Genomic DNA, 204,890 nt, shown 5'->3' with positions numbered 1-204,890 from the left:
AAAAAAACTTCATCAAATCAATTTATTCTTCAACAGCTCCTTTTTCCCGGCGTACCACTCTTCCCTCAACATACTCAAGATAGCGGAATCTCTTCTGGTACCATCAGGACGATAACCATTACTTCGTAATACACCTTCAAAACTACAACCTAAACCTTTTATCGCCCGCATACTTCGTTCATTCTGGCTGTCCAGGCGAAATTCAACCCTTTCCATTCCCATCTGCTCAAATACAAATTCGAAAAGCAAAAACTTACAATGCTTATTCAATCCTGTTCCCTGAAATTCTTTCCCGTACCAGGTATAGCCCAGCGATAAACATTTATTGGATAAATCAATATCATATAGCCGGGTAGTTCCCGCATACCGCTGTTTCAGTTTATCAAAAACGATAAAAGGATAAGCCAGCCCTTTCTCTTTAGCAATCAGTGCCTTTTCAATATATTGTTTCATTGCAGGCTCAGTTCCTGCATGCTGTAAGGAATAGGTCCACAGTTCGGGTTCATTGATCGCAAAGGTCTTTAGATTTTCAAAATCTGAAATTTGTAAAGGACGTAACAGCGCCTGCTCGTCTTCGAGGATATAATCAGTTTCGGGGTCAAAAATATACAGCATAATCGATTAAAATATTGGATAAATCTACGCAAAACCATGCGACTTCATCAAAGAAATTATCCGGTCTCCCCGAATTAAAAAGAAATCAAATTGCTTCAAAAATGTGGTGATTTATCGGATCCCCAATCTGATGATTTAATTAAATTTTAACTAAATAATTTCCAGGCACTTTAACAGACATGCGCTAAAACAGCTACCATTTCGGTTATTTTTTTTTATTTTTAACCTTTTAAATAGGCATAAACCGTATATTTCGGTACTATCCTGAGCACAATGGAACGTATTTTCGTTTTCATTTTTGCTGAGATTAGATTAAACAGCTGTGTAAGAGGGCTTAGCAACCTTCGCATCCATAAAGAATCAAATCAATGTGACCGTGATCATTTTATGTTCCACGAGATTGTCATTATTTTGGATTCGATGTTCAGCAAAAATTGTTTATTATTTATAGAGATTCTAAATAAATATTCACTTATTTGCTTAACGATCTTTTTAAAATACTTGTATTCTATATATGACATTAACCGACATCAAGTTTTCTGATTACATCAGAGACTTCGAGCAAACATTGAAACACTTGTTTCATGTCCAGGCAGACATTGATCAACTGAGCCTGGAAAGAGGATTACCCCCAGAAATTCTTAAAGGAATTATGGATCAGAAACCACTTTCTGTAGCCATTCCTACTGAATACGGCGGCCGTGGAAGTATCGTTAAAGAATGTTTGGGCCTTTTAGCCGCAGCCTCTTATGAATCCCTACCCCTGTCACTTACTTTTGGTATCAATATCGCACTTTTCTTAGAGCCAGTTTCAAAATATGCTGATGAATCCGTAAAGAAAGGAATCTTCGATAATTTTCTGGAAAAAGGTCAAATGGGAGGTCTGATGATCACTGAACCTGATTATGGCAGTGATGCATTGAATATGAAAACAGCCAGCAAAGCTGTTCCTGAAGGTTACCAGATTAAAGGAACCAAACACTGGCAAGGACTTACCGGGATGGCCGATTACTGGATCATCGCCGCAAGAAACGAAAATGAAAATGGTGATTTAGGAAGAGATATCGATTTTTTCCTTTGCGACATCACTAAACCGAAACAGCATATTGTAGTAGAAGAGCTTTATGACAATCCAGGCTTGTATATGATCCCTTATGGATTAAACCAGCTTGACCTTGTTGTTCCACAGAATTTCAGATTAAAACCAGAAACTACTGGTATCAAAATGATGCTGGACATTCTTCATAGAAGCAGGATGCAATTCCCGGGAATGGGAATGGGTTTCATTAAGAGAATGTTAGATGAAGCCATGCAGCATTGCCGTACGCGAATTGTGGGTAGCGGCAATTTAATGGCCATCGACAATGTACAGTTCCAATTGTCGAGAATTCAATCTGCTTATACGATTTGCTCTGCCATGTGCGCCCACAGTAGTGAGATTAGTGGCATAGCACATAACCTGGCCATGGAAGGTCTGGAAGCAAATACCATGAAAGCAGTGGTGACCGATTTAATGCAGGAATCTGCACAATTGCTCGTACAACTTTCTGGAGCAAAAGGTTATAGAACCAGCCATATCGGTGGTCGTGGCATCATGGACAGCCGTCCATTCCAAATTTTTGAGGGATCAAATGAAATGCTATATAACCAGGCAGCAGAAATGATTACCCGTTCCATGAAGAAACAAAAACAGTCTAACCTGTTTGATTACCTTGCTGAATTAAAAATTACTGCATCACCTGTTGCTTATTTTAAGAAAGAATTGTCATTCCAATTGTCGGAAAACCTTTCTCAACGTAAAATGGTAGATCTTGGTAAAATAATCGCCAGAGTGATCTGCGTTGGATATGTACTAAAACTACAGGAAAAAGGATACAGAAAAGACCTGGTTGAAAACTGCATTACCATGGTTAAACAGGAGGTTTCAGCATTAATTGCCTCCCTTCAATTTGAAAATAACGTAAAATCTATTGATGATTATGCAGTAAATAGCTCCTGGCTAGATTTCGCTTAATCGGATAAACCAATTATGTAAAGGGGACATTCATCATTTAGAAGAATGTCCCCTTTGTTTTTAGTGGTTTTGTCAAAAAAAAACGGTTATTTAGTTTAACTAAATTTCCGCGTGCTCATGAATTCAAAAAGCATTATTATTGGCAAGATACGTCCTGAATTCTGCAGAGACGAAACCATTGGAGACCTCATCAGGAATACTGTAGCAATAGTCCCTCATAAAACCGCTTTAATTTTTAACGATCAAAGCCTCAGCTACAAGGAACTAGATGCCTGGAGTGATGCGATCGCTGCTTTTTTAAATAAAAACGGTATTGGAAGAGGCCATAGTGTAGGCTTATGGTGGCCAAGAAGTCTGGAACTACCTGTCGCCATTTTAGGAATTGCAAAATCGGGTGCAGCTTATGTTCCATTAGACCGGGAAATGCCTGCCGACCGGGTCCATACCGTGATGCAGGAAGTAGCTGCATCGGCCTGCTTCAGTGATGCCCTGGATGAAGGATCTTGCCCGGTATTCCGCATTCCAGAGCGGCCCGACTTTAATTCACCTGTCCCAGCCTATCAGCTAGCCGCATTGCCAGATGATGTGGCCTATGTATTGTATACCTCCGGAAGTACTGGAAAACCTAAAGGCATTCCTATCAGTCACCGTCAAATCTGCCACCTGATCAGATCTGAACAAAGTGTGATTCAAATCCTTCCTGAAGACCGTGTTTATCAGGGATTCTCTGTTTCATTTGACATGTGGTGCGAAGAAACCTGGATTAGCCTCTCTGCTGGTGCAACCATTTGGATTGCCGATGCAACTACCGCTAAATCTATTGATGAACTTGCGGATATTTTCAGAGCACAAAACATTACCATTCTTCATGCTGTTCCCAGTCTCCTGGCCGTAATAGATGACAACATTCCTACCATACGTCTGATTAATGCTGGTGGTGAAGCTTGTACGACCCAGGTTCTAAACCGATGGAGCAAGCCAGGTACCAATGTTTTTTATAACAGTTATGGACCAACAGAAACCACTGTTACCGCTACCATGATTCCTCTCCGCCCTGGTGACCCCATCACCATTGGCAATCCACTCCCCAATTACAACCTGGCTGTAGTCAATGAACAATTTGAGATTTTACCATTCGGCGAACAAGGACAACTGATCATTTCAGGCCCCGGTGTTTGCGATGGATATGTAAACCGTCCCGAACTCAGCGCAGAAAAGTTCCTGAACAAACCAGCATCACTTCAGGAACTTCCAGGAGAACGAATCTATCTGAGCGGAGATGCTGTAATCATGCAGGCGGACGGTAGCATCGATTTTCGTGGTCGCCTGGACGACCAGGTTAAACTTCGGGGATACCGCATAGAACTTGGCGAAATCGAAGTTAAACTCAATGAACTTGAAAATGTTTCTGCCGCTGCCGTAGCCTTAAAAAAAGATGCCAACCTTCAGGACCAACTCATCGGATATGTTTCCCTGAAACCAAATGTTTCTTTCGATGATCATGAAGCCAGAATGCAATTGGCAAAGGTTCTACCCCCATACATGGTTCCTTTAATTTTGGTAGTCATGGATAAAATGCCAAGACTGCCCAGCGGAAAGATCAATAGAAAAGACTTACCGGTTCCGCAAATTCTACTGGATATTAAACCTGAGGAAGCCATACTCCTACATCCTGATGATGATATAGAAACCAAAGTCATCGCCGGGTTAAAACACCTTTTTCCAGGAAGAGCCATCAGCATTGAAAATGACTTTTTCATGGATCTGGGTGGCCATTCTTTACTTGCAGCCTCTTTATCCTCCTGGCTGAGGAAAGAGGCTCATCTTCATCAGGCCTCTTTAAAAGACATCTATACAAACCGTCCGATCAGTAAACTGATCCAAACCTGGACCCTGGCCGCAGAAAAAGAAAAACAACATATACCTAAGCATAAGGAAGCTTTTCACAAAGTCCATTCGCTGCGCTACTGGATCTGTGGAATTGCCCAGGGATTTTCACTTCTGGTGATTTATGCCCTTTTTGCAGCGCAGATTTTTGTACCGTACCTGGGCTATTACTATCAACTGGCCAAAAGTGAAACTGACAAAGGTGATACGTTCTGGGCAATCATTACTGCCCTTTTATTATTTTGTCTGATCGCACCAACATTTTCTCTCCTGAGTATTGTGATGAAATGGCTGCTCCTGGGAAAAACAAAAGAAGGCGATTATCCAATTTGGGGAACTTATTATTTCCGCTATTGGCTGGTCAAATCCATACAACGTCTGGTCCCGCTTCAATTCATGAACGGCACCCCACTTTATCCTTTCTATCTCAAAATGATGGGAATGAAAATGGCTCCGGATTCCCAAATCAGCTCCATTACAGTTGGAATGGAGGATTTAATGGAAATCGGCAGTGATGTCAGCATTAGTTCTGGAGTTGTACTCAACAATGTAATTGTAGAAAACGGACTCTTAAAACTGAGAAAAATTAAAATTGCCGATCATGCCTATATAGGTACGAGCGCCGTCATTTCCGGGGATACTGTTATTGATGAATGGGGAGAACTACAAGACCTGAGTCATTTACAACCTGGTCAGCACATACGCGCCAGAGAAGTCTGGAAAGGCAGTCCTGCAGAACCAATAGGCAGCAAACGTCAGGAGGAACTTCCACAGCCTTTAATCGTTTCTGGTTTCAAAAGAAAGTGCTACGGTTTACTATATACCATCCTGCTCATCCTTTTCCCTATTGTCATCTTACTGCCCTTACTTCCATTGATTGAAATGTTAAATTACATGGATACACAGGCTCCTGATTACAATTTCAATTATTTTATTCACATCCCCTTACTCACTATCGTCTACATCATCATTTATGCCCTGGAAACCATCCTGCTATCCAGGTTATTGCTTTATAAAATGAAACCCGGCACTTACCCTGTATATGGCTGGACATATGTCAGAAAATGGTTATCAGATCAATTGATCTCCACCTCGCTCATCGTCCTGCATCCCATGTACGCTACGGTATACATTTCTTCATTTTTCAGGATGCTAGGTGCTAAAATTGGTAAAAACACGGAAATTTCTACTGCCAGCAATGTGACACATACCTTATTGGAAATTGGGGATGAATCTTTTATTGCTGATGCTGTTACACTTGGTGAAGAAGATATTCGCGGACAACAACTCATACTCGATCACACCAAAATTGGCAACAGAAGCTTCGTGGGCAACAGTGCCCTGATTCCTCAAGGATATGAATTGGCTGATGATATGTTAATTGGTGTACTATCTACTCCTCCAACCGCAGATCAACTGAAACAATCAAATACAAAAGACTGGTTTGGATCTCCTGCTATTGCCTTACCCAAAAGACAAAATAGCGGAAATTATCCTCCTGAACTCACCACCAGCCCTACCATTGGCAGAAGAACGGCAAGAACCATTATTGAAGGAATAAGAATTATTCTGCCGGAAACCGTCATCATTTGCTGTAGTGTATTATTTATAGCTTATTGCCACGATTTAGTAAAGGACAGAACATTATGGCAAATCTTAAAAGAAGCACCAAAAGTTCCATTTTACTACCTCTTTTATATGGGAGGACCAGCACTACTCGTAACATTGCTCTTAAAATGGATTACTATAGGCAAATTCAAAGCGGAACAACATCCGATGTGGACGCATAAAGTATGGCGAAGTGAAGCAAACACCACGACCTACGAGGCGCTTGCCGTTCCATTTTTACTGGAATTTATGAAAGGTACACCATTCTTACCAATGATGCTGAGCCTGTTTGGAGTCAAATTTGGGAAAAGGGTATGGCTAAACACCACTGATATTACAGAACATGATATGGTAAGTATCGGAGACGACACCGCCTTAAATGAAGATTGTGGACCACAAACTCACCTTTTTGAAGATCGGGTAATGAAAGTGGGTACCGTTAAAATTGGAGCCAGATGTAGCATCGGTTCCAGAACTATAATTCTTTATGACAGTGAAATCGGAGATGATGTGAAACTGGAGCCACTTTCATTAGTTATGAAAGGCGAGAAATTAGCTGATGGCACGGAATGGACAGGAAGCCCGATCCGATTAAACTAACTCCAGTCGCAGCTCAGCTAAAGCTGAGCTGCGACTGCTTAATGCTCTGGTTCAACCACTTCCAGCAGCAACCGGTGCATTTCATCAGGATTAAAAGGCTTTGATAACACATGCTGAATTCCCATCTCCCTCAAACGGGTCCTGACCTCTTCCAGAATATCTGCAGTAAAAATGATCACCTTAACATCCGGATGCCCAATCTGTACGTTACGCGCCAATTGATAACCATCCATTCCCGGCATATGCAGGTCAATCAGGATCACATCAAAATCCCCCTCTTCTAAAATTTTCAAAGCGGAAATACCACTATCTGCCTGAGCTGCATTGAGCCCGAAACAGCTCAACTGACGCTTTGCAACCAATAAGTTTACAGGGTTGTCATCCACAATCAATAATCTCAACTCTGGCAATACCTTCGTCTTGTTTGTCCCCGGAATTGCAGGTACTTTATTTTCTGAATTCGTTCCAATTTTAAAGTCTATTTCAAACTCAAAACTTGTCCCACCTTCCGCCTTACTTTTCAGGACAATTTCACTCTTAAACAAATCCACCAATCCTTTCGTAATGCTCAAACCAAGTCCGGTTCCTTGTTGTTGCCGGTGACTGGCCTGCTGTACCTGATGAAATTTATCGAAAACGAGGTTATGCAAATGTTCCGGAATTCCTATTCCGGTATCTTCTACTTTAAAACATAACCTCACCATTTCTGCATCCTGATCAACAACAGTTAAGTAAATGGCAACATTACCTGTATCAGTGAATTTAATTGCATTTCCAATTAAATTGTTCAAAATCCGACCCAATCTCAGGTCGTCTGCATACACAAATTCAGGGATTGCATCATCATGATAAAACTTAAGATCTAAGCCTTTAGATTTAGCCAGGGATTCAAATTGCTTTTGAATGTTCCCAACAAAATTCACCAGTCGAATCTCCGTAGCCCTTAGCTCCATTTTTTTATTTTCAATCTTTTCAAGATCTAAAATATCGTTTACCAAATTCAATAAATGATTAGAAGAGAAATTCAGATGATCAATATATTCCCGGATATGCGGATCAGCATAAGTCCCCTGATGAAGAAGATTACAGATTCCTATAATTCCATTTAATGGAGTGCGAATTTCATGGCTCATGATAGAAAGGATTTCAGTCCTCTTTCTGGCAATTTGCTCCGCCAGATTCTTCGCCGCAATTAATTCTAAAGTTTGATGCTGCAACTGATCACTCATTAATTTTTTAGAAGTAATGTCTTCTATCACACAAATCAATCGCATCTTTCCACCTATAGATGCCGGATCTATCTTTTGAAACTTAGCACTATACCAGGATTTTTTCTCCGGATTAAAGTCCGGATACACACATTCCTGACGTTCTCCGGTTAACAATAATTTCTCTATGCATTCTGTAAAAATACTGGCAAAACTCCCCATTACCTCCACCATAGTTTTGTCAATAAAAAACTCCTGAGGCATAAATAGTTTTGTCACATCTTTGACCCAAACCTTTTTTATCACACTATTTTCATCCAGTTCAATGATGATATCATCTAATGAAGCAATGAGCGATTGTAAACGCGCGATTTCCTGGTGTTGCTGGTTAATTTCAGCCACTGCATTCAAATGAAAGACCATTCCATTCAACACCGGCAAAGCTGGCTTGATGGCATAGAAATCACTTAACGTAAAAGGATGCGTAGCCTGAACCAGGTAAAGTTTTCTTTCTTTTCCTTCCGGATCAACAAAAGGACAAATCAGGATATCATATCCATTGATATTTCTGGTTTCATAATGAAAAGAAATGGCAGTAAGGTCATTGGATAGAAAATCATGAATCATGATATGGTCTACGTTACTGCGCCCAGGCCCCGTAATGATAGTTCTATCCAGAGCAAAAATTCCCGCAGCGGAGCTACCTGTCAGCAAACATAATTCCTGAAGCAAGGATTCTATAATTTTTAGCTTAGCCTCTCCGGAATAATAAGCTTGTTGGAATTCAAATAATTTATTCAGAAAAGCCATATCAGGCTGCTGCAAATCAGGATCAAAAAACTTTGATAAGGATTCCATAAGAAATACTTTAGGATGGATGTTGGTTTCAATTTACATAAATAACCCAAAAGCAACTCCTGTTCCTATATATATTTTGAATAACATAACTAACAGCTTAAATTATTCACAAAAAATCGTTAGACCTATACTTTTTTGAAACTAAGGGAAAAGTCGGGACTGATACCACTCCCCTTGCTCTTTTGGGTGAATAAAATTAGAGATTGAAACACCTAGTAACCGTACTTCCACCTCTTCCAAATGAGCTCCATCCAATAAAGACCGGGCGATTCCGATCATCATTTCCAAATCAGTAATCGGCACAGGAAAAGATTTACTCCTGGTCATTTGTCTAAAATCACTAAACTTGATCTTAATGGTCAGCGTTCTTCCAAACAACTGATAAAGACTCATTCGTTTATACACAATACCTGCAAGACGCTCCAGTTCCTGATTCATTTGTTCGAGCTCGGTGAGGTCATAAGAAAAAGTATCTTCTGCACCGATAGACTTAGTTTCCTGATTTGGCTCCACTTTGCGGTGGTCGATTCCACGAACAATCCTGTAGAAAAAATGGCCACTCTTTCCAAAAAGAAACACCAGCTCCGCTTCAGTTAGCTTTTTCAAATCTGAGCCTTTATGCAAACCCCGGATTTTCATTTTCTCGGCAGTCACTTTCCCCACGCCATGAAACTTTTCTACTGGCAATGCCGCGATAAAACGTTCCACTTTAGAAGGCCCAATAAAGGTTAATCCATCAGGCTTATTCATGTTGGAAGCTACCTTTGCCACAAATTTATTGATTGAAACACCAGCGGAAGCCGTTAGATTTAATTCGGCTTTAATGGCCGCTTTAATTTCCTTGGCAATATCAATTGCAGAACCAATCCCTAATTTATCCTCGGTTACATCCAGGTAAGCTTCATCAAGCGACAAAGGTTCAATGAGGTCGGTATATCGACTAAATATTTCACGAATTTGTTTAGAGATCTCTTTGTAAACTGCAAATCTGGGATAAAGAAAGATGAGGTGTGGACATAAGCGTTGTGCTTTTTTTGAAGACATGGCAGAATGTACTCCAAACCTCCTTGCTTCGTAATTGGCCGTCGCCACTACTCCTCCTCTTCCATCTGGAGAACCACCCACAGCCACAGCCTTACCTTCCAGGGTAGGATCATCCCTCTGCTCTACTGAGGCATAAAAGGAATCCATATCTATGTGGATGATCTTACGCTGTAATGGTTGCTCTGGAGAATTCATAAGATTGAGGGTTTAAAATTAGAAAATAAAAACCTCAATAGCTATAAATGAGAAAGGCCCGCATTAAGCGGGCCTTTCTCATGACATTCAAAGTAGATTACTTTGCGTTTTTCTTCTCAGTCACTTCAGTACGGATGTCCTGAGCAAGGCCTTTTAAATCTTGCATTGCTTTACGTACTCTTGTACCAGCTGCACCGTTTCCTGAATTATAAAATTTGTCTGCATCAGCTTCAACGCTTGCAATAAGTTCTTTAAGTTTCGAGAATTTTTCCATGTTTTTCTTTCGTTTAAGATTTTAAATATATGATATAACGCTTTAAAGTTAATAATTATTGGATTTCCACCAAATGAATATTTAAGGATAGCACTCTTTTTTTCAATAAAAAAGCCCTTTTACACTTAAAACGCTCGTAATATTCTATTTCGTTTAAATAAAACACCTCAATCTTTAAACAAAACCCAGATGAATCAACATAAAAAAAACGCCTGTTTATGGCTTAATCGAGGTATTCCCTGATCATTTGAGATTCCGGACTATTGCGCAAAGTCTTCAAAGCTTTATCCTTTAGCTGCCGCAATCTCTCTTTGCTTAAGTCAAAAATATAGACCATTTCATCCAATGTAGTTTCAACACCATCATACAACCCATAATAAAGCGCCAAAATTTTCTGCTCTCTTTCTGGTAAAATCACCAGACACCTTTTTAGATCCTCATACAAAGATTCCTTCATCAGCTCCCCGTCAACCGGATCCAAACTGACGGAAGGAATCTTGTCTAATAAACTGAAATTTGTTTCTTCATTTAATGGCTTATCCAGGGAAACTGACAAAGCCGCATTAGATTGAAAGTCTAAAACACGGGCCTCCTTATAGCCAACCTCTTCAGCAATCTCCTCTATTGTAGGCATTCGCTCCAATTTTTGCTCTAACCGCACAGAGGCTTTATTGATCGCAGTATTTCCAATAATTTGATTTCCGGGTAAACGAATCATTCTATGTTGATCGGAGATCGCAGACAAAATAGCCTGCCTGATCCACCATACGGCAAAAGATATAAATTTGAATCCTTTAGTATGATCATATCGCTTCGCTGCCTTGATCAGACCAATATTACCTTCACTAATCAGATCTGAAAGTCGCAGGCCTTTGTGCTGATATTTCTTGGAAACAGAAATCACAAAACGAAGATTTGCATTGACTAATTTTTCCAGGGCTGCACTATCACCCTCAGCAATCCGGATAGCCAATTCTATTTCTTCTTCAATTTTTAATAGCTCAAATTTTCCCAGATCATTCAGATACTTCTCCAGGGAGTCCCTTTTTCTGTTTGTAATACTTTGTGATATCCTTAAAGCTCTCATAAAATAGATTAATTTATCATTGATTAAAACCAAATGCAAATCAGACCTGAACACTATCAGATCCCTAAAAACCTTTAGAAAGCTTACTTATTTTAAGAGCGTAATCCATTCTAAACCAGTATTGCAAATCGCCTAAAAAGAGTGGAGATTTCACTTAAAATCCATCACCCTATGGCAACAAAAATATTAAAATAAAATACACTAAGTAAGGATTATAAAAATATTTATTGTCGACAAAACACTCAAAAACAGAGTATAATAATCAATAAACAAAATAAACTAAAAAACAAATATACACTAAGCAAAAATAATTATAAAGATTAAAATTATTTGTAAATAGAAAAAGCCCGCATGATAGCGGGCTTTCAAAAAATAACAAATTCCAAAATATTAGATCAGTTTAACGACCTCTCCGGTACGAACAGATTCATCACTGGCAAAAGCTACTCTTAAACTATTGAGCGCATCCTGAGTAGGTTGAGTCAAGTCCAGATCTTCCTGAATCGCCTTCAGGAAATGACGTTGCTCCCTCTTGCAGAGCTCCAGATGATCAGGTTCATCCATCAAATCTACCCATTCATCGCTTTGGGAAAATTCCCCGGCCTCATTCAGACCAGCATGATGAACTTTAATAGACTCTGTCTTCGTATGCGCATCAATCACATCCGATTTCCCTGCAGCTGAAGCTGCTTTCGCCACAATAGATACCGCGCCTTTTGGTCCAACAACGTCTTTGATAAAAAAGGCAGTTTCACTCATCATCGGTCCCCATCCCGACTCATACCAGCCTACAGAGCCATCCTCAAAACGAATCTGTAGTTGTCCGTAATTGTAATTATCATCAGGGATCTCCTCGGTTAATCTTGCACCAATTGCACTTACCTGTACAGGCCTTGATCGGGTCATCTGGCACATTACATCAATATAATGAACACCACAGTCCACAATAGGACTCAAACTGTTCATTAAATTTTTATGGACATTCCACTTTGAGCCCTGACTTTGCTGATTCAAATTCATACGCATCACCAATGGTTTTCCCATTCCCTGCGACAGTTCAATGAAACGTGTCCAGGAAGGGTGATAACGTAAAATATAGCCCACCAACAATTTCTTATGGTATCGCTTGGCAGCATCAGCAACCCGCTGCGCAGCAGCAAGGGAATCCGCCAGCGGCTTCTCTATAAATACATGGCAACCCAGTTCCATTGCTTTAATGGCAAATGGCTCATGGGTGTCAGGATACGTGGAAATACATACGGCATCAGGTTTACTGCTCGCCATTGCAGTTTCAAAATCATTAAACAATGGATAACCCGCCCCCAGTTTTTCATTCAAAACCTCCTTACTCTCTCCTCTGGAAACCAATCCGCAAATCTCAAAATCTTCCAATTGATGGTAAGCCATGGCATGAGAGGCTCCCATATTGCCACATCCTACTACTAAAACTCTTATTTTATTACGCTTCAAACTCATTTATCTAAAATTATACACCTAAGCTCCAACCCTGACGATATTCACGTCTTACAAACTGATTGACATCATCAAAATTAGTTACCCTTAAGTTTTCTTTATCCCAAAGTAGTTTAATATCTCTACCCGGATAGTCAAAGCCATTACCGCTTTGTCTTGGTTTTTGAATATCCGTTCCCCTGATTGCAAGATTAGCAATCAATAAGGTCTCCGTTAAAGGACCCGCGATCTCAAAAGGAGAACTCAATTTTTTCTTCCCATACCCAGCAATACAGGCTTCTGCCCAATCCCAGTAATGTCCATCTACACCTCCAATTACACGCTCTACACCAGGTTTAACTTTCACTTCTTCATTGCGCGACAAAGGTAATAAACGTGGATTTGCACCATAAACATCACACATCATCTTTCCTTTCGTCCCTTCAAACAAAACACCGTTCGCACCGAAAGCCTCATTGGCTCCCAACTCTGCGGGCCTGCCAGGCTTAATGCCACCGTCCATCCAATGAATCTCCAGGTTGTCCTTCGTCTTTTTTGTCTTCTTAAAAGTCATGATCACATGGCTTGATGGCGGACAGCTATCCGGGAAATAACCACGCTTAAATTCATCCACGTATATGCTGCCCACACTGCATTGTACATCTATTGGCGTATCCAGTCCAAGAATACGGAAAGCTGGCTCTACCAGATGGCACCCCATATCTCCTATCGCACCGGTTCCGTAATCCCACCAGCCTCGCCAGTTAAAGGGCACGAGTTTGTCGACAAATGGTTTATAAGGTGCACTTCCTAACCAAAGATCCCAATCCAGCTCCTTAGGAACTGCTCCGTTTATCGATGGCCAGGTAATCCCCTGTGGCCATGAAGGCCTATCCGTCCAGCAGTACACACGCTCTACCTTACCAATTACACCGGCATCCACCCAATCCTGTAATTGCCTCACCCCATCTCCTGAAGAGCCCTGGTTTCCCATTTGAGTCACTACCTGGTATCGATTGGCAGCTTCAGTCAGCTTCCTCGCTTCAAAAATATCATGAGAAAGGGGCTTCTCTACATATACATGTTTGCCAAGTTGCATCGCAGCCATGGCAATCATGGCATGGTTATGATCAGGTGTAGAAACCACCACACCATCAATGTGTTTGCCTTCCTTATCCAGCATTTCTCTGTAATCCTTATAATATTTGGCAGCAGGGAAACTTTTCACAGAATAAGCTGCCCTTCGGTCGTCTACATCACAGAGGAAAGCAATATCTGCCTTCCCCCCTTTATAAATGTTACTTAAATTACTCTGGCCTTTTCCACCAACACCCACACCAGCAACCATTAAACGGTCGCTGGGTGCTAAAAATCCTCTACCCCCCAATACATGCCTGGGCACGATCATAAATCCGGCAGCCGCAAGTGCGGTCGTCTTAATGAAATTCCTTCTTGAACTACTTCCTGCTGAACCTTTAGTTTCTTCAGTCATATTTTAACCTCTTTAATTCAATTTCACCATTACCCAAGCCTATTTTGAAGTGCTTAGGTCTTTAATTCTAATGTTTTTAAAACGGACTACAGAACCATGTCCAAGGAAACCTACACGACCTTTATCGCGCTGTAAACCCGGGTGATTCTGACCGTCTACTGTACCCTTTTTACGGGCCTCAGTAATGTCGCCATCCAGGATCACATCTCCATTCAATACGACTTTAATTTTAGGCCCTTTTACAGTTACTTCCTGATAATTCCACTCACCTAATGGCTTTAAAGAACCTCTTTTTGCGGCTTGAACGCCATAAATAGAACCATGGTATTGGTACACATGCAGGTCTTTATAAATAGGGGCATCATTGTCCAGAATTTGCAGTTCCATTCCTTCATAAGCTGCATCACCAGCTAATGGAGCACGGATGCCTAATCCATTATTAGCGCCAGGCGTCAACTGGAACTCAAAACGGAACACAAAATCACTGTAGTCATCTTTACTAAACAGATTACCACCAGAACCTTTACCTGGTTTAGGATTGATTTCCATATTTCCATCTGAGATCGTATACGCAGCCGTATTGCCAGTCCATTCGTGCATGTTTGTACCATCAAACAATACTTTATAGCCTTCTTTCTTTTCTGCAGCACTCAGCTGAAAAGGAACCGGGCGCTCCAACTCCTTAATATAAATATCTCTATAGGCAACTCTGGAACCATGGGCCTGCAACTCGATCTGCTCTTCTGCAAAAATCGGCAACTTGCGATCCCAATAATTTTCCAGGATCACATCGTCAGTAACCAATACCCCATTCAGGTATACCGTTACACGGTCACCTTTCATAATAATGCGGAAGGTATTCCATTCGCCTAATTTGTTATCCACAACTTTTAAGGGCTTACTCTCATTGACCTGATTGTTATACAAGCCACCGGAACCTACCTGCGCACCCACATCTACCCTCGAGGTATCCCAGATCTGTACCTGCGGACTTCCTCTTAAATAAATCCCTGCATCACCTTTCTTATTTCCATCGTCATAGATTTTCCAATCTACCAGCATTTCAAAATCACCATATTTTTTTAAAGTAGCCAGGTTATCTCCGTTTCCGGTGAACAACAGGTCACCTTTCTCAATCACCCAACTTTTCAAAGCCGCTGCATCTGCTTTTTCCTGTGCTGCCGCTAAGGTTTTATCATCCATTTTTGCCCTTTTCAAAGGATCAGCCACCAAACCTTTCCAGCCCGTCAGATCCTTTCCATTGAACACAGAAACGAATCCTGTACCAGCCTTCATTTCTGCCAGATATTTACGAACAGCCTCTTTCTCATACTCACTATCCCCACCTTTCAGCACTTGAATCGTCTTATTCAACAAATCCCTTACCTCAGCACCTTCATAAGACCTATCCGACAACACAATCATCATCACCGCTCTCGCCGCAGCTTGCTGCAATGCTGGCTGATCCATATATCTACCCGCAAAAATTGCGGCATTATAGGTCTTCGCATCCTGTAAATCAGTCAGGATCTGCTGTTGCAATTGTTCTGTTTTAGCCACATCCATTGCATCACGCAACCTTAGTAACCTTTGTGCTGGAGTTGACCTTGAAGCACGCAACAAACGTAAATATCCCTTCAATGCTTCCTGCTGAAAATCTGGATTCCCATTTGTTCTTGCAATCGCCAACAGGCTTTCTAAAGAACCCTCATTTGCCCATGAGGCCAAAGCTTCCAATGCTACTTTTTTCGTTTGCTCATCCCCTGTCTGAAAAGCATTATTTACCGCTGCCAACGACTGAGCATTCCCCAGACTCGCCAATACCTTATAGAAGAACTTTTTCTTTTCAGGACTGGCTGCTGCCATTTTCTCTAAAACAAGAGCCGTATCATTTTCCGTAGATGCTCCTTTTAAAGCAGCAATCAATGCAGATTGCAGCATCAAAGATTCTTCATCACTGATTTCCTTGCTGTTTAATAAGCTAAACAAATCAGAAAGATCTGCTTTTGTCGCCAATGACGGCAAGGCAGCAAAAGCCGCTTTTCTTACTGCCGGATTTTTACTCTTTTGCAGGGCATAAACTGTATTGATTTGTCCATGAGCAGAACGCGATGCCAGGACCTGAATTAAAGCCACCTGCACATTAGGTTTCATTTTAGGTAAAACATCCGCAATTTTTCCGGTCAAATCCTCCCCTTTCATTCTCAGCAAAACATCAGCTACTTTATTTATAGTAGCCTCATCACCTTTAGCCATGGTTTTAAACAAATCGTCCAGCACCTCTGAACCACCAATGTTTGCGGCAGCCTCAATCGCAGCAAACCTCAAGGCTTCGTCCTTTGCATTGATCAGTTTAAGTACCGTTGGAAGTGCAGCTTTCGCTTTTCCATCGCCAAGCATCGTCACCATTTCTGCCTGAACATCCGGCTTTTCTTTAGTCAGTTGACTGATCCATAGCGCTGTAGTACCTGGATTCAAATAAGGTAAGGCAAATTTTAATGCTGCTGCCCTGTAAGCTACTGAAGGATCCTTCATCGCAGCCAATAGAACGGAAATATCTGCCGCCTTATGCTCATCAGCAAGGATTTTTAAAGCTCCGGTGCGAACAGAAACCAAATCAGGGCCATTGGCCTTATCCAACAATTGCAATGCAATTTTATGAGACAATGCGGAATTACCTTGCAGCAATAGATTGGCCGCATAGTCCAGATAAGCTGGTACTGCATTTGTATTTTCATATTTAAAATTGCTTTTAGCAGCCGCCGAGGCCATCAAACCTTCGGAAGAAGGGTCCGCAATTTTCGCAAGCGCATATAGACTCATCTTTGTTAAATTCGGATCAGTACCCACAGTCAATGCCCCAATCGGCTGTGCTGCAGCTTTTACACGACTGTCTCCTAAACCTTCTACAACCGACAAGCGGCTCTTTCCCAGAGTAGATGCCAAAGCAGCTAGTAAGGCCTGTTGAGCAGCCGGTGTATTAATTTTTACCAATACCCTCACTGAAGGATCTGCAAGCTGTGCATCTTTTAAGTAAGAAATCAGATAAGGAATGGCATCATCTTTCGCAATCCCATCCAACTGACTCATGATAAAGGCTTTATTTTGAGGATCAGTCAATTTTTGTAAAGCTTTGCCAAGCGCAGCCACGCTCATTTTCCTCCAGTTTTCATGACCAGACTTTGTAGATGCTGCAGTAAAGCCACCAATGGCGTATTCAATTGGTGCATTGTTGCCTTTTCCTACCGGAGATAACATTCCGATCAGTTCCAGGTAACCATTCTCACCCAATGCAGCAATTTCATTTACATTAATCGCACCTAAGCCAGCATCTTTTGCCGGCATTTGCGCCAGCAAATCAGCAATACGCGTAGTCTGCGTACGCTGGTCTTTTTTATCCTGTGCATGTAGCGTTCCCTGGAATGCAAGGCCTGCCAAAAGGATAAAGCATATCTTTTTCATCTTTTTATCTATAAATTTTGAGAATTGATTATAATTAACTGATCTTAAATGGTGTAAGGAGCGCGCATCACAGGATTAATCAGCCTATTTGCACCTTCGTCATCAATAAACTCCTGTTTCACCGGGTCAAACTTCAAAGAACGACCCAAACGTAATGCAGCCAATCCGATGTTGATGATGTTACAGGAACGATGTCCATTCTCTTCATTTAAAGCAAACTGAGATCTGGTTTTCACAGAAGTGATAAAATCTGTCATTTGCGGAGCAGGATCAGGGAAAGCAGCAAGCTTACGCTCTAAATCCGGGATATCAGATTTAAATCCGGCATAAAGTTTTCCTTTTGGCCCTTCAATATAGGCTGCCTTCTCATCTTTTCCTTCTCCATCCAATATAATCTGACAACCATCAGCATAGGTATAAGTAATTCTACGCCAGATGCCCACTGCATCCGTATGCTGTTGCGGCGCATCAATTTCTACGGAAACCGGACTGGTATCATCTTTTCCAAGGAAATATTGAATCGGATCCAGATAATGTTGCCCCATATCACTTAAACCACCACCATCATAATCCCAATACCCTCTGAAGGTCTGGTGCACACGATGGCTGCTATATGGTTTGTAGGGTGCCGGACCTAACCAGGATTCATAATCCAATTCTGCCGGTACAGGCTCCACAGGTAAATTGTCTTTACCTACCCAGTAAAATTTCCAGTCGAAGCCTGTATGCTTACTCACAGTCACTTTCAATGGCCAGCCTAACATCCCACTATCTACTAGTTTTTTGATCGGTTTTACCGTAGTTCCCATTCCATAGAAATTATCCTTGAAACGGAACCAGGTATTCAGACGAAACATGCGGCCATGCTTCTGAACTGCTTCCATCACCCGCTTCCCCTCTCCAATTGTATGTGTCATTGGCTTTTCACACCAAATGTCTTTTCCTGCATTTGCAGCATCAACAGACATAATTCCATGCCAATGTGGAGGTGTCGCAATGTGTACAATATCTACTTCAGGTAATTTAATCAGTTCACGATAATCGCTAAAAGTTTTCACTCCTTTATCGAGCATAGGTTTGGCAATATCCAGATGTCTGGTATCCACATCACAAATGGCAACCACCTGGGTTCCATCGTATCCAAAATGGCCTCTTCCCATACTACCCACACCGATTACCGCTTTAGTTAAACGGTCACTAGGCGCAATAAAGCCAGTCCCTCCAAGTACATACCTGGGGACAATCGTGAATGCAGCAGCACCCACAGCAGCCTTCTTAATAAAATCTCTTCTTGAGTTAGGTTGGTTTGGTTTCATATATAGTTTGTGTATTAATGATTTTCAATAAAAACAAACGTCATGTAAAACGATCCGAAACGACACATGGATGCGTATATCTGTCAAAAAAGATGGCACCCTACAGGAAAGATTACATTTGGTTTTCAGCTTAGGTGGTCAGCCACAAGCCTTTCATTCTCAAATTTATTATTATTATTGAGAAAACCGGTGTAATTGTAACACTAACTTAATGCAATTGGATGAAAATTGATAAATGATAAAAATAATAGCTTAAATTTGAGGATAGACCAATTATTGACATGGCATTTATCGACTATTATAAGATTCTGGGCGTTGACAAAAAAGCTTCACAGGAGGATATTAAAAAAGCATACAGGAAACTCGCAAGAAAATATCATCCGGATTTAAACCCCAACGACAAAGAAGCGAACAAAAGATTTCAGGAGATCAATGAAGCGAATGAAGCGCTGAATGATCCTGAAAAGCGAAAAAAATACGATGAATATGGCGAACACTGGAAAAACTCAGATCAGTTTGAACAGGCCAGATCACAATCCAGACAGCATCATGGAAATCCTTTCTCTGGTGGAAGATCAGGTCAGGGCGCTTCAGATTTTGGCAGTGGCGATTTCTCCGATTTCTTTGAATCTATGTTTGGTGGGGGCGGAAGATCCTCTGGCAGAAACAGCATGAAGTATAAAGGACAGGATTACAACGCAACTTTTAGCATCAGCCTGAGAGACGCTTATACCACACATAAACAAACACTGACCATCAACGATAAGAAAATCCGGATTACTATTCCTGCCGGAATTGCTGATGAACAGGTCATCAAATTAAAAGGTCTAGGTGCGGAAGGTATCAACGGCGGTCCAGCCGGTGATTTATACTTGACGATCAATGTTGAAGAAGATCCGATATTTAAAAGACTCCACAATGATCTATACCTGCAACAAGACATCGATCTGTATACCGCTGTGCTTGGGGGTGAAGTAATGGTCGAAACACTCGACGGAAAAGTAAAACTTAAAATTCCAGCAGGAACACAAAATGGCACTAAAGTAAGGCTAAAGAACAAAGGATTCCCTCTGTATAAAAAAGATGGAGAATTTGGGAACCTTTTCATTACCTACAATGTTAAACTTCCAGAAAACCTTTCTGACAAACAAAAAGAATTGTTTAAAGAACTACAAAACCTGAGTTAACCACTACAGCTATGGAAACAGAATTCATCACCATCACTGAGTATTGTATCAATTACCACATAGACCCCTCATTTATGGTCTCATTGGAAGAATCGGACATCGTCCGTTTTCCAGTTGTTGAAAAAGAAAAATGCATCCATACAGACCAACTCGCAGAACTCGACAAGTACATCCATTTACATTACGACCTGCAGATCAATATAGAAGGTATTGATGCCATCAGACACCTCCTGAAAAAAGTACATGATATGCAACACGAGATTAGAGAATTACAAAACGAACTCAATATTCATAAATAATATCACCCGTTTTTTCTTTTCCCTAAGCAATGCAAGATAAATCTGGCGTAACTTTACACGGAAATGAAATCCTACTTCCAAAAACCTTTTATTCAGCTTTTCGACTTTAGTAAAAAGATCAACTATAAAACTGAAATCCTCGCAGGGCTAACTGTAGCCATGACGATGATGCCAGAGTCGCTTTCCTTCGCAATTCTGGCCGGCTTCCCTCCATTAACTGGATTGTATGCTGCATTCATTATGGGTCTGGTTACTGCAATATTTGGAGGCAGACCAGGTTTAATTTCAGGAGGAGCTGGGGCCACAGTGATCGTTCTGATTGCCTTAATGAAATCTCATGGACTGGATTATGTCTTTGCAGCAGTGGTTCTCGCTGGTATTTTTCAAATCTGTATTGGCTTATTTAAATTAGGAAAATTTGTCCGCCTGGTTCCCCAACCCGTCATGTTTGGCTTTGTCAATGGACTGGCCATCATTATCTTTATGGCGCAAATAGAGCAGTTTAAAACGATGGTCAACGGAGAAATGGTCTGGTTAACCGGGAATGCCTTATACCTGATGGTCGGTCTGGTGGCTTTAACTATTGCAATTGTGCTGATACTCCCAAAATTCACTAAAGCCATTCCCTCCTCACTAGTCGCCATTATTGTCGTGTTTTTACTTGTTCTGGGATTAAAAATCGAAACGAGGACTGTCGGGGATATTGCCGCAGTAAGTGGTGGTTTTCCACCTTTTCATATCCCGGAAGTCCCATTTACCCTGGAAACTTTACAAATCATTCTGCCCTATGCCCTCATCATGGGCGCAGTAGGATTAACAGAAGGATTGCTCACCCTGAACCTGGTAGACGAAATTACCGAAAGTAAGGGAAATAGCAACCGAGAATGTATTGCTCAAGGATCTGCAAATATGCTCAACGGCTTTTTCTTTGGAATGGGCGGTTGCCCGATGATAGCGCAAACTCTGGTCAACCTATCTGCAGGCGCCAGAGCCAGGCTTTCCGGAATCGTAGCAGCCATCACCATTCTCATCATCATTCTTTTTGCTGCGCCAGTGATCGAAAGAGTACCCATGGCTGCATTAACAGGAGTCATGATGATGGTGGCTATTGGAACATTCGAATGGATGAGTTTTAAAGTCATCAATAAAATGCCTGGAAAAGATATTTTAGTGGGCATGATGGTAGCCGCCATCACCGTATGGTTGCATAATCTTGCGCTTGCCGTACTGATCGGAGTGATCCTATCCGCCTTGATCTTCGCCTGGGAAAGTGCCAAAAGAATCCATGCAAAGAAATACCTTGATGAAAATGGGGTCAAACACTACGAAATCTTTGGTCCACTATTCTTTGGTTCTACCCATAATTTCATGGAAAATTTTGAACCAGCCACAGATCCGGAAATGATTATCGTTAACTTTAAAGAGAGCAGAATAGCGGATATGTCTGGTATTGATGCGGTAAATAAACTGACCGAACGCTATCAAAAACTTGGAAAAACCATTCATTTAACACACCTAAGTGAAGATTGCAGAAAACTATTAAAAGATGCCGAAGCCATCATTGAAGTGAACATATTGGAAGATCCCAGCTACAAGGTCGTGTTTTGACAGAATTTATCAACATTACCAGAGTTATAAGAATAGATATATCTCCAAAGTAAAAAAAAACCAAAAATATCATTGGTATTTTAAAAAAATCTATAAGTTTGCGGCGTGAGGTATTTAGCTTATATATTTACAATTGTCATCATGGCCCTTTCTGTATGGCCATGTTGCGACGATGAAGCTAAAATAAGTACCGAACAATCGCATATCAGCGAAGTACAGGAAATCCCTTGTGATCAGGACCCAGGTCCACATACCTGCTCCCCTTTCTTCCATTGCAGCACTTGTCAGGCTTTTGCAATTCCCAGCGCCAGTCAGTCTATCAGTACCACATTATTCTCCAAAAAAGAAGTCAGCTATCCTGAACTTCCTACTGCCCCATTGATCATCTTTGCCGGCGATATCTGGCAACCGCCTCAGTTGAGCTAATCTAATTCCATTTCTATTCCCTGGCGATGAAACATCCCTCATTCCATGGTGAATTCACGTATTGATTTTTTTTAGCAAAACACAAACCCTTATGTTTGATAAGATTATTTTATTCTCTATTAAGAATAAACTGGCCATTGGTTTAATGACACTTTCCCTGATCATCTGGGGCATTTACTCCTTAAGCAGATTACCCATAGATGCCGTACCTGACATCACGAATAATCAGGTACAAATCATGACTCAGGCACCGAGTTTAGGTGCACAGGAAGTAGAGCAGTTCATTACCGCTCCGATAGAACTGGCAATGGCTAACATTCCACAGGTCATTGAAAAACGTTCCATATCCCGGTCCGGTATCTCCGTAATTACCATTGTCTTTGAAGATGACACCGATATTTATTGGGCGCGTCAACAGGTCAGTGCGCAATTAAAAGAAGCAGAAGCCAATATCCCAAAAGGGCTGGCAGAACCTGCCCTTGCACCTATCACCACAGGATTGGGTGAAATTTACCAGTATGTATTGCATACCAAAAAAGGATATGAGCATAAATACAATGCAACCGACCTGAGGACTTTACAAGACTGGGTAGTGAGAACCCAGCTTGCCGGTACGAAAGGTGTGGCAGAAGTAAGCGGCTGGGGCGGTTATGTCAAACAATACGAAATTGCCCTCGATAATGATAAACTGAATTCTCTAAACATTACCATTGCTGATATTTATAAAGCATTAGAAAATAACAATGAGAATACCGGAGGTTCCTATATCGAACAGCAAAGTAATTCTTATACCATTCGGGGTGTCGGACAGGTAAAAAGTCTGGCAGATATTGAGAAAATAGTGGTAAAAAACATGGGTGGTGTCCCTATTCTGATCCGTGATGTTGCTACTGTACAGCTTGGTTCTGCCACCAGATATGGCGCAGTGACCCGTGATGGTGAAGGTGAAGTGGTGGCCGGAATCACCCTGATGTTAAAGGGAGAAAACTTCAATGAAGTCATTAAAAATGTAAAAGAACGCATTATACAAATTCAAAAGTCCCTTCCTGAAGGCGTAGTCATTGAGCCATTTATCGACCGTACCGAATTAGTAGGCAGATCCATCAGTACCGTTCAGAAAAACCTGATTGAAGGTGCATTGATCGTTATTTTTGTGCTACTGCTATTATTGGGAAATTGGAGAGCTGGCTTGATTGTCGCTTCGGTGATCCCCTTATCCATGCTCTTTGCATTTGCAATGATGCGACTTTTTGGGGTCTCCGGAAACCTCATGAGCCTTGGCGCCATAGATTTCGGACTAATCGTAGACGGAGCGGTCATTATTGTTGAAGCCATCATTTTCAGACTCAGTAGCCGGAATCATGGAAAGGAAAGCATCCCACTCAACAAGGAACAGATGGATGTAGAAGTTTATACGGCGGCTTCGAAAATCAGAAATAGTGCTGCTTTTGGTGAAATCATTATCCTGATCGTTTACCTTCCGCTCTTAACTCTGGTAGGTATTGAAGGTAAAATGTTCAAGCCTATGGCACAAACCGTAGTTTTTGCGATTGTAGGTGCTTTCATTTTATCGATGACTTACGTGCCAATGATGGCTGCATTATTCCTGAGCAAGAACACCACTCATAAGCGAAACATCTCCGATAAAATCATGGACGCCATGCTAAGCGTCTATCAACCTGCCCTAAAAGCAGTATTGAAATTCAAAAAGTTAACTGTCGCCGCAGCGGTCATCCTGTTTGCCATCACCCTTTGGGTATTCAACAACATGGGTGGCGAATTTCTTCCACAACTAGAAGAAGGTGACCTGGCAGTAGAAATATCGATGTCGCAAGGAACCTCCCTTAGTCAGGTAGTGGAAACTTTTGGCAAAGCCGAAAAAATCTTAAAAGAACAGTTTCCTGAAGTAAAGCAAGTGGTTACCAGAATCGGAAGCGCCGAAATTCCTACAGATCCAATGCCCGTAGAACGAGGCGATATGATGGTTGCGATGAAACCAAAAGAACAATGGACATCGGCAAAAACGAAAGAAGAGTTATCCGGGAAAATGGAAGAGGCATTGTCTATTTTGCCAGGTGTGAATATCGAAATCACACAGCCCATGCAAATGCGCTTCAATGAACTGATGACGGGTGTCCGCCAGGATGTTGCCATAAAAATCTACGGGGAAGACCTGGACGTTTTGACACAACAGGCCAATAAAATTGCCAGACTGATTGCCCCGGTTGAAGGTGTAAATGAACCTTTTGTAGAGCAGGTCACTGGTCTTCCGCAAATTGTTGTAGAGTACGACCGTGATAAAATTGCACAATATGGACTGAGCATTGCCGAAGTCAACACCCTCCTGAAAACTGCTTTTGCAGGTAATACTGCAGGGGTGATATTTGAAGGCGAGAAAAGATTTGAAATGGTCGTCCGCTTGCAAAGAGATTTACGTGAAAATATCTCAAGCATCGAAAACCTTTATATCCCACTACCTTCAGGCAACAAAGTCCCCCTAAACCAGGTAGCCAGCATTACGTTAAAAAATGCACCGGCCCAGATCTCCAGAGAAGATGGAAAACGTAGAATCTATGTCGGTTTTAACGTCAAAGGTAGAGATGTGGAACGTACGGTTGCAGAAATTCAAAGCATCCTGGATGAAAAATTAAAACTCCCTTCCGGATACTACCTAACCTATGGCGGACAATTTGAGAACCTAACGAAAGCAAAAGACAGGTTATCGATTGCCGTTCCTATTGCACTCATCCTGATTATGGGATTATTATACATGACCTTCAAATCTTTTAGCCAGACCGTACTCATTTTCACAGCCATTCCACTTTCCGCAATCGGTGGGGTCTTTGCCTTAATTCTAAGGGATATGCCTTTCAGTATTTCTGCCGGAGTAGGTTTCATCGCCTTATTTGGTGTCGCTGTATTGAATGGTATTGTATTGATCAGCTATTTCAATCAATTGAAAGAAGAAGGCATGACCGATATTTACCAGCGCGTACTCGAAGGAACAAAAGTAAGGCTACGTCCGGTGATCATGACCGCAGCAGTAGCGTCCCTGGGATTCCTGCCTATGGCGCTTTCCGGAAGTGCAGGAGCTGAAGTGCAGAAACCTCTGGCTACAGTGGTGATAGGTGGTTTACTATCCGCTACCCTGCTGACCTTATTTGTACTTCCTTGTTTATACTTATTGTTTTCTAAAAAAGACGATAAAACCGAATCATCAAACCCCAATCAAATGGCAAAAAGCTTATTGATCATCGGAATTATTGGTTTAACCAGCTTCAGCAGTGTCAACAATGCGAAAGCACAAATTCAACCACTCAGCCTGGATAGCGTCATTGCCATGGCCCTAAACAATAACCTGAAATTAAAATCCGCCAAACTGGGTATAGATCAGTCTAAAGCATTACAAAAATCGGGATTTGATCCTGGAAAAACCGAGTTCTCTTTATCTCAGGATCCTTCAAGTGGTGGTGGTAACGACAACGCTGTGAATGTGACGCAGACCTTTGCCTGGCCAGGACTGTATAAAAATCAGAGTAAAGTACTGAAGATGGAAAGTGCCTTAACGGAAAAAGCATTCCACTATTCACGTGCAGAAATTGTAAGAGATACAAAAACGGCTTATTACAATTACTTGTACTATATCCAAACCTTGAAAGTCTTGAATTTCCAGGATAGTATTTATCGGAATTTCATCAAAAAAGCGGAAGTCAGACATAAATCCGGGGAGACTTCAAATCTGGAACTTATGACCGCCAGAAATAAGTATCAGGAAGTACAAGCCTTGAAAAATGCTGCGGAGGCAGAGTTAAAAATACAGGAATTAAGCCTCCAGCAATTGCTAAACATCAGAAATCCAATCCTGCTGGCTTCAACTGATTTGCCGATGCTAACTGCTGAAAAATTGGATCCCGGCAATAAAGGCTTGAATCCATTGCTCAGTTATCAGGAACAACAGGTAGCGATTGCCAATGCAAAAATTGCCCTTCAGAAATCTAAGGCCATGCCTGATTTTACGCTGGGCTATAGCCAGCAAATGGTCATTAAATCCTTCAACCCTGCCAATATCGACAGAAGTTATACCCCTGGAACCCGGATTGCGGGTCTGCAGGTTGGTGTTGCAGTGCCATTGTTTAACGGAGCAGGCCGTGCCAGGGTAAAAGCAGAAAAAATTGCCGTACAGATCGCTGAAAATGATTATCAGAATACCGCACGCGGACTCGAAATCCAATACGAGCAGATATTTCAGGAATACCTGAAAAACAAACAGATTCTTGATTACTATAAAAATGTGGGCTTAAAACAAGCTAAAGAACAGTTGAGAATTGCCCAGGTATCCTTTGATCTTGGAGAAATCGGCTATATGGAATATGTACAGAACATTTCCCTCGCGATTCAAAGCAATATCACCTACCTCGAAACACTCAATCAATTAAACCAAACCACCATTCAATTGGCATTTATCAAAGGAGAATAATCAGATGAACTTATATAAAAACAATTTACCAGCTGCCCTAATGATCGCAGTTTTGCTAGGCACTTCCCTTACCTCATGCAATGGTACTAAAGATAAACCGGTAGAAAAAGAGGCATCAGCAGTACATGAAGATGAGGCATCACATAGTGATGAAATAGAGCTGACTGAACAGCAAATGAAAGCGGTAGGCATCGAAATCGGAACCATCCAGGAAAAAAATCTTACCGCTGTAGTCAAAGCAAGCGGACAGCTGGCTGTTCCCCCACAAAATGAAGCCAAAGTAAACTTGCTTTCCGGTGGGATCATTCGTAAAATCAATGTACTCGAAGGTCAGAAAGTCAAAAAAGGACAAGTGCTGGCAGTGGTCGAAAATCAGGAAATGATCAAACTACAGCAGGATTACCTCTCTGCAAAAAATGGATTCTCCTTTGTAGAAGCCGAGTACAAACGACAGCAACAATTGAAAGCAGCGGATGCCGGAACAGGAAGGTCTTTTCAGCTGGCTGAAGCAAATTACCATACAGAACTTTCAAAAATAAAAGCACTGGAACGTCAGCTGCAACAGCAGGGAATTTCTCCTAAAAGGGTTTCTGCAGGAAACATTACTGCTCAAACCAGTGTAACGGCTCCTATCTCCGGAACAATTGGAACTATTCAGGTCACCACCGGTGCTTTTGTGCAACCAGGCACTTCCTTAATGGATATCGTAGACAACTCAAAAATTCATGCAGACCTATTGGTATATGAGAAGGATCTTTTCAAAGTACAGATCGGTCAGAAAGTAAGCTTCAGGCTAACGAACCAGGACAATCAGCAAATTGAAGGTGTATTAATTGGAATCAACAAATCTTTTGAAGATGATACCAAGGGTGTAATTGTTCATGCTGTCATCAATAAGCCATTACCAAACCTGATTCCTGGAATGTATGTGACCGGATTAATCAGTGTAGGAACTGAAAAATCGCCGGCAGTACCCATCGATGCGGTTGTGAAGGCCGAAGGAAAAGAATATATTTTCATTGTGGAGGAAGAAGCGAAAACAGATGAACATGAAAAAGCCGAAGCACCCAACAAAACAGCCCAAATGGAAAAAGAACCGGCTAAAGGAGCAGAGCAACATAAACATGGAACACATTTCAAAAAGGTCGAGGTAGTTACCGGTGTTGCTGAACTTGGTTACATCAGCATCACTCCTCTGGAAAAACTTCCTGAAAACACCAGATTGGTGGTTAAAGGTGCTTTTTACCTGCAATCCAAATCTTCAGGCCCTTCAGAACACTCCCATTAAAAATCGGTATTTTTGTATACCTAAACGAGAAATCAATTTATAAAAATACTCATAGCGATCAGGAAATGACAAAAGACATCGAACAAAGGCTCAAAAATAAAGACATCAACCCTACTGCCATGCGATTGCTGGTACTGGATTTTCTGATGCAGCAAAATGCAGCCATTAGTCTGACTGATCTGGAGAAAGGTATGGGACCATCCGATAGAATTACCCTATACCGTACCCTGAAAACTTTTGAGGAGAAAGGCCTGGTGCATCATATAGATGATGGAACAGGTACTACAAAATATGCCTTGTGCATGGAGGAATGTGATGCTGATCATCATCATGACCTCCATGTACATTTCTATTGTCAACAATGTAAAGAGACCTTTTGTCTGCCTAACACCCAAATTCCGGAAATTACCCTTCCTAAAAAATTCCGCTCAGAGGAAATGAATCTGGTCATCAAAGGGGTATGTGATCAATGTAATCCTGACTAAGCGCTGTCTGCGCATAACTTTGCAATAGCATTGCATCATTTTTGCTGGTAAATTTGTATATTAATTTTATACAAGATGCCAGAATCTATGAAAATCAAAGACTGTTGCAGTACGGAAGAAACCAATGAAATTGTCATAAAAGATCAGGGCCAAAAAAATGGCCATGCCCATCATAACCATTCCAAAAACGGACATCAGCACGATGAACATCAACACAGTGCTGACCAGCAGCACCACGATGATGATGGTCACAATCACGGATCCGGCGAGCCGGAATCATGGACCAGTCACTGGCCATTACTCAGCTCACTGGCAGTAGTGGTCACAATGCTGACCCTGGAATATGGTTTTAACACCACCTTTAATCAGTTAACCCAACTGATTATTTATGTCCCTGCCTACCTCCTGGCAGGATACAATGTCCTCACACTGGCATTCAAAAAAGCCATGAGGTTCGACTTTTTCAATGAATTTTTCCTCATGAGTGTAGCTACAATTGGTGCCTTTGCCATTGGTTCCTACAGTGAAGGTGTGGCCGTTATGGTCTTCTACTCTATTGGAGAGTGGTTTCAGGACTCAGCAGTAAACAAGGCAAAGAGAAGTATTAAGGCTCTTTTAGACATCAGACCCGACAGTGTGGATGTGATCCGGGATGGAAAAGTGATCAATGTGGCTCCTTCAGAAGTCGCCATCGCCGAAATCATTCAGGTGAAACCTGGAGAAAAAGTAGCGCTGGATGGTGTGCTCTATTCAGAAAAGGCCACTTTCAATACAGCCGCATTAACAGGAGAAAGTAAGCCTGATGGAAAAACAAAAGGCGACCAGGTACTGGCAGGAATGATCAATCTCAACCAGTTGGCACAGGTTGAGGTAAAATCACTGTTCAAAGACAGTAAGCTCAGCAAGATTCTGGAAATGGTACAGGATGCCACCGCCAGAAAATCACAAACACAATTGTTTATCTCCCGATTTGCCAAGGTATATACTCCGATTGTGTTTCTATTGGCCGTCATGCTCATCACGCTGCCCTACTTCTTTGTAGCAGATTATGTTTTCCAGGATTGGTTTTATCGTGGATTGGTATTCCTCGTGATCAGTTGCCCTTGTGCATTGGTTGTTTCTATTCCGCTAGGTTATTTCGGGGGAATCGGATTGGCCTCCAGAAATGGGATCCTGTTTAAAGGATCAAACTTCCTGGACATCATGACAAAGATTGATACGGTGGTGATGGACAAAACGGGTACCCTGACCAAAGGCGTTTTCCAGGTACAGAAAGTCAGTACAATAGCAGGTATTGAAGAAAAAGAATTCATAAAATTACTGGCAGCAATAGAAAGTAAATCAACTCATCCTATTGCTACAGCTATCGCGGAATACGCTGGCACAACGCCAGAGCAGAGTTCCGTTGAACATGTAGAAGAAATTCCGGGACATGGCTTAAAAGGGCTGATAGCGGCTAAGGAAATACTTGCGGGCAATGCCAAACTCCTTAAAAAATTCAACATTCCATATCCATCAGAGATAGATGGTATTGTAGACTCCCTGGTAGTGGTAGCCATAGACCGGAAGTATGCAGGTTTTGTCACCATTGCCGATGAAGTCAAAGCTGATGCAAAACAAGCCATCACAGACTTACATGCTTTAAACATAAAAACAGTTATGCTGAGCGGTGATAAACAGAGTGTAGTGAACAAAGTAGCTACATTTTTAGGTATCGATCAGGCATTCGGCGACCTGCTTCCAGAAAATAAAGTGTCAAAAGTAGAAGAGCTTAAAGCCGCAGGAAGCACACTGGCATTTGTTGGTGATGGCGTAAATGATGCTCCTGTTGTGGCATTGGCCGATGCAGGAATTGCCATGGGTGGATTGGGTAGCGATGCAACCATTGAAACCGCCGACATCGTAATTCAAAACGATCAGCCCTCCAAAATAGTTGCAGCCATTAAAATCGGTAAACTCACCAGAAATGTAGTATGGCAAAATATTATCCTGGCGATGAGCGTCAAAGCGATTGTACTGATCCTGGGTGCAGGCGGGGTAGCCAACCTCTGGGAAGCCGTAATTGCAGATGTAGGTGTAGCCTTACTCGCCATTTTAAATGCTGTTCGTATCCAAAAAATGAATATTTCAAAGAGGTAAATCGTCAGGAATTGCCAATGATCTTGATTACCCTGCCAATTTAAACGATTAAAAATTAGAATATTATCACGCTATTGCATGGTCATAAACCAAATACTGACCATCAAATGAAGCACAAATTTTCCTGGACTGTGCTGGCCCTTCTAACCAGCACAGCTCTTTTTTCTTTTATCAACGATCATGATCCAAGCATCTCCAGACAGCGTTCGGGAAAAACAGATCAGGACAGTCTCAACACTAAAATTGCTTTCTGGAAGTCTAAATTCCTGGACGTTCATAAAGATGGAACCATCACTTACCATCCCGATGAACAAGGGAATACCCTTCCTGATTTCAGTCTGGTTGGTTACCACCATGGCTTCATCCCCATTCCTAAACTGAAGGTGCTAAAAACGCTAAAACCTATCGATGGAGACGCAGGTAAAATGATCCAACAGGCAATTGATGAAGTTGCTGCACAGGCTCCTGATCAAAACGGACATAGAGGAACCATCCTCCTCAGTAAAGGAACTTATCCGATTGCCGGAACAATACACATCAATGCAGATGGTATCGTCCTGAAAGGTGAAGGAAACACTGCTGAAGGAACCAGACTCATCGCGACTGGCAAAGGTTCCCGATCCCTCCTACAAATCAATGGTACAGGAAAAATCACAGAAACTCCAGGAACCAGGGTAAACATCACCGATAAATACCTGCCTGTTGGCGCCAAATCCTTTAACGTAACTGATCCAAAAGCATTCAAAGCAGGTGATAAAATCATTCTTTACAGACCAGGAAGTGCCAATTGGATTAAAGATATTCAGATGGATCAGATCATCGCCAGAGAAGGCACCAAACAATGGAGGCCAGAAGAATATGACCTGAGCTATGAAAGAGAAATCACAAAAATCAAGGGCAACACGATTTTCATTGACAACCCGGTAGTGATGGCCATAGACCAAAAATACAGTACCGGATCCATTTACAAATACAGCTATAAAGGCCGGTTAAAAGAAGTTGGTGTTGAAAACATGCTGTTTGAATCCGAATACGCCAGTGATACCGATGAAGACCATGGCAACATTGCCATCGACTTCGATGATATTGAAAACGGCTGGGTCAGCAACATTACTGCACGCTTTTTCATTTATGCAGCGGTTAGCCTGAATACCGGAGCAAAAAACATCACCGTAAAAGACTCCAGATGTTTAGATGCAAAATCAATCATCACTGGTGGTAGAAGGTATTCTTTCAATAACAACGGACAGCAAAATCTGTTCATGAACCTGGAAACCACAGAAGGCCGCCATGATTATGTAACAGGAGCTAAAACTGCTGGTCCAAATGTATTCTACAACTGTAAATCCAGAAATACCCATGCCGATATCGGTCCACACCACCGCTGGGCCTCTGGGACGCTCTACGACAACATTGATACCGACGGACAAATCAATGTGCAGGATCGTGGAAACTGGGGCAGTGGACATGGTTGGGCAGGCGTCACACAAGTACTATGGAATTGTACGGTAGAATCCGCGGCAGTTCAAAACCCATGGGCTTCAGGTAAAAATTACGCCATTGGCTTAAAGGGAAAAAAAGTAGCCGGCCGCTTACCTGGTAAGCCTGACGGAGAATGGGAAGCTCAGGATCAGCAAAACCTGCAACCCAGCTCCCTATTCCTGGCGCAGCGGAAAGCCGCTCATTTAAAAACTCCTTAATAAAGGCATCAACATAAAGCTAGCCGGTCTCAATAACCGGTAGCTTTCAATATAAAATCAACAATAGGTTGCGGGTTGGGTAGACTATGCGGATGATGTTTACCTTCAGGCTTATGGATGAGCTGAATAGCTCCACCCGCTGCCTTAATTTTTTCTGCAAAAGGAAGGCTGTTTTCTGCCATAGGAACCACTTCATCCTGATCCCCACAAACATGTAACATCGGATATTGCCCTTTTACAATGGCCTTAATCTGATCTATCGGACTACCTTTAAAATCAATCGCCTCTGCATCATTCGCATAATTATAAGCTTTTAAAAAGGCAGTCCAGTTCTCTTTACTCCCTGGGCCCTTACCTTTTCCTCCCGGCCAGCTTTTCAAATCCAACACTGGATTATCTGCATACACACAAGCTACCTTATCCGGATTGGCCGCTGCCCAGTTGTACACATAAACTCCGCCTCTGCTCATTCCTTCCATCGCCGCCTTTTTCGCGAATCCCAAGTTTTGAAGGAATCGATAATAATCATTCCAAATGCCAATCGCTTCGGCGTTTCCGAACAATTCTGCTACGTCACAGTACACGATATGAAAGCCCCGTTCCAACAAAGCGATGTCTGTTTGTGGCTCATGACCAAAGAACCTGGCCCTCCATACCCAGGGCATCCCTTTCGCCTGGACCTTCGGACTGACAATCCGGGCATCATGCCCGTTAAAAGGAAAATTCAATTGTGTATATCCATAAAACGAACTCTTTTTCACAGGTGCTTTCAACTTCCCGGAAAGGTCTTTTGCTGCCCTGTATTTTTGCAGAACGAAAGTCTTTAAACGTTCCGCAATAAAGCCATCTCCGATTGCGTTCGGGTGGATTTTATCCGCCAGCAAGTCCTCCTTATCCCCAAACAAAGCATATAGATCAATCAATTCCAGCTGTTCATCATAGGCTACTTTTTGCACCATAGCGAGCAGGCTATCCTTCAGGTAAGTACCTGAAATTCCAAATTTCGTATCAGAAAAAGCTTTTAAAGGAAGCAACAAAACCACCTTAGGTTTAGTGGGCAACTCCTGAAATCGATGTACCATATCTTTGTAGTCTGCTACGAATGAGCCCATCTCTGCCCGGTTGATTTGCTTACTGTCATTTGTACCCAGTTTAATAAATACCAGATCAGGATTACTCTTCAATACCTGCTGATATTCCTGACTTCTCCAATACGGTTTATTCCCATTTTTAAGCATAGTGGCTCCACTTAGCCCATAATTAAGAACTTCATATTGGGCCCCAAGTAAGGCCTGCAGCTGTGCCGGATAAGATTCCCTGCTCCGGTCTTTCAGGCCTGAGCCGTAGGTGATGCTGTTGCCGACACAAACAATCCGAAATTTCGACTGTGCATACCCCTCATAACCAATTACAAAAATCAGCCATATCAAGAGAAACTTAAATACTTTTGTCATGTAAAATCTTTTTTTATCTCGCTTTCGCCAGATCAATTCCTTTTAACCTCAATTGTAACTGTGCCTCAAATAAAGACTGAGGAAGTACTGGTTTACCTTGTGATTCATTTATTCCGGCATGATCAAAAGTAACCACTTTATCTGAAGTAAAGCCCACCAGAATTGGCAAGGCAATCGTATAGTTTCTTCTTCGTGAACTATCCCAAAAATCATAATGCTGGTCCTTCACAGAACGATGCTGAAAATTCCACAGCACCAACTGCTTACCATGGTGGGGGTATCCAGGTTCTGGTCCACCTAAATTATAAAACACCCCACCTTGTACATCATCATAAAGTGTGGCATAAGGTTGCCCGGAATGAATATCAAAGTTCTGATCCAGGCCCAAAGAACACTTCGTAATCACCGTTCCTACCGCACTATAACCCGTTCCTGCTCCATGGTGCTGTGCGCCATTAAAGCTACAATTCTTCACCAATACCCCGTATCCGGTACGGGCATGAACTGAAGCATGGCCCTTTTTACCTCTGAAATGCGTATTTTCTATGGTCATTCTGTAACCCGAACGGATAAAAACACCCTCATTCAAGTCATGAAACTCGCAATTCCTGATCCAGCTATCCTTTAGGTACTCCATACCAACCGCCTCATAGGCATAATCATGTATTTCATTCTTATGGTGAACGAATTCTTCCGGGTAATTTTTCCAATTGCTACTGAAACGAAGGTCTTCAACCCCGCATTCTGAGAGAGAATGGTAACGCTCAATATCCCAGCTCCCGCTCTTTACCAATTTTAAATCCAGGTGCAGCGGATTCTTAAAATAAACCTGATTCCCTTTTATCTTTGTGATCGTATGAATCTCGTAAATCTGCATCCCTCCTTTATCACCAAACAAGCGTGACCATTGTGATTTCAGCTCTAGCGGCGCAAAATAGAGCCTGGTAAATTCTTCCGTCCGGTGACGGATCACCACATCCTGACCCAGCTTCAATTTCGATGCATCCTTCACTTTTACAGAAAAAGTTTCCCTTCCGGCATCCTCAATAATCGTCGTCAGCTTTTCATCCTTTACATTTCCAGGTTGAAATAAAAACTGCCTGCCATGGATCCGCATATTTGCCTGATAGATTTCAGTACCTCCTTCCCCGCTTCCGGAGCCTTTCAAAATGATCCCGCTTTTGGAAATCCGGATCTGTTTTTTTGCATCCTCATCAGGGGCAATCAGGTATTTCCCTGGATCAAAAAATACAATCCCTCCTCCAGGATTCGCTTCCGCAGCATCCACCGCTTTTTGAATGGCAGCATCATCAAATAAATCATCATTCGCAATGGCACCATAATCCGATACTTTAAAAACCCTTTTCCCTTTCAGGGAAGGCAGTTCCTTTTCCGACCAATGGTAGCCTGCAAAAGAAAAATCAGGAAGTATGGGTGTTTTAGCCTGTTGCTTTGCCTGCACAAAATCAGTCCAGAGCGGCGATATTTGTTGTCCTTTCCCCAGACCCGCCATCATACAAAGCAATGGAAAAATAAGTAATGAGCGCTTCATTGGAGAAAATGTTTTAAATAGAGTGATCAGAAAAAAGCCCTGTACGTACAGATTCAGAAGTTAAACCAAAAAAAGGGATCATAAGGATAATACCGGAAAAGAAGTATTCAGTTTAGTCCAGTTAGGACCAATTTTTTCGCTTTCCCAAAAAGGTTTATATACCGCTTGTCCAGGTTTCAGGTATAAACCATCTGCCATCTTTTTAAGCGGTTCATTCTTCAATACAAAGCCCTTTTCAGGAGTACCAGCATATGAAGAGCTGATGATCAGATTATCATCAAAATGAATGGCCACCTTTTCATCATACCATTTCAATGGAGATTGGTTTGTCAGAATGATATTTTTCGCAAAAACTGTATTTAAAGCAGGGAGATATCGACCAGGATGATAGCCCGCAGCGATGGCAAAAGGTTCCTTACAATTCAGAATCAGGTTATTCATAATCTGGGCATTTTTAACCTGCCAGTGACTGGTTAAAATGGGATTTGGCAATCCGGCCATCACAGAAATCGCTGCACTGACGCTGGTTCCCGTTAAATCCTGAAAGTAATTGTCATGTACTTTGTGGTTTTCTCCAATGATCCGTATCCCCCCAGTTCCAGGTTTACCATTGCCAAGAAAGTAGTTTCCATAAACCTCTGCATCATTCCCATGCCTTAAGGTTAGCGTGGCCTTACACTCATAAAACAAATTATTTCTGATGGTATTTTTACATGATTTATTAGAAAGGGCTTCCAGTTCGCCATCACAATGTTCAAAAATATTGTCTTCTACCCTTGTAAAGGAATCATAAAATGACCAGGTACTGGTTCCAATCCTAATCGTCTCTCCTCCATTTCTTCCCAATTCCGGACGTGGCCCGAAATAATTATGGTCTATCTGGTGGTAATTTGGTTTTTCAGAAAGCCAGACAATCAGTGTTACTCCCTGATGACGTTTCCCTTTAAAGAAACAATGGTCTACCCGATTTCGGGTTCCCCTTAAAGATACCCATCGGTAATCTACCTTCTCATCTGGATGGTTGTAATCAACAATCGCCGTATTCGTTAACCTGCAAAACGAGGATTGCTCAGAAAAACCAATCACATCACCTGATGCTAGAAATCCATTGGTAAATGATAAACCATCCACCAACAGCCAGGAACCATCTATCTCTAGTGAAGAACTTCCCGTCAGCAGGGTTTTCCCAGGATTTACCGCAATTAAAACAATAGGTCGGGCTTTCGTCCCATTGCCTTTAAAAACAATTTTCTGATCTTTCCATTCTCCCTCTTCCATCAACACCCGGTCGCCAGCTACTAAAGTCAGTACATCCAGTTCCCTGGCAGAACGTATGCGGTAATCTTTTGCCAGCCCGACAGCAGTCAGCCAGCACAGAAAAAAAGTTACAAGTATCGATTTCATTTTCTTAATCTAAAGCTCCGGTTTTCATTTCTTTTTTAGGCTGATCAGTTGCCTGATGCGCTACAGGACCTTCAAATTCCACACGAATCACAGAAGCCACCGCATCCGGAGCTGTTGCAGGAACAGAAATGAGCAGGTCATCGCCTTTTCTTTCTGTAGTCACCTTGCCTTTACCTTTCGCTAAAAGCACTGCTGAACTTACTTTATTCTGAACTCCCGGAACAACTAACACGCCATCTTTCGGCCAGTTGAATACAGAAAAATACAGTACCGTTCCATTCCTGGTTTCCTTTCTCGTACAGCGTCCCCAGTCTAGTGGCGCTAAAGGACTTGATTTTGTTCCATAAATGGCCTCACTGTTTACCTTCATCCATTTTCCGATATCACTTAGCCTCTGCACACTTTCCTCAGGGAAAGTACCATCCGGTTTCGGTCCTACATTTAACAGGTAATTACCGCCTTTAGAGGAGATATCTGCCAGATTACGGATCAGCATTTCACTGGATTTCCATTTATGATCTGAAGTACGAAAGCCCCAGGTACCATTCATGGTCATACAGGTTTCCCAGTCCATTCCATCCAGTTCAGCCTGGCCAGGGATTTTTTGTTCCGGAGTTTTAGTATCTCCAGGGAAATTAGGTCTTTTCAAGCGGTCATTGGTAATGATCTGAGGTTGTGATTTTAAGGCATTCTGCAGTTTCAAAGCCGCCTCATCAGTCATATTCGTTGGCGTATCCCACCACAACACAGCAACATCACCGTAATTGGTCATCAATTCTTTAACCTGTGGTACTGCCACTTCATCAATGTACTGATCAAAAGTTTTGGTTTGCTGAGCTGGATCCCAATGGCCTTTATTCGCCAGGGTATAGGCATCAATCTTTGTAGAATCCGGATTTGCCCAACCTTCTTTCATTTCTTTTCGCGCGGCTGATCCACCAGGATTGTTCCAGTCCTGTGCCTGAGAATAGTAGAAACCTAATTTCAAGCCATGCTTTTTACAAGCCTCGGCTAAAGGTTTCAACAAGTCTTTCCCATACGGTGTAGCATCCGTGATGTCCCATTTACTAGCCTTTGAATTGAATAAGGCAAAACCATCGTGATGTTTGGCAGTAATGATCAGATACTTCATTCCTGCATCTTTGGCCATCTTCACCCAGGCATCTGCATCATATTTTGTCGGATTGAAACTTTTCGCCATTTCCTGATATTCTGCCACGGGAATTTTAGATCGGTTCATGATCCATTCCGCCCCACCACGGCGCTGCTCATGTCCTTTGTACACACCTGCAAACTGGGCATAAACACCCCAGTGAATGAACATTCCAAATTTGGCCTCTCTCCACCAGGCCATCCGCTCGTCTTTGCTCAATACACCTTGGCTATGCGCCAGCTGAACAAAAAAAGATAATGCTATGATTAGTGATAATGATATTTTACGCATAGGTAGTTTATATTGGTTTGGTCTCCTAATGTACTGCATATTTAACAAGGGGAACACTCTTCAATTGGCTGATCTTTCAGCAATATTGACAGAGGCTCCCCTAATCATTGTTATTTTTCCTTATTACAGTTTTATTCTTGCTGTAGCAATAGCCTAACTACAGCAGCAGTAACAGTCAGTAATTTTACTTCAAGTCCTAAAATTTTATTTATTGTGCAGCATCTGCATAGGTGGTCGCAATCCTTATATTTTTTACGTAATGTGTCACAGCCGCTTCATCCCCTCCATAAACACCCCATTTTGGATCGCAATCCTGTACATCAAGTGTTCTACAGCTCAGACGCTGTGTTCCATTGGCCAGGGTTTGTTTCACACCATTGTACCAGAGTTCAATAAAGCCAACAGAGGGATTACGGGAAACTTTCATGCGAATCACAAAGCGCATCCAGGTACTCACCGGCAAGGTAATCGACCATGGAACGCTGGAACCATCATTATCGTCAAAATGTTGCAGCTCCAGCTTTCCAGCTTTTGTCCTCAGCATCAAAGGATGATTTTGCAATGATCCTGCTGTCGGATAAGATTTCCACTGAAAGATCGCTTCAGTTTTTATACTGGAAGGAATGAGCAGTTTACTCGTAAAACCGATGTAAATTTCATCACCCTCAGCTGCCAGATAGTTCTTCGCTCCATGTCCTTCTGTACGGTGGCTCCCAACAGGTTTCAGGAATTTCCAGGTCAATACTCCTGTTTCATCGGTCACCGTAGATACCGCACCAGTCCCTTCGATATTAATATTCTTCCAGACATTCGAAGAGCCATTGCTGGCATCACCATTGAACAATACGGAGGAAATCTGGACATCTCCATTAGCAGCTGCAGGAACTTTATCCTGCTCTGCAACAGACTTATCCTTTTCACAACTGGACAATAACAAACTCCCACTCATGAATACTGCAATCATTAATTGGTTCTTTTTCATAAAAATGATATATGGTTAAAATTTGGTTGATTCCTGTTATTGTCCGATGATAAGGTAAGACCCCTGAATTCCTGCTTGTCTAATTGTATCTTATTTCAACTGATCAGCCCTTAACAAAGCTTCCAGGTAGTAATAATCAGCATAAGAGAGTGGTACATCTACTTCCGAATTAGAGGGCTTAGAACCTGTACTGCTGGTCAAAATAAATCCTCCATTCGTCCCTATTGGCGCAGTATATTTATCTGCCATACTGTTCATCATCACATTTGCCTTATCCAGATAAGTCTTCTTTTGATCACTATACCCACTCAGCTCATACAATGCGGAAGCGATTACCGCAGCGGCGGATACATCACGAGGCTCATTAGGAATGTTTGGCGCATTATAATCCCAGTAAGGAACCAGGTCTTTTGGCATATTAGGGTGATTTAAGATATAATTAGCAATGTTTTCCGCTTGTTTCAGATACACCGGATTTTTGGTAAAGCGGTAACACATGGTATATCCATAAAGCGCCCAACCTTGTCCTCTTGACCAGGCTGATTCATGACTATAGCCCTGATGCGTTTGTTTTTTCAGGACAACACCAGTCTGCGGATCATAATCAATCACATGATAAGAGCTATAATCCGGACGGAAATGATTTTTTATCGTCGTGTTCGCATGGCTTACAGCAATTTTATAAAAAGAAGAATCTCCGGTTAATCTGCTCGCCTCAAACAACAATTCCAGGTTCATCATATTGTCGATGATCACCGGATTTACCCATTTATCCCGACTATGGTCCCAGGATAAAATTACCCCTGTTTTAGGGTTAAAACGAGTCGACAATTTTTTTGCCGATTCTATAATCACGGCTTTATAATGTGCATCATCAGTTATTCGATAGCCAGTCCCAATACTACAGTATACTTTAAAGCCCATATCATGAGTCGTACCATTTAGCTTTTCCTTTTCTATTGCTGAAGAGAATTTTCTAGCTTCCTTCATCCAGGCCTGTTGGTGATTATACTCGTATAAAAACCACAATACTCCTGGAAAAAAACCACTGGTCCAGTCCTTGGAAGCCACCAATTTCAGTTTTCCTTTCTCAGTAGTTCTTGGCGACACCAGGGCCGGATTCCCCGATTGATGTTTCGCTTCGTCTACCTCCTTCAACATAAATTCAGTTTGTTTGGCCGCGAGTTTAAAGGCCTTTTTAACATTTGGCTGCTGAGCAAAAACGCTGGAATTCAGCACAGAAAGAGCTAGTACAGTAAAAAAGTATCTTTTCATTATTTTAAATATTATAAGGGTAATCACTTAATAAAAACTATGGAGCTATAGGAATCAGCTGCACTTCTAACAACTTCATTAGCTCAACTCCATTTGGCTTTACCGGACTTAATTTCAGCTGATAATCTCCTGCAGGAAACGCTAATGTTGCCACATCCTGAGTTACCACCCCACTTTTCTGAGCAGTTGTGGATACCTCAATGCTGGAAGAACCGAGCTCAACCCGATATTTTGCTCCGGGATCTGCTCCGGGCAGATATTTTACCAGCACACGATATTTTGCCGGATTGATCATTCTTAGGTCCCAGGTCAAAGACTGCTCTTCCGACTTTATCCCATCCACGAAATAACGATCGGTTTTACCATCTCCAAATCCAAACCCCTTACCTTTTAACCGGGCATCAAAAGCCAGCAACCTGTTGGTCAGCTCTTTATCGGCCAGCAAACGAATAGGATCAACTTCCAGAGGGCCATTTAATTCCAATACCACTACAGCATCCACCCTATCCGCTGACTTTTTAGGTACTGCAATACGCAGATCTGCAGTTCCCAAACGTTGCAATTTCAATGTTTTTTTTAAAGGATCGTTCAGTAGATAAGCCTGTTTCACCTCCGTTTTTAAGCCACCTAATAACAACTGTCCATCCTTAGGCCAGTCAAATACATGCAGGTAAAGTCGCTGGCCCTGCTGAGTCGCCACACCCCAGGCCGGAATCGGTAAATCGGTTCTATCCGTTCCAAAAATGGAAGCTTTATTTTTATGTAACCAGGGACCTATGCTATCCAGAATCCGCTGGTCCTTCTGATCAAAACTACCATCACCTTTCGGACCGATATTCATCAGCAGATTCCCGCCGCGGGAAGCCGCATTTGCCAGCAAGCGAATAAAAAAACTGGCCGACTTATGACTGTGGTCATGCTTTGAATAACCATAAGATTCATTAGTTGTAGGAATAGCTTCCCAATCTCCGCTGACCGTACGAAACTCTGCCGGACGATCTCCCGTATTTTGGTAATCACCAAAATTCGTAGTCGCAGTTCTCGCCAGGCGACCATTTACCACAATATTCGGATCGCTTGCCCTGATCGCCTGAAGTATCCTCAGATTTTCTGAGAATGGTAATTTATGAGGGGTATCAAACCATAGAATATCAGGATGATACTTCTTAATGAGTTCCTGAATTTGAGGAATGGCTTTCTCATCTACATATTTTTGGGCTTTTGGCAACCATTCCGGATGCTGGTCGAACCAGTTTGCTCCACCGATCAGTTGATCACCTCCCGGATTTTTATATTCCCAATCATTACCTGGCGCATCTGGATGCTCCCAGTCGAAAGCATGAGAATAATAAAACCCGAATTTCATACCATGCTTCTTCGCTGCTGCAGTCAATTCTGCCATAGGATCCCGTTTAAAAGGAGTCTGGTCCATCACATCGAAATCTGAAACTTTGGAATCAAACAACGCAAAACCATCGTGGTGCTTGGCTGTAATGATAAAATAGTTCATACCCGCTTTTTTTGCTTTCAGAATCCATTCTTCGGCATTAAATTTCAAGGGATTAAATTCATGAGCAAGCTCCAGATAATCCGCCTTACTGATTTTTTCCTTACGCATCAGGTGTTCTGCATAACCACTCAGGACCTTCCCTTTCCATTCTCCTTCAGGAATAGAGTACAATCCCCAGTGGACAAACATTCCAAACTTCGCATCACGCCACCATTTCATACGCTGTTCATGACCCTTCATTGATGCTGTCCACCAGTCATTTTTAGCGGCTTCGATTGCTCGTTCATCACGAAGCTTCGCCTGGTTAAACATCTCTTTATCTTCATCACCGGCCACCTGGCTATAACTATAACCCGCTGTCAAGGACAAAGACAACAACAAAAAAGCCGATTTACAATTCATCATTTATCAATTAAAAAAGAGGTCTAAATTTTAAAATGCATTCCTTCATTTGATGCGATTAACGCTAAAAAATAGGAAATCAGTTCAACCAAATCAGGGGATTCCTCAGCGGTAAATTCCGAATCACTTCTTCTACTTTCGGTTCATGATCCAGTTTCTGCCAGGTCTGCAACCAACTCTGCTCCTCAAAAGCAGCAGCAGCAAATATTAAAAAGGGCTGGGCCACCGGCCAGTTTTCCCAATACATCACATCTGGTTTTAAAGGCCATTTACTTTTATCCTTTACAAAAGGGAAAAAATACGCTACTCCCTTTCTGATCGACTTCCCATCAGAGGTTTCAAAAGTCCAGAGGTTATCCTTAGGAGTAGAAAGAATCTGACAAAGTGTAGTCATCGCATCCAGGTTAAAAACAGAATAACCATAAGGCTTGGTCCGCGCCAATTCTCTTGGAAAACTACCATCAATGGCCATCTGATTTGGCAGCAATACGGTTTTATAACGATCTGCACAAAAATCCAACAAGCCCTGATTGCCGGTCAGCTTCGCAAAAGAAGCCACCTGCATTGTGAAACAGGTTCCATGGTTATTTTCTGCTTTTAGCTCATCTTTACCATAAGGATGCGTCATCAGCCAATTCAGATATTCAGAAAACCAGTCTTTAACACCTTTCAAAACGGCAACATCCATGGCTTTAGACATCACCAATACTCCCTGTGCCACCTCCATCAGCTGAATGGTGTCAATGATCCCTATCCCGCGTCCAGTAAACCTGCCTTTAATCGCCTGGGCATATTTTAAATGAGGATTCATCAGCGTTGCTTCATTGATAAACCAGGCTTTCAAATGAACCATGGCCTGTTTAGCATACTTTTCCTCCCCCGTTAGGCGATAGGCAGAAGCCAAAGCACCAATAATTTCACTAAAACGGATCATCGCCAAACGATGGGCTACAAAATTATCCGGATTGGTCATCCCATCCCGCTGTATATAGGGGCCATCCGGATTTTTAGGATCCGGCCACCAATAATCCCCTTCTGAGAAGAAATCATGTACACCACCAGCACTTCTTGATGAGCTTGCTGCCGTTACTGTAGTCGGTTTTTGCTGCATTGCCCATTTCGCACGAGCCAGCACCTTATTTTTTAAAGTCAGCACTGCCTGCTTTTTAACTTCATCATTCAGCGGATTTCCACTGACAAGCCGGGGAAAGCTTATCAATAGAAAAATTGCTGTAAAAAGGCTTAGGGTTAATCTTTTCATCCTTAATTTTTAATACGAGTCATTGCCTTAAAACTAATTTTATTCAGAGTATTCGGTTTTCCTTTAACCGCAGCACTGATGGCTGTTTTTAACTTCCCATCCTTTCCATGTTCCACTTTAATCTCCCGGAAGATATACGCACCTTTTTCATAATCGAAACTCTCACCATCATCATCATAAAGCTGATAACTACCTGGTTGATATCCATAATACCTGATCTCAAGATCAAGTTTATCCTTTGCTTTCGGGGCCTGCATTAATGCTGGTCCCATAGGAATAATCCCACCATCTTTTACATACACCGGAATACGGTCCAGCCCAGGCGTTACTGTAATTACCGTCCCATCGCCCACGAAATCACCAGTATAAAAGTCAAACCATTTCCCCCGGGGAAGAATGACCGTACGGGTTGTTTTTCCCGCAAACATGGGAGCTACCAGTAAATACTCCCCGGCCATATACTGATCTTTTACTTCTTTAGTAACTGCATCCACATAGGGATTTTCTTCCAGATTCGTATTTTTCACTTCCTTTTGAAGTCCGGAGTTAAAACCTTGTTCGAGGTTCATCGCCCGAAATGGCGGGATTCCTTTAAAATGGTATTTCGCAAACTCGCTATACCAGTAAGGCATCATCTTCATGCGCAAAACAGCCATATCTTTGACCTGTTGCTCTACTTCCGGATAAGACCATGGTTTTGTGCCACTAGACCAGGCATTGATCATCGCCATAGGCGAAAACACGACCGACTGCATCCTGCGCAACCATTCTTCTCCTGTTTTAGATGCCCGCACTTCCGGCGTCCACAAGACTCCGGCAAAACTACTGTTGATCAATGCGGTAATAAAATCCTCATGGTTATAATAATCGTTGTATATCACATAAGGAAAAGAGGTTCCACCGCCATTAGAACCACGCACTAAACCATAAGTCCGTTGATTACGCTCATGGAAAAGTTCAGAACTCCAACGTTGAGTCAGCAATCCATAAGTCTGACGCATTTGCTCCGCACTTTTCCCGGAAGGGAAAGTCGTCACATCTGGCCATAAATAATGATCATAACCATCTACCTCATCAAACTTATACCCACTCACACCAATATCGACCTGGCTCTTTTTCAATTGTCCAAACAACAATTGCTGCGCCTCCGGCATGCTGAGGTCTGGTATTGCGCCCAGCCAAACCGTATGATCTGCGGTAAAAGGTTTGATCTCTTTATAAATCGGAGCTTCCGGAGAGACATAAGGATTGGTCCATAAGTTCAACCTGATTCCTTTTTTAAGCATGCTAGCTACAAATCCTGCAGGATCTGGAAACCTGCCTTTATCCCATTCAAAAGAACAAGGGTATGCCTTACTCTGCCAACCTGGTTCCAGCCCTATGAAATCCAATGGAAAACCTTTCTCTGTGAAGGTGGCGGCTTCTTTTTCTACGTCCTCAGCGGTAAATAAGGTTTTGACACGCTGAGTAAATCCCAATCCCCAACGCGGAGGCAATGGGCCTCCACCATTAAATAAATTATACCTGCTCACTGCTTCCAATGGTGTCGGACCAGCAAATACATAAAACTCCACACCTTCTGCCGGAACCAAAAATTCTACTGCATCGGAATACGGGCGGGAAGCCCAGCTTTTATCGGTGTTCCGATCTTTGGCTATTGGCGCGTTTTCACTATCCCTTTTCACCCCTGTTCCCGCATAGACTTTCAGGTAACGTGCAGAATTAATGAAAACCCCATATCCTGCCGACGATACGTAAAAGGGAGTTGGAGCATGTGTCCGACCATTGTCTTTACCACCAAAATGGTCTACATGCAGTTCCAGAATCTTCCCCCGCTGGTGCACAGTCTGGAAATTCAAACCAAAGCCAAAAAGCTGCTCTTCCTTTTGTAATGGAAAACTCAAATAAGTCTTTCCATCTTTAAATTGGGCAAGCACTTGCTTTTGCTGCATTGGAAATTCAGGCGAACTCATTGTGTTCAATCCCGCTAAATAAGGTTTGGCACCGGAAGCTGTTAACAGGTTATAACTTTCAGGACGGCCTACAGTTCCTTTCCAGACTCCGGAAGCCACCTGCTCCCAGGCAATGTTTTGCGCATTTACACAAAAACCACAACATAAAAATGCAATACCAATCGCAAAGCTTTTAAACATCATTTTAAATTATGCTATAAGGGATAAACCTTGTAAATCTTATTTTTTTCGGTTTTAAAATCTAAAACATAGCCCTCAGCTACTTCCAGTTTTTTCAACACTACCGCTGTACCCTTTTTGAATTCCGGCACAAAAGCTTTCTGAGTTAGTAAATTGCTATTTGCTCCATTCGGCTCTTTAGCAGGCAGCACTTTAGCCTTAGCTGCTGAAGCAGCAGTTGCATCAGCAATATCAAATGCAACAATCTTTATGGGTTGCAAACTGCGTAACCTGCAATTTCCTCCTAATACTGATTTGATGCTGGCTTCAGTTAACTTACCATCTTTCCAGTTGATGCCAACTACAAAATTCCCTCTGGCTTTGATCCCCTGGATGCTACCTGAAGACCAGGCATCTGGCAATGCAGGTAATAAACTGATCATTCCATCCTGACTTTGCAATAACATCTCCGTAATTCCGGCAGTAGCACCAAAGTTTCCATCAATCTGGAAAGGCGGATGCGCATCAAAAAGATTCGGATAAGTACCACCTCCACTCATCTGTGCTTTTGTTAAAGTCGGATCGATATAAGTGAAGGCATCCTCCAGGATTTTATAGGCATGATTCCCATCCTGTAACCTTGCCCACCAATTGATCTTCCAGGCCATCGACCAGCCTGTGCTCACATCTCCTCTAAAAATCAGCGTCTGTTTTGCAGCACTCGCCAGTTCAGGAGTTTCAAAAACTGAAATCTGGTTACCTGGAAATAAGCTGAACAAATGAGAAATGTGACGGTGGGTATCCTTTGGATCGTCCCAATCCTGAAACCATTCCTGCACCTGACCATATTGTCCAATGTGGAAAGGGTATAACTGCTTACGTGCATTTATCAATTCCTTTCTGAATTCGATATCGATATTCAAGGCTTCAGTTGTACGGATCAGGGCAGTAAACAACTCTCTGAGGATCGACATATCCATTGTTGAGGCTTTGGATAGCTGGTATTCTTTTCCTTGAATCTTCACCGTATTCTCCGGAGAAGTAGAAGGGCTAGTCACCAGATAACCCGTTTTATCATCCTTGATCAGCCATTGCAACATAAACTCCGCGGCGCCTTTCATCAGAGGATAAGCAGTTTTACTTAAAAACATTTTGTCTCCGGTAAACAGATAATGTTCAAATAAATGGGTACTGAACCAGGCGCCACTCATTGGCCATGCCGTCCATCTTGGTGCTCCTTTAGGATCCCAATCATACCCTCCCGGAGGAGAAGTTTTGGCCCAGAGGTCCGAATTGTGGTGTGCCACCCAACCTTTGTCTATGTTGTAATTTATTTTAGCGGTTTTTGCCCCATTTACAGCCAGCTCTTTCATAAAATCAAAAAGTGGTTGATGACATTCCGAAAGGTTGGCATTTTCTGCCAGCCAGTAATTCATTTCCGTATTGATATTGGTAGTATAGTTACTCCCCCATGGTGGCTGAACATGATCATTCCAAATTCCCTGAAGATTAGATGGTCTGGATCCGGGACGCGAACAAGCGATCATTAAATACCTGCCAAACTGATAATACAAAGCTTGTAAACCCTGATCATTTTTAGTTTTCGCGTATTGCTTCAAACGTTCATCTGTTGGCTGTTTTTCTGCAACCGGATTCCCCTTCAGCTCAAATTTCACCCGATTAAAAAGCTGTTGATAATCTTTTACATGTTGTGCTTTCAACACCTCATAAGTTTTTCCAAATACGGCATTCATGTCTGCCAGGGCAGCAATAGCAGGATCTTTCCCTGCAAGTCCCGGAGATTTGTCGAAGCCATTAAAACTGGTTGCTTCCGTTAAATAAATTGTAACGGCATTGGCATTTTTAATTTCAAGCTGATCACCAAGGCTCTTCAATGTCCCCCCTTCATTTTTGACCCTCATTCGGATTTCAAAAGTCATCCCTTCCTTTTCGTCATACTCCACCTGCTTAGGTTCATAATCCCTATTCGCTACAAACTTCGGCGCCTTCCCTTTCAGGATCAACTCTTGTTGGCCTCCGGCAGTTGTCTTAAAACGTAGTTTGCTGATCAATCCGGCATTAAAACTAATGGAACCTGGCTTACTCGCCGTAATTTTCATCATCAGTACTTTCCCAGGAAAACTGGTAAATACTTCTCTTTTATAGTCAACCCCATTCAGAGAATAATTTACGCTGGCCATCGCATTTTCCAATTGAAGCGACCTGTTGTAGCGCGTTGGAATACTGTCTTTCTGATGAAATTGCAGGTATAAATCTCCTAAAGGCAAATATCTGGCCGAGTATGGCCCCTGCATTTTCCGCCACAGCTGTGTGGCTTCCTCATACTTCCCTTCCTCAATTGCTTTACGCACTTCCGGTAATACCGAAGGCCCTGCCGGATTATTGCCCGGATCTGGATAACCAGACCAAAGGGTATTGTCGTTCAAAGGAATTCTTTCCCGGTTTACCCGGCCATACACCATCGCACCGGTTTTTCCATTACCCAATGGCAAGGCTTCCTCCCAGACTTTCGCTGGCCGATCGTACCACAATTTTAAAGGCTGTTGTGCAATGGTACTTACACTAAGCAGGGACAGGGCTCCTAAAAAGACATACAGTTTCTTCATTTCAATTATTTTATTTCGACAAATGCGGATGCCAATCCATCAGCTTTTACACTGGCTACACTCTTTCCTTTATTCATCTGAATACTGATCTCCGCACGACCATTTCCAAGCTGAACTTTTCTTGAACCACGGGCAGTTCCCAAATCATCCATTAAAGTTCCATCTCCAGTGATTCCAAAGCTGACATAGTTTTGTGCATCCAGACACAAAATATTGTTCTTGTCCAGCACTTTAACCTGAATCGTAGCAACACCATCCTTTTCAGAGATTTTTTCCAAAACCATTTTTGCAGGTTTGTCCCATTTAGCGGTTTGATATTCCTGTGTGATCTCATCAGTAAATACTTTTCCATCTTTCTTGCCTACCGCTTTGATCGTGTTCTGCCCTTCTTTAAAATTCACCATCCACCTCAATCCAGCAGCAGGAAAATCCTGACTGTTTCTCTTTCTCTTACCCAGACTTTTACCATTCAGAAAGAGTTCTACCTCATCGAGATTAGCGTATACCTTAATCATCTTCTGCTCATCAGCAGCCCCCCACCTTACCGGCCAGGAATGCCCATAAATATGGATCATTGGCGCCGTTGTCCAGTACGACTGGAACACATAGAATGCTTCTTTTTTTGTAAAATCACGCTCTACCACCCCTTTTTGATTCATATAAGGAACTGGATTATCCGGACGGACCGGAGTAGAAAAATCTTTAAATGGCCAGTAAGCGGCACCACTTAACCAGGGCATGGTTTCCTGTTCTTTCAAATGCCAGTCGATCAGGTTCACAATGTAACTTTCACTCCAATCGCCATCTTTAGAAACACGCGCACTGCCACCAAATAAGGAAGCATCACCAGCACGCTCATCTGCACCTTTACCTGTAGTCACCAGACTCAAAGCGTTATCCGGACTTTCCGAATGACGGCCGGCATGGCTATCTCCTCCCCATTCTACATGAAGGAAATGGTCTACTTTATCAAATTCCTGCTTAGATACATCTTTATATTCGGTATAAATTCCACGGTACCAACCTGCCCAGATGGAAGGCGAATAAACATCTACAATGTCTTTACAGAAATCACACCTTCTAATTGCTGTTTTTCTGGAAGGATCTAAAACATGGGAAAGGTCATTCAGTTCTTTCATGAACTCCCTGATCTTATGCTGATCAAACTCAGAGAAATCCCCTGGCCAGTCGTTTTCATTACCCATACCCCAAATGATAATGGAAGGATGGTTATAATGTTGTTCCACCATATTTACCAACATAGTACGTGCCTGATTTTTATAGCTTTCGCCACCCAAACCACCACGACACCATGGAATCTCTTCCCAAACTAAAATCCCCAGGCTATCGCATAAATCCAGTACAATTCTGGATTGCTGGTAATGACCCAGACGGATAAAATTCACTCCCATACTTTTCATCAGTACCATCTCCTCACGGATCTGATCTTCTGTCATCGCTGCTGCAACACCTGCATGGTCTTCATGACGATGTGTTCCCCTTAATAAAAGCCTTTTACCATTCAACATAAAAGGCCCTTTTTTTACGAACTCAAAGTTTCTAAAACCTATTTTCTCGGAATGAACCGATGAAACACCATTGGCAGTGATGCTCATTTCAACCGTATACAGGTTAGGATTTTCGGTAGACCATAGTTTAGGATTCTTCAAAGTAGTTTCCCAAAGCTCTTTTTTACCATAAAATGCTTTCCATTCTTTATTAAAACTGGCTACCAATTTCCCTTGGGGATCTTTTACCTGTAATTTCAGCATAATGGTGTCTACCCCATCAGGATTTAGCAGACGGGAACTGATTTTCAAAGTTCCCAGAGCCCCTTTCACATCAACACTTGCCGTTGCGAAAAGCTTTTCAGCCGAAACCTGTGGTTGATACTGCAGGTTCAGGTAGCGATACAAACCACCATACACATTGAAATCTGAAAGATCCGAAGGGATCATTTCAAGATCCCGGGAGTTATCCGAACGGATTTCCACCGGGATCTTTCCTTTAAACTGTTTTTGGAATAAAGGATTTTTACGGAAGGCTGCAACCGCATCGGTAATGTCAGCCGTCCATTCATCGTAACCTCCAGTATGTTCGGCTACTAAAACATCATAGACATACACTTTAGTTTTCTGACCCGCCCCTTCAAAATGAAGCAGCGTTCTTCCATTTTTATACGGATTATTGATCGACAGCTGTGTCCGGTACCAACCCGGCCCCTGGTAATAGTTCAGATCTGGCGTAACAGCATCCTTTGCATTGAAACAATGCGGAAGTGTGACCTGCTCCCATACCGGAACACTTTCCGGGTTTCCAGCCTTCACTGGCCTGATGGCTTCATATATACCACCGAGGTCTCCCTTCAAAAATTCCCAGTTCTGGGTTAAACGTTGACTTTGCTGTGCGAATACATTATTAAATAGGATCGTGCAAAAAATGGCTAAAGTAAGTCTTCTCATAAATTTTATTCTACTCGGAAAGGGTAAACCGTATTGCCATATACATGGACAATCGCGTTTGTGGTCACATAACCACCAGATCTGTTTTTCGTTTTCTTGTTAATTTCAATTGGAGCAAGGTCATCGTTGTTGATGATCCTTAGGCTCATTTTGCCTTCCTGATCAAATCCTTTAAAGTCATTTAGTAACCCAAGGCCAGAGGCTTTCGTAGCAAGTGTCCCTGGAGGCAACATCGTTTGGGCCTCAACAGGCGTTAACCGGATGTTATTGAAATTATAATTTCCCTGTAACATCAGGTATAAAAAGTAGTTCCTTACATCTTCTTTCGGGTAATCTTCCCACCTGCTGGCCGGTCGACTCGTTAAAATTTCATTCGTTCCCGGCTTTAAAGTGATAATTGGAAAATCGACCCACATTCCTGCAGTTACCTTTTTGGCTTTGGCATCCCAAACCCTAACTGCATCATTATGCAGAAAGATGAAAGTCATCCCTTGCTTTTCATATGCAGCAAGGTCGATTTCAGCATATTCAAGACCTTTCCTCATCCACTTAAACACGGTATCACTAAGATTGGTTGTACTGGTATAAGAACGGTTTTCTAAAAATTGCCTGGCCGATATATTAATATTCGGATCCAGGGTTTTAGGATTATAGTCGTATTTCTTTTGCATTTCCATACCGAACATATTACATCCGGCTGCCAGTGGTAAAAGCAATATAAAGGCGTACCTTTTTACTAAAATATTGAGCTTATTCATATGCGATCTTTTAATCAGTGTAACCAGGATTTTGGTATAATTTATAATTGGAATTCAGCACATTTCTGTGTAGTGGCCAGTAAACCTTTTGCTCAGGATTCAGGAAGCCCGGTGTCTCTATATTTCCAGCTGCCGTTTGTCTTCTGATCAAAATAGGATCCATCACCTTCTTCACATGATTGGTACGAACCAGGTCGAACCATCTTTTCCCTTCGCCAAAAAGCTCAAGTTGTCTTTCATTAAGAATGGCATCTTCCATGGCAATTTGGTTCGCTACCAGAGGATCTCCAGCCAGATATTCCGGAATTCCTGCACGTTTACGCACATAATTCAAATATTTCAAAGCCGTTGGCAAATCACCTGATCCATTCAATGCTTCCGCATATAAAAGATAAATATCCGCCAAACGGTACATGGTCAGGTAAACTGGTGCTGCCTGATTGGTAGCCGGCCATGGATCTGTTGCAGTTGGACTGGCTGCCGTTGGATACCATTTAATAAAACGGTCCCTGTTCGGTTTCGGCTGTGCCAAAAACACATCTGCAGTTTGTCTCGGTCTGATATCTGAAGACCTTGTTGTCTGCGATTGTGGCTGGAACCAGGTCGCCCAGATTCCTTCGTCCACCACCACTTGTTTGTTGTTGGATGTCCAGGAGGTCTGCATACAGGCGCAACCATTTTTCAGGTAATCCCAATGGATGCTCCAGATCGACTCAATACTATTTGCAGGAGCGGTAAACACACTTTTCCAGGTTGCTGAAGGTTGTAAGTTGGCCTCATTTGTTCCTGCATAAACTGTTCCTGTAGGACCTTTAGCCGCGAATAAAAGCTTAATCCATTTGATCGCATTCGCATAATCCTTCTTCCACATGTACACATCTGCCATGGTTGCACAGATGGCCGCTTCACCAAGGTTAAAAACCACAGATTTATCACCCTTTTTCACTAAAGCATAAGCTTTCTCTAAATCTGGAATGATCACTTCATTGATCACTTTATCTTTTGCTGCTCTGGGTTCCTGGGAAGGCTGATCCAATGTTTCATAAGGTTCCAACCTAATCGGTGCATCTCCCCAAACACGTACCAGATAAAAATAACTCATGGCACGCATGGCATAGGTTTGAGAAAGATAACTATCAATCATGGCCTTTGTGAGTAAAGGATCCAGACTGGCTGCTAATGGGATATATTTGATGTTGTTATTGGCTCTACCGATCACCGCATACAATCCACTCCAATCCGAGAACTGATTGGTAGGTGTTAAACTGTTCAATACAATTTCATCTACATAATCCTTGGTATAGATTAAAAAGCGGTCAAAATTATCTGAACGGTACTCTCCCCAGTACATGTACTTTTCGGTGTATTGATCTTTTCCGACCATTTCCAGCTGAAATCCGGAATACATTCCTGCAACTGCCGCTTCTACATCATATCTGTTTTTATAAAAATCTGTTATTGGCACCTGATTGAAAGGTCGTTCATCTAAAAACTTTTTACAACCTCCTAATAACAGTGTTGCACCTAATGCAGACATTGCGATTAATTTTTTCATCATCATCATATTAGAAATTAACATTGATACCAAAACCAAACTCTCTTCTTCTTGGATATTTACCTACGTCATCACCCGGAGTTAATGGGTTGCTGGTACTGAACTCAGGATCGTAACCACGGTAATTGGTCCAGGTTAATAAATTGGTTCCATATATATAAGTAGTAACTCTTCTCAGATGAACCACTTTAGACCATTTTTCATCCAATTGATACGACAAGCGTGCACTTGATAACCTAAAGAAGGAAGCATCTTCGATATAAAGACTGTTCTGATTGGTTTTCAGGTTTCCACGGTTGTTCTTCTCGATGTAATATGGATATTTCGCCACATCTCCAGGCTTTCTCCAGGAATTGTACACGATATCCGGAGAACCGGCACCTGTATTGGAGGGATTATTCTGACTTTGCAATAAAGTATTGTATACTTCTCCACCAAAAGAGCCATTGAAAGTAAAGGATAAAGAGAAGGCTTTGTAGCGCAGGTTATTGGTGACACCCAGATAGAAATCAGGCGTCGCATTGCCCAGAATCTGACGGTCTTCATCATCAATTACCCCATCTTCTTTCACCTCTTCCCATTCGGCATCACCACCTTTTAATTTCCCGTCCGGTGCACGTTTGCTCAATACATTACCGGTATAAAGTTGTCCGTCTTTGGTATATACCGGCTTACCATTCTCAATTTTCGGCGCACCATTTTCCAGTACAACTGTCAGTTTTTTCCAGTTCTCATCATAGGCATTCGATTCATTCCATTGGTATACACCCAGATTTCTCCAGCCATAGAAATTACCAATTTTACCACCTTCTTCTACATACCATTTATTTCCAACAAATAACGGAATACCACCTGCTAGCTTCTTAATCTTCCCACGTTCAAAGGTGAGGTTACCCATTACATTCCATTCGAAATTCTTCGACGCCACTGGTGTTCCATTCACTACAAACTCTAAACCTTTAGACTGGATGGTTCCCAGGTTCACCTGTACGGTGTTGAAACCTGTTTCTTTCGCCAGTTCCCTTGGGTATAGTAAATTAGTGGTCTCTTTTACGTAGTAATCGGCGGTAAATCCTAGCCTTCCTTTGAAGAAGCTCAAGTCCATTCCAATGTTGTTCTGTGTAGTAGTTTCCCATTTGATATAAGGGTTACCAAAGTTGGAAATCGGTACTGCAGCACCAATACCATTGTAATTACCAGAAAATCCATATTTGGTATAAGATTCGTAATCTCCGATTTTATCGTTTCCTAACTGACCAAAACTATAACGAAGTTTTGCATCTTCCAGGTAAGGTTTAGCAAAGTTCATGAATTTCTCATCAGAGAAACGCCATGCAGCAGATGCAGAGAAGAAATTACCCCAACGATTTTCCGGTCCAAATCTTGAAGATCCATCTCTACGATAAGTTCCCTGCAAGATGTATCGTCCTTTATAGTTATATCCTAATCTACTAAAGATAGAAACTGTAGAGTTTGCAGTTCCATCCGTGTAACTTCTGGAAGCATTCAGGTAATCCGGAAGCGTTACAAAGATTTCTTCATTTACACTATTCAGGTACTCTGTATGTACCCGATCGAACTTTCTTCTATCTGCGCTAAAACCCAATAATCCAGAGAAAGTATGGTCTGTTAATAAAGTTCTGTTATAGTTCATGTAAGCCTGATACTCCCAGCGGAAGGTTTTGGTCATCTCATTTCTCCCTGAATTCTGATCTTTATTCGCAGAGATTATTCTTGGAGAGAAATACATATTCTGAGCATTGTCGAATGTAGCATTGAACAAAGTGGTAAACTTCAGGTCATTGGTAAAGGAATAATCAATCTGATTATTCAATTGGGCAGAATACACCTCGTCCTCATCCCTTTCATATAAAGCCTGAGCAATCGGGTTTCGTTTAGAAGCGATATAACTCGTTAAAGTCCCATCGGGATAATACAACAAGGAATAAGCTGGCCTGTCGATCACCACTCTGATGGTATTTCCTACTGGAATGGCATTCCCTTTGGACCAGCCAAATGAGATGTTGTTTGAATATTTGAATTTCGGGGAAACCTGATACCCAATGTTCACTCTTGATTGCAGACGTTTTGCCCAGCTGTTCATAATGATCGATTTATCATCCAGGTAATTCAAACTGGTATAATAATTCAATCCTTTGTTTGCACCGCTCACACCTAGTTTAATCTCTTTCTTTTGTGCCAGGTTACCTAAAAGGATCTCCTGCAAATCATTGTCGGCATTAAAACTTGGATTCAGCGAATCTGTCGCATTTGTTCTGCCTTGAATAGACCTGAATGCACGTACTTCAGCAGAATTACTGATTGGAATGCTATGCGCTAAACGTCCAAAAACATGATTATAAGTCAGGTCTATAGAAGGTTTGCCTTCCTGTCCTCTTTTGGTGGTAATTAAAATTACCCCGTTTGCAGCACGTGAACCATAAATAGAGGCTGAAGCCGCATCTTTTAACACTTCTATACCGGCCATATCGGCTGGGTTAATGTTTGCACCATTCGGATCGATCACCCCATCCACGATATATAATGGACCGTTTCCACCATTTAAAGTGGAAGTACCACGAATCTGAATGGAACCAGTTGCGCCAGGTGCTCCACCACCATCATTCACAATTAAAACCCCTGCTGCCTGGCCTTGCAAAGCATCAAAAAGGTTAATTGGCTGACGTTCTTTAATGGCTTTTTCGTTGACAGAGGAACTCGCGCCTGTCAGGTCTTTCTTTTTTGCGACCCCGCCATAACCGGTAACTACGACCTCTTCCAGGTCAGAAAAATCTTCTTTTAAATTGATGTTTATCGTTGTTTTGTTTCCAACGGTAATTTCCTGAGGCATATAACCGATATAGCTAAATACCAATACCGTCGTTTCGCCTGGTACATTTAAAGTGTAGGCACCATCCCCATTGGTAGAAGTTCCAATTGTAGTCCCTTTGGCTTTCACCCCTACACCTGGAAGATTCCCGCCCTTATCATCCTTCACCACACCTTTAACGGTGATTGTTTTTTGTGCATAGATAGCCGGGGAAAACAACATCCCCATGGCTAATAAAACGATTACGCCAACCGTCCTGATCTTGCACATTTTCCATTTGTCAGACAAATAGAGGTTCATAGTATAAATTTCCTTCATACTTCAGTTTTAAAAATGAGTAAATATTTTAATTGATCTTCAGCAAAATAAACCGGGAATCCGGTAAGATGCTGGTCAGGAGGTAGAGGCCATATATCCCCTATGGCTTTTTGTGGTGGTCATTTTCATTGTTGGTTCTTTTAAGTTTAATATTTGGTTAAGCTAATTGACGGATTATTTTTCAGGAATCAGTCGGTTGGTTTGGCGTAGTTGTCAACAGAATTGGCTCGGTTTATTAGTTGATATATTCGGTTACAAACTCCCTCTGGTAACAAAGGGGGCTTTTTCCGGTTACTTTTTTAAAACACTTATGGAAACTGGCAAAATTATTAAAGCCACTGTTATAGCAGATTTGTTTGAGGTTGAGGTGGGCTTCAATTAAGAGCTTACAGGCCTGCCCTACTTTGATCTCCGTCAGAAACTGAGAATAAGTTTTTCTGGTCCTCGACTTAAAATAACGACAAAAAGAATTCGGACTGATTCTGGCTACATCAGCGATCTCTTCCAGACAGATCTTATTCCTGAAATTGGCATAAGTATATTCATAGATATCACTGATCCGATCTTTTTCCACCTGTTCCAGATCATATTGAAATCCAAGTGAGGCTAAGGTTTCCAATTCCCCGCATTTAGAGATTTCCAATAATGCCTGCATCAACAGAATGATCCTTTCAGTTCCTTCAGCTTCCAGCATCCTACATAGTAAAGCTGCCACCAATTCTTTATTTTTTCCCTTGATCTTTAATCCTCTTTTGGATTTCTCCATTACATCTTTCAATGCCTTATTTTCTGGTAGGTTCAGGAAGAAATCTCCCCACAGATCTTCACTAAAATGCGCAACTTTTACATCGGCTGTGCCACTCCTTTCCCCTGCTTCGAAATAAGCATCTTCAAACCTCCAGTAATGAGGCAGATGAGCGCCTACCAATAGCAGGTCGCCGGAGTCAAAGGATTGAATACTATCACCGATAAACTGGGTGCCTTTACCTTCTTTGAAATAAATCAATTCCAGTTCCTGGTGGTAATGCCATTTGTTGTTTACAAATGGTTCGACATCCTGTCTGACACTAAATGATTGAGCAGGAGCCATTGATACTTTGAGTAGTTGTGCTTTCATAATCAATAATTATTTAGTTGAAATCAGAGAAACGTTAATGTGAAAACCTGGAGACCCATAGATCGCTCCGGTAATGGCTTGCGTTGAAGAATCCTGAAAAACATTCCTATTGGCGGAAAATACAGGACAAGAAATCATAGAATACTCGTTCATTAGATCTTTGGTCTTACAGATAAATTATACTTGGTTTTGCTAATGTACCGCTCCTTTATAGCTCCAAGGGGGGAAATTCTTAAGTTTAAAGGGGGAAATTCTTAAAACGCGTATGAATTATTCTTCCAAGGCATAATCAGAGGGGGTCCTTCCAAACTGTTTCACAAACTCTTTACTGAAATATTTGGGATCATTGAATCCTACCATATAAGCAATCTCATAAACCGTATATGCCTTTTGCCTTAGCAGCTGAGCTGCTCTTTTCAGGCGAACAGATTTAATGAAATTATTCACCGTAAGACCGGTCAGCACCTTTATCTTTTTATACAGAATGGGCGTACTCATCCCCAGATCAGAAGCCAGTGTATTTACACTAAAGTCTGGGTTGCTGAAATTATTTTCAATCAGGATCATGACCTTATTCAGGAATTCCTCATCTGAAGATTCTATTAAAATATTGGCGGGTTGCAGGGTAATCTGCTGACTAAATTTCCTTCTCATATTGGCCTGAAGCATGAGTAGGTTTGAAATCGTCAACTGCAGACTGCTAATGCTAAAAGGTTTCGTAAGGTAAGCCTCAGCACCGGTTTTCAAACCGTTAACTTCATGGATATTCCCAGTCCTCGCGGTGAGCAGGATCACTGGAATATGACTGGTTCTGACGTCAGTTTTTAAGGTCCTGCACAATTCCAATCCATCCATTACCGGCATCATGACATCACTTACAATCAGGTCAGGTATTTTCTCTATGGCTAGTTCCAAACCTTTCGCGCCATTTTCTGCTTCCAGGACCAGGTAAAATGGACGCAGGGATTGCAGGATAAAATCCCGAACCTCATGATTGTCTTCTACGATTAAAACGGTGACCTGCTCTTCATTGGTTACAGATTCCGATACCGCAGGCAGCGGGCTTTGGCTTTCAAGAGCGAGCGCATCAGCCTGGTAATGGGCAGGATTTTCACTGTTTTGGAAATCCTGTACCAGTTCTTCTTTTGAAAAGTGTTCCTGTCCCAGTTTTAACTTCAAACAGAAACAGGTACGAACATCTGCTTCCGGGATGTCTTTCTGCTCTGCTAGAAACAGCTGACCATGGTGCAACTCTGCAATCTTTTTGGAAAGTGCCAGTCCAATACCCGTACCACTGTTCCTGGAAAGTGGATCTTTGACCTGATAGAAATTGGTAAACAACTTTTCTCTACTTTCTTCCGGAATGCCTTTCCCATTATCGCAAATGCGGAGCGCTACAAAATCGGTTGTCGTTTTTAAAACAGATAAGCGTATAGTACCACCTTCTGGCGTACATTTAAAGGCATTCGACAAAAGATTATACAAGACTTTTTCCAATTGCTCATTGTCAAAATACACTTCTATCTGGGCTTCTTCTGATAGGAATTGATAATCGATTCCTTGTTTGATGGCCAGCTCTGTAAAAGACAGGTAAATTTCCTGCGCAAAAGTCACAATATTCCCCGGTGAGATATTCAGGCTCAATTTCCCGGATTCAGCTTTCCTGAAATCCAGCAGTTCATTGACCAATCTGGTTAATCGACCCGCGTTTCTCCTTACGGTTAACAGCTTTCTATTTAAGACTGGTGATTCCTTCGTTTCATTGATCAGTGTGTCCAATGGCCCTTCTATCAAAGTCAGTGGAGTTCTGATCTCATGAGAAACATTGGTAAAGAAATCGAGTTTCATTTGATATACCTCCTGCTCTCTCTTCAGGAATGCCCGGATCCAAAGAAAACGGGAGAACAGGAAGAGCAAGGCAACAAAAACGGATAAATAAATCAGGTAAGCCCACCAGGTTTTCCAGAAAGGTGGGTTCACATGGATCAGGAGTTTTGTAGGCACAGGATTCCATAGCCCGTCATTGTTGGAGCCTCGGATCAATAAGGTATAAGTACCTGAAGGAAGGTTGGTAAAAGTAGCCGAAGGAACATTTACATAATTCCAGTCCTTTTCAAAACCTTCCAGCTTATAAGCATATCTGTTCTTCTCAGATTTGATATAATTCAATACTGCAAAATCTACCGTAAAAATATTCTGATGGTAAGAGAAAGTCAGTTCTTTTGTCAGACTGATGTTCTCTTTCAACAACTCCGTTTCATCATTGATGGCGATGGGCTTATTGAAAAGCTTGAGACGGGTAAATACCACCTTAGGCACCCGATCGTTGTCCTTGATCTGGTCTGGGAAGAAACTCAGCAATCCATTAAATCCTCCAAAGAAAAACTCTCCCTTACTATCTTTAAAGAAAGAATTATAATTGAATACATTTCCAGGGAGACCGTCTCTCACGGTATAGGTTTTAAAAGACTTGCGGTCAAATTTAGAAAGTCCATTGTCTGTACTGATCCAAAGGTTACCTTTATCGTCTTCCAACATGCCAAGGATCACATTACTAGGCAAGCCATCTTCCTTTTTAAAGGAACGGATGGTTTTATATTGAGGTGTGTAACGGATCAATCCGGATTCATAACCACCCAGCCAAATGTTTCCCCGGGAATCTTCCTGTACAAAATTGATGTCGTTGAACAATACCCGCTCATCATTATTTTTAAACCTCCTCAGTTTTTTTGCATTTGGCTCCAGAATATAAGTTCCCGAGCTACAGCAAATCCAGATGTTGTTTTTAGAATCCTGAAACAGGCAGCGGACTACCTTTAGATCGTGTTTGTCTTGTCCACCAAGAAAAGGCGAAAAGTTATCTTTTTCTTCGTTATATAGAAAAATACCATTGGCACGCGTTCCAACCCAAAAACGTTGCTGTCTGTCGTGCAGCAAAGCAATAATCCGATTGGAATTTAGTGATCCCGGATCTTTAGAATTTGCCCCATAATGGCGGAAGTTTTTAGTTTCCGGCATAAATAAATCCAGGCCACCTTCATAATTCCCCACCCATACCCTTCCCTTGTGGTCTATAGAAACAGCCTTAACGAGTGTAGAACTTAAGGAAGAGGGATTTTCGGGATCATGCCTAAAACTACTAAACCTGCCCGATGACCGGTCATAATAATTAAGTCCTTCTGCTTCTGTTCCTATCCAAAGGTTATTCTTCGAATCTTCCACCATCGCACTAACCACATTACTGCTCAGTCCGTTTTTACCGATCTTGGATTTATACTCCCGGAAAGGAGTTGAATTTAGGTGATAAACATTGACACCACCATAATATGTACCCACCCAGATCGAACCTGCGGCATCCTGCATCAGGTCGTAGATAGAATTCTGGTTTAAACTGGAAGGATCGTCGGGAAGGTGATTCAGAACTTTGATCTCATGTGTTTCCACATCAATGATATTGATCCCATTTAAGGTAGAGACCCAAAGCTTTCCATCTCTGGCCTGTATCATTTTCCGGATCACATTACTACTAATGCTATTGGCCTGCCCCTTTCTAAATCGGAAATGTTTGAATGTACCTGATTTACGGTCCATTAATTCCAATCCACCACTATGTGTGCCAACCCAGAGGTTATTTTTATTGTCTTCCAAAATGGAACCAACGTCATTATCACTCAAACTTTCCGGACGATTCCGGTCATGTACATAAGAGCGGTATACATATTTTCCATTTTTCAGGACCATACTGGTTAGTCCCTGCATGGTGCCTATCCACATCACATTATTATAATCCTGGTATACAGATTTAATCAAATGATGTATAGATCCATTCTGGGGATCAGCAACTGTCATGAAGCGCTCAAATTTATCAGGTGCCACCAGTTTATTTAAACCACTATCTGTACCTACCCAAAGAAAACCCTGACGGTCTTCAAAAATACTTCTGATGACATTATTACTGAGACTGTGTTTTTGTTGAGGATGGTATTGAAAGCGCTTGAAAGAATTGGTTTTTGGCAGATAAAGGTTTAGGCCTTTCTGCGTGCCTACCCATACATTCCCCTTGCTATCTGTAAGCAAGGCGTTAATGTTCATACTGCTCGTTAAAGAGCTGGTATCTTTTTTATGGTATTTATAAACTTCGAAGTTCTGACTATTGAATTTATTGAGACCGTCTTTAGTACCAAACCACATGAAGCCAAGGCTGTCTTGTGTAATGGATAGTACACTGCTTTGTGACAATCCGTTCTCTACTGTTAAGTGATTAAAGCTAATGCTTTTTTGTTGCGCAGTACTTCCAAAATAGGAAAACAGCAATGCCAGAAGCAATAGTTTGTAGTGGTTCATTTTTTCATTCTTGCACAAGTTTCTGCTAATTATGGCAGTAAATTGTAATATTCGGTTAGGGGTAAAAGTATATAAAAAATACCTTCCCTACCAAAAACCCGCAAGAATTATTGATTTAACCAGTTTTTAAAGGCTTCTGCTCGCTCTTCACTCACCACCACTTCCAGCCCTTCTAAAGGTGCAGGTTCCAGTACAATCCTGACGCGGTTTCTGGAAAGCTTGTACATCTCGCGGACAGCTTTGATATTGATAATGAATTTACGGTTGATGCGAAAAAAGTCGGAGCTGTCTAGTTGGGGTTCCAGACTGGCGATCGTTTCTTCTATGATGTAATTCTGTTTATCATTGGTGACCAGGAACAGGTATTTTCCCTCGGCCATAAAGTAAGCCACATCTTCAGATTGTACTGTCTTGATCAGTTTACCTAATTTCACCATGAAACGATTTCGGATTTTCGGCGCAGGACCTAAGGTTTGATAACTGATTTGTGGTAATCCGATCTCAGAAATCTTACGAATTCCTTTCAGTTTCGCCAATGCAGCAGCCACATCTTCTTCGTCAAAGGGTTTGAGCAGATAATCGATGCCCTGGTTTTTAAACGCTTTCAGCGTGTATTGATCGTAAGCAGTGGTGAAGATCACCGGGCAGTCAACTTCTACCTGTTCAAAGATCTGGAAGCTTTCGCCATCCCCCAGATGAATGTCCATAAACAAGAGGTCGGGATTATTATTGCTCAGCCATTCTACCGCCGACTCTACCGTAGCCAAAGTAGCCAGAACTTCAATGTCCGGATTTAACTGAACCAGCATCTTGCGTAAGGTAACGGCCGCCAACTCTTCATCCTCTATAATTGCTACTTTCATCCTGATCTTGCTTGGCTGCAAAAGTAAAAAAAAACTCCGGTCTGTAAAACAGACCGGAGTTAATCACCCGCACTAATCTTTCTATATGTTATTAATACTATTGAAGGTTCGGATTTGCTTTCACTGCCGATTGAGGGAAGCGAATGGTATATCTTGGATCATTTTTCAATAAGGTGAAAACCTGACCATTTACCGTATGTTTCAATTCTGGTTGACCGTAACGTTTAAGATCGTACCAACGATGACCTTCCAAAGCCAGCTCTCTTTCTCTCTCTTTCAAGATATCTTCCATCAGGCCATCATTATTCAATGCCATTACACGTACTTTTTCAGTGCTGAAGTAAGCTGGTGTATAACGTTTTTCTTTTAAAGCCAACAAACTTTGTTGTGCCAAAGAAAGGTTACCCAATTGTAATGCTGCTTCTGCCTGGATCAAATACAACTCTCCATTACGGAAAGAAATTTTGAAGGCGTTGCTGTTTCCTTTAGTTGAAACATAATCTCCTCCTGATTTACCGAAGTACAAGCCAAATCGTTTATCAGCAGTCTGATCGTAGATTCCAATTAAATGTGGAGACATATAAGAACTTCTGCTTACATCACTGTTAAAAGTATCTTCCATCGACATGATGTTTTCTTTTGACAAATAATTGTTTGGAGACACCGCTTTCTCATTGTTTAAATCTTCTAGTTGACTGTTCATTGCTAAAGCATCCTGACTTGCCTTAAGTGCTGCTTCCCACTCCCCTCTGAACTCATGAATTCTAGCGGTTAAAGCTAATGCCGCACGTTTAGTGAAACGATAGTTCAATCCTGATGCGAAGTTATCTACATTCATCAAAGCCTGACCAGCTGCTAAATCTGAAAAAATCTGATTGTAAACTGCTTCCACTGAAGAAGGCTTATGATTAGTTTCAATGTCAATGATCAGCGAAATTGGTACACCACGATCAGCTGCTGCAGTACCTTTGTTAAAAGGCTTCGTAAATAGGTTCAACAATTCAAAATAATTGTAAGCTCGAAGCACAAAAGCCTCTCCCTTAATCTGTGCGGTTTCTGGTGTTTTACCCGCTTTAGTTTCAATATCTGCAATTACAGAATTGGCATAAAAAATAGAGGTATAAAACCCACCATAAGGCAATTCCCTGGAATTTGGATCCGGGTTCTCATCGTTCCATTTGTACTGGTCACGAAAAAGTACTGCACTCGGTTCATCATCATTTACCAATAACTCATCTGTACGAAAAGCCAACATTGATTTATGGGTTGGAAACTGAGTGTAACCAGAGTTTAGTAAAGCCCTGAAGTCTTCCACTGTAGTAGGAATAACTTTTCCTACCGGTTGTACATCCAGGTATTTTTTACAGCTACTTGCTGATACCATCAGCAATAAAACTGCGCTTAATTTTATAATCTTATTCATCTTCTTATGAATTAAAAACTAGCATTTAGACCAATAGAAATACTTCTAGTGATCGGTTGTGAATAAATGTTACCATAAGTTTCCGGATCGAAGTAACCTTTATAATCTGTACTGATCACAAAAGGATTTCTAGCTTCCACACTCACTCGTAAACTATTGGCTTTTACTTTTCCTGCAATTTTTGAAGGTACAGTATAGCCTAAACGAATACTATTGATACGCACATAGCTCATGTTTCTTACGAAAATATCCATGTCTTTATAGGTATTTCCAGGATCATTTCCATTTTGCCATGTATAAGCCATCCATCGATCAGGATTGGTTGAAGAACCATAAATTCCAGGTAAAGTACTGTTCGTATTTGTTGGGCTCCATGCATTAAGAATTGCTCTCGGGTAATTTCTACCACGGTCTACCTGTGCAGGATTGTAAAGTGCCTGTTCCCTTACCAATTTATTGATATTGAAAAGTGCAGAGATCGATAAATCAAAATTTGCATAACGGAAACGGTTGGTTACACCACCAGTATATTCCGCATCTCCATTTCCGGCATATGTGTATAAGCCCTGGAAATCTTTGTCAGTCAAAGCACTGTTGGTGTAATAACCCGCTAACCATTCATTATCAGCATAAGGATCATACAATTTGTAAAACTCCTCTAATGAAACGATGTTTCCATCTTTATTTTTGAATTGAGGAATTCCATCTTTATCTAATCCGGCGGTTTTAATCACAAATAGTCCGTTCACAGGATAACCTTCTTTAGATGGATTCAACTGGTTAGCACGTACTTTTTCTCTGATGACTTTGCTCTTATTGTGTGCAATGTTGAAATCCGTATACCACTGGAATCTATTGCTACTAATGTTTCTTGTGGAAACCGTTAACTCCAATCCTTTATTTCTGATTTGAGAGAAATTAGAACTGGTAAAATTAAAACCATTTTCTAATTGCAGCTCTTCAATTCCAATTAAGTCTTTACTGAAACGGTTGTAATAATCAAAGGTCACCTGAACTGCATTGTTCAAAATTCCAAAATCTACACCTGCGTTAAAAGTAGAAGTCTTTTCCCATCTTAGCTTGTTGTTTGGCGGACGAGTAACCACGATCGTAGATTGATTTCCTCCTGGAAGGATACCACTTTGTTGGTATTCCCCTACTACATAAGGCGTCGTATTCTTGTCGATATTACCTTGCAAACCGTAAGAAGTACGCACGCGAAGATTAGAGATCCATGAGATATCTTTAATGAATTTCTCTTCACTTGCATTCCATGCACCTGAAAGTGAATAGATCGGCAAGAATCTATATTTAGGATCTACCCCAAATAAATCAGATCCATCATAACGAATACTTCCGTAAAGGGTATATTTTCTGTCGTAAGTATAAGACAATGTACCATAGAAAGAGGCGTATTTATTTTCTAACTGTGTTTTCTGGTAAGGACGTAAATCGCTTCTGGCTGCATCTGAAGAATTTCTAAATACAATTGCCTGATTTGTCAAGGTACGTTCGTTGAAACCAAATCCTCTGGTAGTCACCCCTTCGTCATAAGTTCTTCTCAACTCAGAACCAGCAAGGGCTTCAATTTCATGCTTTTCAGCAAATACCTTTTTGTATTCTAAAATTGACTTCCAGTTGTACTGGAAAGAAGAATTATTTTGGTTGTAGATCATTCCACCTTCTGGTAGATAATACTCGTATTTCTTAGTTGATGAGTTATAATATCTGGTGGTTTCTTTCAGCTTACGTAAATTGTAAGATTGCTGGCTGGCATACTTTTCAATTCCTGTATCTTCAAACTGCAGACCTAATTCTGTTCGAATATTCAGATTTTTATTGATCTGATAGTTCAAATCCATAATGGTCTTCACACTTTTATTGTCTAACGTGTAGCGGGTGTTCTCACGTTCTTCCACTGTGTTAAATGGAATATAAACGTCACCACCAACATTTCCAAAAATATCAGCATCATAAGCAAAATTACCGTTAGCATCTCTTACTGTTTGGTAAGGATTTACATTTCTGGTATAGGTACTTAAATTCGTAAAAGAGTCTGAATCTGTAAAGTAGCTTTTACGTTTCGATTTGGAACCAAAGAATGCTACACCAGCTTTCAGTTTTTGTGAGATTTTATAATCAGTTTTCAACGTCATGTTATAACGTTCCAGTCCTGTTTGTTTCGTTGTTCCCTGCTCATTGTAATATCCTCCGGAGAAATAATACGTTGCTTGCTCAGAACCACCCGACAAACCTAAAGTGTACTGCTGATTTAAGGCATTCTGGTATAATTCTTTACCCCAATCAGTGCCTTGTACCCTTAAACCATTAATCGCCTCTTGAGTCCATGCAGATAGCGCAGAAAAACCACCTGTTCTGAATTTGTTCAGTTCACCGCTTTTGTTCAGGATTCTGGCTACACCACCTTGATTGTCTCTATAAGTTAAATCTGACCTTGAAGCCAGACCCAATTCGAAATCAACTTTTTCTGTTGCATTCATTAAGTCCAGTTTTCCCAAATCAGGACGTTGTGAAACGAATGAGTTTGCAGAGAAGTTGATGGCCATTGGACCTTGTTTCCCTTTTTTGGTGGTAATCACAATTACTCCGTTTGCTGCTCTTGCCCCATAAATTGCGGTAGCCGCAGCGTCTTTAAGAATCGTAATGTCAGCAATATCATCAGGATTTAATCCCGCAATTGGCAAGTTGCGCAATTGATCAATATCGTCTCTTTTAATCGTATTTGGCAAATTCGTACCATCCAAAGGCAGTCCATCCAACACCCATAGAGGATCTTGTGAACCATTTAAAGAAACCGTACCACGGATTCTGATCTGTGGAGCAGCACCAGGACCACCAGTAATGTTTCCAACAGAAACACCGGCAACCTGTCCTTCAAGCATCTGGTCAATACCGGCAACACCAGTCTGACGTACTTTATCGTAGTCCAGCTTTACGGTTGCTGTCGTATTTTTACGCTTTGCAATATCAGTATAACCATTCACGACTACCTCCCCCAAGGTATTGTCCGCATTCTTCAAAGAAACAGTCACGTGGGTTTTGTTAATAATATTGATCAGCGCAGATTCATAACCCAAATAAGTTACTCTTAAAGCAGTGGTTCCTTCAGGTACTTTCAAAGAGAATTTACCATCTCCATCAGTTACCGTCCCTACTACTGTATTCTGGATCACACCAGGTACTCCACTTTGCTCACCAATCATGGCTTTGTCTACAAATACCGAGGCTCCAGGTATTGGCAAACCGTCTTTTTCGTCCAGTACCTGACCAGTGATGGTCGTAGTGCTCTGGCTAAAACCTGCAAAGCCAAAGCCCAGCAGGATTAAAATTAGCATTAATTGTTTATTCATGTCCCCTTTTTAAAATATTATAGTTGTTTGGTTGTTATTAGTTCATTCTCAAACTCTGACGGATCCTAAGGATCAAGTCTAAGTAATGACCTTTTGTTGCATCATCGCCTCTGCCTTTGTTCTTTTCCAGGATCGTAAGAATCTGAAGTAATTCACTGCGTTTCGCAGCTGCTACGTCAGAGGTTCTGCTCATAGAACTCACCTGAATGTTTCTCAATGATGTCTCCTCAGCCCCTACAACTGATTTACCATCTATATTGAAATCACACACTTGCAATTGATTTTGCATTTTTAACTTATTATCTTGTAGTGATGTCTTAGTAATTTTCTCCAACATTTTGTCGGTGCTCACCAATAATACATCCACATAGTTTTGTTGTAACATGCGGTCAGTAATCGACAGTGCCTTGCCACGTTGAGTTTTCGCAAATACGGTCTCTCTTACTTCCTTTAATAATTCATTAGCTGTAAATACGCTGTCTTTACCTAATAAGACTTCCATCTCCATCATTCTCAATAAACGCTCCTGACTAACCAGGCTATACAATATACCGTATTGGAATTCGCGTCTCACATTGTATGGTGCATACTCATATGGTCCTGCCGGAGAATCCTTGATTGGGAATGTTTTCAATAATAAATCCTTATTGAACAACCAATCCGGAACTTCCATTACCTCTTGTTTCAAATAATCAAGCGCTTTGATCTGCGTTGCTTTTGGAACAGGTGTATAAGCATTCTTATGATCTCCTGCTACTGGTTTCTCCAGGTAGTAACCACCGATGTTTGCAGTAACATGCTCTGCATAAGTCAACCATTGGAAGATGGCAGCCATATACAATTTTCCTGCCTGATAATAATCTTCACCAGGATTAGCAGCCCATGTAGAAATCTGAGGAATCAAACGCTTTAAGTTTAACAAACCATAACGACTTGCTTTAACTGCGTCATCACCTAAATCTTCTGATTGAGATCTTGGATCAATCACATTGGAACTTTGTTGTTCACCATAGAAATACAATGGATCGTTTTCATGGTCTTTAATCCATTTAGCCAATACAGGAATTTCCTCATGTGGATCCTTCACATCTAACCAACGGTATCCCCATGCGATTGCATATTTATCATAAATACCAATTTTAGGGGTAATGCTGGTTACCTTATCTTCTGGTTGTGCTACGTAGTTGAAACGTGCATAATCCATGATCGAAGAAGCTGTTCCGCCCATGCGATCCGTAAATGAAGGCGAGCGTAGAGAATCTACTGGGAATGAGAAGGAAGAACCCATGTTGTGTTTCAAACCTAAAGTATGCCCCACTTCATGAGAAGATACAAAGCGAATGGCATGTGCCATACGTGCATCAGAGAACTTATTTGCTCTTGCACCCTCGTCGATCACGCCAGTCTGAATTCTCATCCAGCTTTGCAAAGAGGTCATTACATTGTGCCACCAGATCACATCTGATTCCAGAATCTCTCCTGAACGTGGATCGATTACAGCAGGGCCCATTGCATTGGATTTTGGCGAAGCAGCATAAGTGATTTCCGAATAACGAATGTCATCACCATCATAATCAGCGATGTCTTTCACTTCTCTTGCCTGAATGGCGTTTTTGAAACCTGCAGCTTCAAAAGCTTTTTGCCAGTCTACCACACCAGCAATGATTTGTGCTCTCCATTGTGGAGGCGTAGAAGGGTCAATATAAAATATGATTGGTTTTTCTGGTTCAACCAATTCTCCTGCAAGATAACGGGCACGGTCTTCTGCTTTAGGTTCCATTCTCCATCTGGTTAACAGTTCCCTTTTTTCCATTTTATGCTGCGTATCGGAGAAGTACCATCTTGGAGTGGTAAAGAATCCTACTCTATCGTCTGCATAACGAGGCTTCATTGGCCTCTCCGGTAATAAAAGTACGTTAGTCGTCACCGCCATACTAATTGGAATACTGTTTTGACCTTCCGTTACTCGGGTACTTAATAAAGCGCGTACTACTACATTTTGAGGGAAACTTTTAATCTGCTCAATTGCCGATAAAGCAGCTTTAGGCGAAGTACCTAAACCAACATCGGTAAACACATCATTGAAACTTTTATCTGTCCCGTCAAAAACTCTATTCATTTTGATCACTACTGCGGATGAATCCGGGCTGTAAGCTTCAATTTTGAAAGATTCGATTACGGAACCGATGAAATTATCTTTTACAGAACGGGTGATCATATCTGCTTCCGGCGATTCTACCTGAGGAACGATTGTTTTTACCCAGATGGTTTTCGCCAGTTTATTTTGAGAAAAGCGAATCACTTTGTTTTCAAAGTTCATCCCTTTATTTAATCCGGATTCATTCAATGCTAATGGTACGGATGATATTTTGTTGACCACTAAGAAATCCTTACCCATTAATTTAAGTGGGATCTCAAAGTAGTAATCAGTTTCTACCTGGTGGACTTTAAAAAGTCCATTTACCGTTTTTGCTTTCTTTAACAAATCGGCATAACTCTTCAGCTCCTTACCTTTCGTGGTGTCGGCAGCATTTTTTTTCTTTAGCGAGTCAGCTAATACTTTCTTAGTGGTTTTAGTTGGAAATTTTTTAGGAGTTTGTGCGTTTACCTGTGTAGTAAACAAGCCTGCTAAAACAGCCAAAAAAAATGAAGTCTTATTCAAAATCATGTTCCAAAGTGGGGGATAATTGGCAGATTATGAAATTTTGGGGAGTGAACTCGTACAATATACTTAGTGAAAGCGCATTTTTAAGGAGTGAAATTTTTATTGTTAACTTAATATTGTGTCCTGATTACTATTCAGTTAAATGTAAAACAGGGAGATAACACCTGAAGTGTTCCTCTTCGATTCCAAAGCTAAAGTCCTGATTTCCAAAATAGGAATAAGTGCTTTTCAGGTAGCTGAGCCCCTGTTTTCCGGAATCTTTGACATCGGTTCGCAATTGGAGGTTATTGCTCACGATTATCTTATTTTTCTCAGTTCTAACCGTAATTTTCAATGGTTTTTCTTTCGAAAGCATGTTGTGTTTAACGGCATTTTCAATCAAAGTCTGTAGACTCATGAAGGGAATTTCGCCCTTCATCAGGCTTTCATCGACCTGAATATCTAAAGGCTCCAGGGCATCCCCGAAGCGAATCTTTAACAGGAAGAAATATTCCTTCATGAAGCGCAGTTCGTCTGCTACCGGAGCAAGTCCGCTAGGGTATGATTCCAGCACATAGCGGTATACCCTTGAAAGCTTCAGAACAAATGCCTTAGCGAGCTCCGTATCCTCTGCAATCAGTGCATTTAAGGAACTGAGGGAATTGAAAAGAAAATGAGGATTCACTTTTTCTTTTAATTTACTCAATTGCAGCATGGCATTATCCTTTCCATGGGTTTCAGCAAGAAGCTTTAACTCTTGCTTTTCCATTAGCAATTCCTGACGGTTTACTTCTACTTCTCTGCGCAGCAAAAACTCTTTTTGCCATTTGCGCTGGTATAGCCAAATGAGCCCTAAAATGATGGCAGCTGAGAGGAGACCAATATAAATGGAATAAGTACGGATATCTGTTAAATCATCCAATAAAAAACCAGGAATATCAACAATGATGGTCCAGTTCAAGCCATTAATGGTATTTGGAAAATAATACCGGGTAACCGGAAGTTGTAAAAAATCCGACGCTACTTTTTCACTCTTCGTCCTTCCATAAGGAGTCACCTGATTGAACAGCGTATCCTGCTTAGGATGAAACAATTGCTTACCAATTTGTTTCTCATCCGGACTGGTAATACAAACGCCATTTTCATCTACAATTATGGCATAGGACTGCCCTCTTTCGTCGACTAGAGCAAAAGCATGCTGTAATTCCACAAGATCAATATCTAAACCGGTTAAAAGACGCCCTCTATCTGATTCGATGGCATTGCTTGCTGTTAACAGATGCAAAGCCGGAGAGATCTTCGTCTGTATACCCCGTACGTTACTGGTATCATTGGCCAAAAACTGTTGTTTTGCCCAACCTTTTACATACTTAGGCATTGGCACCTGTTTAAAAGAGGCTGCATTTCTAACCAGATAAACAAAAGACGTATCATTCCCTCTAATAATGGCATACCAAGCCTTCTTAACCTTTTCATCTGATAACAATACTGTTCCAAGGTTTTGCATTAAGCGTTCATCACTAATGTCAGCTTTCAATTCAGGAAAAAGTGTAGTTGCTACTTGCATCCCTTTGAAAAGATTGTCAAATTCATATTGGAAGACCAGTATTTTCTGACGGTAAACATTTCGTTCTGCAAAATCGGCAGTTTTATTCATCCGATCTTCGAGAAAGCGACCAGTAAAAAAAGTAACACCAGTGATACACAGGAACACTGCCAGACCGATAACTATCAGATATTTTGGGTTTTGCAATGCAAGCTTCATTGCGGCAAAGATAGGAAAAGAGAAATGAAACTGGGTTAACACAAACGTTTGCGTTAACCCAGCCTATTCATTATGATATCTCAATGACTATTGAGCGCATCTTTTAAGAAGTTTATCTAAATGTAGTGTTGCCACCACCATCTAAAGTAAGGTTTACTGGTTTATTGGTCGTCCAGTTACCTCTTGTGAAATCAGGGATATCTATGCTGGTTGATCTTTTTGCTACCGACTTTTTACTTAAAGGAACAATACAGCTCCATGCAGCAGCATCATATACATCCTGATCCAATGGCAATCCATTACGTAAACAATCAATTAATCTCCAATCCATCATGAAGTCCATTCCACCATGACCACCTACTTTTTTAGCCATTTCTCCAACATGTTTGATCAACGGTGGAGTATACGTGTCATATAATTTTTTCAATTCTGCGTCTTTCACGAATTCATGACCAAAAGCAATACGCTCTGGTTCAGGATACTTACTGGCAAAAGCTTTCGTACCGCTCAATACATGAATTCTCGAATATGGACGTGGGGAAGTAACATCGTGCTGCAACATCATTGTTTTCCCTTTATTGGTTCTGATCGTGGTGGTGTTCATATTACCTCTGAAGTTCTTACCTACAAACTGATTGTAGAAAGCATCTTTTTCGGCTCTTTTCTTTGCTTCAGCACCCATCATGAAATCATTGGAAGACATAGACACTAAATAGTCCATTTTATCACCTCTGTTGATGTTCATGCACTGGGCAATCGGACCTAAACCATGGGTTGGATAAATGTTTCCATTATAATCAATATTTTCTTTTAATCTCCACATGTCTTCATAACCATCCTTACTAAAATTCAGGTCTAAAAGGTCATGGATATAGGCACCTTCTGCATGGATCAGTTCACCAAACATCCCCTGACGAACCATGTTCAATGTCAGCATTTCAAAGAAATCATAACAGCAGTTTTCCAGCATCATGCAATGCTTACGTGTGCGTTCTGAAGTCTCCACCAATTGCCAGCATTCATCAATTGTAAGGGCTGCAGCAACTTCTGTAGCTGCATGTTTGCCATGCTCCATCGCAAAAACAGCCATAGGAGTATGTAAATGCCAAGGAGTACAGATATAAACAAGATCAAGATCTTCCTTCTCAATCATTTCTTTCCAGCCATTTTCACCAGAATACTCCTTTGCTTTAGGCAAGCCTTTTTTCTGCAATGTCTTTTGTGCAGCGGCAGCTCTTTCAGGAAGTTTATCACATAGTGCTTTAATTTCGACACCTTCAATAAAGGACATTCTGCTTACTGCACCCGGTCCACGCATTCCCAGTCCGATAAAACCGATCTTTACTTTATCAATTTTCGGTGCTGCATATCCTGACATATTAAACCTCGCTCCGCTTGTATTTGGATAAAGTGAAGGAGATTCATTTAATAAGCCCTCTGTGTTTGATGCTGGCGACTTTGCGAATGCGGGTAAGCCCATTGCTACTGCGCTGGAGCCAATAGCTAGTTGTTGTAAAAACTTTCTACGATTAGGTTTCATTTGTGGTTAAATTATATATCGGTTGTACTTAACGAATATAATGATTGTGTTTAGGGTTTAATTCTGTTAATTCTACACAAACGCTTGCGTAAAATTATTTTCAGGCTTTCCTTATACTTTTTCAAATTGATAATTTGCCCCTTTCTCTGCTTTGAAGTTAACCACAGCTCGTTTATCGGAAGTCTTAGCCTTCACCCTACCCTGTTTATCCTTAATTTGCATGTTTGCAGGCAGTTCGATCTGGCATAACCCTCCATTTAAAGCCAGTATATTTCCTTTCTTCAAGGTTCCATTTTCCCAGTCAAAATCAACTACAAATGCATTTCTGGCCCGCATCCCTTTAACTGAACCACTTTTCCAGTCTTCATCGAAAGGCAAAGCAGGTAGCAGACGGATCACATGAACCTGACCATGACTTTGCATCAGCATTTCGGCAATACCCGAAGTCCCCCCAAAATTCCCATCAATCTGAAAAGGAGGATGTGCACAGAACAAATTCGGATAGGTTCCACCTGTGTGCATGTTTAATTTTCTTGAAGGATCGACTAAAGTCAGCAGTTGTCTGAATAAAGTTAAGGCGTGATCCCCATCACCTAAACGTGCCCAGTGGTTAATTTTCCAGGCTTTAGACCATCCGGTTCCTCCATCTCCACGCTGAATCAGGCTTTCACGAGCTGCTTTAGCCAGTTCAGGAGTATCCCAAGGGGTAATTTCTTCATAAGGGTGTAAACCGTAAAGCTGCGACACATGGCGATGCGTCGGTTCCGCATCTTTCCAATCGGCCAGCCATTCATTGATATCTCCTGCTGCGCCAATTTGGTTAGGAGCCAGACGTTTCCTGATAGCTGATAATTTTTTTGCCCATTCCTGATCCTTGCCCAGGATCTTTGCTGCTTCAATACTATAGCCAAAAATCTCCCTACAAATTTGCATATCCATCGTTGGACCCATTGCAGTCTGCCCTTTAAAACCATTTGGCATGATGTAAGTATTTTCCGGTGAATTGGATGGTGCGGTTACCAACCATTTATGCGCTGGTTCTTCAATGAGAATGGCCGAAAGAAATGTAGCCGCTTCTTTAAAAACCGGATAGTATTTTGCTAAGAATGCTTTGTCATTCGTAAATTTATAATGCTCCCAAAGGTGTTCACACAACCATGCACCACCAGTTAATGTAGAGCCCCAGTCGGCTCCCTCTCCCGGTGAAGTATATCCCCATGGATTTGCAATCACGTGTGCCACCCATCCAGGTGCATTATAATAAGCTTTTGCAGTTTTTGATCCTGGTTTCACCAGACCAGCAATAAACTGGTGCAATGGTTCTGCCAAATCACCCAGACCAGTTGGCTCAGCCAGCCAGTAATTCATCTGTATGTTAATGTTCAAATGATAATCTCCATTCCATGGAGTCTGGTATTCTTCGGCCCAGAGTCCCTGTAAGTTTGCAGGTAAACTGCCTTGCTGAGAAGAGGAAATCAACAAATACCGACCAAAATTGTAATACAATACCGGAAACTGAGGATCCGGCAAATGCTTCGCATAACGCTCCATACGTTCTGGCGTACTCAATGCAAAAACTTCAGGAGCTGCTCCTTTTAAGGAAAACCTGTTTCTATTGAAAAAACTGCCAAAAGCATTGATATGCGCCTTTTCAATTTGTAATGCTGTTAATTGACCAGCCTTCATCAGGTTATTTTTTACAGTAGCAATCGGCTCCGCTCCAGGTTTGTTGTAATCACTTACATTATAATCAGTGGCAGCTGTCCACAGCAAAATACACTCATCTGCATTGATGACTTCTATTTCATTTCCTTTGACAATCTTTTGTCCGCCTTTTACCTGTACCGCTAAACCCGAGGCGAAACGCAAACCAGCTTCCTTACCATTCGGCAATTGCCCAATCATCATTAACGTTTGTCCTTCTGCTTTTACAGTCGCATTCTCCTTTCTACTGATGCTGGTGCGGAAACTGATCTTGCCCTTGTCGGAGGCACTGATTTTCATCATCAATACATTTCCAGGGATGCTGGTTAGTGCTTCCTGAGTATAGGTGACACCATTGCGCTTCCACTTTGTGGTTGCAATCGCTTTTTCTAAATTCAAAACCCGACTATAATCTGTATAAGCTGCAGTGGTATCTTTCCAATTGATCCATAAGTCGCCCATAGTTTGGTACGCCCCGTAAGATGCATCTTTACCATTTCCAAAAGCAGAACCAGCTCCTTTGGCAACAAACTGCTTTTGCAACAGCTCCTGTGCTTCTTTATTCTGACCTTTCAATAAAAAATCCTGAATAGGTTTCAGATATTGATGTGCATTTTCCCTATCGGCATCCTGTACCCCACCCGACCACAATGTGATCTCGTTTAAGGTAATCCTGTCTTTATTAGGATTTCCGGCAATTAATGCCCCAATACGTCCATTTCCCAAAGGCAGTGCTTCCTGAAAAGTAACTGCAGGTTTTTTAAAATAAATGGCGACATCTGAGGATTGGGCGATTGCTCCTGTGCTCAGCGCAAGCAAGAAAGAGTTACTCAGTGCAAACAGGGCGATATTCCGGTAGAGCTTCATTTTTTTTTGTTTGAGGTGTGTCTTTCAAATAACGTCAGTTTTACGCAAAATAAACTGAATTTTTCTGTCAAATGATTAAGGAATTTTGGCCTTAGTCATTTAAGGAAAAAGCGCGAGCCAATAACCCATCTCCTACAAATATTAATTTGTTAAATAAAAAATACACCATAAGTTGTTATTGAGATTTTAAATATAGATGTTAGACCATAAGCATTTGTATATGTCAATTCCTCTTACCTTATGTCGCTTTATAGATCCCCTGACCGATTTCGGTTTCAAGTACCTTTTTACAGCTGAGGCACATAAAAACATTATGATTTCTTTTCTCAATGCTATATTTCATGGCGAAAAGAAAATCAGATCGATTGAATATGGGGTAACAGAAGCCGCAGGAAACCAGCAAATGTTTAAAAAAGTATTTTTCGATATTAAATGTATCGCTGATAATGGCGAGCAATTTATCATTGAGATGCAACAGCAAAAACAACTTTATTTCAAAGATCGCTGTATATTTTATCTATCAAGATCGATCAACAGACAGACTACTATGGGAAAGAATTGGCAAAAACCACTCAAAACGGTCTATGTCATCGCTTTAATCAACTTTAAACTTTCAGATAGCGAGTCCGGATCCTACCTACAAGACATCGCTTTAATGAATAAAAATACCGGGAAAGTTTTCTTCGAAAGAATGGGTTATAAATTCATTGAATTACCTGGTTTTAATAAGAAAGAAGAAGAATTACAAACTGATCTAGACAAATGGTTATATATCCTGAAACACATGAGCAAACTAACACAATTACCAGTCAGCTTCCAGGAGGGAGTTTTCTTTGAGATTTTTCAATTGGCAGAATTGAATAAGATGTCTGAAATAGAATTGGAAATTTATGAGTCTAATTTAAAATCCTATACGGATTACGAAAACAGCATCACATATGCCAAAATGGAGGCAAAAGCAGAAGGCAAAGCAGAAGGAATTTTAGAGGGCGAAATGGCCAACAAGCGAGTCATTGCTCATCAAATGAAGCAGAAAGGATTTTCTATAAACCAGATCTCTGAAATCACCTGCCTTCCTATTGACGAAATTGAAACAATAGCTTTAAAATAATCTAATCTGGCTGATTTACCTTTTTAGTAAAATATGGCGCATCAGCCAGGTATTGTAAAATTGATTCCGGGTCCTTATCTGCAACCTGATTGACCGTAAATTCCTGAACATGTCTCAGTTTCAGCAAGGATTCGCAACCTGCATCTATAAACAACTGACTGAGTTCTTTATTTTCATCAATATGGTAGGAATTAAATGCTGGAAGCGTATCAATTTCCAGGTATTTTTTGTCTTCTTTAACCACACTTAATAAACGTCCAAGTTTTTCTCCTTCAAAAGTATCGTTATTCGTGAGAAACAGAAATGTATGTACTACTAATTTACTCCCATGCAACTTTACCACTAAATATCCTACCTTATGGCCAGAGACGAGGAAATCAACATGGCTAAGCTCAGCTTTCCAGCGGTGTCCGATTTGAGGTTCCAAAAAGGTATGCAATAAGATCTGATGCATAATCCCTGGAGTAATATTAATTCTTTCCTGCAATCTTCTTAATGCATGTGTTGTAATGTACAATTCCAAAGGAACATCCAAACCAGTGTTCTTAAAACCAAGCTTTGAAGGTTTAACATTAAAATACTGCCATTTAAATTCTGGGGAAATCCAGCCCAGACGAATCGCAGACCGAACACCTGCATTTGTCTCCACTTTTTCCTTCTCAGGTTTAAAAGTATGAATGATGATGTTATTTTCTGGATGGTACTGCGCAAAGCAAGGGGTAAAAGAAAGGTCAGCTCTAAAAATATGACCGTTGTAATCACTCAGATAAGTACTGATATCTGTCACCAAATCAATTAATAACTCTTGCAAATCATGGTGAAATTTACCATCATGAAACGAGAAAGCAAAATTGCGTTTAACTTCTTCCAGCCAGGGATCTCCATTAGGTTCGAGTTCTGATAAACAATCTCTTAGTGTCATTCCTTCTGAGAGATACCATGACAATGGTACTTTATTATTGTTCGGGAAGGTAATCTCTGTCGTTTCAACAAACTGCAGCAATAATTTATTGTACTGAACCAATCTGAACTTCTCAATATCCGAGTCCGGAGCCAACTTAACCTTTAATCCCGGGTAACGATGTTCGTATACTTTTTCAAGAAAAATCGCAGGAAAGCCTTTTAAAAATGCCTCTCCCCCAATCAACTTAATGATCTCCTTACTCCGGTGCAGAAAACGTTCCTTTAAAGCCTTACGTTGGTGCTCAACATTAGCCGCAGATTTAATTGCAGCATTTTTCTTTTTCTTCCTATCCATTTTTTATCGGGTACTGAGAACAATTATCAAAATCACCGGCAAGGTTTCTTTTATAAAATTTCTTGAATGAAATTAAAACACCTTCCCTTCAGACGTTCAGATTTCAATTGCACAATATAATCTAATCCTGACTAAAAACATAAGGCCCTGGTTAATTAAAACTACAAAAAGAAATGAATTAAGCTGTAAATCAATCCTTTGATTAACTTAAAAGAATAATAAACATCCAAAAACTCTTTTAGATGTCATAAATATATAATTAAACCAGGTTTGTATGATACAAAAAAAGAAGAAATACGAATTATATTGACAAACGATCAAAGCACCTTAAGACAAGGAAATTAAATACTCGGCTATCTATTTTTAATAAAAGTGTTAAATTTCTTTTTTAATCCCCAGGACCAACTTTCTTTAATTGTTGGTTGAACGGGAAGTACCTTAAACCTATGTTGTTCCCCAGCATCCGAGAGAAAAATGGTTTCTCCAGCTAAGGTTGAAAAACTAACATTTGTTTTTCCATCATTCTGGTATACTGCATAAGCGAGGTTTTTCCGCTTATCAGAAGATACGTAACTCACTTTAAGATCAGTTTGTAAGCGACAGGTATCTCCTTTTGTACTATAAACTTTAATAAATTTTGTTTCTCCTTTTGTTTTAGTTGCTGACACCAAAAAGCCACCTTCTGTACGAAGTTGATCAAATGAAACATCCCTCCACACTTCTGGCAAGGCTGGAAAAACCCTGATTTTATTTCCCCAGCTTTGAATGAGTAACTCCTGAATAGAGGTTGCCGCAGATAATGGCGTTTCTATAACAGGACCTGATTCCTGATACAAAGTATTTGGTTGTATGAACTGGTCAAAAAGTTGATTGAGTAAATGATAAGCCTGATCTCCCTTACCCATCAGCGCATTCATAGAAGCAGCACCTGTAAAAGTATAACCTTGCAAAGCACCTTTCAGCGAAAGCCAATGGTTCAAAGACTGCTCAATTAATGCCTTGTTGTCCTCCTTTAATGGAGTAATCAAATGATAAGGGTAAATCATCATTAAATGAGAATAATGCCGATGAGAACTCGTTAAACTCAAGTCTTTCCCAATCATAAATCCAGTTTCATTCTTCGGATAAGGAACCAGATTTCCTAATACATCTTTCCATTTGTCAAGGTCAGGATCCTGAAAACCGTCTTTTTCATTTAGATGGATCAGAGTACCTAAACCCCAATACAGACTGGAAAGCGCATAATTGGCATCTTCCGCATATTTGTACTCGGGTGAAAAAGAAGATGGTAAATGCCAGAGCCCATCCTCAGCTTTTGTTAAATGATATAAAAGATGGTTTACTGATCTTTTTAATAGCGGATAAATGTGTTCTTGTAATTCCTTCCGATCTTTTGAATAGGCATAATACTGGTAATAATAAAACATCGCCCAGGTTAAATTCCCCAATTCGAACTGTCCGTTCTCTTTTTGGTCCATGGCTAAAGGGGCTACCAAATCATATCCCGAAATCCGGCCAATAGCGGCAGCATCTTTCCTCCATTCCTGAGGCACATTATTAATCAGATTTTGAAGGTTCTTATTTAGGGTATTGAACAGGGATTTACCTAAGTCCAGATGATTGGCAGTGAAAATTGGCGAATAAGTAAGCTGGGTATTGAGGTTCCACCAGACACCAGGCCATGGCGTTTTTGAATTAAACCATGGCCCCATTAAGTCGATCATAGGAAGGTTTTCCCTGGTGGCTGAAGCCATTTTATAGAGCTGAATCCAATAAAAACTTTCCATACGCTGATCTGGAATGGAAATAAAACTTTTTTGATAAAACTCATGCCACCATTTTTGATGTGCAGCCAATAAAACTGGATATTTTATTCTTGTAAAACCTTGAATCGCTTGCATCGCAGCATTTACTTCATCCTCTTTTCCATTTCCATCGTATCCTACGGAGATGAGCATGGTACTTTCATTGGCAACTTTCTTTTCCCTCCATAAAGTGGCATAACCTCCTCTATTATTGAGTAAAGCTTGTTTACAAATATTGAACCCGCCGTTTTTTGAAAGTTGGCTGGCTGGATTTTCAGGATACACTGCAGGATTTCCGGCATTCTGCTGGTTCATCCGAGGACTTTGACTCTTTTCGGCCACAAAATGCCAATTCACATCCTTTTCTGACTGACTTCCTATTGCGGAGATATAAATCACGTTATGCTCTGCAGGAACGAATGATTTGAATTTAAGACTCCCTTTTGTGGTGTAAATCGTTCCTTCTGCAATCGCATTGTAAATGTCCAGACTCATTTTGGCACCAGTAATCTCTCCGACGGTTTTAAGTGTCATCCGGCCGATGGGTAATCTCGGTCTCGAAATCAATGGCTCAGAAAGCCCTGTACCCTGATGTGATCGCTGGTCTGTTACATCAGTCCGGCCGATATCAAAGCGAATCGTATGCCCGTCTTCCTTATATATATTTGTGCCCATCAGGCCATTCCCCAAAATAATCCCACTATAATAGCTAGTTCCGATGGTATCCCAACGCAAAGTCTGCCTAGCCATGAATACAGGCCAGTTAATAGATGTAGGATTTGGTTGTGCAGAGAGGCTCGTTGCAACGAATAAAAAGAAGAAAAAAGAAAAACAGGATTTCATGTATGTAAAATTTTGTAGCGCCCAGCTACCTAAACCTACTCAGATTTTATCTAAGTATTCCTACTTTGCCAAAATCACTGAATATTATAACGATATCCTTAAATTTTAATCTTCTAATCCTGGAGCGCCAAATACAGGCAAAGAATTATGATAAGCCATTATAATTTTTGTGATTTTCATAATAAAGGAAAGCTGATTACTTTTGTTTCATTACGAAAAACAGAAAAGATGAATATAAATTTAACTGCCCTTATCAAGAGTACTGAAGGAAATGCTGAGGCGATGAAAGCCCTGTTATTGGAATTGCTGACTGAATCCAGAAAAGAGAAAGCCTGTATCCAATACGATCTTCATCAGGATCAGGAAAACAGAAACATTTTTATATTTCATGAGATCTGGGAAAGTCAGGAAGGATTAGACCTCCATAATGCACAGGCCCATATTGCCAGATTTGTAGCAGATTCTGCTGCCATCATTGACGGTCCGGCAAGCTTACATAAAACAGAAAAAGTGGCCTAATCATCAAGTGTACTGCAAATCATTTTACTCCCCAATTCGTTCAGACCAGGACCGGCAGGCTTAAGACAAATGTTCTTTTGCTCTGAAGCCTTAGTCCTTAGGATATGCCTATCTACTGAGGTTATAATTATGAGGGCATTGCCAGATAGACTATTGGAGGTTGATAGGGCCTAATATAGCTTATAGCCCAATCAGCCTCTTTAATAAACCCATTAGGTGATTGAATTTTCCTTAAAAAAATATAGCCTCTTTTACTGATCACTATAAAGTTTTTTATTATCTTCATACAGTTCATCTCGAACGATAGTTAACTGAAAACTAAACCATTAACGACGCTCATATGGCAATAGCTGTAAACGGCCCACATGGCCACTTCAAAGGAAAAGTAGGCAATCTGGTGTATTATATGCTCAATGGGCAACCAGTAGTCCGCTTAATTGGCCATAAAGGCAAGCCCAGTTTACTTCAACTGGCCAATTACCAAAAAATGTCTGTCACCATGAAATTGCTGAGCAATATGACCGGCTTTATCAAATTGGGATTCGGCTTACAGGCCAAAGGGACAGTGCATAATGCACACAACCTGGCCACCTCTTACCTGAAAAAACACGCTTTAAAGGGTGAATATCCCAATATCAGTGTAGATTATACGAAAGTTAAACTGAGCGAAGGCAGCATGCCTGCAACTCGGGATTTAAAAATTGTTAAAGTAGCAGGCGGCTTGGAAATCAGCTGGGATCCAACGCATAGCTATGAATTACAACACAACGATAGCGTGATGGTGATGCTCTGTTTTCCGGAAACCGGAAGAGACCGCGAGTACCTGAATATTGCCAGAAGATCTGAAGGAAAATGTTTCCTTCCATTGTTAGAAGAACAGCTCAGTCAACAGATAGAGCCTTATATAGCTTTCATCTCTGCAGATGGAGAAAGTGTATCTAATAGTGTTTATCTGGGTAATTTAAACGGGGAAGTTAAAACTGAGAAAGAAAAAACTGACGAAAAAAAATACCAGCAGGTAAAAGAGCGCTTTGATCAGGTGGCAACCAGTTATAGAAGTCAGATTAAGGACGAATATGGGATGAAACCACGCACAAAAGCCTTTAGAGTGCTGGAAAAAGAATATTTGGCGCTCAAAGAGAAGCTGGAACACCTGCCCGGGAAGCCAGGCTAAACTGGCTACTATTATTGTGTACATAATATCGTAGCTGATTTCGGCACAAAAAATTATAAAAAAATGCAAACAGATTAAAATGGTCAGCTATAATTTAGCTAAGGGAATTCCTATGCCATTCCCCTTTAGTTTTCCAGCTATTTAATTTCGAGCTTTCTTTACACTTAGGGAGATCTTATATGGTCAAATCTTTTAAGCAGTACAAAAATCAAGTTAAACCACAAGACAGATCTGCCTGAAAATCAGCACAACACAACAATATTTAAATTATTACAATAAATTTCAAACATTTATAGCCTTAAGTGGTTGTTCAAGAAACAAAAGTATTTCCTTCATTCTGCTACCTCTTTATGAAAAAACTACTCCGTACGCTTGCAATTGCTATTCCTGGCGATTTTAAAGGATTTTTTTTCTTGAAGGATACTCTATGTACTTCAATTCTCCTTTAAATCACATCTATGAATACAACCTTTACAAAAGTTAAAGTTTCTCTTGGGTTGCTGTTTGCTGGCTGTTCGCTCATCACGATACAGGCACAGGCACAACTGATCAAATATGAGAGCAAGGACTCGCTAAATGGCAAGCCCAGGATCAGTTCAGCCCTTATTGGCAGGTTAAAACTTAATGGCATTTACGACATCAGTGGAAATCTCCATGGCAACAGTTCTTTTCTTATCCATGAAAACGATGTTTTCGGAAAGAATAAGCCTGCATTCTGGGTAGATATGCGCCAAAGTCAGCTGCGTTTCACCACCACCACTCAATTGAAAAACGGAAAAGAAATCCGGTCAATGCTGGAAGGCGATTTTGAGGGCGGGCCCAACCGTACATCTTTATTCAGGTTACGACATGCCTGGATCAAATACAATAATTTTACTTTAGGACAGAACTGGTCGACTTTCGGTGACCCTGATTTGTGGCCAGCGAGTTTACTGGATTGGGACGGCCCTACCGGAATGGTATTGAGCAGAAGAATCCAACTGAACTATAGGAATAAATTCAACCCTAAGGGCTATGCAGGGTATGAACTTGCGGTGGAACAAATGGAGCCACGCCGGTTATTTGATTATACCGCCAATGAAACACTTGGAGTGGATTACGCGCCTAGAAGAATGCCTGATTTTATTGGTGCCTTGAGGTATGATTACGACAATGGTGGTTTTATGAAAGTTGCCGGAATTTATAGAAATATCGGTTATGATTCAAAAAACGTAGCTGCTGGTGCCGAAGATTTTAAATTTAAATCGGCTAATGGCTGGGGGCTGACCGGTATGGCCAGTATCTTTTTCAACAAAAAATCGGGTCTGGTGAATAACCTTCAGGCACAATTCAATGTGGGTAAAGGCATTACAGATTATTTCCTGGCTGTTGGTGGCTCTGGATTAGACGGATTTGCCAATGAGAACAAATTAGGAGAATTGGACCTATTGAATGTTCATTCTGGTTTCATCTCCTACCAACGTTTCTGGAGCCCAAAATTTCATACCATGGTAATTGCTTCCTACAACCATTTTTCAGGTGCAGAAGCAACTGCAAGTCCCTGGAATGAGATGACCAATTACCACTTCACGCTCAACCTTTCTTACAATCTTCTGGACAACCTAATGGTAGGTTTTGAGCCTCAGATCGGTTATAAAGAACTTCATTTAGACGAGGGCATCAAGAAAGGAAAAGATGCAGTACGCATCAATTTTGGCATGTTATATAATTTTTAAAAGCACAAATATTCAATAAAGTATAAATCTACAATTATGAAAAAACTACTGTCCCTTTTAGTAATGGTCCTGTTGCTACAGGTAGCTTATGGCCAAAAACCAAGAATCATCATATTGGCTACCGGAGGAACCATTGCCGGAGAGGGCGCTTCTGCTGACCGTGCCGGATATACGGCTGGTAAAATTCCTGTTTCTGCACTTATTGGTTCAATTCCAACCGTGAGTCAGATCGCTGAAGTTAGTGGCGAACAAATTTCTTCCGTAGGCAGTCAGGATATGAGTCTGGAAATATGGAAAAAATTAGCGCTTAGAATCAATGAGATTTTTAGCAAAAAAGAAGCGGATGGTATTGTGATTACCCATGGTACAGATACTCAAGAAGAAACGGCATATTTCCTGGATTTAGTGATTTCTTCGGAGAATCCGATCGTACTAACTGGTGCCATGCGGGCTTCTACAGCGATTAGTGCTGATGGGCCAAAAAATCTTTATGATGCCATTACCGTTGCTGCCAGTCCTAAAAGCAGAAATCGTGGAGTTCTCGTTTCCTTCAATGAATCTATCTTCAGTTCCAGAGATGTGACCAAACTGAGTACCACAAAGGTAAATGCTTTTGGCTCACCAAATAGTGGTCCTGTTGGACAAGTATTCGACGGAAAAGTAGAATTTTATAAGTCATCAGACCGTAGAACACCTCATATCGCCCCTTTCAGCATCGATAAAAACACGGTTTTTCCAAAGGTTGAAATCGCTTATATGTATACAGACGCCTCTCCTATGTACTTAGACCTTATGATTAAGGACAAAGTAGCAGGTATCGTGATTGCGGGTGTTGGAAATGGAAACTTTTCTAAATCATTTACTGCAGCGGTCAAAAAAGCAGTTGCTGAAGGCATCGCCGTTTGTCGCGGGAGCAGATGTGTTTCCGGTCGAGTGGTAGAAGATGGTGAAGTAAATGACGAAGAATTAGGCACCATTGTTTCAGACGATCTAAATCCTCAAAAGGCAAGAATTCTGCTAATGTTGGGCTTAACAAAAACCCATAAAACCGCAGAACTACAAAAATACTTTTTAAAGTACTAATTACGATTTAACATAAAAAAACATACTATTTAACTTTATACTATTATGGCAACTTTTCGAATTGAACACGACTTTTTAGGTGAAAAAGAAATCAGTAATGACCACTATTATGGCGTTCAAACGATGCGCGCAAAAGAAAATTTCGATATTACCGGAATTCCAATTGGTAGTGAACCGCTTTTGATACAAGCATTTGGTCACGTAAAAAAAGCCGCAGCATTGGCGAACAGAGATCTGGGAATTCTAGATGCTAAAAAAGCAGAGGCCATAGTTTATGCCTGCGACAGGCTAATTGCAGGTGAATTTACGGATCAGTTTATCAGCGATTTAATTCAGGGTGGTGCAGGAACTTCTACCAATATGAATGCAAATGAAGTAATTGCCAACCTTGGTCTGGAATATATGGGCTTTAAAAAAGGTGATTATACTCATTTACATCCGAATAACCATGTAAACCTTTCTCAGAGCACGAATGATGCTTACCCAACCGCATTCAGAATCGCGGTTTATCTTAAGATCAAATCTTTCGCACTGGCGCTGGAGGAATTACAGGAAGCTTTCTTTATCAAAGGAAAAGAATTTAAAGATATCCTGAAAATGGGCCGTACACAGCTTCAGGATGCAGTACCGATGACCTTAGGCCAGGAATTTAATGCATTTGCCACTACTTTGGGTGAAGATGTATTGCGTCTAAAAGAATCTTCCCTATTGATTACCGAAGTAAATATGGGCGCAACTGCAATCGGCACGGGTGTAAATGCCCCAGAAGGATATTCTGCTTTATGTGTGAAATACCTGGCGGAAATCAGCAAAGTTCCCGTAGTGCTTGCCGCAGATTTAATTGAAGCTACCTATGATACAGGTGCATTGGTTCAATTGAGTGGTACCTTAAAGCGTAATGCGATTAAACTAAGTAAAATCTGTAATGACTTAAGGTTGTTGAGTAGCGGACCAAGATGTGGTTTAAATGAGATCAATCTTCCACCAATGCAACCAGGATCTTCGATCATGCCAGGAAAGGTAAATCCGGTGATTCCTGAGTTGATGAACCAAACTTGTTTCTATGTAATTGGTGCAGATTTAACCGTAACCATGGCAGCTGAAGCAGGTCAGTTACAACTCAATGTGATGGAGCCAGTTATTGGAATGGCGCTATTCACTTCATTGCAATACCTGACAAAAGCTTGTCTGACTCTAAAAAATAAATGTGTGTTAGGCATTACTGCGAATGAAGAACACTGTAAAAATATGGTAATGCAGAGTATTGGTATCGTCACTCAATTGAATCCAATATTAGGTTATGAAGAATCTGCTTCTATCGCTAAAGAGGCTTTGAAAACAGGCAAATCTATTTACGAGATTGTGGTAACCGAAAGAAAACTGATTACCCAGGCAAAATGGGATGAGGTATATTCTATTGAAAACCTAATCAATCCTAAATTCATCTCACAATGATATTCGTCCAGCTCGGCATATTACTAGCCATGATCCTGATAGGATCACAAATGAAAGGTATTGGGCTCGGGGTGATGGGAATGGTAGGCTTAATGATTTTTGTGTTGGTGTTTAAAATGACACCCGCAGAGCCTCCCGTTGCGGTATTGTTGATTATTCTCGCTATTGTAACCACGGCTGCCACTTTACAGGCGGCCGGTGGTTTAGATTATCTGGTCAGTATTGCCGAACAGATCATTAGGAAAAACCCTAGTCAGATTACATTTATAGCTCCCTTTACTACTTATTTCCTTTGTCTGTTTGCGGGAACTGCACATATCGTTTACTCTCTTTTACCGATCATTTCGGAAGTAGCAGCAAAGCAAAGAATCAGACCTGAAAGGCCTTTATCGGTTTCTGTAATTGCCTCTCACCTGGCCATTACCGGAAGTCCAATGAGTGCAGCTACGGCTTCGCTTGTGGCAATTCTTGCTTATTCTTCGGCATCGATAGACATTATGAAAATCTGTATTCCTGCCTCGATTGTAGGGATATTCGTCAGCATTCTGGTGGTACGTAAAAAGGGTGTGGAACTGGATAAGGACCCGATCTTTATCGAAAAAATGAAAGACCCGGAATTTGCACGCTCTATGGATCCGACGGATACCAGTGGTGGGGAAAATCATTACAAAGCTACTCCTGGTGCTAAAATTGCCGTTGGAATTTTTGGGTTAGCCATTCTGCTGATCATTCTCTTTGGAGCTTTCCCTAGCATGGTACCACATGTGGGTGGTGGAAAAAGTTTCAGCGTGAATGCGGATGGAACAATTAGTCTGACCAGTTTGATCATAATGATTACTTTAACGGCTTCTGCACTGATCATGCTGATTACTAAAACTTCGGCAACAAAGGTGGCCAAAATGAGTTTATTTACCTCCATGGCAACTGCAGTTGTTTCTGTATTGGGTGTAGTATGGATGAGTGCAACTTTTATGGCGGCAAACGAAGCGATCATTGAGCATACTTTTAAAGATATTGTTTCTGTTTATCCCTGGACTTTTGCTTTCGCATTGTTCATTATGGGCGCATTGACATTTAGTCAGGCGGCGACGACCAGAACGATTATGCCAATGGGTGTTGCCTTAGGAATTGTGAACCCGCATTTAATTGCAATGTTCCCTGCCGTTAGTGGTGATTTCCTACTTCCAGGTTACCCTACCCTGGTTGCAGCGATAGATTTTGACCGAACGGGGAGTACGAAGATTGGGAAGTATGTGCTGAACCACAGTTTCATGGTTCCAGGTCTTGTGGCCTTATCCGTAGCGATTATTGTCGGTTTTGCTCTGACTGGAATCTTTTTCTAGAAGTAAAATTCACCTGATTATTTTAAATACAAAAATGCCCCCGACAAACCGGGGGCATTTCTTTTTACTATATGTGAGTACCTGCTGCTTCAATTGCTTCGCGCATTGCTTTTGCAGCTGCTGCCGGATCTTCTGCAGCATAGATTGCAGCTCCTGCAACTACTACGGTTGCTCCTGCTTTCACTACTGCTGCAACATTATCCAGGTTAACTCCACCAGCTACAGAAACCGGCACCCCTACTCTTGCTGTTTCGTCGATCAATACCTGGATAGAATATCCTGGCGTCCATTGCTCATCTAAACCAGCGTGTAATTCAACGAAATCCACACCTAATTTGGTCACTTCCTGCGCACGTCTCACACGATCAGGGTAACCAATAGTATCTACGACTACACCTTTACCATGCGCTTTTGCGGCTTTAACAGCACCAATAATTGTGGCGTCACCAACAGCTCCCATTACAGTTACTAAATCGGCACCAGCCTTAAAGGCGATGTCTGCTTCTAATTCACCAGCATCTGCTGTTTTCATATCTGCAAAAACCAGTTTATCCGGATGTGCAGTTTTCATTGCAGTGATCACTGCTGCACCCATGTTTTTAATCAATGGAGTACCCAATTCAATAATATCTACATAAGGGGCAACTTTTGCTGCCAATGCCAATGCTTCTTCTGTTGTTAATAAATCGATTGCTACTTGTAATTTTGCCATAATGATTTTATATAATAAATGATTTAACTCTTAATTGTCTCTATTTTCTTAATTGTCTTTAATTCTCTATTGAGGAGCCCTTAACTCTGTTTTTAGCTTAGGTTTTTGTTCCTATTTATTCAAGGTTTGCATGTCGTTTCCAGAGTTCGGCATTTGGTGTGTCTTCCATCTTCCATAAGGACTGGAATATGGCATCCGTTAACAACAGGAGAAATTGTTCAAAAAGGCTTCCTGCATATTGTCTGGATCGACTGCCTTCATGGTCTTCTTTTTCTGCAGCAGGAATCAGGATCAACTGATCTGCGATACTGGATAGCGACGATTGTGTTTGCGTAGAAAGTGCCACTACAGTTGCGCCTACTGACCTGGCTTTTTCGGCAGCTCTTACAATCGAGCTGGTGGTACCGGAGCCGGAAGCTGCAAGGAGTAAATCACCTTCCTGAATAGCAGGTGTTGTAGTTTCTCCTACAAAATGGGCATTTAGTCCAAGGTGCATGAAGCGCATCGCGGCAGAGCGCATGGCAAAACCGGAACGACCTGCAGCAATCAAAAAAACACGATTGGCAGCTTTAATGGTCATTACCAAAGTAGCGACTTCCTTAAAATCCATTTGTTTTAACAACCAGGTATTTTCCATGATTATCATTTCAAGGTTGCTCCGAACCTCTTTTTCCAATTGTTTATCTGCGATTATTGTGGCCTCCATTGTAATTGTTTTTAATCCGGGTCAAAGGTAGGCTGGCATTTCTGGCTCCCTGTTACACTATCAGCCATTTATATGGGACAATCAGGAAACTGATTGCTTTAAAAGTCATACTTAAGCCACAAAAAATAAGGTATTTCCGAATAGTCCACCATAATTTCCAAATTCTCCCATACGCTTAACAGAGAGTCCTTATCTTTAGATCATGAGGAATGATGCATTACCGGCGGGTCTGGAAAAGTCACTGATTTATATTCGTAATCTGGGCAATTGTCCGCCTAGTTATCTAAATGATCCAGGGAGAAAAGACTTTTTTGAAATTGTGTGGTTAAAGAATGAAGATGCTTTACACGCCTTAAAGGATACTGACCTGGATGCGAAAGGGGATTGGATCTACCTGATTCCTCCCTATCGTGTGCATCAACTGAATAAAGCCGGTAAGAATGGGGAGTTGATTTCTTTTAAGCGGGATATGTTGGAAGAGGAAGACAAAGAGTTTCTTTTGGATCTCTTTAAAATCTTCAATGTGCAAGGTGAATTCTCTTGTCTAAGGCTAACAGAAGCCGCTGCTACAGAGCTATCCGGTATTTTTAATTTACTAGAAAAGGAATATGCAAACCATAGTATGACCATGGTGAAGGCATTGCTTAAAGTATTTCTATTGAAATTGATCCAGGTAAAAGAGCACGAATTTACAACGCAGGATATCCATCAAAAACGTGTTTATGAGTTTTTGATGTTATTGGAAAGTAATTACCAGCAAGTGCGAAATACTGATTTTTATGCTGGTAAGCTGGGCATTAGTTCTAAGCGATTGAATCAGATTCTGAAAGAAAAACTGGACAAAACAGGGATGCAACTGATCCATGACCGCATTATTCTGGAGGCAAAACGGAGCATCATTCATAGCGAGATTACCATCAAAGAAATCGCTTATGAACTGGGATTTTCTGATCGCCCCTATTTTAGCCGCTTTTTTAAGAAGCAGACTGGACAGACACCGGAAGAATTCCAAAAACAGGCAAAAGAGCACATTAAAGTTAAATTCAATACTTTAGTTTAACCTCTTATTTGAAGCACATGCAGCCTATTCTTACTGATCATTTCCTGCAAACCGCACTACTCCTCTTACTGGTTGTGGTGGTCATTTGCGTAAAAAAAAGAAAACTTACTTTCTCAGCAGCGGTAACTGCAGCGATATTGGGTTTTCTGGTTGCCGCAGTTTCCGGATTAAAAGGCATATCCATGTTGGCAGCATTTTTTGGCTTAAGCCTAATTGCTACTTCGCATAAAAAGTCTTTAAAACAGCTGATCCATCCAGATTCGGGAGAAAAGACGGGTCGCGATGCATGGCAGGTACTTGCGAATGGAGGTGTAGCTGGATTTATGGCCCTATTGTGCTTTCTGGATACTGAAAACTCCCCCTTGTACCTGTTAATGATGGCTGCCAGTTTGGCTTCTGCCCTTGCCGATACTTTATCTTCAGAATTAGGAATGGTTTACGGCAAGCGTTTTTATAACATCGTTACTTTCCAAAAGGATGCGAATGGTTTAGATGGCGTGGTTAGTATTGAGGGAACCATTATTGGTGCGATTGGTGCGGGGATCATCGCTTTAATTTATGCCGGATTCGGGCAAATGGCGCTGGTTGTTCTTTTAGCAGGTGTTCTGGGTAACCTTACCGACTCTCTGCTGGGTGGATTATTGGAAAGAAAACACCTGATTGGGAACAATATGGTCAATTTTTTAAATACCGGATTTGCGGCGCTAATAGGTTTGGCCTTTTATTTCATGTTTAACATTTAATAAGGATCATTTTTCATAAGTCCATAGCCCTATCCACCATTCTCAAAAATCTATCTCCTAAATCACCTCATTTTCCAGGTAACCAAACTTACCGGCAGCAACATCAGCAAAAGCCTGATCAATTTCTTCCTGGGTATTCATTACAAACGGCCCTTTATGTACGGCAGGCTCATTTAGTGGTTTTCCATTCAGGATCAAAAATTTAGAAGCTTGCTCTGCAAAGATTTCTACCACTTCTCCTTCATTTTCAAACAAGACAAACTGTTCTTTACCGGCTTCCGCATCATTTAATTTAATCTGGCCTTCGAGCACAAGAATCCCCATATTATATTCAGCCGGACAATCTATTTTCATTCCTCCCCCTTTTTCCAAAGACACATCTAATAGATTCATCGGACTATAGGTTCTTACCGGACTTTCCACATCCTGATAACTTCCAGCGATTACCCTTACCTCTCCTTCTTCCAGTGTTACCTTTTTAATCTCCTCTTTGAGTAGGGTCTGATAACTCGGATCCACATATTTGTAGGCTTTTGGCAAAATGGTCCAAACCTGAATCATTTGCAAGTTTCCTCCTTTACGGGAAAACTCTTCTTCGAAATACTCCTTATGCAGAATTCCTTTTCCGGAAGTCATCCATTGTACATCACCCGGACCTACAATCCCAGTATGACCCGCACTATCTGCATGGGCAACAGCCCCCTGATAAACCAGGGTAACTGGTTCTATTCCACGATGCGGGTGTACATTTACCCCACGCTTTTTATCACTGGGCTCATAATACGTTTCGGGCTGGTAATCGATCATGTAAAAGGGACTCATTTTATCCCCCAGGTTATTTCCATTTGGAAAAATATTGATCACTTTAAATCCATCTCCAACTGCGTGTTTATAAGTGCTGTTATAGACACCTGCAATGTTCTTTTTCATAAAAATTGTATTTAACCTTTCAATTTGTTTGTCCACCACTGCAATTCCTTTAACATTCCATTCGCCATGCGAACATGTCCTTCATCTCCTATGAACTGTTCTTCTTCGTTTATATATTTCGTGAAATATGAAATGTGAACGGCTTCTAGCAATGGAACCATTTTCATAGAGGTGACCACTTGCTTGAGCATCTGAACTGCCCTTGTTCCACCGGCCATTCCCCCATAACTGACAAAGCCGACAGGTTTAAAAGTCCATTCCTGATAAAGAAAATCGAGCGCATTTTTTAGGGTGGCAGGGAATCCGAAGTTATATTCGGGAGTTACGAAAACAAAGGCATCAGCAGCTTCGATTTTCCTACTCCATGCTTTGGTATGTTCGTGTTGATATTTCCGAAGTCTGGGAGGTTCTGGTTCATCCATGAAGGGCAGGTTCAGCTCTTTAAGATCAATCAATTCTACTTCAAATTCTGATTGTTCATGGAGCATGTCCATAAACCACTTTGCAATGGCGGGTCCTTTTCTTCCTGGCCTGGTGCTGGCCACAATTACTTTAAGCTGATACATATTTTTTCATTTAAGGGCTAATTATTGGCTATCTGGATTACAACAAATTTATCAGGTAAATAGTTAGGAAAAATTACCATAAGTCAAGAAAAGCTATTGGTCCATTTTCATCGCTAAGGTTATAGCCTGCGGTTTTTCTATATTTAGAGAAATTTTAGCAACTATGAATAACTGGTTTAAGCGAAATGGCCAACACCTGATGGTCATTATACTTTTCTTTGGAATCACTTTTTTATATTTTAATCCCGTATTCTTTGGAAAGACACTTGGACAAAATGATGTGACGAGAGCACAATCTACTACTACTGAAATCAATCATTACAGGGATAAAGGCGAGACGATTTTATGGACCAATCAAATCCATGGAGGAATGCCTGCATTTCAAATCTGGGCCCCCTACCCCAACAACATTACGACCTGGGCAGTAAAGGCCATTAATCATTCTTTCCCTCAGCCAGTAGGAACTGTGCTGGTGTTGCTGCTGGGCAGTTACTTCCTATTTTGTGTTTTAAAGCTGAATCCCTGGTTATCCGCTGCAGGGGCTATTGCTTTTACTTTTTCCTCCTACAACATCATATTATTTGGCGCAGGGCATGCCAATCAGGTCGCAGCGATCTCTTTCTTTGCCCCTGTTATTGCAGGAGTAATCCTGGTTTTCAGAGGCAAGCACCTTTATGGAGCAGCCGTATTGGCTTTATTTTTAGCCCTGGAAATTAGAGCCAATCATATCCAGATGACTTATTACCTATTTTTAGCGATTCTGTTACTGGTAGGAATAGAAGCCTATTATGCGATAAAATCCAAACAAACAGGAGTCTTTTTAAAATCTGCTGCCTTTGCCCTGTTGGCAGGTTTGCTCGCTGTTGCAGTCAATACTTCTTCCTTATGGAGTACTTACGAATACAGTGCAGAAACAATTAGGGGGCATGCCAACCTGACGCAGAAAGTGGAAAAAACCAGCACGGGATTATCCAGGGAATATGCTTACCAATGGAGTCAGGGGGTGGAAGAGTGTATTACTTTCCTGATTCCGAATGCCTTTGGCGGGAGTTCCAGAGGAAATGCGGTTTCCCATCCCAATGTGGTCAAAACACTGACGGAAATCGGCGCCGATGCGGGTCAGGCAGATTATCTTTCTAAATCCCTTATGCCTTTTTACTGGGGAGAAAAGCCCTTCACCGAAGGCTCGTTTTATTTTGGAGCGGTGATTTGTTTCCTTTTTGTATTGGGATTATTTATTGTTAAAAACCGCATCAAATGGTGGTTATTGTCGGTAGTCATCCTCACCATGTTCTTATCCTTTGGAAAGAACTTACCATTGATATCTGATTTGTTCTTTTACTATGCCCCTTTCTATAATAAATTCCGGGCAGTCGAGTCAATTCTTGCGGTAGCCGGATTGTGTTTTCCAATATTGGCGGTGCTGGCGGTTAACGAATTATTATTGAATCCGAATAAGCCAGAACTTTTTAAAAAGGTTAAAACTGCCTTTTACATTACTTTTGGACTTTCCTTACTGATTGCGGTTATTCCTACGCTGTTTCTTTCTTTTAAAAGCAGTGACCACGAAGCTGTTGTAGCCCAGTTTGCAGAGGCACTTAAATTAGATCAATCTACTGCAAACACCATTGGAAATGCTTTTGTAGCGGATAGAAAATCTGCTGCTCAGGCAGATGCCATTCGCTCTTGTTTGTTTATTCTGGTGGCATTTGGAGGAATCTGGGCCTACCTAAAAAACAAAATCAATTTTCAGGTACTGTCCATTGCATTCTTATTTTTAGTATTGCTGGACATGTGGGGCGTAGATAAAAGGTATTTAAACGAGGGCACTTTTATGGCTAAAAAGGATGTTGAAAAACCTCAGATGCGGGAAGTGGACCATTTGATTGACCAGGATAAAGACCCGAACTTCAAAGTAATTGATTTGACGCAAAGCATCATGAATGATGCCACTACTCCATACTTCCACAAGTCTATTGGTGGTTATTCGGCCGTCCGCCTGAAGCGATTTGATGAGGTGATTGAAACGCATTTCAAGAAGAACATCAACCTGAATATTCTGGGTATGATGAACACCAAATACCTGATCGGCAGGGATCCAAAATCCCCAAAGCTGCAGGCACAATTGAATCCGAATGCATGTGGCCATGTCTGGTTTGTCAACAAGATCCAGTATGTCGCCAATGCAGATCAGGAAATGGAGCTGATCGGTATTTTTGACCCGAAAGAAAAGATAGTGATCGACCAGCAGTACAAACCTTTGGTTAAGGAGCAACAGTTAACTGCTATACCTCCTTCTGGAAAAATTAAACTGAGTAGCTATTACCCTGACCGGATGGTATACCAGAGCAATTCTCCGCAGTCCAATATTGCGGTATTTTCAGAAATCTATTACAATAAGGGTTGGAAGATGTTGATAGATGATGTGGAGCAACCCTATTTCCGTGCGAATTACCTGTTAAGGGCTGCACATATTCCGGCAGGAAATCATAAAATAGAATTTGTATTTCATCCGGCATCATATTATACCGGGGAGATCATTTCTTTAGTTGCTTCGATTGTATTGATTTCGGGTTTACTATTAGCCGCATATATTGGCGTTAGGAAAAAAAGAGCCCTATAGTACGCCCCAAAAAAAAGAGCCTTTAAATCCGCAGATTTAAAGGCTCATCAAAGAATTGGGTTTTATAAACTATGAGGGTAGTAATCATTCTCCACCGTACCATCTTCATATAATTTTAGCATGGCATAACCTGGAGGCGTTTCCAGATAATATCCCGGTCCTGCAGATTCGGCATCCCCTTTTCCCCACCAGAAACCGCTCATTGCGCCATTGCAACAATAAAGCACCCCGTTATAGCTGGTATGATCAGTTAAGTGATTATGGCCACTGAGACAAACCTTCACCTTATCACGGTGTTTGTAAAACAAATCCTTTAACTTTTTACAGTCGGAATGTCCGCCGCCTACCAGAACCTGGGTGGTACCAAGGATTGGATAATGCGACATCAATAAGGTTGGCGTTCCTGCCGGTAATTTGTCGAGCTCCTTTTCTAACCATTCGTATTGTTCAGGATCCAGGGAAATGTCTTTATTGTTCCCATCTAAAATAATGAAATGCCAGTTCTTCTTTGTAAATGAATAGTACCTATTGGGAATTTTCAGTCGTTTCACTACGTAATCCTTCCCATACATTTCATGGTCTTTAGAAGGTGCTTTCCACCAGGGATCATGATTGCCAATACAGCTATGTAGCTCATATTTATCCAGGGACTTCATACAGTCGTCCCAGATCCCCCATTGCTGGATCACCTGATCATGGACTACATTATCATAAGAGGCATCGTTGATAGAATCTCCTCCGTTGAGGAAGAAATCAGGTTTATGTCTGGCGATAATCTGGTTCAGGCATTTTTTAAATCTGGCAGGGGCATCATCACCTTCTCTGATGTGCACATCGGTAATATGCGCTACAGTTAAAGCCGGTTTTTTCGCATTCTTCGCCTGTTTATCAGGACTTGAAGCCAGTGCGGGTACAGCACCAGTTGCTACTGCGCCAAGTGCCAGTCCCGCCGCTTTCAGTAAAGATCTTCTTTTCAATTGCGTCATTTGTTTAGGGTTTCATGAGTATGATACGGCTGTGTGTTACCAGCCGAATATTTGTTTAAGGTTGCTATTCAATAAAATTTGCTGTTGTGGAATCGGGCGGTAATAGTACTTAGGTTCCTCGAATTTACGGGTAATTGATTCAGTGACAATATTTCCTCCATTTTTTCCATTTTTAAGGTATACGGTCGCTTCTGATCCGATTGGGCCCGCAACATAATATACCAGGGAGATTCCTAATGAGTTCTTTACTTTTTGCGCTTCTTCCGGAATAGTTTGACCTACATCAATCAAGATGATGTCATCTACACCATCACCTGTTAGGTCAAATTTCCCTAAACCAGGAAAATACATTCCTTCAGGACTTTTAGTCAGTAATTTTCCGGCTTTCCACCTCATCAGGTCATCAAATCTAAAGTCCTCAAAAGCAAACTCAACTCTACGTTCTCTTCTGATTTCCAGGATCAGTCCCTGGTTAGCGGTTACATTGTTAAACTGCTGTTGTAAAAGTGGATCAGGATTTCCATTTGCCTGGCTAAGGTTTAAATCAGGCATTCCTGCTCTTTTCCTCAGCAGGTTAACTGTAGCATCCAATTGAGCCTGACTCAATGTTCCTAATTCAGCTAGCGCTTCGGCATTGGTGAGCAATACTTCGGCATAACGGTATACGGGAAAATCAACACTGTTTAAGGTATTAAAATCCGTACTGTTCACATAACCTTTTAGCTGATGGTATCCGGTAAAATTTTTATTTAAACGCTGAATGTAAGGTGTAGTATTGGGTACGCTGATCCATCCTGGATAGGCAATGGTTTGTGCTAAGCGGGGATCACGATTCTCGAATTCTTTCACAAAACCAAATTGATCATGATTACTGATATCGGTATATCGGGTACCATCTTTCATCAGGTAAGACTGGAGCAGGTCTTTTGCAGGAGCCTGTTCATAATCGCCAAATACGGTTCCATTGACATTTTGCCCCCAGTTCTTCGTCTGGTCAAAAACATTCACAAGAATGACTTCCGGATTTGTAGTCAGGTCCTGACTCGCAAACAAACTGGCATAATCGATAGCTGGCTTATTGGTATTGTAAATAGAGAACTTACCTGAGGCCATCACCTCTGCACTTATTTTCGCGGCAGTTTCTAAAAATGGATTGGCTGAAGCCTGTAAATTCAGTTCATTATGGTATTTACGGAAGGTACCTTCATACAAGGCTGCTCTCATGTAAAATACTGCGGTAGCCCATTTTCCTGGTGTTCCTGAAGGCACCTTTTCCCTGACATTCTTATAGGCATAATCCAGATCGGCCATCACACTATCCATGACCAGGGCACGCGAATCACGTGCTTTATATAAATCCTGATCGCCTGGATTTAAAGTTCCGGAATACCAAGGCACATCAGAAAAGCGTTTCACCATTCCCAAATAAAAGCTCGCTCTGTAGTATCTGGCTAATCCAACATAATGTCGTTTAATTTCATCCGAAACCTTGGCTTTATTGTAGTTTTCTAAAAAATAATTGATGTTACGGAGTCTGGACCAGTTCCATCCACCTGTAATATTCTGGGCATTGGCATTACCAGCCATGATATTTTTCACTTCTACAGCAGCCGTGGTCGTTACATTGTCGCTACTCTGATCGCTCAGATAAGTTCCTCTATCAGGCATCGACAGCAAGCCATTCACATACAAGGCAAGGTCTTCTTCGGTATTAAAGAAAAGGTTTGGAGAAACTGAGGTCTGCGGAAAACGATCCAGTTCTCCCTTCTTACAAGCGCCTACTCCAATGGCCAGCAAAGCGAGTAGCAGATATATATTTTTCTTCATGTTATGTCTAAATGATGTTAAAACGAACGTTAAAAATCAAGGTTTAAGCCTAGCGCTACTCTTCTTTGGAAGGGGTATGCCCAGGCACTTCTATCTGTATTCACAGCCTCAGGATCAACATATTTCTTGATTTTAGAGAATTCATACAAATTTTCACCTGTTACATAGACCCTCAGTCGGTTGATCCCTACACGTTTGGTTAAAGTTTTTGGCAGGGTATAGCCAAATGTGATATTCTTAATCCTTAAGTAAGCACCGTTTAACAGGTATTTTGTTTGTGGAATATCCAGACCAGCGCCAGTGTTGGCATCGGCTAACCAGGCTTGTAGTACCGGGTATTGAGAATTGGTATTTGCATCTGCCAGTCCGGCCGCAATATAAGCAGCAGAGTGTTTGGCCCTTTGTTCAGGAGAATCGGAAACCCCTCTGTAGAAATCCAGGTTCCATGGGTATACGTTGGCATAAGGCTGCTGATATGGTCCCCAGAACAAGTAATGATGAGGATAGTAGTCTCTTTTTAATACTCCTTGCATGAATATAGACAAGTCGAAACCATTCCAATCCATATTGAAGTTTGCACCAAGGCTATAGCGATCGCTACTGTTTCCAATAATTTTAAGGTCTTTTGAGTCCTTGGCACTGAGGCCCCTCTCGATTTTATTGTCGCCATTCAGGTCCTTATACTTTGGCCATCCAGGTACAATGTCCAAAGCTCCCCATGGGATCAGGCTCTTTTGATCCAGGGCAGCAATTTCTTCTTTACTTTGGAAGAAACCATCATTTTCCAATCCCCAAATCTCACCGAGTGTTTGTCCTACGCGATAATTAGAAAGCAAGTCCTGGTCGTTCTTAAACTTCGTGATCTTGGAGCGGGAGTCGGAAAGGAATACTTTAGCACTAAAATTAAATGGTTTTGCTCCGATATCTACATGGTCGCGATAAGTAACAGATAGCTCCCAGCCTTTCGTTCTAAGATCGGCCACATTTTGTGCCGGAGGCGTGGTTCCGATTACTGCCGGAAGTTCTTGTCCGGCTACCAACATCCCTTTGGTATCACGTATATAATAATCGAAAGTCAGCAGGAATTTATTATCAATCAAACCAATATCGGTACCCAGATTGAGTGTCGATACCCGCTCCCAGGTATAAGTTGTTGGATCAATATATAATTTCGGCGCTTGTAAAATCACCTGACGTTGCATGCCATCGATCAGATAATTGGATCCTCCGGTAGGCAAAGTCTGGATATAGGCGAAATTATCTACATTTTGGTTGCCAAGATCCCCATAAGTACTGCGCAGTTTAAACATAGAAAGTACTGGTGCAAGCGGTTTCATGAATTCCTCCGAACTTGTGATCCAGGCGAAGGATGCAGAAGGGAAAAAGCCCCATCTACTGGAGACTGGGAAACGTGAGGATCCATCATAGCGGCCGGTTCCTTCCAAAATATAACGGTCTTTGTAGGTATAATTGATTCTACTGAAACCACTTTTGGTTGCATAGGCGCTATATCCTGTTCCAATTTTAGCTTCTCCGGTGGTTAGTCCAAGGTAAGGGAGTGAAGAAGAGATGAGAAAATCCCTTTGTGCATTTACAGTGGAGTAGTCGTAGGTCTCACTGTTGTAACCCACCATTGCGCTAAAGGCATGGTCTCCTATAGTCTTCTTATAGGTAGCGTATAGATTAAAGGCATTATTGGCCAGATAGTTATTGCTTTCTCTAATGAATCCGTTTCCACCTTCTTCTCTGATATCATCCGGGCCATATCCGATTTTATACTTTTTAGAGTCATTGTGGTATCTCCACAATTCTCTTTTAAATGAAGCATCTCCGTTTACAGTTAAGGCGCCATTCAGGAAAGTTGCTACAGCGCTGGTGACATTTTGAAAACCAAACATATTTTCGAGGTTACTCCCACCATCTACCAATCGGGCGGCGAGTCTGCCAGCACCGGTATTTGCCCAGCTTCCATCTGGATTTTTGGCCACATCAGTAGGTTGCAGATAGTACAGGTCTCTGATATCCGTATTTGGTAAGGTCCTTTTTGTCTGATAAATATTAAGGTTATTGTCTAGTTTCAACCAACTCAGTGGTGAAAATCCAACCCTTGAGCGCAAACCATATCTACTCCAATAATCATCAGTCAGTTTATTTAATCCGTTCTCCTTTGTATAGTCTGCAGACAAATAATAGGTGAGTGGTTTGTTATTGATATTCGCTCCACCAGAAAGGGATACGGCATGATTTTGAGACAGGGTGGAACGGTTAAAAAAGTAATCATACCAGTCATTGCTCCCCATATAGGCCCATTTTGTTTGATCTGCGGGATTGAGACGTGTGTCTGGAATGGATGGATCATCAGATCTTTCTCTCGCCCATTTATAATACTCGTCTGAGAAGTTCACATAATCCCATGGCGTATTATTGGTTGCGGTTTCCAAAACCCTGGAGAAAATATAAGGGTCTGTCACTGGTTTAGGCAATACAGTAGGCTTCCCCCATGCGCTGAAGGTATTATAAATGATCTGTTGTTTTCCGGCTTCTCCTTGTTTGGTCGTAATTAAGATCACTCCAAAAGCAGCTCTTGCGCCATAAATAGCGGAGGAAGCTGCATCACGTAGCACCGTAAAAGAAGAGATATCTGAAGGATTTAGTCTGAGCATATCATCATTACTGGTGGCTGGAATTCCATCGATAACCACCAATGGCGAACCACCATTTACGGAGGTATATCCCCGGATATTGATGTTGGGAACAGATCCTGGAGCGCCTCCGGAATAAGAGATATTTAACCCAGGGCTTAATCCCTGCAAACCTTGCATGACATTGGAAATCGGGCGTGACTCCAATTCTTTTCCTGAGATCTGATCGATGGCTCCTGCAACGTTAATCTTCTTTTTGGTACCGAATCCGACTACTACAACTTCATCCAGATCACCTAAATCAGGCTTCAGGCTGACATTCAATTGTGTTTTACCATTCAGGTTTCGTTCTTCGGTTTTATAACCGATATAGGAGAATACTAGAATGGCATTGGGATCTACATTAGTTAAAGTATACATCCCATTGGAATTGGTTCCAATGCGATTCTTGGTCCCCTTAACACTTACGTTTACTGAGGGAATTGGCCCTTTGGTATCTGCATCAGTCACCTCACCTTTTACCGTGATGTTCTGAGCAAAAACTTTTGCAGTAAATAACATGAGGCAAATCATGAATAGATTTTTTTTCATAATTACAATAAAGTTTAATGTGGTTTGTGGTTTTACGATTGTTGGTCCGATAGATTGGCTACCCATTCCTTATATACTTGTGTACACATGGGTAAAATTGCGTGTTGTTTTAATTTCACTGGTTCGTTTATTTGCTGGTTTATTTTGGTTTGGTTTATAATATTGTGTGTTGCGCGGCAAAGGTCCACTTCCAATATTAACAGGAAGTTACAAATAAATTAATTGAACGTACATTCAATTTAAAATAAATAATTTGCGAACTAGCTTTACTTTTTAGTACATTGGATCCATCATAAATTTCATATGGGTAGAAAAAGTCTCAAAGAAACCAGGCAGTTAGAAATTATTAAGATTTTTTATAAAGTTGCGAAGAAAGAGGGCTATGAAAACACTTCTATCGCGAAAATTGCGAAGGTCATGGACATCAATCCGAGCCTGATCATTCATTACTTTCAAACCAAGGAGGAACTTACTTATGCCTTAATTGATTACATTCTGGACCGTTATCTTTTAATTTATACCATTAAGAGTAAAGATGGCGCTGGTCTTGCTGATTTGCATAAAACGATTGAAATGCTCTTCTCTAAGAAATGGAACTCACTTTTTGATGACGGTTTATTTTATACCTTTTATGCCATGGCATTCAGGGAGAAAAAGATAAAGGAAAAATATAAGACAATTTTAGATGCACTTCGACTTGGGCTGACGACGATGATCGAAGAATGTCATCAAAAAAAACTGATTAAAGTTGCGGATGCGAAAGTCGCAGCGGATTTGATTTTTGTCCTGGTAGATGGAGTTTATTTTTATCTTTCATTGGAAAGCGATAAGAAGGCTTATGCTGAAAAACTAGATTACTATAAAAGCAAAGCTTATTTTATATTGGGTGGGGACTGGAAACCTTAACTCTTTTCTGCGACTCTGTTGGACCTGATATGACGGGCTACGGCATAAAATCCAATCAGGACCCAAAGTCCATTTGCCACTGCATTTGGCATATCACTGTTGTGCAGTGCTGAGGTCACCAAACATAAACCGCCGATAATATTTAGCGTCTGAAAACTTAATGAATCGGCCTTTAGCACTTTTACACTGAGTAACAGGTAGCCCAGCGTGCATAAAACTACACCAACCCATCCTATCTCACTAATGACGATTTGAAACATATTTCCCCCTTTTATTTTAATAGCGGGCAAAATAGTGGTTTTAATGTCCTCTTACAATGGACTATCATCTGATGAGCAAGCTATAGGAATTTGTCGGGATTTATGCGTGTTTTCCCGCCCTGCAATTGCCAAATTACTAATATATACCTAAAAATAATACAATTTTGCAAAAGCAAAAACCAACAGATAATTTCTATATTGGCGGCTTCAAATGAAAACTTCTGGTGTGAGGCTGCATGAATGGTTAGGTTCTTCAAGCAAAGCAGCACTGCCCTAAGATTTAACACACAATTATGAAAAAAACATTTTGGAGTTCTAAACCTCAAAACACCGCTTTGCTTGCCTTAGCATTTCCATTACTGATCTCCCAATTAAATGCCGGAGCAGTACCAGCACCACTTACTTTCCAGCAAGTTATCCAGCAGGATCACAAAATCATCAGTGCAAAAAAGGTTAGCCCTACTGTGATTGAGGTTTTGTTTTCGGACAATCAGCGATTGACTTTAGATTTCTATGGAGATCAAATCTTCAGGTTGTTCCAGGATAATAATGGTGGCGTGATGAGAGATCCGGAAGCTAAACCGGAAGCAAAAATTCTGGTAGAAAACCCAAGAAGAGCGGTTGCAAAGCTAAATTTAACAGACGAAAACAGCCTGATTACGATTTCTACTGATAAAATATCAGTTCAAATCGACAAAAACACGACGCTACTAAAAATCACTAACCTTGTGACCAACCAGGTGGTTTTGGAAGAAGCGGCACCTGTGCGTTTTGAAAAGAATGAAGTAGTGATGACTTTTAAAGAAGGTCCACAAGAGTATTTCTATGGAGGTGGTGTTCAGAATGGTCGTTTCTCTCATAAAGGCAAAGCAATTTCAATTGAAAACCAGAACAGCTGGACGGATGGTGGAGTAGCCTCCCCTAGCCCTTACTACTGGTCGTCTAAGGGTTATGGCCTGTTATGGCACACCTTTAAAAAAGGTAAATATGATTTCGGTGCTAAAGAAAAAGGTACGGTGAAGTTATCCCATGACACAAATTACCTGGATGTCTTCCTGATGGCAAGTGATGGTGCTGTACCACTTCTAAACGACTATTATCAGTTGACAGGAAATCCGGTACTCTTACCGAAATTTGGTTTTTACCAGGGGCATTTAAATGCTTATAACCGTGATTTCTGGAAAGCAGATGAAAAAGGAATGCTATTTGAAGATGGCAAACATTATAAAGAAAGTCAGAAAGACAACGGTGGAATTAAAGAATCTCTAAACGGAGAGAAAAACAACTACCAATTTTCTGCACGTGCTGTAATTGATCGTTACAAGAAGAACGACATGCCTTTTGGCTGGTTACTTCCTAATGATGGTTATGGTGCTGGATATGGCCAGACAGAAACTTTGGATGGCAATATTCAGAATTTAAAAAGCCTAGGAGATTATGCCCGTAAAAATGGGGTAGAAATCGGCTTATGGACACAATCAGACCTTCATCCGAAACCAGAGATTTCTGCTTTATTACAAAGAGATATTTTAAAAGAGGTAAAAGAGGCGGGTGTTCGTGTATTGAAAACTGATGTGGCCTGGGTAGGTGCCGGATATTCTTTCGGATTAAACGGCGTAGCTGATGTGGCGCAGATCATGACCAAATATGGCAATGACGCTCGTCCTTTCATCATCTCTTTAGATGGTTGGGCAGGTACACAGCGCTATGCAGGTATTTGGTCTGGTGACCAGACTGGTGGTGTTTGGGAATACATTCGTTTCCATATCCCTACTTATCTGGGTTCTGGTTTATCCGGACAGCCGAACATTACCTCCGATGTAGATGGTATTTTTGGTGGTAAAAACGTAGCGGTTAACATTAGAGATTTCCAATGGAAAACTTTCACACCAATGCAGTTGAACATGGATGGATGGGGATCAAATGAAAAGTATCCACATGCCCTTGGTGAACCTGCGACCTCAATCAATCGTAATTACCTGAAATTGAAATCGGAGTTGATGCCATATGCTTACAGCATTGCCAGAGAAGCCGTAACAGGTTTACCAATGATTAGAGCGATGTTCCTGGAGTATCCAAACGCCTATACACAAGGAAAAGCCACACAATACCAGTTTTTATATGGTCCTAATTTCTTAGTCGCTCCTATTTATCAGGCTACAAAATCTGATGCAAAAGGCAATGACATTCGCAATGGCATTTACCTTCCTGAAGGATCATGGATTGATTATTTTTCAGGTGATAAATATGCAGGAAACAGCATCCTGAATAGTTTTGAAAGCCCTATCTGGAAATTGCCGGTATTCGTAAAGAATGGCGCAATTATCCCGGTAACTAATCCAAATAACAATGTAACAGAAATCAACAAATCGGTTCGTATTTATGAGGTTTATCCTGCCGGAAAAAGCTCTTTTACAGAATATGATGATGATGGAACTACGGAACAATACAAACTGGGTAAAGGCGTTTCCAGCTTAATTGAGTCGGAAGTAGACAAAAAGAACCGTGCAACTGTAACTATTCATCCTTCAACAGGTGATTTCAATGGCTTTGTAAAACAGAAAGCTACAGAATTCAGAATCAATGTTTCTCAAAAACCTAAAAAGGTTTTGCTGAAGGTTGGAAAGGATAAAGTGAAATTAACAGAAGCCAGTTCGATGAATGACTTCCTGAGCAAAGAGAACGTGTATTTCTACGACGCAGCTCCGAACTTAAATAAATTTGCAACAAAAGGAAGTGAGTTTGAGAAAGTAGCCATGGTAAAAAATCCTCAGCTATTGATCAAAACGGGCACTACAGACATTACAGTGAACCCTGTTGTTGCGACTATTGAAGGTTTCAAATTTGAGCCTGCTGATCGTTTGCGCATCTCAACTGGTGCTTTAACAGCTCCACTTCATGCAGGCGTATCAGATAAAAATAAGGAAGCTTATACCTTGACACCAACCTGGTCGAAAGTACCTCATGCCGATTTCTACGAAATCGATTTCAATGACATGCATTACACCACCATCAGAGATACTGCATTGTTGTTTGATGGCTTAACCGCAGAGACTCCATATTCATTTAAACTGCGTGCAGTGAATAAAGATGGTCAGTCGGCCTGGACAGAATTTAATGCAACTACCAAATCTAATCCGTTAGAATTTGCAATTCAGGGTATCGTTGCCCAATCTACTGCAGCGGATCAGGAAGGTTCAGAAATCGAGCAATTGTTCGACTTTGATGAAGGAAATACCTGGCATACGAAATGGGGTGTAAATGCACTGCCATTCGAGATGGTGATGGACTTAAAAACCATTAACCAACTGGATAAATTCCATTACTTACCTCGCTCAGGAAGAGGAAATGGCATCATTCTGAAAGGTAAAGTATTCTTTAGCAACAATAAACAAGACTGGACTCCTGCAGGTGATTTCACATGGGCTAATACAGATGAAGTGAAGGTATTTAACTTCCCTACTCATCCATCAGCACGTTACATCAAAATGGCCGTTACTGAGGGTGTTGGTAATTTCGGTTCTGGTAGAGAAATCTATGTATTCAAAGTTCCTGGTACAGAAAGTTACCTTCCTGGAGACATCAACAATGACCGTTTGATTGACAGAAATGACTTGACTTCGTATATGAACTATACCGGTTTAAGACAAGGTGATGGTGATTTCGAAGGTTACATCAGCAATGGTGACATCAACAAAAATGGTTTGATTGACGCTTATGACATTTCATTGGTTGCCACCAGAATTGACGGTGGTGTGAAAGCTGATGCAAAAATGGATAAAGTGGCAGGTAAACTGAGCATCAGCACTGCAAAACAAAACTATAACAAAGATGAGATCATCGAGGTTAAAGTGAAAGGTACAAATCTTAAATCTGTAAATGCTTTAAGCTTTGCATTACCATATAACGCTGCTGATTTTGAGTTTGTAAATATTCAGCCTACGAATGTGAAGCATATGGAAAATATGACTTACGACAGGTTACATACCAATGGCAGTAAGGCCTTGTATGCGACTTTTGTAAACTTAGGCGACAAAGAAGTGTTAAATGGTACTTCTGAATTGTTTGTGATCAAACTGAAAGCTAAGCGTAAAGTGAAATTTGACCTTAAAGCCATCGATGGTATATTGGTCGACAAGAATCTGAATAGCGTTAAATTCTAAACGGATTTACACCTAAATACTCAGGCCCTCTGGATTCAAATTCAGAGGGCCTTTTTTATTTTCACCTTAGATCTATAGCATCCTGTTTATCGCATTTGTCTGGAAAACATAAACCTGATGATCAGATAAATTAAAGAGCAGCGTCCTGTTTTAAAAGAAATGGAAACCAATGCCCAATTTCTGCAGGAAATTAGCCAAAGCATTTTATTTTGTTAAGCTCCTTCCCTGATTAATTGCTCAATGATTTTGATAAAGTAATTGTTTAGATCATTCAGGTCTAAAGGGATGGAAATCTCTATCGGATAATTCTTCTGTATAAATCTGAGCATACCAGTATTAGGGCTATTATACAAAACAGCCTAAAGGCACTTCAGGCTGTTTTGTTTGAACTTAAACGTTTTGTGCTACTGCGCTATGAATTTGAATTTTTGAGCATTTGAAGTGTTTGAGGTATTGATTTGTATTTTTGTACCGTTTGCTGTAGAGCCACCATTTACATCCAGGGATTTGTTGGAGCCAACTAGTGATTTTACATTCAAATAACCACCACCTGCACTTTCTATTGTCCATTTCTGGGAATTTCCATTGTGTAAAGTATAAACCTGTACCTTAGTTCCGTCTACACTTGAACCCGTATATACATCCAATACCTTTGTCGTGTCTGCCAATGACTTGAATACATAGGCACTGCCTACTTTTCTGGCAAGGAATTTTTGATTGTTCGAAGTCGGTGTGTTATTCGACCATAAAGTTACAGGAGTTTCATTTGCCGGAGTGTAGCTATTGACGTCAATAACACTGGTATTGTTGACTGCTGAAACTATTTTATAAATCCCACCATTGGTCAATTCGACATAGTCTGCGAGTGCCTGATCAACGCGGTCTGACAAAGTAGTTAAATTGACTGTAGGACTTATAGATGAAAGCGGCAATGTATTGGAGACCGTTTTAATTGTTGGGGTATAACCACCGCTGGACATATAAAATCTGGCTGAATTTAAGGGGGATACCCCTTGCTCAAAATCAACTCTTTGTCCTACGGCTCCATCCGTATTACTGTAGGAAACCTTATTTAGGTTCACCCAGTTACCCGAAGCACTTTCCTTCGCCCAGGAGTTAAAGTACTCTGCTTCCCTGCGGATCTGCCCGTTTTTAGGTCCGAAGTTCTCCAGAAATGAATAAAATCCGTCAAAATATCGCTGATCTTTTGGCGCACGCCAGGTTGCAATATAATTCCAGGTAGTTTGCCCTTCCAATTTATACCAGGCAGACAACAGCACAGAATTAGTGCTTTCTGGTCTGACATTCATGATGAAAGAAACCACCTGATTGGTTTGCCAGTTTGCATTGATATAAGTCTGACCTCCGGTGCCTTCTCCACCAAATCCATTACTGGTCACATTCGTTCCCTTAGCAAGTAGGCTGACATTGTCGGCGGCAGTATGATTCGGATCATTTTGCGCGTCTGCGCTATCCCATACTGAAAACAATACCCTTCGCTCTGTGGGCGAGTTGGTCTGGATTCCCAGGTAGCCCCTATAGAAACCTATTGACATATAGAAAGTATATAATGGATCCTTACCTGCTGGCACTACCACTTCTTGATACAGCCAGTTATAGGACTTCAGCGTACTCGCAGTTGAGCTAAAGCTAAGATGCACTGATGGAGAGCTTTGATAATTGGTTTGGTTTACTTTTGAATTTGCCTGTAAAGCTTTAAATATTAAATTGTGAATGGTGATGGAATTATTGGGATTAGACAGTGGTTTCAACTCGTAACGATAGTAACCCGTTGTTGATGCCACCACTTTAAAAGCGGTGCTCAGGTTCACTGTTCCGGTTCCATTAAAAGTAACCGATTGGGTGCTTGGTGTTACTGCCAGACCGGTATAGCATGGTGTTATCTTGACCTCATAATTCAAATTAACGCCGTTTGAAACGGTGTTTTCAATGGAAAAATCATATTCACCGGCAGTTTGGTAAAGATAATATACCACACTACGGGATTGGTTAGTCCAATTGGAGACTACTCCAAAGTCTTCCGGATAGCCTATTGGGATAGCCACTCCTACAGCATTATCATTTTGCTCAAATGGTTCTGCATAAGCCTTGTTTGCAGGAATAACGAATGTCATTGCATCTGCGGTCACAGTGCTGACTGCTAATTTACGAACTGAAGGTACAGATTTATCATCTGGAGGCAGGGTTGCCTTGGTACAGGATGAAAATGAGATTCCACAGGCCACAATCAATAGCGCAGCCATAAAGTTAGAGACGTAATTTTTTTTGTTCATTGGTTAGGATTTTAGGTTTGATTAAAATGATATAAATAAAAAATTCATTCAGTTGACGCCATCCCCACACTAATTCCACTCTCGTATAACTAATTTATTCACAAAGTTACATGCGCTTCGAAATAACACTGCGCAAACGATTGACTAACAGTTAAATCCAACTTTACATTACCATTTCAATTCATTTAATCGTCCTTAATGAAGGTAAGCTCCTATCAATTTTTTTTAACCTGATTTAATATGGTAAATTGACTGTATTAAGATTTCAAGAAGGTGAAAATCACAACCCAATTGTAAAGGAGGCCGATTTAACTGATAGAACTTGCGGGGCAATTAAAATAGAAACTCATGTTAGAAGAACTTCAAAACTACTATCTGGATCAAAAAGAGCCGAATAAAAGCTGTTTACTTGCTTTAAGAAGCATTATTCTTGAACAAGACCGGAACATTACCGAAACACGGAAGTATGGAATGCCATGTTTCTGCTATAAAAAGAAAATGGTTTGTTATTTATGGACTGATAAAAAAACAGATGAACCCTACCTACTAATGGTAGAGGGCAAACACCTGGATCATCCTAAATTAGAAACAGGTGACCGCGCCAGAATGAAAATTTTCAGGGTTAATCCAAACCAGGACCTGCCAAAAAAAACAATTGAAGGGATTTTACAAAAAGCATTGGACCTTTACAGGCATGGAATCATTAATTAGTCGGATTATCAGACAGTCATAAGATCTTTAAAATTTCGACTGGCATTGGAACTGTCCTAGTGTATTCATATTCTCCAAAATCCTAGATCCATTAGTCTTTGGTATAGTAATAAATTCCATAGGAAGCTGGCTATAAACTTAGGCAGATAAACTGATTTTTATGGCATTATCGGCAGAACATTTATAGATTCATTGATCATAAAATGTATTATTAATGGCTAATCAAAAATTGAAGCGCCCGAATGTATCGGGTGCTTCAATTAAATATTCATTTCTAATTTTGTCCAGCTTTTGAGTTTTGTTAAAATCCGTATCTCAAACCAATTTGAAATTGGTATGGATTACCTGAAGGATTCACGATACCGGAATTATTCACTTTGTAATTGAATGATTTTGTTACTGAATCGTAGTTTGGAACTGCAGGGATAGCAGGTGTTGTAGGAGTTGCCTTTACCTCTGCACGTCCGTTTAGAGCATACAATGACTGATTACCCAAAGATTCATTTACACCCCATGTTTTCTTCAGTAAGTTGGCAAAGTTGAAGATATCACAGGAAACATCAATAGCATGTGTTTTATAAATTTTAAACTTTTTGCTTACCCTAACATCTACCACACCAAAGAATTCATTTACACCGCCATTACGCTTTGCAATTTTACCTGAATATTCCAGGATATAATCTTTTAAGCTTTGGCTGGCGAGAGGATTGTCCAGTATCGCTTGTAAACCATCGCGAACATTTTGAGGAACAGCTTGGTTATTTCTATCAAAAACATAAGCCAAATCGTTGCTAGGTACAAAGTCGCCATTGTTGTTCACACCAGATAAAAGACTGTAACGTGTACCACCAATTCCTGAATAACGAACACCAACAGTTACTCCATAGAACGTAGGAAGTGTACCATAAATCACCACTTTACTTCTGAATTGACCATCAGAATAAGTCATGTGACTTAAATCTCTCGGGTCATCTTTTACAGGCAATGATAATGTGGCAGAGTTTGCTACGTTACCATTGTAAGAAGTATTGTCTTTTGCATCATTCCAGGTATAACTTGCAGAGATTTCACCATCTCTGAAGTATCTCCATGTGGCATCAAGAACCACTGCGAACTGGTTTACTTTACCATCGCTATTTAGTTCTAATACACGACCAAATTTATTACTGATACGACCTTGTTTCCAGTCTGGAGAACCATTGCTTGGCATTTCTGGCACAAACACACCACGATTATCTTCATTAGGTAAGGTAAAGAATGGTTTAGCAACCATATTTCTGTCTACGTACATATAGTTGTGTCGACCTAGAGTTGCATAACCAGTAATTCCAACTTTTAACCTGTCGCTGATCAATTTACTGTAGGATAAGTTGGCTTTATATACTACCGGAATTTTTGCATCTGCACCATAAGTATTGATTGTTGGCAATTGTAATGACGCTAAGGTTGGCGCTGTGGCAGTACCATTTCTATATCCGATAAAATCTGGTTTTGGAACATTAGTATTGATTACATCTACCGTTGCTAAATGTGTACCATCAAAGGTTAAATTATTAATGGTGACATAATTGTTTACATCAGATCCGAATATACCTGCCCCGAAACGAAGAAAGTCGGTTCTGTTTTCGTTGATATCCCAATTGAATTGGATTCTTGGCTGAATTAAGAATTGTTTCAGCTTATGATCGGTTCTTACTCCTACTTCTTCCAGCAATGTTTGGTTCAGTGCTGAGGTAGGATAAGAACTATAGTCTAAGCGCAAACCGCCAATAAAATCTAGTCCGCGGGCTAATTTGGTTTGCATCTGTCCATAGGCAGCCGTATTCCAAATCCCTGCTTTAACTGTTGGATCTGCAACTAAAGGTACTTCACGGTAATATCTGTTTGGAAGCAAATTACTGAAGTTCTCTAGTGAGGAACCAGCATCATTATTGGTATATTCAAATCTTCCGTTTACTTCACTTCCATAAAGTGATTTTGCATTGGTGTACATTAAATCCACACCGAATGTGTATTTAATCTTATCTGTATTATAGTATAAATTATCTACCAACTGGAAAACATTGTTGGTAAAACCCTCTTGTCCAAAGCGGTGGCCACCAATTTGTATGGCAGTACTTGCGCTTGTACCATCCGACAATTTTGAAGGGATATTACCGACTACCGCCCTTGGAATGGAAAAACCAAGCTCATCGTTTTGTGTACTTGCCTGATAAGTATAAAGATGCTGAACTTTCAATTCATTGGTCAGTTTGCTGTTGACATTGGAACGTAAAGTGGCCAATAAACTGTTGTCTACATTTTTATCATTACCATAACTCTCGAAGAAGTTGATGGCCGTATTATCCGCCAAACCCAGTGGATTTCTGTCGTTTGTATAGTTGTCACGAATGGTTAACAGGTTTTTCTCGTTGATTTGCCAGTCGATACGGGCAAATGCGGCATCTGAACCACGCGTTCTGTCGAATGTACCATACTGAGGTGTATTTGCAACGCCATATTTCGAGCGTGCGATATCTAAAAAGTTTGATAATGTAGCATTGGTAATTTTAAATCTCGCTTCATCTGCAGGGCCGTTAATGTCCGCAATAATTAATGGACGAGAATCTTTCTGGTGATCCAATCCTACAAAATAATGCAGCTTATCCTTTATAATTGGTCCGCCTAAAGTAAAGCCATATTGATAAGTAGAGAAGTCGTTTTTGCGCTTAACACCTCTAATATCATAAGGGCTCGATAACCAGTCTGCTCTTCCATACATGAATGCGCTACCAGAAACCGTATTTGTACCAGATTTGGTTACCGCTGTAACCGTACCACCCCCGGCTCTGCCTAAGGTGACGTCATACTGATTGGTTACTACCTTAAATTCTCGAACAGCTTCCATAGAGATAGAGTAAGGTGCACCACTACGGCTGGTTGTACTTCCCGATGAGGTTGGATTTTTAGCACTCATTCCATCAATGGTAAAATTAGTAGAGGAAGCTAGCTGTCCGGCAATTCCGTTCCCTCGACTTAAAGGAGAAAGGTCCATTAAATTAGAAAAGTTACGACCATTTACAGGCAATTGGTTCATTGTTTTGGCAGATATTTCTGTCGATGCCCCAAAATTCTGCACCTTATTTTTCAAGCCTGAAGCGACTACTTCCACACCCTTTAAATCTTGTGAGGCCTCATTCATCACTATAGAAACTCTTGCTGCATCGCCAAAGTTCAGTGCTGCAAGTGTTCGGGTTTGTTCTGCATAGCCCATAAAGGTAGCTGTAATTGAATATGGGCCACCCAAAGGAAGCTCCTGAAAAGTATATTCTCCTTTAGCATTAGTAGAGGTTCTGCTGCTGAAACCTGTAGAGGTATTCTTGACCTGAATGGACGCGCCTGGAATTGGCTTCTTCTGTTGATCCGTAACTGTACCAAAAATAGAGGCCTGCGTAGTCTGTGCAAAAAGAGGATTTTGAACACAAAAACACATAGATAATACTGCAAATAGTAGTTTTCTTACCATAATATATTTAAGATTTTTATGGTACGAAGATGTTGCTAGCGTATTAATTGAACTTTGATTTTAAAACAATAAATGGTTATGAAATCATTACAATTTCTTCCAGGTAAACTGTAATTTCAATTTATAAAGACTGAGGGCATAAAAAAGGTTGCATCATCTTTTTGAATGATGCAACCTTTTTTTCAGTACAATCTGCTTATTGGAAATGAAGCCATTTTAATATTGTGCACCTTCGTACAATATATCATCTACGGGTTTCAGTGTTGGCAAAGCATTATAGCCCTTTCCAGATAATAAAGTGTAACCAGAATATATTAAAAACAGAAAATCGTCATTTTTTCCGTACAGCCCATCTCGCTGTTGAGCGTATTGCACTGTAGTATTAGGAAAACTTGGAGGTGTACCATTAGAGTATGTAAAGAGCAGTATATCGCTTCCTTTGGTATTACGTATGCGTTCTTTATTCAACACATCTGAGGTGATTACATTATAAGTTCCTGGTGTAATATTTCCATTGGCATCAAAGTTATTTTTTCCAGTTTCTCTCCTGGTGTAATCAAAATTAATGAAGTTTAATGGTTTGGCTCGTTGTTCAGGTATACATTCTTTTGTCGGATAACAGGCGATAAAAATATTTGCTCTCCAATTGGTGACATTCGAATGTACACCCTGTTTACCTTTATATTCAGCTTTTACATCTCTGTATTCAATTCTGGCATAAGGTTTAAGATATTCACCATAATTGATTTCGAAAAGAGCCGGAACATTTGTGTGGCTCGACAATTGTCTTAATCTAAAACTAATTGGAACTCCAGGTGTCTCTGCAGTAAAGCTGGAGTTTTCACTAAGTATTTGTTCAAAAGCGGCTATCCCCGAAATGGTGATGGGCGCTGAGCTTCCTTGCGGCCCTGTGAGTGCATATCTGATAATGGACGCATCCATTGCCTCTGTTTCTTGCTGGGTCAGGATATTCCCCCCACCAACAACACCTTTTAATATGTTGAACTTTTTTTGGATGGCACTTTGTAAAACAATGACATCAGATTCAGATTCTATAGTCATGATGCCCATTCTACCATAAGTCACACTACTTACATACATTGGACTCGTTCCCATAAAGAGTGATTTATCCATCCCTGTGCTGTCAAACAATTGCTGATCGTCAGGCACATCTACATCTATAGAAAAATTCTCCATAAAAAATTTAATAATGACACCAGACTTTTTTCTAATAACTTGCAAATCAACATCTTTTATAGTGTTTTTATCAAATGCCCATAGATCTAATTTTTTGTTATAGCCGTATAATGTTTTGAGTTTATCATAAGTATTAAAAGAACTCATTTCAGCCTGAAACCTTGCAGGAGCTATTTTCCCTGGGCTAAGTTGCGAAAGGTCTTTTAGCGCAGCATTAACAAACGCTCTACTGCTGGATGGTTTCAGAATGGTAGTTTTGGTAACTTTTCCAGATCCTACAGGCAAGCTGGTCGACATACTTGCCGGACGCATATAGGCCTCAATCCCTACCAGAGGTCTAGGGGCAAAATTCTCTGCAGTTATACTCTTTGCATCCAGAATTGCACCAGGGTATATACTCAAACCCATCTCGGGAGAGATCACAAATACATTTGATTGAAATTGTTCCATGGCACGAGATGTTAAATCATTTGGTCCATCTGATATCGTCCAATTGTCTGTGGGAAAGGATCCCATCGAAGTATTAGGGTTTGGCACCCCTCCATCTGCATTTAATTTTCTTCTGGATAATGCGTCGGCCAGTCTGCTGAAATCCTTATATTCATCTTTAACTGTAAAGGATGGTATCTTCAATTCCTTGAGGTCCTTCATCCAATCTTTTCCATTGTTGGCGGAGGCAGTCATAATTTCGGATTTACGACAGGCGGTAATGATGGTCAAAAAAAGTAGAATTAAGAATCCTGCTTTCTTCATATTTTTATTTTTAATAGGGGTATTCATTTATATTAAAATATATGTTTTGAGTTTAAACGCGATATTGTTGTTGTATTTTTGGCTATTCTCCAAAAGTCTTAGTTTAGTCTTTTCCCTAATTCGCAATATTCACTTTAAAGTTATTCCAGTAGTTACTAAAATCACTGACATAATTTAAAGTGTAGAAGAGTGGCACTCCGGGTGTTTCCGGGGAAAATTCCTGACCGGTAGCAAGGATTTCCATAAATCCTTCCAGGCCTTTGACAATTTTAAATACGTCTTTGCCATTAACACCTATGACATACACTTTCATAATCGAATTCTCAAGCAGGCTCATTTGTTCCTTTGATAAGCCAATTTCCGCTGAGATCAGCGGCTTACCACCTTCTGACACCAGTTTAGGAATAGGGAGCTTCAGTATAATATTAAGTGTTTTTACGACATCTTCATAGTTTGAATCAGATTCAAAGGTCATGATGCCTTTTCTTCCATAGGTAATCGAGGAAACGATCATAGGATCAAGAAGCCCAAATTTGGTTTTATCCGTCATATTTTTTATAAAAGGCAAACCAAGAGGGGGTTCAATGTTAATGGAATAATTTTCTTGCGTGAATTCGACTCTTACGCTGGTTTTTTTCGTACTAAACACGGAATTCTCCGTAGTCGTTATTCCTAAAATTCCACCAATATTTACATTGGCACCAAAAGATAACCTCAATTCATTGGTTCTTGAGAATGACTCCATATTAAAGCGGAATGCAGACAATTGCTTACCACTTCCAGCCTTTAATGCATCCCGAAGGTAAGATCTGTCTGCTTCAGGACTTGGTTTGGCTACTTCTCTTGAAGTACTGTCTGTAATAAAAGTCGCATACATTGTAATTGGATTACGCTCCGATGAGGGTAGTAGTAACGGTTTAATGGCGGATACATCAGTAATCTCTTCTCCTTTGATAATCGCTCCTAAATAGATGGATTTTCTAATCTCTGGATTAATTGCAGGAATATCTGTTGACCTCAGAAAAAGTGTTTTTCCTCCTGTCCATACGCTATCTTTTAATATTTCTACTGTATTTTGTTTCCTACTTTGCAGCAGGTTATTCAGAACTTTAGCATCAGATACTGTCACTTCTATAAAAGGGTTTGCTGCTCTTTTGGCTCCTTTAAACTGTGAAATATATCCTTCGGGACCTTTTGATTCCTCCTGCACAGCAGTATTCAAAGAATGGTCCTTTGTACAGGAATTTAATGTCGTGATCAACATTAAACCAGCGATAACGACTGGTAGTTTATAGCTATTTTTATTGCTGACGTTCATCTGTTATGTTTTTTGTTTTTAATTTAAACTGTTTAGCTGTTTTGATCATACCGCTAACACTTGGCTCGGGTAACAGATAAGTTTTTGGCGTTAATCTGTTGAAAGAGGGACTTCCGGATCGAAGCTGACTCGATGTAGCGAGAGAGTTTTCCTTTCTTGAGGCTAATGTATTTGAGATCCCTAAAATGGCAGAAATAGCAGGATCATTCTTTTCGCCGAAATCAACACTAACTTCGTCTTCGGTAGAAAGATCTGCAGGGAGGCCGTCAAAGAAGTCGCCCTCACCATGGGCATTCTTGTCCTGATACATGGCCAAGTACATTTTATACCGATCAATCCTGATGTCAAAAAAGCCTACAGGTTTCCCATAAGTTTTAACATTTGTGGCTCCATCAGTTGATACACCGATAATTTTCAGCTCCATATAAGGTTTTAAAACATTGATCAGGAGTTCACTGGAAGAGGCGGTTTTATTACTCACAATAAAGCTGACTTTTTTGACTTCAATTGAAGGACCCAACTGTTGTTCAAAAAGAAAGCTGTTCCCTGCAGGACTATAATCAAGATCCATTAATGTGGCGATCCTGCCATCAATATAAATTGGCTGGTCGCCACCATCCAGCAAAGGTTGATTTTTTAGCAAATCTGCTTTACCGTCCTGCATCATTTTATTATAAAATTCGGTAAACATAAGCTTTCCATTGGTTGAGGCAGGGGCTATCTTATTCGCCAGATATATTGCCGTACTTTGATAACCACCTCCATTATAGCGTAAATCAACCACCAATTCCGAAATGCCTGCTGTGGAGAACATACTGAAGATGGGATCTAAATATTTCCTGGAGTCTTCTTCATAGGTAAAGCTGTTGTAGGCGATATAACCAATCTTTTTCAGTCCTTCCTTAATGATTTTGTAGGCTAAGACGGGATTCTTACGGTAAGGTCTTTTACTCAACTGTACCGTTTTAGAATTCGGCTGCCCATTGGCCAGTTCCTCAATGGTTATCGTCATGCTCTGCTCCTTTAACGCAGCTGAAATAAAACTATAATAATCAGGTGTTGCTTTTGCAGTCTTGCCGTTAACCGCAATCACCTTCAGCCCTCTATGGAGCTTTAAAAGACCTGCCGATGAATTAGCATCAACATACAATAACCTGACCTCATTATTTGCTGTACCTACAAATGCGATCCCATAGTCATTATCCGACGTATTAATGTTGATATCTGTTGAAGGGCTCGCATTGATTTCAATGATGGAAGAGTATTTTGGCTTCGTTAAATTCAAGGCATTATATTCAAATGGATTGTTATTAAAAGGGTTAATGGCGAATTTGCTGATTGCCATGATTTCATCTTTATAAATTGCGATCTCATTATTGGCTCCGGCATTAAAAAATCTGGAGGGATTAAAGGTTGTTTTTGAAGGCAATTGTTCATTCCATAAATAGATCTGCTGAGCATACTGAAATATGGAGTCCAGATTACTGTTAATTTGGTCTTTTCTTTCTGTAATGGGATTGTTATCGTTCTCTGGAACCTGAGATTTTTTGCAGGCTGAAAAGTTGAGTGTAAAAAGAACCAGACCAATTATAAGGCTAGGTTTAGCCATATAATTGGTTCTTAGTTTCAGATGATCTTCTTTGTTATCTTTGATAATTTTCACTGAGGTAATTGCTATTTTACAATTCTGAAAGTAGACTTGTATGGCATGTTGTTTGTCAGATATTTTGCACTGAACTGAATAGGGACACCAGGATCAGATGCCGTAAATATCCCAAGATTATCGGAAAAGAATCCTGCTAAGGCCTCATAGCTACCAGGGTTGATAATCAGATCAGTGACCGTACCTAATGAACTTCCCAGCAGATAAACGGTGACCTTACATGAATTAAATACTTTCAGCTCATCGGAGCTAAAAGTTTCAGTTGATTTTCGAAATAATTTTTTCACGACTTTCTTCCAGGTAGTATGTACAACAGCGCTATCTGATTCCGATTCAACCATTAAAAAACCAAAACGACCATAGGTGACCGAATTGACATAAACTGGTGAGCTTCCCTGAAAAACACTTGCAGGAGTATTTACATAGTCTACCATTTCACCAACCTGTGGATTAGGGGTACTCAGGGTAAAGTTTTTCACCAGATAAGTGAGTATCAGACCTGTTTTACTGGTTATCTTAGAGCTGGATGAATTCATCGAGGTATTCGTTGAAGAAAACAACCTTTTCTCATTTATATTGTATCCAAAAGCAACCTTAGTTTCTTTGTAGGAGTTAATAAGGTAGGATTCTGTACTGAATTCTTCCAGTTGATTCCCTGAAAAAGAGGGATCCATCAAGGCATCTCTTAGAAATACTCTGGTTTGTGAAAGCGAGGGGGATAATATCCGACCAAATGATTTATCTGAAATGAAAGTAGTAGAAACATCGATGGGTAACTTTTTATAGCCAATTAATGGCGCAAAATCATCACTCGGTATGGAAGCACTTTTGATAATAGAGCCTGGATAAATATAAGTCTCATTATCAGGGGTAACTATCATTTCAGTAGATTCAAATTCCCGCACTAATCCTTCTGAGGAGGAATACTCTCCGATTAGCGTAGCTCCATTTTGCTTTCTGGCATTTAAAAGTTCCTCCATGCTCCTTCCACCCATGATTACAATAGGATCAACAAGTTCAACCTTCAGATCTTTAAACTTAGTAGCTAAAAGATTGCTTTTTTGATCCCCTTCCTGATCTAAGGAAGGGGATGTATACTTGTCTTTCTGACAGGAGAAATTAAGGACACTTAGCGAGATTGCCAGGCAATAAATAAACTTCTTCATGTTAGTTTGTAACGGTTACCTGGAACTTGTTCCAATAAGGCGAAAAATCACTCAGGTAATTCAGGGTATAGTACAATGGAACGCCAGGAGATTCTGGTGAGAATATTCCACCGCCTGCTAATATATCGGTGAATCCTGTAAGTCCTTGGACCACTTTAAATATCTGGTCTCCGTTAACACCGATGATATAAACTTTCATAACTGAAGTTTGAAGTGTCTTTATTTGCTCCTTTGTCATACCAAGGGTAACTCCTAAAGAAGAAGTGTCATTTCCGGCAACTTTATCCGCCGCTTCAACCAGCTTAGATATTGGCGCTTTCAAAACGATATTGAGCATTTGAGTTACACTTGAATAAGAAGAATCAGACTCAATGGTCATAATTCCTTTTCTTCCATAAACAATGGAACTAACAATCAGTGGGTCAGTATTGCCAAATTTGGTTGTATTTATAGGATCTTTAAGAAATGGTTGTTCAATAGGCGGTTCAATATTTACTGCAAAATTCTCTTGCGTAAATTCAACTCTAACACTCGTTTTCTTCTGACTAAATTTAGAGGAATCTAAGGCAGTTATATTTAAAAGGCCACCAATATTTACGTTTGCACGGAAGGCTAACTTCAACTCTTCATTCTTTTTAAAACTTTCCATTTGAAAACGGAAGGACGATAGTTGCTTACCACTCCCAGCTTTCAGGGCTGCGCGGATGTAAGATTTGTCTGAGTTAGGACTAGGGCTTTTAATAACTCTTGAAATACTGTCAGTTGGAAAATCTGCATATATCGTAATTGGATTTCGTTCTGCAGTGGTGGTTAGGACGGGAACAATCTTTGTAATATCGCCAAGATCTGTAGCTTTAACAATCGCACCTAAATAGATGACCTGTCTGACGTTATTATTAATTGCCGGAATCTCTGTAGAACGCATGAACAATGTGTTTCCAGTTTGGCTTTCCACCTCCAGCGTATTTTTCTTATGTAGACTAGCCAAGTTTTTTAGTGTCGCCGGATCTGACACATTGATCTTTATGGTCTCATTAGGAAGTCTTTTCATTCCTTTGAACTGTGAGACATAGCCTTTTGGACTTACATAGTCTTCTTTTGATATTTCAGTTGCTGTTTTCTCTTTTTTACACGAGTGTAAAACGGTTAAGCCTGTTAAGGCAACTACGGTTAGTAACACGTAATTCTTTTTCATAGTGTTCATTTTTGGTTTTGGATGAATTTTTATTTGTTGTAATGGAATTTTGAAAAGACTCCATCTAAACACCATCAGATTCTCAACAAAAGAAATTAATTAATTTATTTTAATAAAAACAAACACCATTATTAACTTAACATGCGTAATAAAGAGTATGTATTTATAATAGATAATTTAATTTCAATAATTGATATTTTTGGTATTATTTTCTAAACTTATATATAAAAATTATAATATTAAAAATATGATGACTTTTTTTATTTAAATTATTAAATCATTATTATTTTGTTACATTAAACAGTACTAATAATGGGTTTATGACCAAACAATAGATCAAGAGGAACTCTTAGAGAAATGGAATAAATTATGATCAGTTTATTTTTCCAAGCAGATTTTATGGATTCTATCCAATTGATACTTATATGATAGCATAGGAAATCCTCTTCTTCCCAATACCTATTATTTGACAGAGGTCTTGCCTAAAGGATATTACTCAGGTTTATAAACTACTAAAAAAGCCCTTAATCGCAAAATATAAGGGCTTTTAATTTGTGTTGGGAAAGATGCTGAGCCAACTATATCACAATTTAAATTACTTTTCTATAAGTTTAACAGGTATAAAATCACCATTCACATGATCGATTTTCATTTGGTATACCGAATTGGCATCACCAGCTAAAAAAGCACCTAAAACACCAAACATGCTTACTGCCAAGACATTTGCGCCGCTGGACGGTACTTTAACTTACCGGCATAGAAGAAATTATCATTTCTTTTCTCTAAGAGATAATAGCCGTACTCAGTTGCTATATAAGGCTTTCGATTATGAACAATAGCATAAACATCTTTTAATTTGACCTTTTGTTGTTTATCACCTGAACCTACAGAATAAACTTCATGGATACGCCCATCCTCCTCTTTTACAGTTATCTGAGCATCAGGATATTGCTAAACAAAAGATTGATAGTTGACATATAAGCCCGGTACAAATTCTGAAATACTATAAAGCTTTAAATTTCGCTTCTCCAGACTATCTATTTTGACGATATCAGACATCGAGTATAGTAAGGAATCTGAAGGCTTAACGGAGAGATTAGTAGATACAAAATCGATGATAACACTACCTGCCTTCTTTAACAAAGGATTGGTCACATCAATACCGGATTTCAGAGTATAAGTGGTATCGATACTGGCAATGTAGCTATAATTATTATTTTCAACAGCATACAGCGAAGCCCTAAAGGAAAAGGTACCTCTCTCGCTTGTGGTTTTAGTTAATTCAGAAAAGTGCAACTCTCTCAATTGAAATAGTAATTCTTTTTTGACCGCATTGTGATCTGTTAAAGCAACAAGTGCATCGCTCAACTGAGTAGAAAGTGAAGGTTCAGCAACAACTGCAGTCTTTTCATTGAACATCCCTGTTTGTACAAAACCCATCCCCATTAAAGAAGTATCAGATCTGGAATCTACAAAACTGATACTGTTATAATTGCTTTGCAATATTTTTTGTTTAGGTACAATCAGCTTGAATTTCTTGGTGTTTTCCTGAGCATAGCAATTAAGAAAAACACCTAATAAGCTAACTAATAATAAGATTTTTGCACATTTAAGTAAGAGGTTAATAAAGCAAAAAAGCCTTTAAATCTTATGATCTAAAGGCTTTTCTTGTTGTGTCGGGGTGGCAGGATTCGAACCTACGACCTCCTGCTCCCAAAGCAGGCGCGATACCGGGCTACGCTACACCCCGAACTGGTATCAATCTTTTTTACTGGTCATTATAAAACTTCTTTTCCAAGTAGTTTGTGTCGGGGTGGCAGGATTCGAACCTACGACCTCCTGCTCCCAAAGCAGGCGCGATACCGGGCTACGCTACACCCCGAACTGGTATCAATCTTTTTTATTGGTCATTATAAAACTTCTTTTCCAAGTAGTTTGTGTCGGGGTGGCAGGATTCGAACCTACGACCTCCTGCTCCCAAAGCAGGCGCGATACCGGGCTACGCTACACCCCGAACTGGTATCATCTTTCTCCCTCTTTCGGAGGGCTGCAAAGACACGATTTAATTATTGGTAAAACCAATTTTTCGTGATCTTTAACTCAGCGGAGAGGGCGGGATTCGAACCCGCGGTACCGTTGCCAGTACGACAGTTTAGCAAACTGTTCCTTTCGGCCACTCAGGCACCTCTCCTTTTCAATTAACTTTCCCGCTTTAAACAAAAACCGTTGCTGTTTTTCGGGATTGCAAATATAGGAAGATGATTGATAGTTCCAAAAAAAAATTAAACATTTTGTAGGTAATCTATACGCACATGATAGATGCTCATCAGCATCGTCTTGAATATCAACTTTATAGTTTCTAAATCTTTTAAAGTAATATCGCAATTATCTAATTGATTTTGTTCTAATTTATAGTTAATGATCCTTTCGACCAGGTCATTTATGCTTTGCGCGTCCGGATTTTTGAGACTTCTTGAGGCTGCTTCGACCGAATCTGCCAGCATTAACACGCCAGTTTCCTTAGAAAAAGGGATTGGACCAGGGTAACGAAAGATGTTTTCGTCCACAAATTTCTCCGGAGAGTTCTTCAAAAAGGACTGATAAAAATAATCTACCCGTGTATTTCCATGGTGGGTTCGGATAAAATCGATCACACTTTCCGGTAATTGATGCCTGCGGGTGATTTCTATTCCTTTATGAACATGTTTAATGATGATCTGGGCACTTTGCTCATAAGGCAACTTATCATGTGGACTAAGCGCCGTATTTTGATTCTCTATAAAGTACTGCGGATTCTCAATTTTACCGATATCATGGTATAGCGCACCGGCTCTTACCAATAAGGAATTCCCTCCTATCTTAAAGATCGCAGCTTCTGCAAGGTTGGCCACCTGTAAAGAATGCTGGAAGGTACCAGGAGCTTTGAAGGCCAGCTCCCTCAATAATTTATTATTGGTATTCGTCAATTCAATTAATGCGACATCTGAAGTGATGCCAAACAACCTTTCAAAAGCATAGATGAGCGGATAGGCCAATAAGGACAATAGTACGCTAATAATGAAAGGCACAAAATTAAGCCATTCGATCTCGCTGAAAGATCCTTCCCTTAACAAACCGATGCCAAGAAAGGATACAAAGTAAGCGGAGAGGATAAATAAAGCGGACAACAATAACTGTTCTCTTTTGATCAGGTTTCTAATACTATATATAGCGACCATTCCTGAGGTGATCTGATAGAAAACAAATTCAAAACTATTCGGCACAAAGAAACCGGCAATCAGGATCACTAATAAATGTAAATAAAGTGCCAGACGTGTATCAAACAAAATTCGGATGATAATCGGAACAATACAGAAAGGTATATAATAGATGCTCGGCAAATTCAATTTAATGGCCCAGGTTAAACAAAGCAACATGGTCGTGATCACCAATAGCAATAATGACAATTGGCGGTTATCTGCAAAAATATCCTTCCTAAATAACTTCAGGAAGAACATCAGCAAGCTCACAATAAAACCTACGAGTAATATTTGTCCGAGGTAAACCAGTTTGCTATCTCCAATGGTTTTCGTTTGTGCTTCATACGCTTCTTTAAAAGAGAGTAGTTTTTGATAAATTTCATCATCCACTACATTGTCTTTTGCAATGATCAATTCTCCTTTTTGCACCATCCCCCGCGTTGTAGAAAGACTATTTACCGTATTTTCCTGAACGATACTGGTCAGCTTTTCATCAAAAAGAATATTAGGTTGTAAATGATCTTCCACCAAGCCCACAATCATTTCTTTAATCTTGAGATTCACTGAAGTAAAGTTCTTTTCAAAGTACTCCAGAGCAGAAGGCACAGTAAACACATCCTGCGTACTTAGGTTCTTACTGATGTTATTGGTGAGGAGTGCAAAATCATAATATTTGTTCCCCTTTTGGTGTTTCACATTCATGGCAATGATGCCTCTGTTGTAAATGGATTCCAGCAGCTTAATAGAAGCCGCTTTATAAGCCGCTTTCTCTTCTTCAGGAAAAGCATTGGTCTTCCATTTCACATCAAACTCATTCGTATAGGCTTCTTCTACACTATGAATCAACTCTGTATTCATCTTATAGATGGGCAAAACATTACTTAAAGCATCTTTTTTATCCGTTGCGACCTGAGGCATCGTTTTTAAGATGGCAAAGCTGAAGGGAGAAACCAGATCCTTATTTTTCCAGATTTCCCCTTTTTCAAACTCATACCTAAACCTGGGTTGCTTAGGTAAAAACACCGTTATGATCAATACGGAAAGCACCATCATCACATATTTGATATTTGATGAATACTTGCGGTAAAGCACCCTGTGGGAATTCTTCTTGATTTTTGCCAAAATGGTATAAATTGATTTGATTCAAAAATAATACAATTTTTCCTCATATCGGCTTTTGAGTCAGCTTATCCTAAGGAAGGATCGCATTTACAAAGATTTAACTTGTAAATATGAAAGATAATCCGTTACTTAATGATATCAAATTAACATCATTATGTATCAGGAAAAAATCATTACTCCCCCATCTGGCTATCTTACATTTGTATTATTCCTAGCGCTCCTAGGCGGCGGAATTTATGCATTGGCCACAAAACAGTTTGGCATTGGCGCATTCGTGCTTGGCCTAAACTTCCTACTTGTTTTACCAGGATTGATCATCAACAATCCAAACGAATCCAAAGTACTGACCCTTTTCGGGAAGTATGTAGGCACAGTGAAGACCGATGGTTTTTTCTGGGTTAATCCATTAACCATTAAACAGAAAGTATCCCTGAAAGCAAGAAATCTAAATGGTCATCAAATTAAAGTAAATGACAAACTGGGAAACCCAATTGAAATTGCGGCGGTAGTGGTATGGCAAATTCAGGAAACTGCAAAGGCGATGTTTGCCGTTGAAGATTACCTGCAATATGTAACTATCCAAAGCGAAGCGGCAGTGAGGCATCTGGCCAATATCTTTCCTTACGACAACTTTGAAGATGAAGAGGCCACCATTACTTTAAAAGATGGTGCCGAAAAAGTGAGTTCATTATTAGAAGCAGAATTAAGCGAACGTTTATCAAGAGCAGGTATTGAAGTGATTGAAGCGAGAATTTCCCATTTGGCTTATGCACAGGAAATTGCCAGCGCCATGCTTCAACGTCAGCAGGCTACTGCGGTAATTGCCGCCCGAAAACTTATTGTAGAAGGTGCAGTTAGCATGGTAGAAATGGCTTTAGAACGCTTATCAGAGAAGAAGATAGTAGAGTTAGACGAAGAACGCAAAGCTTCAATGGTGAGCAACCTTTTAGTTGTTCTTTGCGGTGACAGGAACGTACAGCCTGTCGTAAATACAGGCACCTTATATAATTAACCTGCAGAAAACATGTCTGAGAAAGATAAAAAAGCTTTTGCTTTAAGAATCAATCCTGCCCTGCTCAAAGAAATTGAAAACTGGGCTTCGGATGAATTCAGAAGTATAAACGGGCAAATAGAATACCTGTTGAATGAAGCTGTGAAATCGAAAAGAAAACGACGGATAAACAAAAATGATACAGATGAACATCGTTAAAAACGATAGACTTTAACCAGCAGATACTACTAATTACTTAACTTTGCTTTCAACCAAAATAATAAAACATCAATGAGAGAAGTAGTTATAGTATCTGCAGTTAGAACCCCGATAGGAAGTTTTGGTGGTTCATTATCAAGCTTTTCAGCCCCTCAACTGGGAGGTATAGCCATTAAGGCTGCTGTAGAAAAAGCAGGCATTAGCCTTGCTGACATTCAGGAAGTATATATGGGCAATGTATTGTCTGCCAATATTGGCCAGGCACCAGCAACTCAGGCCGCGAAGTTTGCCGGTTTACCGGATCTCCCTGCGACCACCATTAACAAAGTGTGTGCTTCAGGAACCAAAGCCATTATGCTGGCTGCACAAAGCATCGCCCTGGGTGAAAATGACATCATCGTTGCAGGTGGTATGGAAAGCATGAGCAATGTTCCCTATTATCTGGATAAAGCAAGAAACGGATACCGTTTGGGTCATGGTCAGTTGACGGACGGACTGGTAAAAGACGGTCTATGGGACGTATATAATGATTATCACATGGGTTCTGCCGCTGAATTATGTGCTGCAGAATGTGAAATTAGTCGCGAAGATCAGGATGCTTTTGCCATTAGTTCTTATGAAAAGGCTCAGGCTGCCCAAAATTCTGGAAAATTCGATTCAGAAATTGTGCCTGTACCTGTAAAAGACCGCAAAGGCGAAGTGACGCTCATCTCAAAAGATGAGGAGCCATTCGCAGTAAAATTTGATAAAATCCCAAGCTTAAAACCTGTATTCAAAAAAGATGGTACAGTCACCGCAGCAAATGCCTCGACTTTAAATGATGGTGCGGCTGCATTGGTACTCATGAGTGCAGATAAAGCAACAGCACTTGGATTAAAACCATTGGCAAAAATTCTTGCCTACGCTGATGCACAACAAGCACCAGAATGGTTTACCACTGCTCCGGCGAAAGCAATTCCATTGGCCTTAAAAAAAGCAGGTAAAACCATCAGCGACGTAGATTATTTCGAAATAAACGAAGCTTTCTCTGTGGTTTCTTTAGCCAACAACAAATTATTGGAGTTAGATGGAGAAAAAGTAAACGTAAATGGTGGTGCCGTAGCCATAGGACATCCACTGGGTGCTTCGGGCGCAAGAATTGTAGTGACTTTATTAGGCGTATTGGCCCAAAATAATGGAAGTATCGGTGTAGCCGGAATTTGTAATGGCGGTGGTGGTGCCAGCGCAATAGTTATTGAAAAGCTAAAGTAAATGTTCAAGACTTCATCAAAACCTATTCTTTTAGTCCTAATTTTATGCTGCGTAATGACCATAGTTCATGCGCAGCATACTTTCCCCCTATCCAATATCCCGGCAATAGCCAGGCTTCAGGATTCTTTAATCCGCATCAGTGATCAGACTGAAAACGCGCCAAACAATCAGGCACGTTTTGCAGCAAATGCACACTTCATAAAAACATTGGTAGTGGCACTAAAAACTCCCGGATCATTTAACCAGAATTTTGACTCCTTAAAAAGAGTCGCTGTTCTGAATGCTCCAGATAAATCTTTCCGCGTCTTCACCTGGTACCTTCCCATAGATGACGGTACTTATCGTTACTTCGGCGCCATACAAATGGCCAGCAAAGACGGAAAACTTAAGTTGTTCCCTTTAATAGATATGACAGAACAACTGAAAGATCCCAATGTCATTACGGATCATAAGAACTGGTATGGAGCCTACTACTATCAAATCGTTCCACTGAACAATAATGGTAAAGCAACTTCCTATGCTTTGCTTGGCTGGAAAGGAAACAATAGTAAAACGTCTAAAAAAATAATCGAAGTATTGTCGTTTGAAAAGGGAGAACCCAGCTTCGGAAAAGCCATATTCATACAGCCTAAAAATCAGGCAAACAACCGAATGATCTTTGAATACAATAAGCTCAACTCCATGACCCTGACAATGGACAAAAGTGTAAATATGATCGTTTTTGATCATCTTGCTCCTTTCAGTGAAGAAATGACAGGAAATTTTGAATATTATGCTTCCGACCTAAGTTTTGATGCGTATAAAGTGACAGGAGGCAAACTTAAACTCGTTGAGAATGTGGAACTAAAGAACGACCCCAATGATCTGGACGAGCTCTATATTGACCCCAAAGACAAAAAAATCCAGGCAATTAAGAAGCTTTAATGCATGGTTATACCCTCCTAAACTACTTTAAAAATTTGTGAGTTTGAGTCCGGGTGCCTATCTTGCGCGATGGTTTATTTTAATATCAAACAAAAACCCTACCAAAACACAAGCCTCTCGATTATTTATTTATAAGAACTAACTGAACCTTTCAATAAATTATTACACAAAAAAACCAACACATGAATGCACAAAATTTGGACACTCCAAATAACTTTTTTGAGAGTAAGGTACTAGGACATCCGGCAGGACTGTTTGTTCTATTCTTTACAGAGATGTGGGAAAGATTCTCCTACTACGGGATGCGCGCATTACTAGTGCTGTTTCTAACTTCATCCATTATTGGTGACAATCCAGGATGGGGATGGCCTAGAGCTCATGCATTAGCAATTTATGGTTCTTATACAGGTTTAGCTTACCTTACCCCTATTTTAGGTGGTTACATTGCCGATAGGATTATCGGATACCGCTGGGCGGTGATTGTAGGTGCCGTATTAATGACCCTAGGCCATTTATCGATGGCCATTGAGATTGACCATTTCTTTATGTACCTGGGCTTATGTCTATTGGTAATTGGAAACGGTTTCTTCAAACCAAACATGACTTCTATCATCGCACAGATGTATAAAAAACACCCGGAGAAAAAAGATGGTGCTTATACCATTTTCTATATGGGTGTAAACGCAGGTGCATTTTTAGGAATGTTGCTGTGTGGTTATATCGGCGAAAGTAAAGACTGGGGATGGGCTTACGGATTCGGTTTAGCCGGTATCTTTATGTTCATCGGTATGCTTCAGTTCTATTTCACACAAGGTATTTTTGGAAATATTGGTTTAAAACCAGTTAAAAATGAAGTGGAAGAAACTTCTGACAACCTGGAAGAATCAACAAGAAATCCTTTCTCTAAATTTGATCTTGTATTGATCGGTCTGATTGCAGCAATCGGTCTATCATGGATCATCAATGACCCGGTTTCCAAGATCACCAGCATGAATTTATTTGCATTTAATGTGGGAGGCCTGGAAGGTAGTAATTTTATGATCATTACCGCATTGGTACTTTTCGTATTCATTCTGATCAAAAGGATCAGTCAGTATACTCCTGTATTACGTGATAAAATGATTGCAGTAATTATCCTGGCCTTTATCACCATTTTCTTCTGGGCATCTTTTGAACAGGCAGGTGGTTCCATGACAATCTTTGCAAAAGATTATACTCAACGACTTTTAACAGGTGATTCTAAGGTAATTTTCAATATTGTAAATACCCTAATTACAGTAATTCCTCTAATGATCATCTCATATGTATTGTTAAAGTTGTTTTCTAAGACTTTCGGCAAATACTCTATTGGTAATATCATTTTAGCTTGTGGTTTCATCATCATTTGGGTGATCGTGATTTACATGCTTAAAAATCAATATGCTGAAGTGAAATCAGAAGTTCCGGCAACCTGGTTCGGTATTCTGAACTCTCTATTCATCATCAGCTGTGCACCAATCGTATCTAAGCTTTGGGAAAGTAAATACAATCCATCTGCTACCTTTAAAAACGGTTTCGGAATGATCCTTTTAGGAATTGGTTTCGCAGCACTTGCTTACGGTGCAAGCAGTATCCCTCAGGGAGCTGCTGTAGCTTCGGTAAGTATGATCTGGTTGGTATTGGCCTACTTCTTCCATACCATGGGGGAGCTGTTCATCTCTCCGGTAGGTTTATCTTATGTAAGTAAACTGGTTCCTGGAAGAATGATTGCCATTATGTTTGGTATCTGGTATTTAGCGATTGCGATCGGAAATAAGATTGCAGGTACCATGGGTGGTATGATCGATGAGATCACTTCAAAATATTCTATGAGTACTTTCTTCCTGATCTTCACCTTCATCCCTATCGGATTAGGCCTGATCATCATGATGCTAACTCCAGTATTAAAACGCTTAATGCACGGAGTAAAATAATTAAAAGCAAGCCTTTGGAACTCTCCAAAGGCTTTTTTTACTAACAGATCAATTACAATATAAGATATGGCTGAAAATCTTACTTTAGAACAAATTCAGGATTTCAAGGGCAAGTATCCAAAACAACTTTGGTACCTGTTCTTCTCTGAAATGTGGGAACGCTTCTGTTTCTACGGAATGCGGGGAATGCTCACCTATTTCATGGTGACACAATTAATGATGAAAGATGGCGATGCCAATCTTCAGTACGGTGCCACTCAGGCCTTCGTATATGCTTTCACCTTTATTGGTGGACTCTTTGCAGATAAAATCCTGGGATTCAGAAAATCACTATTCTGGGGTGGTATTCTCATGATTGTCGGCAGTGCAATCCTATCCTACGATCCACATCAGTTTTTCTTTCTGGGGATCAGTTTCACAGTAGTAGGTACCGGTTTCTTTAAGCCAAACATTTCTACTATGGTGGGTTCATTGTACAAAGGAAATGACCCCCGCCGGGACGCCGGTTTCTCACTGTTCTATGCAGGGATTAACATTGGTGGTTTATTGGGTGGTTATGCCTGTATCTATTTAGGAAAAACCTATTCATGGCATTTGGCTTTTGGACTTGCCGGAATTGTAATGACCATCAGTTTGTTAACCTTTATCTTTACTAAAAGAAGTCTGGGGCCAATCGGATTATCTCCATTTAAAGACGAAGAGCTCACCGTTATCTTACCTGAAAGTCTGGATGGCAAATTACCAGCAGAACCTGCAGTAGTAAAAACGAAAGCCATCAATAGAAAATGGTACGACTACGCTGTGTATGCAGGTTCATTGGCCATTATTCCAGTGATCATGACGATGGTTGCCAAAACACAATATACCGACTGGTTTATGTACATCATCGGCCCTGCTACTCTGGTTTACATCATTTATGAAATGAGTAAATACGGATGGGAAGAACGTAAAAAACTAATTGCGGCTATCATTTTTATTCTCTTTTCTATTGTATTCTGGGGGATTTATGAACAAAGCGGTGGTTCTATGGCACTTTTTGCAGCCAGAAATCTCGACGACAAACTACTTGGTGTCATCACTTTGGATCCAAATGGAGTAAACAATTCGGCCAACTCTTTCTTTGTGATCATCTTTGCCTTTGTTTTCAGTCTGGTATGGATTGGACTAGCAAAGAAAAAGATTGAACCAAATACTGTGGTTAAATTCGGTTTAGGATTTTTATTCCTCGCTGGTGGTTTCTTTATCTTGTACAGTACCCGTTTCTTTGCGAATGCGCAAGGTATCGCTTCATTAGACGCCTTTACCCTATCTTATCTTGTCATCACCTTCGGTGAACTTTGTCTCTCTCCTATAGGCTTATCTATTATGACCAAATTATCACCTGTTAAACTACAAGGTGTCATGATGGGAATGTGGTTCCTTGCCAGTGCATACGGACAATATGTTGCAGGTATTTTAGGTGCAAACATGGCTAAGGGTGGAGACAATGATACGACAGCTCAAAAATTAATCACCTTCACAGAAGGCTATAAGCAATTGGCGATTTATGCCTTAATTGCTGGAATATTATTAATTATCTTATCACCAATGGTGAAAAAACTAATGGGAGACGTCAAGTAATCTCATTTTATGGTGATTTAACACAATTAACCCTCGGTATTAGAATATACTGAGGGTTTTTTCGTTAAGAATCCATAATTTCGCTCCTAAATTTATTTTACGTGTCAGACAGTCTAATTATTATCCCTACTTACAACGAGAAAGAAAACATTGAGAAAATCATCAGAAAGGTTTTTTCCTTGCCTTATTCCTTTGAAATCCTGATTATCGATGACGGTTCTCCCGATGGGACAGCTGCCATTGTAAAAGGATTACAAAAAGAATTTGCTTCACTACACATCGAGGAAAGAACAGGGAAATTAGGTCTGGGTACAGCTTATATTCATGGTTTTCGCTGGGCATTGTCCCGTCCACAATACGAATATATTTTTGAGATGGATGCTGACTTCTCTCACAATCCTGACGATCTGATCAGACTTCGCGAAGCATGTTTGAAGGGAGCAGACCTGGCTATTGGCTCTCGATATGTAAATGGGGTAAATGTAGTGAACTGGCCTATGAGCAGAGTATTGATGTCTTACTTTGCCTCTATGTATGTTAGAATCATTACCAGGATTGACATTCAGGATGCCACAGCAGGTTTTAAATGTTATACCAGACGTGTTTTAAATACCATTCCTTTAGACAAAATCAAATTTGTCGGTTATGCCTTCCAGATTGAAATGAAGTTCACTGCGATCAAATATGGCTTTAAGGTGGTAGAGGTTCCAATCATCTTTACAGACCGTACTGAAGGTACATCAAAAATGAGCACGCGTATTTTTAGAGAAGCTTTTCTAGGGGTGATTCAAATGAAAGTCTGGAGTTGGTTTAGAAATTACAAAAAGTAATTTCTTATTCCTTGCGGGCTTTTCCATCCCGCATCATCGTTCCGAAATCCCAGTTTTTATCCATCGCATTTACAATTCTGACCAATCTCTTAGTTCTTGTTGCTTCTGTTTTAGCTGAGTTTAACCAATTGATGTACCAGTTTTGATGAGATTTTGGCAGCTTTAAAAATCCTTCCAGCCATTGCGGTTCATCAGAAAGGCAAACTTCCAGGTCATCGGGCATGAGAATTTTAAAATCAGGGTCCTCTTCCAGCATCAGGGAGACTATTCCTCCTTTATCTTTTTTCAACTTTTTACGCAGGAGCTGATTCAGTGCAATGATAAAGTCTCCTGATCCCATTGGCACCAATGCCAGGCCGGCTATATTCACCTGATCCAGCATACCCCTTACACGGTAACTTTTCCTACAGTCTGCTTTAATGGCATTCGCAATTTCAAATGGAACAAAAATATACGTCCAACCCGTTTTTTCGCCCATTTCTGCGAAGCGTTCTATCTCTGCTTTAAAAGTCACCATATTTAAATTTAGTAAAGAATATACGCTTTACAAAAAACTAAAACTTCTCTTCCACACCTAAGCCAAACAATGCGAAATCGTATTTTACAGGATCTAAAGGGTCAAATTCAGCAAGCTTTCTAGTCAATTCCACTGCAGTTTGCCAATCCGTTTGCTTTCTGCTGATCATCCCAAGTCTACGCGCAACCCGATCTACATGAACATCACATGGGCAAATTAAATCTGCGGGCTTCAGGGTATTCCATAGACCAAAATCAACGCCCTTATTGTCTGTTCTCACCATCCAGCGTAAAAACATATTGAGGCGTTTACAAGTTGATTTTTGCTTTGGTGAAGAGACATGTTTAATGGTTCGTCTCGGAAAATCAGGCAGACTAAAGAAATAAGACCTGAAATGATTTAAATATTGTTCTGTTCGAGGTGCTGCTTTCTCTAATTCTGATAACATACAGGCAGCCGAAGCGTAGCTTTTTTGTGCTTTCCTTTTTAAAGGAACCTCTGTTAGGTACTCCTCCCTAAATATGGGCTTTGGGGCAAGAAATGCTGTTTCCAGGCTATCCGATTGTTCATAATGATACTTAAAGAAGGAAACAAAATACAATAAATCTGTATCATTGAATGTGCGATGCTTAAACCCCAGCAAGCCTTTAAGATCTTGATCGCTATGTTGTATCATAAAATCATAGGGCGAATTGTCCATCCGTTCAAACAGCTCTGTACATTTATTGATTATGGTTTTGCGTTGCCCCCATGCTAAAATTGCCGCAAAGAATGCGGCAATTTCAACGTCTTGTTTCTTAGAAAAACGGTGGGGAATGCAAATCGGATCATTGGTGATAAAATTAGGCCTGTTGTACTGCTCAACCTTATAATCCAAAAAATCTTTAAGTTCCAGGAATTCCAATATTTCTTATTTTAGTAATTTTAAATTAGCTTAAAGCCTGTTCTAAATCTGCAATTAGATCGTCAATATCTTCGACTCCTACACTCAGGCGTAAAAGATTATCAGTTACCCCGACTTTTTCGCGCTCTTCTTTAGGAATAGAACCATGCGTCATACTTACCGGGTGATTGATTAAAGATTCAACTCCACCCAGAGATTCCGCAAGTGTAAATACTTTAAAGGAGGAAGCAATCCTGAAAGTCTCCTGAAGGTCAGCTCCTTTTAAAGTAATGGACACCATCCCGCCAAAACCTCGCATTTGTTTCTTCGCGATGTCATGATTAGGATGATCTTCAAAACCAGGCCAATAGATCTTATCTACTTTTGGATGTGTTTTTAGAAAACGTGCTACTTTTTCACCGTTCTCACAATGTGCTTTCATACGCAAATGAAGTGTTTTAATTCCTCTCAAAACCAGGAAAGCATCCTGAGGTCCTGGTGTAGCGCCACAAGCATTGTAAATAAACCAAAGGTCTTTGTACAATTGTTCATCGTTCAATAATAAAGCGCCCATCACCACATCAGAGTGACCACCAATATATTTGGTCACTGAATGCATCACGATATCTGCGCCCAGATCAATTGGATTCTGAAGATATGGGGAAGCAAAAGTATTGTCGACCGTTAAAATCAGGTTCTTTTCTTTAGTGATTTTGGCAATACCTTCAATGTCGATGATCTGCATTGTTGGATTTGTAGGGGTTTCAATCCATACCAATTTCGTTTTATCATTGATATATGGCAACATGTTTTCTGGCTTAGACAAGTCCAGAAAATGGAATTTAATGCCATATTTTGCATAAACCTTAGTGAAGATTCTATAAGACCCACCGTATAAATCATTTCCGGTGATCACTTCATCCCCTGGCTGCAACAGTCTTAAAACTGTATCGGTAGCACCCATTCCACTTGAAAAAGCCAAACCGTATTTAGCATTTTCCAAAGCGGCCAGACAATCTTCCAATGCTTTACGCGTAGGATTGGTACCTCTTGAATATTCATACCCCTGGTGATCTCCAGGAGATTTTTGCCAGTAGGTAGAGGTTTGATAAATTGGAGTCATTACTGCTCCTGTAGATGGGTCAGGTTCCTGACCAGCATGTATAGCTTTTGTTGCGAACTTCATAGGTTTTTATTTTGTTCTATTTCAGCCTTAAACTGATACCCCAGGTGTTTCCCTGTTGGGTAACCGCTTCCGGCCAACATGGATTGTTTTTGATTTAAAGTTACGTCTTTTATTTGCGCATAAGGGGGAATAATCAAATCAGCGCCCAGGCAGAACAAAATTGACCTTTCAATGATATCTGTAAGGATTTCCCGAGTCACCAGGTTAGCCGAAAAATCCTGATATAAAAAGCCTAATGCGCCCTCCCCTTCTACTATAAAATGTTTTTCTTTATTGATGAGAATTCTTGCAATCAGCGATCCCTGATCTGCAAGGCGATTATATTTGATAGAATCGGCGAGAAAATTATGGATAAAGATCACTCCACAATAGCTCAAAGATGAATTATCTTTTATGTATTTCGTTTGAAATATGGAATGACCTTCCCCAAAGTTAAACACATTACTGTGCATAGAGACGACCATCATATCGCCTGAGAATTTTAGCTGTACCTCAAACTTATTATTCTCTTTGTAATCAATCTCTACAGAGGGATCCTTCGATTGATAATCATGTTTCAATTTTCCAGCGGTTGCTATGAGCTGCTTTTTTAGCAACTCATAGACTTCCGTCGTATTTCTATAGATCTCTTGTTTTAAAGAGGCTTTATCTTCAAGTTCAGTAAGTATTCTGGCGTAATTTTCTGTGTCCATCTTTTAATTTTTGTTTCCTTTATCGCGCCAATTACTGCTTTGATTAATAAGCGCGGGCAAATAACACCCTCTGTTTAGATGGCTTGCCTGAATAAATACAAACACCCTCTTCCTGCTTATTGTTTAAAGGAACACACCTAATGGTTGCTTTTGTCTCTTCCTTAATCTTTTGTTCTGTTTCCGGTGTACCATCCCAATGCGCAGAAACAAATCCTGTTTTACCATCTAACAACTCTTTCAATTCATCGTAAGAATTTGCTTCAGTAGTATGTTCATCACGGAATTTCAATGCTTTATTATAAATGTTTGACTGAATTTCATCTAACAACTGAACAATAAAAATGTCAAGACCTTCCTGAGCAACGGTTTGTTTCTCTCTTGTATCTCTTCGGGCAAGTTCAACAGTCCCATTTTCCAGATCACGGCCACCGATTGCTAAGCGAATTGGTACACCTTTCAACTCATATTCAGCGAATTTAAATCCTGGACGCTGTGCTTCACGATCATCGTATTTCACAGATACTCCAAGACTTTTCAATTTTGCAGTCAGTTCGTCTACATAATTACTGATATTTTTAAGGTCTTCCTCATTTTTATGGATTGGGACAATCACCACTTGAATTGGGGCTAATTTTGGAGGCAATACCAAACCTGCATCATCACTATGAGCCATGATCAAAGCACCCATTAAGCGTGTCGAAACACCCCATGAACTCGCCCACACATGTTCAATTTTACCTTCTTTATTGGTGAACTTCACGTCAAATGCTTTCGCGAAATTTTGTCCGAGGAAGTGAGAAGTACCTGCTTGTAAAGCTTTACCATCCTGCATCAATGCCTCAATACAATAAGTATCTAATGCACCAGCAAAGCGCTCATTTGGTGTTTTAACACCCTTAACTACAGGCATAGCCATCCAGGTTTCCGCGAAGTCAGCATATACCTCTAACATTTTTTCTGTTTCTTCAATAGCCTCTTCAGCGGTAGCATGTGCGGTATGTCCTTCCTGCCATAAAAATTCGGTGGTACGAAGAAATAAACGTGTACGCATTTCCCAGCGCACCACATTCGCCCATTGATTGATCAGTAAAGGAAGATCACGGTAAGACTGGATCCATCCTCTGTAGGTATTCCAAATAATGGTTTCAGAAGTTGGTCTAACAATTAATTCCTCCTCCAGTTTCGCCGTTTCGTCTACGATAATATTTCCAGTTCCATCATTTTTAAGACGGTAATGTGTCACAACGGCACACTCAGTGGCAAAACCTTCTACGTGTGATGCCTCTTTAGAAAAATATGACTTAGGAATGAATAAAGGAAAATAAGCGTTACTATGTCCTGTATCTTTAAACTTTTTGTCTAAAACCGCCTGTATTTTCTCCCAAATGGAGTATCCGTAGGGTTTAATCACCATACATCCTTTAACAGAGGAATGCTCTGCCAGATCGGCTTTCATAACAATGTCGTTATACCACTGCGAATAATCTTCATTTTTACTTGTAATACCTTTGCTCATAACTATTTGGAATGTTTTTTGTGTAACTTTGCTTGAAATGTAGTTTACAAATTTATAAATTTATAGCCTACAAAAAAGCGTGTGACACACAAACAACACATATAGTTATGAAACCTAGACATTTAATCACCAGCATGCTGGCCTTGACAACAGTAGTTGTCGCGTCCTGCTCTGCGCCAAGGTATGCGCAGCAAGGTGCTCAAGCGGATGATGTGTACAACTCGAATGCAAAAGCCCAAATTTATACGCCTCAACCTAGAGTCGTTCCCAGTCAGGATGATTATTACGATTCCAATGATGAATATTACGGCACCAGTGATCCTTATTATGACATGGATTACTCTTCCCGTATCAATAGATTTTCTTACGCTAGTCCATGGAGATCCTATTATGATCCTTACTTCGACGGTGGTTTCGGCTACGGTGGTGGATATGGCTATGGTGGTTTTTCTTTAGGTCTTAGCTTTGGTTCTGCCTGGGGCAACCCATGGTATGGATGGGGCGGTGGCTATTATCCTTCATTTGGATATAATCCTTGGTATCCAGGATGGGGCGGTGGCTTTTATCCAGGATGGGGAGGCGGTTTCTATCCAGGATGGGGCGGCGGTATCATTATTGGATCAAACACTGGAAGGACTTACAATGCACCAAGACCTTCAAGAGGCTACGGCGATAGAAGTTATGGTGGCAGCAGTGTAAGAGGTTCCGGAAATACCAGAAGTGATAGAAATGGCAATGTCATTTCCCGTGGAAGTAGAGCTGACTCTTATATTCCAAACAGAACACAAGGCAATGTTCAAAGACCAGCAGGTTCAAGCAACAGACCTACACGTTCTCAGGGTTATGATAATGGCAGACAGGAGCCACAAGCCAGACCTACAAGAGATAGCTACAGACCACAACCACAGAATACACCATCTTATACCCCATCCCGTGGTGGAGATATGGGCGGAGGTAGATCCTCAGGCGGTGGTAGCACCGGAGGTGGCGGCGGTAGATCTTCTAGAGGTGGAAGAGGCTAATCAGGTCCAATAATTATCATTCAGAAAACAAACATGAAAAAAATTCTATCCTCCTTAGTGGCTATAGTAGCCACTACAGGTTCTTTATATGCTCAATATAGCCCTGATGCCTTGAGATTCTCTCAAACTAATTATGGTAGCACCAGCCGATTTAAAAGTATGGGTGGCGCACAAATTGGTGTTGGTGGCGACATGAGTTCATTAGGTGGTAACCCTGCAGGACTTGGCTTGTTCACCAAATCAGAATTTAGCTTCACCCCTGAATTCAATATGATGAAAGGAAAAGCTGATTTTCTTGGAGAAAGAACAAACGCTTCTAAAAACAGATTGAACCTGAATAATGTAGGTGCTGTTTTTTATAATCCTACTTTCAAACCAAAAGGTCAGGACCCTACTAAAGGTGTGATCAGTACAGTTTTTGGTGTAGGTTATAGCCGTAATAATGATTTCACTGGCAAATTCAGCTTTAATGGAACCAACAATCAGAATTCCATTAATAATTATTTTGCAGAGGAGGCTAATTTTTTCACTCCTGGAGATCCAACTACCCTGGCTAATTACAGCATAGAAAAAATGGCTTATGACAACTATTTAATTAACTATGATGCAGCTAATGATACTTATTTACCTGCAACCAGGGCTCCGTACCGCCAAAGTCAATCAGAAATTAGAACAGGATCTACCTCAGAGATGAATGTAGCTGGTGCTTTAAACATCTCTAATAAGGTGTATGTGGGTGCCAGTTTGAACTTTATCACTTCAAGGTATGAAAGTGACCGTATGTTCAGAGAAACAGGTTACAATACTGGTGTAGCTAGTAACTACACTTCAGATTACAGAGTAAATTCAGATGTTAAAGGGACAGGGTTCAATGCCCGTTTAGGTATCATTTACAGACCTGATGCAAATTTACGCGTAGGTGCAACTTATCAGTCGCCGAGCTGGATGTATTTTGATGATGTTCAAGCCCATTCTTTATCAACAACATATTCTGCAGGGGATAAAGAAGGTATCTTTACAAATACTCCAGGCATTTCAGGTGTTACTTATCAATTGCGTACACCAGGAAAAGGATCCCTGGGTGCAAGTTACGTAATCGGAGGCAGAGCGTTAATTTCAGCAGACGTTGACTATGTTGACTATACCTCCATTAAATATTCCCTTGATCAGGACAACAACCAGGGAGCGGTGAATTCAGCTAACGATTTCATTAGAGACAACTACCAAAGTGCCGTTAACTATAGATTTGGAGCAGAGTTCAAGGTAGACAATAGCTTCAGTTTAAGAGCAGGTTATGGAAACAATGGAACTCCAATCAAAAATGACAACAACTCTTATTTTGCTACTAAATTTTACACTGGTGGTCTAGGTTACCGTGTCAATAACTACTATTTAGATCTTGCTTACCAACGTGTAGAAAATAATGTTGATTTGGATAGCTACTTTTTAAATGATCAATCTGAACCCGTTGCCAATATTAAAACAGGTAAAAATAATATCTTTTTAACCTTTGGTGTAAGGTTCTAACCCTGTAGACGCTATTGGTTTAGGCGCATAAAAAAGGGAAGTTGATTTAAAATCAGCTTCCCTTTTTCTATTTATAGATAATGAAGAAATGTATCTCAACAATTAAAAACCATTTGCTTTAAAGAGGCCTGCAAACCTTTCTATGTTTTGTTCTACCTTAGGATCTTTGATCAATTCCGGAGCATGATGCGGTTTTATACGTGCATCGATGACCACAGGACCAGTACATCCCCAATGTTTATTTGTAGTAAATGAATTGATCCCATGAATATCCATAGCAGGATTACTCCTGGTAAAGGTAATCCATACCAGATTATTGATAGTTGCAGCTGTGAAAGCACTATCATCACACAAAACTATCATAGCAATCCCATCGAGATCCTCGTCTTTCAATTTCTGGTTTAATACTTCAATTTCTTCAAGAGCATTGGCATGACTCAAATAAGTAGAGGCCTGAATGGTAAGCAGGCCTGGAATAGCAATATGTGCTCCACTAAAACCTTCAGGTAAATCAAACCCAACTGGCACTACAGCTGATAATTTTCTTCGCTCAGCTCCTGCAGCAGCAAAAACCACTTTTGAACCACTATTCAACCCATCGCCACTGTAATCCAGTGTATCAATAGTGGTATTGGTATGGAAGTGTAAATCGGTCTTAAAGTCCATTCTCGACAATACATGCTGCATAAACCGGGAAAGGTCATGCGTATCCAAAGATTCGTCATCTTCCCTGGCTGCAATAAACAGGTATTTAGCCAGGCTCAATTGATTCTTACCTAGAATATGATTGGAAATGGTAAGGATCTCCTGGGGTCTACGTTCCGTTAGAAATGGGGTGTAACGTTCACTTCCTATCGCAAACAACAAAGGATGTACACCTGCAGCATCTACCGCATTGAGTTCTTTTAATCCGTGAATCTCACGTGGCAAAGCCGATCCGGCAATTTCATGAATCAATGCACCAAAACTCGTGTCCTCCTGAGGAGGTCTGCCCACAACCGTAAAAGACCATATCGCATCCTTACGATGGTAGACATTGTGCACCTTCATTAATGGAAAAGGATGTGTTAAACTGTAATAACCCAAATGATCCCCGAAAGGACCTTCAGGTTTCGTTTCCTGAGGATAAACGGTTCCTGTAATTACAAAGTCTGCATCAGCAGAAATACAGAAGCCTTCTTCATCATAGAAATACCTGAACCTACGGTTCCCTAATGCACCCGCGAAGGTCATCTCCGACAAACCTTCCGGCAAAGGCATTACTGCCGCTAGCGGATGTGAAGGCGGACCACCTACAAAAACACTCACTTTTAATGGTTGACCTTTGGCATTGGCTTTCGATTGATGAACTCCAATTCCTCTATGAATCTGATAATGCAGACCAATTTCCTGATCCTGTACATAATCATTGCCAGCAAGCTGAATACGGTACATTCCAAGATTTGCATTCATAATCCCCGGCTTATCTACGTCCTCCGTATATACCTGTGGCATTGTAATAAAAGGGCCGCCATCCATAGGCCAGTTTACGATCTGTGGCAAAGCACTAATTGTTGTTTTACTGAAGGTAGATTTAAAAGTTTGTTTTAAAGGCAATGCGGTAAGGGCACTAAGACCTATTGCAGGAAGTTTCAATGGATTTTTAAGAGCTGACATCGGATCAAACTTTAATCCAACCAATTGTTCCACTTTATCAAGGCTATCCCTAAACATAAACTTCGCGCGCTCCAACGTACCAAACAAATTAGAAACAGCAGGAAAAGGACTTCCTTTTACCTTCTCAAAGTATAATGCTGGACCCTGTTTTTCGTAAACACGCAAATGAATAGCCGCCATTTCTAGATAGGGGTCAACTTCTTCTTTAATCCTGATTAGATGGCCATGTTTTTCTAAATCGGCCACACATTCTGCTAAACTTTTATATCCCATTACCTTCCAAAGGTATTAAACTATTGTTGCTTGGCATAAAAGCATTCCTCCGAAAAAATAAAAAAACGTCATATAAAAATAAAAGCTCCGCTGCTAAGGGTAGCAGTCGAAGCAATTACGAATGGGAGCGTTCCATGTTCTTTAATACCTTTTATAGAATCCTGGTACCAGCCAGGGTCAGTTGATTTACATTTTTGACAAAAGTAACTGCCAGACATTATGAATTAGTAAAATTTTACAACTAAAGAGTACAATATTATAATCTTATACACACTTTTAACTATTTTGCAGTCCCAAACCACAAATATCTTCATGTCAACCCCTCTCCACCACAAAATAAAACCAGATCAAAAATACTTACATGCCGTATTTGAACGTTTAGACTACTTCTTCCCACTTCCAGCAGGCGCAAAAAAGCAACTAGGGGAAACTTGTTATGAAATTCATGTCAAGAAGAATGAATATTTATTGAGGAAAGGAGATTATAGTTATTTTATTTATTTTATTATCGAGGGTATCCTTACTGGTGAAGCCACTTCAGGAAAACAAGTACTTACAAGTTTCATCTGTGTTCAGGGAGAATTCGTATCTGCCATAGAAGGGATTTATGGCATTGTTCCAGCCACGGAAGACATAAAAGCAGCTGAAGATTCCTTATTACTCGGCCTCCACGTACAAGATCTGGAAAAGGTAACAGCTAACTTTCCAGAAATGAACATTGTAATGAGAAAAGTGATGGAGCTTTATTATAAGATAGCGCACCACAGATCGGTGTTTTTCAGGATTGGTAATGCTTCAGATAAGTATGCCGACTTCTTAAAAAATTACCCCCACCATGCTAGCCGGATTCCATTAGAACTAGTTGCCTCCTACCTCAACATTAAGATCACAACCCTCAAGAAAATTGTAAGTACTGCTAATAAGAAGGGAGATGAGAGGATATTGTCTAAAGAGCAAATTGTATTCTATCTGGAAGAACATCGCCCCTATCTTCAGAAGAAACTCTCGCTTGCCCAATTTGCCCAAATGTTGAACCTCAGTTCCCACAATTTATCTCATTTACTGAACCTATATTTTCAGCAAAACTTTAGTCATTTTATAAATAGCTATAGGGTAAATTATGTTTTAGATGAAATGCAGAATAAAGACCATTGTAAACAATATAGCCTGGATGGCTTAGGACGTGAAGCCGGTTTTTCTTCTCGCAGTTCTTTCTTTTACGAGTTTAAAAAACATACCGGAATTACACCCAGAAACTATCTTCAAAAAATGAATGAAACGATACTTTAAAGTATGGGCAAACCCCACAAAAAAACCGCTTCTTAAAATATTAGGAAGCGGTTTGGTATTTTTAGAAATACTAAAACTTATTTTTTACCACAAAATGATCGCAACATCCAGGTATTTTTCTCCTTAAACTGCATAAATCTGTTGACCATATCATTTGATCCATCATCCCCAGCCTTATCAGTAGCATCTAATAAATCGCGTTCTATCTGAATTAGATGAGCCATATCTGCTAAAATCTCTTCTACCATATCCATATCTTTCATTCCTATGGTATTCACTTCCTTGATGGATGACTCTTTAATGTAATCTGCAAATCGACTATGCGGCGGCTTTCCTAAAGTCAGGACACGCTCTGCAATTTCATCTATTGTTAACTGTGCATTGGTATAAAGTTCTTCAAACTTGATATGTAAAGTGAAGAAATTCTGACCTTTTACATTCCAGTGACAACCTCTCAATTTCTGGTAATGTATGTGATAATTAGCCAGATAGTCGTTCAGCATGTCCACTACAGGTCTCACTTCTTTCTCATTTAAACTAATTTCTTTTGCGTCCATAGTATATATTGTTTTATTTTTGTCCGATCATAGGAGTGCCTATACAACAACACGAAAATTAAATGGTTTTGAAAAATGTTATTTTAAGGGGCAATACCCCATTGGAATGAACGTTAAATATCAAAATTCCCGCTTTCTTTTATTATTCGTATAATTGTTTATTAAATTTAACAGAGACATTAATGTATAAATATTATATAGTATCGTTATTTGCAGTGCTTTTAAAATTACCCACTGCCAATGCCAATACCAATACAAGGGATTCTATAGGAGTAGAAAACCACAATGGGAAAAAGTTAATTGTCCACGAAGTAGCTGCAAAAGATACCTATTATGCCATTGGAAGACGATACAATGTGACTCCGAAGGAAATCATGACTTTCAACGACAATAAGTTCCTTCAAATTGGTGTCATCATTAAAGTACCAACTAACCTTCCATTTACTAGTCCAGCACCAGATAGAACACCAGTAACGGCTAGTAATAGAACAGGAATTCCTAAAAAGAATGAAAATACAGATCCTGATGGTATTTTAATTGAACATACAGTTCAAAAGAAAGAAAATCTGGGTATGCTGGCAAAGAAATATAACACTACAGTTAATGAGATTAAAAGGATCAATAACCTCAGAACCATTAACCTTTCTATCGGTCAGGTGTTAAAAGTTCCTGCAAACGAAGTTGTAGTGGAGAATGAAGCAGAAACTAACCTCTCTGGAACTGTACCTGCAAAATCAGGAGTTGGGACTACACAACCGGTTGCCACAGAAACTAAAAACCCAATAGATACGAAGAAAAAAGAAGAAGTTCTGGTTCCTATCTTCCCGAAAAAACAACAGCAATCAGCTGCAGCAAATCAAAATCCAACAGCTGATACTTCAGAAGACTTTATTGAACATACTGTAGCTTCTAACGAAACACTGTATTCCATTGCCACTCGTTATAAGCTCACAATGGATCAGGTAAAAGCAAAAAATAACCTGAATGGCTATGCATTAAGAGTAGGTCAAAAATTATTAATCAAAGGTCAGTATCCACAAAAACCAGTTCCCTCGGCTAGTCGCCAGGAGGAAAACCCAGTAGATACCTTGAATTCTATAAAAAATCCGTCATTAAGGTTGCCAGCGAGCAGATATGGTCTAAACCAAATGGACGAAAAAGGAACAGGAACCTGGATTGCAGATCCGGATCTTGATCCCTCAAAAATGTTGGTATTACATCGTACTGCACCAATTGGAACCGTAATGAAAATTACCAATCCAATGAGCAATAGGTCTACTTTTGCGAAGGTAGTTGGTAAATTCACCGAAAATGAATCTACAAAAGATGTAATCATTGTAATGACTAAAGCCGTAGCGGACGCGTTAGGTGCTATAGATAAAAGATTTTTTTGTAATTTAACGTACGGTGGACAAGATAATGAACAATAAGCCATTTATCATTGGTATTGCGGGGGGAAGTGGTTCCGGTAAAACCTTTTTTTTAAATTGTTTCTTACATCATTTTAAGAACGATGAGGTAACCCTGGTTTCCCAGGATGACTATTACATTCCTGTGGGCGAAATGAGTCAGGAAGAAAACAAACTTTATAACTTTGATCTGCCATCAACCATTGATGATCAGCAGTTTCTTTTGGACATCAAGAAATTGATTAAAGGAGAAGTGATTTATAAAAAGGAATACAAATTTAATAATCCTTTAGCTGTTACTAAAATTCTGGAAATTCATCCTGCGCCAATTATCATTGTAGAAGGTTTGTTCATATTGCATTTCAAAGAAATTGCAGCCTTATTAGACCACCGTATTTTTGTTGAAGCTGAGGAATCAGTAGCTTTAGCGCGTCGCATTAAACGCGATGGTATGGAAAGAGGTTATCCGGAAGATGACGTAACTTATAAATGGCATAACCATGTGGTTCCGGCATATAAAGAATACCTGTTGCCATACAGAGAAACTTGTGATCAATTGGTCACCAATAATTTAAATACTCCAGATGACATCATTAAAATCACAGAAGAGATATCTGCAGATTTAAAAGTGAAATACTGCAAACATAAAGCAGAATAAATAAAAGAGGGACGCTATAGCGTCCCTCTTTTATTTAGTTTAATATCATTTCCGGCACATCATCATCTGCAAATAGCTTACCTGTGGTAGCTTGTCTGATGTAATCCACACTCACTCCTGGAGCCCTTTCTATCAATTTAAATCCGCCGCCAAGCAAAACATCCAATACCGCAAGCTCTGTCACAATTTTCTTGATGCAATTGACACCAGTTAAAGGTAAGGTACATTTTGGTAAGAGTTTACTCTCTCCTGCTTTGTTCACATGTTGCATGGCCACGATAATGTTCTTTGCGGAAGCCACCAAGTCCATTGCCCCTCCCATACCTTTCACCATTTTTCCAGGAATTTTCCAGTTGGCAATGTCTCCATTTTCTGAAACTTCCATTGCACCTAAAATAGTAAGGTCAATCTTCTGACTTCTGATCATCCCAAAACTCATCGCCGAATCAAAAATAGAAGAACCAGGCAGGGTGGTAATCGTTTGCTTACCTGCATTGATCAAATCTGCATCCTCTTCACCTTCAAAAGGAAAAGGTCCCATTCCTAATAGGCCGTTTTCCGACTGGAGCACCACATTGATGCCTTCTGGAATATAATTGGCAACCAGTGTAGGAATTCCAATCCCTAAATTCACGTAATAACCGTCTTTGATTTCTCTTGCGATACGTTTCGCAATTCCGTCCTTATCCAACATATTAATAATTTACAGGATTAATTTTTTGTTCTAACTGTTCGTTGCTCAATTCTTTTTTCATAATTGGCACCTTGAAAAATACGGTGCACGAAAACACCAGGAGTATGGATGTGATCCGGATCAAGCGCTCCTGCTTCTACGAGCTCTTCCACTTCTGCAATGGTGACTTTTCCAGCCATAGCCATTACCGGGTTAAAGTTTCTGCTGGTCGACCTAAAAATCAGGTTACCCGCAGTATCACCTTTCCATGCCTTTACGATCGCAAAATCAGCATTGAAAGCATATTCCATCAAGTAGTCTTTACCATTAAAGTTGCGCACTTCCTTTCCTTCAGCTACTTCTGTACCTACGCCCGCGGGGGTGAAAATTGCAGGCATTCCATAGCCTGCCGCCATACATCTGGTAGCCAGTGTACCCTGAGGAATCAATTCAACTTCCAGCTCTCCACTCAGCAATTGGCGTTCAAATTCCGCGTTCTCACCTACGTATGAAGAGATCATTTTCTTTACCTGGCGTTTCTGAAGCATCAATCCGATACCAAAATCATCTACCCCAGCATTATTAGATATACATGTTAAATCTTTAACACCCTTTTTTACCAATGCGGTAATGCAATTCTCAGGAATCCCACAGAGCCCAAAACCGCCGAGCATCAGGGTGTCCCCATTCTCTATATCGCTGATGGCTTCATCAGCGCCCGAAACTACTTTGTTGATCATATATAAGGTTTTGCTACTAAATTATAGTATAAAATGTGTTCGAACAATTTATTTGGCGATTTCTATAATTTTATCATCATTACCATTACTGGTGGTGATATAGAGCTTTCCCTCCGGAGATTGGCAAATGGCTCTTAGGCGTCCAAACTGATTTAGGAGAAAATCCTGAGCTGTAGTGATTTTGTCGCCCTCAGAGTTTAAACTCAACTGGGTAAGTTTAGATCCTTTCAAACTGAGCAGTAACAGTGAATTTTTCCATTGCGGAATGTAATCTGAATTGTAATAATTAAGGCTGGAAGTAGCAATAGTAGGTGTCCAGGCAAACATTGGCTCTACCACATCGTTCGAAGTACAAAAGGCCTTTTCTGAAGAGAGGTTACAAAAACCTTCCACATTTGGCCATCCATAATTCCGACCTTTAAGAATCAAATTCACTTCATCATCATTATTCGGACCATGCTCCGCGGCATAAATCTTATCTCCTACCTGAATTAGTCCCTGTGGATTTCGATGACCAAAGCTCCAAACCGGACTATTCACAAAGGGATTATCTCCCGGAATACTCCCATCCAGATTCAGCCGGAGGATTTTTCCTGATAAAGAATTTTTATCCTGAGCATTGTTCGCGTTACTCGCATCACCTGTGCTGATGAATAACTTTTGATCAGCACTGATCATCAATCGGGAACCATTATGAATGCCAGAAGCAGGAATCTGATCTATAATAGATAATGGCGAGCTTAAAGCCCCATTCGCATAGGTAAACCGAACTACTTTCTCTTTGTAGTTATTTCCTGTTCCGTAATTATACACGACATATACCCATGGATTAGTCGCAAAATTTGGAGCAAGCACCATTCCAAGTAAACCACCTTCTCCGTTGGCAACTACTTCAGAAATCTGATGCAATAGGGTCACAGTTCCAGTTTGAGGATTGACCCTACTAATCTTCCCTCCCCTTTCCGTCATCCACAATTGCTGATCAGGCCCATAAATGATTTCCCAGGGAAAAGCTAAACCAGCAGCAAGAACTTTTGTCTTTAGCGCAGCATCAGGAAGTATGGGATCCTGTATTGCAGCAGATTTGTTTTTCTTACAGGCAGTAGTGCAGAGCAGAATTGCTAAAGCACTGATGATTAATGTTTTCATAGGACATTACTTTGTTTGATAACAAGCAATGTCCTGAATATGTTTAACTAGTTGAAATACACATAGGTAATTCCATCGCCACCTCTGTCGGCATGCTCATCTTCCACACGATTTACCTGACTATATTTTTTCAGGTATTCGCGGATTAGTTTTCTTAAAATTCCATCTCCCTTACCATGAATAATTTTTATGAATGGAAAACCCAGCATAATAGATTTGTCGAGGTATTTCTCGACCTCGTGCAAAGCATTTTCGCCCCGCATGCCGCGTAAATCCAACTCAGCAGTAAAATTACCGATGGCCTCAGAAATGCTACCAGTATAAGAATTGTTCTGAATTGCCTTTTTAGCCTGCTTATTACTAATCTTATAAACCCTGTTTTTCTTTAAAACAGAGCGGAGATCACCTAAAGCAACTACTAAATTATCTCTATTGATTTCTAAGACCTGTCCGGTGGTTTCACTATTGTTCAACTGCACCCAATCTCCAACTTCAATTGGCGTATTTAAAACTACCGCGACTTCAGGTTTTTTTTCTTCTTTTACCTGATGTTGTACGAGAACTTTTTGCAGATTCTGACGGAGTTCTTTGGTGACGATTTTATCGGCTTGTTTGTCTTTAATCTCCGCAATTGTATTTTCTACAAGTTTATTGGCATTTTTAATAATCGCCTGTGCTTCCAGTTTTGCTTCTTTGATCAGGATTTTTCTATTTTCATCAAGGAACAGTTTTAGCTTTTCATTTTCGGCAACCAGGTTTTTCACTTTATTCTGCTGATTTGACAAATGTACCTTCGTATCATAAATCTGCTTTTTCTCTTTTTCTAAATCTACCAGTAAACTGTCAATACGGTTTTGATTGGTGCCAGTTTTCTTCCTCGCCAATTCCAATACTTCTTTCTGAAGCCCGATATTTTGAGCGATTTCAAAAGCATAAGAACTACCTGGCTTACCAATTTCCAATACATACATCGGTTTCATACGATCGTTATCAAATAACATCGACGCATTTTCTAAACCAGGAGTATTTCCAGCGAAGAGCTTTAGATTGGAATAATGGGTAGTAATTACCCCTCTTACCTTCTTATTATTTAAGACTTCCAACACTGCCTCAGCCATTGGTCCACCGAATTGCGGGTCAGTACCTGTACCAAATTCATCAATCAAAACCAATGTTTTTGGCGTAGCATGAGCTACAAAATGTCTCATTTTCGTTAAATGCGCACTGTAAGTACTCAAATCACTTTCAATAGACTGGTCATCGCCAATATCAGCAAAGATATTTTCGAAGATTCCAACTTCACTCGATTCATGAACAGGAATCAATAAACCCGATTGAACCATGATCTGTAATAAACCTACAGTTTTCATACATACCGACTTTCCCCCGGCATTTGGTCCGGAAACCAATACAATTCTTAGGTCATCTGTGATGTGTACATTTAAGGGTACCACTGTCTTTTTATCTTCCTTGAAAGAAAGATATAGCAGTGGATGCCTGGCATTGTTCAGTTTCGTTCTCGCCTCCTTTACCAGGATCGGCATATCCGCCTCTATATCAATTGAAAACAAAGCTTTAGCCCGAACAAAATCCAATTTTGTCAGAAATCCATGATATGATAACAATAATGGCGTATAGGGCCTTAAATCTGTCGTCAGCGCGATCAGAATCCTAATGATCTCTCTACGTTTATCAAATTCCAGATCTCTTAACTTATTATTTAATGTAAATACCTCCTCCGGCTCCAAATAAACGGTTTGCCCACTGGCAGACTCATCATGAATGAACCCCTTAAGTTTTCTTTTATTCTCTGCTAGAATCGGAATACACATCCTCCCATCTCTGATCGTTAAACTCCCATCTGCTACCCAGTTGTTACCTATGGCAGTTTTATAAATGGAATCCATCCGCTTTCTCACATCCTGCTCTGTCTTGGCAATGTCGCCGATAATCTGCTGGAGGGTACTCGAAGCATTGGGCTTGATTTTACCTTTCGGATCCAGCACCGTCTCAATCTTTTTGAGGATATTTTTCTCTACGGGAAGGTGTTCCAGTAAGGCTTCCAGATTAGGATAGATTTCTTTTCTTTCTTCAAAAAAGCGCAACACAGAAAATACCGTCTGTAACGAAACATACATCTGGTACAATTCTTCTTCTACCAGGTAAGTTCCCTCTACTTTAATTTTATCTGCTAATGCTTTAATATCAAAAAAGCTACTGATCTGTAAAGGTTCCTGGTTTTCCAGGATGCTTTTAAATTCATAGGTCTGGCGCAAAAATTTATTGATCTGGTCATACTTAGTCATGACCTGCATTTTATCGACCATCTGTTGTCCCATTGGACTTAAACAGTGTTTATGAATAAGTTGTCTGACCTCACTAAAACCCAAACGCTCTAAACAATTCTCCGGATATAACATACTTATAATTCTAATTTTGGTTTTTGTAAACCATCTTTGGCTGAATGTACTCCATCACCTTTTTGGTGGTGTCTGTCAGACCAGTTGTGTCTTTCAGCAGGAAGCGGATTTTATAATCCGGCGATTTTCTTTTCAGGGAATCCGCACTCACCTTCCGTAATAATTCTATTTTACTTTTCTCATTTGCCAATGAATCCGATTTGGTAATCACGGCTTTCTGTTTGGTTAAATCGTCAACCACACGGGTATATATTTCATCCAATAACTTTGGATTATCATTGTAATAGACCATGCTTCTTGCAAGAATCGCAGAATCAATCCCATACTTCTTATAAATCCCCATGTAATAAGAAGCAGCCACCTTCTTTGCAGAATCAACTTGTGGGATGGCAGTGATATATGCGTCTGCCACATGAATGTCGCTCAATACACCTGGCATTTGATCAGGTTGGATGATGTCTTTAGGAATTCCTGGTTTACAGGCCGAAATCAGTAAAAATAGGGACAGTATATATAAAAAGTTTCTCATTATGCTTAAAACATCATTATTTCTTAGCCAAAGTTCGCTAAGGTTCTTAATTTTACCAAAAATACTGATAAATGAGTATAGCAGATAACTTATTAAAATATAAAAACGAATTGGATGAAGTAGCGGTGAAGTTAATCGCGGTTTCAAAATACCAGGAGGCATCCGCAGTTTTAGAGGCTTATGATGCCGGACAAAGGGTGTTTGGTGAGAATATTGTACAGGAACTCGTTGAAAAACAGGCGCAACTTCCACAGGATATTGAATGGCATCTGATTGGCCATTTACAAACGAATAAGGTAAAACACATTGCTCCTTTTATCCAACTGATTCAGTCCGTAGACAGTTTAAAATTGCTGATCGAGATCAACAAACAAGCAGCAAAAAACAAAAGAGTGATTGATTGTTTACTACAGATTTATATTGCTGATGAAGATACCAAGTTCGGCTTAGGTTATGATGAAGCGATTGAATTGCTGCGCTCAGAAGAATTTGCAGCAATGAAAAACATCAGGATTGTTGGCTTAATGGGCATTGCCAGCAACAATGCACAAGAAAAGCAAACCATGGACGAGTTCCAGGAGCTAAAAGTGCTTTTTGATGGTATCAAAGTAAGTTTTTTCAGGAAAGACAGCAGCTTTAAAGAACTTTCTATGGGCATGTCCGGAGATTATAAACTAGCCATTGAAGCCGGAAGCACTATGGTTCGCGTGGGCAGCAGTATTTTTGGAAAAAGAAAAATTAAACACTGGAAAGAAGAAGCATAATGAATATAAATATCAGAGTTGCCACACAACAGGATTGTCCACGTTTATTAGAATTGATTCATGAACTTGCCTTATATGAAAAAGCACCGGAAGAAGTAACAGTTACTTTAGCGGAATTTGAAGATGCAGGCTTCGGTTCAAATCCTGTCTGGAATGCTTTTGTAGTTGAAAATGATCAATTGATTATCGGCTTTGCCTTATACTACACAAGATATTCGACCTGGAAAGGATGCAGATTATACCTGGAGGACTTTATTGTTACAGAAAGCTATAGAGGAAAGGGAATTGGAAAGCTACTTTTTGAAAGGGTCATGAAAGAAGCCAAAGACAGAAACTTTAATGGCATGAACTGGCAGGTATTGGATTGGAATGAACCGGCCATCAACTTTTATAAGAAATATGAGGCTCATCTGGAAGCAGATTGGCTGAATGCTTCATTTTCAAAAGAACAAATTCAGAAATAACGACTCAGGATACAGGTTTTTAATAACAACACTTTATAAAAAACTGACATCGGAACCAATTGAACTCATTAATCTTTTAAAAACAACAGCACATGAAAAAATTAGCAATACTATTGCTGGCTTTAAGCTTTGCAGCTTGTCAGAGTGAAAAAAAAGCAAATGAACAGGGTGATACTACAGGGCTTGCTAATCAGGAAATGAATGCTGATAAAGAGTTGACTTTTAAGTATGACAGCCTTAAAGTGTTCAGTAAGCCTAATCCTAAAGTTAAAACTACGGATACCGCTTATGTCCGCATCGTGTATCCGGTATTTTCTGATCAAAAGCTGAATCAATTGGTACAGCAAAAAACGATTGATGCCATCGTAAATCCCGATGAAAAAAAAGACCAGACCTATCAGCAGGTGGCAGCTAATTTCCTGAAAGGTTACGAAGAAATCAGAGATACCGAAGGAACCATGGGGGCTTGGTTTTTAGATGCCGAAACAAAGGTATTGACGGATCAGCCGGATTATTTAGGTCTCGAGCACAGTCTGGTAAATTATTCCGGTGGTGCACACCCAAATAGTGCCATGATTTATTGGAACATAAATCCACAAACATTACAGGAAATCACACTGGAATCCTTGATTAAGGAGGGTAGTATACCTCAACTCACCAGCATTGCAGAGAAAATTTTTAGAAAAAATGAGAAAATCAGTCCTACTGCGAGCCTTAAAGACAGTTATTTCTTTGAAAATGACAAATTCAGTCTGAACCGCAATTTTACGATCACAAAGGAAGGTCTTAAATTCCTTTACAACCCATATGAAATTAAAGCCTACGCTTATGGCAGCACTGAATTGACCATTCCTTTCAGCGAAATCAAAGACATAGCCAGGCCAAATACATTAACAGCCCGTACAAAATAATTATGCTTGTATTCAAATTTGGAGGTGCCTCTGTGAAAGATGCAGCTGGCGTCATCAACCTTACGCAAATTGTTAGCCGCTACCCTAATCAAAAATTATTAATTGTCATTTCTGCCATGGGCAAAATGACCAACAAACTGGAAGAACTCTGCAAAGCCTACCTGCATGGAGAAGAAGCGCAGATGCATCAGATTTTTGATGCCGTAAAAGCGTATCATTTTGAAATTATAGCTGAGCTCTTCCGAAATCAACAACACCCCATCTACAATGATGTGGCGAATACCTTTGTTGAAATCGACTGGCTAATTGAAGAAGAGATCACAGACACACCGGACTATATATATGACCAGATTGTCTCTATTGGAGAGGTCATTTCCACCAAAATCGTTGCTGCATATCTAAATGAAACAGGCTTAAAATCTAAATGGCTGGATGCCCGTAACTTCATTCAAACAGACAACAACTACCGCGAAGGCAATGTAAACTGGGAAAAAACAGAAGCTGAGGTACAAAAGGAATTGTTGCCGGTACTGGATCATTTTATCGGCGTAACGCAAGGATTTATTGGCGGAACCAGTGAAAATTTCACCACCACTTTAGGTCGCGAAGGCTCGGATTATTCAGCAGCAATTTTCTCTTCCTGCCTGAACGCAGATTCCTTAACCATCTGGAAAGATGTACCAGGTGTGTTAAATGCAGATCCAAAATGGTTTGATGAAACTGAGCGGATTCCTCAGCTGTCCTATCATGATGCCATCGAACTGGCTTATTATGGGGCAACGGTCATCCATCCAAAAACCATTAAACCGATCCAAAATAAGAACATCCCTTTGTTTGTACGCTCTTTCCTTCATCCGGAAGCAGAAGGGACAGACATCACCAATGCAGAAAACCAATTACCGGTTCCTTCCTTTATTTTCAAAGTACACCAGGTCCTGATTTCTATCTTCCCTAAAGATTTCTCCTTTATTATAGAAGAAAATCTAAGTGATATTTTCAGTCTTTTTCATGAGCACAAGGTGAAAATTAATACGATGCTCAACTCTGCCATTAGCTTTTCAGTAAGCATTGATGAAGATCCGGAGAAATTACAAAAACTGATTGAGGAGCTTTCCGTTCATTACAAAGTAAAATACAACACTGGCCTGGAATTAGTGACCATCAGGTACTACAACCAGGAAACCATCGATCGTGTAACGGTTAACAAGAATATTTTGCTGGAAGTGAAGAGCAGACACACTTGTCAGATTGTAATGAAAGACCGTAGCCTTAACGCTTAACATCCATTCCATTGAACAAAAATATTTTAGCCGGAGAAGTACAGGAATATATCCATCAACATTTAAATGGGGATGTATTTACCATTGCTATGGCTAAGAGTCCCTTTCCTGAGGTCAGTTCCAGAGAATTGGCCAACCAGATTGCGGCAAAACAGAAAAGTGCAAAGAAATTACCTACCTGGTACCATCGGGACCTGATTTATTATCCGGCTTTATTGTCTATAGAACAGTGTTCTTCAGAAAGTACGGCGGCCTATAAATCAGGCTTGACCATAGGACAGACCCTGATCGACCTGACCGGTGGTTTTGGAGTAGACAGCCTGTTTTTTGCGAGAAAACTGCAATCAGTCAGCCATTGTGAAATCAATCCAGAACTTTCTGAAATTGCGGCATACAATGCAAAGGTGCTCCAGCAGTCGAACATAGACTTCCTGGCATTAGATGGCATTGCTTATTTGCAGGAAAACCCTGTTCATTTCGACAATATTTACATCGATCCAGCCAGAAGAAGTATTGCAGGAAAAGTATTTATGCTCAAAGACTGCACGCCAAATGTGGTCGGACACCTGGACCTGCTCTTGTCAAAATCAAAACGCATTATCATCAAAACTGCGCCTTTATTAGACCTCAGTGCCGGATTAAAAGAGCTGAAAAAAGTCTCTGAAATCCATGTGGTCAGTGTTAAAAATGAATGTAAGGAATTGCTCTGGATTCTGGAAAATGAGCCATCTGACAAAGTGAGAATCGTTTGTACGACCCTCAATGAGCAGCAAAAGATCTTTAGTTTTTACAAGGGAGAAGAGGATCATGAAGCTGAAATTCCAGAAGAAGACCTACAACAATACCTATATGAACCCGATACGGCCTTACTAAAAGGCGGCGCCTTTAATTTGATTGCCAGCAGATATGATTTACAAAAATTACATTCCCAAACTCAACTCTATACTTCTTCTGAAATTTTAAAGGAGTTTCCTGGAAGAAGGTTTAAGATCAATGGCCTCCTTGCTCCTGCTGATCTGAAAAAAGAAAAAGACCTGAGGGGAAATGTGATTGCCAGAAATTACCGCGACAAAGCTGAACAGCTGGTCAAAAAGTATAAGATCAAACCTGATCAGAAACGCTTTTTAATTTTTACGCAGAGCAAAAAGCAGGGCTATCTGGTGATTGATGCCAGTATAGAACAACATTACTAATTCCATACCTTCTTATCCGCAAATTTTAACATTCTTTAACATACTTTAACGTTTCCAAAAGGCTATGCTTTAATGTTTTGGTTATTTTTGATTAACCCAAAACTAAACCTTAAATCATGAAAAGTTATTACCGCCTCAATAACTATGTAGGCTTCCTCTTATTTGGAATTGCTACTTTAGTATACTGGCTGACAATGGAACCTACAGTTAGCTTCTGGGATTGTGGTGAGTTCATTGCTGCCAGTCATAAAATCCAGGTTGGACATCAACCCGGTGCGCCATTATTCCTGATGATTGGCAAATTATTTTCCCTGCTCGCCCTTGGCGACACCACTAAGATCGCCTATTGGATCAATTTCAGTTCTGTGTTATTTAGTGGAGCTACTATTATGTTCCTCTACTGGACCATTACTGCAATGGCCTCCAGGTTATATCCGGAGGAGAAATCCAAGCTAGAAACCCTGGGTGTTATTTCTGCAGGTATTGTAGGCGCATTGGCTTATACCTTTTCCGATACGTTTTGGTTTTCTGCAGTAGAATCAGAGGTTTATGCCCTATCCACTCTTTTTACAGCTATTGTATTCTGGTCTATTCTGAAATGGGAAAAAAACACAGACAACCGTTGGCTCGTGCTCATTTCTTTCCTGGTAGGCCTATCAATTGGCGCACATCTTTTGAGTCTACTCACCATTCCAGCCATTGTGCTTGTTTATTATTTCAAAAAAACAAAAGAACCAACCTGGACCGGAATGTTGAAAGCTTTTGCCATTGCCTGTGTCATTGTTGGCTTTGTGCAAGTAGTGGTGGTGCAATACCTGGTACTACTCGCTGCGAAATTCGATCTTTTCTTTGTCAACACACTAGGATTTAGTTTTGGCTTTGGTGCCATGGTTTTTATTTTATTATTGATCGGCGCAATCAGCTACGCCATTTACTACTCTATTCAACATCGTAAATATAAGTTGAATCTTAGTTTACTTTGTTTTGCATTCCTGATTTTTGGCTTTAGCTCCTATTTTGTGATTTTAATCCGGGCAAATGCCAAACCAAGCATCAACCTATCCAATCCAGACCAGCCATTTTCATTGTACAGTTACCTTGGCCGCACCAATTATGGGGAGACCCCACTGCTCTATGGAAGAACATTTGACGCGAAACAAACCGATTTTAAAGAAACTGGAACGGAATACCGAAAGGGCAAAACAAAATATGAAGAATCTGGAAAATCATTTAAAGTCGATTATGATAAAAACATACTGTTTCCCAGAATGTATAGCACCAAACCTGGTCATGATGCTTTTTATCAACAATGGACGGGTTTAGAAAAAGATCAGACCCCAACTATGGTGGATAACCTCAGCTTTTTCAGCTCTTATCAAATAGGTTTCATGTATATGCGCTATTTCCTATGGAACTTTGTTGGTCGTCAGAGCGACATCCAGGGACAGGGGAATCTGGAACAGGGGAACTGGCTTACTGGCATAAAGCCCTTAGATGCCTTCAGACTGGGGTCGCAAAAGGATCTTCCTCCTTCCATTAAAGAGAACAAAGGGCATAATGTCTTATATGGCTTACCTTTTGTCCTGGGTATGGCAGGGCTGATTTTTCTGTACCGAAAAAATAAATCAGCAACAATAGTAATTGCCACCTTATTCTTCTTCACCGGACTGGCCATTGTATTATATTTAAACCAAGACCCTTTGCAAGTCAGGGAACGTGACTACGCCTATGTAGGTTCATTTTATGCCTTTTGCATCTTTATAGGCTTTGGGGTATTGGCCATTAAAGAAATACTCTCCCGTTTTGCTCCGGCAAAAATGAGCCTGGTCTTTGCCGGTCTGATCGGATTACTGTTTGCACCAACCCTCATGGCAGTACAAGGTTGGGATGATCATAACCGTTCCGGTAAAACCACTGCAAGGGACTGGGCCGTAAATTACCTGAACTCCTGTGCGCCAAATGCGATTCTATTTACCAATGCGGATAACGATACCTACCCATTATGGTATGCCCAGGAAGTAGAGGGCATTAGAACAGATGTGAGAGTGATCTGCATCCAATTCTTAAGCGATGGAGATTTTATCAATCAATTAAAAAAGCAACAGAATAAATCTGCAGCACTGCCCATCACCATGGCTTCAGAAAAATATGAGCAAGGGGTTCGGGATTATATTCCTTTTGTGGACTACGGAATTGCGGATAGTGTAGAATTAAAAGATTTACTAACGGTACTCACTTCGGACGAGAAGGCCGATAAAATACAGATGAATGACGGTTCATTTGAGAACTTCCTACCTACCAGAAAACTAAAAATGAGCATCAATCCGGATCAACTCGTTAAAACCAATACCATTCCTGCAGCAGACAAAGATCTGGTTGCAGAGCAGATGGAATGGAAGGTAGATAAAAATTACATTGGTAAAGGAGACCTGGCCATGTACGATATCCTGGTGCACAACAATTGGGAAAGACCAATATATTTCGCCACCTCAGTTTCTTCTGATACTTATATCGGCTTAGAAAAATACCTGTATTTAGAAGGTTATGCCTATCGTTTATTGCCTCTAAAAAGAGATCCTAAAGATAAACGCCATCAATCAGAGGTCACCAATACAGCGGTAATGTACAACAATGTGATGCATAAAATGGATTATTCTGGTTTCAAATCTGCAAAATACCTGGATACTGAAAGCAGAGGCGTGGGAGAAACGACCTGGACCTTCCACAATAACCTGGCAACAAACCTGATAATGGAAGGTAAAAAAACACAGGCTTTGGCGGTCATGAAAAAAAGTATAAACGAACTCCCTACAAAAAGCTACTCTATTCAGGATACCATAAACAGGTACAATAGCATCCAATTGTTTTACGAATTAAAAGACCTGGATCAAGCCAAACTAATGGTAAAAGAAACGTTCTCCTTTTTAAATCTTGAATTGCAATACATTACTTCATTGGAGCCTGAATATCAAATAAGACGCTTAAGAGAAATACAGGTTGGTCTGTCTATATTAAATGGATTGGAGGAGTTGAGTCAGGCCAATCAGCAGGTGGAGCTGAGTAAAGAAATTAAAGCCCGATATCAAAATTACGAAAGTATCTTTACTAAGTCCATAGGTTAAAACAGAGGTCTGTAAACTAAACTCAGGACCTCCTGCATTGAAACTCTATAACAACCAATAGATTACAAAATAAAATGGCCCCAATATCCTGGGGCCATTTCATTTATATCACCTCATCAGCAATAAATAAACTATTATTTATTTGGTTGTGGCGTCATTCTTAGATAAGGTTTAATCACTTTATGACCTTTTGGGAACTTAGCCGGAATATCCTCGGTTTTTATACTATTCATCACCACTACATCATCCCCATCTTTCCAATCTGCTGGTGTAGCCACACTATAATTTGCAGTTAATTGCAAGGAATCGATTACTCTCAACACTTCATCAAAATTCCTTCCCGTAGAAGCAGGGTAAGTCAACATCAATTTCACTTTTTTATCTGGTGAGATAATAAACAAAGAGCGTACAGTTAATGTTTCTGAAGCATTTGGATGGATCATATCATAAAGATCTGCGACCTTCTTGTCTTCATCTGCAATGATTGGAAACTCTACAGTAGTATCTTGTGTCTCATTGATGTCCCTGATCCAACCTTTGTGCGATTCTGCCGAATCAACACTTAGGGCAAGTACTTTTACATTTCTTTTTTCAAATTCCCTTTTTAAGGAAGCAGTACGGCCAAGTTCAGTTGTACATACCGGAGTATAATCTGCGGGATGAGAAAATAAAACGCCCCAGCTGTCTCCTAAGAATTCATAAAAATCAATGTTACCGATAGAAGTTTCTGCTTTAAAATTGGGCGCTACGTCCCCTATTCTTAAACTCATAATGTTGTGGTTTTAGGGTATAAATTATAATATCTACAAAATTAGTATACTTTTTAAATTAATTGTGGGTCTTTTGTAATTTCTCAAATTCACCCCCCTAGAAATTTTATTTCCTGGAGTTGACTTCCCAAATGTTTGTTGAACGCTTTAATGGTATAGTTTGCCAGAATTGGCGTATCTTTCTCATCATGCTGATGCAGAAAGAAATACACTTTTTCCAATCCCTGGTTCAGCCAGATTTTAAGACGTTTTACCCACTCATCGATCCTTGCTTCATCTGAAGCTTTAAACGCCGCTCCATTCCCAACAAAACGGATAAAAACCTCCGGCACCGTAAGTTCCATATGGAGCACATCTCTTCGACCGCTTGTGTCAGTAATTGCAGCGCCTTTATTCAGCCTGGCCAACATTTCGAATAAGGGTTTACGATTGCTTTCAATAGTGAACCATTCCGGATTTCTAAGCTCTACAAATACCGCTAAATCCTGCGGCAGGTATTCCAGATAATTTTGCAAAACCTCCTTGTTTTTAGGCCCAAAATTATCGCCCATTTGTAAAAAACAAGGCCCCAGATATGCGCCGAATTCAGAGATCCCGGATAAGAAAACTTCGGTGGCCTCTTCTGCCCCTTTTAGCCTTTTCATATGAGTGATGGTCTGAGAAAACTTCGGACAGAAAACAAAGCCATTCCTTGCATTTAACATTGCTTTTTCTTTCCATTTACGGATCTGTTCTGGCTTCGGCAGACTGTAAAATACTGCATTCAATTCAATAGCGTTAAAATGTTTAACGTACTCATCCAAAAAGTTGGCTTCTTTAGTTTTAGCGGGGTAAATCATGTTGACCCATTCTTTTCTGCCCCATTTAGCGCAGCCCACATAAAATTCCGGCGTATTTTTTGCCTTTCCCCCGCTTAATGTATGGACAGTCTGCTGTCCATCTGCAGGCAAGCTAAAATCTATCCTGCCAATTTCTTCCGCTGCAACCTTTCCAAAATCCATAGCTTTCCAATTAAGTTTAATCCACTGATCACCTCCTCAGTCCAATTATAAAACTAGGAAATTTTAAATAAGAAGTCTGAAAAAACCAGGTAAAAAAAGAAGACCCTACAGCAAAATCAGCCATAGGGTCCTCAAAGGATTATAATGAAAACTCTTATTTGTATACTTTGATCATGAATACATAATCTTGTATTTTTTGCACCTGTTTATTTCTACTCAGTCCTTGCAAAGAATTTCTTTTGTTGAAGGCTACTTTTTTACCTAAAGAATCATTAGGAATAGAATTTAAAGCCTCTTGAATATATTTCGACTTAATGGCAAATGTAGCCCCATCAACTTGTTTTTCTTTCGCAGAGATGACGCCAATAATATTGCCCTGGTGGTCTAATAAAGGACCACCACTATTTCCTGGATTTACAGGAATAGCAACCTGATATTGTGTAGTATCTCCATTATAACCGGTTTTTGAACTTACATAACCTTCTCCAAATACGGCATCATCTTTAGGGAAGCCCAGAGTATATACTACGTCACCCATTCCGATTCCGCTTTGTTTCAATCGGTAAGGAAGGCTGGAAAGGCCATTAAATGAAGCATCTGTAATTTTAAGAATAGCGAGGTCATATTGAGAATCCGTCCTCACAACCTTAGCTTTATAAGATTCACCTTTATTGTCCTGCACATATACAGAGTCTGCACCGTCTACCACATGCAGATTGGTCAATAAATAACCATTCGCTGTTAAGGCAAAACCGGTACCTCCAAAATTGGCCGGTTTCACATTTTTAGGTGTATTTTTTGAATTGATAATTCTAATCAGACTACTTTGAGAATTTTTAATTTTCGTTAATTCCCTGCTCACCAGCTCTACATTACCAATTTGTTTGGTGTTTTGCTGTATAGAATAAACGGTAACAATCGTTAACAAAATAAAAGATGCAGCAACGGCAATCGCTGCTTTGTTTTTGCGCCAAAGATTTACGATATAAGAAGGGTGTGGTCTTAAGTTTTCTGTCAGGGCATCCACATCCATTGTAGCATGTGCGCGATCCATTTTCGCTTTTAAGTCCAGTTGATTCGCATAAGTCCCCATAGCGTCCAGAAAAACCTTATGTGCAACCACCTTATGATCCACTACCGGATCAGTCTTGCGAAGCTGCTCAAAAGCTACTCTTTCTGCTTCAGAAAGCTTACCATTTAAATAATCTTCAATTATACCCTCTAACTCAATCTCGTTTCTCATATCACCTTTAAACTTGAAAAAACAATTTCTTCAGCCGCTGTAAGCATTTATATTTTTGAGTTTTGGCATTGTCGGTATTAGTATAGCCAAATTTCTCACAAATGTCCTGCATAGAGAGACCGTTGATGTAAAAATCCTGAATAATGGTTTTGCAAGGTTCACCAAGATGAAGAAGCGCATCGTTCATTTTATCAAACTGTTGATCTTTTTCTTCATGTTGCTCCACCTCCACCTCTACTGCCATGATATCTTCAAAATCTGAGACATTATTGGTTTTCCTGCTTTCCTGAGAAAGCTTTTTCAACCAGATTCTTCTGCAAACTGAGTAGATATAGGTCTTTAGTTTACTGCTCAATTCAAAATTTCCGCCCTTTATTTTATTGTATAAAACGATGATTCCTTCCTGATACACGTCTTTTGCATCGTCTTCATCACCGTTGTTATTCAAAATAAACTGCAGTATCATCGGAAAATATCCGGTGTACAATTTATTTAGCGTATCTTCTGAGTCATTTAGTATCCCTAAAACTACCTCTCTATCTGTTGGAACTGAACTGCTTAACTTATTACTCACCAATTAATACATTTATACGTGAATGGTAACCCAATGTTAACCAAAAAAAAATACTTTTTTCTGATCTTTCCCTCAATACCTTATGATAACGTCAGTCCATCCAAATTCATCAAATAAAAAAAAATATTTTTTTCTGAATTTGCTGGGTTACCTTTTAATCTTTCAGGTATTAAACTGCAAAATTAATTAATTATTTAAAATAGAATTATAATGAAAAACGCATTTAAATTAGGTTTCGCAGCTTTAGCAATCACTTTATCAGTTGCAGCTTGTTCATCAGAGAAAAAAGGTGAATCAACTGACACTACACTTACTGATTCAGGTGCTGTTGTTACTACAGTTGACACTAACGTTGTTGACACTACAGTAAAAGATACTACTGTAAAAACTACAACTGTTGCTACTGACACTGTAACAAAAAAATAAGCTCAAAAAGCTAATCACAAGAAAGGTGCTGGAGAAATTCAGCACCTTTTTTGTTGCCATATACTTTCCAAATCAGGTAACTCCCCTCCCTACTTTCTCCCCCCACAGCTCTTGATTTATCTCAGTTTTCGCCATTCCCAGCCCATTAAAAAAAATGCTCCTATCCAAAGCATTCGTTCTTCACACCTGAGCTCAGGAGGAATTGAGCTCATCCGCTATTTTCAGGAAACACAATCACCTCAAAATGACCGAATTGAGTTGCAGTTTAACTTCGGGTTGACCTGGACTTCGGTTGGAGTTTGAATGGCTACAACGATCTTAAGCCAACTCCAAGCATACCCCATCCGAAGGTGCCACTCTTCCAGCACACACCACCACTCTTTCCCTAATTTCCTCAGAGCAATTCGGAGCCCAATTGAGGCCCTTTCCAGCCACTGAAAGAGCAACCTGAAAAAAAATAAAAAATAATGGAGTTACCTGGGTTACCTTTTCCCCTTTAGCGTATTAATCTACAAAATTGATTATTTAACATTTAAACAAAATATAATGAAAAACGCATTTAAATTAGGTTTCGCAGCTTTAGCAATCACTTTATCAGTAGCAGCTTGTACTTCAGAGAAAAAAGCTGAATCAGCTGATACTACTCTAACTGACTCAGGTGCTGTTGTAACTACAGTTGATACTACAGTAAAAGATACTACAGTAAAAGATACAGTTGTTAAAACTACTACTGAAGCTGAAAAACCAGCTGCTCACTAGTTTTAATTAACTCCATAAAAAAAGGCTTTGGACATCTCCAAAGCCTTTTTTTATGCCCTGAAATTCAATTAGCAGGCCTTCCATTCCCAAAAACGGTGAATAATACGTAACTTCGCGACCGTAAACAATCTTAATATCCATGAATTTATCACCATTACAAGCTATATCTCCAATAGATGGCCGTTATAGAAATACAACTGAAAGCCTTTCTAAGTACTTTTCTGAATCTGCACTAATTAAATACAGGGTTTATGTAGAAGTAGAGTATTTCATTTCACTATGTGAAATTGGATTACCTGGATTAGCGAAATTTGATAAATCAAACTATGGAAAATTACGCCTGATCCATGAGCAATTCTCAGATGCAAATGCTCAGGAGATTAAAGACACGGAAAAAGTAACCAACCATGATGTAAAAGCGGTAGAATATTTCATCAAAAAACAATTTGATGATTTAGGTTTCCAGGAATATAAAGAATTCATCCATTTCGGTCTGACTTCTCAGGACATCAACAATACTGCCATTCCATATACTTTTAAACTGGCTTTAAATGAAGTATACTATCCAAACATCAGCAACTTAATCAGCAAGATTAAAGATCTTGCTACAGAATGGAAAGATGTTCCTTTATTGGCATTCACCCATGGTCAGCCAGCTTCTCCTACTAAATTGGGTAAGGAATTCCTGGTATTTGCAGAACGTTTGGAAATCCAGTTAAATAACTTAAAAAATATTCCTAACAGTGCAAAATTTGGTGGGGCTACAGGTAACTTCAATGCACACCACATTGCTTACCCAAATGTAAACTGGGTAGACTTCTCTAACCATTTCGTTACTGAAGTATTGGGATTAACACGTGCACAGCACACCACTCAGATCGAACATTATGATCAGTTTGCTGCACAATGTGATGCATTAAAACGCATCAACAACATTATTATTGACCTTGATCGCGACATCTGGACATACATCTCCAAAAATTACTTCAAACAAAGAATTAAAGAAGGAGAAGTAGGTTCATCGGCTATGCCACATAAAGTAAATCCAATTGACTTTGAAAATGCCGAAGGAAATGCAGGAATTGCAAATGCTTTATTTGAATTCTTCGCAGCAAAACTTCCAATTTCACGTCTGCAAAGAGACCTTACTGATTCTACAGTATTGAGAAACATAGGTGTTCCAATGGCACACACGGTGATTACCATCGCTTCCACCTTAAGAGGATTAAACAAAATCATCTTAAATAATGACGCAATTGCTGCAGATTTAGAAAACAACTGGGCGGTAGTAGCAGAAGCGATTCAAACCGTATTGAGAAGAGAAGCTTATCCGAATCCATACGAGGCCTTAAAAGACCTGACACGTACCAATCATAAGATTACAGCGGATACTATGGCCACCTTTATTGATGGTTTAAATGTAAACGATACTATAAAAGCAGAACTAAAACAAATTACGCCATTTAGCTACACGGGTGTCTTCTAGGAATTAATGACCTAAAACAGACATCGATACCGTAATTTGCAGCTTTGAATTATTTATTTTTGTAAGAAAAAAAGACAATGACGATCAACGTATATACAGAACAAACCCCTAATCCTGCCACCATGAAATTTATGGTCAATAAATTATTGATCAATGGCAGCGAAGATTTTGCGACTAAAGAGAGTGCTGAACATTCTCCTTTTGCAAAGGAACTGTTCAAGTTCAACTTTGTAAACGGCGTTTTTTTTGCAAGTAACTTTGTCACCATCACCAAAACTGAAGACGCTGAATGGGCAGATATTGAGCCAATTCTAAAGGAATTTGTAAAAGGTGCGGTAGAATCTGAGTACAAAATCAAAGAAGAAACTGACGAAACTGCTCCTGCGTTTACCGGAACAGACATTGAAATCAAGATCCAACAGATCTTACACGACTATGTTCGTCCTGCAGTAGAACAAGATGGTGGTGCGATTAGCTATAAATCATTTGATGAAGGTGTGGTTACTGTAGAACTTAGAGGTTCTTGCAGTGGTTGTCCATCTTCTACCATTACTTTAAAATCTGGTATCCAGAACTTATTGCAACGCATGGTTCCTGAAGTAAAAGAAGTTGTATCTGAAGCTTTATAAGCGAAAAAGATCATCAAAGAAAAAGGCCTTGATTGTTAAAATCAAGGCCTTTTCTGTATCTGTATATGCTGTTAATTGAAATTAAAAATGTTTGGCCATAATCGCCTGCAGCTCCAAATCAATCTGTCCATTTGTAGCCAGGATCTCGCGCTTTTGGATAAATTCGATACCCCCAGAGAAATTAAGGATGTTTCCTCCTGCCTGCTGAACCAGGTAGGCACCTGCCGCAACATCCCAGGAGTTCAGGTTGTATTCAAAAAAACCATCAAATCTACCACAAGCCACATAGGCCAAATCAGTAGCCGCAGAACCAATTCTTCTTAACCCATGACAACTGCGCATCATTTCGGAAAGCAATTGCATATAGGCCTCCTGCTGATCAAACTGATAGTATGGGAAACCAGTAGCGATTAAAGTCTCCGATAAAGCAGTTCTTGAGGAAACCCGGATTTCTTTATTGTTCAGGTAAGCTGCTCCACCTTTAAAGGTAGAAAACATCTCTCCCCTATTGATCTCATAGACCACGCCAATTACCGGCTGTCCATCTTCATAAAGTGCAATACTAATTGCATAAGTAGGTAAACCATGGATGAAATTTGTTGTCCCATCTAATGGATCTATAATCCAATTGTAAACCTTCCCTACCGTATTAATGGTCTCTTCTTCCGTAATGAAACCAGCTTCAGGAAGCAGTTTCACCAGGTTTCTAACCAATTGCTTTTCCGCAGTCTTGTCTACATAGGAGACCAGGTCATTCAGCCCCTTAATTTCTACCGCCGAGGCCTCAAAATTCATGGACTCCTTGCGGATGAAATTTCCGGTTAAGCGGGCAATCGCTACAACTTTAGAACACAGTAATTCGTAATTCAAATCTTAGATTTTAATAGTTTGCCAGCTTTTCTTTATTCTTCACAGAATAAACAACCAACAGCAAACCGGATAGAAATAATATACTGGAAATCAATTCTGCCTGAGTAAAACGGATTCCGGCAACATCATATTTGGTATTTACACGAATCAATTCAATAAAGAATCTTTCCATACCATTCATCATCAGGTAAATTCCAAACATCATACCTGGAAGCTTAATCTTAGTACGGATACGCCAAAGGATTAAAAATAGGATAAAGCAAACGATCACTTCATAAATCGGCGTCGGGTATACTGGATTGGCCAGCTCATGACAAAATCTGCCTACGCAACCAGGAATTGGAATTCCTTCATTGGCTACGTTGTTAGGGTAGGTATACGCCCATAACCAATCTGGTAACCAGCTTACCGGCTTAGGATTTAAGTTATCAATCCCCCAATCTCCATCACCAGACATCTGGCAACCGATACGACCAACTGCATAAGCCAACATCATTCCTGGTCCACCAATATCCAGCATATGCAGAATTTTGATACCATTCTTTTTTGCTATATATAATACCGCAGCACCGCCACAGATCAAACCGCCATAAAATGTAAGTCCGCTGAAGGACAATAAACCACCAATCGGATCCTGTACAAAGGTATCCCAATGCTCCAGGTTGTCGAAAATCTTAGCGCCAAGAAATCCCCATACCGCTGCCCAGACAATCATATTGCCCATCAGCTCATAAGGATGCTGGATCACTTCCACTGTTTTGGGTGCCGGTAATTTTACCCTGTTTTTTTCTTTATGGTCCCAGTAAGCGAATAAACCTGCAAAGAATAAACCACCCAGAATACTCCCATTAGTGGAAAGCAATACCGTTTGGGCATCATTCACAAATAGCTTATAATTCAATAAAGCATAAACCAGTTTATAACCGATCAGGAAACCAAAAACACCATTGGAAACCAGCTCCATCATGCTTGCAGGTTTTCCTACAGTAATGTACTTTTTGATCGGATGAAGAATACCTAAGGCTTCTTTGCGTTTAAACTCTTCAGTAAATGCCCAGTACCCTGCAATAAAAGCAAGCGCAACAAAAACACCGAAGGTATTGAAAGGAAGAGGTATCTGAACACCGAAAAGATATTCTATAAAATGGGATACGGTTGGAAACATACGTTTAGAAAGGTTTTTATGCGAATATAAGATTAATGAGCTAAAACTTCTTCGCTTTCTGCAACTTCTACTTCGCCATCAGCAGTAAGTTCAACCAATTTCACCCTTTTAATTTCGTTTACCATTACCGGGTCATATTTTGCCTTTACTTTTACATAGTTTTTCGTAAAACCATGCATGAAACCATCCTTCTGATCGTCTTCAAAAAGCACTTCGCCAACAGTACCAATTTGTGACTGGTAGAAAGCCCTGCGTTTTTTATCCGATAAGATGTGCAGCATTTTACTACGGTCTGCTCTGGTACTCCCTGCCACACGCCCTTTCATTTCTGCCGCTTCAGTTTGCTCACGCTCAGAATAAGTAAATACATGCAGGTAAGAAATGTCCAGTTCATTCAGGAACTGGTAAGTATCCAGAAAATCGTCATGCGTTTCCCCAGGGAAACCCACAATCACATCTACCCCGATACAGCAATTAGGAATTAATGCTTTAATCTTCGCTACACGTTCAGTATAGAGTTCTCTTTGGTAACGTCTTTTCATTAAGCCTAGAATCTTATTAGATCCTGATTGTAATGGAATATGAAAATGAGGTACGAATCTTTTTGATTGAGCCACAAACTCAATGATCTCATTGCTCAGCAGGTTTGGTTCAATAGAAGAAATACGGATTCTTTCAATTCCATCTACTTCATCCAACGCCTTCACCAGATCAAAGAACTTATCTTCTCTTTTACCATCCCTGATCCCGAAATCACCCAGGTTTACACCTGTAAGTACAATTTCTTTTACACCGCTTTCTGCGATTTGTTTCGCTCTGTTCAGTACATTTTCAATGGTATCACTTCTGCTGCCACCTCGTGCTAAAGGAATGGTACAGTAAGTACAAGGGTAATCGCAACCATCCTGAACTTTTAGGAAAGTCCGGGTTCTATCTCCAATAGAGTATGCTGCAATAAAGTTATGGTTTACTTTTTCTATATTTTGCTGATGAATAACGGCCTTTGGCTGTTTCGTTAAATCAGAAATGTATTCTACGATACGGAATTTTTCGGCAGCACCCAGGACCATGTCTACACCTTCAATTTCAGCAATTTCTACTGGTTTCAGCTGTGCATAGCAACCTACAATGGTGACATAGGCATCCGGTGAATATTTTAGCGCTTCTTTTACCACCTTGCGGCATTTTTTGTCCGCGTGTTCCGTTACAGAGCAGGTATTGATCACATATACATCTGCCCCTGCTGTAAAGTCCACCACCGAATAACCGGCATCGGTAAATAATCTCCCTATAGTTGAAGTTTCTGAAAAATTCAACTTACAACCTAGTGTATAAAATGCAACCTTCTTCATTTAGCCCTTATAAAATTTCTTTGAGAATGCGCAAAGATAAGGTTTTAGACGAGATTATCCCTCATTCCAGCGGTAACTATCCTGGCGGAGACCAGCAAGGTCTATGACGCGGCTAACCACTGTTTGTGCCACTTCCTCGATGGTTTTTGGTAGCGAGTAAAACGAAGGACTTGCCGGACAAATGATGCCTCCAGCTTCGGTCACTATCTTTAAATTATTGATGTGAATGAGACTAAAAGGCGTATCACGCACTACAGCGATCAATTTTCTACGCTCCTTCAACACCACATCGGCCGCTCTGCTGATGAGGTCATTGGAAATACCATGGGCAATTCTACCCAGTGTCCCCATAGAGCATGGAATGATAATCATAGTGTCAAATTTTGCCGAGCCCGAAGCAAAAGGAGCATTGAAGTCCATTTTTGGATAAAATTTATAAGGGTAATGATCATAGTCTTCATTCCCCAACTCAAACCTCCAGACTTCTTTCGCATTGTCCGACATCACGACCGCTACAGTCTCTATCTGATCAGCAAGGACCATCAGGTTATCAAGAAGTAGTTTAGCGTAAATCGAGCCGCTGGCTCCGGTAATGGCAACAATGATTTTCTTCTTATCCATAAGCGGAACAAAGATAAAATTAAAACAAATACAGTGTATCGAATGTAGTGATCAAAGAAAAGGTAGCTTTTTTGTAAGCCTTCATTAAAAAAATGGCCTGGAAGGCCTAAAACAAAAAAAGGATCGGAAATAAATTTCCGACCCTACATCTACCTATGAAAAACATACCCTCGAAAGGGTAAGCTCAAATGTAATTAACTTTTTGGTTAAATGAAAGTTTAAACACTTTTTTTTACAACAAATGCTACTTTAAAAGCAATTAAAACGAGTTATTTTACCCTAAAAAGATTGTTCTCGCTCAATATCTGCCAGTTAGCTCCAACTGCCTTTTGCTTTAAGCGCAAAGACATTATTTTTCCCTGTTCTTGTAACCCATAAATTTTGATCGGATGGTATCCTGCTTTCAATTTCACGGTCCTCTCCAGCTCCTTACCTGGCCTATAGCCATAGTCAGCATCCAGCAATTCAGCTTCATGTAAACGCACATAGGCCTTTCCATTAGTTTCAATAGAGAAACTATATTCCCCATCTTTGGGGGCTTTGAACCAGGCTTCATACAAGACCATACCCGGAAGCTTGGGAACACCATTATGTTCCATCGCCTTTGCAGTACCTTTCTCTTGAACAGCTGTCCCTTTTTCGCTCGGCACATATTGAAAATCCCCTCCAAAAAATTTCCAGCTTAAACCCGGAATTAACCTGGATTTAGGATTTACTGCAGGAATAAATGCCGCATCATAAGGACGGCGAGCCTCTGCATCTACTTTTCTAACCTGTAATACTTTTTCTTTCATGCTTTCCTGCAAATTGCGATAGGCAGGATCAGTTCCCAGGTTGCTACTTTCCTTTGGATCTTTTACTACATTATAGATCTCAAAATCATCCGCAGCCGATTGAATATTATAGCGCACACCAACGAGATCACCCATACGGATCATTTGCATCTGATTACGTTTTCGCCCTCTTCTACTAGCTTCGAATTCCTTAAAATTCGGTGTGTTTCCTCCTTCTGTGTATTCAACATAAACCTGAGCCTGCTCCTGTCGGCCTTTCCCGGTTAGGCTGGGCAACAAGGAAACTCCATCCAATCTGGCTGGGGTAGGGATATAAGCTGCTGCTGCAAATGTACTCATCCAGTCAGACAGCATGCTTGGCGTATGGATCGTTTTACCCGGCTTTATTTTTGCCGGCCAGGAAACCAGGGTAGGCATTCTCAATCCACCTTCCCAGACATCTCTTTTGATGCCATCAAAAGGGCCATAACTTCCAAAAAACTCCGGACTGTTCGCCACATAACCTTTTGGCAGGTAGGATTCAATTGAGGGGCCATTATCAGAAGTAAAAACCACCATAGTATTTTCAGCGATGTTCAGGTCTTTTAAAAGCTGCAGGAGATCACCTATGGCATCGTCAATTCTACGATTTGCGGTAGCATAACGTTTATAAGTATCCGGCCATGGTTTTTCTGGGGTGTTCACATTATGGTCATTATCATAAGTCGCATTTTGGTAGTCAGGGTGCACATAACTGTCTATTTCACCCGAAGCAGTGTTGATCATCATTCCCTCTTTCCCTTTCCATTGTAAACCACCTTTTAAACCAGCACCTGCAGGATACGCCTGAGTGGGTAACTCCAATACCGCATGTGGCGCATCATAAGCCAGAAACATGAAAAATGGTTGTTTCTTATGTTTTCCTTGCTCATGATCCACAATCCACTTTTTCGCATAAGCAGTCCATAGATCTGTGGTATAGCTTTTACTCAATCCGGCAGCTACATTGGTAAAATTATCATAGACTTCTTTTTTACCTCTATATAAACCTTCAAAAGGATAATGTTCATGACCGTCTGCATGCCTCATATACCCATAAAATTGATCAAATCCCCGCTTTAAAGGATGTGCCGGCCAGTTAGGTTCATCTTTCGTTTCGCCTTGTAATCCCCATTTACCAATCGCTGCAGTAGCATATCCTGCCCCTTTCAATAGATTGGCAATGGTATGGTTATCTTCAATTTGTTTGTCGAACTGATTGTCTCTTACACTGGCATTGCCCTGATTCATTCCCGTCATAAAGGAAGCCCTCGATGGCGCACACACCGGAGCATTGCTATATTGGTTACTGAATTTTGCACCCGATGCAGCCATCTGGTCTAGAAAAGGTGTCAATTGATATGGCAAGGCTTTATTGCCTTTTTGTTTGCGTTGATTCTGAAAAAAAACACCCAGGTCTCCATAACCCAAATCATCCGTTAAAATAAATATGATATTTGGGGCATCAGGATGAGTAGGTTTTTGTAATGTCTGAGCATTAATACAGGTTGGAATAACTGCAATAGGAAGCATAAAGACCATGATCATGGTGCTCCAGGTTCTTTTCATCATGTTGGCTAAGGTTATTTATGTGTTAGGGAACCAAAGTTATCAGTTTTTATGAAAAATGGCCTAATGTAACCCGATTATACTGAGTTGCTTATCTTTTGGGAAAGTTAGTACTTAGATCATTCAGCAATATTGGCGATTATTACAGTATTAATGAATTTACAAGGTATTTATAAAAGATTTTTATATTTTTAGCCTGACCTAACCAAATTTCATGAAGCCACAACTACTCAAAGTTTCAAACAACCTTGTGAATTCATTTAGTGCAAGGAGAGACAAAGTCCCCTACATCAACAACCGTTGGCATTACCATGCGGAAGTAGAGTTAATTTATTTTAAAAAAGGAAATGGTACCCAATTTATCGGCGACAGTATTAAACGTTTCAGGTCCGGAGACTTGGTGTTGATCGGTGCTCACCTCCCCCATTACTGGAGATTCGATGATAGCTATTTCGTAGAAGACGAACAGGAAAATGCAGATGTGGTAGTTGTACATTTCTGTGAAAACTTCTGGGGAAACCATTTTTTAAACCTGCCGGAGAACAAAGCCTTAAAACTGATTCTCGAAAAAGCACAAAGAGGAATTCAAATCTCCGACAAAGTAAAAAACGCTATCGGAGAAATTATGGAATCAATTTTATTATCTGAAGGCTCCAAAAGGATTATTCTTTTGATGGAAGCATTACTGGCCATTGAAAATTGCACACAGCATGAATTGCTTTCCTCCATCGGTTTCCGCCATGATTTTGAAGAAATTGAAAATGACCGCATCAATGCGATTTACAATTACTCCTTAGCAAATTTCAAAAGAAAAATCCAAATGGAAGAGATGGCGGCAGTGGCCAATATCAGTCCAAATTCATTTTGCCGCTATTTTAAATCAAGGACCAGGAAAACTTACACCCAGTTCATCTCTGAAATCAGAGTCGGACATGCTTGCAAATTGCTGATTGAGGACAGCATGAATGTAAAACAGATCTGTTATGAAAGTGGGTTTCATAACTTTGCCAGTTTTCACAAGCACTTTAAAATCATTACTGGAAAAAGCCCATTAAGCTACCAGAAATCTTATCTACAGAAATAACCCATAAATCACACACACAACGAAACCTAACCATTCTATGAACAAAAAGACCTTATTGTCTGCCTTATTCCTTTGCCTGTCGGTCAGCGCCAGCAAAGCACAGGTAAACAACTCCAAAGAAAAGACCAGTACCAATGCCAAAAAAATGGAATGGTTTACCGATGCTAAACTTGGCATTTTTATCCATTGGGGCATATATTCCGTAAATGGAATTTCAGAATCCTGGGCATTTTTTAACAACTACATCAACCATGATAATTATATGAAACAATTGGATGGTTTTAATGCCTCCAATTACCAACCGGAAGAATGGGTTAAGCTGATCAAAGAAAGCGGAGCCAAATATTCAGTCATCACCACTAAACACCACGATGGGGTTTCTTTATGGGATACAAAAGCCCATAATGCTACCACCACGCTCAAACATAGCGCAGCAAAAAAAGACCTGATTAGTCCATTTGTCAAAGCATTGAAAGCTTCTGGCTTAAAAACAGGATTGTACTTCTCTTTACCGGATTGGAGTTATCCAGACTATGATGTGTTCACTAGAGAACATAAAAGATATCAATTGAAAGCAGAACCAGAAAGATGGAATACCTTTCTTAGCTACTACCAACAACAACTAAATGAGCTTTCTGCTAACTATAAACCTGATTTAATTTGGTTTGATGGAGACTGGGAACACAATGGCGAAGAATGGCAGGCACAAAAAGTGCTTAAAAACCTGCGCAGTTACAATTCAGACATCATTATCAACTCACGCCTAAATCACCATGGGGATTACGAAACTCCTGAACAGGGCATTCCTGTAGTAAAACCTGCCGGAGACTACTGGGAATTGTGTTACACCATCAATGATTCATGGGGTTATCAGCCATACGACAACAAATATAAATCCCCAAATATGATCATCCGCACCTTGGTAGACTGTATTAGTATGGGTGGAAATCTATTGTTAGACATCGGCCCTAAAGCTGATGGAACAATTCCCGAACAACAAGTTAAAGTGCTAAAAGGCCTGGCCCGCTGGACCAGCAAACATGACGAAGCCATTTATGGAACACGCTCGGGTATCCCTGCGGAACATTTCAACGGAAAAACCAGTCTTTCTAAAGACAGGAAAACATTATATCTGTATGCCGACTGGAAGCCTTATGAAGGTGTCTTCAACTTAAATGGCATCCTTTCAGCAGTTAAATCTGCTAGAATCGTAGGCAACAACCAAGTTTTAAGAGTAAAAAAAGAAGGCAATAACCTGACGCTGACCATTCCTGAAAACGCAACCGATCAGGACGTCACCGTAATGGCAATTCAATTCAATGAACCCATCCGTTTAGCAGAAAAAACAGCTGTAGTTGCAACGTTGGCTCCTCAAAAAAAAGGCAGTATAAAACAACAGATTACCCAGATTACCAGTGCCATTCATGATGGAAATAACCCATTCGATCAAACAAAACTTACCGTAGACGGATTAGGCTTAGCCTCAGAAAAAAACTCACTATCTCCTGAGCTTTACAACTGGATCACTAAGAATTCAGAAAGTTTATACAAAACAACAAAGGGACTCCCGGAAGGACATTACCAGGGTAAAAGTGCATTGTCAGCAGATAAACAAACCTTGTTCCTGTTCGTAGAAGGTAAGCCAACAGGCCCGATTGCCTTGAAAGGAATTAAAAATAAAATCAGTAGAATCCGTGTAGTTGGTGAAGGCACCATGATGGAGCCGGAAATTTACAATAAATTGTACTGGAGCGCAGTTCCTGGAATTGTATACATTCCTGTTCCTGAAGACCGCTTAGACAAAAGCTTAACTGTAATTGCAGTATTACTGGATGGTCCGATAGAACTGTATCGGGAGAAAGTAGGTGCAATAGAAAGTAACCTTTAATTCATCCTGCATTCTTTAATAAGGCCCCTGCATGACAAATACGGGGGCCTTATAGTATACTTTAAAAACTTACTGCATGGTCTTCCGGATACAACTGTCCCGACCATGCTTTTTTCCCTGTCCAATCCGCTGCCGGACTACTCCAAAAAACATCATCTGCAGGCAAACCCAAGGGCAGAAAACCAACGCTGCATAAGTACAAACTTCCTGTGCTGATATAAGTCTCCGCAGCTTCCAACTGATGTCCGCAAAAACCGATTTGCAACCAGCCTGTAGCGCTAAACGTTCCTTTCATTCCAAACTGCCTTTTCATGACTGCCGTGAGTGCTGAGCGTACCTGTGCGGGACTGATCATGGCGGGCAACTGATGGTTTAAAGCCAGCTGTCCTAAAGGCTGAAATGCCCCAACTCGGTAAGCTACCGATCGGCCTATTGCCGGATATGAGCCTTCAGGAGATATCATACGCTCCTGACTAGCGCCAAAACGTTGCATCCTTCTTAATATCAGTTGATAATCTTTTTCAGGATACAATCCTTTTCCCTGCAATACCTTAACAATATCTACCAGCATAGGATGAATCACAAAGCCATTATAATAGTCGAAATGAAACTTCTCACCATCCCCATACCAACCATCTCCTTTATACCATTCATGATGTTTATCAATAGCATAAGTCACTTTTTCCTGCTGCCAGTCTTCTCCAATGCTCAAGAAGAACACCTCAACCATCGCAGCAAACAACAACCAGTTATTTTGTCCGGGTTTAATCCAGCTGATATTCCGGAAAGCAGCAATCACCTGCTGCTTCCCTTTGGCAGAAAGTGGTTCCCATAGCTGCAAAGGAGCGCGTAAAAAAGCATGTGCTAGAAAAGCAGCGTCTACAAGTAACTGAGATTCTCCCTTTTTCAGAAAATCAGTATAATCCGGACTTGCCGGGTCAACGATATTTATAATACTTTTCCTCGCCAACTCTGCAAATTCAGTCCTCTTTAAACCCTCCTTTGATTGGTCTGCCGGTAAAGAAAGCCAGCCGGAAATTCCAGCCAGTGTTCTTCCCAAGGCCTCAAGATAGGTCACCTCAGCGACTTTTTTTGCATATCCTTTCGGAGTTTCGAGCGGCATATTTTTCTTTAATTCCCCTTTTGAGGCATTTCTCAATACTGGTTCCGCAATACGAATCATAAGTTCCAGCCAGTATTCCCGATCGGATTGAGCAACCGTAAAAGTCTCTGGAATTGCTGCTATGGCTTTCCCTGGACTGATAAAACCAAATAATCCGGCTAAAGGCGCAATCTTAAAAAAGTTTCTTCTTTTCATTAAATTCTAATTTGATCTCCTTAAATTAATCTGCAGTATCAAAGCGTTTTACACCTGAACCCACCTTTACCGGTTCCGGGAATTTGCGAGTCTGTGCCGGATCATAATAATAAATCCCCGCTTGCTCATAAAGTGGATAATGTCCTTTTAAGCGCTGCATGAATGCAGAGAAATCCTTTCCTATCTTTGGAGACCATGCGGCTTCTGCCAAAGCAGAAATTCTTGGAAATAAGAGGTAATCCAATCTTTGGGTATTCGGAACTGTTTCCGTCCAGAGGTTGGCCTGAATGCCCAGAATTTGGTTTTTAGCGACAGTCTGAGACTGGTAACTATCTGCAGAAAATGAATAAACACTTTCAATCGGGTTGTATAATTTGCCCCATTTTCGACCATAGGTATGGGTGCTGTCCTGCACAAAATCAAAATACAGAGGTAATCTTGGACACAATACCGTCTCATATCCATGACTCAATGCCTGTTTCAAAACCGCCGGCTGATCATGGCGCCACCAGAAGATAATGGTTTTGTCTTTTGGAAGTCCGGCTTCTGCCATCTCATCCCAAACCAATAGTTTTGCATTCATTTGATACACAGAATCGGCCATCCTTTTCATGAAATAAGTCTCCGCACCTTTAGTACCTGCTAGATTTTTATCCTTTATCAAAGCTGAAATGTCCGGATCTGTTGCCCATTTATGATTACCATAACTTACCTCGTCGCCACCAAGATGAATCATCGCAGATGGGAACAACACGTTGGTCTCCTTTAAAATGTTAGTCAGGTAGGCATATGTACGCTCTTTACCAGGATTGAAGGTAAATTCCGGATGACCCGGCCCTCCACCTCCACTAAATTCAGGATAGGCTCTATTGGCTGCTGTAGCATGTCCAGGCATGTCAATCTCAGGAATTACGGTAATGAACCGCTGTGCCGCATAAGCTACCACTTCCTTAATCTGTTCCTGTGTATAGTATTGTGCAGGTGTAAATTCACTTAAAAAATCACCGATTCCACCAATCAATGTAAGTTTAGGATACTTTTTAATCTCTATACGCCAGGCCGGTTCATCGGTCAAGTGCCAATGCAATTTGTTTAATTTATAAAACGCCATCCAGTCGATGATAGATTTTACCTTCTCCATACCAAAGAAGAACCTGGACTCGTCTAACATGAATCCTCTCCAGCCATATGCTGGTTGATCTTCTATTTTCCAGGAAGCCAGATTCAAACCACCATTTTCCTTTTTCGTCTGCCTGATCAATTGCAGTAATGAAGTAGCGCCGTAAAAGACACCTGAAATTTCCCGGGCAGCAATGGTCACTCCATCGGAATTGATATCCAAGGTGTAAGCTTCTAAACCCTCCGTTTTTTTCTTTGGGGAAAGCAATAGTTTTATCGATGGATTTTTCACTACAGCTGGCTGAATGCCTATGGGTAAGTGCTGAGACTTTAACAATTCCGCCTGCAAATATTGAGCAATTGGTTTTAAGGCCTCATCATTTAAAATCAGAGGCGTGTTTACATTTAATAAGAATGTACCGTTTCCTTTTATCGCTTTAAGCGGTAAAGGAATAATCGGACAGTTATCCTGAGTACTCATTTTATGATCCTGAGCCAATAGCTTTTCCGGAGTTCCCAGAAAAAATGTGGCAAAGAACATCAAAGAGATTCCAGACAAAATGCTAATTTTCGATTTTATCATTTCTATTGATTTAATTGTTACGAAGGATTACCTTATCCAGGTAATCCGGTTGATTTTGATCATTTTATTGAAGAACCTGGTCATTTGACATTCCCAGCAGGCCTTCTGTTCGCCCCTTTCCGGTTTGTCAGGTCATCACCAAGATCTGCCCTTGCTTCTTCCGCATAAGCCTGTATCTGTTTCAGTATTTCAGGATAGTTTTCCTGCACATCATATTGCTCTCCAGGATCATGAGAAAGATTATACAGGGCCATTTTCACTTTTACATCTGGTGCAGGACCTGGATACCCCCCCTTTCCAGGTAAACTACCGGTATAGGTTCTGGAGGTATGTGGAAATACCAACTTCCAGTTTTTATAGCGTACTGCTTTCAGGTTATTCACATCATAATAATAGTAAAAAACCTCCCTTGGTCCTTTATTTGTTTTCCCAGTTAACAAACCGGAAAAATCAAGCCCATCAATTCTTTGAGTCGGCAATTTTGCATGAGTTAATGTAACAATTGTTGGCAGAAGATCCAGATTTAGCATCAATTGAGAATTCACACTTCCTGCGGCAATTTTACCCGGCCACCTGATCAGACATGGTATACGAGTTCCTCCATCCCAGGCTGTCCCCTTTCCTTCACGAAAACCTCCGGTAGAACCGGCATTGTCTCCAAAATTCAGCCATGGCCCATTGTCGCTGGTAATGATCAGAATGGTGTTTTCCGACAATTTATACCGGTCCAATGTTTTCATGATCTCTCCCACCGACCAGTCCAGTTCCATAATTACATCACCAAAAACTCCAAGTTCACTTTTCCCCTGGAAAGCTTTTGAAGCCGCCAATGGCACATGAGGCATCGGTTGAGCGAGATATAAAAAGAACGGTTCCTGCTGATGGGCAGTAATGAACTCCACCGCCTTTTTAGTAAAAGTACCAGTAAGTTTTCCCTGATCCTCCAGGTTGTCATTATAAGCGACCACCTTTTCACCGCTAATAATTGGCAGGCGAGGATATTTCCCCCTATAAGTTGAAGAATCCAAAGGTTTACCTGCATAGTCTACCGGCCACATATCATGCGAGTAAGGAATCCCATAAAAACTATCAAAACCAAAATATGTAGGCAGGAATGGGGCTTTGGAACCCAAATGCCATTTTCCCAGCATTCCTGTTTTGTATCCTTGTTTTTTCAACAGGGAGGCGATCGTTTCTTCGGAAGTATTTAACGCTGTTTTTGCTTCCGGACTTAAAGCATGGGCCAGACTGAGTCTGTTTGGGTAACATCCGGTCAGTAAGGCAGCCCTGGATGGACTGCATACGGCCTGTGCCGTATTGAAATGGGTAAGCCGCATCCCTTCAGTTGCAGCCTTATTAAAGTTTGGGGTAGGAATTCCGGTCATGCCATAAGGTTCCGTATCTCCATAACCCATATCGTCCATATTGATAATGATCACATTTGGACGTTCATTTTTCTTTTGCTGGGCATCCGCAATCTGCGAAACACCCAATAAAATAAGCAAAGATAAGCTGATCCTCTTCATGCTACCTCCCCATCCATCCACCATCTACCGTCATGACAGTACCATGCATATAGTTCGAAGCATCCGAAGCTAAGAATACGGTTGGTCCTTTAAAATCTTCCGGTTCACCCCATCTTCCCGCAGGAATACGCTCCATAATAGAACGACTTCTATCTTCATCTGCTCTTAAAGCAGTCGTATTATCCGTAGAGATATAACCAGGTGCAATGGCATTTACATTCAGCCCTTTACTGGCCCATTCGTTAGCAAAAGCCTTTGTCAACTGTCCTACCGCACCTTTACTTGCAGCATAGCCCGGAACAGTAATTCCTCCCTGGAAAGTTAACAGCGAAGCAGTAAAGATGATTTTTCCAGATCCTCTCAACACCATCTCTTTTCCAATTTCACGAGTCAGAATAAATGGTGCAGTCTGATTCACGGCAATCACCTCATCCCAATACTCATCAGGATGTTCCGCAATTGGTTTTCTCAAAATTGTTCCGGCATTATTCACCAGAATATCAATTACCGGATGCTCCAATTTTACCTTTTCAATAAATGCTTTTAAGGAATTGCGATCGTTGAAATTACATTGATAAGCATGGAAATTACGTCCCAATGCTTTAACTGATTTTTCCACCGTCGAATTTTCCAATTCCAGACTGGCAGATACGCCAATAATATCTGCACCGGCTTCGGCCAATGCTTCAGCCATTGCTTTTCCAATTCCGCGTTTACAACCTGTCACCAGGGCTATTTTACCTTTTAAATTAAATAAATTAAGTACCGACATTTGATATGTTTTTAAAATATGATTATTGAACACTTACCTTTAAAGGCTGTTCCAATGCTTGTTTAAAATTGTTCAGATAAGCAAACCAAGCCTCTGCAGTGGTAATTTCCCCCGCTTTATCCCATGCAGCACCATTATAATATACCACAGGGGATCCACTTTGTGCTTTTGTTTCAGCCAGCAATTGCTCTTTAGTCACCTTCATTTGAAGTTTAGGATCAGATAAAATCACACCGATTCCCATCGTACCATCAGCTCCATGTTGAGGTTCCCAATAGCCCATTACCCCCTGGCGTTCATTTAGCAAAATGGTTCCAGGTTCTGCTCTTTTAATGATCCCAACCACTACAGGTAAATCAGCAGATCCAGGATATTCATAATTCGCTTCCACTCTATTCAAATGAGAACCTGCATCAAGGGAAATCGTTTTCACAACTTTGACCAGTTTTCCAGCTACGTCCCAGTTTTCATAACTCAATTGAAAAGTAAAGCGCAATGCTCCCTGATCCAGGATTTTCCAGGTACGGTAATTTAAAGGATAATAAATCTTATCGCCAGAAATTGGTGCAATATCGCCAGCACCTAAAGTCAGGCCCACATGGTAATAATCGTTCCCATCACCCAGGTCTTCATGGTATCTTCCTCGTTTATAACGTTCGTTCAAAACCATTCTACTCACCCGCTTTCCCCAAACATCGATTCCATAGGCATTTTCTTTAGGGCTACTTTCCAGGGCTTTTCCGTACATACGAAAAGCAACTTTATCATTTTCCCAGGCAAAATCATCCTTGCGCTCAGGAATGTATCTTCCGAATGTCTTTTGAACTGGTTTTATTGCCTTTCCAGGAACAATCGTCAATTTAACACTGCCATTTGCCGGTACATCAATTTGTACCAATAAGTGCTGCGGAGTACGCAACCCCTTAAATTCCAATTGGAAGGGGACTTCCTTTTGCGCGGTATTTAAGACCTTAAAATTAGCAGTATCTATACCCGGATATTTAGCAAGTACACTTTCCCATGGGATAGCCGTTACCGCAGCTGTTCTCTTTTGCTTCGAAGCATTTTGAATAAGGATACTGGCCTTTGGGGTTTTAGTTTGTGCATTCAGGGTAGTTTGCAGACCTGCAGCAACCCATAAAAACAGGAGAATTTTTTTCATCGTTCATACGTTTAAAATCAGGTTATGCTGGTGACATAACCTGATCATTTGGTTTTTATTTTAGCTCAATAGCCAAGGTTATCTCAACTCGGTGATGGCGCAGTGGTCCATATCGCCATAATCCAGGTTTTCACCGGCCATTCCCCAGATAAAAGTATAATTGCTTGTTCCAGCACCAGAATGCACCGACCAGTTTGGCGAAATAATCGCTTGTTCGTTTTGCATCCACACATGTCTGGTTTCCTGTGGCTGTCCCATAAAATGACACACACTTTGTCCTTCCGGTACTTCAAAATAGAAGTAAACTTCCATTCTACGGTCGTGGGTATGTGCAGGCATCGTATTCCATACACTCCCGCTTTTCAGTTCTGTCATGCCCATTTGCAGCTGACAGGTTGGCAACACGCTGTTTACAATCAGTTTATTGATCACCCTGTGATTTGCTGTTGCTGCCGAACCCAATTCTACTACCTCCGCTTCCGCTTTAGAAACCTTTTTCGAAGGATAAGTATGATGTGCTGGTGCAGAATTAAGATAAAATTTGGCTGGCGTATTAGCTTCAACGGACGAAAAAACTACCTCTTTTGTGCCTTTACCCAGGTACAAGGCCTCCTTATATTCCAGTTCATAAGTTATTCCATCCGCAACTACAATACCTTTACCACCTACATTAATCATCCCTAACTCTCTTCTTTCCAGAAAATAACCGGCTTTTAAATTTTCAGGATTCGACAAACTTACTTCTTCCTGAACGGGCATCACCCCTCCGGTAATGTACCTGTCGTAATGAGATAAAGTCAAATGAATGGCATCCGCTTCAAAAAGCTGTTCCATCAGGAAATGATCACGTAATCCTTTGGTATCTAATTGTTTTCCTTCATTCGGGCTTAATGCGAACCTGCTGTCAAAATATGTTTTCATTGCTATTTATATAAAATTGATATGGTATGGCCTGTTTACTTTGCAGGCTATGGTTTAAAAAAATCGTTTCTGAGGAAAAGCAAGTGGCTTCATGAAGACTCGCTACAAATACCAGTTCTTATAACGGTGTAAGGCTTCCAAAAAGTAGTAATCAGCATAAGTTAAAGGCACATCGATTTCCGATTTATGTGGAATAGAGCCCACACTATGCATCAAAAGAAAACCACCGTTCTCTCCTAATTTTGCACGATAAGTATCAGAAGCCAATGAGCGAATCATCTTTTCTGCCGCAGCCACATAAATTTTGCGGTCTTTTTTATTGACATACTGTGCCAACTCCAATAATGCTGAGGCATTCACCGCTGCTGCTGAAGCATCGCGATAAGTATTTGGGATACCTGGTGCATCATAATCCCAATAAGGAACCAGATCTTCAGGCATATGAGGATGGTTCAGCGTAAATTTAGCAATACGTTTAGCTTGCTCCAGGTAACGTTTATCTTTGCTAAAGCGGTACATCATGGTATATCCATACAATCCCCAGCTTTGTCCTCTGCTCCAGGCAGACTCATCGGCAGCGCCTTGTGCCGTTTGTTTTTTCACCACTTCACCCGTTTTCATGTCATAATCCACCACATGGTAAGAACTGAAATCCGGACGGAAATGATTTTTCAAAGTAGTATTGGCATGTGTAATTGCCACATCTCTATATTTTTTATCGCCGCCATGATCTGAAACCCAGTACAGCAATTCCAGGTTCATCATGTTGTCGATGATCACTGGTCCAGCCCATTTTTTGCTCGAATTCCAGGATTGGATCACTTTTGCCCCAGGGCGATATCTGGTGGTTAAAGAAGCCGCAGCAGTATCGATGGTGGTTTTATAAGCAGGATTTTTAGTAATGCGGTATGCATTTCCAAAGCTGCAATACATCATGAACCCCAGGTCATGGTTTCCGGTATAGTGTTTTTCCTTTTCCAGGATTCCCAATCTGGCAGTAGCCTCTTTCAGGATTTCCGGATCCTTGGTATATTCATAGATATAAAATAAAGTACCCGGGTAAAATCCACTACACCACCATTTAGTATCACTGGTTTGTACTTTATTTTTCTCAGCGTTATAAGTTTGAGGCATCACATCTGCCGGAACGTTCTTGCTAAGTACTTTATATTGCTGGTCAGCAAATTTAAACTGATCATCAATTAATTGTGCCATTCCTTCTTTTGAAGGTGGATTCTGGGCCATCAATATCCCAGTATTCATGATTAAAAAACTAAAAAAAACTACGAGCTTCCGCATAATTTACTGTTTAATTCAAAATTTATATTTAATTTAATTAGGTTCTGTTGTTTAGGTATTCTCTTCTCCTTTATTGACCGTCATTTCTGGTATAGCTTTAGTAGTCCCATAATCAAAGTCTTTCAGGAAGACATTCTTCTGATCAGGTCAACTGGAATCACATATGGTTTTTGCTCTAGTCCAACCTCCTGCATTCTGTTTTTCAGTTGTTCTATCAATACGGAAACAATCTTTTGCCCAACCTTCGTGGGATATTGCTCTATGGTAGACAAAGCCGGAGTAATGATAGAAGTTCTGGGATCATTTGAATAACCGATAATTTTCAAATCCTGTGGCACCTGAATTCCATTCTCTTTAGCATATTCCAATGCAGCAATTGCGGTTACATCATTAGCAGCAAAGAGTGCATCAGGCTGTACAGTCTCTGAAAACAGTTCAGCCATAGCTTCTTTTGCATTTTCATGCGTCAGTTCCTGATGAAAAACCCATTCTGCCTTTACAGGCAGCTGGTACTGTTCCATCGCCTTCCTAAAACCCGCAGTGCGATCCTGATAAAGATTAGAGCTCAATTTGCCGGAAATATGAGCAATTCGCTGGCTTCCAGTCTCAATCAAATGAGTAGTTGCCAAATACCCGCCACGGAAATCATCTCCTTTGATATAGGTTGCAGGATAAGAATTCAGGGGAACCCGGTCATAGAAAATCACTGGAATTCCAGTGTTCAACAGCTTATCAAAATGGCTGAAATCCGTAGTTTGTAAAGTGCAGGCTACAATCAGTGCATCCACTCTCGAAGCATACAGGATATCTGCTAATTCTTCTTCCATACTCAGTACATCATTAGACTGACAGATGATCAGGTTATAACCATATTTATGCAGCTCGTTCTGAATGGTAGTGAGTACTTCCGCATGAAAAAACATAGAAATACGTGGAACAATCAGTCCAACGGTATGGGTTTTATTACTCCTTAATCCGGAAGCCATTTGGTTCCTTCTATATCCCAACTGGGCCGCCATTTTCAACACATCATTTTTTGTTTTCTCTTTAACATGTGGATGATTGTTCAGCGCTCTTGAAATCGTTGCCGGAGAAAGTTTCAATGCATCTGCAATATCAAGAATGGTGTTTTGCTGCGGTTTTTTATCCTTACTCATCTATAAAACTGAATTACGCTTAAATTAAGCACAGGCAAGCTAGTCAATTCTTTCATAATTATGAAAACGTTTTCATAATTTACAAAAAGTCCTTCCCTACATTATTTTGGCAATATATTAAGCGTAATTACCGTTAACGGGCTAATTTCCATCAAAAGTGATAACTTCCAGCTTTCTTAGGAATTCTTACGTGGTATTACGTATCACGAAACCTTAAATTTTTCTTTATGACCGTTGGCCTTTTTATCCCTTGCTACATTGACCAGTTCTACCCGAATGCAGCAATCGCCACCTTAAAGCTCCTTCAAAAATTAGGAGTCAAAGTATCTTATCCCCTACAGCAAACCTGTTGCGGGCAGCCGATGGCCAATTCAGGATTTGAACACCTGACCACTGGATGCAACGAACTTTTCATAGATAATTTCGCTGAATTCGACTATATCGTTTCCCCATCAGGAAGCTGTGTATTGCATATAAAAGATCATTTACACAGTAAGGAGCAATCGGAAAAAGCAATTGGCATTCGTAAAAAAGTATATGAGTTAACAGAATTCCTTACAGACATTCTAAAGGTAGAAGAATTAAATGCAAGATTCCCTCATAAAGTAGGCGTCCACCAAAGCTGCCACGGCCAACGAGGATTAATGATGTCTCAAATGACAGAACTGGTGGCTGCTCCTTTTTCAAAACCTTTACACCTGCTAAACATGGTGAAAGACCTGGAATTGGTCGAATTGAGCCGCCCTGATGAATGTTGCGGATTTGGAGGAACATTTTGCGTGGCAGAAGAAGCTGTATCTGTTAAAATGGGCAAAGACCGGATTAAAGACCACCTCAGTCATGGAGCCCAATACATCACCGCAGCTGATATGTCCTGTTTAATGCACATGGAAGGAATTCTACGCCGCGGAAATAGTCAGGTAAAAGTGTTACACATTGCAGAAATCCTAAATGCAGAAGAAATTTAAGAAAATGAGTAAAGGAACAAAGGACCACGCCGCATTAGCTGACATTTTTAATCAGGATGAAGCCCGCGTAGACTGGCATGATGAAACCTTATGGTTTGTACGTGCCAAACGTGATAAAGCCGCAAATACCCTTTCTGAATGGGAAGCACTCAGAGAAAATGCTTCTCAGATTAAAGACAATGTACTTTCCAACCTCCACGATTATTTGATGGAGTTTGAAAACAATGCGCAAAAAAATGGCATTACCGTACACTGGGCGGGTGATGCGGCTGAACACAACAGAATTGTCCATGCCATATTGAAAGCCAAAGAAATCAACAGAATGGTAAAAAGTAAGTCTATGCTGACTGAAGAATGCCACCTGAATGAATATTTACACCAGAATGGAATTGAAGTCATTGATACCGATCTTGGTGAGCGGATTGTACAGTTAGCAGAAGAACCACCAAGTCATATTGTACTACCTTGTATCCATAAGAAAAAAGAAGAAATCGGAGAGTTGTTTCACGAACACCTAGGCACTCCTGAAGGGGCTTCAGATCCACAGTTGCTTACTGCCGCCGCCAGGTTACACCTCCGCGAGAAGTTCCTGACCAGAAGAGCAGCCATTACCGGAGTCAATTTTGCCATCGCAGAAACCGGCGAGTTTGTGGTTTGCACGAACGAAGGAAATGCCGATATGGGTGCACACCTTTCTGAAGTACATATTGCCTGTATGGGTATTGAAAAAATCATCCCTAAACGTGCACACCTGAGTGTATTTTTAAGGTTATTGGCCAGAAGTGCAACCGGTCAACCGATTACAACCTATTCCAGTCATTTCCGTACGCCAAGAAAAGGACAGGAGATGCACCTGATCTTGGTAGATAATGGCCGAACCCAGCAACTGGGAAGAGCGGATTTCCGCAATTCACTAAAATGTATCCGTTGTGGTGCCTGTATGAACACTTGTCCGGTGTACCGCAGAAGTGGAGGACATAGTTACCATACCGCCATTGCTGGCCCGATTGGAGCCATTTTAGCCCCCAATCTGGATATGAAACAATATGCAGATTTACCTTTTGCTTCTACCCTATGTGGCTCCTGTACGAATGTTTGTCCAGTGAAAATCAACATCCATGAACAGCTTTACAAATGGCGACAAGTTATCGTGAAGGAAGGGCATGCAGATCCTAAAAAAACGGCTGCCATGAAAGTCATGGAATTTACGCTCTCTCACCCAGGTGCTTATAGAACTGCAGGAAAAACAGGCCGCTGGGTATTGAAAAATACCCCTTTCCTGGTCAACAATAAATTAAATGCCTGGTACAGTCAGCGTGATATGCCAGTGCCACCACAACAGTCATTCCGTGAATGGTATAAAAAGAACAACCATGAGTAGCAGAGCCGAGATCCTTGCCCGTGTTAAAGAAAACCAACCTGCTTTAACCAGTTTACCCGCAAATTTAACTGCCCTGGTTCAATATCCCGATCCTGTAGACATGTTTGGAAAGGTACTGGATGGAATCGGAGGAACGATGTATGTTGTAAAAGATGTTGAAGAAATCGGCTTACAGATTAAAACCAGGTTTGCCCATTTACCAAGAGTCATTTCCACTATTCCTGAACTGAAAAACCTGACTGAAAAAGATTGGGAGGACTTAGCCCCACATAGCTATGAAGATGTAGATGTTGCGATTATTAAAGCACATTTCGGGGTTGCAGAAAATGCAGCACTTTGGGTAACAGAATCCCTCATGGGACAAAGGGTGATCCCTTTTATTTGCCAGCAGTTAGTGGTCGTAGTTCATCAGAAAGATATTTTATCCAATATGCAGGAAGCTTATCAACAAATTGCAGATTCCAGTTATGGTTTTGGAGCTTTTATCGCCGGTCCTTCAAAAACCGCTGATATTGAGCAATCATTAGTACTTGGTGCTCATGGTCCTAAAAACATGACGGTTTTTGTAATTGAATAACCTATTCCTATTGGATTTTTGAAGGAGCGTCAACTGGCAAGGTGAAAAAGAACCTACTTCCTTTGCCAGGCTCACTTTCAAGCCCGATTTTCCCATGATGACGCTTCACAATATCCGCGCATAAATACAAGCCGATTCCAAAACCAGAAGCATTTTTAACTTGCATATCATCGATCCTGTAATAGCGGTCAAAGATTTTGTTAAGGTGATTATTGTCGATCCCAATCCCCTGATCAGTTACAGAAATCAGAACTTCATTAGCGCTTAAGCTTGCAGACACCAGTACTTCTCCTCCCTGAGGAGAATATTTAATCGCATTGCTCACCAGGTTATCCACCACCTGCGTGATTTTATGCTTATCTGCATAAAGCAGTGGGAGCCCCTCAGGTTCAAAACTAAGGGGATGGTTCTTTTCCTGGAACCGGTAATCGTTCAGCACCTCTTGAATCAATTCATTCAAATTGATCATTTCCTTTCTGAGTTCCGTCTTATTCATTTCAATCCTGGAAAGATCCAGGAAGCTGTAAACGAGTTTGGTCATTTTATTGATCTGCCCTTCAATCCTGGTTCCAACACTTTTTATAAAGCCCGGATCACTGGCCGCTTTACTTGATTTCAATAACTGCGCATACGCTTTTAAAGAGGTTAAAGGAGTTTTGAGTTCATGACTTGCAATGGCAATAAAATCATTTTTTTGTAATTCCTCCTGCTTATGCTCCGTGATGTCCATAACCGTACCAAGCATCCTGACGGGTGTTCCACTCTCGTTAAAAATCACCTTTCCATTTACACTTATCCAATAAATGACCTCATCTGCTCTTTTAATTCTGGCCTGATAGCTGTACTTCCCAGAAATCAAAGCACTTTGAAAAGCCTGTTCCACAATACTCCTATCATCAGGATGGATGATCGCGCGAAGCTCAGCAAAACTCAGATTTGTTTTCCCTGGCACCCCAAATAAATCGGCAAGCCTTGCAGAATATATAATTTCTTTGTTTTGTAAATCAAGATCCCAACTTCCAATTCCTGTTGCTTCAGAAGCCAGCCGAAGCCGTTCCTCAGCATTTTCAATTGTTTTCCTTGTAAGTACCTTTTCCGTCACATCATTCACTACTGAAAGTAAACCTGTTACTTCCTGACCTTTACCAAATATAGGTTCCAGGTTGAGGTCAAAATAGAAGGTCTCCATTTGTCCATCACGCTCGTATTTTACAGGAGATTCCCTACCCTGATAGGACTGACCACTGGAAATCACCCTTTCGAAAATCTCCCGATACCCAAACTCCAGCATCGAGGGCAACAACTTAAAGATGGACTGTCCAAGAACTTCCAACGGACCTCCTTTTCCCCAGATCTTACAAATAGCCTCATTCGCATATTCAATAACAAAATCATTTCTGGCATACAGCGCCATCCCTATCGGGGCTTTCATAAACATTTTATGTAAACGCTGCTGTTGCTGATGGAGGTTTTCTTCAGAAGTATTTGCCATCTCTTTCAACATCACCTGGGCAGTCACATTATCTGTGGTATTGATGATATAAGCTACATCACCATTCCCGTCCAGCACAGGTTGATTAGAATTCGACCAATATAAAGGTTCCATCTTCCCTGTTTCACTAGAATAAATATCATATTTATAAATAGGAAGATCAACGCGTTTCTTCGTTCTGATCACTTCCTCCAAAGCATTAAACGCAAATTCTCTGGCATAAGCATCTCTTGTTCTGCCAGAAAACACCTCCAAAAGCTTTTGCCCCAATAAGGCTGTCCTGGGTTTTAAAGAAATTTCAACAAACTGATCGCTGACTGCTAAGATGGTAAAATCAGGGGCGTTAGCTTTAAAGACCACCGACTGTGGAGATGATTTAAAGAAGTTCTGGAAGTCTGCCCCGGAGTAGAAACAATCACTGGAATCCTTAGAAGGCCTGCTGTTCATGTTTACCAAAATTTAGCTGAGATTAATACCATTGAATCAACAAATAAGCTTTAAAACTAACTTGATAACGCAAAATGGAATATTAAGTTTTAAAAACTCCACACAAATTCCGAGTAAAAGCCACAATAACCTGAACAACAGGTATCCACTTTTTTTATATTTTGGGTAGTTAACCTACGATCTTTTTAGTAGGTTCCCGCAATAAAAACCAATGAACCATTTCTTCTTTAATGAATTTCTGGTAAAAGCCCAATTGCATCAATGTTTTGGTAGAAGCCGCATTAATGTGCTCACACTTTGCGGTAATTACTTTTACTTCGGGTTGCTTAAATGCCCATTTGATCAGGGCTCTCCCAGCCTCTACTGCATAGCCTTTACGTCTTTCTGAGGCTAAAATCCCATAGCCAAGATCAACATGACCATTTTCATCCGGCCCACCTTTAAAGCCCAAATCCCCAACTATCGTTTTTCTTTCTTTATCAATGATCATCCAGGATTCAAAGCCAGTAGGCGCTGTAACCAGTTCAAGCGCCATGATGACTCTGGGCAAACATTCGATCAGTTCCTGATCAGGCCAGCCTTCAGCTAAGTTCAGGCCCATCTTTGATAAGGAAGTAAATTGTCCGTCCATAACCTCCCTGGCAATCTCTGTTGTAAATGGAAGTAAATAAAGACGTTCCGTAGTTATCTTTTTTGATTTCATGACTATACTTAGCTCAATAATAAGAATATTTTAGTCTTTTAACTATATTGCAACCAAATATTTTAAAAAAATTAAAGAACTTTTATAAATCTTTAGTTATCAGCAAATTTGCGGCGCATAAGGGCTCCGTAAAATACAGTACACCAATTACATGAAAATTTTCGCAGAAACAGATCGTATTATTCTAAGAGAAATTACCATGGAGGATAGTCCCTCCATGTTCAAAATGGATTCAGATCCTGAGGTCCATAAATACCTGGGTAATAAACCTTTTAAAAAAATCGAAGAGTCCGAGGATAATATTCGCTTCATCAGACAACAATATGAAGACAATGGCATTGGCAGATGGGCTGTAATTGATAAGGCCAGTAATACTTTTGTTGGCTGGGGAGGTTTGAAATTTATCACCACACCAATCAACAACCGCAACCACTTTTATGAGGTTGGTTACCGTTTTCTAAAAGAATATTGGGGCAAGGGCTATGCCACTGAATCGGCTAAAGCCTCCTTAAAATATGCATTTGAAGAAATGAAACTGGAAACCGTTTATGCCATGGCACATGCAGAAAATGCAGGTTCCCGTCATGCCCTGCAAAAATCAGGATTGAAAATCACAGGTCATTTCGACCATGAAGGAATACAATGCGACTGGTTCGAAATCAGTAAAGCAGACTGGTTAAAGCTCTAAATAAAAAAAGCACTATATCAAAAGATGTAGTGCTTTTTTTTTAAAATCATGGAAATCCGAATACCTTAGTCAACAATCCTGTTCCAATCCGGATGACGTTTCAAATAAGCGGCAACCAATGGACAGAGCGGAATCAACTTATAACCATTGTCTTCTATATAAGCCAATGTCTTTTCTATTACTGCTGTAGCTGCGCCTTTACCTTGTAATTCTACAGGTGATTCTGTATGAATCAACCAGATCTTTTTATCGCGCTCTTTGTATTCAATAAAAGCAGTATACTCGCCAACCTTCAACTCAAAACGATGTTCTTCCGCATGCTTTATCAAAGGAAGACTTACATATTCTTCATTCATAGCTTTATGTTTTAATTAATCAGCCAATACGCCAAATTTACCCATGTTGAAATCAACGATTGCCTGACTGATTTCTTCATCTGTATTCATTACAAATGGGCCGTAACTCACGATAGGTTCGTTTAATGGTTCCCCACTCATCAGTAAAATCACACTATTTTGATTGCCTTTCAAATGAATCTCTTCCCCTTCATTAGCAAACAAGACATAATTATGTTCTCCTACACGTTCATCATTTACCTCTACACTTCCACTGATCACCAACAAAGCGGTATTATGTGTAGCAGCAACCTGAGTACTTACAATTCCACCTTCATTCAATTTAATATCAAACAAATTTACTGGACTATAAGTTTGAGCAGGTCCTGCAATGCCATTGAAATTTCCGGCGATTACATTTACGATACCTGCGCCATCTGGCAATTCTAGCTTACCCATTCCGGCAGCAGCCAACTCCTGATAATGTGGCGCTACTGATTTATCTTTTTTAGGTAGGTTCACCCATAACTGTACCATTTCAAAAGGACCGCCTTTTTTAGAAAATGCCTCTTCATGGTATTCTTTATGCAAAATACCGTTACCAGCAGTCATCCATTGAACATCACCTGCATTGATTACCCCATGACTACCTGTACTGTCATGATGCGCTACGCTTCCTTTATAAGCAATAGTTACGGTCTCAAAGCCTTTATGGGGATGGACACCAACACCTCTTACATGATTAGAAGGACCAAAATCATACTCAGGATTAAAGTCCAGGAGTAAAAACGGGCTGATTCTTTCCTGAGGGATACCTGCTCCCGGGATATAATTAAATACCCTAAACCCATCACCAACCATGTGTGGTCTGCCAGAATTTGTCACGATTTTTTCAATTACCTTTTTCATTATATTTCTCCTTTTTTAGCAACAATCAATGTCTCAGGAATCAAGCTTAAACTTGTTTAACCCTTAGCGAATTAATTATTGTATACAAAGATACCCCGGCTGAAGTCATCGTCCATTGATGTAGGTTAAGAAGTGTTGTTTTCAGCTGCGTCTCCAATTTTATGGTTGGCATTTTTCATAATCGTCCTGATCGCCTTGTCCAGCTCATCAGAAGAAGATTTCAAATGCCTGATGTAATCTGACAACACCTCATCTGATGAATAAACCTCCAGAAGTGATACCAGGCCCATTATACGGGCTAAAGGCGCACGGATTTCATGAGCCTGAATCCAGGCAATTTCCCTCAACTGACTATTCTGTGATTCTATCGCTTTAATATGATTAATCCGCTCTGTAATGTCCTGCATCGATCCAATCATACGAATGGGTTTTGCTAATGCATCAAAAACAATAAAAGACCGGTCTAATACTGTTTTATATGTACCATCTGCACAACGGAAACGATACTCTAATTTTAATCTTACTTTTTTATTTGTACTCAGCAGATCAAACTCGGCCAGAACCATGTTTAAATCATCAGGATGGATCCGATCTAATAACCAGCTCCGGCAATTGTTCGTATTACTGTAACCAAAAACCTCTTTAATCCCATTATTCCAAATAATATGTCCGGAAGCCATATCCCAATCCCAAATCACATCACTGGTGGCCTTAGACACAATGTTATATCTACTGATGCTTTCCGAAACTTTTCTTTTATTCTCTATATCTTCTGTGATATCCCTTGAATTACAAACCATCCCCAAAACTGCGGAGTCCTCCAACATATTGGTCATAATGGTTTCCATCCAACGATATGCTCCCTGGTTATTCTTAAACCGGAATAAGGGAATGGGCACCTGTTTATGTTTCTTGATCTGATTAAATTGTCGCCTGGTTTCCTCCTGATCATCGGGGTGGATAAACTCAAAAATGTGCTTGCCCAGCATTAGCTCAGGATCAAAGCCCAGAATTGCAGTTACCGCCGGACTCACATACTTATAAAGCCCGTTAGTATCTACAATAGCAATCAGATCTGATCCATTCTGAACCATTGCTTTGAACCTTTGCTCACTAATAAACAAGGCATTTTCTGCCCGGATCTGTTGGGTACGATCGATCACTAAAGCCAGGCATGAGGCAGAATCTTCAAATAGCACTTCATTACTTTCAACTGTGACATAGACCAATTCCCCATTCTTTTTACAATGACGGCTCAGCAGTTGTCCTACATCACCAATATCAGGACTTTCCACAAAAACCTCTTTTCTCTCCTCCCGATCTGCCATAGGGCGTAAATCAATAATGGTCATTTTTAGAAATTCCGGACGCCTGTACCCGTAAAACTTTATGGCAGCTTCATTTACATCTAAAAAGCGTAGTGTTTGCTGGTCATATACCAATTGTGGAACCGGGCTGAGGTTAAACAAGTCAATATACCTTTGCTTTTCCCTTTTCAATTGGACAGTGGCTTCCTTATGGGCAGTAATGTCTTTGAAATAAACAGACAATCCTTCACCAGAAGGAAAAGCCGCAACTTCAAACCATTTCCTTTGAGGTTTAAAATATTCCTGGAAACGTACGGAAGTATTTTCTGCTACTGCACGATGGTATTCTTCGTAAAATTTAAGCGGAATGGCCTCCGCATAAACCTCCCAGAGATTTTTTCCAATGATGTCCTTTCTGGGCATTCCCAGCATCTCTTCTGCCTCTTTATTCCAGTAGGTCACCACCCAGTTGCTGTCTAATTCAAAAAAACCATCTGTAAAGCTCTCCAGGATATTGGATATTCGTTTCTGATAAGCCTTTAACTGCTTTTCGAAAGGAAGATCTGAAGGTGGAGCACTAACATTTTTCATCCTGATTTAGCTTAAAATCGATTCAAATGCAGTCCAAATACTGAATTCTACCTACAAAAAAGAGATGGGCAATAAAGCTTGGCTACATCAATTCGCAAGCATTTAGTTCTATCTGATATTTTCAAAAATAAATAATTAATGAACTATCCCTGCGACAGATCTTTTATGCTTAATTTTTAATACAACCAATTAAGCAGTAACATTGTTTTTATGAGAACAACAAAAAAATATCGCTTATAGTAAATATTCCAGCTCAAACAGGAATAAAAAGGAACATTTAGCAATAACTTATTTTTATTTATTCTTTAGGATTTCTGCTATCTTTTGAATCTACCTTAGATTTCCCAAATGCTCTGTTAACTGGTACATTAGGCGTATAAATCTGTAAACGAAGATCATTCAATATCTTTTTCAATTCCTTCATCAGTTCGATCAGCAAAGCCACCTGATCATCATCGCGGTTAAGCAATCTAAAGGATTCATCACCATTCAGTTTAAACTGTTTTTTCAGGACCAAAGGGATTTTATTACTCTCGGCAGTCATAGCACAAGCATATAAAAATAAGCTATGAATCAATTCCGACAAGGACCGTTCGTAAGTTAACCTCAGTTTTTTATAACTCTGGCTACGTTTAAATATCGCCTGATAGGGCCTGAATCGCATCCCTTCAAAAACATATTTAGCAGATTGTGAATCCTGATATTCATTAATCCCAAACCAGGTATTCAAATCAGTTTTAGCATTGCCTATCAGACTAAAAACTTTGATGCAGCCCTGAACATATGGATCCTCTACATCATCGAAGAAAGCTCCATCTTCAATCGGCGATTCCCATGGGTTATTAAAGTCCTTCGCGTATTTCTTAAAAGATTTTTTAAAAGCAAAATAATAAACAAATTCATAAAAATCTGAATGAACAGAGGCCATCAACATACTGAGGCCTCTGATACAAGTATCTAAATCGAACGGATCATTTGCAGAAGTTTTCATAATCATTTATGACTAAAACCTACATTGGTGTCCTCTAAATATACAATTATATTTAAATTCCTAATGATCCTGGGTAGTTTTTAAGCGTAGGCTAATGACAGGGATACCATCCGCCATAGACATCTGTGACTTGTTGAGTTTAAGTTTCAGCGAGTGACCAGTGGCCGCGTCTGAAATCACAGGCGCTCCGGTTTCCAGCATACTACAACTGATCAGCGCTGAGGGATTAAATGGTAAGATCAATTCTTCGGAAGTCAAAGGTTTAATGATACTTACAAACACTTCACGTTCTCCTTTTTTCTTCTTGCTGGATTCGGTAAAGACTGTTCCTGCCGGAGCTGTAAGGCCTTTCAAAGGTTGGGTATCATATACTGCTGCTCCATTTGCCAGCAACCATCCCCCCATTTCCCTAAGCCGGTGAATTGCGGCTACTGGCATCCTGCCATCAGGCATAGGCCCTACATTTAAAAGGTAATTGCCCCCTTTGGCGGTATTGCTGACCAGGTATCCCAACATTTCTGTCGCCGATTTCCAGCTATAATCTGTCGAATGCCAGCCCCAGGAATGTACCATCGTTGCCGGAGTTTGCCATGGTCGCTCTAAAATCTTATCCGGATACTGGTTGTCGTGCATTTCTAAAAAGTCGATGTCATCACCCGGCCCCTGATAGCGGATACGCCCATTGATCAGGCATTTGGCACTCCATTTTCTAACCAGAGCAATCAGCTCATCCCTTCGATGTTCAGTAATTTTATTGGGCTCATCCCAGGTGTCAAACCATAATAAATCAGGGTCATAGCGTTGAATCAATTCTACCACCTGTGGTAATGATTTCTGTTGCCAGTATTTTTCGAAATCTGCATCAGTTCTTTTCACCTTACTCCATTCCGGCCAGTCTCCACCCGGATGTTCCCAATCCTGCCAATGAGAATAATAAAAGCCAAACTTCAATCCATATTTTTTACAAGCTCTGGCCAATTCTCCAAGAATGTCGCGGCCTTTCAGCGGACTATTGGCAATATCAAAACTAGAAACCTTACTGTCCCATAAAGCAAAACCATCATGGTGTTTGGCAGTGATCACAAAATACTTCATCCCCGCATTCTTAGCTTCCAGTATCCATTGATCTGCATTGAAATGAATTGGATTAAATTGCCCCGCCAATTGCTGATATTCTTTTGGTGGAATCTCTAAGCGTTGTTGAATCCATTCTGCATACCAGCTATTTCCATATTTGTAGCTGGTATCTGGCAATTGATGCCCCTTATAGTGGCCACCTAAAATGCTATATAGTCCCCAGTGAACGAACATTCCGAATCTGGCTTCTTTGAACCAATCCGCAGGATGGGCAGGATCAATAGTTTTTTTAAGGGTACGCGATTGTGCGAAAGTTCCGGTTAGAAACAGGAAGACGACATAGGTCGTGAGTAATAATTTTCTCCTCATTTTGTGTGTTCTAGGTGATTCATTTGGCTGTTCCAATTTACTGATTCCTCCTAAAACACGACTTTAAATCCTAAAATAAATCGCTCATCTTAAATCACAAAACAAATTCAACCTTTGATATGCCTAGTCATGATAGGCAAATCATCGAGAATAACATTGAAATGTTCTTGCTCCTTAAAAAGCGCCAGAAGCGAAATGTGATGATTCAGCAAATCCCGGTAAAAATGTACTGTTGAGTCCAAACTATTTATTGATTTTTTTTCTTAAACACCATGCTCTGAATAAATTTTCGATAATAGTACTTCTCCTCCGAAATTTTATAATCTGCTCCCACAAAATAAGGCAGCATATTGATCAACTTTGAGGCTTCTACATTTCCGGCGAATTTAAAAAAATGATACATCAAGGATAAAAAAGCTGTTTTCCACCAGGTTCCATTTCTTCCAGTAACTTTTCCCTCCTTCCTTTCTCCCAGATTAAAATCCGTGTGCAACCAGAGTCCCTCATTTTTAAGCAAGTTATCCAGCTGTTTAAAGACCATCGCTGCGCGTTCAGGTGCAAAATTATCGAATAAGAAAGGTGTACAAATTACATCAAAACGCTGGTCACTGGAAAAATCTTCAATCCCAAGATGAACAAAATCTACCTGATTCCCTCCAATTTCCCTATTCATCGATAAAGCCATCATTTTTGCTGAAATCTCAACATAAACCACCACTAAGCCTTCCGGCCGTAGTTTAGCAATTTCCTCCAGAATCCACCCTGTACCACCCCCAACAATTAATACCCTCCCCTTTTCTGGAAGAAAGCGTAACTGATGAACCTGTGCATTCACTTGTGATTTAAAAAAAATCAGCCGACTCAGGGAATCATAATAACGGGCGATATGGTCATAGTTATTTAGCATAAGCTTCCCATATTAGGTTTGATGAGCTAGGTTAAAGGCATAAACTGCATAGCGAGCATACCACAAATGGCTTTAAACAGAATCAATCCATCGATCACCATCAGATAATATAAGATATTTTTCCGACGCCTCATCGTGTAGGCAATATAAATAGTCAGTAAGAAGGGTAGTAAATTCAAAAGAAAGGGAATTGGACCAAATCCTTTATAACTTACAAATATGAATAAAGCAATGATTCCTACGATTAACAAAGGAATAAGTATGTAAAAAATGGTTTTTCTTAAGCCATACTGGACAACAAAGGTTTTCAAATGTTTATTCGAGTCTGTGGGATAATCTTTGATATCGAAAATAATTGCATTCACCGTGCAGAACATCCAGTTTTTAATGAACAGCCAGGTCCAGAGTAAGGGATCATGATAATCCACACCGGTTTCAATTTTAAGCATGATTAAAGGCATTACATTAGCACAGCAAGCCCATACAAATCCAATTACAAAAGCCTTTAGCCAACCCGTGTTACGCAAATTCAATTGCCGGAAAGATTTTGGCAGTAAACCATAATAAAGTGCAGCAGCAAATACGATGATGCCAATTGCGCCCCAGTACCTTGCCGGAAGAGCCAGAATATGGTGGTAATTCTGATAGAGTAGACTGATGGCAAGGCCCAGGCATACCGTAAACAGAATTGCCTGACTCCATTTGATAAAGGTTTTATGCTTAAAATACCATAAACTTCGCGGATTGTTCGCTACAGGCTGCCCGGACATTTTATGATAAGCATAGGTATAGTATATCGTTGGTGCTAGGAACAACAACAAATAATAGTTGAGGGAATTGTAAGGTAATTTTAGCTGCATCGTTGCTTCCAGCGTTAATGCAACAGCCAGTATGCCAACAAAGTAATTTCCAAAAAATATAAACCGAATAATCTTACTACCCATCAAAATATAAGATCAGAAGGATCTATGATGCCAATTTCGGATATAAAAAGAATATTTCAGTATAAACCTTTTATTTTTCTGGCTTAACCGAGCTCAATAAGCTTCAAAGTTATTGCAATTCACACAATACAATACTCTTTGATCTATACCATAAAGCATGCACTCAATATTCCTTCTTTCCTCAATAATTTGTCGGGCGTGTTTCAAAGCCTTTTCTATACTTTCAAAAACAGTATAAATTTTTTGATTAGGATATACGGCATAATTACAGGACTCATCTAAAAGGATTCCTGTATGAATTTCAGCCCGTACCAAAGCCACTTCTTTAATGTTCAGTACAGGAAATTTTTCCAGGTTCCCTCCCCCCTCATTCCTGTTTTTCCAACGAATGACAGTAGATTGTAGCCATTTTTTTAAACGGGTATACAAGGAGTACCGGTAACGCACTGGTTTTTTCATGAGATGTAATCGAGAATATGTCGTTAATTTATTATTGATGAAAATTACGTATTATTTTTATAAATGAAAAATGAAAGCCCTCCCTAACATAGGATTTCTTCAGGGAGGAACTGGGCAATCAGTATGGTCTTCAATCAGCCTGACTGCAGAAGGACCCTGGATAACCTTAAAATAAGACCGGTTCAAATTCTTACAAAGAATGGCCTGATTCCCTATAGAAAATACTAAATTGAGCGTAAATACGAATTGATGGAACCTAATGACGTAAAAATATCCCGTAAGAAACCAATCTTCCCTGTCTCCCCTTCCTTACAAAAGTACCTGAAAAGCTACCAAAGGGAGTCCAGACTTCCCATCAGTTATAGCGATCTGATGATGTTTGATGAATCCTTTCCTATTATGGATAAATACGGAAGAGACTCTTTGTGGGAAGGACCGATTTACTCTTCTGAGCGTATTGAAAATCTGCACAATGGATTGAAAGTGATATATGCGAACTTAAAAGCATCGGGCAACCTTAGAATCGTACAACATAAATACATTGATAAAATTGAATATTGCACCTTTGGCAATACCCATCCTTTCAGGATCCGGATTGTGAACCGCTTAAATGATGTTTATGATTATTTCTATGTGAAACAAGCCGATGCTTCCCGTATTTATGGACTGGAGCTAGAGGAGATCCTTTCTCCAAATCAGGTAAATTACCTGGTAGACCGTGAAACACTGATTGAAGAACATATTGCCGGAATACCTGGTGACGTATTTGCAAAAACCTATTTACACCATCCGGAATACAACCAGACCCGCATTGCCAAGGAATTCGTGAAATTTAATGAGCGCTGTTTAGTGATGCTCCTGGGGGATATGAGGGCCTATAATTTTGTCGTACAGATTACCCCGGATTTCGATGACATCCAGTTTAAAATCAGAGCCATTGATTTTGACCAGCAGTTTTATGAAGGAAATGTAAAGGTATACCTGCCACAGTTTTTTAAAGAAAACTATCCCTACGTTAAATTATGTACTGAACAGCTCACGGATAAAACTTTTCTGCAATATCAACAGGAAGAAAAATCGTCAATCCTGCACAGGGTCCGTAGTGAGCGACATCGACTGGCGGATTTAAGAGATGTATCCAATGAAGATGAATTGACTACCCGGGAAAATACAAACAGTTTAAAACTCGGAATGGCGGCTCATTTTGGAGACAACCAATATCTGGAATGTGAATCCATGACAGACATTATAGAGTTGAATGTGAAAAATATCATCCGGCAAGTGAAATTATAGGCAGGAAAACTCCTGCCTATAATTGATGGTTAAATTCTCATTTTAAGGAAATTCATTAGCTTTTTTTGATCATCACTACACCATTGGTGTTGTCATTGACATCACCACGAACCTTTGCTTTGATTGTATATACTGCTCCGGTCTCATAATTATCAATTTTGAAACTATACTTGTTATTGCTGGCCTGACTGCCGGTAAAACCTTCATGTACGTCTTCTACCACCTTTTGCCCGTTTTTAAACACTTCTACCGACTGGATCTCTAAACGTGAATCTCCTTCCGTGTACCAGAAATGAAGTGCATAGCTGCCATTACCATTGATTTTTCCTGAGCTATTCATTTCCAGCACAGCAAATTCTTTCCCCTGCACATTCTGAGGATTCCATTCGGCCAACAACTCTCCGTATTTTCTAAACTTATCCCCTTTTCCCGGGAAATAAAAGGGTAGAGAAAACTGACTTCTATTCCGTACGGTAATGGCATAAAAATCTTTCAATTCCGGTACTGTCACTGGCTGGGTGTAAACCGCAGAAAATACATTTGGAATGCTGCCATCCGTACTGTAACGAATTTCCGCCCCATCTACCAGGTTTTCCAGTTGAATCACATATCCCTTTGCGTCCTTAACATTACTGATTAATTTTGGAAGGGGTACACGGTAACCAATTCCTGCTGCATCATATCTACTGTATTGACTGCGCATCCGGTTTTGAAAATCATTCCAATTCTGTCTGGCTACCGGTGTCCATAATACCTCTGCCAACGCAGACATCCTTGGAAAAGTCAGGTAATCGAAGTATTTCTCCGAACGGTTTTCATTCAATAAAGGAAGCTCCTGAAGAATGGTCCCATGAATAAACTGGTCTGACCATAAAGTAGCGGATGCTCCTAATATCAATGGACGGTACTTCTCGTCCATTCCCTCCAACATTGGATTCAGCTGGTATACCTTTTCTAAAGAGATCGGAGGCAACCAACCCGCTGCTTTAATTTCTCCCGGGATCGCACTTTCTGCTACATCAAAATAGCAATAGCCGGTTAAGGACATCACCGAATAATGTCCGGCTTCAGCGGCTTTAAATGCTTTCCTGGCATCGTGCCAGATCATCCCAACTGCTTTATCTTCCAAACCATCTTCAATAATCTCATCCCATCCTACAATGGTTTTTCCATAATTAGTCGCAATTTTCTGAACACGCTGATTGAAATGAACACGCAGCTGCTCCTCCGTTTTCAAACCAAGTTCATTTTTTTTCTTTTGACAAAGCGGACAAGCTTTCCAACGCGTATAAACAGCTTCATCACCACCAATATGTAAATACTTTGAAGGGAATAGTGCAACGGTCTCTTTGATGATATCGTCAATAAATTGATAGGTACTCTCTTTACCGGCACACAATAACTCTTTACTGATAAAGTGTTGCCCCGGAACTTCATATTGCTCCCCGGTACAACATAAATAAGGGTAAGCAGCAACTGCCGCCTGTGCATGAGCCGGTAATTCCAACTCCGGAATGATATCGACATTTCTCGCCATACCATATGCCACAATTTCCTTCAAATCCTGCTGTGTATAATAACCTCCCTTACGATCCGGCCCGGTACCACTGAAACCTCCAATCTCCGTCAGCTTTGGATATTTTTTCATTTCTATTCTCCAGCCAGAATCATCTGTCAGGTGGAAATGTAAAGCATTCATTTTGTACATGGCCATCATATCAATGAACCTCAGTACATATTCTTTTGAGAAGAAATAACGGGCTACGTCCAACATCATGCCCCTCCATGGATACAAGGGCTCATCAGTAACAGAAGCACCTTTTATCTCCCATTTCTGGCCTTTCTGACGTTCTTTATGATAAACTTGTGGAGGTAACATCTGAAGTAAGGTCTGGATACCATAAAACACTCCGGCACTATTATTCCCTTTTATACTGATCTTGTCTTTGTTCACATTGAGCTGATAGCTTTCTTTGTTTGTGGATCCTGAAACTCCGGTGCTTAAAGCAATGCCATTCCCTGGTTTAGCCGATTCTAACAACACAAAGTCGTATCCCGTAGCTGGAGACAATGCTGCAACCAACAACTCTGCCTGTGGTCTGAGGCCTTTGGTATAAAAAATTTTAGTCTGTGGCTTCAGAAGAAATGGGCTTCCTGTTGCCACTATTTTCTGAGGGAGCGGTACAATGTTAAACTGAGCCAGCACTGGTGATGCAGCCATCCATAACACCGCGAGTAAAAAACGCGCCTGATGTTTGATCTTCATAACTATATTTGGTTTATTTTAGTTGCAGACTGCTCTTTTTTAGAACGGTCTGAATACAATTCTAAGCAAATATTAACCAAAAAAAACCTTGTAAAAACCATGAACAGGTACACAATCGTTTGCATTAAGCATTGCAACCGTTTGCGCAATTTATGAAAGAGGGAATGAAATCTGCCAGTATACTGATGACTACAAGTAATCCAGTATTTTCTCCATAAGCTCAGACTCCTTGAAAGGTTTAATGAGGTAATCATTTAAGCCTGCAGAAAGGTACCTTTCATGCGATTCACTACTAATTTGTCCGGTGATGGCAATGATTGGTAACTGAGATTTTTGAGGATCATTCAAGGCACGAATTCTTTTTGTCAGCTCTATCCCATCCATTTCAGGCATCTGAATATCAGTAAGCACCATATCATACTTCCTTGATTCCAGGAAGGTCAACGCCTCCTGTCCATTACTGGCAGTATCAAAACTGATTCCCATTTTCTTAAAAATCATTTTGATCACCAGGAGGTTCATTTCCGAATCGTCCACCACCAGCAAATGAAGATTTTTAAAACGATCACTATTGATAACCGGAGCCTTTTCTACATCGATTTCCTCACTATCCTTTTCCGCAATTGCATATGGAATTTCCAATGTAAAAGTTGCACCTTTTCCCAATGTACTTTCTACGGAGATTTTACCTTTATGCATCTCTACCAGCTTCTTACTTATGGCCAGCCCTAAACCTGAACCCTTTTGCCAGTCGCTTCGTTTAGAATGGATCACTTGTGAGAACTCATTGAAAATCAAAGGAAGATTATCTGAAGAAATCCCAATTCCCGTATCTTTCACTTTAATCACTAAGGTAATGTGCTTTTGTTCTGCTTTTTTAACGCTCACCTTAATGCTCACCTTCCCCTTATCCGTAAATTTAATGGCATTAGCGATCAGGTTCATCACCATTTGCTTTAAACGGTAAGGATCACCATCGATTAATAAATCTGGAGCTTTGTCCATCAATAGCTCTAAAGTCAGGTCTTTTTGGTCGGCCAGAATTCTGGCAGTGGCTGCAATATCGGCTATGACCTTTTTATAACGGAATGGGGCTTTGGCCAATGCCAGTTTACCGGTTTCCAGTCTGGAGAAGTCCAGCACCTCATTAACTGCCGATAACAACATGGAAGAAGAGTTGTCAAGGAGTTTCGACATCTGCTGTTGGTCTTCATTTAATGGTGTAGATTTCAACTGTTCAGATACTCCGATAATTGCATTTAGCGGGGTTCTCATCTCATGACTAATGCTGGTAAAGAATCTGGATTTGATGACTACCTGCTCTGCTGCCAGCTGATTGGCTCTTAAAGTCTT

At 40.5% G+C, this 204,890-nt stretch carries 147 protein-coding genes and 4 tRNA genes (1 of these 151 cut by a window edge); 54 read left to right on the top strand and 97 right to left on the bottom strand.

All coding sequences use genetic code 11. The features are described 5' to 3' along the window. Positions 1-12: 12 nt before the first annotated feature. Complete coding sequence (locus R2Q94_RS10360) at positions 13-615, bottom strand: GNAT family protein (protein ID WP_316821380.1); 603 nt, start codon at positions 613-615, stop codon at positions 13-15. Positions 616-1,129: 514 nt separating this feature from the next. Here R2Q94_RS10360 and R2Q94_RS10355 point away from each other — a divergent pair. Beyond that, entirely contained in the window at positions 1,130-2,629 is a 1,500-nt protein-coding gene (locus R2Q94_RS10355; protein WP_316821379.1) for an acyl-CoA dehydrogenase family protein, read from the top strand. A gap of 117 nt (positions 2,630-2,746) precedes the next feature. Then, positions 2,747-6,724, top strand: a complete 3,978-nt coding sequence (locus R2Q94_RS10350) for a Pls/PosA family non-ribosomal peptide synthetase (protein ID WP_316821378.1) — start codon at positions 2,747-2,749, stop codon at positions 6,722-6,724. A gap of 38 nt (positions 6,725-6,762) precedes the next feature. Here R2Q94_RS10350 and R2Q94_RS10345 read toward each other — a convergent pair whose 3' ends face one another. The 8 genes from R2Q94_RS10345 to R2Q94_RS10310 form a co-directional block, all read right to left on the bottom strand. Next, complete coding sequence (locus R2Q94_RS10345) at positions 6,763-8,790, bottom strand: ATP-binding protein (RefSeq protein WP_316821377.1); 2,028 nt, start codon at positions 8,788-8,790, stop codon at positions 6,763-6,765. A gap of 141 nt (positions 8,791-8,931) precedes the next feature. Continuing rightward, entirely contained in the window at positions 8,932-10,029 is a 1,098-nt protein-coding gene (dinB, locus tag R2Q94_RS10340) for a DNA polymerase IV (protein WP_316821376.1), read from the bottom strand. 97 nt (positions 10,030-10,126) lie between these two features. Continuing rightward, positions 10,127-10,303 carry a hypothetical protein gene (locus R2Q94_RS10335; RefSeq protein ID WP_008240994.1) on the bottom strand — a complete coding sequence of 59 codons (177 nt, stop codon included), beginning with the start codon at positions 10,301-10,303 and terminating at the stop codon, positions 10,127-10,129. 223 nt (positions 10,304-10,526) lie between these two features. Beyond that, a complete protein-coding gene (locus tag R2Q94_RS10330) occupies positions 10,527-11,390 on the bottom strand; it encodes an RNA polymerase sigma factor RpoD/SigA (protein ID WP_316821375.1) in 864 nt (287 codons plus the stop codon). Positions 11,391-11,780: 390 nt separating this feature from the next. After that, the gene (locus R2Q94_RS10325) at positions 11,781-12,866 is read right to left on the bottom strand and encodes a Gfo/Idh/MocA family oxidoreductase (protein WP_316821374.1); all 1,086 of its coding nucleotides are present in this window, start codon (positions 12,864-12,866) and stop codon (positions 11,781-11,783) included. Positions 12,867-12,876: 10 nt separating this feature from the next. Continuing rightward, positions 12,877-14,334 carry a Gfo/Idh/MocA family oxidoreductase gene (locus R2Q94_RS10320; RefSeq protein ID WP_316821373.1) on the bottom strand — a complete coding sequence of 486 codons (1,458 nt, stop codon included), beginning with the start codon at positions 14,332-14,334 and terminating at the stop codon, positions 12,877-12,879. Positions 14,335-14,373: 39 nt separating this feature from the next. Continuing rightward, entirely contained in the window at positions 14,374-17,796 is a 3,423-nt protein-coding gene (locus R2Q94_RS10315) for a family 16 glycoside hydrolase (protein WP_316821372.1), read from the bottom strand. A 44-nt stretch (positions 17,797-17,840) separates the two neighbouring features. Then, entirely contained in the window at positions 17,841-19,112 is a 1,272-nt protein-coding gene (locus R2Q94_RS10310; RefSeq protein WP_316821371.1) for a Gfo/Idh/MocA family oxidoreductase, read from the bottom strand. Positions 19,113-19,393: 281 nt separating this feature from the next. Here R2Q94_RS10310 and R2Q94_RS10305 point away from each other — a divergent pair, with 281 nt between their 5' ends. From R2Q94_RS10305 to R2Q94_RS10265, 9 genes are all read left to right on the top strand, one after another. After that, a complete protein-coding gene (locus R2Q94_RS10305) occupies positions 19,394-20,299 on the top strand; it encodes a J domain-containing protein (RefSeq protein ID WP_316821370.1) in 906 nt (301 codons plus the stop codon). A gap of 11 nt (positions 20,300-20,310) precedes the next feature. Continuing rightward, positions 20,311-20,598, top strand: coding sequence for a chaperone modulator CbpM (locus R2Q94_RS10300; RefSeq protein ID WP_316821369.1), 288 nt, complete (start codon positions 20,311-20,313; stop codon positions 20,596-20,598). A 63-nt stretch (positions 20,599-20,661) separates the two neighbouring features. Beyond that, positions 20,662-22,206 (top strand): SulP family inorganic anion transporter, encoded by a 1,545-nt coding sequence (locus R2Q94_RS10295; RefSeq protein ID WP_316821368.1) that lies wholly within the window; start codon positions 20,662-20,664, stop codon positions 22,204-22,206. A gap of 141 nt (positions 22,207-22,347) precedes the next feature. After that, complete coding sequence (locus R2Q94_RS10290) at positions 22,348-22,632, top strand: hypothetical protein (protein WP_316821367.1); 285 nt, start codon at positions 22,348-22,350, stop codon at positions 22,630-22,632. Positions 22,633-22,723: 91 nt separating this feature from the next. Then, positions 22,724-27,109: a CusA/CzcA family heavy metal efflux RND transporter gene (locus R2Q94_RS10285; protein ID WP_316821366.1), complete on the top strand. Its 4,386-nt coding sequence runs from the start codon at positions 22,724-22,726 to the stop codon at positions 27,107-27,109. Positions 27,110-27,113: 4 nt separating this feature from the next. Then, positions 27,114-28,397: an efflux RND transporter periplasmic adaptor subunit gene (locus R2Q94_RS10280; RefSeq protein WP_316821365.1), complete on the top strand. Its 1,284-nt coding sequence runs from the start codon at positions 27,114-27,116 to the stop codon at positions 28,395-28,397. Between the two features lie 65 nt (positions 28,398-28,462). Beyond that, positions 28,463-28,882: a Fur family transcriptional regulator gene (locus R2Q94_RS10275; RefSeq protein WP_316821364.1), complete on the top strand. Its 420-nt coding sequence runs from the start codon at positions 28,463-28,465 to the stop codon at positions 28,880-28,882. An 87-nt stretch (positions 28,883-28,969) separates the two neighbouring features. Then, positions 28,970-31,021: a heavy metal translocating P-type ATPase gene (locus R2Q94_RS10270; protein ID WP_316821363.1), complete on the top strand. Its 2,052-nt coding sequence runs from the start codon at positions 28,970-28,972 to the stop codon at positions 31,019-31,021. Between the two features lie 107 nt (positions 31,022-31,128). After that, complete coding sequence (locus tag R2Q94_RS10265) at positions 31,129-32,721, top strand: hypothetical protein (protein ID WP_316821362.1); 1,593 nt, start codon at positions 31,129-31,131, stop codon at positions 32,719-32,721. A 29-nt stretch (positions 32,722-32,750) separates the two neighbouring features. Here the strand turns inward: R2Q94_RS10265 and R2Q94_RS10260 are convergent, their stop codons facing one another. The 24 genes from R2Q94_RS10260 to R2Q94_RS10145 form a co-directional block, all read right to left on the bottom strand. Then, entirely contained in the window at positions 32,751-34,175 is a 1,425-nt protein-coding gene (locus tag R2Q94_RS10260; protein ID WP_316821361.1) for a GDSL-type esterase/lipase family protein, read from the bottom strand. A 13-nt stretch (positions 34,176-34,188) separates the two neighbouring features. Next, complete coding sequence (locus tag R2Q94_RS10255; protein ID WP_316821360.1) at positions 34,189-35,727, bottom strand: DUF4955 domain-containing protein; 1,539 nt, start codon at positions 35,725-35,727, stop codon at positions 34,189-34,191. Positions 35,728-35,805: 78 nt separating this feature from the next. Continuing rightward, positions 35,806-37,131, bottom strand: a complete 1,326-nt coding sequence (locus tag R2Q94_RS10250; RefSeq protein ID WP_316821359.1) for a polysaccharide lyase 6 family protein — start codon at positions 37,129-37,131, stop codon at positions 35,806-35,808. 4 nt (positions 37,132-37,135) lie between these two features. After that, positions 37,136-38,575: an alpha-L-fucosidase gene (locus R2Q94_RS10245; RefSeq protein ID WP_410478540.1), complete on the bottom strand. Its 1,440-nt coding sequence runs from the start codon at positions 38,573-38,575 to the stop codon at positions 37,136-37,138. A gap of 208 nt (positions 38,576-38,783) precedes the next feature. Continuing rightward, a complete protein-coding gene (locus tag R2Q94_RS10240; RefSeq protein ID WP_316821357.1) occupies positions 38,784-39,557 on the bottom strand; it encodes a heparin lyase I family protein in 774 nt (257 codons plus the stop codon). A gap of 90 nt (positions 39,558-39,647) precedes the next feature. After that, positions 39,648-40,832, bottom strand: coding sequence for a glycoside hydrolase family 88 protein (locus R2Q94_RS10235; RefSeq protein WP_316821356.1), 1,185 nt, complete (start codon positions 40,830-40,832; stop codon positions 39,648-39,650). 37 nt (positions 40,833-40,869) lie between these two features. After that, positions 40,870-42,747 (bottom strand): alpha-L-fucosidase, encoded by a 1,878-nt coding sequence (locus R2Q94_RS10230; RefSeq protein WP_316821355.1) that lies wholly within the window; start codon positions 42,745-42,747, stop codon positions 40,870-40,872. Between the two features lie 76 nt (positions 42,748-42,823). Further along, a complete protein-coding gene (locus R2Q94_RS10225) occupies positions 42,824-44,005 on the bottom strand; it encodes an alginate lyase family protein (protein ID WP_316821354.1) in 1,182 nt (393 codons plus the stop codon). Positions 44,006-44,007: 2 nt separating this feature from the next. Further along, on the bottom strand, positions 44,008-46,158 hold the full coding sequence (locus R2Q94_RS10220; protein ID WP_316821353.1) for a glycoside hydrolase family 31 protein: 2,151 nt from the start codon (positions 46,156-46,158) through the stop codon (positions 44,008-44,010). A gap of 14 nt (positions 46,159-46,172) precedes the next feature. After that, positions 46,173-48,764 carry a glycoside hydrolase family 95 protein gene (locus R2Q94_RS10215; protein WP_316821352.1) on the bottom strand — a complete coding sequence of 864 codons (2,592 nt, stop codon included), beginning with the start codon at positions 48,762-48,764 and terminating at the stop codon, positions 46,173-46,175. 5 nt (positions 48,765-48,769) lie between these two features. Beyond that, the gene (locus R2Q94_RS10210) at positions 48,770-51,226 is read right to left on the bottom strand and encodes a glycoside hydrolase family 2 TIM barrel-domain containing protein (protein WP_316821351.1); all 2,457 of its coding nucleotides are present in this window, start codon (positions 51,224-51,226) and stop codon (positions 48,770-48,772) included. A 5-nt stretch (positions 51,227-51,231) separates the two neighbouring features. Next, entirely contained in the window at positions 51,232-51,984 is a 753-nt protein-coding gene (locus R2Q94_RS10205; RefSeq protein WP_316821350.1) for a hypothetical protein, read from the bottom strand. A gap of 10 nt (positions 51,985-51,994) precedes the next feature. Continuing rightward, a complete protein-coding gene (locus tag R2Q94_RS10200) occupies positions 51,995-53,539 on the bottom strand; it encodes a RagB/SusD family nutrient uptake outer membrane protein (RefSeq protein WP_316821349.1) in 1,545 nt (514 codons plus the stop codon). 10 nt (positions 53,540-53,549) lie between these two features. Further along, positions 53,550-56,687, bottom strand: a complete 3,138-nt coding sequence (locus R2Q94_RS10195; protein ID WP_316821348.1) for a TonB-dependent receptor — start codon at positions 56,685-56,687, stop codon at positions 53,550-53,552. Positions 56,688-56,922: 235 nt separating this feature from the next. Beyond that, on the bottom strand, positions 56,923-57,804 hold the full coding sequence (locus R2Q94_RS10190) for an AraC family transcriptional regulator (RefSeq protein ID WP_316821347.1): 882 nt from the start codon (positions 57,802-57,804) through the stop codon (positions 56,923-56,925). Between the two features lie 9 nt (positions 57,805-57,813). After that, positions 57,814-57,957: a hypothetical protein gene (locus R2Q94_RS10185; RefSeq protein WP_316821346.1), complete on the bottom strand. Its 144-nt coding sequence runs from the start codon at positions 57,955-57,957 to the stop codon at positions 57,814-57,816. A 117-nt stretch (positions 57,958-58,074) separates the two neighbouring features. Continuing rightward, on the bottom strand, positions 58,075-62,148 hold the full coding sequence (locus R2Q94_RS10180) for a two-component regulator propeller domain-containing protein (RefSeq protein ID WP_316821345.1): 4,074 nt from the start codon (positions 62,146-62,148) through the stop codon (positions 58,075-58,077). A gap of 107 nt (positions 62,149-62,255) precedes the next feature. Next, complete coding sequence (locus R2Q94_RS10175; RefSeq protein WP_316821344.1) at positions 62,256-63,011, bottom strand: LytTR family DNA-binding domain-containing protein; 756 nt, start codon at positions 63,009-63,011, stop codon at positions 62,256-62,258. Between the two features lie 97 nt (positions 63,012-63,108). Next, positions 63,109-64,434, bottom strand: coding sequence for a RagB/SusD family nutrient uptake outer membrane protein (locus R2Q94_RS10170; RefSeq protein WP_316821343.1), 1,326 nt, complete (start codon positions 64,432-64,434; stop codon positions 63,109-63,111). Positions 64,435-64,445: 11 nt separating this feature from the next. Continuing rightward, positions 64,446-67,805, bottom strand: coding sequence for a SusC/RagA family TonB-linked outer membrane protein (locus tag R2Q94_RS10165; protein ID WP_316821342.1), 3,360 nt, complete (start codon positions 67,803-67,805; stop codon positions 64,446-64,448). Positions 67,806-67,842: 37 nt separating this feature from the next. Next, positions 67,843-70,446 (bottom strand): zinc-dependent metalloprotease, encoded by a 2,604-nt coding sequence (locus R2Q94_RS10160; RefSeq protein WP_316821341.1) that lies wholly within the window; start codon positions 70,444-70,446, stop codon positions 67,843-67,845. Between the two features lie 154 nt (positions 70,447-70,600). Continuing rightward, positions 70,601-72,214 (bottom strand): histidine kinase, encoded by a 1,614-nt coding sequence (locus R2Q94_RS10155; RefSeq protein ID WP_316821340.1) that lies wholly within the window; start codon positions 72,212-72,214, stop codon positions 70,601-70,603. Positions 72,215-72,326: 112 nt separating this feature from the next. After that, positions 72,327-73,754, bottom strand: coding sequence for a Gfo/Idh/MocA family protein (locus R2Q94_RS10150; protein ID WP_316821339.1), 1,428 nt, complete (start codon positions 73,752-73,754; stop codon positions 72,327-72,329). 111 nt (positions 73,755-73,865) lie between these two features. Then, positions 73,866-76,325, bottom strand: a complete 2,460-nt coding sequence (locus R2Q94_RS10145) for a glycosyl hydrolase family 95 catalytic domain-containing protein (protein ID WP_316821338.1) — start codon at positions 76,323-76,325, stop codon at positions 73,866-73,868. Positions 76,326-76,545: 220 nt separating this feature from the next. Here R2Q94_RS10145 and R2Q94_RS10140 point away from each other — a divergent pair, with 220 nt between their 5' ends. After that, on the top strand, positions 76,546-77,436 hold the full coding sequence (locus tag R2Q94_RS10140) for an Rpn family recombination-promoting nuclease/putative transposase (protein ID WP_316821337.1): 891 nt from the start codon (positions 76,546-76,548) through the stop codon (positions 77,434-77,436). A gap of 1 nt (position 77,437) precedes the next feature. On the opposite strand, the gene R2Q94_RS10135 is transcribed toward R2Q94_RS10140, so the two are convergent. Together R2Q94_RS10135 and R2Q94_RS10130 are read right to left on the bottom strand one after the other, a co-directional pair. Beyond that, positions 77,438-78,694, bottom strand: coding sequence for a hypothetical protein (locus R2Q94_RS10135; protein ID WP_316821336.1), 1,257 nt, complete (start codon positions 78,692-78,694; stop codon positions 77,438-77,440). A gap of 353 nt (positions 78,695-79,047) precedes the next feature. Continuing rightward, positions 79,048-81,342, bottom strand: a complete 2,295-nt coding sequence (locus tag R2Q94_RS10130; protein WP_316821335.1) for a glycosyl hydrolase family 95 catalytic domain-containing protein — start codon at positions 81,340-81,342, stop codon at positions 79,048-79,050. A 228-nt stretch (positions 81,343-81,570) separates the two neighbouring features. Between R2Q94_RS10130 and R2Q94_RS10125 the strand changes: the two genes are divergently transcribed. From R2Q94_RS10125 to R2Q94_RS10100, 6 genes are all read left to right on the top strand, one after another. Further along, positions 81,571-81,861 carry a putative quinol monooxygenase gene (locus R2Q94_RS10125; protein WP_316821334.1) on the top strand — a complete coding sequence of 97 codons (291 nt, stop codon included), beginning with the start codon at positions 81,571-81,573 and terminating at the stop codon, positions 81,859-81,861. Between the two features lie 340 nt (positions 81,862-82,201). Then, positions 82,202-83,035 (top strand): DUF6266 family protein, encoded by an 834-nt coding sequence (locus R2Q94_RS10120; RefSeq protein ID WP_316821333.1) that lies wholly within the window; start codon positions 82,202-82,204, stop codon positions 83,033-83,035. A 458-nt stretch (positions 83,036-83,493) separates the two neighbouring features. Next, complete coding sequence (locus R2Q94_RS10115) at positions 83,494-84,750, top strand: hypothetical protein (protein ID WP_316821332.1); 1,257 nt, start codon at positions 83,494-83,496, stop codon at positions 84,748-84,750. 36 nt (positions 84,751-84,786) lie between these two features. After that, positions 84,787-85,833 (top strand): type II asparaginase, encoded by a 1,047-nt coding sequence (locus R2Q94_RS10110; protein WP_316821331.1) that lies wholly within the window; start codon positions 84,787-84,789, stop codon positions 85,831-85,833. A gap of 42 nt (positions 85,834-85,875) precedes the next feature. Then, complete coding sequence (gene aspA / locus R2Q94_RS10105) at positions 85,876-87,288, top strand: aspartate ammonia-lyase (RefSeq protein WP_410478539.1); 1,413 nt, start codon at positions 85,876-85,878, stop codon at positions 87,286-87,288. Beyond that, positions 87,285-88,631 (top strand): anaerobic C4-dicarboxylate transporter, encoded by a 1,347-nt coding sequence (locus R2Q94_RS10100; protein ID WP_316821329.1) that lies wholly within the window; start codon positions 87,285-87,287, stop codon positions 88,629-88,631. Before aspA ends, R2Q94_RS10100 begins: the two co-directional genes overlap by 4 nt. Positions 88,632-88,698: 67 nt before the next feature. Here R2Q94_RS10100 and hxlA read toward each other — a convergent pair whose 3' ends face one another. Beyond that, positions 88,699-89,343 carry a 3-hexulose-6-phosphate synthase gene (gene hxlA / locus R2Q94_RS10095; protein WP_316821328.1) on the bottom strand — a complete coding sequence of 215 codons (645 nt, stop codon included), beginning with the start codon at positions 89,341-89,343 and terminating at the stop codon, positions 88,699-88,701. 115 nt (positions 89,344-89,458) lie between these two features. Next, positions 89,459-90,049 (bottom strand): 6-phospho-3-hexuloisomerase, encoded by a 591-nt coding sequence (hxlB, locus tag R2Q94_RS10090; protein WP_316821327.1) that lies wholly within the window; start codon positions 90,047-90,049, stop codon positions 89,459-89,461. Between the two features lie 202 nt (positions 90,050-90,251). Here hxlB and R2Q94_RS10085 point away from each other — a divergent pair, with 202 nt between their 5' ends. Together R2Q94_RS10085 and R2Q94_RS10080 are read left to right on the top strand one after the other, a co-directional pair. Further along, the gene (locus R2Q94_RS10085) at positions 90,252-91,109 is read left to right on the top strand and encodes a helix-turn-helix domain-containing protein (protein WP_316821326.1); all 858 of its coding nucleotides are present in this window, start codon (positions 90,252-90,254) and stop codon (positions 91,107-91,109) included. 17 nt (positions 91,110-91,126) lie between these two features. Continuing rightward, positions 91,127-91,852, top strand: a complete 726-nt coding sequence (locus R2Q94_RS10080) for a DUF92 domain-containing protein (RefSeq protein WP_316821325.1) — start codon at positions 91,127-91,129, stop codon at positions 91,850-91,852. Between the two features lie 57 nt (positions 91,853-91,909). Here R2Q94_RS10080 and R2Q94_RS10075 read toward each other — a convergent pair whose 3' ends face one another. Beyond that, positions 91,910-92,782: a pirin family protein gene (locus R2Q94_RS10075; protein ID WP_316821324.1), complete on the bottom strand. Its 873-nt coding sequence runs from the start codon at positions 92,780-92,782 to the stop codon at positions 91,910-91,912. A gap of 11 nt (positions 92,783-92,793) precedes the next feature. Further along, complete coding sequence (locus R2Q94_RS10070) at positions 92,794-93,348, bottom strand: NAD(P)H-dependent oxidoreductase (protein ID WP_316821323.1); 555 nt, start codon at positions 93,346-93,348, stop codon at positions 92,794-92,796. Between the two features lie 163 nt (positions 93,349-93,511). On the opposite strand from R2Q94_RS10070, the gene R2Q94_RS10065 reads away from it, so the two are divergent. After that, complete coding sequence (locus R2Q94_RS10065; protein WP_316821322.1) at positions 93,512-95,971, top strand: YfhO family protein; 2,460 nt, start codon at positions 93,512-93,514, stop codon at positions 95,969-95,971. A 62-nt stretch (positions 95,972-96,033) separates the two neighbouring features. On the opposite strand, the gene R2Q94_RS10060 is transcribed toward R2Q94_RS10065, so the two are convergent. The 3 genes from R2Q94_RS10060 to R2Q94_RS10050 are packed head-to-tail and all read right to left on the bottom strand — an operon-like array spanning position 96,034 to position 102,017. Beyond that, complete coding sequence (locus R2Q94_RS10060) at positions 96,034-96,957, bottom strand: metallophosphoesterase family protein (protein WP_316821321.1); 924 nt, start codon at positions 96,955-96,957, stop codon at positions 96,034-96,036. Positions 96,958-96,993: 36 nt separating this feature from the next. Then, entirely contained in the window at positions 96,994-98,784 is a 1,791-nt protein-coding gene (locus R2Q94_RS10055) for a RagB/SusD family nutrient uptake outer membrane protein (protein WP_316821320.1), read from the bottom strand. A gap of 29 nt (positions 98,785-98,813) precedes the next feature. Further along, positions 98,814-102,017: a TonB-dependent receptor gene (locus R2Q94_RS10050; RefSeq protein WP_316821319.1), complete on the bottom strand. Its 3,204-nt coding sequence runs from the start codon at positions 102,015-102,017 to the stop codon at positions 98,814-98,816. A gap of 303 nt (positions 102,018-102,320) precedes the next feature. Between R2Q94_RS10050 and R2Q94_RS10045 the strand changes: the two genes are divergently transcribed. Then, complete coding sequence (locus R2Q94_RS10045; RefSeq protein WP_316821318.1) at positions 102,321-102,923, top strand: TetR family transcriptional regulator; 603 nt, start codon at positions 102,321-102,323, stop codon at positions 102,921-102,923. Here the strand turns inward: R2Q94_RS10045 and R2Q94_RS10040 are convergent. Continuing rightward, the gene (locus tag R2Q94_RS10040) at positions 102,920-103,183 is read right to left on the bottom strand and encodes a CBU_0592 family membrane protein (protein ID WP_316821317.1); all 264 of its coding nucleotides are present in this window, start codon (positions 103,181-103,183) and stop codon (positions 102,920-102,922) included. The genes R2Q94_RS10045 and R2Q94_RS10040 overlap by 4 nt on opposite strands. A gap of 293 nt (positions 103,184-103,476) precedes the next feature. On the opposite strand from R2Q94_RS10040, the gene R2Q94_RS10035 reads away from it, so the two are divergent. Continuing rightward, entirely contained in the window at positions 103,477-107,346 is a 3,870-nt protein-coding gene (locus tag R2Q94_RS10035) for a TIM-barrel domain-containing protein (protein WP_316821316.1), read from the top strand. 404 nt (positions 107,347-107,750) lie between these two features. Here the strand turns inward: R2Q94_RS10035 and R2Q94_RS10030 are convergent, their stop codons facing one another. Continuing rightward, a complete protein-coding gene (locus R2Q94_RS10030) occupies positions 107,751-109,640 on the bottom strand; it encodes a DUF3472 domain-containing protein (RefSeq protein ID WP_316821315.1) in 1,890 nt (629 codons plus the stop codon). A gap of 348 nt (positions 109,641-109,988) precedes the next feature. Between R2Q94_RS10030 and R2Q94_RS10025 the strand changes: the two genes are divergently transcribed. Further along, complete coding sequence (locus tag R2Q94_RS10025; protein WP_316821314.1) at positions 109,989-110,351, top strand: DUF1801 domain-containing protein; 363 nt, start codon at positions 109,989-109,991, stop codon at positions 110,349-110,351. Between the two features lie 301 nt (positions 110,352-110,652). On the opposite strand, the gene R2Q94_RS10020 is transcribed toward R2Q94_RS10025, so the two are convergent. The 6 genes from R2Q94_RS10020 to R2Q94_RS09995 all read right to left on the bottom strand — a co-directional run bounded on the left by R2Q94_RS10020 (position 110,653) and on the right by R2Q94_RS09995 (position 121,148). Then, positions 110,653-113,856, bottom strand: coding sequence for a TonB-dependent receptor (locus R2Q94_RS10020; RefSeq protein WP_316821313.1), 3,204 nt, complete (start codon positions 113,854-113,856; stop codon positions 110,653-110,655). 216 nt (positions 113,857-114,072) lie between these two features. Beyond that, positions 114,073-115,806, bottom strand: coding sequence for a thiol-activated cytolysin family protein (locus R2Q94_RS10015; RefSeq protein ID WP_316821312.1), 1,734 nt, complete (start codon positions 115,804-115,806; stop codon positions 114,073-114,075). Between the two features lie 115 nt (positions 115,807-115,921). Next, positions 115,922-117,124, bottom strand: a complete 1,203-nt coding sequence (locus R2Q94_RS10010) for a thiol-activated cytolysin family protein (protein ID WP_316821311.1) — start codon at positions 117,122-117,124, stop codon at positions 115,922-115,924. Beyond that, positions 117,108-118,787, bottom strand: coding sequence for a S41 family peptidase (locus R2Q94_RS10005; RefSeq protein WP_316821310.1), 1,680 nt, complete (start codon positions 118,785-118,787; stop codon positions 117,108-117,110). The genes R2Q94_RS10010 and R2Q94_RS10005 overlap by 17 nt, the downstream gene beginning before the upstream one ends. A gap of 11 nt (positions 118,788-118,798) precedes the next feature. Next, positions 118,799-119,953 (bottom strand): thiol-activated cytolysin family protein, encoded by a 1,155-nt coding sequence (locus R2Q94_RS10000; RefSeq protein WP_316821309.1) that lies wholly within the window; start codon positions 119,951-119,953, stop codon positions 118,799-118,801. Position 119,954: 1 nt separating this feature from the next. Continuing rightward, a complete protein-coding gene (locus R2Q94_RS09995) occupies positions 119,955-121,148 on the bottom strand; it encodes a thiol-activated cytolysin family protein (RefSeq protein WP_316821308.1) in 1,194 nt (397 codons plus the stop codon). 704 nt (positions 121,149-121,852) lie between these two features. Between R2Q94_RS09995 and R2Q94_RS09990 the strand changes: the two genes are divergently transcribed. Beyond that, a complete protein-coding gene (locus tag R2Q94_RS09990) occupies positions 121,853-121,987 on the top strand; it encodes a hypothetical protein (RefSeq protein ID WP_316821307.1) in 135 nt (44 codons plus the stop codon). 112 nt (positions 121,988-122,099) lie between these two features. On the opposite strand, the gene R2Q94_RS09985 is transcribed toward R2Q94_RS09990, so the two are convergent. From R2Q94_RS09985 to R2Q94_RS09960, 6 genes are all read right to left on the bottom strand, one after another. Continuing rightward, positions 122,100-122,651, bottom strand: a complete 552-nt coding sequence (locus R2Q94_RS09985) for a hypothetical protein (RefSeq protein WP_316821306.1) — start codon at positions 122,649-122,651, stop codon at positions 122,100-122,102. Between the two features lie 173 nt (positions 122,652-122,824). Continuing rightward, a tRNA-Pro gene (locus R2Q94_RS09980) sits at positions 122,825-122,898 on the bottom strand. A 58-nt stretch (positions 122,899-122,956) separates the two neighbouring features. Beyond that, positions 122,957-123,030, bottom strand: a tRNA-Pro gene (locus R2Q94_RS09975). Positions 123,031-123,088: 58 nt separating this feature from the next. Continuing rightward, a tRNA-Pro gene (locus R2Q94_RS09970) sits at positions 123,089-123,162 on the bottom strand. 90 nt (positions 123,163-123,252) lie between these two features. Further along, positions 123,253-123,339, bottom strand: a tRNA-Ser gene (locus R2Q94_RS09965). Between the two features lie 91 nt (positions 123,340-123,430). Then, on the bottom strand, positions 123,431-125,509 hold the full coding sequence (locus R2Q94_RS09960; protein WP_410478536.1) for an HD family phosphohydrolase: 2,079 nt from the start codon (positions 125,507-125,509) through the stop codon (positions 123,431-123,433). Between the two features lie 154 nt (positions 125,510-125,663). On the opposite strand from R2Q94_RS09960, the gene R2Q94_RS09955 reads away from it, so the two are divergent. From R2Q94_RS09955 to R2Q94_RS09925, 7 genes are all read left to right on the top strand, one after another. Next, positions 125,664-126,521: an SPFH domain-containing protein gene (locus R2Q94_RS09955; RefSeq protein WP_316821305.1), complete on the top strand. Its 858-nt coding sequence runs from the start codon at positions 125,664-125,666 to the stop codon at positions 126,519-126,521. 12 nt (positions 126,522-126,533) lie between these two features. Next, positions 126,534-126,719, top strand: a complete 186-nt coding sequence (locus R2Q94_RS09950) for an Arc family DNA binding domain-containing protein (protein WP_316821304.1) — start codon at positions 126,534-126,536, stop codon at positions 126,717-126,719. A 72-nt stretch (positions 126,720-126,791) separates the two neighbouring features. Then, positions 126,792-127,970, top strand: a complete 1,179-nt coding sequence (locus tag R2Q94_RS09945) for an acetyl-CoA C-acyltransferase (protein ID WP_316821303.1) — start codon at positions 126,792-126,794, stop codon at positions 127,968-127,970. Between the two features lie 54 nt (positions 127,971-128,024). After that, complete coding sequence (locus tag R2Q94_RS09940; RefSeq protein ID WP_316821302.1) at positions 128,025-128,894, top strand: hypothetical protein; 870 nt, start codon at positions 128,025-128,027, stop codon at positions 128,892-128,894. 182 nt (positions 128,895-129,076) lie between these two features. Further along, a complete protein-coding gene (locus R2Q94_RS09935; RefSeq protein ID WP_316821301.1) occupies positions 129,077-130,846 on the top strand; it encodes a peptide MFS transporter in 1,770 nt (589 codons plus the stop codon). Between the two features lie 66 nt (positions 130,847-130,912). Beyond that, positions 130,913-132,466: a peptide MFS transporter gene (locus R2Q94_RS09930; protein ID WP_316821300.1), complete on the top strand. Its 1,554-nt coding sequence runs from the start codon at positions 130,913-130,915 to the stop codon at positions 132,464-132,466. 101 nt (positions 132,467-132,567) lie between these two features. Beyond that, positions 132,568-133,296, top strand: a complete 729-nt coding sequence (locus tag R2Q94_RS09925) for a polyprenol monophosphomannose synthase (RefSeq protein ID WP_316821299.1) — start codon at positions 132,568-132,570, stop codon at positions 133,294-133,296. Between the two features lie 4 nt (positions 133,297-133,300). On the opposite strand, the gene R2Q94_RS09920 is transcribed toward R2Q94_RS09925, so the two are convergent. The 5 genes from R2Q94_RS09920 to proS are packed head-to-tail and all read right to left on the bottom strand — an operon-like array spanning position 133,301 to position 138,090. Next, positions 133,301-133,813 carry a YdeI/OmpD-associated family protein gene (locus R2Q94_RS09920; RefSeq protein WP_316821298.1) on the bottom strand — a complete coding sequence of 171 codons (513 nt, stop codon included), beginning with the start codon at positions 133,811-133,813 and terminating at the stop codon, positions 133,301-133,303. 37 nt (positions 133,814-133,850) lie between these two features. Further along, positions 133,851-134,717, bottom strand: a complete 867-nt coding sequence (locus R2Q94_RS09915; protein WP_316821297.1) for a TIGR02757 family protein — start codon at positions 134,715-134,717, stop codon at positions 133,851-133,853. Positions 134,718-134,742: 25 nt separating this feature from the next. After that, entirely contained in the window at positions 134,743-135,882 is a 1,140-nt protein-coding gene (locus R2Q94_RS09910) for a cystathionine gamma-synthase (RefSeq protein ID WP_316821296.1), read from the bottom strand. Then, positions 135,879-136,574 carry a hypothetical protein gene (locus R2Q94_RS09905; RefSeq protein ID WP_316821295.1) on the bottom strand — a complete coding sequence of 232 codons (696 nt, stop codon included), beginning with the start codon at positions 136,572-136,574 and terminating at the stop codon, positions 135,879-135,881. Before R2Q94_RS09905 ends, R2Q94_RS09910 begins: the two co-directional genes overlap by 4 nt. A gap of 43 nt (positions 136,575-136,617) precedes the next feature. Continuing rightward, positions 136,618-138,090, bottom strand: coding sequence for a proline--tRNA ligase (gene proS, locus R2Q94_RS09900; protein ID WP_316821294.1), 1,473 nt, complete (start codon positions 138,088-138,090; stop codon positions 136,618-136,620). Between the two features lie 107 nt (positions 138,091-138,197). On the opposite strand from proS, the gene R2Q94_RS09895 reads away from it, so the two are divergent. Next, the gene (locus R2Q94_RS09895) at positions 138,198-139,112 is read left to right on the top strand and encodes a hypothetical protein (protein WP_316821293.1); all 915 of its coding nucleotides are present in this window, start codon (positions 138,198-138,200) and stop codon (positions 139,110-139,112) included. 33 nt (positions 139,113-139,145) lie between these two features. Next, the gene (locus R2Q94_RS09890; RefSeq protein WP_316821292.1) at positions 139,146-140,639 is read left to right on the top strand and encodes an OmpP1/FadL family transporter; all 1,494 of its coding nucleotides are present in this window, start codon (positions 139,146-139,148) and stop codon (positions 140,637-140,639) included. 102 nt (positions 140,640-140,741) lie between these two features. On the opposite strand, the gene R2Q94_RS09885 is transcribed toward R2Q94_RS09890, so the two are convergent. Then, entirely contained in the window at positions 140,742-142,568 is a 1,827-nt protein-coding gene (locus R2Q94_RS09885; RefSeq protein ID WP_316821291.1) for a UbiD family decarboxylase, read from the bottom strand. 312 nt (positions 142,569-142,880) lie between these two features. Between R2Q94_RS09885 and R2Q94_RS09880 the strand changes: the two genes are divergently transcribed. Beyond that, positions 142,881-143,858 carry a helix-turn-helix domain-containing protein gene (locus R2Q94_RS09880; protein ID WP_316821290.1) on the top strand — a complete coding sequence of 326 codons (978 nt, stop codon included), beginning with the start codon at positions 142,881-142,883 and terminating at the stop codon, positions 143,856-143,858. A gap of 77 nt (positions 143,859-143,935) precedes the next feature. On the opposite strand, the gene R2Q94_RS09875 is transcribed toward R2Q94_RS09880, so the two are convergent. Next, positions 143,936-144,415: a DNA starvation/stationary phase protection protein gene (locus R2Q94_RS09875; protein ID WP_316821289.1), complete on the bottom strand. Its 480-nt coding sequence runs from the start codon at positions 144,413-144,415 to the stop codon at positions 143,936-143,938. Positions 144,416-144,597: 182 nt separating this feature from the next. Between R2Q94_RS09875 and R2Q94_RS09870 the strand changes: the two genes are divergently transcribed. Both R2Q94_RS09870 and R2Q94_RS09865 read left to right on the top strand, forming a co-directional pair. Further along, positions 144,598-145,845 (top strand): LysM peptidoglycan-binding domain-containing protein, encoded by a 1,248-nt coding sequence (locus R2Q94_RS09870; protein WP_316821288.1) that lies wholly within the window; start codon positions 144,598-144,600, stop codon positions 145,843-145,845. After that, a complete protein-coding gene (locus tag R2Q94_RS09865) occupies positions 145,835-146,482 on the top strand; it encodes a uridine kinase (RefSeq protein ID WP_316821287.1) in 648 nt (215 codons plus the stop codon). The genes R2Q94_RS09870 and R2Q94_RS09865 overlap by 11 nt, the downstream gene beginning before the upstream one ends. A gap of 34 nt (positions 146,483-146,516) precedes the next feature. On the opposite strand, the gene R2Q94_RS09860 is transcribed toward R2Q94_RS09865, so the two are convergent. The 5 genes from R2Q94_RS09860 to R2Q94_RS09840 are packed head-to-tail and all read right to left on the bottom strand — an operon-like array spanning position 146,517 to position 151,993. Then, positions 146,517-147,176, bottom strand: coding sequence for a CoA transferase subunit B (locus R2Q94_RS09860; RefSeq protein ID WP_316821286.1), 660 nt, complete (start codon positions 147,174-147,176; stop codon positions 146,517-146,519). Positions 147,177-147,193: 17 nt separating this feature from the next. Next, positions 147,194-147,895, bottom strand: coding sequence for a CoA transferase subunit A (locus R2Q94_RS09855; RefSeq protein ID WP_316821285.1), 702 nt, complete (start codon positions 147,893-147,895; stop codon positions 147,194-147,196). Positions 147,896-147,943: 48 nt separating this feature from the next. After that, positions 147,944-149,044: a PQQ-dependent sugar dehydrogenase gene (locus R2Q94_RS09850; RefSeq protein ID WP_316821284.1), complete on the bottom strand. Its 1,101-nt coding sequence runs from the start codon at positions 149,042-149,044 to the stop codon at positions 147,944-147,946. Between the two features lie 47 nt (positions 149,045-149,091). Next, complete coding sequence (locus tag R2Q94_RS09845) at positions 149,092-151,464, bottom strand: endonuclease MutS2 (protein ID WP_316821283.1); 2,373 nt, start codon at positions 151,462-151,464, stop codon at positions 149,092-149,094. A gap of 10 nt (positions 151,465-151,474) precedes the next feature. Further along, on the bottom strand, positions 151,475-151,993 hold the full coding sequence (locus R2Q94_RS09840) for a DUF4296 domain-containing protein (RefSeq protein WP_316821282.1): 519 nt from the start codon (positions 151,991-151,993) through the stop codon (positions 151,475-151,477). Positions 151,994-152,064: 71 nt separating this feature from the next. Here R2Q94_RS09840 and R2Q94_RS09835 point away from each other — a divergent pair, with 71 nt between their 5' ends. The 6 genes from R2Q94_RS09835 to R2Q94_RS09810 all read left to right on the top strand — a co-directional run bounded on the left by R2Q94_RS09835 (position 152,065) and on the right by R2Q94_RS09810 (position 159,727). Then, on the top strand, positions 152,065-152,757 hold the full coding sequence (locus R2Q94_RS09835; RefSeq protein ID WP_316821281.1) for a YggS family pyridoxal phosphate-dependent enzyme: 693 nt from the start codon (positions 152,065-152,067) through the stop codon (positions 152,755-152,757). After that, entirely contained in the window at positions 152,757-153,221 is a 465-nt protein-coding gene (locus R2Q94_RS09830; RefSeq protein WP_316821280.1) for a GNAT family N-acetyltransferase, read from the top strand. The genes R2Q94_RS09835 and R2Q94_RS09830 overlap by 1 nt, the downstream gene beginning before the upstream one ends. A gap of 92 nt (positions 153,222-153,313) precedes the next feature. Beyond that, positions 153,314-154,132, top strand: coding sequence for a DUF3298 and DUF4163 domain-containing protein (locus R2Q94_RS09825; protein WP_316821279.1), 819 nt, complete (start codon positions 153,314-153,316; stop codon positions 154,130-154,132). A gap of 2 nt (positions 154,133-154,134) precedes the next feature. Beyond that, the gene (locus tag R2Q94_RS09820) at positions 154,135-155,412 is read left to right on the top strand and encodes an aspartate kinase (RefSeq protein ID WP_316821278.1); all 1,278 of its coding nucleotides are present in this window, start codon (positions 154,135-154,137) and stop codon (positions 155,410-155,412) included. A gap of 11 nt (positions 155,413-155,423) precedes the next feature. Next, a complete protein-coding gene (locus R2Q94_RS09815) occupies positions 155,424-156,605 on the top strand; it encodes a hypothetical protein (RefSeq protein WP_316821277.1) in 1,182 nt (393 codons plus the stop codon). Positions 156,606-156,721: 116 nt separating this feature from the next. Next, positions 156,722-159,727, top strand: a complete 3,006-nt coding sequence (locus R2Q94_RS09810) for a DUF2723 domain-containing protein (protein ID WP_316821276.1) — start codon at positions 156,722-156,724, stop codon at positions 159,725-159,727. A 134-nt stretch (positions 159,728-159,861) separates the two neighbouring features. Here the strand turns inward: R2Q94_RS09810 and R2Q94_RS09805 are convergent, their stop codons facing one another. From R2Q94_RS09805 to R2Q94_RS09790, 4 genes are all read right to left on the bottom strand, one after another. Beyond that, on the bottom strand, positions 159,862-160,497 hold the full coding sequence (locus R2Q94_RS09805) for a peroxiredoxin (RefSeq protein ID WP_316821275.1): 636 nt from the start codon (positions 160,495-160,497) through the stop codon (positions 159,862-159,864). An 89-nt stretch (positions 160,498-160,586) separates the two neighbouring features. Further along, a complete protein-coding gene (locus R2Q94_RS09800; RefSeq protein ID WP_316821274.1) occupies positions 160,587-161,498 on the bottom strand; it encodes a DUF72 domain-containing protein in 912 nt (303 codons plus the stop codon). Between the two features lie 154 nt (positions 161,499-161,652). Next, positions 161,653-162,741, bottom strand: a complete 1,089-nt coding sequence (locus R2Q94_RS09795) for a serine protease (protein ID WP_316821273.1) — start codon at positions 162,739-162,741, stop codon at positions 161,653-161,655. A 7-nt stretch (positions 162,742-162,748) separates the two neighbouring features. Then, positions 162,749-163,315 (bottom strand): sigma-70 family RNA polymerase sigma factor, encoded by a 567-nt coding sequence (locus R2Q94_RS09790; protein ID WP_316821272.1) that lies wholly within the window; start codon positions 163,313-163,315, stop codon positions 162,749-162,751. A gap of 210 nt (positions 163,316-163,525) precedes the next feature. Here R2Q94_RS09790 and R2Q94_RS09785 point away from each other — a divergent pair, with 210 nt between their 5' ends. From R2Q94_RS09785 to R2Q94_RS09770, 4 genes are all read left to right on the top strand, one after another. Further along, on the top strand, positions 163,526-163,741 hold the full coding sequence (locus tag R2Q94_RS09785) for a hypothetical protein (protein WP_187666777.1): 216 nt from the start codon (positions 163,526-163,528) through the stop codon (positions 163,739-163,741). A gap of 546 nt (positions 163,742-164,287) precedes the next feature. Further along, positions 164,288-164,500 (top strand): hypothetical protein, encoded by a 213-nt coding sequence (locus tag R2Q94_RS09780; RefSeq protein ID WP_316821271.1) that lies wholly within the window; start codon positions 164,288-164,290, stop codon positions 164,498-164,500. 139 nt (positions 164,501-164,639) lie between these two features. Then, positions 164,640-165,986: an adenylosuccinate lyase gene (gene purB / locus R2Q94_RS09775; RefSeq protein ID WP_316821270.1), complete on the top strand. Its 1,347-nt coding sequence runs from the start codon at positions 164,640-164,642 to the stop codon at positions 165,984-165,986. A gap of 77 nt (positions 165,987-166,063) precedes the next feature. Beyond that, on the top strand, positions 166,064-166,615 hold the full coding sequence (locus tag R2Q94_RS09770; RefSeq protein WP_316821269.1) for a NifU family protein: 552 nt from the start codon (positions 166,064-166,066) through the stop codon (positions 166,613-166,615). Positions 166,616-166,696: 81 nt separating this feature from the next. Here the strand turns inward: R2Q94_RS09770 and R2Q94_RS09765 are convergent, their stop codons facing one another. The 5 genes from R2Q94_RS09765 to R2Q94_RS09745 all read right to left on the bottom strand — a co-directional run bounded on the left by R2Q94_RS09765 (position 166,697) and on the right by R2Q94_RS09745 (position 173,007). Beyond that, positions 166,697-167,485: an inositol monophosphatase family protein gene (locus tag R2Q94_RS09765; protein ID WP_316821268.1), complete on the bottom strand. Its 789-nt coding sequence runs from the start codon at positions 167,483-167,485 to the stop codon at positions 166,697-166,699. A gap of 10 nt (positions 167,486-167,495) precedes the next feature. Continuing rightward, the gene (locus tag R2Q94_RS09760; protein WP_316821267.1) at positions 167,496-168,650 is read right to left on the bottom strand and encodes a prolipoprotein diacylglyceryl transferase; all 1,155 of its coding nucleotides are present in this window, start codon (positions 168,648-168,650) and stop codon (positions 167,496-167,498) included. Positions 168,651-168,682: 32 nt separating this feature from the next. After that, positions 168,683-170,002 (bottom strand): tRNA (N(6)-L-threonylcarbamoyladenosine(37)-C(2))-methylthiotransferase MtaB, encoded by a 1,320-nt coding sequence (mtaB, locus tag R2Q94_RS09755; RefSeq protein ID WP_316821266.1) that lies wholly within the window; start codon positions 170,000-170,002, stop codon positions 168,683-168,685. Between the two features lie 54 nt (positions 170,003-170,056). Next, positions 170,057-170,623 carry a UbiX family flavin prenyltransferase gene (locus tag R2Q94_RS09750; RefSeq protein WP_316821265.1) on the bottom strand — a complete coding sequence of 189 codons (567 nt, stop codon included), beginning with the start codon at positions 170,621-170,623 and terminating at the stop codon, positions 170,057-170,059. A gap of 269 nt (positions 170,624-170,892) precedes the next feature. Next, on the bottom strand, positions 170,893-173,007 hold the full coding sequence (locus tag R2Q94_RS09745; protein WP_316821264.1) for a sulfatase-like hydrolase/transferase: 2,115 nt from the start codon (positions 173,005-173,007) through the stop codon (positions 170,893-170,895). A 211-nt stretch (positions 173,008-173,218) separates the two neighbouring features. On the opposite strand from R2Q94_RS09745, the gene R2Q94_RS09740 reads away from it, so the two are divergent. Beyond that, on the top strand, positions 173,219-174,088 hold the full coding sequence (locus R2Q94_RS09740; RefSeq protein ID WP_316821263.1) for an AraC family transcriptional regulator: 870 nt from the start codon (positions 173,219-173,221) through the stop codon (positions 174,086-174,088). Between the two features lie 37 nt (positions 174,089-174,125). After that, the gene (locus R2Q94_RS09735; protein ID WP_316821262.1) at positions 174,126-175,976 is read left to right on the top strand and encodes an alpha-L-fucosidase; all 1,851 of its coding nucleotides are present in this window, start codon (positions 174,126-174,128) and stop codon (positions 175,974-175,976) included. A gap of 61 nt (positions 175,977-176,037) precedes the next feature. Here the strand turns inward: R2Q94_RS09735 and R2Q94_RS09730 are convergent, their stop codons facing one another. From R2Q94_RS09730 to R2Q94_RS09695, 8 genes are all read right to left on the bottom strand, one after another. After that, positions 176,038-177,294 (bottom strand): DUF2264 domain-containing protein, encoded by a 1,257-nt coding sequence (locus R2Q94_RS09730; protein ID WP_316821261.1) that lies wholly within the window; start codon positions 177,292-177,294, stop codon positions 176,038-176,040. Between the two features lie 25 nt (positions 177,295-177,319). After that, positions 177,320-178,996, bottom strand: a complete 1,677-nt coding sequence (locus R2Q94_RS09725; protein WP_316821260.1) for a beta-N-acetylhexosaminidase — start codon at positions 178,994-178,996, stop codon at positions 177,320-177,322. An 80-nt stretch (positions 178,997-179,076) separates the two neighbouring features. Further along, entirely contained in the window at positions 179,077-180,501 is a 1,425-nt protein-coding gene (locus R2Q94_RS09720) for a sulfatase (protein ID WP_316821259.1), read from the bottom strand. A 22-nt stretch (positions 180,502-180,523) separates the two neighbouring features. Continuing rightward, positions 180,524-181,294, bottom strand: coding sequence for an SDR family oxidoreductase (locus R2Q94_RS09715; protein WP_316821258.1), 771 nt, complete (start codon positions 181,292-181,294; stop codon positions 180,524-180,526). Positions 181,295-181,316: 22 nt separating this feature from the next. Then, the gene (locus R2Q94_RS09710) at positions 181,317-182,456 is read right to left on the bottom strand and encodes a DUF4861 family protein (RefSeq protein WP_316821257.1); all 1,140 of its coding nucleotides are present in this window, start codon (positions 182,454-182,456) and stop codon (positions 181,317-181,319) included. Between the two features lie 78 nt (positions 182,457-182,534). Next, positions 182,535-183,377 carry a 5-dehydro-4-deoxy-D-glucuronate isomerase gene (gene kduI, locus R2Q94_RS09705; RefSeq protein ID WP_316821256.1) on the bottom strand — a complete coding sequence of 281 codons (843 nt, stop codon included), beginning with the start codon at positions 183,375-183,377 and terminating at the stop codon, positions 182,535-182,537. A 102-nt stretch (positions 183,378-183,479) separates the two neighbouring features. Further along, a complete protein-coding gene (locus tag R2Q94_RS09700; protein WP_316821255.1) occupies positions 183,480-184,640 on the bottom strand; it encodes a glycoside hydrolase family 88 protein in 1,161 nt (386 codons plus the stop codon). A gap of 158 nt (positions 184,641-184,798) precedes the next feature. Then, positions 184,799-185,833 (bottom strand): LacI family DNA-binding transcriptional regulator, encoded by a 1,035-nt coding sequence (locus tag R2Q94_RS09695; protein ID WP_316821254.1) that lies wholly within the window; start codon positions 185,831-185,833, stop codon positions 184,799-184,801. 227 nt (positions 185,834-186,060) lie between these two features. Between R2Q94_RS09695 and R2Q94_RS09690 the strand changes: the two genes are divergently transcribed. Genes R2Q94_RS09690 through R2Q94_RS09680 form a run of 3 tightly spaced genes read left to right on the top strand, consistent with a single transcriptional unit; the run spans position 186,061 to position 188,759 of the window. Further along, entirely contained in the window at positions 186,061-186,801 is a 741-nt protein-coding gene (locus tag R2Q94_RS09690) for a (Fe-S)-binding protein (RefSeq protein ID WP_316821253.1), read from the top strand. A gap of 4 nt (positions 186,802-186,805) precedes the next feature. Beyond that, positions 186,806-188,182 (top strand): LutB/LldF family L-lactate oxidation iron-sulfur protein, encoded by a 1,377-nt coding sequence (locus R2Q94_RS09685; RefSeq protein ID WP_316821383.1) that lies wholly within the window; start codon positions 186,806-186,808, stop codon positions 188,180-188,182. Next, a complete protein-coding gene (locus R2Q94_RS09680; RefSeq protein WP_316821252.1) occupies positions 188,175-188,759 on the top strand; it encodes a lactate utilization protein C in 585 nt (194 codons plus the stop codon). The genes R2Q94_RS09685 and R2Q94_RS09680 overlap by 8 nt, the downstream gene beginning before the upstream one ends. Before the next feature lie 7 nt (positions 188,760-188,766). Here R2Q94_RS09680 and R2Q94_RS09675 read toward each other — a convergent pair whose 3' ends face one another. After that, the gene (locus tag R2Q94_RS09675; protein ID WP_316821251.1) at positions 188,767-190,698 is read right to left on the bottom strand and encodes an ATP-binding protein; all 1,932 of its coding nucleotides are present in this window, start codon (positions 190,696-190,698) and stop codon (positions 188,767-188,769) included. Between the two features lie 169 nt (positions 190,699-190,867). After that, on the bottom strand, positions 190,868-191,401 hold the full coding sequence (locus R2Q94_RS09670; protein WP_316821250.1) for a GNAT family N-acetyltransferase: 534 nt from the start codon (positions 191,399-191,401) through the stop codon (positions 190,868-190,870). 151 nt (positions 191,402-191,552) lie between these two features. On the opposite strand from R2Q94_RS09670, the gene R2Q94_RS09665 reads away from it, so the two are divergent. Further along, positions 191,553-192,089 (top strand): GNAT family N-acetyltransferase, encoded by a 537-nt coding sequence (locus tag R2Q94_RS09665; RefSeq protein WP_316821249.1) that lies wholly within the window; start codon positions 191,553-191,555, stop codon positions 192,087-192,089. A gap of 65 nt (positions 192,090-192,154) precedes the next feature. Here R2Q94_RS09665 and R2Q94_RS09660 read toward each other — a convergent pair whose 3' ends face one another. The 8 genes from R2Q94_RS09660 to R2Q94_RS09625 form a co-directional block, all read right to left on the bottom strand. Continuing rightward, entirely contained in the window at positions 192,155-192,445 is a 291-nt protein-coding gene (locus R2Q94_RS09660; RefSeq protein WP_316821248.1) for a GNAT family N-acetyltransferase, read from the bottom strand. A 15-nt stretch (positions 192,446-192,460) separates the two neighbouring features. Further along, on the bottom strand, positions 192,461-193,333 hold the full coding sequence (locus R2Q94_RS09655; RefSeq protein WP_316821247.1) for a pirin family protein: 873 nt from the start codon (positions 193,331-193,333) through the stop codon (positions 192,461-192,463). A gap of 125 nt (positions 193,334-193,458) precedes the next feature. Beyond that, positions 193,459-195,231: a PAS domain S-box protein gene (locus R2Q94_RS09650; RefSeq protein ID WP_316821246.1), complete on the bottom strand. Its 1,773-nt coding sequence runs from the start codon at positions 195,229-195,231 to the stop codon at positions 193,459-193,461. 298 nt (positions 195,232-195,529) lie between these two features. After that, the gene (locus R2Q94_RS09645) at positions 195,530-196,222 is read right to left on the bottom strand and encodes a hypothetical protein (RefSeq protein ID WP_316821245.1); all 693 of its coding nucleotides are present in this window, start codon (positions 196,220-196,222) and stop codon (positions 195,530-195,532) included. Between the two features lie 60 nt (positions 196,223-196,282). Next, positions 196,283-197,668 carry an alpha-L-fucosidase gene (locus tag R2Q94_RS09640; protein ID WP_316821244.1) on the bottom strand — a complete coding sequence of 462 codons (1,386 nt, stop codon included), beginning with the start codon at positions 197,666-197,668 and terminating at the stop codon, positions 196,283-196,285. Positions 197,669-197,915: 247 nt separating this feature from the next. Continuing rightward, complete coding sequence (locus tag R2Q94_RS09635; protein ID WP_316821243.1) at positions 197,916-198,575, bottom strand: class I SAM-dependent methyltransferase; 660 nt, start codon at positions 198,573-198,575, stop codon at positions 197,916-197,918. Positions 198,576-198,601: 26 nt separating this feature from the next. Further along, a complete protein-coding gene (locus tag R2Q94_RS09630) occupies positions 198,602-199,519 on the bottom strand; it encodes a UbiA family prenyltransferase (RefSeq protein WP_316821242.1) in 918 nt (305 codons plus the stop codon). A gap of 93 nt (positions 199,520-199,612) precedes the next feature. Further along, positions 199,613-199,978 carry a hypothetical protein gene (locus R2Q94_RS09625; RefSeq protein ID WP_316821241.1) on the bottom strand — a complete coding sequence of 122 codons (366 nt, stop codon included), beginning with the start codon at positions 199,976-199,978 and terminating at the stop codon, positions 199,613-199,615. A 249-nt stretch (positions 199,979-200,227) separates the two neighbouring features. On the opposite strand from R2Q94_RS09625, the gene R2Q94_RS09620 reads away from it, so the two are divergent. After that, the gene (locus R2Q94_RS09620; RefSeq protein WP_316821240.1) at positions 200,228-201,271 is read left to right on the top strand and encodes a hypothetical protein; all 1,044 of its coding nucleotides are present in this window, start codon (positions 200,228-200,230) and stop codon (positions 201,269-201,271) included. 55 nt (positions 201,272-201,326) lie between these two features. Here the strand turns inward: R2Q94_RS09620 and R2Q94_RS09615 are convergent, their stop codons facing one another. Next, positions 201,327-203,537, bottom strand: a complete 2,211-nt coding sequence (locus R2Q94_RS09615) for a beta-N-acetylhexosaminidase (protein ID WP_316821239.1) — start codon at positions 203,535-203,537, stop codon at positions 201,327-201,329. Between the two features lie 189 nt (positions 203,538-203,726). Continuing rightward, positions 203,727-204,890: the 3' portion of an ATP-binding protein gene (locus tag R2Q94_RS09610; protein ID WP_316821238.1), read on the bottom strand. Its footprint extends 969 nt past the window's final position; only the last 1,164 of its 2,133 coding nucleotides appear in the window; its start codon lies off the right edge, out of view; it ends in the stop codon at positions 203,727-203,729.

It is taken from the genome of Pedobacter gandavensis, from assembly GCF_032678465.1.
Classification (GTDB): domain Bacteria; phylum Bacteroidota; class Bacteroidia; order Sphingobacteriales; family Sphingobacteriaceae; genus Pedobacter; species Pedobacter gandavensis_B.
Note: the sequence above shows the minus strand (reverse complement) of the source record. Positions and strands in the feature narration are given on the sequence as shown.

Bases quoted from the DNA above. Each gene is read 5' to 3' on its own strand.
- R2Q94_RS09760 (WP_316821267.1), bottom strand. From the start codon at position 168,650: ATGTTTCCAACCGTATCCCATTTTATAGAATATCTTTTCGGTGTTCAG.
- R2Q94_RS10305 (WP_316821370.1), top strand. From the start codon at position 19,394: ATGGCATTTATCGACTATTATAAGATTCTGGGCGTTGACAAAAAAGCT.
- R2Q94_RS09665 (WP_316821249.1), top strand. From the start codon at position 191,553: ATGAAAATTTTCGCAGAAACAGATCGTATTATTCTAAGAGAAATTACC.
- R2Q94_RS09990 (WP_316821307.1), top strand. From the start codon at position 121,853: ATGCTTACTGCCAAGACATTTGCGCCGCTGGACGGTACTTTAACTTAC.
- R2Q94_RS10315 (WP_316821372.1), bottom strand. From the start codon at position 17,796: ATGAAAAAGATATGCTTTATCCTTTTGGCAGGCCTTGCATTCCAGGGA.
- R2Q94_RS10285 (WP_316821366.1), top strand. From the start codon at position 22,724: ATGTTTGATAAGATTATTTTATTCTCTATTAAGAATAAACTGGCCATT.
- R2Q94_RS09810 (WP_316821276.1), top strand. From the start codon at position 156,722: ATGAAAAGTTATTACCGCCTCAATAACTATGTAGGCTTCCTCTTATTT.
- R2Q94_RS09870 (WP_316821288.1), top strand. From the start codon at position 144,598: ATGTATAAATATTATATAGTATCGTTATTTGCAGTGCTTTTAAAATTA.
- R2Q94_RS09835 (WP_316821281.1), top strand. From the start codon at position 152,065: ATGAGTATAGCAGATAACTTATTAAAATATAAAAACGAATTGGATGAA.
- R2Q94_RS10155 (WP_316821340.1), bottom strand. From the start codon at position 72,214: ATGAAGCTTGCATTGCAAAACCCAAAATATCTGATAGTTATCGGTCTG.
- R2Q94_RS10300 (WP_316821369.1), top strand. From the start codon at position 20,311: ATGGAAACAGAATTCATCACCATCACTGAGTATTGTATCAATTACCAC.
- R2Q94_RS09630 (WP_316821242.1), bottom strand. From the start codon at position 199,519: ATGGGTAGTAAGATTATTCGGTTTATATTTTTTGGAAATTACTTTGTT.
- R2Q94_RS10355 (WP_316821379.1), top strand. From the start codon at position 1,130: ATGACATTAACCGACATCAAGTTTTCTGATTACATCAGAGACTTCGAG.
- R2Q94_RS09825 (WP_316821279.1), top strand. From the start codon at position 153,314: ATGAAAAAATTAGCAATACTATTGCTGGCTTTAAGCTTTGCAGCTTGT.
- R2Q94_RS09865 (WP_316821287.1), top strand. From the start codon at position 145,835: ATGAACAATAAGCCATTTATCATTGGTATTGCGGGGGGAAGTGGTTCC.
- R2Q94_RS10175 (WP_316821344.1), bottom strand. From the start codon at position 63,011: ATGAAAGTAGCAATTATAGAGGATGAAGAGTTGGCGGCCGTTACCTTA.
- R2Q94_RS10235 (WP_316821356.1), bottom strand. From the start codon at position 40,832: ATGAAAAGATACTTTTTTACTGTACTAGCTCTTTCTGTGCTGAATTCC.
- R2Q94_RS10195 (WP_316821348.1), bottom strand. From the start codon at position 56,687: ATGAAGGAAATTTATACTATGAACCTCTATTTGTCTGACAAATGGAAA.
- R2Q94_RS09615 (WP_316821239.1), bottom strand. From the start codon at position 203,537: ATGAAGATCAAACATCAGGCGCGTTTTTTACTCGCGGTGTTATGGATG.
- R2Q94_RS09860 (WP_316821286.1), bottom strand. From the start codon at position 147,176: ATGTTGGATAAGGACGGAATTGCGAAACGTATCGCAAGAGAAATCAAA.
- R2Q94_RS09690 (WP_316821253.1), top strand. From the start codon at position 186,061: ATGACCGTTGGCCTTTTTATCCCTTGCTACATTGACCAGTTCTACCCG.
- R2Q94_RS10325 (WP_316821374.1), bottom strand. From the start codon at position 12,866: ATGAGTTTGAAGCGTAATAAAATAAGAGTTTTAGTAGTAGGATGTGGC.
- R2Q94_RS09935 (WP_316821301.1), top strand. From the start codon at position 129,077: ATGAATGCACAAAATTTGGACACTCCAAATAACTTTTTTGAGAGTAAG.
- R2Q94_RS10135 (WP_316821336.1), bottom strand. From the start codon at position 78,694: ATGGATAGGAAGAAAAAGAAAAATGCTGCAATTAAATCTGCGGCTAAT.
- R2Q94_RS09685 (WP_316821383.1), top strand. From the start codon at position 186,806: ATGAGTAAAGGAACAAAGGACCACGCCGCATTAGCTGACATTTTTAAT.
- R2Q94_RS09875 (WP_316821289.1), bottom strand. From the start codon at position 144,415: ATGGACGCAAAAGAAATTAGTTTAAATGAGAAAGAAGTGAGACCTGTA.
- R2Q94_RS09695 (WP_316821254.1), bottom strand. From the start codon at position 185,833: ATGAGTAAGGATAAAAAACCGCAGCAAAACACCATTCTTGATATTGCA.
- R2Q94_RS09950 (WP_316821304.1), top strand. From the start codon at position 126,534: ATGTCTGAGAAAGATAAAAAAGCTTTTGCTTTAAGAATCAATCCTGCC.
- hxlB (WP_316821327.1), bottom strand. From the start codon at position 90,049: ATGGAGGCCACAATAATCGCAGATAAACAATTGGAAAAAGAGGTTCGG.
- R2Q94_RS10270 (WP_316821363.1), top strand. From the start codon at position 28,970: ATGAAAATCAAAGACTGTTGCAGTACGGAAGAAACCAATGAAATTGTC.
- R2Q94_RS10345 (WP_316821377.1), bottom strand. From the start codon at position 8,790: ATGGAATCCTTATCAAAGTTTTTTGATCCTGATTTGCAGCAGCCTGAT.
- R2Q94_RS09670 (WP_316821250.1), bottom strand. From the start codon at position 191,401: ATGAAATCAAAAAAGATAACTACGGAACGTCTTTATTTACTTCCATTT.
- R2Q94_RS09830 (WP_316821280.1), top strand. From the start codon at position 152,757: ATGAATATAAATATCAGAGTTGCCACACAACAGGATTGTCCACGTTTA.
- R2Q94_RS10125 (WP_316821334.1), top strand. From the start codon at position 81,571: ATGAATATAAATTTAACTGCCCTTATCAAGAGTACTGAAGGAAATGCT.
- R2Q94_RS09805 (WP_316821275.1), bottom strand. From the start codon at position 160,497: ATGAGTTTAAGAATAGGGGACGTAGCGCCCAATTTTAAAGCAGAAACT.
- R2Q94_RS09740 (WP_316821263.1), top strand. From the start codon at position 173,219: ATGAAGCCACAACTACTCAAAGTTTCAAACAACCTTGTGAATTCATTT.
- R2Q94_RS09640 (WP_316821244.1), bottom strand. From the start codon at position 197,668: ATGAGGAGAAAATTATTACTCACGACCTATGTCGTCTTCCTGTTTCTA.
- R2Q94_RS10215 (WP_316821352.1), bottom strand. From the start codon at position 48,764: ATGAAGAAACTGTATGTCTTTTTAGGAGCCCTGTCCCTGCTTAGTGTA.
- R2Q94_RS10170 (WP_316821343.1), bottom strand. From the start codon at position 64,434: ATGAATAAGATTATAAAATTAAGCGCAGTTTTATTGCTGATGGTATCA.
- R2Q94_RS10210 (WP_316821351.1), bottom strand. From the start codon at position 51,226: ATGAGAAGACTTACTTTAGCCATTTTTTGCACGATCCTATTTAATAAT.
- R2Q94_RS09940 (WP_316821302.1), top strand. From the start codon at position 128,025: ATGACCATAGTTCATGCGCAGCATACTTTCCCCCTATCCAATATCCCG.
- R2Q94_RS09890 (WP_316821292.1), top strand. From the start codon at position 139,146: ATGAAAAAAATTCTATCCTCCTTAGTGGCTATAGTAGCCACTACAGGT.
- R2Q94_RS10310 (WP_316821371.1), bottom strand. From the start codon at position 19,112: ATGAAACCAAACCAACCTAACTCAAGAAGAGATTTTATTAAGAAGGCT.
- R2Q94_RS09840 (WP_316821282.1), bottom strand. From the start codon at position 151,993: ATGAGAAACTTTTTATATATACTGTCCCTATTTTTACTGATTTCGGCC.
- R2Q94_RS09920 (WP_316821298.1), bottom strand. From the start codon at position 133,813: ATGGTGACTTTTAAAGCAGAGATAGAACGCTTCGCAGAAATGGGCGAA.
- R2Q94_RS09800 (WP_316821274.1), bottom strand. From the start codon at position 161,498: ATGGATTTTGGAAAGGTTGCAGCGGAAGAAATTGGCAGGATAGATTTT.
- R2Q94_RS09855 (WP_316821285.1), bottom strand. From the start codon at position 147,895: ATGATCAACAAAGTAGTTTCGGGCGCTGATGAAGCCATCAGCGATATA.
- R2Q94_RS09785 (WP_187666777.1), top strand. From the start codon at position 163,526: ATGAAAAACGCATTTAAATTAGGTTTCGCAGCTTTAGCAATCACTTTA.
- R2Q94_RS10190 (WP_316821347.1), bottom strand. From the start codon at position 57,804: ATGAAAGCACAACTACTCAAAGTATCAATGGCTCCTGCTCAATCATTT.
- R2Q94_RS10265 (WP_316821362.1), top strand. From the start codon at position 31,129: ATGAAGCACAAATTTTCCTGGACTGTGCTGGCCCTTCTAACCAGCACA.
- R2Q94_RS10250 (WP_316821359.1), bottom strand. From the start codon at position 37,131: ATGAAATCGATACTTGTAACTTTTTTTCTGTGCTGGCTGACTGCTGTC.
- R2Q94_RS10240 (WP_316821357.1), bottom strand. From the start codon at position 39,557: ATGAAAAAGAACCAATTAATGATTGCAGTATTCATGAGTGGGAGTTTG.
- R2Q94_RS10035 (WP_316821316.1), top strand. From the start codon at position 103,477: ATGAAAAAAACATTTTGGAGTTCTAAACCTCAAAACACCGCTTTGCTT.
- R2Q94_RS09675 (WP_316821251.1), bottom strand. From the start codon at position 190,698: ATGAACAGCAGGCCTTCTAAGGATTCCAGTGATTGTTTCTACTCCGGG.
- R2Q94_RS10045 (WP_316821318.1), top strand. From the start codon at position 102,321: ATGGGTAGAAAAAGTCTCAAAGAAACCAGGCAGTTAGAAATTATTAAG.
- mtaB (WP_316821266.1), bottom strand. From the start codon at position 170,002: ATGAAGAAGGTTGCATTTTATACACTAGGTTGTAAGTTGAATTTTTCA.
- R2Q94_RS10180 (WP_316821345.1), bottom strand. From the start codon at position 62,148: ATGAACCACTACAAACTATTGCTTCTGGCATTGCTGTTTTCCTATTTT.
- R2Q94_RS09910 (WP_316821296.1), bottom strand. From the start codon at position 135,882: ATGAAGTTCGCAACAAAAGCTATACATGCTGGTCAGGAACCTGACCCA.
- R2Q94_RS09660 (WP_316821248.1), bottom strand. From the start codon at position 192,445: ATGAATGAAGAATATGTAAGTCTTCCTTTGATAAAGCATGCGGAAGAA.
- R2Q94_RS10255 (WP_316821360.1), bottom strand. From the start codon at position 35,727: ATGAAGCGCTCATTACTTATTTTTCCATTGCTTTGTATGATGGCGGGT.
- R2Q94_RS09645 (WP_316821245.1), bottom strand. From the start codon at position 196,222: ATGAAAACTTCTGCAAATGATCCGTTCGATTTAGATACTTGTATCAGA.
- R2Q94_RS10025 (WP_316821314.1), top strand. From the start codon at position 109,989: ATGTTAGAAGAACTTCAAAACTACTATCTGGATCAAAAAGAGCCGAAT.
- R2Q94_RS09710 (WP_316821257.1), bottom strand. From the start codon at position 182,456: ATGAAAAAAATTCTCCTGTTTTTATGGGTTGCTGCAGGTCTGCAAACT.
- R2Q94_RS10230 (WP_316821355.1), bottom strand. From the start codon at position 42,747: ATGATGAATTGTAAATCGGCTTTTTTGTTGTTGTCTTTGTCCTTGACA.
- proS (WP_316821294.1), bottom strand. From the start codon at position 138,090: ATGAGCAAAGGTATTACAAGTAAAAATGAAGATTATTCGCAGTGGTAT.
- R2Q94_RS10140 (WP_316821337.1), top strand. From the start codon at position 76,546: ATGTCAATTCCTCTTACCTTATGTCGCTTTATAGATCCCCTGACCGAT.
- R2Q94_RS10150 (WP_316821339.1), bottom strand. From the start codon at position 73,754: ATGAAACCTAATCGTAGAAAGTTTTTACAACAACTAGCTATTGGCTCC.
- R2Q94_RS10070 (WP_316821323.1), bottom strand. From the start codon at position 93,348: ATGTATCAGCTTAAAGTAATTGTGGCCAGCACCAGGCCAGGAAGAAAA.
- R2Q94_RS09885 (WP_316821291.1), bottom strand. From the start codon at position 142,568: ATGGGATATAAAAGTTTAGCAGAATGTGTGGCCGATTTAGAAAAACAT.
- R2Q94_RS10055 (WP_316821320.1), bottom strand. From the start codon at position 98,784: ATGAAGAAAAATATATATCTGCTACTCGCTTTGCTGGCCATTGGAGTA.
- R2Q94_RS09945 (WP_316821303.1), top strand. From the start codon at position 126,792: ATGAGAGAAGTAGTTATAGTATCTGCAGTTAGAACCCCGATAGGAAGT.
- R2Q94_RS09635 (WP_316821243.1), bottom strand. From the start codon at position 198,575: ATGCTAAATAACTATGACCATATCGCCCGTTATTATGATTCCCTGAGT.
- R2Q94_RS10115 (WP_316821332.1), top strand. From the start codon at position 83,494: ATGAATACAACCTTTACAAAAGTTAAAGTTTCTCTTGGGTTGCTGTTT.
- R2Q94_RS10200 (WP_316821349.1), bottom strand. From the start codon at position 53,539: ATGAAAAAATTAATCGCAATGTCTGCATTAGGTGCAACACTGTTATTA.
- R2Q94_RS09730 (WP_316821261.1), bottom strand. From the start codon at position 177,294: ATGAAAAGAAGAAACTTTTTTAAGATTGCGCCTTTAGCCGGATTATTT.
- R2Q94_RS09995 (WP_316821308.1), bottom strand. From the start codon at position 121,148: ATGAAAAAGAATTACGTGTTACTAACCGTAGTTGCCTTAACAGGCTTA.
- dinB (WP_316821376.1), bottom strand. From the start codon at position 10,029: ATGAATTCTCCAGAGCAACCATTACAGCGTAAGATCATCCACATAGAT.
- R2Q94_RS10260 (WP_316821361.1), bottom strand. From the start codon at position 34,175: ATGACAAAAGTATTTAAGTTTCTCTTGATATGGCTGATTTTTGTAATT.
- R2Q94_RS10225 (WP_316821354.1), bottom strand. From the start codon at position 44,005: ATGAAAAGATTAACCCTAAGCCTTTTTACAGCAATTTTTCTATTGATA.
- R2Q94_RS10280 (WP_316821365.1), top strand. From the start codon at position 27,114: ATGAACTTATATAAAAACAATTTACCAGCTGCCCTAATGATCGCAGTT.
- R2Q94_RS10030 (WP_316821315.1), bottom strand. From the start codon at position 109,640: ATGAACAAAAAAAATTACGTCTCTAACTTTATGGCTGCGCTATTGATT.
- R2Q94_RS10075 (WP_316821324.1), bottom strand. From the start codon at position 92,782: ATGAAAAAGAACATTGCAGGTGTCTATAACAGCACTTATAAACACGCA.
- R2Q94_RS09895 (WP_316821293.1), top strand. From the start codon at position 138,198: ATGAAACCTAGACATTTAATCACCAGCATGCTGGCCTTGACAACAGTA.
- R2Q94_RS10335 (WP_008240994.1), bottom strand. From the start codon at position 10,303: ATGGAAAAATTCTCGAAACTTAAAGAACTTATTGCAAGCGTTGAAGCT.
- R2Q94_RS10000 (WP_316821309.1), bottom strand. From the start codon at position 119,953: ATGAAGAAGTTTATTTATTGCCTGGCAATCTCGCTAAGTGTCCTTAAT.
- R2Q94_RS09650 (WP_316821246.1), bottom strand. From the start codon at position 195,231: ATGAAAAATGTTAGTGCTCCACCTTCAGATCTTCCTTTCGAAAAGCAG.
- R2Q94_RS10080 (WP_316821325.1), top strand. From the start codon at position 91,127: ATGCAGCCTATTCTTACTGATCATTTCCTGCAAACCGCACTACTCCTC.
- R2Q94_RS10100 (WP_316821329.1), top strand. From the start codon at position 87,285: ATGATATTCGTCCAGCTCGGCATATTACTAGCCATGATCCTGATAGGA.
- R2Q94_RS09770 (WP_316821269.1), top strand. From the start codon at position 166,064: ATGACGATCAACGTATATACAGAACAAACCCCTAATCCTGCCACCATG.
- R2Q94_RS10010 (WP_316821311.1), bottom strand. From the start codon at position 117,124: ATGAACGTCAGCAATAAAAATAGCTATAAACTACCAGTCGTTATCGCT.
- R2Q94_RS10120 (WP_316821333.1), top strand. From the start codon at position 82,202: ATGGCAATAGCTGTAAACGGCCCACATGGCCACTTCAAAGGAAAAGTA.
- R2Q94_RS10185 (WP_316821346.1), bottom strand. From the start codon at position 57,957: ATGAACGAGTATTCTATGATTTCTTGTCCTGTATTTTCCGCCAATAGG.
- purB (WP_316821270.1), top strand. From the start codon at position 164,640: ATGAATTTATCACCATTACAAGCTATATCTCCAATAGATGGCCGTTAT.
- R2Q94_RS09625 (WP_316821241.1), bottom strand. From the start codon at position 199,978: ATGAAAAAACCAGTGCGTTACCGGTACTCCTTGTATACCCGTTTAAAA.
- R2Q94_RS10360 (WP_316821380.1), bottom strand. From the start codon at position 615: ATGCTGTATATTTTTGACCCCGAAACTGATTATATCCTCGAAGACGAG.
- R2Q94_RS09655 (WP_316821247.1), bottom strand. From the start codon at position 193,333: ATGAAAAAGGTAATTGAAAAAATCGTGACAAATTCTGGCAGACCACAC.
- R2Q94_RS10040 (WP_316821317.1), bottom strand. From the start codon at position 103,183: ATGTTTCAAATCGTCATTAGTGAGATAGGATGGGTTGGTGTAGTTTTA.
- R2Q94_RS10065 (WP_316821322.1), top strand. From the start codon at position 93,512: ATGAATAACTGGTTTAAGCGAAATGGCCAACACCTGATGGTCATTATA.
- R2Q94_RS10320 (WP_316821373.1), bottom strand. From the start codon at position 14,334: ATGACTGAAGAAACTAAAGGTTCAGCAGGAAGTAGTTCAAGAAGGAAT.
- R2Q94_RS09930 (WP_316821300.1), top strand. From the start codon at position 130,913: ATGGCTGAAAATCTTACTTTAGAACAAATTCAGGATTTCAAGGGCAAG.
- R2Q94_RS10245 (WP_410478540.1), bottom strand. From the start codon at position 38,575: ATGCGTAAAATATCATTATCACTAATCATAGCATTATCTTTTTTTGTT.
- R2Q94_RS10085 (WP_316821326.1), top strand. From the start codon at position 90,252: ATGAGGAATGATGCATTACCGGCGGGTCTGGAAAAGTCACTGATTTAT.
- R2Q94_RS10060 (WP_316821321.1), bottom strand. From the start codon at position 96,957: ATGACGCAATTGAAAAGAAGATCTTTACTGAAAGCGGCGGGACTGGCA.
- R2Q94_RS10295 (WP_316821368.1), top strand. From the start codon at position 20,662: ATGAAATCCTACTTCCAAAAACCTTTTATTCAGCTTTTCGACTTTAGT.
- R2Q94_RS09735 (WP_316821262.1), top strand. From the start codon at position 174,126: ATGAACAAAAAGACCTTATTGTCTGCCTTATTCCTTTGCCTGTCGGTC.
- R2Q94_RS09780 (WP_316821271.1), top strand. From the start codon at position 164,288: ATGAAAAACGCATTTAAATTAGGTTTCGCAGCTTTAGCAATCACTTTA.
- R2Q94_RS10050 (WP_316821319.1), bottom strand. From the start codon at position 102,017: ATGAAAAAAAATCTATTCATGATTTGCCTCATGTTATTTACTGCAAAA.
- R2Q94_RS10110 (WP_316821331.1), top strand. From the start codon at position 84,787: ATGAAAAAACTACTGTCCCTTTTAGTAATGGTCCTGTTGCTACAGGTA.
- R2Q94_RS10165 (WP_316821342.1), bottom strand. From the start codon at position 67,805: ATGAATAAACAATTAATGCTAATTTTAATCCTGCTGGGCTTTGGCTTT.
- R2Q94_RS10015 (WP_316821312.1), bottom strand. From the start codon at position 115,806: ATGAAGAAAGCAGGATTCTTAATTCTACTTTTTTTGACCATCATTACC.
- R2Q94_RS09620 (WP_316821240.1), top strand. From the start codon at position 200,228: ATGGAACCTAATGACGTAAAAATATCCCGTAAGAAACCAATCTTCCCT.
- R2Q94_RS09795 (WP_316821273.1), bottom strand. From the start codon at position 162,741: ATGAGAAACGAGATTGAGTTAGAGGGTATAATTGAAGATTATTTAAAT.
- R2Q94_RS09700 (WP_316821255.1), bottom strand. From the start codon at position 184,640: ATGAATACTGGGATATTGATGGCCCAGAATCCACCTTCAAAAGAAGGA.
- R2Q94_RS09680 (WP_316821252.1), top strand. From the start codon at position 188,175: ATGAGTAGCAGAGCCGAGATCCTTGCCCGTGTTAAAGAAAACCAACCT.
- hxlA (WP_316821328.1), bottom strand. From the start codon at position 89,343: ATGGCAAAATTACAAGTAGCAATCGATTTATTAACAACAGAAGAAGCA.
- R2Q94_RS09715 (WP_316821258.1), bottom strand. From the start codon at position 181,294: ATGTCGGTACTTAATTTATTTAATTTAAAAGGTAAAATAGCCCTGGTG.
- R2Q94_RS10130 (WP_316821335.1), bottom strand. From the start codon at position 81,342: ATGAAATCCTGTTTTTCTTTTTTCTTCTTTTTATTCGTTGCAACGAGC.
- R2Q94_RS09745 (WP_316821264.1), bottom strand. From the start codon at position 173,007: ATGATGAAAAGAACCTGGAGCACCATGATCATGGTCTTTATGCTTCCT.
- R2Q94_RS10020 (WP_316821313.1), bottom strand. From the start codon at position 113,856: ATGGTAAGAAAACTACTATTTGCAGTATTATCTATGTGTTTTTGTGTT.
- R2Q94_RS09955 (WP_316821305.1), top strand. From the start codon at position 125,664: ATGTATCAGGAAAAAATCATTACTCCCCCATCTGGCTATCTTACATTT.
- R2Q94_RS10290 (WP_316821367.1), top strand. From the start codon at position 22,348: ATGGCCCTTTCTGTATGGCCATGTTGCGACGATGAAGCTAAAATAAGT.
- R2Q94_RS09725 (WP_316821260.1), bottom strand. From the start codon at position 178,996: ATGATAAAATCGAAAATTAGCATTTTGTCTGGAATCTCTTTGATGTTC.
- R2Q94_RS10330 (WP_316821375.1), bottom strand. From the start codon at position 11,390: ATGAGAGCTTTAAGGATATCACAAAGTATTACAAACAGAAAAAGGGAC.
- R2Q94_RS09850 (WP_316821284.1), bottom strand. From the start codon at position 149,044: ATGAAAACATTAATCATCAGTGCTTTAGCAATTCTGCTCTGCACTACT.
- R2Q94_RS10220 (WP_316821353.1), bottom strand. From the start codon at position 46,158: ATGTTTAAAAGCTTTGCGATTGGTATTGCATTTTTATGTTGTGGTTTT.
- R2Q94_RS09880 (WP_316821290.1), top strand. From the start codon at position 142,881: ATGTCAACCCCTCTCCACCACAAAATAAAACCAGATCAAAAATACTTA.
- R2Q94_RS09750 (WP_316821265.1), bottom strand. From the start codon at position 170,623: ATGGATAAGAAGAAAATCATTGTTGCCATTACCGGAGCCAGCGGCTCG.
- R2Q94_RS10205 (WP_316821350.1), bottom strand. From the start codon at position 51,984: ATGAATAAGCTCAATATTTTAGTAAAAAGGTACGCCTTTATATTGCTT.
- R2Q94_RS09820 (WP_316821278.1), top strand. From the start codon at position 154,135: ATGCTTGTATTCAAATTTGGAGGTGCCTCTGTGAAAGATGCAGCTGGC.
- kduI (WP_316821256.1), bottom strand. From the start codon at position 183,377: ATGAAAACATATTTTGACAGCAGGTTCGCATTAAGCCCGAATGAAGGA.
- R2Q94_RS09845 (WP_316821283.1), bottom strand. From the start codon at position 151,464: ATGTTATATCCGGAGAATTGTTTAGAGCGTTTGGGTTTTAGTGAGGTC.
- R2Q94_RS10145 (WP_316821338.1), bottom strand. From the start codon at position 76,325: ATGAAGCTCTACCGGAATATCGCCCTGTTTGCACTGAGTAACTCTTTC.
- R2Q94_RS09905 (WP_316821295.1), bottom strand. From the start codon at position 136,574: ATGGACACAGAAAATTACGCCAGAATACTTACTGAACTTGAAGATAAA.
- R2Q94_RS10275 (WP_316821364.1), top strand. From the start codon at position 28,463: ATGACAAAAGACATCGAACAAAGGCTCAAAAATAAAGACATCAACCCT.
- R2Q94_RS10350 (WP_316821378.1), top strand. From the start codon at position 2,747: ATGAATTCAAAAAGCATTATTATTGGCAAGATACGTCCTGAATTCTGC.